This is a genomic window from Streptomyces canus 299MFChir4.1 (assembly GCF_000383615.1).
GTDB lineage: Bacteria > Actinomycetota > Actinomycetes > Streptomycetales > Streptomycetaceae > Streptomyces > Streptomyces canus_C.
Genome location: NZ_KB911589.1, coordinates 1 through 226,778, shown reverse-complemented (window position 1 = coordinate 226,778; position 226,778 = coordinate 1). Strand labels below are relative to the sequence as shown.

Here is a 226,778-nt window from a genome sequence, read left to right as displayed (position 1 = left end):
GGGCCTTCTGGGTCCGGTTGGCCCAGCTGCCCCACAGCCCGGCGACGACCGCGGCCAACAACGGAATCAACAACCAGACGAGTGCCCCCATGCCGACCTCCCGACCCCATACTGAGCCACCGCAGAAAACTGACTGATCAGCAGATTAACCATCCGCACAGACAACGCTCGCGGCAGGGGTGCGGTTACGCAACCGGAGGGGTGGAGGAAGGGTTCAGCAGGCGCCGACCCATTCCTCCGTACCGTCAGAAAACGTCTGGTGCTTCCAGATCGGCACCTCGTGCTTGAGATCGTCGATCAGCTTCCGGCAGGCCTCGAAGGCCTCGCCCCGATGCGGACACGACACGGCGACGACCACGGCGAGATCCCCCACTCCGAGGTCCCCCACCCGGTGCACGGCAGCGAGCGCCCGCACGGGGAACTCGGCCACGACCCTTTCCGCGACCCGCCGCATCTCGGCCTCGGCACTGGGGTGGCACGAGTACCCGAGCTTGTCGACGTCGGCACCCCCGTCGTGGTTCCTGACGGTCCCGACGAACAGGGCGGTCCCGCCGGCGGCGGCGTCCCCCACGGCCCGGAAGACCTCGTCGAGCGAGAGGGGGGTGTCCCGGACGGCGATCAGCTTGATCGGGTCCTGTGCGGGCTGCTCACCGGGGTGGTCGAAAGTAGGTGCCATGCGTCCATCCTGCCGCACGCCTCCGACCGACCCGGAACGGAACTTTCACCAGGCACACGCGTGTGCACGATCGGAGACTCCTGCAGTGCACCCAGTCAGGGGCGCGGGGCTGCGTCGATGTGCGGCTCCGCCGCGTGAGCGCGACCAGCCACGACTGCCCCGCAGCCGCCCTGCTGTCTCAAGCGGCACCCCACGAAGCGCTCAGATCCGCCGCCGCGCCTTCCGAGCCCGCCGTACTACCGCGGCCGCGCCCAGCAGAGCGACCGTCGCTCCAGCGGCCCCCGCCGCCGTCGCGTCCTTCCTGCCCAGCCGCCGCCCGGCGACCGTGTGCCGCCCCGCGACCTCCTCCAGCAGCACCGCGAGCACCTCCTCGTTGGACCACCGCGGCCGCCACCCGGCGTCATGCAGCCGGCTGCCGCTCACCACCCAGGGGTACATCGTGTATGCCAGGTCCCCCGCGGGAGACGGCGTCAGACCGATCCGGTGCAGCCGGGCCGCCGCCCCCAGCGCGACCGCCGACGGCAGCTCCATCCGGCGGATCCCGCTGAGCTCCTCGATCTCCTCCTGCTCCAGCCATCCGTCGCACCCGACGGCGAGCTCCCCGTCGACCTTCTCCAGGACGGCATGCTCCAGAGCGCTGCACAGGTCCTCGACGTGGCAGAACTGCCAGGCGGGCCGGGACCCGGCCACGACCAGCAGCCGCGGCGACTCGAAGTACCGGGTCAGAGCGGTGTCCGTGCCTCCGCCCACCAGCACCGCGGGCCGCACCACGGTGACGTTCAGCCCCGGATGCGCCCGAGGCGCCCGCCGGGCCAGCCGCTCGATCTCCAGCAGGTCGCCGACCCCGGTCGCCTCCGCGGTGGCCCGCAGCTCGGCGTCCTCCGAGAGGGGCAGCTCGTTGTCCGGGAGCGCCCCGTAGACCATCGCCGAGGTGCACAGCACGACCCGGTGCACGCCCGCGGCCGCCGCGGCGGTCAGCACGGTCTGCGTTCCGCGCACGTTGTACGCCGTACGTGCCGCGGGGTCGGTCTCCAGATCGAGGTCGAGCGCCAGATGCACCACGACATCGGCCCCACGCAGCTTCTCCGCGATGGCCGGATCCCGTACGTCCAGGATGTGCCACTGCGCCGCGGCGCACTCACCGCGCCGCTCGTCGAGCGCGATGACCTGCTTGATCTCCTCCGACGCGGCCAGCCGCTCGGTGAGCAGCGCTCCGATGCCGGACGCGGCGCCGGTGACCGCGACGACTGGCCCGCGCGTGGCGGGATTGGTTGACTGGTTTCGCGCTGCGCGAACCTGCGGATCAGGGGAACTCACCGGGCGTCTCCAGCGGTTGTCTTCAGTAGGAACGCGAGTGACGCGTACGTACCAGGTGGCATCCATCCTGCCGCAGGCGGAGAGTCGGCGGAGCACCGAGGCCCTAACGGCCGTCGGTGTCTACGCTGGGGGGTGTTATCGGGCAGCCGCGCCGCCGGAGGCAACCGGTGGCCTTACCAGCCGAGGAATCCCGTGAGTGACACCCCATTCGGATTCGGCCTTCCGCCGGAGGAGCCGGACGACGGCGACGAGGGCAAGAAGAAGGACCAGGAGAGCGGTGGTGGTCAGGGACCGGCCAACCCGTTCGGTTTCGGCGGTCTGCCCGGAGCCGGAGGCTTTGGCGGCCCCGGTGCGGACAATCCGCTCGCAGCCATGTTCGGTTCGTTGAACCCCACCGACCTGGGCGCCGCCTTCCAGCAGCTGGGCCAGATGCTCTCGTACGAGGGCGGCCCGGTGAACTGGGACATGGCCAAGCAGATCGCCCGCCAGACGGTCTCCCAGGGCACCGCGGACGGCACCAAGGACGCGAGCGTCGGCCCCGCCGAGCGCACCGCGGTCGAGGAGGCCGTGCGCCTGGCGGACCTGTGGCTCGACGACGCGACCTCGCTGCCGTCCGGTGCGGGCTCGGCCGTGGCGTGGTCCCGCGCGGAGTGGGTCGAGGCGACCCTGCCCGCGTGGAAGGAGCTCGTCGACCCGGTCGCCGAGCGGGTCGGCACCGCCATGGGTGACGTCCTGCCGGAGGAGATGCAGGCCATGGCGGGCCCGCTGATCGGCATGATGCGCTCGATGGGCGGCGCCATGTTCGGCACCCAGATCGGGCAGGCCGTCGGCGTGCTCGCGGGCGAGGTCGTCGGGTCCACCGACATCGGCCTGCCGCTGGGTCCGGTGGGCAAGGCCGCGCTGCTGCCGGCGAACATCGAGGCCTTCGGCAAGGACCTGGGTGTGCCCAAGGACGAGGTGCGGCTGTATCTCGCCCTGCGCGAGGCCGCTCACCAGCGCCTCTTCGCGCACGTGCCGTGGCTGCGCTCTCACCTGTACGGCGCGGTCGACGGGTACGCGCGCGGGATCAAGGTCGACACCGCCAAGCTGGAGGACGTGGTCGGCCAGTTCGACCCGCAGAACCCCGAGCAGCTGCAGGACGCCCTCCAGCAGGGCATGTTCCAGCCGGAGGACACCCCGGAGCAGAAGGCGGCCCTGGCCCGTCTGGAGACGGCTCTGGCGCTCGTGGAGGGCTGGGTCGACGCGGTGGTCCACGCGGCCGCGAAGCCGCGTCTGTCGTCCGCGGACGCGCTGCGCGAGACCCTGCGCCGACGGCGCGCCTCGGGCGGCCCCGCCGAGCAGACGTTCGCCACGCTGATCGGCCTGGAGCTGCGCCCGCGCCGTCTGCGGGACGCCTCCCGCCTGTGGGCCTCGCTCACCGACGCGCGCGGTGTCGACGGCCGTGACGGCCTGTGGGCCCACCCGGACATGCTGCCGACCGCGTCCGACCTGGACGACCCGGACGGCTTCGTGCACCGCGAGCAGCTGGACTTCTCCGAGCTGGAGAAGATGCTCGGCCAGGCGGACAGCGGCTCCGACGAGAAGCCGAACCTGAAGAAGGACGACGACACCGAGTGAGCCTCCATGACGACGCGGTCCTCGTACTCAAGGGGTACGAGGACCAGGAGGAGCTGCGCGGGACCTACCTGGATCATCTCGCGGCCCACCCGGACGGCGTGTGGAAGGCCTGTCACGCGGGGCACATCACGGCGAGCGCCCTGGTGATCGACCCGTCACGCGGGCAGGTCCTGCTCACCCTTCACAAGAAGTTGCGGATGTGGCTCCAGATGGGCGGCCACTGCGAGCCGGCCGACACCTCCCTGGAGGCGGCGGCCCTGCGCGAGGCGACGGAGGAATCCGGCATCCCGGGCCTGACGCTGCTGCCGGGCGGTCCGGTGCGCCTGGACCGGCATCCGATCCCGCCGCCGTGCCACTGCCACTTCGACGTCCAGTACGCGGCGCTCGCCCCGTCCGGCGCCGTGGAGACGATCAGCGACGAGTCGCTCGACGTACGGTGGTTCGCCTACGACGAGGTGGCGGACGTGGCGGACGACTCGGTCGTACGCCTGCTGGAAGCGACCCGCGCGAGGCTGTGAGCGCACAGGTAAGGGGCGCCCGGCCATGGCGGGCGCCCCTTACGCATGGCTAGCTGTTGCTGCCCCCGAGGGAGTTGCCGCGCATGCCGAACTGGCCGAGCATCCCGCCGTTGCGCAGGCCCTGCGGCGGCAGCAGCTCACTGGGCTGGACCAGGACATGGCCCGTGCCGCCGAAGTGCATCTCCCAGCCCTCGCCGGTGGTGCCCCTGCGGCGCCACACTCCGGAGGTGGAGGTGGGCGCCTGGAGCTGGGTGCGCAGGGACGTGGACCAGGCGATGACGGCGTCGGAGTCGACGCAGACGTTCTTGTCCGGTGCCACCTCCAGCACCAGCGGCTCGCCGGAGGTCATCAGGACGACCTGGCCGGCGCCGGACAGCTCCAGGTTGTAGGCGCCCGCGGCGGCCACCTCGACGGCGCTGTCCACGGCGACGATGCCGACGCCGAGGGAGCCGTCGAAGGCCAGGACGTAGGAGCTGTCGACCGTGATGCCGCGGCCGACCTCCATGATGTGCAGGTGCTGGGCGAGGTTGGCCAGGTAGACGATGCCGTTGCCCTTGCAGCGCATGAGTTCGAGGCGCTCGCCGGTCATCCGCTCGACGTTGCGCCAGCTGCGGTTGCGGTACTGGCTGTCGAACTCGACCTGCCCCTCGAAGGCCACCATGGCGCCCTGTCGGGCGAGGACGGGGCTGCTGCCCTGGGTGACGTCGGTCTTCAGGAGCTGCGGGTTCTGCAGGGTGTAGCGCCCGGTCGACTCGACCGGGACGTGTGCGAAGAGTGTGCTGTGCATGATGTGCCTGGTGCTCCCCTCAGCCCCGGATCTTGAATCGGTCGCCGGTGTCCTCGCTCGGCTGTACGACGACGAAGCCCTGCCCCTTGAAGCCGATCTGGAAGGCCTCGCCGCTGCCGCGGCCGATGAGGGCGCTCGCCTTGATGGTGCGGCGCGCCTTCATCTCCAGACCGGTGGTCCAGGCGACGAGCGCGTCCGGGTCGACATACGTCTCCCGTTCGGCGCAGTCCAGGGCCATCGGAATGCCCCGGCTGACCAGGGCGACCCAGCCGGTGCCCTTGACGACGAGGTTGGTCAGACCGGAGCCGGACAGCTTCGCGAGTCCCTTGACCGGTTCGATGGCCAGGTCCAGCGAGGCGTCGCAGGCCAGCAGGGTGGCGCCGTTGACCGACAGGGCCTCGCCGCCCAGGTGCAGGACGAGGATGTCGCCGCCGTAGTCGGCCAGGTAGAGGTCGCCGTCGCCGCGGGCCAGCATCAGCTTGCCGCCCTCACCGGAGACCATCTCCTCCGCCGAGCGGCGCAGGCTCGCGGGCGCCCCGTCGAACTGCACATAGCCGTCGTAGGCGATCATCGAGCCGGCCTTGGCGATCAGGTCCTGCCCGGTGACCATGGTGACCTTGAGCGTCTTGGAGCTGTGCACACTCATGCGGACGCCGGTCGCGGCGGCGCGGTGCGCACTCAGAGTCTGGGAGTCCATGGCCTCACACCTCGAAGGGCTGTACGACGACGAAGTTGCCGGGGGCGCCGCGGAACTGGAGGTTCACGGCCTCGGTGGTCTGCCGGGCGTACCCGGAGCGGCGCAGCCTGAGCGAGGTCGTGGTGACCGCCTGCGCACCGGCGGACCAGGCGATGACGGCGTTGCCGTCGACATAGGTGGCCGCGCCGACGGGCAGAACGACGGGCACCCCGCGTGTCTTGACGACGACCGCGCCCGTGCCGGAGAAGAGCATGCTGAAGAAGCCTCCGCCGGGCAGTCCCGCGCCCTCGATGCGGCGGACCTCGGTGTCCAGGGACTCGTCGAAGGCGAGCACGCCCTGGGCGCTGGTGTAGAGCTGCTCGCCCTGGAGACGGATCACGAAGACACGGCTGGCCTCGTCGGCGAGGAACACCTCGCCGTTGCCGGTGCACCGCATCAGGGACATGCCCTGCCCGGTGAGCGCCCCGGTGAGCTTGCCGAGCAGGCCCGAACCCTTGTGGGCGAAGTCGATGTCGCCCTGGTAGGCGACCATGCTGCCCTGCTTGGCGAGGATGGGGGCGTCCTTGGTGAGGGTGGCCCGCACCAGGTTCGTGTTCTGCTCGGTCCAGCGGTCACCGACGGGGGCTTCCGCGTACTTCGTCAGGACGACCCGGACGTTGGCCTCCGGCGGCACGGGGGCGAGCTGGGTGCCGCCTCCGAAGGGCTGTGCCTGGCCGGGGAAGGCTCCGGGAGCACCGGGGGGCGCGAACTGGCCGGCGACAGCGCCCGGGGGTGTGAACTGACCGGCGGGTGCACCGGGTGGCGCGTACTGACCCGCCGGAGGTGCGCCGGGCGGCGTGAACGTCTGACCCGGAGGAGTGAACGTCTGCGGACTCGTCGGCGCGGCGGGCGCGGTCGGGGTGGTCCCGACGACGGTCGGAGCGGTGTGGACGGACGGGGCGGGCGCGGGGGCCGGCGGCGCGCCGAACGCAGGGGCCGGTGCGGGCTGCGCGGGCGGGGCGAAGGCCGGCGCCGGGGACTGTGCCGGGATGGCCGGCTGCTGGGGAGCGGCCTCGGGCTCCTCCTCGGCGACCTCGCCACCGAAGTTCTTCAGCAGGGCGTCGAGACCGCCGTCGAACCCCTGGCCGACCGCGGCGAACCGCCAGACGTCCTTCAGATACAGGTCGCCCAGCATCACGGCACGCTCGGTGGAGAACTCGCTGCCGTCGAACGAGTACCGCGCCACTTCCTCGCCGCCGGCGACGATACGGAGATAGCCGGGGGCGATCTGCGACATCTGGCCGCCGCCGTCGATCGTCGCCGTGAACGACAGCTTCTGGATCTGCGACGGAATCTGATCGAGCGTGACCCGGAACGACTCCGTGTCGCCCGACTGCGCGCCCAGGAGCTGGATGGAGTCCTCGGGGGACTTCGGCTGATTGAAGAAGATGAAGTACCGGTCGTCCGAGAGCCGTTCGTCGGCGTCGAGGCCGAAGCAGCTGATGTCGAAGGTCAGTCCGGGGCCGGAGATCTGTACTCCTACGTACAGGTCCGTGCCCGCGGTCAGGTCACTGATCTTGGCCTTGTGGCCGCGTTGGAATTCCCTGGCCATGCGTAACGACCGTCCCCCATCCCGAATGCGAGTGCGTCGCGACAGGCTAACGGCAAACTCGGACACAGGCTCAGGTCGGTACAGATCCGGTACAAAAACCCGTTCGGGTCATCGTCACTCTCCGCGGACGCCCGGGAGGTGCGGCAATCGGTCCGCGGCGACCACGCCTTCGAGATAGCCCTTGGCCCGCTCGGTGCGCGGATAGGACTCCAGCAACCGCCAGAAACGGGGTCCGTGCCCGGGCACGAGCAGATGCGCGAGCTCATGGAGCAGGACGTAGTCGACGACGTACTCCGGCATGCCCTGGAGCCGGTGCGAGAGCCGGATGCTGCCCTCCGACGGGGTGCACGAACCCCAACGGGTGTTCTGGTTGGTGACCCAGCGGACCGAGGCGGGCCGCGCCCGGCCGTCGAAGTACTGGGCCGACAGCCGCTGCGCGCGCTCGGAGAGTTCGGTGTCGCCGAGGACCCGCTTGCTCTCCTGGGCGGCCAGCTTGTCGAGCATGACACTGACCCAGCGCTGCTCCTCTGCCTCGGACATCCGGGCAGGGATGAGCACGACGGTGCGATCGCCCTCGCGGTACGCGGAGACCGTCCGGCGTCGACGGCTGCTCCTGCGCACCTCGATCGCGCTCGCCCCCGAGCCGCTCGTCGGCTGGCTCGTCGTGCTGCGCTGTGGCGTTCCGGCGCTGTGCAGTGGGTCGGCGGGCACGCCCTGACGTTACCCGCTGCACACGGGGGAAGTCCCGACTCCGGGACGGTTCGGTTCCGATCGCCCGCCATGGGTCCGATTTGTACGACGAATGGCCCCCACCTGTGGACAACTTTCGGCACATGCCTCCCGGGGCCGGGCATGCTGGCATCGCCGCCACAGCCGCGACCGACCGTCGCGGCGGGCTCCGGCGGCCGACGGGGATGTTCTACGAGGGCTACGGGGGCCTGTCATGCAAGCAGTGGTTCCGCTCGCACCGGAAATGGTTCCGCAGATGAAACCCGCGCTCCGGCGCGGCTGGCGCGACCTCAACACCGTGCAGTTCGGCATGGCCCCGGCGCACGCGCTCACACTGGGCCCGATCGACACGGCCACGGGCAGCTTCCTCGACCTGCTCAACGGCACGCGCGGTCTCGCGCTGCTGCGGGAGGAGGGGCGCCGCATGGATCTGCCCGACGGCCATGTCGACACGCTGGTGGGACGGCTGGCGCGGGCCGGGCTCGTCGACGACGCGAGGGGCGGTGGGCCGGCCGCGGACGCGCTGCGGGAGAAGAAGGAGGTCCTGGACCGGCTGGCGCCCGATCTGGCGTCCCTCTCGCTGACCACGTCGGAGCCGGGTGACGCGATGAGACTCCTGGCCGCCCGGCGTTCGCTGCGGGTGCAGGTCAGGGGGGCGGGTCGGGTGGGCGTGGCGCTGGCCGCACTGCTCTCGGGTGCCGGCGTCGGAGAGGTCGACGTGCGGGACGGCGGCCGGGTCGAGCCGGGGGACGTCGCCCCGGGCGGGCTTCCCGCCACCTCGGTCGGCGACCAGAGGGGCGCCGCCGCACGCCGGGCGGTGACCGCGGCGGCTCCGGGACGCCCGCAGCGCCATGGCTCCCGGGCCTCCGTGACGGCGGACGACCCCGGGTTCTCCCTGGTCGTCCTCGCCCCGCGGGACGACGTCGACGTCCACGCGCCCGCCCCGGCCGCCGGCGAACCGCTCGTCCGCTCCGGCACACCTCATCTGTACGCCGGTGTGGTCGAGGCGACGGGAGTGGTCGGCCCCCTTGTCCTGCCGGGCGAGACGGGCTGCGCGGGCTGTCTGCACGAGACGCGGACCGACCGCGACCAGGCCTGGCCCCGGTTGGTGGCCCAGTGGCGTTCGGGCGGCAGACGGCTTCCGACGCGCCCCTGTGACCTGGCGCTGGCCACGACGGTCGCCGGTCTCGCCGCCGCGCACGCGCTCGCCTTCCTGGACGGCCGGGTCCCGTCGAGTGTGGGCGCCCGCTGGGAGGTCTCACTGCCCGGTATGAACTGGAATGCGCGGCCGGTCTGGCCGCATCCCGCATGCCCGTGCGGGGCCGCGGAGAAAGGTAAGGGAGAACACACCTCCAAGGAGGAGGCTGCGCACGAGACAATGGCAGAGCAACGGTCGTCGGAGGAGTTGTGCCGCAAGGCAACCGCGCCACGGCCTGCTGGGACCTGGAGGGCGCATGTCTGATCTTCCCCGGAAGGCGGTCACCCGGACCGCCAAACTCGCCGCGCTCCCGCTCGGCTTCGCCGGGCGGGCCACCTGGGGACTCGGCAAGCGGATCGTGGGCGAGTCCGCGGAGATCGTCGGCCGCGAGCTGCAACAGCGCACCGCGGACCAGTTGTTCAAGGTGCTCGGGGAGCTCAAGGGCGGGGCCATGAAGTTCGGCCAGGCTCTGTCCGTCTTCGAATCGGCGCTCCCCGAGGAGGTGGCGGGCCCCTACCGCGCGGCCCTGACGAAGCTCCAGGAGGCCGCGCCTCCGATGCCCACCCGCACCGTGCACACGGTGCTCGAGGAGCGGCTGGGCGAGGACTGGCAGGAGCTGTTCGCCGAGTTCGACGACAAGCCCGCCGCGGCGGCGTCGATCGGCCAGGTGCACCGGGCCGTGTGGCACGACGGGCGCGAGGTGGCGGTCAAGGTCCAGTATCCGGGGGCCGGGGAGGCCCTGCTGTCCGACCTGACCCAACTGGGCCGCTTCGCCCGCCTATTGGGGCCCCTGGTGCCCGGCATCGACATCAAGCCCCTGATCGCCGAGTTGCGCGACCGGGTCTCGGAGGAGCTCGACTACGGTCTGGAGGCGCAGGCCCAGCAGGCCCATGCCGAGGAGTTCGCTGACGATCCGGACGTCGTGGTGCCGGCCGTGGTCCACCAGAGCGAGCAGGTCCTGATCACGGAGTGGATCGAGGGCGTCCCCCTGTCGGAGGTGATCTCGGAGGGCACTCAGGAGCAGCGCGACCGCGCCGGGCAGCTCCTGGCCCGATTTCTCTTCTCCGGCCCCGCGCGCACCGGCCTGCTGCACGCAGACCCGCACCCGGGCAACTTCCGGCTCCTGCCCGGCGGTCCTGACGGCGAGAAGGACTGGCGCCTGGGTGTCCTGGACTTCGGCACGGTCGACCGGCTCCCGGGCGGTCTGCCGGATACCATCGGCACCTGTCTGCGCATGACGCTGGACGGTGAGGCGGAGGCCGTCTACGAACTGCTCTGCGCGGAGGGCTTCGTCAAGGAGTCCATAGAGCTGGACCCGGACGCCGTCCTCGACTACCTCCTGCCGATCATCGAACCGGCCGAGGTTGACGAGTTCACCTTCAGCCGGGGCTGGATGCGAAGCCAGGCCGGCCGGATCGCCGATCCCCGCTCCCCCGCCCACCAACTGGGCAAACAGCTCAACCTGCCCCCGGCCTACCTCCTGATACACCGGGTCACCCTCAGCACCATCGGCGTGCTGTGCCAACTGGGCGCGACGGTGCGACTGCGCGAGGAACTGGAGGAGTGGCTTCCGGGGTTCGTGCCGGAGGTGGAGGACGAGGACGAGCAGGAGACGGCCGCAGAGGCCTGAGGCGGATCGGCCTACCACCAGGCCGAGTCGAGCCGCCCCTCGATGGACCTGAGGTTCTCCCGGGAACAGGTGTCGCAGAAGTACTGGCGGACGCCGTTCTCCAGGGAGCAGGTCCAGGTGGGCTGTGAGCCCTTGGCCCGCATGCCGCAGCGGGCGCACACGAGGGGCTCCGCCTCGGCGTCGCCGTCGCCGTCGTCGCCGGGAAGACTCGTCACCCGCCGACGATAACGCCGGATCCGAGGGTTCGGCGCGCGCAACGCACCGCGGGGGTCGGTCCGTTCGGACGGACCGACCCCCGCGGGGAACTACCGGGTTCGCGTTACTGCATGACGGCCATGGCGAGCGCGCGGCGAGCACGCAGGGAGGCGCGCTCGGCCCGGCGCTGCATCCGGCGGGCGGTCGCCACGTGGTTCGCCTGGCGTTCCTGCTCGGCCTCCTGCAGCCGGTCGCGCATATGCGCGCGAGCCAGGGCTTCTGGGATGAGTTGCATCTCTCGGGTCCTGTTCTGACGCGAGTCGTTCGCGTCGGTGGTGGTGAAGTCTGGGATCGCGGAGCCGGCGGGCTCGCTGGTGGACGGCTTCATCGGGGCCTGCTTCGTGGGGTCGTTCGTGAGGGGGCGGTCGATCGTTCCTGCGATGTTCATGCCGTGACCGGGTTCTTGCGCGGGCGGCCACGCGGCCGCTTCCGGGCGACGACGACACCCTGGACGAACAGCTCTCCACCCCAGACGCCCCAGGGCTCACGCCGCTCCTTGGCGCCGGCGAGGCAGGCCTCCATCAGCGGGCAGGTGCGGCAGAGGGACTTGGCGTACTCGACGTCGGCCGGCGACTCGGCGAAGAAGACCTCCGGGTCGTAGGAACGGCAGGGGACGGGTACGCCGAGGTTCTCGATGGCGTCGTCGAGCGCGGTGAGCGCGGTGAGCGGGATCAAGGTGGAGTCCTCCGTGAGGCCGGGCGGGGGGATCGTTTCGGAAGGCGGTACTGACGGGGCGTGCGCTTCGAGTTGCACGGTTCGTCTTCCTCGTCTGTTCGGTCCGGCCCTGTGGGACCGGTAGTCGCTTGGTACCGGGTTCTTTTCTTGTCCCGAGACCCCTTCGCTCCGCTCTCCCCGTTCGGGGAAAACAGAAGGGCCGCGGATCCCGGATGGGGTTCCGCGGCCCTGAAGGCGCCGGCCTGATCGATGATCAGGCTGGATCACTCCAGGGTTCTGGCCCACGGAAGGCCCACATCTGGTGGTGCTGCGTCGTCTGCTTCCGGAATCCGGCACCGGCCGCCGCAAAGGCATAGGCGTGCGCCTGTGCCACTACTGCTTCCAGTGCCTTGGTCGGTCGCTCATTGCGCTCACGGACGGGAAGGACCGCGAGAGACATGGAGGACGCCGGACGGACGGCAGGAATGCCGGACAGACCGGTGCCCAGGTTCGAAACGCCGAGCAGGCACGTGGAGACGACCGAGGGATCGGTCATTTTGGCGGTGCTGATGGCCTTGCTGCTGTTGATGCTGATCACTTCAATCGCCTCCTCTCGGCGTCTCTGGGGACGGCGGCGCGAGCCGCTGTCCGACGGATATGCAAGTAGAACACGGAATCGGGGCCTCCGAGAAGGCCTCCGTCCCCGTGGCTAAGAACCTATGGGGATTGCTGGGGCATGCGCAAACTATTTTTCCGACGAGTTGGAATCAGTCCTCGTCCTCTTCTTCCGTAACGTCCTGGCCTGCGCAGATGGTCAGCACATCGGCTCCGTAGCGATTGAGCTTGCGCAGGCCGACGCCCGGGATCCGCGCCAGCTCGTGCTCGTCGTCGGGCACGGCCTCGGCGATCGCCATCAGCGTCTTGTCCGTGAAGACGCAGAAGGCCGGCTGGCCGCTGCGCTGCGCCTGTACGGCACGCCAGTCGCGCAACCGCTCATAGAGCCCCTCGTCCATGTCGGAGGGACAGTCCTCGCAACGCATCAGCTTCAGCTCGCCCGCGTCGGTGAGCGTGCGCCCGCACACCCGGCAGCGCGCCGGGATGCGCTGGGTGCGTCTCGGCGCGGCGCCGACGGGACTGGTGAAGCCGCGCTCGACCCCTCCGGAACGACCGCCGGCGGTTCGCCCCGTGGTGGCGGTGGAGCCGGGCCGCAGCCCGTCGAGGAAGCGGCTGGGGCGGCGGTTGGGGCGACCGCCGGGCGAACGGGAGAGCGACCAGGAGACATGGAGACGCTCGCGGGCGCGGGTGACGCCGACATAGAGGAGTCGTCGCTCCTCCTCGATCTGCTCGTCGGTCTTCGCGTAGGTGATCGGCATCATGCCCTCGGCGACTCCGACAAGGAACACGGCGTCCCACTCCAGGCCCTTGGCCGAGTGCAGGGAGGCGAGCGTGACGCCTTCGACGGTCGGGGCGTGCTGGGCACCGGCCCGCTCGTCGAGTTCGGCCACGAGGTCGTTCAAGGTGGCGTCGGACCGCGCGGCGGCGAAGTCCTGTGCGAGGTTCACCAGGGCGGCCAGCGACTCCCAGCGCTCCCTGACGGCCCCGGAGCCGGCCGGGGGCTCGCTGGTCCAGCCCTCGCCCGACAGCACGGCACGCACCTGGGAGGGCAGGGTGACGGCGTCGTCCAGCCGTGAGTCGTTGCCACCGAAGCGGGCCGCGCCCCGGAGGTTGACGATGGCCCTGCGCACCTCGGGCCGGTCGAAGAACCGCTCGGCGCCGCGCAGCTGGTAGGGCACTCCGGCGTCGGCGAGAGCCTGCTCGTAGGTCTCGGACTGGGAGTTGGTGCGGAACAGGATGGCGATCTCGCTGGCCCGGACGCCCGCGTCCATGAGCTCCCGGATGCGGCGGGCGGCACCCTCGGCCTCGGCGGGCTCGTCAGGGTACTCGGTGTACACGGGCTCGGGGCCGGGCCGGCGCTGGGAGATCAGTTCCAGCCGGTGGTCGGCGGCGCGGCCGCGGGCCTGGGCGAGCAGGCCGTTGGCGAGATGGACGACCTGGGGGGTGGAGCGGTAGTCGCGGACCAGCTTGACGACGGTGGCGCCGGGGTGGCGGGTGCGGAAGTCGAGCAGGTGGTCGGGAGTTGCGCCGGTGAACGAGTAGATCGTCTGGCTGGCGTCGCCCACGACGCACAGGTTGTCGCGCCGGCCGAGCCACAGCTCCAGCAGGCGCTGCTGCAGGGGGCTGACGTCCTGGTACTCGTCGACGACGAAGTGCTGGTACTGGGAACGGACCTGTTCGGCGATGTCGTGCCGGTCCTGGAGGATGGCGACGGTCAGCAGCAGGACGTCCTCGAAGTCGATGACGGCGCGGTCGCGCTTGAGGTCCTCGTAGGCGGCGTAGAGCTGGGCGATCTCGGCCGAGGCGCGCGGGGTCTCACGGCCGGCCTTCGCGGCTGCGAGGGCGTATTCGGAGGGCACGGTCTGGGTGACCTTGGACCACTCGATCTCGCCGGTGACGTCCCTCAGCTCGCCCCGGTCGAGGCGGATCCGGCAGGCGGCGGCCGCGTCGGCGACGAGCTGGATCTTGCGGTCGACGAGCCGGGGCATGGATCCGCCGACGGCTTTCGGCCAGAAGTACTGGAGCTGTCGCAGGGCCGCCGAGTGGAACGTACGCGCCTGGACGCCCGAGGCGCCGAGCTGGCGCAGTCGTCCGCGCATCTCGCCGGCGGCGCGGTTGGTGAAGGTGACGGCGAGCACGCTGGAGGGCTGGAGGATCCCGGCACGCACCCCGTAGGCGATGCGGTGGGTGATCGCCCGGGTCTTGCCGGTGCCGGCGCCCGCCAGCACGCACACCGGCCCGTGCAGGGCGGTGGCCACCTCGCGCTGCTCGGGGTCGAGCCCTTCGAGCACCGCGTCGGCCGAGTCCGGTGTGCGCGGGAAGAGCGTGGAGTGCGTTGCTGCTGTCACACGGCCATGCTGCCAGGTCGGCGGAGACGGGTGAGCCGGTTGTCCACAGGCAGGTAGCTGCAGTCGTACTAATGCGACCGGCGTCACCTGGCCAGGGCCCCCGGGTCGGGAATGGCGCCCCGGTCGCATACGTTCCCTCTCCGGACGACCTCTTCCCCGAACCACCGAAGGAGCGCTCGAGACATGCAGGGCACTGTGACGATGTACAGCACCACATGGTGCGGTTACTGCCAGCGGCTGAAGAAGCAGCTGGACCGCGAGGGCATCGCGTACACCGAGATCAACATCGAGCAGGACCCGCAGTCCGCGGCGTTCGTGGAGAAGGCGAACGGCGGGAACCAGACGGTTCCCACCGTGCTGTTCGCCGACGGTTCGACGCTCACGAACCCGTCGCTGGCGCAGGTGAAGCAGAAGGTCGGCGCGTAAGCACCGCGGTCATGGAGGCGGTTCCTGAGACAGCTCAGGAACCGCCTTTTTGTGCGTGCGGTCAGACGAAGCTCCTCGTCGGCAACGGCTTGCCGTACCAGAGCTCGATCAGACGGGCCGCGATCGAGATGCCGTACGGCGGCAGGACCTCGCCGGACTCGAAGGCGGCCTGGAGTTCGTCGCGGGAGAACCAGCGGGCCTCGTGGATCTCGTCGCCGTCGACGTCGATGTCGGTGGAGGTGGCGCGGGCCATGAAACCGAGCATGAGGCTGGAGGGGAACGGCCAGGGCTGGCTGGCGACGTACTCGACCGGCCCGACGGTGATGCCGGCCTCCTCGAAGACCTCGCGCCGCACCGACTGCTCGATGGACTCGCCCGGTTCGACGAAGCCGGCCAGCGTCGAGAAGCGGCCCTCCGGCCAGTGCACCTGGCGGCCGAGCAGGATGCGGTCCTCGTCGTCGGTGACGGCCATGATCACGGCCGGGTCGGTGCGCGGGTAGTGCTCGGCGCCGCAGGCGGGGCAGCGGCGGATGTGGCCGGCCGCCGCGATGACGGTGCGCTCGCCGCAGCGGGAGCAGAAGCGGTGGGTGCGCTGCCAGTTCTCCAGTCCGACCGCGTGCACCATCAGGCCCGCCTCGCGCGCGGACAGCAGCAGGCCCGCCTCGCGCAGGCCGGCGGGACGCGCGGACTGGTCGATGCGGCCCGGCAGGGAGTCCTTCTGGAGGGCGAAGTAGCGGACGCCGTCCTCGTCGATGCCGAGGAAGTAGCGGTGCGCCTCGGTGAGCGGGGCTTCGAAAGACGGGGTCATGACGAGTTCGGTACGGCCGTCCGGTGTCTCGTCTATGAGGACCTGACCGTCGGAGACCACGAAGCAGCGGGTCGTGGGGTGGCTCCACGCCGCCGCGAGCCAGGCCTCGTCGAGCCGGTGGTGCGCGGCGCGGTCGATGCCGCTGGGTGCGGTGAGCGAGACGGGACGGTCGGCGGTGTGGTCGGTCCAGGTGGTCACGGGTGCTTCCAACTCCCCCGGTGCAACGGATTGTTTCGGCGGGCGGTTCGGCGGGACGTACGGCGTGGGACGACCGGGTCCGGCGGGACTTCGCGGTGCGCGGCCCTTTCAGTGTGCCCCGCACGCTGCCGGTCCGGGCGGCGCGGGACGGTCAGGGCGCATGGCTCCAGTGCTCGGCGAGATCACCCCACAGGTACGCGGCGGTCTCGACGCCCTTGAGCAGCAGGTCGAGCTCGACCTTCTCGTTCGGCGCGTGCCAGCCGTCGGAGGGGACGGAGATGCCGAGGAACAGCACGGGTGCGCCGAGGACTTCCTGGAGGTCCGCGGCGGGACCCGAGCCGCCTTCGCGGGTGAAGCGGACCGGCTTGCCGAAGGCCCGGCCCATGGCCCGTACGACGGACTGCAGGGCCGGGTGGTCCAGCGGCGTCAGGCACGGGCGCGTGGCGGCGGCGAAGGTGATCTCCTGGCGGATCCCGGCGGGTGCCTGTTCGGCTGCCCAGGCACGGACGGCCTTCTCGATGTGGCCGGGGTCCTGGCCCGCGACCAGCCGGAAGGAGAGCTTGACCATGGCGGAGGACGGGACGATCGTCTTGCTGCCGGGGCCCTGGTAGCCGCCGCCGATGCCGTTGACCTCGGCGGTGGGGCGGGCCCAGACGCGCTCCAGGGTGGTGTGACCGCTCTCTCCGTGGGTCGCGTGCGACTTGGCGGTGCGCAGCCACTGCTCCTCGTCGAAGGGCAGCTCGGCGAAGAGTTCGCGTTCGCGGTCGGTCAGTTCGACGATGCCGTCGTAGAAGCCGGGTACCGCCACGCGCGCGTGCTCGTCGTGCAGGGCGGCGACCAGGCGGGCGGCGGCCGTGGCCGGATTGGGGACGGCACCGCCGAAGGAGCCGGAGTGGATGTCCTGGTCGGGACCGTGGAGCCGGATCTCGCACTCGGCGAGGCCGCGCATGCCGGTGCACACGGTGGGGGTGTCCTCGGCCCACATGCCGGTGTCGGAGACGATCACGGTGTCGGCGGTGAGCAGGTGCGCGCGCTCCTCCACGAGGGCGCGGAAGTGCGGGGAGCCGGACTCCTCCTCACCCTCGACGAGCAGCTTCAGGTTCACCGCCGGGGCGGAGCGGCCGGTGGTGGCGAGGTGGGCGCGGACGCCGAGGGTGTGGAAGAAGACCTGGCCCTTGTCGTCGGCCGCCCCGCGCGCGTAGAGACGGTTGTCGCGGACGACCGGCTCGAAGGGGTCGCTGTCCCAGCCGTCCTCGCGGGCGGCGGGCTGTACGTCGTGGTGGCCGTAGACGAGAACCGTGGGCGCCGCGGGGTCGTCGGCGGGCCACTCGGCGAAGACGGCGGGCGCGCCCGGGGTCTCCCAGACCTCGGCCGTGGGGAAGCCGGTCTCCCTGAGCTTGGCGGCGAGCCAGTCGGCGCTGCGGCATACATCGGGTCCGTGCTCGGGCTGGGCCGAGACGGACGGGATGCGCAACCATTCGGCGAGGTCGTCGAGGAAGGCGGCGCGGTGCTGCTCGATGTACGTACGGACAGCGCTGACGTCACTGTCAACGGGGTGGCTCATGGTCATGAGCCTATCGGCCCGCACCGACATCCTCGGTGGGCGGTTCCTCACAGTTCGCCGGCGCAGGACCGTTCGACCGCTCGCCTGGTTGCTGGGTGAGAAGCCGCTCCAGAGCGGCCCGGTCCGGCAGATTCCTGGGGCGTACGACGTCTCCGGTCCGGACGTACAGGAACGTCGCCGTGACGGATTCCACAGGGACGCCCTGCCGCTCGGCCCAGGCCAGCCGGTACACGGCGAGCTGGAGGGGGTCGGCGGTGCGGGTGCGGCCGGTCTTCCAGTCGACGATCTCGTACGTCGTGGTGTCGCCGTCACGCTGCCGGTACACGGCGTCGATGCGGCCCCGGACCACGCGGCCCGCGATGGCCAGCTGGAAGGGTGTCTCCAGGCGGTAAGGGGTGCGGTGGGCGTACTCGGTGCGCTCGAAGGCGTCCTTGAGGGCTTCCAGGTCGCGTTCGTCGGCGATCTCGGCGTCGCTGCCGGGCAGGTCCTCCGGTTCCAGCATCGGCAGGGTCAGGGCTTCGAAGCGGGCCTCGACCCAGGCGTGGAACCGGGTGCCCTGACGTGCGGCGGGTTGCGGAGGGCGCGGCATGGGGCGCGCGAGCTCCTGGGCGAGCCCGTCGGGGTCGGCGGCCAGGCGGAGCACCTGGGACGCGGTCAGCGACGCGGGCAGGGGTACGTCGGTGACGGCCTCCCGCGCGCGCAGGAGTTCGCCGGTGAGGGCGTCGAGGTCGCGGTCCCACGAGGCGACGGCGCGGGCCTCCTCGGGGGTGAGGGTTTCCCGTTCCGCGGGGTGGGGGCGCGCCCGAGTGGTGGGGAGCTCCGGGGCGGTGGCCTGGTGCGGGACGGCCGGGCGGTCCGTCGTGAAGGTGTCCCAGTCCTCCTCCTCGGAGACGTGCGCCCCGACGATCTCGTCCTCGAAGGGCGGCCCTTCGGCGTACGGCGGCTCGTCGTCGGGCGGCGGGGGCCAGTCCGGGTCGTCGTAGGTGTCCGGCTCGTGTACGGCCGGGGGGTGGGCGTGCGTGTGGGCGGCGAGGTCCTCCAGGTGGTCCAGGACCGTCCGGGCGGCCGCCCGGCGTCGGGCCAGGGCCCTGTCGTCCAGGGGGAGGGGCCAGACCTGGTCCTCGGTCCGGCTGTGCAGCGCGGGGTTCTCCTCGTCCTCGGCGGGCTCGTCGGCCCACGCCTCGATCTCGCCGTGGCCGGCCGCGCAGTGGTCGTGCAGGGCCTTCAGGAAGTCGGACGGTCCTCGGGGCTTCTTCTGGGTGGGCCCCCACCAGTGGCCGGAGCCGAGCAGGAGGGAGCGGGGCCGGGTGAAGGTGACGTAGCCGAGGCGGAGTTCCTCTGCGTGCTGGTGGTCCTTCATGGCCTCGTGGAAGGCCTTCATGCCCCGTGCGTCCCAGGAGGTGATGTCCGGGAGGGTGTCGGTGTCGCCGCGCAGCGCGTGCGGCAGCACCTTGCCCTGTGCGGTCCACTTCTCGCGTCCCTGGGTGCTCGGGAACGTCCCGGTGACCAGGCCGGGGACGGCGACGACATCCCACTCCAGGCCCTTGGACTTGTGCGCGGTGAGCACCTTGACGGTGTTCTCGCCGCCGGGCAGGGCGTTGTCGAGGCCTTTCTCGTACTGGGCGGCGGTGCGCAGGAAGCCGAGGAAGGCCAGGAGGCTCGCCTCGTTGTCCCCGGCCGCGAACGAGGCGGCGATGTCGAGGAAGTTGGACAGGGTCTCGCGGCGGCGGGCGGCCAACGCGTGCGGGGACGCCGACAGTTCGACCTCCAGGCCGGTGACGGCCAGGACGCGGTGCAGGACGTCCATCAGGGGGTCGGCGAGCGAGCGGCGAAGGTCGCGCAGTTCTGCGGCCAGGCGCGCGAACCGCACGCGCGCGTCCGGCGAGAAGGGCAGCCCGTCGTCGTCCTCGTCGCCGCTGTAGAGGGGTGTCTCCAGGAAGGTCTCCAGGGCGTCGGCGAGCGATATCACCTCGGCCGGGTCGACCCCCTCGACGGCCGCGGCGAGCCGGCGGTCGGGGTCGTCGTCGCCGTCCACGCGCGCGTGGGACACCAGACGCCTGGCGCGCCTGCCGAGGAGGGCGAGGTCGCGGGCGCCGATGCGCCAGCGCGGGCCGGTCAGCAGGCGGACCAGGGCGGCGTTGGCGCCGGGGTCCTGGAGAACCTCGCAGACGGCGACCAGGTCGGCGACCTCGGGCAGGTGCAGCAGGCCCGAGAGGCCCACGACCTCCACCGGGACGTCCCGCTCGACGAGGGCGCCCTGGATCTCGGCGAAGTCGGTCGCCGTGCGGCACAGGACGGCGATCTCGCCGGGCGCCTTCCCGGTCCGTACGAGATGGGCGATGGAGTCCGCGAGCCAGTCGATCTCCTCGGCGTGCGTGGGCAGGAGGGCGCAGCGGACCATGCCGTCGCGCTCGGCACCGGGGGCCGGACGTAGGGCTTCCACGCCCGCGTGCATGGCGCGCAGGGGTTCGGCGAGGTCGTTGGCGAGGTCGAGGAGGCGGCCGCCGCTGCGGCGGTTCTCGCTGAGCGACTGGCGGGTGGCGGGGCGGCCGTCGGGGTGGGCGAAGTGCTGGGGGAAGTCGTCGAGGTTGGCGACGGAGGCTCCGCGCCAGCCGTAGATGGCCTGGCAGGGGTCGCCGACGGCGGTGACCGGGTGGCCGGTGCCCTCACCGAACAGGCCCGCGAGCAGGACGCGCTGGGCGACCGAGGTGTCCTGGTACTCGTCGAGCAGCACCACCCTGAACTCGTCGCGCAGGATGCGGCCCACCTCAGGGATCCCCGCCAGGCGGGCGGACAGGGCGATCTGGTCGCCGAAGTCCAGCAGGTCGCGTTCGCGTTTGGCAGCGCGGTAGCGGACGACCAGTTCGGCGAGTTCACGGCGGGCGGCGGCCGTCTCGGGGACCTTGCGCAGGGCGTCGTTGGTGAGCTTGGCGCCCTGAAGGGTCAGCAGCAGCTCGGCGTCGTGGGCCCGCACCTGCTCGGGGCGGACCAGGTGCTCGGCGAGTTCGGCGTCGAGGGTGAGCAGATCGCTGACCAGGTCGGCGAAGGAGCGGGTCAGGGAGGGGTAGGGGCCGGGAGCCTCGCGCAGCACGCGCGCGGCGAGCTGGTAGCGGGTGGCGTCGGCGAGCAGCCTGGAGGTCGGCTCCAGGCCGATGCGCAGGCCGTGGTCGGTCAGCAGGCGGCCCGCGAAGGCGTGGTAGGTGGAGATCACGGGTTCGCCCGGAGGGTTGTCCGGGTCGATCACGTCGGGGTCGGTGACGCCCGCCTTGACGAGTGCCTTGCGGACACGCTCGGCGAGTTCGCCTGCGGCCTTGTTGGTGAAGGTGAGGCCGAGGACCTGTTCGGGGGCGACCTGGCCGGTGCCGACCAGCCAGACCACGCGTGCCGCCATCACCGTCGTCTTGCCCGAGCCGGCACCGGCCACGATCACCTGCGGGGCGGGCGGCGCGGTGATGCAGGCCGTCTGCTCCGGGGTGAACGGGATGCCGAGGAGCTCCTTGAGCTGATCGGGATCGGTGATACGGGCGGCCATGTCGCAGAGGCTAGCGGCGCGCACTGACAGCGGAGGACGAATCGCCCTTCGGGCCGGAGGACGCGCAGGTCAGCACATGTGGTGCGACTGATCACACCGGCATGCTCACCTCACTCCACGACGTGCCGTCCCTCCGGCCGGACACTGCACGAGGCCCGGAACGCGCAGTGGGTGCAGTGCTGGCCGGCGTTCGGCGTGAACCGTTCGTCGAGGACCTTGCCGGCCGCTGTGGCGAGCAGGTCACCGACCCACTCCCCCTCCAGCGGTTCCTGTACCTGGACCTTGGGCAGGGTCTCGCCGCCGTCCCGCTTGGGGGCACCCTGGCGCAGTTGGACGAGTTCGGCGCCGCCCGGCTCGGGCCGCACGCCGTCGAAGGCCTCGTCGACGGCGCCCTCGCGGACGGCGAGCTGGTAGACGGCGAGCTGGGGGTGGTGTTCGACTTCGGCGGAACTCACGGGCTGCTTGCCGGTCTTGAAGTCGACGACGTACGCGCGCCCCTCGGCGTCGGCCTCGACGCGGTCCATCTGGCCGCGGATGCGCACCTCGACCTCGCCCGCTTCAAGGGTGACGTCGAAGTCGTGCTCGCTGGCCACCGGTGTGCGGCCGGTGCGGTCCATGACGTGCCACTTCAGGAAGCGTTCGAGCGCCACGCGCGCGTTCTCCTTCTCCTGCGCCGACTTCCAGGGCGCGTCGAAGGCGAGCGCGTTCCACACGGAGTCGAGGCGCTCCATGAGGACGGCTAGGTCGGCGGGGGTGTGCCCGGAGGCGACCTCGTCGGCGAGGACGTGCACGACGTTGCCGAAGCCCTGGGCGACCGTCGCGGGCGCGTCGGCCTTCACCTCGCGGCCCAGGAACCACTGCAGGGCGCAGGTGTTGGCGAGCTGGTCGAGGGCGCTGCCGGAGAGCACGACGGGCTGGTCGCGGTCGCGCAGCGGCACCTTGGACTCGGTCGGCTCGAACATGCCCCACCAGCGGTAGGGGTGGGCCGAGGGGACGAGCGGGCGGCCGTCCTCGTCGGCGAGGGCGGCGAGCCGGGCCAGCCGGCGGGCGGCGGCCTCCCTCAGGGTGTCGGAGACGCGCGGGTCGACGGTGGTGGCGCGGAGTTCGGCGACCAGGGCGGCGACCGACAGGGGGCGGCGCGGGCGGCCGGTCACGTCCTTGGGTTCGACGCCGAGTTCGGTCAGGAAGCGGGAGGGCTGGTCGCCGTCGTCGGCCGGTGCCTTCACCGCCGTGACGACGAGTCGCTCACGCGCGCGTGTGGCGGCCACGTAGAACAGGCGGCGCTCCTCGGCGAGCAGGGCGCCCGGGGTGAGCGGTTCGGCGAGTCCGTCACGGCCGATGCGGTCGGCCTCCAGGAGGGAGCCGCGGCGGCGCAGGTCCGGCCACAGGCCCTCCTGGACGCCCGCGACGACCACCAGCCGCCACTCCAGGCCCTTGGAGCGGTGCGCGGTCATCAGGCGTACGGCGTCGGGGCGTACGGCTCGCCGGGTGAGGGTGTCGGCGGCGATGTCCTCGGAGTCGATCTCCTCCAGGAAGTTCAGGGCGCCCCGTCCTCCGGTGCGCTCCTCCGCGCGCGCGGCGGTCGCGAACAGCGCGCACACGGCGTCGAGGTCCCGGTCCGCGTTGCGCCCCGCGGCGCCGCCGCGCCGGGCGGCCCGCTCCAGGCGCCCGGGCCAGGGCGTGCCCTCCCACAGGTCCCACAGCGCCTCCTCGGCGCTGCCGCCGTTCGCGAGCCGCTCACGCGCCTTGCCGAGCAGGGCGCCGAGCCGCTGGGCTCCGCGCGCGTACGCGGGGTCGTGCACGGCCAGACGTTCGGGCTCGGCGAGGGCCCGCGCGAGCAGGACGTCGGAGGGCGGCGGCAGGGCGTTGCCCGCGGCCCGCTCCTCGTCCCGCAGGGCACGGCCGAGGCGGCGCAGGTCGGCGGCGTCCATACCGGCGAGGGGGGAGGTGAGGAGGGTGAGGGCGGTCTCGGTGTCGAGCCAGCAGGCCTCCGTCGGCGGCGCCCCGGCATCCGAGGGCGACTCCTCGGGGGCGGTCTCGTCGTCCGGCGACGGTTCGGCGGACGCGGCTTCCCCTGCCGACGGCCGCGGCCCAGAAGCGGCTTCGTCGACCGACGTCCCCGTCCCCGTCCCCGTCCCCGTCCCCGTCCCCGTCCCCGTCCCCGAGGCAGCCTCCTCGTCCGACGAGCGTTCCTCAGAAACAGCGCTCTCGTCAGAAGCAGCGCCCTCGTCGGGCCGTACCTCTTCAGGCGGCCCTACGGCACTCCCCGCGGCCTCCGCCGTAGCCACCGCCCTAAGGGCCGTCAGCAGCGGTGCCACCGCCGGTTCGTGCCGCAGGGCCAGGTCGTCGCCGTCGATGTCCAGAGGGACGCCCGCCGCGGTGAGCGCGCGGCGCACCGTCGGGATCGTGCGCGAGCCCGCGCGGACCAGAACGGCCATCTCGCCCCAGGGCACGCCGTCCTCCAGGTGTGCCCTGCGCAGGATGTCCGCGATGTTGTCCAGCTCTGTGCCCGGGGTCGGGTAGGTGAAGACCTCGACGCGACCGCCCTCGCGGACCGGGGCGAGCTCGCGGTGGGCGCGGACCTTCTCCGCCGGCAGCCGGGTCAGGGGCATGCGCTGGGTCACCAGGCGGGTCGCGGCCAGCAGGCCGGCGCCGGAGCGGCGGGAGGTGCGCAGGACCTCGACGGGGGCGCTGCGGCCGTCCGCGCGCGGGAAGGCGTACGGGAAGTCGAGGATGCCGTTGACGTCCGCGCCGCGGAACGCGTAGATCGACTGGTCGGGGTCGCCGAAGGCGACGAGGGTGCGGCCACCCCCGGCCAGGGCGTGCAGCAGCCGTACCTGGGCCGGGTCGGTGTCCTGGTACTCGTCGACGAACACGGCGTCGTACTGGGCGGCGAGTCGCTCGGCGACCTCGGGGCGGCGGGCGAGGAGCACCGCGCGGTGCACGAGTTCGGCGTAGTCGAGGACGCCCTGGAGGTCGAGGACGTCGAGGTACTCGGCGAGGAAGGCGGCCGCGGCCCGCCAGTCGGGGCGGCCGATACGACGGGCGAAGGCGTCCAGGGAGCCGGGGCCGAGGCCCAGTTCTCGGCTGCGGGCGAGGACGGCGCGGACCTCGTCGGCGAAGCCGCGGGTGGTCAGGCAGGCGCGCAGGTCGTCGGGCCAGCGCACGTGCGCGAGGCCGAGCCGCTCCAGGTCGGGCTGGCCGGCGAGCAGTTCACGTACGGTCACGTCCTGCTCGGGTCCCGACAGCAGCCGCAGCGGCTCCACGAACAGCTCGCTGTCCTGGTGGGCGCGGACCAGGGCGTAGCAGAACGAGTGGAAGGTCGTCGCCTGCGGGGCGCGCGCCGCTCCTATGCGCAGGGCCATGCGGTCGCGCAGTTCGACGGCCGCCTTGCGGCTGAACGTCAGCACGAGCACACGCGCGGGGTCCCCTCCACGGGCGATTCGTGAGGCCACCGACTCGACGAGTGTGGTGGTCTTCCCGGTGCCGGGACCTGCGAGAACGAGCAAAGGGCCGCTTCCGTGCTCAACCACGGCGCGCTGTGCGGCGTCCAGACGAGGGGGATCCACGCGGGCCGGTGGGGTACGTACCAGTCGGTAAGCGCCACGGTTCCCCTGGCGCACCTGAGAGTGCGACAGACGCCTGGTGGAGGAAGAGGAGCTCACGTGGTTCGCCGGTCCTGGTGGGTGTGCTGTTGGGCGGCCCGCCGCACGTGGAGGGCGGTGGACGGGGGGTGAGGGGGACGCGTGCAGCCGACGCTACGCCGACGCCGAGTGCGGAAGCAGGGCTTCCGCTTCTTCCCGCGCGACCCATGCGGCCCACGCGACCCGTACGTCCCTCACCCCACGAACGTACGGCATGCCACAGACGTGCCCTGTTTCCCCCGTACGAGCCTCTGTGTGGTCCCGGGCCCGTCGGATGGCGGAAGCTGTCAGGTGTGACCCTCCGCACGGCCGCCGCCGTCCCAGCGCGCCCGTCTCATGTCGAGACGCGGCAGATGGCCCTCGGCGGCCCTGCTCGCCTCTTTCAGGGGCGTGCCCTCGGCGCGGTACCGGTCGAGCGCCCGCAGTTCGTGCCCCGGGAGCAGGACGCCGTCCGCGCGGACAACCCGCCACCAGGGAACGGATCCGCCGTACAGGGCCATGACCCGGCCGACCTGGCGGGGGCCGCCCTCCTCCAGCCATTCGGCGACGTCGCCGTACGTCATGACGCGCCCGGGCGGAATGCGCTCGGCCACGTCGAGGACCCGCTCGGCGTAGTCCGGCAGCGCGTCCACGTACTCCGGGTGGGCGTCCTGAGGAAGGCTCTGCTCGCTCATCCGCCCCATCCTGCACCACCCCACCGACAATGTGACGGGCTCGCGACTGTGCGTATCCCTCGCCCGGGGACAGCGCTTCCGGCAGACTGTGCGCCCCCGCATGTGCACCCTGACACCCCGGTGTGTCGGTGGAGCATGCCACCATCGTGCGGGCGGTGACTGGTGATACGAGATCAAGAAGAGACGATGAAGCCACAGGGTGTGCACCCGGAGGACGCCGAGAGCACCTCTGACGCTTCGTCGCGCCCCGACACCGCCGACGCCGAAGAAGTGCACGTCGACGAGGTCGAGAGCGACGAGCCACTGCTCCCCGCGCGCGTGCACCGGCCCTCCGATCTGATGCGGCTGCTGGTCGGCGTGCTGGCCGTCGTGGTGCTGCTCGCGATCGCCGCGTTCGCGCACGGCACCACCTCGGGACTCGAACAGGACATCAACAAGGGCACCGGGCAGGCGCCCGACCTGCTCATCAAGATCGCCGGTCTCGCCTCCAGCATCGCGATCCTCCTGGTCCCGGTCGCGTTCGCGATCGAACGCCTGATCAAGCGCGACGGACTGCGGATCGCCGACGGTGTGCTCGCCGCGGTCCTCGCCCACGGTGTGACGCTCGCCACCGACCTGTGGGTCGCCAAGGGCGCGCCCGGCTCGATCCAGGAGGCGCTCACCCAGCCCTCCCCCGGCGACGTCCACGCCCTCACCGACCCCGTGCACGGCTATCTGGCGCCCGTCATCGCCTATATGACGGCCGTCGGCATGTCCCGCAGGCCGCGCTGGCGGGCGGTGCTGTGGATCGTGCTGACGCTCGACGCGTTCTCGATGCTCGTCACCGGCTACACCACACCGTTCTCGATCATCCTGACGGTGCTGATCGGCTGGACGGTCGCCTACGGGACGCTGTACGCGGTCGGCTCGCCCAATGTCCGGCCCACCGGGCGGACGCTGATCGCGGGCCTGCGGACCGTCGGCTTCCACCCGGTCAGCGCGGCCCGCGAGGAGGCCTCGGAGACCGCGGAGAACGGCGACCGCGGCCGACGCTACTTCGTCACCCTGGAGGACGGCCCGCCGCTGGACGTGACGGTGGTCGACCGGGAGCAGCAGGCGCAGGGCTTCTTCTACCGCGTGTGGCGCAACCTCACCCTGCGCGGCTTCGCCACCCGCAGCAGCCTCCAGTCGCTCAGACAGGCGCTGGAGCAGGAGGCGCTGCTCGCCTACGCGGCGATCGCGGCCGGTGCCAACGCGCCGAAGCTGATCGCCACCTCCGAACTCGGCCCCGACGCCGTGATGCTCGTCTACGAGCACACCGGCGGGCGCACGCTCGAATCGCTGGCCGAGGACGAGATCACCGACGAACTGCTGCGCAACACCTGGCGTCAGGTGCAGGCGCTGCAGTCGCGGCGCATCGCGCACCGCAGGCTCGCGGGTGACGCGATCTTGGTGGATCGTTCCGGCGCGGTGATCCTGACCGATCTGCGCGGCGGTGAGATCGCGGCCAGCACCCTGCTGCTGCGCATGGACGTCGCCCAGTTGGTGACGACCCTGGGGCTGCTGGCGGGCGCGGAGCGCGCGGTGGCCTCGGCGGTCAGCATCCTCGGCCCCGACACGGTGGCCGACTGTCTGCCGATGCTCCAGCCGATCGCGCTGACGCGCTCCACGCGCGCGACGCTGCGCCGACTGGCCCGGGAGCGGGCCCAGCGCGAGCGCGAGGCCGTCCTGGAGGCGTCCCAGCAGGCCAAGCAGGCCCGTCTGGAGGAAACGCCGGAGAACGCCAGGCCCGTACTCGAAAAGCCGGACAAGAAGGCCGAGAAGGCGGAGGCCCGGGCGGAGAAGCGGGCCATCGACGAGGCCATCGAGGAGTCGCGCGAAGAGGACCTGCTGACGCAGATCCGCCATCAGGTGCTGCTGATCAGGCCGCAGGCGCCGGTCGAGCCGGCTCGCCTGGAGCGGGTGAAGCCGCGCACACTGATCAGCTTCATCGCGGGTGCCATCGGCGCGTACTTCCTGCTGACACAGCTCACCCACATCGAGTTCGGGCCGCTCATCGAGAACGCCGAGTGGGGCTGGGTCGCCGCCGCCGTGCTGTTCTCCGCGTGCAGTTACTTCGCCGCGGCCATGGCACTGCTGGGCTTCGTGCCCGAGCGGGTGGGGTTCCTGCGGACGGTGGCGGCCCAGGTCGCCGGTTCGTTCGTGAAGATCGTCGCACCGGCCGCGGTCGGCGGTGTGGCGCTCAACACGCGATTCCTGCAACGCCAGGGGGTGCGGCCGGGGCTCGCGGTGGCGAGTGTCGGCGCCTCGCAGCTGTTCGGGCTCGGCTGCCACATCCTGATGCTGCTGTCCTTCGGTTACCTGACCGGTACCGAGAAGACGCCGTCGCTGTCGCCTTCGCGAACCGTCATCGCGGGTCTGCTGACGGTGGCGGTGCTCGTCCTCGTGGTCACCTCGGTGCCGTTCCTCAGGAAGTTCGTCGTCACGCGCGTGAGGTCGTTGTTCGCGGGTGTCGTGCCGCGCATGCTGGACGTGCTCCAGCGGCCGCAGAAGCTGATCACCGGCATCGGCGGCATGCTGCTGCTGACGGCCTGCTTCGTGATGTGCCTGGACGCCTCCATCCGCGCCTTCGGCAGCGAGGGCGCCTCGCTCAGCATCGCCAGCGTCGCCGTCGTCTTCCTCGCCGGCAACGCGCTCGGTTCCGCGGCCCCGACACCGGGCGGTGTGGGCGCCGTGGAGGCCACCTTGACGGTCGGCCTGATCGCCGTGGGGCTCCCCAAGGAGGTGGCCGCACCGGCCGTCCTGCTGTTCCGTCTGCTGACGCTGTGGCTGCCGGTGCTGCCGGGCTGGCTGGCCTTCAACCAGCTGTCCCGGAAGGGCGCCCTGTAGCCCGCACGGCCCTTGCCGTGACAGGTACCTCTTACGGCTCGCGCCCCGAGCGTCCTCCCGCGCGCGAGCGCAGGATGGGTTCATGCCGAATCCCCCTCGACTGCGCGCCGCCGCCCTGGTCGCCACCGCCCTTCTGCTGGCCGCCTCGCTGGCGGGCTGCGGCGGTGACTCCCAGGACGAGGACCTGTCGGCCCAGAAGCTGAACTGGAAGGACTGCCCGGCTCCCTCCCGGGCCGAGGGCGGCGGTGACGCCCCTTCACCGCTGCCGGGCGGCGCCGAGTGGCAGTGCGCCACCCTCAAGGCTCCTCTCGACTGGGCCGAGCCCAAGGGCGACAGGATCGACATCGCGCTGATCCGGGCCAAGGCCAGTGGCGCCGAGGGCAAGCGCATCGGCTCGCTCGTCTTCAACTTCGGCGGCCCCGGCGGTTCAGGGGTCACCACGCTGCCCGCCTTCGGCTCGGACTACGCGAAGCTGCGCACCCGCTACGACCTGGTGAGCTTCGACCCGCGCGGGGTCGGCCGCAGCGCCCCGGTGGAGTGCCTGAACGACCCGCAGCTCGACGTGTACTTCGAACAGGACGCGACCCCGGACGACGCCGCCGAACGCGCCACACTGCTGGACAACACCAGGGAGTTCAACGCGGCCTGCGAGGAGAACTCCAAGAAGATGCTGCCGCGTGTGCGCACGACCGACGCCGCCCGCGACATGGACCTGATGCGCCAGGTCCTCGGCGACGGCAAGCTGTACTACTTCGGCATCTCGTACGGCACCGAACTCGGCGGGGTCTACGCCCACCTGTTCCCCAAGCACGTGGGGCGCGCTGTCTTCGACGCGGTCGTCGACCCGACGCAGAACAGCGAACAGGGTTCGCTCGGGCAGGCCGAGGGCTTCCAGCTCGCGCTCGACAACTTCGCCGAGGACTGCACGTCACAGCCCACGGACTGCCCCGTCGGCGACACCGCGCAGGACGTCAGGAACCGCATCGCGAAACTCCTGGCCGACCTCGACGGGACGCCGCTCCCCGGCATCGGGCAGCGGGTGCTGACCCAGACCGCCGCGACCAACGGCATCGCGCAGGCCCTGTACTCGAAGGACTTCTGGGAGTACCTGACCGAGGGCCTGGAGCAGGCGTACGAAGGTGACGGCAGGGTCCTCATGCTGTTGTCCGACTCGATGAACGGGCGCAGCGAGAACGGCGAGTACAGCAACCTCGCCGCGGCCAACATCTCCATCAACTGCGCCGACGACAAGCCCCGGTACACCGCCGCCGAGGTCGAGCGGAAGCTGCCCGCGTTCCGTGCCGCGTCGCCGCTGTTCGGCGACTTCATGGCCTGGTCGATGGTGACCTGCACCGACTGGGCCGTGGCGGGAGCCGCCGACCATCCCGACGTGAGCGCCGCCGGCTCGGCGCCGATCCTGGTCGTGGGCAACACCGGCGACCCGGCGACCCCGTACGAGGGTGCCCGCAAGATGGTGCAGGCGCTCGGTGAAGGTGTCGGCGTCGAGCTGACGTACAAGGGGCAGGGGCACGGGTCGTACGACAGCAAGAACAAGTGCGTCCAGGACGCCGTGAACGGCTATCTCCTCACCGGGAAGGTACCGGCGGCCGGGACCGTCTGCTCGTAGCGCACGGTCGACTAAGCCTCCACGAAACCGCTGGTCAGATGGTTATCCACAGGCTCGGGCGAGTGTCCCGTGATCGGCCTACCATGGCCGGACCGACGTTCGTGGCTCGACACGGACGGCTTGGGAGGGGGACTGGAATGGGGCGTTTCGTACGGTGGGCGGCTGCGACCGCCGCTGCCGCGCTGCTGGTGGCCGGGTGCAGCGGCGGCTCGTCCGGCGGCGGGGCGGCGGACGAGCGATCGGGCAGCGCGAGGCCCAGCACGACCGGCGCGAAGGCGCTGCCCGCCGCACTGACCTCGCAGCAGCCCGACTGGGAGCGCTGCAAGGCCACCGCGGACTCCTCCGCGCCCGGCAGGGACTGGCAGTGCGCGACGCTGGAGGTGCCGCTCGACTGGTCGAGGCCGGGAGGCGAGACGATCGACCTCGCACTGATCCGCTCCAAGGCGCGCGGCGGGGAGCGCATCGGCTCGCTCCTGTTCAACTTCGGCGGCCCCGGCGCCTCGGGCGTCGCCGGACTGCCCGGGTACGCCGCCACCGTCTCCCTGTTGCGCGAGCGGTACGACCTGGTGAGCTGGGACCCGCGCGGGGTCGGTGCCAGCGAAGGCGTCCGCTGTCGCAGTGACAAGGAGACGCAGGTGGCCGAGGCGGTGGACCCCACTCCTGACACCCCGGCCGAGGAGCGGGCGTACCTCAGGGACGCCACCGACTTCGCCCGGGGCTGCGAGAAGGACGCGGGCGACCTCCTGGCACACGTCTCGACCACCGACACCGCACGGGACATGGACCTGATGCGCCAGGTCCTCGGCGACAGCGAGCTGCACTACTTCGGCATCTCGTACGGCACCGAGATCGGCGGCGTCTACGCCCACCTGTTCCCGGAGAACGTGGGGCGGCTGGCGCTCGACGCGGTCGTCGACCCGAGCGCCGACCTGGTGGCCCACCGTGAGAACCAGGCCCGGGGCTTCCAGCGCGCGCTCGACAACTACCTCAGGTCCACCGGTCAGGACCCCGCACGGGGCACCCGGAAGATCGCGGACCTGGTGGATCGGATCGACGCGCGCCCGTTGGACACCTATTCCGGGCGGAAGCTGACCCAGGTCCTCGCGTTCACCGGCATCGTCTGGCCGTTGTACCGCCAGGACAGCTGGCCCTCGCTGACCAGCGCGCTCGACACCGCCGAGCAGGGGGACGGCTCCGAACTGCTGGCGCTCGCCGACGGCTACAACGAACGGGACTCCTCGGGCCGCTACGGCCTGCTCCCGCAGGCCCAACGGGTCATATCGTGCTTGGACGACAAGCAGCGGCCCAGCCTCACGCAGGCGAAGAAGCTGCTGCCCGAGTTCGAGAGGATCTCCCCCGTGTTCGGCCCCTTCCTCGGTTGGGACGCGGCCGGCTGGTGCCACGACTGGCCGGTGCCCGGGCAGTACGAGACCCCGGAGGTGAGCGCGCCCGGTGCGGCACCGGTCCTGGTGATCGGCAACACGGGCGACCCGGCGACGCCGTACGAAGGTGCCCGGAGGATGGCGGACGAGTTGGGCAGGGGGGTCGGTGTGGAGCTCACCTGGAAGGGCGAGGGACACGGGGCGTACGGGAACGGGAGCGACTGTGTGGACTCCACGGTGAACGCGTATCTGCTGAAGGGCACGGTGCCGAAGGACGGCAAGGTCTGCGCCCTGCGCGGGTAGCGGAAAGGGGCCCGGCACACGTGGTGCCGAGCCCCTCCCGGGAAGCCGTGGGACTAGTAGACCGGCTTGTGCGGCTCGATCTGGTGGACCCAGCCGATCACGCCGCCGCCGACGTGGACGGCGTCGGAGAAGCCCGCGGATTTCAGGACCGCGAGGACTTCCGCACTGCGGACACCCGTCTTGCAGTGCAGGACGATCTTCTTGTCCTGCGGAAGGCCCTCCAGGGCGGTGCCCATGAGGAACTCGTTCTTGGGGATCAGCTTGGCGCCCGGGATGGAGACGATCTCGTACTCGTTGATCTCGCGGACGTCGATGATCTCGATGTTCTCGCCGTCGTCGATCCACTCCTTGAGCTGCTTGGGAGTGATCGTCGAGCCGGCGGCCGCCTCCTGGGCCTCCTCGGAGACGACGCCGCAGAAGGCCTCGTAGTCGATGAGCTCGGTGACGGTCGGGTTCTCGCCGCAGACCGCGCAGTTCGGGTCCTTGCGGACCTTGACCTGGCGGTACTGCATCTCCAGGGCGTCGTAGATCATCAGACGGCCGACAAGGGGCTCGCCGATGCCCGCGAGGAGCTTGATGGCCTCGTTGACCTGGATGGAGCCGATGGACGCGCACAGCACGCCCAGCACGCCGCCCTCGGCGCAGGAGGGGACCATGCCGGGGGGCGGGGGCTCCGGGTAGAGGCAGCGGTAGCAGGGACCGTGCTCGGACCAGAAGACGGAGGCCTGGCCGTCGAAGCGGTAGATCGAGCCCCAGACGTACGGCTTGTTGAGCAGCACGCACGCGTCGTTGACCAGGTAGCGGGTCGCGAAGTTGTCGGTGCCGTCGACGATCAGGTCGTACTGGCTGAAGATGTCCATCACGTTGTCGGCCTCGAGCCGCTCCTCGTGAAGGACCACGTTCACGTACGGGTTGATGCCGAGGACGGAGTCGCGGGCGGACTCGGCCTTGGAGCGGCCGATGTCGGCCTGGCTGTGGATGATCTGGCGCTGCAGGTTCGACTCGTCGACCTCGTCGAACTCCACGATGCCGAGCGTGCCGACGCCCGCCGCGGCCAGGTACATCAGCGCCGGCGAGCCCAGGCCGCCGGCGCCCACACAGAGCACCTTGGCGTTCTTCAGCCGCTTCTGCCCGTCCATCCCGACATCGGGGATGATCAGGTGGCGGGAGTACCTGCGGACCTCGTCTACGGTGAGCTCGGCAGCGGGCTCGACCAGGGGTGGCAGCGACACGGGGACTCCGTTGGTCGGTCAATCACTACAGTTGTTCTCCCCGTAACACTGCCACGGCCTTCTTCATTCCGAGACACCCGTTCCGATCCGCGAGACGATCTCGTCCCAGTAGCCGGGCATGGTCTCCCAGGGGTCGACACGGCCGCCGTGGTCCGTGCGGTCGGTGAACCAGATCGTGGCGGCGCCCTGCCAGCGGGCGATCCGCAGCGCCTCCTCCAGGTGTGGGCCGGGCACCCCGTGGACGAGGTGGCAGAAGCGGTCGGGCGGGTAGTCGGCGGTCCACTCGGCCACCTGCGACCAGCGGTAGTCGCTCCAGGAACCGGAGAAGGTGACCAACTGGTCGGCGTTCTCGGCGTAACCGGGGTGGGGATGGGTGCCGTGGCCGAGGACGATGTGGGCATCGTCACGGACGGCGCGGAGCGTGGTGACGGTGCGGCGGACCTCGGGGAGCGCGGCGCGTTCGGTGGGACAGCGGTCCAGGAGGAAGCCGTCGACCTGGTACCAGTCGATGTAGCGCTGGGCCTCGGAGACCGTCTCGGCGTAGGTGCGGGTCCCGTGGGCGCTGTCGAGGTGGCCGAGGACGCGGACGCCCGCGTTGCGCAGCCGGCCGGCCGCTTCGAGGCAGTGCGGGTCGGGGCGGGCACCCGGGCCCTCGGCGACGTCGAGGACGACCCAGTGCACGGGGGTGCCGGGGCGGGCCAGTTCGGCCCATTCGGCGGGGGCGACCAGAGGGTGGGCGAAGCCGGGGACGCCGAGGCCGGTGCGCAGCTCGGTGCTCGACGTGCTTGTCTTCGTGCTGGTCAGATGCGGCATGCCGCCTCCATCCAGATGTCGGCGAGGGACTCTTCGAGGTTGATGCGGGGGCGCCAGCCGAGCCGGTCGCGCGCGGTGCGCACATCGGCCTGCTGCCAGCTGCCACAGCCGTCCGGGTACGGGTACGCGACGGGTGCCGCGTGGTCGGGGTCCGAGCGGGGGTGGCCGATGGTCGCCCTCAGCGGGCCGGGAGGGCCGTCGAGTTCGTGGAGGGCGCCGCCGTATCCGGCGACCCGGGCCAGGACGGCGGCGGCGTCGCGGAGGCGGACGGCTCGGCCCGAGCCGATGTTGATGACGCCCTGTGCGGCGGAGAGCGAGGCCGCGTGGACGGCGCGGGCCACATCGCGGACGTCGACGAAGTCGCGCTGGGCGCCGAGTCCGCCGAGCTTGAGTTCGCCGTCGCCGGACTGCATGGCGCGGCGCATGGCCTCGGCGAGACGGCCGAGCGGTGAGCCCGCGGGGGTGCCGGGGCCGGCCGGTGAGAAGACGCGCAGGACGACCGCGTCCAGGCCGGAGCCGAGGACCAGTTCGGTGGCGGCGAGTTTGCTGACGCCGTACGGGCCGCCGGGGCGGGGGACGGCGTCCTCAGCCGTGGAGGAGCCGGGCTGGCTGGGCCCGTACTCGGCACCGCAGCCGATCTGCACCAGACGCGCTCCGCAGCCACTGCGGCGCAGGGCCTCGCAGACGGTGGCGACGGCGACCGTGTTGTGGCGGGTGAGTTCGCGGGCACCGCCGCGGGTGGCGCCGGCGCAGTTGACGACGACGCCCGGGTGGACCGCGTCGAGGAAGCGGGTGAGGGCGCCTGGGCTGCCGGACGCGAGGTCGAAGCGGACGTCGGCGTCGTCACCGCGGCCGAGGGCGGTGAGCTGGACGGCGGGGTCGGCGAGCAGACGGTCGGCGACGAAGCGGCCGAGGTAGCCGTTGGCTCCGATCAGCAGGACTCTCATCGGGCTGCTCCCGGGGCCTTGGGGGGTCGGGAGGTGGTCATTGCGGGTTCTCCTTCGGGAGGGCTTGCGGTTGCCTCCGGCGGAACCGGAGGGTTGCTGCGGCGGGGCCGGAGCGGTTGCCTGCGGCGGAGGCCGGAGCGGATGCCTGCGGCGGTGTGTGCGGGTCGGCGGGGCGGCGGGGCGGTTCTCCCACCGTGGGTGGAAGGCCGCGCCCACGGCGGGGGCCGCTCTCGCCCATGGCGACTGGGAGGCCGCGCCTACGGCGGGTGTGTGGCTCGGGGGCGGGTCAGCACGGGTCCTCCGCCTGGGCGTGGGCTGACGCCCTCGTCAGCTTGCGGGCCCCGTGGATCAGCAGGGCCAGGGCGCCGAGCCCGCAGGAGAGGGTCTGGATGCCGCCCGCGCCCCAGAGGTCCACCAGGGCGTCCACCGGTGCGGCCAGGAAGCCGCAGCCCGGCAGACGGGAGGCGAAAGCCGCCGCGAGGGCGGTGCCCTGGGCCGTGGCCGCGGCGGTGAGAACCACCCCGGGGGCGTGGGTGAAACCGTGGACGGTGAGGAGGCGGGCGAGGAAGAGGAGAGCGCCCAGAGCGATGATCTGTGGGAGGGCGGCTGGTTCGGCCACGGCGGCGGAGGACAGGGCCGACAGAGCCGTCAGGGCACACAGGTACAGGGCGAACGTGCCCAGCAGCAGGGGGCGTACGGAGGCCGCGAAGTCCTCCAGACCGCGGCTGACGGCCAGTTTGCGGCGGGCGCGGGCCGCGAAGAGGTGGGCGGACCAGGCCGCCGGGACGCAGGACAGGGTGAGGGCGAGGAGGGGGGCCGTGGTCGTGGGCCAGGCAGCGTCGGCGGCGCCGGTGGGCAGGGCGTCGGGGCCACCGGTCACGGCCGCGGCGAGGAGGCCGTCGCCGAGGGTGGCGTAGGCGAGGAGCCAGTACGTCCAGGTGGAGGTGCCGGTGGCGGGTGCGCGGTCGGGTGCGGCGAGGGGACCGCGGGACAGGGCCGCGCGCACGGCCAGGGACACGGCCAGGAAGCCCACCAGGGCGGCGACCAGCCGGGACTGGCCGTCGGTGAGGTGGATGCCGGTCACCGTGGCCGCGCAGAGGGCGCCGGAGAGGAGGGTGAGCAGGGCCCAGTCGGCGCGGGGCCCGGAGGTCTGCTCCACCGTGGGCGGCGGGGTCGTCTCGCCGTCCCTCGGGACGCGGGCGTACATCTCCTCGGCGAGGGAGAAGACGTCCCGGTGCCGGAAGCGGACGGCGGTGCGGTCGGTGACGCCGTGGGCCTCCAGGCCGGCCGCGATCTCCAGGGGGTCGACGGCCCGTGCGCACAGCTCGCGGTGACGGTGCATCAGGGCCTTCACCGGGTCGGCGGCTGAACGGCGGGCGGGGCCGGTGCTGGTGGGCTTGAGGCCGGTGGAGATCTCGGGGGCTCGCGGGGTGGGCGCCGACGGGGCGTATGGGTCTGCTTCCCCGGAGGCGTCGACCGTGTGCGGGTCGGAGTCTTCCGGCTCAGCCGCTTCGGACACCTCGGAGTTGCCGGCCACCTCGGATTCGCCGGACGTCTCAGACCCGCCGGCCACCTCGGACTTCCCCGAGCCCTCGGACTCCCCCGACCCCTCGGACACTCCGGAGTCCTCCACACCGCCCGGCGCCGACCCTGTCGACGTTTCCGTCAGCCACTCCCCCGACTCGGTGTCCCACGCGCCAGGGCTGCCAGGGGTGCCGGGGCGGTCGAGTCCCACGTCGCTCATCCGGTCGCTCCTTCCGGGGCGGCGAAGGGAGGCGTCGCGCGGACCGGTGGCCCCGCGGCCCAGCCGGGGCCGCCCCGGGCCACGACGCGGGTGCTGTGCTCGGTCCAGCGGCCGGGTACATGGGCTTCGGCTGGGGCGGCGAAGGGCAGGGGCTCGCCGGCGTTGTCCAGGACGACCCGGCGGACCGGCGTGTGCGAGACGATCTCCAGGTAAATGCCGTGAAATGCCGTGATGTTCTGTTCCACGGTGAACAGTTCGAGCGCCCGGGCGCGTGCGGCGGCGCCCAGGCGCTCACGGCGTTCGGGGTCGCGCAGCAGCGTGACGCACGCCTCCGCGAGCGCCTTCGGGTTGCGGGGCGGGACGACGAGACCCGTGCCGCCGATGACCTCCACAACCGCTCCGACGTCGGTGGACACGGTGGCCCGGCCGCAGAACATGGCCTCGACGAGGGTGATCGGGAAGCCCTCGACGACGCTGGACAGGACAGTGACCGCGCCCGAGGCATACGCGTCGGCGAGCGTCGGCACCTCGGGACCGCCGATCTCCTCGAAGCGGACGGGGTTGTCGCCCACGGCGTGCAGCCCCTCCGCCTCGTCGGGGAAGAGCTGCGCGGCCAGCGCCTTGCAGTGCCCGAGATAAGCCGCGCCCTCGGGGCCGGTGGGCGCGCCGACGATTCTCAGCCGGGTCTTGGGCTCCTCCTTGCGGACCTCCGCGAAGGCGTGGAGCAGGGAGATCAGATCCTTGGCGGGTTCGACCCGGCCGACCCAGACCAGCGTGTCCGGGTCCACGCAGTCCGCGGACTCGCCCACCTCAGTGAAGCGGGTGGCGTCCATGCCCGGGTAGACCGTGCGCAGCTTCGCGCGGTCGGCGCCGCAGCGCTCCTGCCAGCGGCGGGCGTGGGTGTTGCCGGGCGTGACGACCGCCGCCCGCCGGTAGGTCTCGGTGGCGAGCCGGCCGTGGAAGGCGGTGAGCAGGCTCCGTACGGCGGGCGGGGACTCGGTGTCGGCCAGGTAGTGCGTGCGCAGTCGTACGCCGTACTCCGTGACCAGCAGCGGCACACCGCAGAAGTGGTGCGCGAGGAGGCCGGGCAGGGCGGCCGGGCCGCCGGAGGCCGCGTGGCACAGGTCGACCGCGCCGAGGCCGTCGTCCTCGTACCAGTCGAGCGACAGGGGGCGCAGGGCGCGCTCCAGGTGTCCGGCCACGGCGAGCAGCTCCGGTACCCGCGCCGCGCGCGCTGTCTGCCGGGCGCCGGGCGCACGACAGGCGCGCTCCAGGGCCCGTACGGCGGTCTCGGAGCGGAGCGCGCCGACCAGCCCGCCCTCGTCGCGGGCGAGTTCGGCGAGTCCGTACAGGGCGTTGGCGAAACGGTCCGCCTCGGTGGCCGACGACTCCCCCGAGGCGTCGCCGACTCCCCCTTCGCACAGTGCCGTCGCCAACTCGCCGTAAGACTCGGCGAACCGACGGCGCGCGCGCCGCCCGTACACCACGCCGTCGTCCCCCGCGGTCCACAGCGGGGCCGTGATGACCCTGCCGACCTGCGGTGGCAGTTGGACCCAGCCCTCGTCCTCCTGGCGCTCGCTGCGGCTGAGCGCGTAGATGTCGAACTCGTGCTGCTCGAGCCCGCGCACGAGCCGGTCGCACCAGAGTCTGGCGTCACCGCTCACATACGGATAGCCACCCTCCGTAAGCAGTCCTATGCGCACGAGTGCACCCCCGATCTCCCGTATGAGGAGCCGCCGTTGGCCCGGCGGCTCGCAGCGGGACGAAGGTATGCGGACAAGGTGGTGGTGCGACGGACGGTTGTCCATCGCACCACCAGAAGGGGTGAACGCTCGTAACTTTCCCGTGCGGGTCGCGTTCGGTCGCGCTAAGAGATCATCCGGACACGGAACGTCAGGTCACGGCCACTTCCCCGCGCTCCGCCCTGCGCCGGGCCGCGATCCGCGGATCGAGTGCCGGTACGGCGGCCAGGAGTTGCCGGGTGTACGGGTCCCGCGGGCTGTCGTAGACCTCGTCGGCCGGGCCCTGTTCGACGATCCGGCCGCGCCGCATCACGGCGACGCGGTCGCTGACCTGGCGTACGACGGCGAGGTCGTGCGCGACGAAGACCAGCGCGAGTCCGAGCTCCCGCTGCAGCTCGCCGAGCAGGGCCACCACCTGGGCCTGGGTGGTGACGTCGAGGGCGGAGACCGGTTCGTCGCAGACGATGACGCGCGGGTCGGCCGCGAGCGCCCGGGCGATGCCCACGCGCTGGCGCTGGCCGCCGCTGAACTCGTGCGGGTAGCGGTCGTAGCGCGCCCCTTCGAGTCCCACACGCTCCAGGAGTTCCTTCACGCGCCCCCTGATCCGCTGCTCGTCCCTCTCGCCCCGCGCGCGGATGGGGTCGGCGATGGACTCGCCCACGTTGCGGCGGGGGTTGAGGGAGGAGACGGGGTCCTGGAAGACCATCTGCACGGCCGGGTTCACGCCCACGCGTGCGTGGCCGTCGTGGCGGACCTCCCCCGCCGTCGGCTCCAGCAGGCCGACCAGCATCCGTCCCAGGGTGGTCTTGCCGCTGCCGCTCTCGCCGACGACGCCGAGGGTCTCGCCCCGGCGGACGGTCAGCGAGACGTCGTCGACGGCCGCGAAGGCCTTCCTGCCGCGGCCGAACTCGCGTCGCAGGCCCCTCGCTTCGAGGACCACCTCGCCGGCCGGCCCGGAAGGTGCCCGCGGGGCGTCCACGCGCGGTACCGCGGCGAGCAGTTCGCGGGTGTACGCCTCTCCCGGCGCCCCGAGCACCGCGGCGACCGGCCCCTGCTCGACCGCGCGACCGTGCCGCATGACCAGCACGTCGTCGACGCTGCCCGCGGCGACGCCCACGTCGTGCGTGACGAGCAGCAGGCCCATGCCGGTCTCCGCGCGCAGCGTGTGCAGCAGGTCGAGGATCTGGGCCTGGACGGTCACGTCGAGCGCGGTCGTCGGCTCGTCGGCGATCAGCAGGCGGGGTTCGCAGGCCAGTGCCATCGCGATGAGGGCGCGCTGGCGCATGCCGCCGCTGAACTCGTGCGGACGGGACCGGGATCGCCGTACGGCGTCCGGAATGCCGACCCGGTCCAGCACCTCCACCGCACGCGCGCGTGCCGTTCGTCGCGACGCGCGCGTGTGCACGCGGTACACCTCGGCGATCTGGTCGCCGATCGCGTAGTAGGGGTCCAGGGACGACAGCGGGTCCTGGAAGACCATCGCGGCCTTCGCGCCCCGCAGCCGCCGCAGTTCGTCGTCCGACGCCCGCGGTACGTCCACTCCGGCGACCTCGACCGAGCCGCCCACACGCGCCCCCGTGCCGCGGTGCAGCCCGAGCAGGGCCGAGGCGACGGTGGACTTGCCGGAGCCGGACTCGCCGACCAGGGCGAGGGCCGCGCCCTCCTCCAGGCGGAAGGAGAGGCCGTCGACGGCGCGCAGGTCGCCGAACTCGACGGTCAGGTCCGTGACATGGACAAGGCTCATGCGAGCACCACCCGTCGGTCGGCCACCGCGTACAGGACGTCCGCGACGGCGTTGGCGAGCACCACGAAGAAGCCGATGACCAGGACCATGCCGACGACGACCGGGAGGTCGACGACGGTGACGGCGTGGACCAGTTCCTGGCCGATGCCGGGCAGGCCGAACAGCGACTCGACGAGGACGGCCCCGCCCATCGCGCTGCCGAAGTCGTTGGCGTTCAGGGCGATGATCGGGGCCAGGGCCCCGCGCAGGGCGTGCCGGCCGACGATCGACCGCTCGCCGACGCCGTAGGCCCGGAAGGTGCGGATGTGGTCCTCGGCGAGCGTCTCCAGCATCGACGCCCGGGTCAGCCGCGCGAAGTAGGCCGCCTCGCCGAGGGCGAGCGTGACCCAGGGCAGCAGCAGGCCCCACATCCACTGTTCGGGGTCGTCGGAGAAGGAGACGTACTCGGGGAAGGGCAGGAGTTCCAGTTGCCCGCAGACCACGATCATCAGGACGAGGCCGATGACGAACACGGGCGTGGCGACGCCGGCGAGGGTGATGCCGGTCAGCGCGCGCTCGGTGAACCGGCCGCGCCGCCAGGCGGAGAGCACGCCGGTGCCGACGCCCAGCAGCAGCCAGAGGACCATCGCGCCGACCACCAGCGACAGGCTGACGGGCAGCTTGTTCAGGATGATCCGGGTGACCTGCTGGTCACTTTGGTACGACAGCCCGAGGCACGGCGCCGGGCAGTGCTCGACGGAGGTCCCGGTGGAGTAGTCGTGGCCCGCGACGATGCCCTGGAGGAAGTGCCAGTAGCGCAGGTACAGCGGATCGTCGAGCCGGAGTTGCTGGGCGACCTGGTGCACCTGTTCGGGCGAGCAGCGCGGGCCGCAGGTGATCTGGGCGACATTGCCGGGGGTGGCGTAGAAGACGACGTAGATGATCACCGAGAGGGCGAGCAGGGTGAGTACGGCGCTCACGGCCCGGCGCAGGGCGAATGCGGTGAAGCCGCTCATGCGATGCCCTCCTCGGCGGCCTCGGACCTGCCGGCCTCGGTCTTGGCGGCCTCGGGCTTGCCTGCCTTTGACTCCTGTCTGCGGCCCGTGCCGATACGCAGTCGGGAGGCCGCACGCGGGTCGAGGGCGGTGCGGACCCCGTCGCCGAGGACGGTGAGCGCGAGGACGGTGACGAACAGCGCGGCCGCGGGCAGCAGCAGGTACTGCGGGGCCGCCTGGTACCAGACATCGGCCGAGGTGAGCATCTGTCCCCAGGACGGGGTGGGCGGCTTGACGCCGACGCCGAGGAAGGACAGGGACGCCTCGATGGAGATGTTCGCGGGCACCATGAGGGCCGCGTAGGTGATGACGGGCGCGGCGAGACCGGGCAGCAGTTCCCGGCGGGCGATCCGCAGGGTGCCCCAGCCGCTGAGCCGGGCGGCGGCCACGTAGTCGAGTTCCTTGAGGGTGAGGGTCTGGGCGCGCGCGATCTTGCCGATCGTGCCCCAGGCGACGAAACCGATGATGAGCGCGACCAGGACCGGCCGGGGGAAGCTGCTCGGCACGACGGCCAGCAGTGCCAACGCCATGATCATCAACGGCATGGCCACGATGATGTCGGTGATCCGGCTCAACAGTTGATCAACCCATCGGTTGCCGAGCGCGGCCGCGACACCGACGACGACACCGAGGAAGACCTGTACGGCGGTCGCGGCCAGGGCGACGCCCAGGGAGACCCGGGCGCCGTACACCAGCCGCGCGAACAGGTCGCGTCCGGTCTGGGGCTCGACGCCGAGCCAATGCTCCCCGCCGACGCCCCCGAAGGACCCGATGGGCACGCCTCCACGCGCGGAGTCGATCAGGGAGGGGTGGTAGGTGGTCGGGTCCTGGCCCTCCAGCGCGGTGAGCAGGGGCGCCGCGAGGGCGACCAGGACGAGCAGTGCGACGACGACGGCCGCGACCATGGCGGCGCGCTGCGCCCGCAGCCGACGCCAGAACTGACGGGCCCCCGAGGCCCCCGGGACGGATGCCTCGGGGACCTCGGTGGCGACAAGTGCCTCGCTCATCGGGTTACTTGACCGCGACCTGCGAGATGTCCAGAACACCGGTCCAGTCGCTGATCACGACGTCCTTGATGTCCTTGCCGTACAGGCGCTTGTAGACCGGGTGGAACAGCGGCACGGTCAGTGCCTGCTCGCCGATCTTCTTGTCCAGTGCACCCCATCGCTTGGCGGCAGCGTCAAGATCGGTCAACTTGTTGATCGCGTCAATCTCGTCATTGACCGACTTGTCGTTGAGCAGGCCCGTGTTGAAGTTCGCGCCGTCCTTGACGATCTGCCGGCCGTCGAAGATCGGGGCGAGGAAGGGACCGCCGGAGGGCCAGTCGGCTCCCCAGTGGGCGAGGAAGAAACCGGGCTCGGTCTTCACGCTGTGGATCGTGTCCGAGTAGTCGTTCTCCTCAAGCCCCTGGAGCTTGACCGTGATGCCGGCCTTCTTGAGCGCGTCCTGGACCGCGGTCGCGATCTCGGGGCTGGTCTCGAAGTCCTTGGAGTTGGAGTGCGTCAGCGTGACCGTGAGCCCGTTCGGGTGACCGGCCTGCTTCAGCAGCTCCTTGGCCTTGGCCGCGTTGCCCGTCGCGCCCGCCGGGAAGAGGTCGTACGGCTCGTAGCCGAAGGACTTCTGGTTCGGCAGGTAGGTGGTGGCGGACTCGGCGAGCGCGCTGCCGCCGGCCGCGTTGACCACCGAGGAGCGGTCGACGGCGTACGAGATGGCCTGCCGCACCTTGACGTTGTCGAACGGCTTGACCGTCGGGTTGAACGCTATGTAGTTCGTGTAGCCGAAGTGCCCGGTGCCCACGCGGGAGGCGAGTTCCTTGTCGCCCGTCACCTTGGCGAGCTCGGCCGGGCCGAGGTTGGTGTCCGTGGTGACCGCGGCCGCGTCCGCCCCCTGGGACGACGACAGCCGCTGGTTGATCACCGACGAGTCGAGGCCGGACTTGACGTCGATCCGGTCCGGGTACGCCTTGCGCTCGGCGTCCGTCGAGGCGGACCAGTACGTGTTGCGCTCCAGGACGAGATGCTCACCGTCGTTCTGGTTCGTGACGACCTTGTACGGGCCGGACGAGACCGGGTGCTCCTCGTACTTCGTACCGGTGTCCTTGGCCTTGGGGACAGGCGTGAACTGCGTCTGCGTGGCCAGGTACGGGAACTCGCCCTCGGGCTTGTTCAGGTGGAAGACGAGGGTGCGCTCGTCCGGCGTCTCGATCGCCGCGAGGCCCTTCTTGTCCTTGTACGGCCCCTGGTAGTCGGCCGCGCCGACCAGCCAGTCCCGCAGGTAGGGGGCGCCGCCGGAGAGTTCGGGCGCGAAGGAGCGCTCGATGCCGTACTTGATGTCGGCCGAGGTGATCGCGGTGCCGTCCTCGTACTTGAGGCCCTTCTTCAGGGTGTACGTCCACACGGTCGCGTCCTTGCTGGGGCGCCCGGTGTCGGTGGCGAGGTCGGGGACGACCTTGGCGCCGGCGGCGCCGTTCTCGCGGTTGCGGGTGGTGAGGGTGCGGAAGACGAGGGAGGGCACATTGCCGCCGCCGGAGGTGTACAGGCGGGCCGGGTCGAAGTCCTGCTGCGGGTTGGAGTTGAGGACCGTCAGGGTGCCGCCCTTGTGGGGCGTGGAGTCGCCACCGGAGCTCTTGGCATCGTTGTCCTCAGGGCCGCAGGCGGCGGCGCCCGCTGCCAGAACCAGGCTTACGGATACCGCGGCCACGCGGCGCGCTGTGAGGGACGGATGACGCATCGGAGACGACCTCTCGCATGATGTGTCTCGAATGACGAGACGGATTGCCGAAGGGTGAGACGAAGGTGGATAGACGACCGCCCCGGCGTCGGGTCGTCGAGAAAGCCATGACTCGGGGTCACGGAGACTGCGGGATTCGCGACGCGCGCGCCTGGGGGCGGACGTCAGCGACAGAGAATGTCGGCCACGCAGAGCGGGGTCACACCGATGAGCGCCAGCTGAATGGCGGCGCTGCTGTCGACGGCATGACTAGACCACATGGGCAGCAATATGTACGACCGATCAACACATGTCAATGTGACATGTGCGCGCTCTGTCAACTCCCCGGGTAGGCCCAGGGGTTGGCCCGGCAGTGGATCCCGTCGTGGTCGAGGAACTTGGTCTGCTGCTGCATGACCGGCGCGAGCTCGCCGTTCTTGTCGCACGTCACATGGGAGTAGCCGAGGCGGTGGCCGACTTCATGGTTGATCAACATCTGCCGGTACACATGGATTCGATCACCGTATGTGGTTGATCCCTGGGCCCATCGATACGCATTGATCATCACGCGTTCGGTGGCGGCCGAGTCGCACGAGACGTTGTCCTCCGTCGTGTCGAGTCCGGACTTGGCACACCAGTCGGCCGTGGTGCCGGGGCTGGCGAGCGTGATCACGAAGTCGGGCTTGCCGGAGTAGATGCGCTCGAAGGTCCGGGCACCGTCGTGGGCCCAGCTGCGGTCGTCATTGAGCGTCTTCTGCACAGCCTGGGCGAAGAGTGCGCCGTCGAGTCCGAGACCCTGTTCCACGTCCACGCGGTAGGTGTACTTCTGCCCCTTGCCGGGCGCCTTGTCGAAGCCCGGGATCGCGTCGAACTTCCCCGAGCCGTCGAGCTTGGCGCTGAGCGGGTACTTCGTGTCCATCTTCTGCTCGTACGTCAGCGGCGCCACGACGACCGAGGGCGACGGCGAGGGCTGTCCGACCGCGCCCGTCCCCGGACCCCTGGCATCCCGCGCCTGGTCGGTGGCGGACTGCGCACCCGAGGCGGTGTCGCGCGTGTCGGTGACCTGTCCGGCCACGACGACGGCGAGCACGGTGACGACGGCGGCGGCCGCGATGCCGGTGAACGCCCGGCTCTTGCCGCCCTTGGCCGCGGGCGGCAGGCCGTCCCGCGGCGCGTCGCGATCGTCGGGGCGGGCGTCCGCGTCGGTGTCGTCGGGCCGGTCGGTGACCGCGGGACCGACCGGGTCGGAGCGGTGCGCGGCGGAGGGACGTGCGACGGCCGGCGTTCCGGCGCCTGTGACGGGACCGTTCGCGGGAACAGGGCCACGGGGGCCGCCGGGAGCACGAGGACCGCCGGGCGCGGAGACGTCGACGTCGCCGGCGAACGCGTCGACGTAATCCTGCCGCGGCCCCGACCGCGATCCCGGGGGTCCCTGCCGCTGCCGTGGCGGAGCGAACCCGGGCCCGGCGGCCTGTGCGCCCGGCCCCTGACCGCTCAACTCCCCCCAGGCGCCACCGGATTCACGCTGCTCGGGATGCCCACCACGAACCCGGGGCACGCCCTGGGCGGGTGTGCCGTCGGGAACCCGCGGGAAGCCACTCGGGGGCGTGCCGTCCGGGAACCGCCGCACACCCTGACCGGACGACTGACCATCCGGCACACGCGGAACTCCACGCGCGGGCGTGCCATCAGGCAGCCGCGGAAACCCGTGCGCGGGCGTGCCGTCCGGCAACCGCGGAAAGCCATGCGCGGGCGTCCCGTCGGGCAGCCTCGGGCCGCCCTGTGCCGGTACCCGGTGCCCGGCAGCGCCGCTGCCCGGGCCGGTCCGTGGCACGCCGTACTCGGGCCCCCGGCCCCCCGGCATTCCCTGCCGAGCAGCCTGCGGCATCGGGGCGGGGACAGTCGGTGTCCGTTCCCGACCCGTCGTGCCCCGTGCTGCCTCGGCGGCCGTCTGGGCGGCCGTCTGGGCCGTACCGTCCTTGCCGGAACTGCCCTTGTCGGGCCCCTTCTTGGGGGCGGGCCCGCGTCGACTGTGGCGTCCCACGCCGCGCCTCAGCTCCCCACAGTGGTGGTGTCGGCCCCGTCGCCGGAAGCCGTTGCGGCGTCCGCCCCGTCACCCGAGTTCCCCTCACCGGAGGCACCCGCGGAGCCGTCACGCCGCTCAGAGCCTCCCACGGAAGCGTCGGAAGCTCCCGTGTCCGCGGCGAACTCCCGGAACGCGCCGGCCACCGTCTCCGGGTACTCCATCATCGCCACGTGCCCCGCCTCCGGCAGGGTCAGCAGGCGGGAGTCGCGGAAGGCACGGGCCGCCTTCTGGGCCATACGGAAGCCGACGAGCTGGTCACGGCCGCCGTAGACGAGCAGCGTGGGTGCGAGGACCCGCTCGGCCTGGCGCCACAGCGCGTGCTGGCCGCCGAGTGTGTACGCGTTCACCAGCCCGCGCGCGGAACGCGTCATCGCGTCCCAGAAGTACGGCAGTTGCAGCCGCCGCTCCATCTCCTCCACCGCGTGCTGGAAGCCCTCGGGACTGACCCGGCCGGGGTCGCCGTAGCAGAGGGCCGTGACCCCTCGGACCCGCTGCTCGGCCGTCCATCCCCTGCTGTACCGGGTGAAAAGGCCGGCCACGCCGGGCAGCGCCAGCAGTCCCGTGGGCACGGCGGAGCGCTGGACGCGGATCTCCGGGAGGGCCGGCGAGACGAGGGTGAGGGTGCGCACCAGGTCCGGCCGCACCGCCGCGACGCGCGTGGACACCGCGCCGCCGAGCGAGTTCCCGAAGAGGTGGACGGCCCCGCGGCCGGACGCGTCGAGGAGACGGATCACCGCGCGCGCGTGGGCGGTGACCGAGTAATTGCCGTCGTCCGGCGGCGGGGAGTCACCGAAGCCGGGCAGGTCGACGGCCTCACCGTCGACGTCGCCCTCCAACTGCTCCATCAGCGCCGACCAGTTCTGCGAGGAACCGCCGAGCCCGTGGACGAACAACGCGGGCGGCAGCCCCTCGCGCGCGGGCGGCCTCGAACGCACCGTCAGCGTGATCCCCGGCAGCCCGACCGACCTGAGCCGCTCCCCCTCGCCGACCCTGACGGGTGCCACTTTCGGAAGGACGGTGGCGGGCGGCACGAAGGGCAGCTCGGTCGAAGACATGCGGCAATGTTACGAGACGATCACGCAGTGGTTCATGTGTTCGCCATCACAGCGCACATGTACGAGGCGGACGGGCCGCTGCGGACCCTGTGCGGCACGCACATCGCATGGCGTCCAGATCGTGTGTCTCCTAGGCTCGTACGCAGGGCACCCGAATGTGGCCCCCTGTGTACATCAGGGACGTTCTAGGAAGGGAGCCCACCATGGCCTACGACCCGACCGATCCCGAGGCATTCACCGACCCGGAGGCCTTCGAGGAGGACGACGCCGTCGAGATCGCCGTCGAGGCCCCCGAGGACGACGCCGCCGAGCAGCGCACCGACATCGCGCCCGACCGCGACGACCCGCTGACCGGCGTCGACCCCGACCGGGCCAACGAGGCCGACCTCGTCGAACAGGCCCGGGTCGTCTCGCTCGACGAGGACGACTATCGGTGACATCGGCGGCGGCATCGGCGGCGACACGGGTGGCGACACCTGTACGGCGTGAAGCAGCCGACAAAGCACTCATCAGGGCATTCCCGAGCGGGAGCGGGGCGGGCTCTGCCCGCTACGTGCCCGTTTGAAACCTTTGCGCGGCTTTCGTCACCGTCCGGTCCGTGAAATTCTGCGCTCGCACCGCGCACAGCACGGTTACCGAAAAGTACGATGGCGGCGCGGCGCACACCGCATGTGGACGACATTGGGAGGCGGCGTGACAGCCATCGAGCAGACAGAGGCGGCACGCCCGAGGGGGACGCGCCTGCCGCGCCGTGCCCGACGGAACCAGCTGCTGGGCGCCGCGCAGGAAGTCTTCGTGGCGCAGGGCTACCACGCGGCGGCGATGGACGACATCGCCGAGCGGGCCGGCGTCAGCAAGCCGGTGCTCTACCAGCACTTCCCGGGCAAGCTCGACCTCTATCTCGCGTTGCTGGACCAGCACTGCGAGTCCCTGATCCAGGCGGTGCGCACCGCGCTCGCGTCGACGAGCGACAACAAGCAGCGCGTACGGGCGACCATGGACGCCTATTTCGCGTACGTCGAGGACGACGGCGGCGCCTTCCGCCTGGTCTTCGAGTCGGACCTGACGAACGAGCCCGCGGTGCGCGAGCGCGTCGACAAGGTCACGAACGAGTGCGCCGAGGCGATCTGCGACGTGATCGCCGAGGACACCGGTCTCTCGCGCGCGGAGTCGATGCTGCTCGCGTCGGGTCTCGGCGGACTCGCCCAGGTGGTGGCCCGGTCCTGGCTGCACAGCGACCGCAGCGTCCCGCGCGACCAGGCGGTCCAGCTGCTGACGTCGCTGGCGTGGCGGGGCATCGCCGGATTCCCGCTGCACGGCACGGAGAACCACTGACGGCACGAGGCACGGAACGAGATCGCGAACGACCCGCACGCACGCGTGCGGGTCGTTTGTTCCCGCCCGATGTTCGCTGTTGGCGTTCTTGCGCGGAGCGTGTACGTCCCCTCACCGGGCTAATGTGTGCTGGGTACGGCGCGGAAGGTCGCGCACTTCACTGACCGTCGGAGGGACATAGCCGTGGAGGTCAAGATCGGCGTGCAGCACGCGCCCCGCGAGATCGTTCTGGAGAGCGGTCAGAGCGCCGAGGAGGTCGAGCGGGCGGTGGCGGAGGCCCTGGCGGGCAAGTCGCAGCTGCTGAGCCTGGTGGACGAGCACGGCCGCAAGGTCCTCGTCCCGGCCGACCGTCTCGCGTACGTCGAGCTCGGCGAGCCGGCTCCGCGCAAGGTGGGCTTCGGCGCGCTGTAGGCAGACAGACGAAGAGGGGCCCGGCGACCGGTAGTCGCCGGGCCCCTCTTCGTGTGAGGGCCAGGTGGGTGGGTAGTCGGCAGGGCGGGATTTTTCCGCCCCGTATGGAGCACGAACAGCACCCGGAGGAGGATTGCATTCCGCAGGTCACGGGTAAGACGGGCTACGACCGTAATGGGCAGTGTGGCCGTGTGGGAGGGACCCCATGATGTTGATCGAAGCGCTCGGCTCAGCACTGCTCGGTCTCGTGCTGGCGGGAGTGGCGGCGCACCGCCTCTCCCACCGCCTGCCGAACCGTTCCCTGGTCCTCGCGACGGGCACCGCGGGAGCCCTCTTCGGTGCCTTCGTGACCCACACCGCCCTGGACCCCGGCAACATCCTGCTGATCCTCCTGGGCGCGGCCGTGGTCTCGGTCGCCTCCCTGTCCCTGCTCCTGCGCCCGTCGGGAAGACTCCGCCGCTCGGCGACGGCGTGAGCGGAAAGCGCCGGTAGCGGCAGGGGCGGCTCCGTCACATGGGCGCGGCCGGCGAGCGCCACGCGGCACCAGCCGGAGCCGCAACGGCGACCTCGACCTCGACCTCGACCTCGACCTCGACCTCGACCTCTCAACGGTCCGATCGCAACGCCGTCGGCGCTACGCCGCCAACCCGAGCGCGGCCATCCGCTTGGTGTGCGCCTCGGTGATCCGGGAGAACATCCGCCCCACCTCGGCGAGGTCGAACCCGTCCGCGACGCCCCCGACGAGCATCGTCGACAGCGCGTCCCGGTCCGCCACGACCCGCTGCGACTGCGACAGCGCCTCGCCCATCAACCGCCGCGCCCACAGGGCGAGTCGGCCGCCCACGCGCGGATCCGCGTCGATCGCCGCCCGCACCTTCTCGACGGCGAAACCGGCGTGCCCGGTGTCGTCGAGGACGGCCAGCACCAGCTCGCGCGAGTCCGTGTCGAGCCGCGCGGCGACCTCCCGGTAGAAGTCACTGGCGATCGAGTCGCCGACGTACGCCTTGACGAGCCCCTCCAGCCAGTCCGAGGGCGCCGTCTGCCGGTGGAAGCCGTCGAGTGCCGCGACGAACGGCTCCATCGCCAGCGTCGGCTCCTCGCCGATCTCCGTCAGCCGGTCGCGCAGCTTCTCGTAGTGGTGGAACTCGGCCGACGCCATCTTCGCCAGCTCCGCCTTGTCCGCCAGCGTCGGCGCCAGCTTGGCGTCCTCCGCGAGCCGCTCGAAGGCCGCCAGTTCGCCGTACGCGAGCGCGCCGAGCAGGTCGACGACCGCGGCTCGGTACTGCGGGTCGGCGGCGGCCTTCGTCCAGTCCTGGGCGGCGACACCGGTGTGCTCGACGGTGGGTTCGTCAGGGGTCTCGGAGGCGTTGTCGGGCTTGTCAGAGGTCGTCATGAAGCGCACAATAGCCCGCTCTCCGGACGGCGTAAGGCCCTGCTCAATCAGTGTGACGACGACTACGTGACCAAATCGGCCATCGCATGTGCACGATTCCGGGGTATGGTGGTAATGCGCCTGCTGGTACGACGGCACTTCGTGAGTGCCGTACCTCGACAGGCCGCACGTATGAGGATGCCCGGTCGGTGGCCCGATCGGCTCCGACCCGACAGCCCTCCTCGCCCGTACGGCACAGTGCGTACGGCGTTCGGAGGGGGACCCTCAGCGGTACGAGCGCTAGAGCGTCGGCAGTGGTCCCGTGCCATTACGGCTTAGCCCGTAAGGCAGCCGACGTCCCCAGCACGGTAGACGACCCCCCGCGCTCGCCTCGCACCGCGCACACAGAAGAGGCAGCACCCTGACTACGACCTTCCGCGATCTCGGGATTCTGACCGAGACGGCCGAGGCCCTCGAAGCCGTCGGCATCATCAATCCGTTCCCCATCCAGGAGATGACGCTCCCGGTCGCCCTCTCGGGCTCCGACGTCATCGGCCAGGCCAAGACCGGCACCGGCAAGACGCTGGGCTTCGGCCTCCCGCTCCTCGAGCGCGTCACCGTCCCCGCCGACGTCGAGGCCGGCCGCGCCAAGCCCGAGGACCTGACCGACGCCCCGCAGGCGCTCGTCGTCGTCCCCACGCGCGAGCTGTGCACGCAGGTCACCAACGACCTGCAGACCGCCGGCAAGGTACGCAACGTCCGCGTTCTCGCCATCTACGGCGGCCGCGCCTACGAGCCCCAGGTCGAGGCCCTCAAGAAGGGCGTCGACGTCGTCATCGGCACCCCGGGCCGGCTCCTGGACCTCGCGGGCCAGAAGAAGCTCAACCTCAGCCACATCAAGGCGCTCGTCCTCGACGAGGCCGACGAGATGCTCGACCTGGGCTTCCTGCCCGACGTCGAGAAGATCATCAACCTGCTGCCGGCCCGCCGCCAGACCATGCTGTTCTCGGCGACCATGCCGGGCGCGGTCATCAGTCTCGCGCGGCGCTACATGTCGCAGCCCACGCACATCAACGCCACCTCGCCCGACGACGCGGGCAGGACGGTCGCGAACACCAAGCAGCACGTGTATCGGGCGCACAACATGGACAAGCCCGAGATGGTCGCGCGGATACTGCAGGCCGAGGGCCGGGGACTGGTCATGGTCTTCTGCCGTACCAAGCGCACCGCGGCCGACCTCGCCGATCAGCTCAAGCAGCGCGGCTTCGCGGCCGGCGCGGTCCACGGCGACCTCGGCCAGGGCGCCCGTGAGCAGGCGCTGCGCGCCTTCCGCAACGGCAAGGTGGACGTGCTCGTCTGCACCGACGTCGCCGCCCGCGGCATCGACGTCGAGGGCGTGACGCACGTCATCAACTACCAGTGCCCCGAAGAGGAGAAGACGTACCTGCACCGCATCGGCCGTACCGGCCGCGCGGGTGCCAAGGGCATCGCGATCACCCTCGTCGACTGGGACGACATCCCGCGCTGGCAGCTGATCAACAAGGCGCTGGAGCTCAAGTTCAACGACCCGCCGGAGACGTACTCGACCTCCCCGCACTTCTACGAGGACCTGAACATCCCCGCGGGCACCAAGGGTGTCCTGCCGCGGGCCGAGCGCACGCGCGCGGGGCTCGACGCGGAGGTGCTCGAGGACCTGGGCGAGCCGGGCGGACGCGGTGCACGCGGCCGCGGTGACCGCGACCGTGACCGGGGTGACCGTGGTCGCGGACGGGGGGGCCGGGACGAGTCCCGTTCCGCCGACCAAGAGCGTCCGGACCGTACGCCCCGCCGTCGCCGTCGTACCCGTAACGGGACCCCGCTGGACGCGAACGCCCCCGCCGGGGCGGTCGCCCCGTCCGAGACCACCGCGGTCGAGGACGCCACCACGACCCGCACCCCGCGCCGTCGTCGCCGCACCCGCGGCGGAGCGTCCGACGGGGCGCCGGCCACGGCGACCACGGCAGCGCCCGCCGTCGAGCCGACCGTGACCGAGGCCGCGGAGTCGGCCATCACGACGGCGGAGAGCCCGTCCCTCGACACGGAGGCTCCGGCCAAGCCGCGCCGCCGCCGGACCCGCAAGTCCGCGGAGACGCCGGCCGCGGTGGAGACGGTCGTCGAGACCGCTCCGGTCACGCCGGCCGCTCCGGTCGCCGAGACCGCTCCGGAGGCGGAGGCGCCGGCCACGAAGCCGCGCCGCACCCGCAAGACGGCTGCCGCGGCCCCCGCCGAGGCCGCCACGGACACGGCCGAGGCCACGGAGACCAAGCCGCGCCGCACCCGCAAGGCGGCCGCCGCCACGACCGCCGCCGAAGCCGCCGCGGACACCGCGGAGGCCACGGTCACCAAGCCGCGCCGCACCCGCAAGACCACGACCGCCGCCACGACCGCCGCCGAGACCGTGGTGGACACGGCCGAGGCCACCGAGGCCAAGCCGCGCCGCCGCACCCGCAAGGCCGCCGAGCCCGCCGTGACCGCCGACATCCCGGTCCAGACGGTCCCGGAGTCGGAGACGGCCGAGGTGGCCAAGCCCCGGCGGACGCGCAAGACGGCGAGCACCGTGAAGGCGGCCGAGGCGGCAGTGGACACCGCGGAAGGCACGGCCACCAAGCCGCGCCGCACCCGCAAGACCACGACCGCCGCCACGACCGCCGCCGAGACCGCGGTGGACACGGCCGAGGCCACCGAGGCCAAGCCGCGCCGCACCCGCAAGGCAGCCACCGCGGCCCCCGCCGAGGCCGCCACGGACACGGACACGGTCGAGACCAAGCCCCGTCGGCGTACCACCCGCAAGGCCGCCGAGCCCGCGGTGACCGCCGAGATCCCCGCCCAGGCGGACCAGGAGCCGAAGGCTGCCGCACCGCGCCGCCGGGCCCGCAAGACGGCCGCCGCGGAGCCCGCGGACAGCTGATCCCACACCGAGACGGCCCGGCCCCTCACCGGGGGCCGGGCCGTCGGCGTTCCCGGCGCCGACCGGCCCGTGGAAGCCGACGCCCGGCCGCTCCCCACCAGGGGCGCGGGGACGCGCCAAAGCACGACGATCCCGCAGCCACCCGACGACGACGCCCTGAGGCGCCCTCGGCCCCCCTCAGCCCCCTACGGCACCGTTCCGCCACCCCCGCCCGCTACCCTCACCCCGTGAGCACCCGAGCCGACTTCACCCCGCCGCCCGGCGCCCGCGCCTACCCCCTGCGCACCACTCGCGGCGAGTTCGCGGCCGTGGACTCGGCCGTGGCCCCCGGTGTCACCCCCAAGGGCATCGCGCTGCTGCTGCCCGGGTTCACGGGGAGCAAGGAGGACTTCACGCTGCTCCACGAGCCGCTCACCGCGCGCGGCTACCGGGTCGTGGCCCTGGACGGGCGGGGGCAGTTCGAGTCGGACGGGCCGCAGAGCGACGAATCCGCTTACGCACGGGGCGAGTTGGCGCGGGACGTGCTCGCCCAGGCCGCCGCGCTCGGCACCCGCGTGCACCTGGTCGGGCATTCCCTGGGCGGTCAGATCGCGCGTGCCGCCGTACTGCTCGACCACTCTCCCTTTCTCTCCTTCACCCTCGTCTCCTCGGGCCCGGCGCAGATCTCCGACTCGCAGCAGCAGCGGGTGAAGCTGCTGCGGGACGCGCTCGGTGTGATGACGATGGCCGAGGTGTGGGACGCGATCCTGGCCATGGGCCCACCGGAGGAGGTGGGCGGCCCCGCCAAGGGCATCGGGGACGTCGTACAGCTGCGCCGCCGCTGGCTCGGCAACAAGCCCGCCCAACTCCTCGCGACGGGACGCCAGTTGTGCACGGAGCCGGACCTGGTCACCGAACTCGCCGCCGTCCCGCTGCCGTTCCACGTCCTGTCCGGCTCACAGGACGACACCTGGCCGGTGCCCCTCCTGGACGACATGGCCGTACGACTGCGCGCCCGGCGCACGGTGATTCCGGGAGCCGACCACTCCCCCAACGCCGACGAACCCCTCCCCACGGCCCACGCCCTGGCCGACTTCTGGGACAGCGTCAATCCATGAGAGGCCGGGGGCGAGCGATCAGTACTGCCCCTGCAAGTGCTCCCAGAACCCGTCCCGCAGCGCCCGCCGCAGATCCGCCTGCCCCCGCAGGGAGTACTGGAGACGCCCCTCCGCCTCCACCAGCAGATCCTGGTCCACCGAGCCCGGAAGGTAGGGATACCCGGGCAGCAGCTCCTGCAGCGCCGCCCGTCCTCGCTCCCCCAGCCACTTCGCGGCGATCTGAGCGCCCACGAAACGGACGTCCTCACGGGCAGGCCGGGTGGCCGTCGCCTCGTAGGGCACACCTGTCCGCCGGGAGACGTACGGCTTGAAGAAGTCGAGGTCGAGGGTGCGCTGGCTGTCGACCTCCCACAGGAGGGGCTCCGCCTGGTTGCGGCCCTCCGGTGCCTCGATGCCCCACAGGTGGACGCGGGCGCCGTACCCCTGGGCCGCCTCGACCGCCGAGACCAGGTCCTCGTCCCCGCCCAGGAGCGCCGCGTCGCTGATCGCGCGATGCCGGGCCAGGGACTCCAGGTCGGAGCGGATCAGCGAGTCGACGCCCTTCTGCTGGTTGTTGGCGTTGAGGTTGCCCAACCGGACCTTGACGTCCGGGAGTTCGGCGATGGACTGCTGCTCCGTCGTGTGGATGCGGCGTCTCGCGCCGTCGTACCAGTAGACCCTCAGCAGTCTGCTGTCCGCGAATATGGTCCGTGCCCGGTCGATGAGGGCCTCGATCAGGCCCTCGGCGTCGAGGTCGAAGGCGCGACGGTCCTCGGTGCCGGCGACGAGTCGTCCCGCGGCCGCGTAGAGGTATCCCGCATCGACGAAGATCGCGTGCGTCGAGGGTGTCTTCGCCACCTCGGCGAGCATGCGTGTGAGCAGCTCGTTCGTGCGGTCGATGCGGGCGCTCAGTGGCGTCAGGTCGTCGTTCATCGCCTCCATTGTCCAGGCGGTCACGCTGCGAACACAACCGGTCCCAAGGAGTCTCCGAAGACTCACTTACCGGTCAGTAGTTAGCCGTTCGAAAAATTTCTTTAGCGTAGGGAATGTTTGTAACACGCACCCCGTTGACTATCTGTGTACGCAGTAATTCTCCGCAGGAGGATGACCAGACGAAGGGAGAAGCCATGCGCTTCGAAATCATGCGACTCGACGACGTCGACGGCACGCCCGTGGACAGCACTGTCGTGGACGCCGCCTCCGTCAACCGGATCGTTCAGCAGGCCGCCGCCATAGGACAGCGCCTCTGGATCCGTCCGGCCGACACCTCGGCCTCATAACCGGACCAGTACAGACGCGGATCACCGCTGAAGCTTCAGAGCCCCCGCCAGGCATCGACGCCGGGCGGGGGCTCTGCGCATGCCCGGAAATATGCCCGGGGGCTCAGCTCCCCTGCACCACCTGGGTGATCCCGTTGATGATCTGCTGCACGGCGATCGCGGAGAGCATCATGCCCGCGAGCCGGGTCACCAGCACGACACCGCCGTCCTTGATGACCCGGATGATCAGCAGGGAGTACCGCATCACCAGCCACAGCACGACGTGGATGGCGAGGATCGCCGTCCACACCGAGACCTGCGTGGCGACGCTGTGGGCCTTCTGCACGGCGAGGATGACGGAGACGATCGCGCCGGGACCCGCCAGCAGCGGCATGCCCAGGGGTACCAGCGCCACGTTGACGTCCTTGGTCTGCTTCGGCTCGTCGGTCTTGCCGGTGAGCAGGTCCAGCGCGATCAGCAGGAGCAGCAGCCCGCCCGCGATCATCAGCGCGGGCACGGAGACATGCAGGTAGTCCAGGATCTGGTGGCCCAGGACACCGAAGACGGCGATGACACCGCCCGCCACGCAGACGGCCTGGAAGGCCATCCGCTTCTGCACCTTGCCGGGCCGGCCGGCGGTCAGCGCGAGGAAGATCGGAGTGATCCCGGGGGGATCCATGATGACGAACAGGGTGAGGAAGAGCGAGCCGAAGACGGCGGCGTCGAACATGACGGAACTGGCCTTACAGAAAGGGGTGGAACACGGAGCCGGGCCTGGGTACGGCCTGCGGCGCCGGGTGAGGGGGAGCGGGGTCGGGCCTCAGATTCCGCCGGTACCGGGGACCGGGAACGCACCGGTCGCCCGACGCGTGATCTCCCCGTACACGTCGGGGTCCGTCGTGTACTCGCCGAGGGCGACCGTCTTGCGGCTGCCGTGGTAGTCGCTGGAACCGGTGACGAGCAGTCCCAGGTCGGCGGCGAGCCCGCGCAGCCGTACGCGCGTCTCCTCGTCGTGGTCCATGTGGTCGACCTCGATGCCGTCGAGGCCGACGGCGGCCATCTCGGCGATCGCGGACTCCGGAACGGTGCGGCCGCGCTTGCTCGCGCCCGGGTGGGCGAACACGGTGACGCCGCCGGCGCCCTTGACCAGCCGGATCGCCTCGAAGGGGTCGGTCTCGTGCTTCGGTACGTAGGCCCGGCCGCCGTCGGCCAGCCAGTCGCCCGTGAAGGCGTCGGACACACTCGGCACGACCCCGAGCTCGACGAGTGCGGTGGCCACGTGCGGCCGTCCGATGGAACCGTCTCCCGCGATCCGCGCCACCTGCTCCCAGGTGATCGGCACGCCCAGCTCCTGGAGCCTGGCCACCATGCCGCGCGCCCGAGGCACCCGGTCGTCGCGCACCAGTTCCCGCTCGGCGAGCAGCTCCGGCTCCTCGGGGTCGAACAGGTAGGCCAGCATGTGCATGGACACCCCGTCGATCCGGCAGGACAGCTCGGCCCCGGTGACGAGGGTCAGCCCGGCGGGCAGGGCGGCGATGGCCTCGCCGTACCCGCGGGTGGTGTCGTGATCGGTGAGGGCGACGACGTCCAGTCCCGCAGCGGCGGCGTTGCGCACCAGCTCGGCGGGCGTGTCGGTTCCGTCGGACGCGGCGGAGTGGCAGTGCAGATCGACACGCACGACACAAACTCCAGACGCTGACGGAACAGGAACAGGAACAGAAGAGGGGACGGTCAAGGATAACCAGATTTTCCAGCTCCCCTGTCACACCCGCAGCGGGGGCACAACCCCTACAGTCAGGGCTTCAGCAGTCGCGGCGACAACGCCCCGCAGGGCACCAGTTCCACTTCCGCCCCGGCGTCGCGCAGATCCGTCAGCACCAGTTCGTCGTACATCAGCAACCCGGACTGCTCGGGCCACACCACGGCCCACAGCCACAGCCCCAGCGCCTCCCCCGCGAACACCGCCCGGTCCTCCGGCGCCCCGGAGACATGCCACAGCGGAGTCGGCCGGCCGGCGGCGAGCACCTTCGCCTGCGGCGGCTTCTCCACGTTCATGTACGGCCCCGGATCCGGCCCGTCGATCCCCGCGTAGCGCGCCCCGAGCCCGACCCCGAGTTCCTCGGCCACCAGAATCAGCTCGCCGACGCCCCCGAGCGGTCCGGGTCCCGTGCACGCAACGGCCGTGGCGCGACCGCCGCTGCGGTCGTCACCGGCGCAGGCGACTCCCGTGAACAGCCAGCCCACCGGCAGCGGCCACGGCATCCACACAGGTACCTGCGTGCGGTGCACCACGACATCGAGGGCCTCGACGCTGGGCGGGATCACGGGCTGCAGCGGATGCACCGTCCCGTGCACATCGCACTGCCAGGAATCGGCGAAGAGTCCGGGAGCCCTGACCCGGCCACCACACTTCGGGCAACTGGGTTCGCCCCTCATAGGGCCCCACGGTCCTACCCTCGCTCCGCCACGTCAAGGACGATCACCCGTCCGGACTGAACGGGTTCCCCTGGCCTCACCGGGCAGAACTAGGTGTAGCTTGCATTAATTAGCCGCCCTAACTTACTATGTGCATATACCAACTATCTCAAGGAGTGGAGGACCGACCATGGACCCCTTCGATGCGGGAGCCGGCGGCATCCTGCGCCAGCCGAAGGCCGTATGGGCGACGGCGGGCGCCTCCGTCGTCGCCTTCATGGGCATCGGACTCGTGGACCCGATCCTGCCGTCGATCGCCCAGGGCCTGGACGCCACCGCGAGCCAGGTCTCCCTCCTGTTCACCTCGTACTTCCTGATCACCGCGATCGCGATGCTGGTCACCGGCTTCGTCTCCAGCCGCATCGGCGGCAAGAAGACCCTGCTGCTCGGCCTCGCCCTCGTCGTGGGCTTCGCGGGGCTGGCGGGCACCTCGGGCTCGGTCGGGGAACTGGTCGGCTTCCGGGCCGGCTGGGGTCTGGGCAACGCCCTGTTCGTCTCCACGGCCCTCGCCGTCATCGTCGGCGCGGCGGCCGGCGGCAGCGCGGCGGCGATCCTACTGTACGAGTCCGCCCTGGGCCTCGGCATGGCGTGCGGCCCGCTGCTCGGCGCCCTGCTCGGCGACGCCAGCTGGCGCTACCCGTTCTTCGGCACGGCCTTCCTGATGGCCGTCGGCTTCCTGTGCGTCACGGTGTTCCTGAAGGAGCAGCCGAAGCCGGCCCGCAAGACGTCCCTGCTCGACCCGCTCAAGGCGCTCGGCCACGGCGGGCTCGCCTCGGCCGCGATCTCGTCCTTCTTCTACAACTACACGTTCTTCACCGTGCTGGCCTTCACGCCGTTCGTGCTGGACATGACCCCCTACAAGTCGGGGGCCGTGTTCTTCGCCTGGGGCGTTCTGCTCGCCGTCTTCTCGGTGTTCGCCGCGCCGCGTCTGCAGGAGCGGTTCGGCTCGCTGAAGGTGCTCGGCTGTTCCCTCGTCCTGCTGGCGGTCGACGTGCTCGTCCTCGGCTACGGCGACCACACCACGGCCATCGTCTGCACGATCCTGTCCGGCGCCTTCATCGGCGTGAACAACACGGTCTACACGGAGCTGGCGCTCGGCGTGTCGGACGCCCCGCGGCCCGTGGCGAGCGCGGGCTACAACTTCGTGCGCTGGTTCGCGGCGGCCGCGGCGCCCTACTTCGCGCCGAAGATCGAGGAGTGGACCGACATCCACATCCCGTTCGTGGTGGCGGCGGTGACCGCGGTGCTCGGCGCGCTCGTGGTCGTCGTACGGCGCAAGGCGCTCACGCACGACGCCGAGGAGCTGGAGACGCGGCACGCGGCCGAGGACAGCGTCACCGTCTTCGCCAACTGACGGCATCCGGCCACCACTTGGTGAGCTTGCTCACGCGGACGTCACTCCAGCGGGACGGATTTCCGGGACGGATCCCGGAGGTCCGTCCCGTTCGTCAGCCAGCGCTCCTGGAGGGCCTGGGCGCCGTGGACGCGCTTCCAGGCGGCCTCGTTCGGCGTCATGGGGAGCAACGGCAGGAAGTGGACCGGGTCAAGGGGCTCGTCGAGCTCCAGGTCCTCGACCAGACCGCCCGGCTCGGCGACCAGGACCGACGTGAACGGAGCGCCGGGCCACAGCGGTTCGCCCACGTCGAGCGAGGCGCCCGGAGCCACGACCACACCCTCGACCTGCGGGGACGCGGCGAGCACGGCGAGCGGGCGGAGCACCTTGCCGGTGTCGGCGAGCCCCGACCGTACGGACAGCAGCAGTTCGGCGCGCGGACCCTTCACGGGGTCGGCGAGCATCGCGGTGGGGTCGCCCATCGGCTGGGCCGACATGCCGAGGGTGGCGTAGCGGACGACGTCCCCGTCGGTGAAGCGGAGCACCTCGATGCGGTCCGTACCGAGGAAGGTGACCGCGGCGCGCGCGTCCGGCTCGCCCAGCGCGCTGCGCAACCGGGCCTCGACCAGAGGAAGAACATCTGCCATGCCGCGAGCATAGAACTCGTCAGTACCGGGCAAAGCAGCGCCTTGACACTTCGGCCTGCTGGTACTCTGGCCCGGTCGTCAGGGCAGCACGCTGAAGCGTCGCGCATCGAGTCCCTACGCCTGTGAGACTCCCTTGCGGGAATGGATCGTCCCTTACGAGGGACCGGCCGGAGGAGGTGGGGCTGTCATGGATCGAAGTCGACCTGGTAGTACCACTCGTTCTTCCGGCCGCTGATGCAGCTCTGTGACTTTCGGCAACCGCCGCCTCTCACGTTCGCGTCTTCGTGCGGAAGAGCACTTCGTTCGTTTTGCCTGATCTGTCTGATCGCCAGCAGTAGCTGAGTCAGTAACGAAGTCCGCCACCGCGATGGTGCGGTGCTCCCCGCTTTGTGGACGTGCCAAACACCCTTCCCCTGCCTCAAGGGCGGGGATACCCCTTGCAGGACGTCCTCATTCCGGGTAGTTCCACCCGTCGCCGGGGCCCTTTGTTGCCCGTCACGAAGGAGCCTGCCATGTCGATGATCCGTGACCTGCGTGCCGCCGTGCGCCCGTCGCGTCCCTCGCTGCGCAAGGACACCGGCGCGTACGACGCGACGCGCGACCCCTCGACGCCCTCCGCCGTCGTCGACTGCGCCGTCTACCGCGACGGCCGGCGCGTGCAGACCGACCTGCAGCTGAGCCCGCACGAGGCGATGCGCCAGGTGCGCCGCGACGGCGGGTTCGTGTGGATCGGCCTGCACGAGCCGAGCGAGGCCGAATTCTCCGGTATCGCCGGGGAGTTCGGGCTGCACCCGCTAGCCGTCGAGGACGCCGTGCAGGCCCACCAGCGGCCCAAGCTGGAGCGCTACGACGACTCCCTGTTCACCGTCTTCAAGACCATCCACTACGTCGAGCACGACGAACTCACCGCCAACAGCGAGATCGTCGAGACCGGCGAGGTCATGTGCTTCACCGGCCGGGACTTCTTCATCACGGTCCGGCACGGCGGCCAGGGCTCGCTCAGGGCGCTGCGGCACCGCCTCCAGGACGACCCGGAGCTGCTCGCCAAGGGCCCCTCGGCGGTGCTGCACTCGATCGCCGACCATGTCGTCGACGGCTATGTCGCGGTCGCCGACGCGGTGCAGGACGACATCGACGAGGTGGAGACCGAGGTGTTCACGCCGGGACGCGGCGGCAAGGTCTCGCGCGGTGTCGACTCGGCGCGGATCTACCAGCTCAAGCGTGAGGTGCTGGAGTTCAAGCGGGCCGTCGCCCCGCTGCTGCGGCCCATGCAGCTGCTCAGCGAGCGCCCGATGCGGCTCGTGGACCCCGACATCCAGAAGTACTTCCGGGACGTCGCCGACCACCTCGCCCGCGTCCAGGAGCAGGTCCTCGGCTTCGACGAGCTCCTCAACTCGATCCTCCAGGCCAACCTCGCGCAGGCGTCCGTCGCCCAGAACGAGGACATGCGGAAGATCACCTCCTGGGCCGCGATCATCGCCGTACCGACGATGGTGTGCGGGGTCTACGGCATGAACTTCGACTACATGCCGGAGACCCACTGGAAGCTCGGCTATCCGGTGATCATGGCGATCACCGGTGTCATCTGCCTGGGCATCCACCGCACCCTCAAGCGCAACGGCTGGCTCTAGGGTGGGCCTCATGACACGTGAGCTGCTCGACCGGGCCCTCGTCGAAGAGGCCACGAAGAAGTCCGGCCTCATCTGGGTCGCGGGACCCGGCGGTCCGGCCCGCGCCCTGTGGCACGTGTGGCACGAGGGCGCCGCGTGCCTGGTCGGTGACGGGCCCGGGGAGCAGCCGCTGCCGGGGCTGACCGACGGGGGCACCGCCGAGGTGACCGTCCGCAGCAAGGACAAGGGGGGCCGGCTGGTCTCCTGGACGGCGAAAGTCGCCGAACTGGCGCCCGGGTCCGAGGCGTGGCAGGCGGCGGTCGGCGAGCTCAAGGGGAAGCGCCTGAACGCCCCGGACGGCGAGGCGATGACAGGCCGTTGGTCGCGCGAGTGCCGGGTGCTCCGGCTGGAGCCGACCGGCGTCACGGCGGCGCTTCCCGACGGCGACCTCGCCGAACCGCCGCTGCCCACACCGGCGACCACGCGCGAGCCGGTCCCGGCCGGACTTCCCCGGCTGCTCCTGAAGCGCCGCAAACGCGGCTAGGACGTCGGCAGCTGCTTGCCGTAGTCCACGGTCTCGTCCTTCTCCGGCTCGGTCAGGGGGAAGTTCTTGCCCCAGGCCGAGAAGGTCAGGGTGCCCGCGCCGCCCGCCCGGGCCAGGCGCAGGGGGTAGGGCTGACCCTCCAGGGAGACGTCCAGCGTGCCGCCGTCGCCCTTGTCACCCGTGATCCGGATCGTGCGGGTACCCGCCTGCTCGTGGTGGCCGTCGGTGTCCAGGCTGCCGTGCAGGGTCAGAAGTCCGTCGAGGAGAACGCCCTTGTCCGTGAAACCGCTGAACTTCTTGTACGCCGGGTCGCCCGACGGCACCTTCACGTACTTGCCGTCGAGCTTGTCGGCGGTCGCGTCCGAGTCGTCGCCCTTGCCGTCGGCCTGCGTCCAGAAGTCCGCGCCGGCCTTCAGATACAGCTCCTCGCCGATCCGCAGCAGCTGGAAGGTGGCTCCCTCCGCGGTGACCGAACCCGAGCCGCCTTCGGAGTTCAGGCGCATGTCGAGTCTGTACGTGCGCCCGCTGGTGACCACGTTCCCCGACAGACGCAGCGCGTGGGCGGACTCGGCGGCCGCTCGCGTCTTCGACTGGATCTGGGCGGCGGGCAGTTTGCCGACCCCGTTGGTGCCGGCGTCGGGGTCCTCGCTGCAGCCCGTCAGGCCCGTTCCCGTCACGACCAGGGCGCACATCGCGCCCACCACAACGGTCCTGCGGGTTCGGCCCTGGGGAATCGCGGTCACAGGTGGGGCTGCCTTTCCGACGAGGGTCCTTCAGCGGCGTACGGCAGCGTACCGGGGCCCCGGGCCCCGGGCGGAGCCAGACCGTCCGGACGCCTCACCAGGCCGTATCCGATCGGTACGGGCTAGCCTTAAGCCCTCCCGAGCGGGCAATCCGGACAACGAACGACGAACGAAACACCCCGTACGCACCCCCGTACGCGGCCTCGTACGCAAAGGAAGCACAGCCATGGCAGCGGGAGCCCCCCGGATCTTCGTCTCGCATCTCGCGGGCGTCGCCGTCTTCGATCCCAACGGCGACCAGGTGGGCCGCGTGCGCGATCTGGTCGTCGTACTGCGCGTGGGGCGCAGGCCGCCACGGGTGCTCGGTCTTGTCGTCGAACTGTCCACCCGGCGCCGCATCTTCCTGCCCATGACCCGGGTGACGAGCATCGAGTCCGGACAGGTCATCACCACCGGTGTGCTCAACGTCCGCCGCTTCGAGCAACGGCCCACCGAGCGCCTGGTCTTCGGGGAGCTCCTCGACCGGCGCGTCACGCTCGTGGAGACGGGCGAACAGGTCACCGTCCTGGACGCGTCGGTGCACCACCTGCCGGCCCGCCGGGACTGGGAGATCGACCGCGTCTTCGTCCGCAAGGGCGGCAAGGGCGGGGCCTTCCGGCGCAAGGGCGAGGCGCTGACCGTCGAGTGGTCCGCCGTCACCGGCTTCACGCTGGAGGAGCACGGACAGGGCGCCGAGAGCCTCCTGGCCACCTTCGAGCAGCTGCGCGCGGCCGACCTCGCCAACGTCCTGCACCACCTCTCCCCCAAGCGGCGCGCCGAGGTGGCCGCGGCTCTCGACGACGACCGCCTGGCCGACGTACTGGAAGAGCTCCCCGAGGACGACCAGATCGAGATCCTCGGCAAGCTGAAGGAGGAGCGGGCCGCCGACGTCCTGGAGGCCATGGACCCGGACGACGCGGCCGACCTGCTCTCCGAGCTCCCCACGGAGGAGCAGGAGCGGCTGCTGAGCCTGATGCAGCCGGGCGACGCGGCCGACATGCGGCGCCTGATGGCCTACGAGGAGCACACGGCCGGCGGTCTCATGACCACCGAGCCGATCGTCCTGCGGCCGGACGCGACCGTCGCCGACGCGCTCGCCCGCGTCCGCAACCCCGACCTCTCCCCCGCCCTCGCCGCCCAGGTGTACGTGTGCCGCCCGCCCGACGAGACGCCGACCGGCAAGTACCTCGGCACGGTCCACTTCCAGCGGCTGCTGCGCGACCCGCCGTACACCCTCGTCAGCGCACTCGTCGACGACGACCTCCAGGCCCTCGACCCGGACGCGACGCTGCCGGTCATCGCCGGGTTCTTCGCGACGTACGACATGGTCGCGGCACCCGTGGTCGACGAGGCGGGGGCGCTGCTGGGCGCGGTGACCGTGGACGACGTCCTCGACCACATGCTGCCCGAGGACTGGCGGGAGACGGAGTTCGACGCGGAGGGGGCCGAGGGGGTGGCCCACCATGACGCCTGAGCGCGAGACCCCGAACCGCGAGCGCGCCGCTTCCCGCGAGCGCACCCCTTCCGGCGCGACGGCGGCCGGCCGTCCCCGCACCCGCCTCGACCAGCCGCGCTCGCCGCGGCGCAGGCTGCTCCCCGAATGGGACCCGGAGGCCTTCGGACGGCTCTCCGAACGCATCGCCCGCTTCCTGGGCACCGGGCGGTTCATCGTCTGGATGACGGTCGTCATCATCGCCTGGGTCCTGTGGAACATCTTCGCGCCGGGCCCGCTGCGCTTCGACAACTACCCGTTCATCTTCCTCACGCTGATGCTGTCCCTCCAGGCCTCCTACGCCGCCCCGCTGATCCTGCTCGCGCAGAACCGGCAGGACGACCGGGACCGGGTCAACCTCGAACAGGACCGCAAGCAGAACGAGCGGTCGATCGCGGACACCGAGTACCTGACCCGCGAGATCGCCTCACTCAGGATCGGCCTCGGGGAGGTGGCCACCCGCGACTGGATCCGCTCGGAGCTCCAGGACCTGGTGAAGGAACTGGAGGCACGGCAGCACGACGGGCATGTCGTATTCCCGGCAGAACGGCCGCACGGGCGTGACGTAGACGACCATTGACGGGGGTGCGGGGGGCGACCGTGACCGCCGTACCATCGTCTGTATGGCTAGCGAAGACGCGGTGCGCGAGGCACTGGCGACGGTGAACGACCCCGAGATCAACCGCCCCATCACGGAACTCGGGATGGTCAAGTCGGTCGACATCGGCGCGGACGGGGCGGTCGCGGTCACCGTGTACCTGACGGTCTCCGGCTGTCCGATGCGCGAGACGATCACGCAGCGCGTGACGGACGCGGTCGCGGCCGTCGAGGGCGTCACGCGTGTCGACGTCACGCTCGACGTGATGAGCGACGAGCAGCGCAAGGAGCTGGCGACGGCCCTGCGGGGCGGTCAGACCGAGCGCGAGGTCCCCTTCGCGAAGCCGGGGTCCTTGACCCGCGTGTACGCGGTCGCCTCCGGCAAGGGCGGCGTCGGCAAGTCCTCGGTGACGGTGAACCTGGCGGCGGCCATGGCGGCGGACGGCTTGAAGGTCGGTGTCGTGGATGCCGACATCTACGGCCACTCGGTGCCCCGCATGCTGGGCGCCGACGGCCGCCCCACCCAGGTCGAGAACATGATCATGCCGCCGTCGGCGAACGGTGTGAAGGTCATCTCCATCGGCATGTTCACCCCGGGCAACGCACCGGTGGTGTGGCGCGGCCCGATGCTGCACAGGGCTTTGCAGCAGTTCCTCGCGGACGTCTACTGGGGCGACCTGGACGTCCTGCTCCTGGACCTCCCCCCGGGCACGGGCGACATCGCGATCTCGGTGGCCCAGCTGGTCCCGAACGCGGAGATCCTGGTGGTGACGACCCCGCAGCAGGCGGCGGCCGAGGTCGCCGAGCGCGCGGGCTCCATCGCGGTCCAGACCCACCAGAAGATCGTCGGCGTGGTCGAGAACATGTCCGGCCTGCCCTGCCCGCACTGCGGCGAGATGGTCGACGTCTTCGGCACGGGCGGCGGCCAGACGGTCGCGGACGGCCTGACGCGGACCACGGGCGCGACGGTCCCGGTCCTGGGCTCGATCCCGATCGACGTCCGCCTGCGCGAGGGCGGCGACGAGGGCAAGCCGGTCGTCCTGACCGACCCCGACTCTCCGGCGGGCGCTGCGCTGCGGGCGATCGCGGGGAAGCTGGGGGGACGGCAGCGGGGCCTTTCGGGGCTGTCTTTGGGGATCACTCCCCGGAACAAGTTCTGAACAAGTTCTGAGGCACACGCGATAAAGCGGGGTCCCACGGGCCGGGTAAGGTCCGTGGAATGCCGAGAGTCAAAGTCAGCGTCATCGTTCCCGTCTACAACACCGGGAAGTACGTCGACGAGTGCGCACCGTCGCTCCTCGGGCAGAGTCTGCCCGCCGACGAGTACGAGGTCGTCTACGTCGACGACGGCTCGACCGACGACACGCTGACCCGGCTGGAGAAGATCGCCGCCGCGCACCCGAACGTCCAGGTCCACACCCGGCCGAACTCCGGCTGGCCGGGCGCACCCCGCAACCTCGGCATGCGGCACGCGCAGGGCGAGTACATCCAGTTCGTCGACCACGACGACACCCTCGGGCCCGAGGCCCTGGAGCGGCTGTACGAGCACGCGAAGCGGAACGACGCCGATGTGGTGCTCGGCAAGATGTCCAGCACGATGGTGCGGCCGCGGCGGCTGTTCCGGCACACCGTGGACGCCTGCACGATCGAGAACGACGAGCTCATGCAGAGCATGTCGCCGCACAAGATGTTCCGGCGCGCCTTCCTCGAGGAGCACGGACTGCGCTTCCCCGAGGGCCCCTGGATCCTGGAGGACCTGGCCTTCGTCAGCGCCGCCTATCTGAAGGCCGAGCGGATCTCGGTGCTCGCCGACTACCCCTGCTACTACTGGATGAAGCGGGACGACGGCGGCAACAACACCCAGCACCGCTTCAACCCGCGCCACGGCTTCTGGTCCAACTGCCGCACCATCGTGCGCCAGATCAAGGACGGAACGCCTCCGTCCGACGACGTCGACGCCCTGCAGAACCGCCTCCTGCACCGCCTCTACCACGTGGAGATCCTCTCCCGCACCCGCGAACCCGAGATCCTCCGCGAGGACCCCGCCGAGCAGCGCGAACGCTTCGAGGCGGCACGGAAGCTTGCCGTCGAGGAGTTCCCGGCCGCCGTCCGGGAAGGGCTGCCCACCGTGTCCCGCCTCCGCGCCGAACTCCTCGAACGCGGGGACTTCGACGGGGCCGTGGCCCTCGCCGAGCGCGTCCGTGAGGTCAAGGCCCGCAGTGCCGTCGGCGGGCTGCGATGGGGCGACGGCAGGTTGGTCGCCGACGTCACGCTGGACCTGTTGCGCGGGGACGGCGAGCCGCTGGTGCTCGTCGAGCGGGACGGTAAGCGGTGGCTGGACCCGGAACTCCTCGCCGGGGTGCCGGGGGCCGAGGACGGCTGGGAGGTGCGCGATCCGTTCCGCCTGGCGTACGCCGAGCTGGTGGTCAAGGACCGCGACCGTGAGGACTGGTGGTACCCGGAGGGTGATCTGGAGGTACGGCTCGAGCCCTGCGGCGAGGGGCGCTCACGGGTCGTCGCGTCCGGGCGGCTGAGCCTCGATCCCCAACGGCTCGCGGGCGGGCGGCCGCTGGAGCGCGGGGTGCACGACGTGTGGGCGTACGTCCAACTGCTGGGCGTCGACCGGATGGTCCGCCTCACCGGCGACGGCACCCCGGGGGCCCCGGCCGCGGAGCCGGCGCTGACCGGCGGCCGGCTCGCGCTGCCGTACTGGACGGGCAGCGGCCAGCTCGCCCTCGACGTGGACCAGCGCCAGCGCAGGCTGGGCTCCGACACGGCCGCTGCCGCCGCGGCGAACTCCGGACGCGGGGAGCGGTCGCTTCCGCTGCCTTTCATCGCGGCGACGGACAGTGGCCCGGCTCGCCTCAAGGTCACCGTGTCCGCCCTGACGGTGGACGCCGAGCTGGTCCCCGGCGAGGGCGGCACCACGGCCGTGCTCCGGCTCCCCGCCCGTCTCAAGCTCCCGGCCGGACGCCACCCGGTCAGCCTGCCGAAGACCGACGCCCCTCTCGCCCACGCCGTCGTCCGCGACGGCGCCCTGCTGCGGCTGGAGGGCCCGGCCCACGAGGCCGGCACCGGACGCCGGCTGCTCGACGCGGTCGCCGACAACCGCCAGGTCCGGCGGGTACGGCGACGCCTCGGCCGATAGGACGGCCGACAGGCCGGTCATGGGGCACCGCACGGGCCTGCGGTGCCCCTGGGCGCGCTACGCGTACGCCGAGATGTCCTTGATCATCGCGAATCCGAGCCCGTACGCGCTCATGCCTCTCCCGTACGCCCCCACGTGCACCCCTTCCTGTGTGGAGCCCGCGAGCACCCAGCCGAACTCCGACTCCCGGTAGTGGAACGGCGCTGGCACGCCGTCCACCGGAAGGGACAGGGTGGACCAGTCGGGTCCTTCGAGGTCGTCCGCCAGGACCCAGGCCGTCTCGGTCTGCTGGTCCAGCCAGTCGTCGCGCAGGGAGTGGTCCATCTGCCCGGGCCAGGTGAACGACAGCAGCCCCACCCCGGCCAGCCAGGCGGCGGAGGAGACCGACGTGGCCTCCAGCAGTCCCGTGCCGTCCGCGCTCCTGCGGGACGGGTTCGCGGCGACGGTCACCACGACCGCGAACTTCTCCTTCGGCTCCCCCGTGGAGCCCGCCTCGTTCTTCACCGAGGGCTCGTCACCGTGGCCGATCGACCCGTGCTCGACGGCCCCGTCGGCCGACGTGCCGACCTGCATCAGCCAGCGCGGCCCCGTGAAGGCCTCGTCGAGGCCGTACCAGGGGAAGGGCGCCTGAAGGTAGCCGTCGACCGTGCGCCGGGCGGAGGGAACCTGCTGGCCACCCTCCGCGGCCGGCGCCTGCGCGACTGCCCCACTCGTCGTCTCCATGTGCCGGACGCCTCCTACTAGCTCTCGTCGGACCGGACCGGCCCGCCCCCCTTCGGGCGGCGTCGCTGGTTCGCGTACGGCCCGCACAACAACTCGGCAGCATAGCCACACCGCTCCGAGCTGCGCGGAAACCACCCGACGCGCGGGGCGCACGAAGGGTGGCTTCAGGGCGTACGAGGGCCCTACAGGGGCCGTTCGAGGTGAGAACGCGATATGAAACGCGTCACGTACGACGGGAAAGGGCGCCCGCGAGCTCAACTGCTCGGCAGGCGCCTTCCGGTGGGGCGTACGGCTCAGGTGGCGTCCGCGTCGAAGGGCGGGCGGTCGTCCTTGCCGGGCTCCTCGGGCTTCTTGGTCATGTCGATCCGGCCACCGGAGGAGGACGGGGACGGCGAGGTGTCCGTGCCGTGCACGGAGTCGGTGACCTCGGCCATCTCCTTCTTCAGGTCGAAGCCGTTGCGGATCTCCTTGAGCCCCAGCTCGTCGTTGTCCAGCTGCTTGCGGATGAACGTCTTGGGGTTGAGGTCCTCGAACTCGAAGTCCTTGAACTCCGGGCCCAGCTCCGAGCGGATGTCCTGCTTGGCGCTCTCCGAGAACTCGCGGATCTTGCGCACGGTCCGCATGACGTCCTGAATGACCTTCGGGAGCTTGTCCGGACCGAAGACGAGCACGGCGAGGACAACGAGCGTGATCAGCTCGAGCGGTCCTATGTCATTGAACACCTGAAGCTCCTTGCGATGTCCTCGGTCCTCGGCCCTCGGTGGTCTGTGCGGTCTTCCGTGGTCCGGGCCGGGTCCACGGTACCTGGGGATCCCGTACGACCGGTACCGTCCCGAGGGCGCCGAGTCCGTGCGGGTGGGCGGTTTTCCGGGTTGTTTGCCTTGTGGAGCGGGATTCCGGGGCACCTCTATGAGGTTTCTGTCAATCGCTCCATTGCCGGTCCACTGCCGGCCCAGTGCCGTCCTCCGCCGGTCCTCTGCCCGTCGTCCGCCGAACCTTTGTCGGACCTTTGTCGATTCTCTCGGCCTTTCAGCCGCCGTCCGAGGATCCGAGGACCAGCGAGAGTTTCCTTTCCCCGCCGTCGCGCTTCAGGGTGAGCTGCAGGCGGTCGCCGGGGCGGTGGGCGCGGGTCCTCACGATGAGTTCGTCGCCGGAGTGGATACGGCGGCCGTCGACCGCGGTGATGACGTCGCCCGCCCGGAGTCCGGCCCGGTCGCCCGGACCGCCATCGGTCACGGCGGGTCCGCCGTCGCTGCCTTTCGTCCCTATCCGGGCGCCGTCGCCCGTGTAGTCCATGTCGAGGGTGACTCCGATGACGGGATGGGTCGCCCTGCCGGTGTTGATCAGTTCTTCCGCGACCCGCTTGGCCTGATTGACGGGAATGGCGAAGCCGAGACCTATCGAACCGGCCTGTCCGGTCCCGGAGCCTGTGCCGTCGTCGGCGGAACGGATGGCGGAGTTGATGCCGATGACACGGGCCCGGGAGTCGAGGAGGGGGCCGCCGGAGTTGCCGGGGTTGATGGGGGCATCGGTCTGCAGGGCGTCGACATACGACACGTCGCTCCCCTCCCCGCTCTCGCCTCCGGCGGTGACAGGCCGTTCCTTCGCGCTGATGATCCCGGAGGTCACGGTGCCCTCCAGGTCGAAGGGGGCGCCGATGGCGACGACGGGGTCACCGACCTGGACGCTGTCGGAGTTGCCGAGGGGCATGGGCCGCAGCCCGCCTACACCGCTCACCTCGACGACGGCGAGGTCGTAGCCGCTGTCCCGCCCCACGACGGTGGCCTCGGCGGTGTCCCCGCTCTGAAAGGTCACCGATATCTCGCCGCCGGCGCCGGCCGGCTCCACGACGTGGTTGTTGGTGAGGATGTGACCGCGCTCGTCCAGCACGAACCCGGTCCCGGTCCCGGACTCCTCGGCCCCCCTCACATGCAGGGTCACGACGCTGGGCAGCGCCCTCGCGGCGATCCCGGCGACCGTGCCGGGCGCGCGCCCCGCGGGCTCCTCCTCGGCCTGCGGCAACGCGACGACGTCACCTCCCACGCCGTTGCGCTCGAGATAGGCCCCTACGACCCCGCCGATCCCGCCCGCCACGAGCGCGAGCAGGAGAGCACCGAGGAGAAGCACCCGCCGCGCTCGGCGACGCCGGGCGCCCTCGGTGTCGACCGCGGCACTGGTCTGCTGGAGGGGGGCGGGGACGGGGGCCCAGGGGTCGTAGTTCTGCCAGGGGTTCGGGGTGGCCGACGCCGGGGGTGAGACTGGGGGCCGGTCGGCTGGGGGCGCCGGGGCGGCCGCAGGGGGCTGGCCGGGCGCGTCGAGGTGCGGCGCCGGGGCCGGGGCTTGGACCGGGGCTGGGACCGGAGCCGGGGCGTCACACGGCGGCACCGGTACGTCGGGAGACAGTGCGGACCTGGGTGTGTCGGGCCCTTCCTGCGGTGCGGGCGTCGGGGAGCCGTGGGGCGTCGGGGGTGCGGGTATCGCTGTGCCCCGGCCCTCTGGCACCTCCGGCATCTCAGGCACCTCCGACCCCTCCGGCACCTCAGGGCCAGGCATGCCGTGAGGCGGCGGCACGGAGCTGGGCACTGCCGTGGGCGGTGCCGGTATCCCGGTGCCGTGCGTCGCTGTGGTCGTCGGCGGGTGCTGGACCCGCGGGGCGGGGGCCCAGGGACCCGGTACGCCATAGGGCGGAGTGCTGGAGGAGTCGTAGTCCTGCGGCGGCTCGGGCCGGTCCTGCGGGCCTTGCCCTTCACCGAGCGGCACGCCCACTCTGCGCGGCCCCGGAGGCCTCAGCTCGAAGTCGTCCGCGGCCGCCGGCCCGTGCGTCCCCGCACCGGACGCCCGATCTTCCGGTGGCCCGAGCAAGAAGTCACCGTCGGACCCCGTCGGGCCGGTCCCCGGCGAAGCCCCCTCGGCCGGCCCGGAAACCGCCCTCGGCTTGCCCTCGTCCATGCTCCCCCCACAGGTGACCGGCCGCGGTGCGCGGCACGTCGACCTGTCTGTGGATTCAACCAGGTTCGGGCGCCGCGGAGCAGGGCGCCGGTCAGCGGGCGGAGCTGGGGGGAGTGGGCGCTGACGTGGTGGGGGGAATGGACGCGGCGAGGAAGCCGGCGGTGGTGGGGTCCGGCGGTGTGGACAGGGACGTCAGGGTGAGCGGCGGGCTGGCGCTGAGCGGACGTATGAGTGGCGACATCGCGGCTGCACCGGCGACGACGGGCGCCGTCAGGGCGTGCAGGGCCGCCTCCTGCACCTGGGCGGGGATGCCCGGCAGCAGCGGGGCGGACGCGGTGGTCGGGGCGACCGGTGTCTCACCCGTCGTCCGCTGTCCCTGGTCCTGCGTGAGCAGCGGACCCACGCCACGGCGGCGCTGGTTCTCCGGCACCGCGGCTCCCGTGCCCGCCGTGCGCGCCGGTGTCACATTGCTGCCGGCCCCTCGGGCGTCGGCGTCGCCCGGTACCCCGGTGGTGACGCCGCCCAGCGCGATCGCGGCCAGCGACACCGCCCCGGCGGCGACGACCGCGAACCGCATGCCGCGCGAGGCCGAGCGGTCGGTCTCGTGGCGGCTGACGTCATGGATACGGAAGCCCCGGCCCGAGGAGGGCGGGAGCAGCGCGGCGTGCGGGCGGGCGGGGACGTAGTCGAACGCGAAGCGCTCGCCACGTCTTACGCCGAACGCTCCGGTGGTGCCGGGTCGCCCCGGCAGTCCTCCGAATCCTCCCCCGTCGAACGGTGAGCTGTCGCCGTCGTCGGGATCACCTCCCGGCAGCCCTTGGAGGCGGGCCAGGAAGCTCTCGGAGGGCGGGGGCGGAGCGGCCTCCGCGAAGACGTTCTTCAGGCGGCGCTGGGCGTCCGCCTCCGCCTTGCACTTCGGGCAGGTGGCGAGATGCGCGAGGACACGCTCTCGCGTGGCGTGACCGAGCTCGCCGTCCACCAGGGCGGCGAGTCGGTCTCCCAGATGCTGTTCCGCGAGGCTCCCCTCGCCGGGTTTGGGCAGTGATCCACTCACGCGGACGCGCCCCCTCCCCCCAGCGCGGGGACCCGGGCCATGAACGAGCGGCGCTCGGCACGGGCCTCGGGTGAGCGGTGGGCAAGGGCCTTGCGCAGCTGGGACCGGCCGCGGTGGATCCGCGAGCGGACCGTGCCGAGCTTGACGCCCAGGGTCGCGGCGATCTCCTCGTACGACAGCCCCTCGATGTCGCACAGGACGACCGCGGCGCGGAACTCCGGCGCGAGGGTGTCGAGGGCCTGCTGGACGTCCGCGTCGAAGTGGGCGTCGTTGAAGACCTGCTGGGGTGACGGCTCGCGGCTGGGCAGTCGCTCGGCCGCGTCCTCGCCGAGGGCGTCGAAACGGATGCGCTGCTTGCGGCGGACCATGTCCAGGAAGAGGTTGGTGGTGATGCGGTGCAGCCAGCCCTCGAAGGTGCCCGGTGTGTACGTGGACAGCGAGCGGAAGACGCGGACGAAGACCTCCTGTGTGAGGTCCTCGGCGTCGTGCTGGTTACCGGTGAGGCGGTACGCGAGGCGGTAGACGCGGCCGCTGTGCGTGCTGACGATCTCCTCCCAGGTGGGCGGAGTCCACGCCTGCCCGTCCGCGTCGGTGGCAAAGGTCGCGGTCTGGGCGTAGTCGCCGGCGTGGCTGTTGTCAGCGGTGTCGTTCACGGATCTCGGCCTGCCCGCCGATCCGAGGAAGCGCCGCAGCACTCCCCCACGATCTCCAGGCGCGGCCGCACCTCCCCTGTCGGCTCTGGTTGTCTCCAGTGGAGCCCCTACCATAGCCACCTCGCCCGTTAGCTCCGGATAAGCGGTTTTACGAGAATTTGATCTGGGCTGGTACCACTCGGTCCCCTGCGTCAGCAGTTGCTCGAGGGCCCGCTCGGCTTCGTGATCCAACTGTGTCCCCCCGGGTGCGTCTCCACCCCTCTAAACGCCCGGTCCCATCTGCGGGTTCCCGACGGCAACGGATACAGTCACGCCCAGGCAACCACGGGGCAAGGAGAGGGTCATTACCGGCAACCGGCAGACGAACTGGGCGTTCGCCGACGCCTACGTCGCCGAGGACGAAGTCCTGAGCTGGGCCCGGGACCGGGCCCGTGAGGCGGGACTGCGCTCGGTGTCGCCCGGCGCGGGCGCGGCGCTGCGGTTGCTGGCAGCCTCCGTGGACGCCAAGGCGGTCGCCGAGATCGGCACCGGCACCGGCGTGTCCGGCATTCACCTGCTGTACGGCATGCGCCCGGACGGGGTGCTGACCACCGTCGACCCCGAGCCGGAGCACCAGCAGTTCGCCCGCCAGGCGTTCCGCGCCTGCGGCTTCGCCAGCAACCGGGCCCGCTTCATCCCGGGCCGCGCCCTGGACGTCCTGCCCCGTCTCGCCGACGCCGGCTACGACCTCGTCTTCTGTGACGGCGACCGGCAGGAGGTCATGGACTATCTCGCTGAATCGTTGCGCCTGCTGCGCCCCGGTGGCCTGGTGGTCTTCGAGGGCGTCTTCGCCAACGGCCGCACGGTGGACTCCGGACCGCAGCCGACCGAGGTGCTGCGCCTCAGGGAGCTGCTGCGGGCCGTACGCGAGAGCCAGGAACTGGTGCCGTCGCTGCTGCCGGTGGGCGACGGACTGCTCTGCGCGGTCAAGCGCTGAGCCGTTGAGGGCCGTACGGCCATTCGGGGGACCGCCCGGGCAGACCTCTGCCCCGGCACCTCAAAAGATGCCGGGGCAGCCGAAAGGGTATGGTCGCTTCCGCGTCAGCCGACGACCTTCTTGAGGGCGTCACCGAGCGCGTCGGCCTCGTCAGGCGTCAGCTCGACGACGAGCCGACCGCCGCCTTCGAGCGGAACGCGCATGACGATGCCCCGCCCCTCCTTTGTCACCTCGAGCGGGCCATCGCCCGTCCGCGGCTTCATGGCCGCCATGCTCGTTCCCCTTCCTGAAACCAGCTCATCGTCAAAGCCGACAGCCCTGGGAGGGCACGCGCATCCAAGAAGGGACACACGCCACCGGCATCGAACACATTGCTTCCCAGCCATTATCCCGCATCGCAGGACCCGATGACCAACATCAGTCGGCATCGCTTGGGCAACGCGCGCGAGCAAAACCACTCAATTCGGCGATGTGGCTGCGATACTCCGCCGCCGCGCCGATCCCAGCCGCTCGTAAGCGCTCCGTAATTCTTTGACGCAGGTCACACGTCCGGTCCGGTCCGCGGACCGCGATCTCCGCCATGCTGTCCTCGGACATCGGATGCAGCGGACACACCGGAGGGGATACGCCATGGCCGACACCGTGCTCTACGAGGTGCACGACGGGCTCGCGACGATCACGCTGAACCGGCCGGAGGCGATGAACGCGCTGAACATCGCCACCAAGGTCGCGCTGCGGGAGGCCGTGGAGTCGGCGGCCTCGGACGACGCCGTACGGGCCGTGCTGCTCACCGCCGCCGGGGAGCGGGCGTTCTGCGTGGGGCAGGACCTCAAGGAGCACATCGGGCTGCTCGCCGAGGGCTCCACGGAGGTCATGAGCACGGTCAGGGAGCACTACAACCCGGTCGTGCGGGCCCTGACGGAGATGCCGAAGCCGGTGGTGGCCGGGGTGAACGGGGTCGCGGCGGGCGCCGGCTTCGGGATCGCGCTCGCGGCGGACTACCGGGTGGCGGCGGACACGGCCGCGTTCAACACCTCCTTCGCGGGAGTGGCGCTGACCGCGGACTCCGGGATCTCGTGGACGCTGCCGCGGGTGGTGGGGCCGGGGCGCGCCGCCGACCTGCTGCTCTTCCCGCGGACCATGTCGGCCCGGGACGCCCATGATCTGGGGATCGTGAACCGTCTCGTGCCGTCCACCGAGCTGCCGGCGGAGGCCGAGAAGGTGGCCCGGGCGCTGGCCGAGGGTCCGACGGTGGCCTACGGCGCGATCAAGGAGTCCCTGGCGTACGCGCTGTCGCACAGCCTGGCGCAGACGCTGGAGAAGGAGGACGAGCTGCAGACGCTCGCGGGCGCCTCCGAGGACCACGCGATCGCCGTGCGGGCCTTCGTGAACAAGGAGACGCCCAAGTACCTGGGCCGGTAGGGCGGCTCAGCGGCTCCTGGCGACGCAGGTCTCCAGGTGGTCGTCCACCAGTCCGCACGCCTGCATCAGGGCGTACGCCGTGGTCGGGCCCACGAACCGCAGGCCGCGCTTCTTCAGGGCCTTGGACAGGGCGGTCGACTCCGGGGTGACCGCGGGGACGTCCGCCAGGGTCCTGGGGACCGCGTGCGAGGTCGGGGCATGGGACCAGATCAGCTCGTCCAGCTCGCCCGGGGACCATTCGGCCAGCACGCGCGCGTTGGCCATCGTCGCGTCGACCTTGGCGCGGTTGCGGATGATTCCAGGGTCGAGCAGCAGGCGGTCGCGGTCGGCCTCGCCGAACGTGGCCACCTTGGCGATCTCGAAGCCCGCGAAGGCGGCGCGGAAGCCCTCACGGCGGCGGAGGATGGTGATCCAGGACAGGCCGGACTGGAAGGCCTCCAGGCTGAGCCGTTCGAAGAGGGCGTCGTCGCCGTGGACCGGGCGGCCCCACTCCTCGTCGTGGTACGTCACGTAGTCCGGGGTGGACAGCGCCCAGGGGCAGCGCGGAGCGCCGTCCGGGCCGGTCAGGGCGGTGCCGTCGCTCACTGCTGCTCCCCCTGGCCGTGCTCCGGCTTGTGCAGGGCGACGTGGGCCGCGGCCTGGGCGCCGGCCAGCGCGGACTCCAGGTCGGCGATCCGGGCGTCCCGCTCGGCGAGCTCGGCGCCGAGGCGGCTGAGCGCGTCGTCGACGTCCGCCATGCGGTAGCCGCGGGCGGTCAGCGGGAAGCGCAGGCTCTCGATGTCGGCGCGGTTCACCGGCCGGTGCAGCGGCAGCGGGTCCTGGAGCCGCTCGGGAGCGACCTCCGGCAGCGGGCCGTCGCTCTCCCCGCCGCCCACCACGGCGAGCGTCACCGCGGCGACCACGACCGCGAGCGCGATGACCAGGAACAAGAACATAACCATCGCTGAGGTCCCCAGGGTCCCTGCCGGCGGCCGGCCACCGGCGTCGAATGTGTCAGGGTCCGATCGTGCCATGCGAGTCTGACAGTTAGGGTCGCAGGCGGCCGCAGACGCCGAACACACAGACGGACGAAGTGAGGTCACAGGGGATGCTCAGGCTGGGCAGGCGTGAATTCGACGCGTACGAGCCGGTGATCATGGCGATCGTGAACCGGACCCCCGACTCCTTCTACGACCGGGGCGCCACGTTCCTCGACGAGCCCGCCCTCGCGCGCGTGGAGCAGGCGGTGGCCGAGGGGGCCGCGATCATCGACATCGGCGGGGTCAAGGCCGGGCCGGGCGAAGAGGTGTCCGCTGCGGAGGAGGCCCGGCGGACCGTCGGGTTCGTGGCGGAGGTGCGGCGACGGTTCCCGGACGTGATCATCAGCGTGGACACCTGGCGTGCGTCCGTCGGCGAGGCGGTGTGCGAGGCGGGGGCGGACCTGCTGAACGACGCCTGGGGCGGGGTCGATCCGGGGCTGGCCGAGGTCGCCGCGCGGTACCGGGTCGGGCTCGTGTGCACGCACGCCGGGGGCGCGGAGCCTCGTACGCGGCCGCATCGGGTGACGTACGAGGACGTCATGGCCGACATCCTGCGGGTGACCGTGGGGCTCGCCGAGCGGGCGGTCGCGCTGGGGGTGCCCCGGGAGTCCGTGCTGATCGATCCCGGGCATGACTTCGGGAAGAACACGCGGCACAGCCTGGAGGCGACGCGGCGGCTCGGGGAGATGGTGGAGACCGGGTGGCCCGTCCTGGTGTCGCTGTCCAACAAGGACTTCGTGGGCGAGACCTTGGACAAGCCGGTGAAGGAGCGGGTGGTGGGGACGTTGGCGACCACCGCGGTCTCGGCCTGGCTGGGGGCTCAGGTGTACCGGGTGCACGAGGTGGGTGAGACCCGGCAGGTGCTGGACATGGTGGCGTCCATCGCTGGGCATCGGCCGCCGGCGGTCGCGCGTCGGGGGCTGGCGTAGGGAGTTCTTCGCCCCCGCCGCCCCTACCCGTCCCTCCCCCAGAGGGGGGACCCCCACCAGGGGCTGCCGCCCCTTCGACCCCGCTCCCAGGGGCTCCGCCCCCGGACCCCCGCTCCTCAAACGCCGGAGGGGCTGAATCCCCCCTCCGGCGTTCCAAGCCCTCGCAAGGGCTACCGCCCCGCCTCCTTCGACACCAGCGCCACCGCCTCGTCCACGTCGTCCGTCACGTGGAACAGCAGCAGGTCCTTCTCCGACGCCTTGCCCTGGGCGATCAGGGTGTTCGTGAGCCAGTCGACCAGTCCGCCCCAGTACTCGCTGCCGAAGAGGACGATCGGGAAGCGGGTGACCTTCTGGGTCTGGACGAGGGTCAGGGCCTCGAAGAGTTCGTCGAGGGTGCCGAGGCCGCCGGGCAGGACCACGAAGCCCTGCGCGTACTTCACGAACATCATCTTGCGGACGAAGAAGTAGCGGAAGTTGAGACCGATGTCGACGTAGGGGTTGAGCCCCTGCTCGAAGGGGAGCTCGATGCCGAGGCCGACCGAGGTGCCGCCCGCCTCGCAGGCGCCCTTGTTGGCCGCCTCCATGGCGCCGGGGCCGCCGCCGGTGATCACGGCGAAGCCCGCCTCCACCAGGCCCCGGCCGAGCCGCACGCCCGCCTCGTACTCGGGAGAGTCCGCCGGTGTCCGCGCAGAGCCGAACACGCTGATGGCGGGCGGGAGTTCGGCGAGCGTGCCGAAGCCCTCGATGAACTCCGACTGAATGCGCAGGACGCGCCAGGGGTCGGTGTGAACCCAGTCCGAGGGGCCGCCCGCGTCCAGCAGGCGCTGGTCGGTCGTGCTCGCCGTGACCTGTCCCCGCCTGCGGAGGACAGGTCCCAGGCGCTGCTCCTCCGGCGGCTGCTTCTTGCCCTCGGGGTTCCCGGTAGCCATGTGCGCTCCCTCCGCTTGCCTGGTCTTTCCATCTCAGCCTAGATCTACGCGGGTTACGGAGGGGGGACGTCCGCGTGTCCGCCATGAAGCGCCCCTCGGCACACCGCCCTTTTACGACGTCAGCCAGGCCCGCAGCCGCGACTCCGCCTCCGGGATCAGCGAGGCCTTCACCCGCTCGTCCACCTTGTGCGCGAGCAGCGGCTGACCGGGGCTGTAGTTCACCGCGGGCACGCCGAGCGCGCTGAACCGGGACACGTCCGTCCAGCCGAACTTGGGGCGGGCGACGCCCCCGACCGCGGCCATGAAGGCCTGGGCGACGGGATGGGTGAGGCCGGGGCGGGCGCCGCCGGTGTGGTCGTCGACGGTGAACTCGTCGACCCCGCAGTCCGCGAAGAAGTCCCGCACGAAGGCCTCCGCCTCGGCCTCGCCGCGGTCCGGCGCGTAGCGGAAGTTGACCGTCAGGGTGCAGGAGTCGGGAATGACGTTCGTGGCCACACCGCCCTCCACCCGCACGGCGTTGAGACCCTCGTGGAACTCCAGCCCGTCCACCACCGGCTTGCGCGGCTCGTAGGCCGCCAGCTTCGCGAGGGCGGGGGCCGCCTTGTGGATCGCGTTGGACCCCATCCACGCGCGCGCGGAGTGCGCCCGCTCTCCCTTGAACGTCAGCAGCACCCGCAGCGTTCCCTGGCAGCCGCCCTCGACTTGGTTGTCCGTCGGCTCCAGGAGGACCGCGAAGTCGCCCTCCAGCCACTCGGGGTGGGCCTCGGCCACCTGCCCCAGGCCGTTGAGGTGGGCCGCGACCTCTTCGTTGTCGTAGAAGATGAAGGTGAGGTCGCGGTTGGGCTCCGGGACCGTCGCCGCGATCCGCAGCTGGACCGCGACCCCGGACTTCATGTCGCAGGTGCCGCAGCCCCAGAGGTAGCCCTCGTCGTCTAGCCGGGAGGGGACGTTGCCCGCGATGGGGACCGTGTCGATGTGGCCGGCGAGGATGACGCGTTCCGGACGGCCGAGGTCCGTGCGGGCGACGACGTTGTTGCCGTGCCGGTCGACCGTCAGGTGCGGCAGGGCGCGCAGGGCGGTCTCGATCGCGTCCGCGAGGGGCTTCTCGGTGCCGCTCTCGGAGGGGAAGTCGACGAGCTGCGCGGTGAGCCGGGCTGCGTCCAGCGAAAGGTCAAGAGGGGTGTCGGCCATGCTCCCGACCCTAACGCCCCGCTTGCGCGGCCTCACGGTCCCCGTCGGGCACAGACGTCCCAGTACTCTCCAGTATCTTGTCCGGATGCCAGAGCCGTTGCCCCCTACTCGCAAGCGCCGTGGCCGCCTCCTCCGCTTCGGGGCGGCCCTCGTGGTCCTGTGCGCGGTCGCCGGTTACCTCGTGGTGCAGTACGTCACCGGAGGCACCGACGGACCGAGCTGCAGAGTCGTCTCGGACAAGGCGGACGGGCCGTCGTACGAGTTCACGCCCGAGCAGGCGGTGAACGCGGCGACGATCACCGCCGTCGGCACCGGGCGCGGGCTGCCCGAGCGGGCCGTGGCGATCGCGCTCGCCACGGCGCTGCAGGAGTCGGGGCTGCGCAACATCTCGCACGGCGACCGTGACTCGCTCGGACTGTTCCAGCAGCGGCCCTCGCAGGGCTGGGGCACCCCGAAGGAGATCCTGGACCCGACGTACGCGGCGGCCGAGTTCTACAAGCACCTGGTCAAGGTGCGCGGCTACCAGGATCTCCCGCTGACCGTCGCCGCCCAGCGGGTGCAGCGCAGTGGCTATCCGGAGGCGTACGCCAAGCACGAGCCGGACGCCGAGCTGCTGGCCGCCGCCCTCACCGGCACCGCGGCGGCCACCCTGACCTGTGACGGCCGCCAGGAAGCCACCCGGGCCGCTCAGGACACCGCCCAGGACACCGCCCAGGCCGCCGCCACGGGCCCGGACGGGGTGCGGTCGGCTCTCGTACGGGACTTCGGGCGCGACGCGCTGGAGACGGCCGCGGCGGAGGTGGGCGGCAAGGCCGCGCCGAGCCCGGAGCCCAGCACGCACGACACGCGCACCGTGACCCTTCCCGTGCGCAAGGACACCCGCCCCGGTTCCGACCGCAGCCTCCGGGAACGCGGCTGGCAGCTCGCCCACTGGGCCGTCGCCAACTCCTCGGCGCTGCGCATCGAGCGGGTCTCGTACGCCGGGCGGCAGTGGACGGCCGGGAGCACCGACAGCGAGTGGCGTACGGCGGGCGGCGAGGACGGCACGGAGTCGGTGCGGATACTGACGGCACGCTAGTTCGGATGATCACCCGGGAGGGTCTCGTCCGGCCACCGCCGGAGCGGGTGTGCGCAGGTTTTCGTCACCTCACCCCCTTATCCGCGAAATCCCTTGCGAACACAGGGCGACAAGGATTCGGCGGACTTTCAGACCGGAAGCTTTTTGCCCGTTTTTATCCGCAGGTGATAATGCGACGCATTACCAACTCTTTACATTGCGCGTCCGCAACCTTCGACGGCTTCGAGCGGTAGTCACGGCGTCCTAGCAACGTTTCCTCCGTCGAAGGAGCAACATGTCCCTCCCCCTGACCCGCAGGATCGCCCGTGCCGCGCTGCTCGTCGCTGCCGGAGCGGCCGCCGGGGTCGGTGCGGCCGGCTCCGCCAGTGCGGCCCCTGCCGCGCTGCCCGCCACTCCGAACCTCGGCGGGCTGACCGCTCTGGACGGGGCGCACGTCGGCAACACGGTGGACGGCACGGCGCAGAACCTGACCGGGACCGCGGGCAAGACGGGCGGCAAGGCCGTCGAGAAGGCGGTGCCGTCCGCGGGCAAGGCCGGCGGCAAGGCCGTGAAGAAGGCGGCGCCGGTCGCGCAGAAGACGGCGGGCGAGGCCGCGGGCTCCGCCGGGGGTGTCCTCGGTGACACCACCTCCACCGCGACGAAGGGCGGCCTGCCGACCGACTCCGTCACCAAGGGCGGCGGCCTGCCGTCGGCTGACACCCTGCCGGTGAAGAGCCTCCCGCTCGGCTAGTACCCCGCGCATACGGCGAAGGGGCCCGGGGAACTCCCCGGGCCCCTTCGGCGTGTCCGGTCGCCGCATCCGGAGCAGGTCACGCCAGTCGCTCGACCGCCGTCCGCACCCGCTCGTCCGTCGCCGTCAGCGCGACCCGTACGAACCTCTCGCCCGCCGCGCCGTAGAAGTCGCCCGGGGCCACCAGGATGCCCAGGTCGGCCAGGTGGGCGACCGTCGCCCAGCAGGACTCGTCCCGCGTGGCCCACAGGTAGAGGCTGGCCTCGCTGTGCTCGATGCGGAAGCCGTGGTGCAGGAGGGCCTCGCGCAACAGCGACCTGCGAGCCGTGTAGCGCTCGCGCTGTTCGCGGACGTGGGTGTCGTCGCCGAGGGCCGCCACCACCGCGGCCTGCGTCGGCGCCGGGGTCATCATGCCGCCGTGCTTGCGGATCTCCAGGAGGGGCGCCAGGACGGCCGGGTCACCCGCGAGGAAGGCCGCGCGGTAGCCCGCGAGGTTCGACCGCTTGGACAGCGAGTGGACGGCCACGATGCCGTCGTAGGAGCCGCCGTTGACGTCCGGGTGCAGGACCGAGACCGGGTCGGCCTCCCAGCCCAGCTCCAGGTAGCACTCGTCGGAGAAGACCAGGATGCCGTGGGACCGGGCCCAGGCGACGATCCTCGTCAGCTCGTCCTTGGACAGCACCTTGCCGGTCGGGTTGGACGGCGAGTTGAGCCACAGGAGCTTCAGGCCCGCCGGGTCCAGCTCGGTGGGGTCGTCGTAGACCTCGTGGTCGGCCCGGGCGAGGCGCGCGCCGACCTCGTACGTCGGGTAGGCCAGGCGCGGGTACGCGACCCGGTCGCCGGGGCCGAGGCCCAGCTGGGTGGGGAGCCAGGCGACGAGTTCCTTGGAGCCGACGATCGGCAGCACGTGGCGGTGGGTGACCTCGCGGGCGCCCAGGCGCCGCTCCACCCAGCCGGTGATCGCGTCACGCAGGGCCGGGGTGCCCCAGACCGTCGGGTAGCCCGGGGAGTCCGCCGCGTCGATCAGCGCCTTCTGGACGAGATCGGGGACCGGGTCGACCGGGGTGCCGACCGACAGGTCGACGATGCCTCCGGGGTGCGCGGCAGCCGTCTTCTTGTACGGCTCCAGCTTGTCCCAGGGGAAGGTGGGAAGGCGGTCGGAGACTGCGGACACGGCGTCGGGCTCACTTTCGGGTCGTACGGGAAACACGTCGGTCCCGCAGGCCGGGATCGGGGGCGATCAGGCCGTACGGGACCGAGGCGACACGGAAAGGTGCCGTCTGATCAGGCCTGCGGCGGCAGCGCGGCGATGAACGGGTGGTCCCGCTCGATCAGACCCAGCTTGCTGGCGCCGCCGGGCGAGCCGAGCTCGTCGAAGAACTCGACGTTCGCCTTGTAGTAGTCCTTCCACTCGTCCGGAGTGTCGTCCTCGTAGAAGATCGCCTCGACCGGGCAGACCGGCTCACAGGCACCGCAGTCGACGCATTCGTCCGGGTGGATGTACAAGGACCGGGAGCCCTCGTAGATGCAGTCGACCGGGCACTCCTCGATGCAGGCCTTGTCCTTCACGTCGACACAAGGCTGCGCGATGACGTAGGTCACGCTGTCGTTCCTCCTCCATAGGGCGCTGGCGGGCCTCCTCAGGCTCCGCCGCCTCGCGCGCGGGAGCGCGGCGTCGTCGATGCCCGCCCCTAGTATCTCCGTTCCTGGGCATGATCCGAACAGGAGGGGTGAACTGACCTGTGGAAATCTCCGCCGCGGGGCGTCTCATCGTCCGTATCTCCGCAGCTGACGTGGGCAAACGGGTATCCGTGCGGTGCCTGGACGAAACCGGCGGCACCGGGGAGAAGTTCACCGACACGGTGGGTGTTCTCACATCATGGGACGACGGTGTGCTGATGATCACGCGCCGGGACGGTCAGAGCGTCCGCATTCCGGAGTCCGCGCTGGTCGCGGGCAAGGTCGTGCCCGCCGAGCCGGCCCGCCGCCGAGGGCCTGCCGCCTCGTACGAGGAGCTGGCCCGGATCACCGCGCGCGGCTGGCGGCCCGTCGAGAGCGAGTGGCTCGGCGAGTGGGAGCTGCGCGCCGCCTCCGGGTTCACCCGCCGCGCCAACTCCGTCCTCCCGCTCGGCGACCCCGGCCTGCCCCTCGACGAGGCCCTGACCGCCGTACGACGGTGGTACGGCGACCGCGGTCTGCCGGCGTACATACAGACCGCGACCGGCGCCGCGGGCACGCAGGAGGTGCTGTGCGCCGAGCTGGAGGAGCGCGGGTGGACGCGAGAGGTGACGGCGGAGCTGTGGACCGGGGCGCTGGCGCCGGTCGCCGACCGGTCGCCCGACGAGGAGGTGCTCCTGTCCCGGGAGGCCGACGACGCCTGGCTGGCGCGCTATCAGCGCAAGGGGGTGAGCGAGGTGGCGCTGCGGGTCCTGAACAGCGGCCCGTCGGTGTGGTTCGCCACCGTTCCCGGTGAGGGGGCGCCGGCCGCGATCGGGCGGTGTGTCGTCGACGGGCGGTGGGCCGGGTTCGCGGCGGTCGAGGTGGATCCCGCGCTACGGCGACGGGGGCTGGCCTCGACCGTGATGGCGGCCCTGGCACAGCGCGCCCTCGACGAGGGGGCGTCGGCCGCCTGGCTCCAGGTCGAGACGGACAATGCCGGTGCGCGGGCCCTGTACGAGCGGATGGGGTTCGCCGCGCACCACGCCTACCACCACTACCGCGAGCCGGACGTCTCCGGCGGGGCCCGGTGGTAGCGATCGCCGTGAAAGGGCACGAGCCTGCTATGCGTCCCCCGTTTCCCCCCTCGCCCGATCGTTCCGCCGAGCTCCGGAGGCGGTTCGCCGAAGAGGCGCGGTCCGAGCGGCCCGATCTGTCCGCGCTGTGTCTGCTCCTGGGGGCGGAGGGCGACGGGGCGCTCGACGAGGCCGGCATCGACGCGGCCCAGATCGAACTCGACGCGCTGGCCGGACAGCTGCCGTTCCGGCCGGGCGGGCCGCGGTCGTGGGCGGTGTCGTTGCGGGAGCTGCTGGGCGACCGGTGCGGGTTCCGCGGCTCCGCCGCGGACTATCAGCGGCTGGAGTCCTCGTTGCTGCACGAGGTGCTGGTGCGGCGGCGCGGGTTGCCGATCCTGTTGTCGGTGGTGTGGATGGAGGTGGCCCGGCGGGCGGGAGCTCCCGTGTACGGGGTCGCTCTGCCGGGGCATTTCGTGGTGGGGTTCGGGCCGCCGGAGGAGCAGGTGCTGGCCGATCCCTTCGACGGGGGGAGGGTGTTGAGCGGGGGTGACGCGGAGGTGCTGGTCGCCGGGGCGACGGGGGGTTCGCTGGATCCGTCGATGCTGGGTCCGGCGGATCCGTTGGACGTGGTCCAGAGGATTCTGAACAACGTCCGCGCGTGGGCCGCGGCTCGGCCCGAGCGATCCGACGTGGGCCTGTGGGCCGTGGAGTTGGCCCTGCTGCTGCCTTCGCATCCGGCGCGGCTTCGGTATGAACGGGCGCAGTTGCTCGTGCAGCGGGGTGACTTCGTCGAAGGAGCCGGGGAATTGGAGGCCTACGCGGGGGTGGTGGCCGCGGTGGACGAGGCGGCTGCGGGTCGTCTGCGACAGCAGGCACGGGCCGCGCGATCGATGTTGAACTGACCGTTGTGCGGCGTGTGCGGCGTGTGCGGACCGGTGGGGGCTGGTCGCGCAGTTCCCCGCGCCCCTGGGTGGGTCACAGCCAGCCCTTTTCCCTTGCGATCCGGACTGCCTCCGCCCTGTTCCGTACCGCCAGCTTCTGGATCGCCGTCGACAGGTAGTTGCGGACCGTGCCCTGGGACAGGTGAAGGGTCTGCGCCAGTTCGGCGTTCGTGGAACCGTCGGCCGCCGCTCGCAGGACCCCGCGCTCGCGGTCCGTCAGGGGGTTCGCGCCATCCGCCAGGGCCGCCGCCGCGAGCGTGGGGTCGATGACCCGCTCCCCCGCCAGCACCTTGCGTACCGCCTCGGCCAGTTGGGCCGCCGGGGCGTCCTTGACCAGGAAGGCGTCGGCGCCCGACTCCATCGCGTTGCGCAGATAGCCGGGGCGGCCGAAGGTCGTGAGGATGACCAGCTTGACCGCCGGAAGTTCCTTGTGGAGCTGAGCCGCCGCCTCTATGCCCGTCGCACCCGGCATCTCGATGTCCATGAGGGCCACGTCGATGTCGTGGGCGCGGGCCGCCGCCAGGACCTCGTCGCCGCGGGCCACTTGGGCGACGACCTCGATGTCGTCCTCCAGGCCGAGCAGGGCGGCCAGGGCCTCGCGGACCATCGACTGGTCCTCGGCGAGCAGGACCTTGATCGTGCGGCTCGTCATGAGGCGGATCCTACGTCGGCCGCGGAACCGGCGGGCACGCGGGCGACCAGCCGGAAGCCACGCCGGGTGCCGGTGGCCTCCAGAGTGCCGCCGGCCTTCTCCAGGCGTTCGGTGAGCCCGGTGAGGCCGTTCCCGGGAGCGTTGCCCGCGCCGCCGGAACCGTCGTCCTCGACGGTGAGTTCGAGCCGCGGCCCGTCGAGGGTCTGTCGGTGCAGCAGCTCCACCGTGCAGCCGCGGGCGCCGCTGTGCCGTACGACGTTGGTGACCGCCTCGCGCAGCGCCCAGGCCAGGGCCGACTCGCTCTCCTCGGGCACGCCGGCGAGGTCGGGTTCGGCGGGCAGGGTGGCGGTGACTCCGGCGGCCGTCAACGCGACCTGAGCGCCCGCGAGTTCCGCGGCCAGACGGGCACGGCGGTAGCCGGAGACGGCCTCGCGGACGTCCACCAGGGCCTGCCGGCTGACCTGTTCGATGTCGGCGACCTGCTGGGCCGCCCTGTCGGGGTGGGCGGGGAGCATCCGGCCCGCCAGTTCGCTCTTCAGGGTGATGAGGGACAGGGAGTGGCCGAGGAGGTCGTGCAGATCCCTGGCCAGGCGCAGCCGCTCCTCGTTGGCGGCGAGCTGGGCGACCCGGGCCCTGGCCTCCCGCAACTCGATGGTCGTACGGACGAGTTCGCGTACGCCGGTCATCGCGAAGCCGCCGAGCAGGGCCGGGATGAGCAGCGCGCCGATGTAGTCCGAGCCGTCGGCGACGATCAGGGCGAGGCCCGCCATCAGGGCGGACGCGACGGGGATGGTCCAGCGGGCGAGCCGCAGCGGCAGGGCCGCGCCGGACGCGATCGACACGTACACGAAGAGGACGAGCCACTCACGGCCCAGGGTGAGGACGAGCAGGGTCGACTCGGCCGAGAGGACCGCGAGGGAGACGAGCACGAACTCCTGGGCGTTGCGGCGGCCGGTCCTGAACAGCAGGGCCAGGTACCAGGCGACAAAGCCCGCGAGACCGAGCCAGCCCAGGACGACGGCCACGGCACCGTGGCCGCCGTGCAGGAGGTCCGAGACGGGTGCGCTCAGATAAACCAGCCAGATGCCCGTCCACAGCATCTTGACCATCATCTGCTTGCGGGTCTCGGGGCGCTGCCCGATCCCGACGCCGGTGCCGCTCACGCCTTCAACGTGTCCTTCCGGTACAGCCAGGCCGCGCCGCCCGCGAACAGGACGAAGGAGACGGCCAGGACGGCGAGATCCTGCGCGTGCGGGGCGCGGCTCTGTTCGATGGCCTGCCCGAGGGCAGCGTACGCGTGCGTGGGCAGCCACTTGGCGATGTCCTGGAGCCACTGCGGGAAGGTCGTCGTGGGCATCCACAGGCCGCCCAGCATCGAAAGCCCGAAGTAGGTGATCATCGTGATCGGGCGGACCGCGTCACCGGTGGCGAGGTAGCCGATGGCCACGCCGAGCGCGGCGAAGACGAGGCTGCCGGCCCAGATCGCGCCGGTGAGGGCGAGCCACTGCCAGGCGTCCAGTCGTACGTCCTTCACGGTCGCGGCGACGACGAACACGACCACGATCGAGGGCAGGCTCACCACGGCCGCGCTCGCCGTCTTGGCGAGGACATAGCCGTGACCGGGGAGCGTGGTCAGCCTCAACTGCCGTACCCAGCCGCCCTCCCGCTCCTTCGCGATGCGCTCGCTGTTGCCCATCAGGACGGCGGTCAGGGCGCCGAAGGAGGCCATCGAGACCATCATGTAGGTCGCGACCGTCAGACCGGTGCCGTCGACCTTGTCGGTGGTCCCGGAGCCGCCCGCGATGATCAGGAACAGCACCGAGGGATAGAGCACCGAGAAGAACAGGAACTTGCGGTTGCGCAGGGCGCGGACGAGTTCCAGCTTGATCAGGCCCCGCGAAGCAAATGTATTCAGCATGAGGTACGGGCCTCCTCGGCCTCGGTGATGGCGACGAAGGCCTGCTCCAGGCCGAGCCCGGCGACTTCGAGGTTGCGGGGGTAGACGCCTAGGCCGTAGAGGGCGTGGACGGTCGCGTCGGCGTCGGTGGACTGGATGCGGACGGTCTGGCCGCTTATGTCGATCGAGGTGAGGAAGGGCAGTGCGCGCAGCGGCCCCTCGTCGATCGTGCCCTCCAGGTCGAAGGCGATCCTGCGGGCGCCCGCCTTCGCCTTGATCTCGGCGGCGGTGCCGTCGGCGAGGAGGCGGCCCCGGTGCAGGACGAGCACCCGGTCGGCGATGGCGTCGGCCTCTTCGAGGTAGTGGGTGGCGAACAGGACCGTACGGCCCTGGTCGGCCTGTTCGCGCATGGTGGCCCAGAAGGCCTGGCGGGTGGTGACGTCCATGCCGGTGGTCGGCTCGTCCAGGACGATCAGGTCGCTGTCGCCGGCGGTCGCGAGGGCGAAGCGGACCCGCTGGGCCTGGCCGCCGGAGAGCTTGTTGACCTTGCGGTCGGCGATCTGGGCGATGCCCGCGCGGGACAGCACCTCGGTGGGCCGGTACGGCTTCGGGTGCAGGTCGCAGGCGAGGCGTACCAGCTCGGCGACCGTGACCTCGTCCATCATGCCGCCGCTCTGGAGCATCGCGCCCACGCGCCCGGCGACGATCGCCTCACGCGGGCCGGTGCCGAAGAGCCGGACGCTGCCGCTGTCGGGCTGCTTGAGGCCGAGCAGCAGGTCGAGGGTGGTGGACTTGCCGGCGCCGTTGGGACCGAGCAGCGCCACGGTCTCGCCCGGGCGCAGGGTCAGGTCCAGTCCGTCCACGGCGCGTACCTCGCCGTATGCCTTGCTCACCTGGTCGAAGGCGACCACCGGGGCTGTCGTTGTCATACGGCCATGGTGGCTTCGCGGGTGCGGTGGCGGGCAGTGTCGGCCGTCCGGAGTGCCGCATGACAGATGTCATGTCTGCGGCACTCCGGTGCGCCGTCCGCCGAGCGGTCAGCTCGGGTTCGTGTCGATGACCCCGACGCGCTCGGCCGCCGTCTTGCCGCGCAGTGCCTTGCGCAGGGCGGAGGCCACGTCCTCGGGCAGGACGTCGCGCTTGCCGCTCGCGCCGTCGATCTTCACACCGACGAAGGTGGCGCCGTACGCCTCCTTGAGCGCTTCGAGGTTGTACGTCTCCACGAGCTTGCCGTCGACCGCCTTGAACCCGAGGATCTTCGGCAGGGACAACGAGCCGAAGTCGATGCTGTGCGTCGCGTCGGTCCGGATCGTGACGCGCTCGGACATCGCGGGCTCGGCGAACTCCTTCATCATCCGGTCGACCTCGGCGTTCGAGATCGTCGGCTGCTTGGTGGTCGTCGGCAGCGTCACCTTGCCCGCGGTGCCGGTCTCCACCTGGGTGCGGTACGCCTCCTCGACCGCGGTGGTCGACCTGGCGACGTCGATGCCCTTGCCCGCCTTGCCGTACACGGCGACGGCCTTGCCGTTGACGAACTTGATCGTGCCGTCGGTCGCCGAGCCGGCACCGCCCGAGGCGTCCTCCAGGGCCGCCTGGAGCTTCTCCTCGTCGACCGGCATGACCGGGTCGACGACCCGGTGGTTGCCGAAGAGGGAGCCGATGACCGAGATCGGGTTGTAGTCGCTCTTCGCGGCCGCGGCGACCGTGGCCTGGTCGTCGAGCTGGAGCCCCGCCTGGTCCGGCTTGAGCGAGACGGTGTCGCCGCCGACCGACAGCTTCAGGGCCTCGTTCACCCGGCCGCCGAGGGAGTCGTCGAGCTTCTTGACCGCGTCGTCGCGGGTGCCGCCGCCGATGTCCACGCCGAGCACGGTGGTGCCCTTGGGCACGTCGGAGCGGTTCATCAGGAGACCGGCGCCGTAGGCGCCGACGCCGAGGAGGACCACCGTGCCGCCGACCATCGCCAGCTTGCTGCGGCCCTTCTTTTTCTTCTTCTTCGGCGCGGCGGCCGGGGCCTCCTGCGACGCGGTGTCGGGCAGCTTCGGAGGCGTACGGCCGTCGGTACCCGGTCCGAAGGGGGCGTTCTGGGCGCCCGACGGTACGACCGGCATGCCGCTGGTGACGGTGTGCCCGGAGACGTTGTCCGGGGCGCCGTAACCGGGGGCGCCCGGTCCCGGGGCCGGCTTCTGCGGGGTGAGGATCGCGGTGTCGTCGCTCAGACCGCCACCGGGGCCGAGACCGGCACCGGGAGCGCCGCCGGGCGCGGGCGCGCCGGGGCCGCCAGGCCGACCGAGGGTGCCGGGGCCGCCGAGGGTGCCGGGAGCGCCCGAACCGCCCGGGCCGCGGGATCCGCCGGGGCCGCCTGGGCCGCCTGGGCCGCGTCCGCCGCCGCCCTGGCCGTTGTTGAAGCCGTCGGGACCGTTGAAGGGCTCGCCGCCGAAGGACTCGGCCCTGGCGAAGGGGTCCGGTCCTGCGGGCGGCACGACCGGGCCGTCGCCGGTGACCGGGCCGCCCGTCGGACCCGCGGGCCCCTGTGACCCGCCCGGGCCGCCGGGGCCCTGCGTTCCGCCGAAACCGCCGCCGTAGTCGATCCGGCCGCCTTGGCCGCCGTAGTCGATCTGACCGCTCTGCTCGCCGGGACCGCCGGGTCCGGCCGGGCCACCGGGCCCGCCCGGCGCGCCGAAGCCGCTCTGACCGTTCGGACCACCGGCGGGGCCGCCGTAGCCACCCTGTCCGTTCAGGCCGTCCTGGCCGTTCAGGCCGTCCTGCCCGCCGTAGCCGCCCTGACCGTTCTCCGCGCCGGGGCCGCCCGAGCCGTTGCCGTTCTCCGCGAAGTACGGCAGTTCGTCGCGGCGGGGTTCGCTGCCGCGCTGGCCGCCTCCCAGCGGGCCTGCGTTCAGCGCCTCGGTGACGTCGAAGGAGCCGGTGCCGCCGCCGTGGCCCGGAGCCACCGGGCCGCCCGTGGCACCCGGGAGCCCGGCGCCGTTCGTGGCGCCGGAACGGGAACCGCCCGGCACGCTCATCGAACCGACCACCCCACCGGGGCGCCCGGCACCGGGGCGCGCACCGCCGGGCGCGGCCGCGCCGGCGCCACCGTGACGGGGGCCGGACGCGCCGGTGCCGTCGGCAGCGGGCGCACCCGCGCCCGAACCGCCCGGCAGACCGGCTCCGTTGCTCGCACCCGCGCCCGGACCGCCCTTGGCGGGGCCGGACTTGCGGGGCGCGAACCAGTCGCTCTGCTTCTCCTCGGCGGTCGGCGGGGCGGGTTCGGCGGGCAGTTCGACGGTGCCGGTGGTCGAGGAGGGACTCGGCGTCGGCGCCTCGGCCTCCGGACGGCTGTCACCGGAACTCTCCGTCTCCGCGACGGGCTGACGCACCACGACCGGCGGAATGGGCCGCGAACCGGGGATGTTGATCCGGATCCGGGTCGTCAGCGTGGTCTCGGTCTTGCGTTCCTCCGGCTGCGTGGCCGAACGGCCCGCGTCCGGACCGCCGTCGGAAGCCATGGGCGTCCCGTACGGCGGCGTGCCCGAGGGGTAGGCGGCTCCGCCGCGCCCGTTGGGCCCGGAGGACGGACTGTCAGTTTCACGACTCAAGGCAGGTTCTCCCGGTTGGCTCCGCCGCCCGTTTCGACCTCACTGCTTCGGGCGCCGGCGGCGCGCACCACCATACTGGCCACTTCTGGCCTGTATCCCACGACCGCTGGGGAAACCCACACGGGACTCGCACGCGCGCGATGCGGAGAAGTGGTACGTCACTTGCCAAGTCGGACGGCGTCGCCGCCCGGTTGCCGCCCTTGCCCAAGGGTGGCGCAGATCACAGCCACAGCCATGCCGCCGAGCAGGAAGAGATAGGAGCCACTTCCCGCGGCGAAGACGAAGTCGCCTTCCGGACGGCTGGTGGTGAGAAAGATGACGGCGAGCATCCAGCCGCCTGCGGGCGCGACGGCTCCGGCCCGGCTGCCGGTGGCGCGTGCCCCGCCTAGCAGCAGTCCGGCCTCGCCGAGCAGCGCGAGCAGCAGTCCGCCCGGGAACCAGCCGCCCTGCACCAGCGCTCCGGCGAGCCCCACGACCGCCCCGAGCACGAAAAGGCCGAGGTAGGCGGCGACCCGTCCGGCGGAGGGGCGCTGCAGGGGCTGGGCCGGCATCGTCGTACGGTCGCTCATGACGCGCCCTCGATCCCGGAGAACAGGTCGGTCTCCCTGGTGTCCCCGGGTTCCCCTCTCACCAGTTCGTAGTACTCGGTGGTGAAAAGAGGTTGCGCGAGTTCGTTGGAGAGCGCGAAGTACGCTCCGGACACGTCGATCTGGGTCGCGTGGGCGGCCATCGCGGCGCTCTTGGCGGTGGCGTACGCGGTGCCGTCGATCTCGGTGGTGATCCGCTCGTCCTCCACCACGCCCGGTACGTCGTCCAGGACGGCGGCCTTGGCGAAGGGGAGGCCCGGCAGGTCGGCGTGGAGCTGGGCGAAGGCCCGCTCACCGATCGCGCGCGGGACGCGGTTCCAGTAGACCTTCGGGATCTGCCATCCGGCGCCGGCGGCGAGCTCGACGGCGCGCATGGCGACGCGGTGGGCCTGGATGTGGTCGGGGTGGCCGTAACCGCCGTGGTCGTCGTAGGTGACGAGGACCTGGGGGCGCACCTCCAGGATCACCTCGACGAGATGGCGGGCCGCCTCGTCGACGTCGGCCTGCCAGAAGCAGGCGGGGTCGTCGTTCTCCGGGAGGCCCATCATTCCGGAGTCCTGGTAGCGCCCGGCGCCGCCGAGCAGGCGGAAGTCCGCGACGCCGAGTTCACGCATGGCCGCGGTGAGCTCGCCGCGCCGGTGCTCGCCGAGAGCGACGCCGGTCAGGTGCCGCAGCTCGGGCGGGATGACCTCGCCGAGTTCGCCGAGGGTGCAGGTGACCAGGGTCACCCGGGCTCCCTCGGCCGCGTACCTGGCCATGGTCGCGCCGTTGTTGATCGACTCGTCGTCCGGGTGCGCGTGCACCAGGAGAAGACGCCGAGCGGGCTGTTCCGTCATGGCCCCAGCCTACGAGGCCTCCGGCCGCCTCCCCTGCCCACCCGTCACCTGCCGCGCCCTTGAGTCACTCCTGGTCGTCGACGACGTGGGCGATGGCGAGAGCGATACGTTCGATCCAGTCGATGGCGTCACTCACGCTCGCCTCGTCGATGGGACGGCGCTGCTCCAGATCACCGTCGATCAGGTCGGCGTCGTGTGCGATCTTGTTGCGCCGCTGCGTGATCTCCAGATAGCGACTGCGAAGTTTCTTTTCGTTCAGTGAGGTGCGTCCCTGGAAGAACGACTGGTTGATCCAGCCCGCGGCCTCGTACCAGACCTTCTTCTCCGTGACGAGTTTGAGAACCTCGGAGATCTTTCTTTCCGGGATGCTGGAGCGACTGGGCCGCGAGTTTGTCACGCAGGTGCTCCACGACAGCGTCGGGCACCGTGACGTCGCCACGCCTCACCGCCTCGATCGTGTGCAGCGGCAACTCGTAGGCCCTCAGGTGGTACGGCATGTCGGGGCTGTCCTTGGCTGACAACTCGGCGACTCGGCGCAGGACTTCCTCGTGCAGCCAGTGGTCGATGGCGGCCACCGCCTGCACCCAGGCCGCCCGGTAGAAGTCGTCGATGTCGATCGAGGGTGACTTGAGCGGGGTCAGCATCCTGCCCGCTTCGACCATGCGCCGCGCATACGACAGGTTCGTCATGAATGCCTCGAACTGACGCGTCTGCGGTCTGGGAACGGCCATGGGTAACCCCCGTGCGACTCTCCGTCATGATCCCCAGGAGCACGATCCCGGAGGGGCACCGGGGTGAGTCAAGCCGGACGGGAGGGCTCGGAACAAGGTGTCCGATTCCGGTCCCTCCATTTCCGGATCTCACCCCTCAGACCTCGGGTGCGCCTAGAAACCCAGGTAGGTGATCTGGACGACGTAGACCCGCTCGCTACGCACGACGACCTGATACAGGAACCAGCCACCGGAGACGATGATGTGGCCGCCCTTCGGATCGAGGCCCTCGTGAGCCCGGCCATGGATATGAAGAGCTTCAGCTGCCCTGACCAGTTCGTCGGCAGCACGTTCGACGGCGGCCAGGAAATCTGACGGAATGGCACGGGCGGTCTCTTCGGCGCCGAATGCGTACTCCCACTTCCAGCTCACTCGCGAACTGCCTTCAGCGCCTCTTCGAGAACCGCGCTCAGCTCGCGAAGGGCTTCCCGTGCGATGGCCGGGTCCTCGTGTTCCAGGTTGCTCTGCGCCTGGGCGTAGCGAGTGGACAGGTCCGGCCGACGGGCGATCTCGATCTCCTTGGCCCAGATCAGGACCCAGCTCTGGACAGGACTCAGAGACTGCCACTCAACCGCCTTGGCGAAGGCGTCGTCCTTCATGACCTGCATCTCGTCCAGGCGGTCTGGAGCAACGACGGCAAGAGCGGCACGCAGAGCTTCGGGAGTCAGTTCGGGGCGAGGGATCAGCTCGTGCCCGTGGTCGGCCTGAGTGCTCATGGTGTCCTCCAGAAGATGCCCCGGCCAGCGTAGCCGGGCTGAGGGACGGGGGCCCGGCACTACGGGCTCAGGTGGCGGGGGCAGCGGGAATGCGGCAGTCACGGCACCGTCCTGGAATGGGTGAGCGGAAGACACGGTGGCAGCCGTCGCAGTTCTGGAAGGGGTGCCGCGTCGCTGGTGGCGGGGCAGGGGCGCGGAACGGGGGCAGGGGCGGCAGCTGAGCTGTGAGGCGGTGAGCCGGGAGGGCTGCTGGGCGGCGGAGGGGCTCGTCCGGCAGATCGCTGGTCAGTGCGTGACGTACGGCGCTGGGGGTGACGTCGCGCTCCAGCCACGCGGCGACGCCGGGAGCCAGGTGGGCCGTGTCGCAGGCCGAGAGGAGCAGCCGGGAGTCGTGGCGGCGGAGGTCGGCGAGGAGGTCGGTTGCCTGCTGGAGGAGCGCGGGAGCCTTGCAACCGGGCGGCGGGACGGCGGGGAGCGGCCTCTTGCGGGGCGCCGGCTTCTTCTTCGCCGTCTGCGGTGTCGGGTGGGCCGACCGCGTGGTTTCTCGGTCGGCGTGAAGGTCGCGTCCCGGCTGGTTACGTCCCGGCTGGTTACAGGAGATCGTCCGAGTGATGATCCGCCCGTCGGGGACTCGCTCGCGTTTCCGCCGCAGGTAGCCGTGGTCTTCCAGTTCACGCAGGGCGGCAGCGATACGGGTGGCACCCTCGGGGAAGCGGCCAGTGAGGGTCTTGATGTCGACCTGGGCGCCCTTGGGGAGGGACTGGAGGTGGACGCCGAGCCCGATCGCGAGCAGGGAAAGTTCCGGGTGCTGGGCGAGGTGGTTGCCGATCACCGTGAAGCGCTCGGTGTGGCGGGTGTTGTCGTGGATGAGCCCGCCGCTGGAGTGGGGTCGTCGCCGGTTCGGGGGTTTGTTGGCGGCAGGACGGGACTGGGCGTGCGGGGGCGCGCTAAGGTTTTCGGTGTCCATCAGGAAGCTCCGAACTTCCTCGGTGGTCAGGCCCTCGCACTGGGATTGCAGTCCCGGCGGGGGCCGTCGCATGTCTGCGGTTGTGTTGCGCTGAGCGTAGGGCAGGCAAGGGGCCGGGAATCCACTCGAGTTGGCGATGTTCACTCGCGAGGGTGAGCGGAGGCGACGGGCGGGAGGGGTGGGGCTTGGTGAGGTGCTTTCACCATCGTGTTCCTTTGGGAAGAGCGCCCCTCGCACCGGAGCACGAGCAGTCGGGTTCCGGTGGCGGGGCGACTTCGAGTTCGGCCCAGACGGTCTTGCACGGGTACGGCCCCGGGGCGGTGCCCCAGCGGTCGGCGAGGGCGTCGACGAGGGCGAGGCCTCGGCCGGGCTCGGCGTCGGCGGTGGGGTCTTGGAGCTGCGGGAGGCGGTCACTCCGGGTGTCGGTGACCTCGATGCGGAGGGTGTCGCCGACAACGTAGAGGGTGAGTCGGAAGTCCCTCCCGGGGATACGACTGTGGGTGGCGGCGTTGGCGGCGAGCTCGGCCACGATGTGTGCCGCCGGGTCCAAGGGATTCCCCATGCCCGGAGTTGCTCGGTGGCGAGGAGTCGGGCGAGGCGGGCTCCTCGGGGCGTTGGTGACCGCGTGGCGCAGCAGGCGGTACGTCTGCGTGACAGCGGTGAACGTCTTGCCGGCGCCCGTCGCCATCTGGATGAGGGCGCGCGGCTTGTCGGCGGCCAGTGAGCCCTCAAGGTTCGTGATCGCGTCGACCTGGGCCATGCGCAGGCCGTGCGTCTCCAGGAGCGGCAGCCTCGTGCGAAGGGCCGCCCTGAAGGTGGGCGCGTCCGGTTCCTCGTCGGCCCGCTTCATCCACGTCGCGATGGTCTCGGGTCGGTGGATGGCGAAAACCTCACGCGAGCGTGCGTCCGGGTCGACGCGGTTGAGGAAGTACGTCTCCGTACCTGTGCTGACGTAACGGAACGCGAAGAGTTCCTCCCGCCGCCACACGGCCATGGCGTGCTCCTTGAGCACACCGGCCGCGTACCGCTCGTTCTGCGCAAGGGCCCCAGCGAGCGGCGTACCCTCCCGCTTGGCCTCGATGACACCGACGATCTTGCCGTCCACATACAGGACGTAGTCCGCCCGGCCAGTGGCCAGGGTGAACTCCTCGACGGCGACGCCCTGCCCCGCGAGAGGATTGGCCTCCGCCTTGCTCTGGATCAACCAGCCGGCCGTGGTCAGCATCGCGTCGATCTTCTTGCGCGCCTGCACCTCGTTGAGGGGCGCGGGGCGCTGTGCGCGTTCCACGATGGCCTCACGGGCCGCGGAGGCGACCTTGCGCGGCTGCAGGCGCTCGCGGTCGTACTGCTGCTGGTGGGCCACCCGCAGTTCGGCGACCTGGGCCCTCAAGTCCTCGATCTCGGCGGCGTATGCCGACTTCTGCTGCTGCGCGCTCGCGATCAGCGCCTCGGCCTCGGCACGTGCCCGCCGCTCGGCCTCCAGACGGTTGCTCTTCTCGGACAGCTTGACGCGTGACTCGGCCAGCGACCGTCGATGCCCCTCCAGCGCCTCCTGGAGCTCCGCGATTTCCTCGGGGTCGGCGGACTGGGCATCAGCCGGAAGTGTCGGCGGCACGAAGGCGGACACAGTCCGTGTCCCGCCCATGGCCCGGTCGAAGAGGTCACCCAACTGCCAGCACAGCTTCAGCGCTTCGAGCGCCTTCGTCGTGTCGAAGAGATGGTTGTGCGCGGCGTCGTTGCGGCCCCGGCGCAGCTTGTCGAACGCCTCACGACTCCAGCCGACGAGCACCCCGGCCCGCGTGAGGGCGTTGAGGCGGTCGAACTGGGTCGTGCCCTCGACCCGCGTGCCGGTACGGGCGACGAACTCCTCGGCCAGGACCTCGCCGAACTGCCCGGCGCTGACGTAGGCGGCGTTCGGATTTGTCAGGACGGTGAGTTCCGCCTGCGAGCCGTAGATGGCCAGGAGGGGCTGATACCCGTACAACCGTCCGAAGTTGGACGACGCCTTCGCCAGCGTCCGGAGTCGATCGTCAACGTTGTCCCTGTCCACGCGCCGCTGCGCCGTCCTTCGCCTGTCCTGGATCCGCCAAGCTTACGGAGCCGGGAACCACGAAGGAACGGAACAGGTCGGCATGAGGCGGGCTCCGGTCAGCCACGGTCCGGAGCCCAAGTGCCGGGACAGGTCAGAACTTGATACTGCCGATCATGCCCGCGATGTTGGTCGTCAGCTCACTGATCGTCGGTGCGATCGAGGAAGCCGCGAGATAGAAGCCGAGCAGGATGCACACGACCGCGTGACCGCCCTTCAAGCCCGACTTCTTGACCAACAAGAAGACGATGATCGCCAGCAGCACCACCGCCGAAATCGAGAGTGCCACGGCGGCTCACCTCCAAAGAACCCAGGGACGTGGGGGGTCGGACGGGAACGGAACTATGGGGGCAGATAAATCCATACAGCAGCCAGCGGATTCATACCCACTATGCGGTAGTGATCATAACTATCCGGGCCTGCGCATCCGTCGGCGCACGGCCGCACAAGGGGGCGCATGGCCAATATGGTCGGGGCATGACGACCGAGCCTGACTCCTTTCCCCGCCGGCACGCCCGTACCCAGCGCTTCACCGTCGGCGCGCCGCGCGCGTTCACCGTGGCGCCCGACGGATCGCGTGTCGTGTTCCTGCGCTCGAACTCGGGCACGAACCGGGCCAATTCGCTGTGGGTGCTCGACGCGGCGGACGGCGGGGAGCGCGTGGCGGCCGACCCGCGTGCCCTCCTGGACGGCACCGAGGAGCGCCTGTCGGCCGCGGAGCGGGCGCGCCGCGAGCGCAGCCGCGAGGGCGGTGCCGGCATCGTCGGCTATGCCACCGACACGGCGGTCGAGTTGGCCTCTTTCGCCTTGTCAGGGCGGCTTTTCACGGCGGAGCTGCGGGCCGGGACGGCACGTGAACTGCCCGTCTCCGGACCGGTGATCGACCCCCGCCCGGCCCCCGACGGACGGCACGTCGCGTACGTCGCCCGGGGCTCCCTGCGGGTCGTGGGCGCCGAGGGCGAGGACGACCGGACGCTGGCCGCTCCGGAGTCGGATCAGGTCACCTACGGCCTCGCGGAGTTCATCGCGGCCGAGGAGATGGGCCGGTCGCGGGGCTTCTGGTGGTCGCCGCAGTCCGATCGGCTGCTGGTCGCGCGCGTGGACGACACGCCGGTGCGGCGCTGGTGGATCTCCGATCCGGCCCACCCGGAGCGTGAGCCACACCACGTCCCGTACCCGGCCGCGGGCACCCCCAACGCGGACGTACGGCTGTTCGTGCTCGCCCTGGACGGGTCGCGCACCGAGGTCTCCTGGGACCGGAAGCGGTATCCGTATCTGGCCCATGTGCACTGGTCAGCCGCGGGTGCCCCGCTGTTGCTCGTACAGGCGCGCGACCAGCGCAGTCAGCTGTATCTGGCGGTGGACCCGGAGTCCGGCGCGACCCGGATGGTACACGCGGACGAAGATCCAACTTGGCTGGATCTTTTCCCTGGAGTGCCCTGCTGGAGCCCCTCGGGGCAGCTCGTGCGGATCGCCGACGAGGGCGGCGCGCGGGTGCTCGCGGTCGGTGAACGGCCGCTGACCGGACCGCAGTTGCACATCCGCGCGGTGCTGGACGTCACGCGGGACGACGTGCTGGTCTCGGCGTCGGCCGGCACGGAGGCCGAGTCCCCGGAGCTGGGCGAGGTGCACGTCTACCGGGTGAACGAGCTCGGAGTGGAGCGCTTGTCGCAGGAGCCCGGCGCGCACTCGGCGGTGCGCGCCGGGGGCGTGACCGTGCTGGTGTCGGCGACCCTCGACCGGCCGGGCGCCCGCGCGCGGGTACTGCGCGACGGCAAGGAGACGGCGACTGTCACGTCATACGCGGAAGATCCCGGTTTGACCCCGCGCGTGACGCTCACCGAGGGGGGCGCACGCAGAATCCCGTGCGCCGTGCTTATGCCGCAGGACTACGCCGGTGACAGCCTCCTTCCGGTTTTGCTGGACCCGTACGGGGGTCCGCACGGACAGCGGGTGGTCGCCGCGCACAACGCGCACCTCACCTCGCAGTGGTTCGCCGACCAGGGCTTCGCGGTGGTCGTGGCCGACGGCCGGGGCACCCCGGGCCGCTCCCCCGCCTGGGAGAAGGCCGTCCGGGACGACCTCGCGGCGGTGCCCCTCCAGGACCAGGTCGACGCGCTCCAGGCGCTCGCCGAGGACTTCCCTCTGGATCTCTCCCGGGTCGCGATCCGCGGCTGGTCCTTCGGCGGCTATCTGGCGGCCCTCGCGGCGCTGCGCCGCCCGGATGTCTTCCAAGCGGCGGTGGTCGGCGCCCCGATCAGCGATCTGCGCCTGTACGACACCCACTACCAGGAGCGCTACCTCGGCCACCCGGACGAGCAGCCGGAGGTCTACCGCCGCAACTCTCTGGTCGACGACGAGGGTCTGGTCGAGGCGGCCGAACCGCACCGCCCGATGATGATCATCCACGGCCTCGCGGACGACAACGTGGTGGTCGCCCACTCCCTGCGCCTGTCCTCGGCCCTGCTGGCCGCGGGCCGCCCGCACGAGGTGCTGCCCCTGTCCGGCGTGACCCACATGACCCCGCAGGAGACGGTCGCGGAGAACCTGCTGCGGCTTCAGCTGGACTTCCTGAAGCGGTCGTTGGGAAGGGCGTAGGCACAGCAGCGGGCCGGGACGACATGGCGCGTCCCGGCCCGCTTACGGCACCCGCACGGCCGTACGTCTTAGAGACTGACGCGTCCGTATATCGGAACCGGGTCGGCCGAGTTGCCTCCGTGTTACTCCGTCTCCTCCGCCGGCACGACCTGCTTCTCCTCCGCGAAGTGGCACGCCGAGTCGTGCGCGGCCGGTCCGCTCGTGTGCCGGAACTCCGCCGGCACCGCGAGCGCCGGGACCTCCAGGGCGCAGCGCTCCTGGGCCTTCCAGCAGCGGGTGCGGAAGCGGCACCCGGACGGGATGTTGGTCGGGGACGGGACGTCGCCGGTGAGGATGATCCGCTCTCGGTGCTCGCGGGCCTCCGGGTCGGGCACCGGCACGGCGGACAGCAGCGCCTGGGTGTAGGGATGCGTCGGATGGTCGTAGATCTCCGCGTCCCGGCCGATCTCCACGATCCGCCCGAGGTACATCACCCCGACCCGGTCCGAGATGTGCCGGACGATCGACAGGTCGTGCGCGATGAAGAGGTAGGACAGCTCGAACTCGCTCTGGAGCCGGTCGAGGAGGTTGATCACCTGGGCCTGGACGGAGACGTCGAGGGCGGAGACCGGTTCGTCGGCGACGATGACCTCGGGGCGCAGGGCCAGGCCGCGCGCGATGCCGATGCGCTGGCGCTGGCCGCCGGAGAACTGGTGCGGATAGCGGTTGATGTACTCCGGGTTGAGACCCACGACGTCCAGCAGGTCCTGGACCTTCTTGCGCCGGTCACCCTTGGGGGCCACCTCGGGGTGGATGTCGTACGGCTCCCCGATGATGTCGCCGACCGTCATCCGGGGGTTGAGGGAGGTGTACGGGTCCTGGAAGACCATCTGGATGTTGCGGCGGACCGACTTCAGCGCCTTGCCGGAGAGCTTGGTGATGTCCTCGCCCTTGTACTTGATCAACCCTTGCGTCGGCCGTTCCAGATTGACCAGCATCTTGGCGACGGTCGACTTGCCGCAGCCGGACTCCCCGACGATGCCGAGGGTCTCTCCCTTGTGGAGCGTGAAGTCCACACCGTCCACGGCCTTGACGGCACCGACCTGTTTCTTGAACAGGATGCCCTGGGTCAACGGGTAGTGCTTGACCAGTCCACCCACTTCCAGGATCGGATCAACCATTGAGGCACTCCGTCCAGAAGTGACAGGCACTGGTCCGTCTGTCGCCGACTTCGTACAGAGGCGGCACGTCCGTACGGCACACGTCCCGGGCCATCGGGCACCGGGGGTTGAACGCGCAACCCGGCGGGATGTGCATCAAGTTGGGCGGCAGTCCCTTGATCGCGTACAGCTCCTGCCCCTTCTGGTCGAGACGGGGGATGGAGTCGAGGAGTCCGCGGGTGTAGGGGTGGGCGGGCGCCTTGTAGATGTCGTGCACGGGAGCCTGCTCGACGATCCGTCCGGCGTACATGACGGCGATCCGGTCGGCCACGTCCGCGACGACGCCGAGGTCGTGGGTGATGAGGATGAGGCCCATGTGGTACTCGCGCTGGAGCTCGGCGAGCAGCTCCATCACCTGGGCCTGGACGGTGACGTCGAGCGCGGTGGTCGGTTCGTCGGCGATGATCAGCGCGGGTTCCAGGGCGAGCGCCATCGCGATCATGATGCGCTGGCGCATGCCGCCGGAGAACTGGTGCGGGTAGTCCTTCACGCGCTCCCGGGCGGCCGGAATGCGCACCCGGTCCATCAGCTCGACGGCCTTGGCCCGCGCGTCCTTCTTCGACATGCCCCGGTGCACGACGAACATCTCACCGAGCTGGTCGCCGACGGAGAGCACGGGGTTGAGGGAGGACAGCGCGTCCTGGAAGATCATCGCCATCTCGGCGCCGCGGACCCTGCGCCGCTCGTCCTCCTTCAGCTTCAGCAGGTCCCGGCCCTGGAAGAGGATCTCGCCGCCGGTGATCCTGCCGGGGGGCATGTCGAGGATCCCCATGATCGCCTGCGCGGTCACCGACTTCCCCGACCCGGACTCCCCGAGAACCGCGAGGGTCTCCCCCGCGTCCACCGCGTAGTCGACCCCGTTGACCGCCTTGGCCACCCCGTCCCTGGTCCTGAACTCCACCTGCAGATCACGCACTTCGAGCAGCACGGAGACTCACCTCAGCTTCCGGTCGGGGCGTCGCGGGCCGCGTCGCCGGGCGGGACGGGTGCCTGCACGGTGACCGGCGGGGTCTGCGACGGCCGCGGCGCGGAGTGGGGCCCCTCGCCCATGCTCACCAGCACGTCCGCTCACCTCAGCTTCGGGTCGAGGGCGTCGCGGACCGCGTCGCCCAGCATGATGAAGGCGAGGACCGTGACGGCGAGGGCTCCGGCGGGCCAGAGGAGCATGTGGGGGGCGTTGCGGATGTAGGCGGAGGCCGCGGAGATGTCGATGCCCCAGCTGACCGTGGGGGGCTTGAGGCCCACGCCGAGGTACGACAGGGTCGCCTCCAGCGAGATGTACGTGCCGAGCGCGATGGTCGCCACGACGATCACCGGGGCGACCGCGTTCGGGGCGATGTGGCGGAGCAGCAGGCGGGAGTTGGAGGCGCCCAGGGCCCTGGCCGCCTGGACGTAGTCGTTCTGCTTGGCGGTGATGACCGAGCCGCGCGCGATGCGGGAGATCTGCGGCCAGCCCAGCAGCACCATGAACCCGATGACCGGCCACACCGTGCTGCTGGTGACGACCGACAGGAGCACCAGGCCGCCGAGGACCACGGGGATCGCGAAGAAGATGTCGGTCGTACGGGACAGGATCGAGTCCGAGAAGCCGCCGAAGAACCCGGCCAGGCCGCCGAGGACCGACCCGAGGATCGCGACGCCCAGCGTGGCGCAGACGCCGACCGTGACGGACGTACGGGCGCCGTACACCGTGCGCGTGTAGACGTCGCAGCCCTGGCCGTCGAAGCCGAAGGGATGCCCCGGCTGCGAGCCTTCCTGGGCCTTGGACAGGTCGCACTTCAGCGGGTTCTGCGACGCGATCAGCGACGGCCACAGGGAGATGACGACCAGGAAGACGATCACGAGGGCGGAGATGATGAAGACGGGGTTGCGGCGCAGGTCGCGCCAGGCGTCGGACCACAGGGAGCGGGGCCTGTCCTGGGGGCCCGTACCGTCGGGGCCCTTCTCCAGGGTGGTCGCCTCGCTCACCGCGAGATCCATCGCACCACCCGCTCCGGTCCCGGCGATCGCACCCTCTGGTTCCTGGGACTCAGGCATAGCGGATCCTGGGGTCGAGGACGGCGTACAGGAGGTCGACGAGCAGGTTGGCCACCAGGAACACCAGGACGAGGACGGTGACGAAGCCGACCACGGTCTGGGTGTTCTGGCGCAGGATGCCCTGGTAGAGCTGGTAGCCGACACCGTGGATGTTGAAGATGCGCTCGGTGACGATCGCCCCGCCCATCAGGGCGCCGATGTCGGTGCCGATGAAGGTGACGACCGGGATGAGCGAGTTGCGCAGCAGGTGCCGCACGATGACCCGCTGCCTCGGCAGCCCCTTCGCCACCGCCGTACGGACGTAGTCGGAGCGCCTGTTCTCCGCGATGGACGTGCGGGTCAGCCGGGTGACGTACGCCAGTGACACGGACGCGAGGACCAGGCCCGGCACGATCAGCTCGCCGAAGCCGGCGTCCGTGGACACCGAGGGTTTGATCCAGCCCCACTCGACGCCGAGGAGGAGCTGCAGCAGCAGACCGGTGACGAAGGTGGGGACGGAGATCACGACGAGGCTGAGGAGGAGGACGGAGGTGTCGACGGGTCGGCCGCGCTTGAGTCCGGTGATCACGCCCAGGGTGATGCCGACGACGATCTCGATGAGGATCGCGACGATCGTCAGCCGGATGGTCACGGGGAACGCCGTCGCCATCAGCTCGGTGACCTTCTGGCCGTTGAACGCGGTGCCGAAGTCGCCGGTGAAGACGTGCCCCATGTAGGTCAGGTACTGCTGCCAGACCGGCTTGTCGAGGCCGAACTCCTTCTTGAGCTGGGCGGACGTCGCCGCGTCGCACTGCTTGTCGCCGCACAGGCCCGCGATGGGGTCGCCCATCACGTTCACCATGAGGAAGATCAGCAGGGTCGACCCGATGAACACCGGGATCATCTGGAGCAGACGCCGGACGACGTACCGTCCCATGGCGGGGTCAGCCGACCTTGATCTCGTTGTAGACGGGGACGCTGAACGGGTTGAGCTTCACGTTCGAGAGCCGCTCCGAGTAGCCCGCGCTGCCGTTCTGGTACCAGAGCGGGATGGCGGCCATGTTGTCCCGTACGACCTTCTCGGCCGCCTGGAACTTCTCGATGGCCTTGGTGGTGTCGGTCTCGGCGTTGGCCTCGTTCACGAGCTTGTCGAAGTCCTTGTTGGACCACTTGCCGTCGTTGGAGGAGGCGTTGGTGTAGTAGAGCGGCTGGAGGAAGTTCTGGATGAGCGGGTAGTCCATCTGCCAGCCCGCCCGGAAGGGGCCGCTCATCTTCTTCGCGGTGATCTGGCTGCGGAAGTCGGCGAAGGTGCCGACGGGGTTGCCGACGCAGGCCTTGTCGTTGTCGAGCGCGTTGTTGATGGAGTTGCAGACGGCGTCGATCCACTGCTTGTGGGAGCCGGTGTCCGCGTTGTACGTGATCTTGATCTGGCCGCCGGGGAGCCCGCCGCCCTCCTTGATGAGCTTCTTGGCCGCGGCGGGGTCGTAGTCGCAGGCGTCCCCGCACAGCCCGTCCTGGAAGCCGCCCTCCTTGCCGAGGACCGGGGAGGTCCAGTCGGTGGCGGGGGTACGGGTCTTCTGGAAGATGGTCTCGGTGATCTGGTCGCGGTCGATCGCGCGGGAGAGTCCGGTGCGGACCTTCTCCGCCCCGGCCTTGTTCCAGTTCTTGTCGTAGAACGGGAACGCGAGGGTCTGGATGATGCCGGCCGGGCTGTTGATGTAGCGGCCGCCGAGGTCGTTCTTGACGTTCTTGAGCTGGGCGGCCGGGACGTCGTCGACGAGGTCGAGGTTGCCGGCCATGAGGTCGGTGTAGGCGGTGTTGTTGTCGGTGTAGACCTTGAGGGTCACCCCGCCGTTCTGTGCCTTGTCCGGGCCGTTGTAGCCGTCCCACTTCTTGAGGGCCATCTGCGAGCCCTTGGTGTACGACTCGATGGTGTACGGCCCGTTGCCGACCGGCTTCTTCAGCCAGCCGGAGTGGTCCTTGAAGAAGGCCTGCGGGAGTGGCGCGTAGGCCGGGTAGCCGAGGGTGTCGGGGAAGGTCGAGAACTTCTGGTTGAGCTTGACGGTGAAGGTCCTCGGGCCGGTGACCTTCAGTCCGGAGAGGGTGTCGGCGGTCTGCTTGCTGCCGTCGTCGGGATGGGTCTTGTCGTAGCCGTCGATGTAGCCGAAGAAGTAGGCGTTCTTCTGGTTGTTCTTGAGGGAGGCCCCGTAGTTCCAGGCGTCCACGAACGACTGGGCGGTGACCTTCTCGCCGTTGCTGAAGGTCCAGCCGTCCTTGACGGTGACCGTGAAGTTCTGCGAGTCGCTCGTGTCGATCTTCTCGGCGAGCATGTCCTCGGCCTTGCCGGTCTCCGGGTTGTACTTCTTCAGGCTGCGGAAGATCATGTCGAGGACCTTGCCGCCCTGCACCTCGTTGGTGTTGGCCGGCTCCAGCGGGTTCTGCGGGTCGCCCCACGAGGAGCTCAGGACCGCGCCGCCGTCACCACTGCCGCCACTGTCGCTGCCGCTGTCCCCACCGCCGCAGGCCGTCGCCGCGAGGGCTACCGCCGCCGCGCATGCGGCCCATCTGGCGTGCGTGGCTCCACGCATGGAGTGCCTCCTCGTGAGTGCGCTGTGCCACCAGCGCCGGGCTACTGATCAAGTATGGAAAAAATATCGACCCACTTGACACTAAACGCCACTTATTCCACCCATTAGGTGTCATACCTGCCTTAATACGGGGCCAGAGGCTCCTCGGGATCACCGGCGAAAGACCGAGGGGCCCCGCTTCCGCGGCCTGGTCCGGCAGGCCGGGAGCGCCGCTGCCCAGGGAGCGGATGAACGTGCGCCGAGGCGCTACGTGACACTCCGTCACGAGGAACGGACAGCGCGGAGATCGGGCTGCTCGTGGAACGCGGACCCTTCCCGGCAGGGGGAAGTCGCGCCGGCACCGCGGCGACTCACCGTCATGGCTCCACCAGGGGCCTTTCACCGATATGGACCAATGACTGCTCCGTGGTCGTCGATTCGCTGTTTCCGCAGGCCACACGGGCTCTCAGGCGCCGTTGACGAGCCCAGACCGCCACTGGTAGACACACTCATCAATCACCGGTCCGAACAAGCCGTCCCTGTGCAAGCGATGACGCGAGGTCACGACCTATGAGCACACCAGTCCACGGCAGCGGCTTTCCGAGCTCCAGAAGATTACGACCGCGCGTCGCCAGGCTCGTCGCCGTAGCCGGTGCCGCCGCGCTGACGACATTGGCCGGACTCGCGACCCCGCTCAACCCGGCCCCTCAGCAGGCCTCCGCCGCGGACGGTGACAAGGTCCTCACCGTCGCCGTCGCGCAGAGCGTCGACTCGCTGAGCCCGTTCCTGGCCAGCCGGCTGCTCAGCACCAGCATCCACCGGCTGATGTACGAGTACCTGACCAACTACGACCCCACGAACGCCCGTACGATCCCGGGCCTGGCCACCAAGTGGCAGTCGTCCTCGGACAAGCTGACCTGGACCTACACGATCCGCTCGAACTCCAAGTGGTCGGACGGTCAGCAGGCCACCGCCGAGGACGCGGCCTGGACGTTCAACACGATGATGACCGATGAGGGCGCCGCCACCGCCAACGGCAGCTTCGTCGCCAACTTCGAGAAGGTCACCGCCCCAAGCCCGACCAAGCTGGTCATCAAGCTGAAGAAGCCGCAGGCCACGATGACGGCCCTCGACGTGCCGATCGTGCCCAAGCACCAATGGGAGAAGGTCGGTGACCTCTCCAAGTTCAACAACGACAAGAGCTTCCCCGTAGTCGGGAACGGGCCGTTCATCCTCACCGACTACAAGCCTGACGGCTACGTGCGCCTCAAGGCGAACAAGAGTTTCTGGCGTGGGGCTCCCAAGTTCGACGAACTGCTCTTCCGCTACTACAAGGACCAGGACGCCGCCGTAGCCGCCCTGCGCAAAGGCGAGGTCTCCTTCGTCGCGGGCTCCCCTTCGCTGACGCCCGCCCAGGCGGCCTCCCTCAAGAACGCAGAGAACATCCACGTCAACGACGCCCCCGGTCGCCGCTTCTACGCCCTCGCCACCAACCCGGGCGCCAAGGCGAAGAACGGTCAGAAGTTCGGCGACGGCGACCCTTCCCTGCTGGACGAGCGAGTCCGGCACGCCCTGTTCATGGCAGTCGACCGCAAGGCCGTCATCGACAAGGTGTTCCAGGGGCACGCCGTGGAAGGCCAGGGGTACATCCCACCGCGGTTCCCGCAGTACTTCTGGAAGCCCTCGCCGAGCCAGGAACTCACCTACGACCCCGCGAAGGCCGCCCAGCTCCTCGACCAGGCGGGCTACAGGAAGAACAGCTCCGGCAAGCGCCTCGGCAAGGACGGCAAGCCGATCACATACCGCGTCCTCTGCCACGCCACCGACCCGAACGACAAGGCGGTCGGCCAGTACCTGACGGAGTGGTGGAGCAAGCTCGGCATCGGCGTCACCCTCGACTGCCTGGACAACGTCACCGACCCCTGGCTCGCCGGCAACTACGACCTCGCCTTCGACGGCTGGTCCGTCAACCCCGACCCGGACTTCGTGCTGTCCATCCACACCTGCGCGGCCCTGCCCGCCACCCCGAAGGACACCGGCGCCACCGACAACTTCATCTGCGACAAGCAGTACGACAGCCTGTACGCGCGTCAGCTCGCCGAGTACGACCCCGCCGAACGGGCCACGATCGTCAAGCAGATGGAGTCGCGGCTGTACGACCTGGGGTACATGAACGTCATGGCGTACCCGAACGCCGTGGAGGCGTACCGGACCGACCAGATCAAGTCGATCCGGACGATGCCGAGCGCGGCGGGCAACATCTACGGCCAGGACGGCTACTGGAGCTGGTGGTCGGCGGTCCCGGCCGCCTCGGACGGCTCCTCCGACGACTCCGGCTCCACCGGGATCGTCATCGGCGGGATCGTGGCCGCCGTGGTCGTCGTGGGCGCCGGCGTGTTCTTCGCGATGCGCCGCCGGGCCACCGCGGAAGACCGTGAGTAGCGCCGGGAAGATCGCCGCCGAGGCCCTCGCCGAACCGGCGGTCCGCGTCCGCACCCCAAGGGCGCGCACCACGACCGCGTACGTCCGTTACGGCGCCGGCAAGGTCGGCGGCGCCGTCGTGTCCCTGCTCGCCGTGCTCGTCACCGGCTTCTTCCTGTTCCGGCTGATCCCGGGCGACCCGGTCAAGACCATGACCGGCGGCCGCCCGGTGTCCGCCGAGCAACTGGCGGCCTACCGGCGGGAGTTCGGGCTCGACCTGCCGTTGTGGCAGCAGTTCACCGACTACTGCGGCAAGGCGCTCACCGGCGACCTGGGCACGTCGTACCAGTTCCACGCCCCGGTCGTCGACAAGATCGGCGAGGCGCTGCCGAACACGCTGCTGCTGACCGGCACGGCCTTCGTCCTGTACACCGCGCTGGGCATCCTCCTCGGCACCCGCGCGGCCTGGCGTCACGGCCGGCTCGGCGACCGGCTGAACACCGGTCTCGCCCTGACCCTGTACTCCGTCCCGTCATTCTGGCTGGGGCTGCTGCTCATCATCGTGTTCTCGGTGGGCATCGGCCCGATCCCGGGGCTGTTCCCCACCGGTGGCATGGAGTCGGGCGGCGAGGAGGGCTTCGCGTACGTCCTCGACGTGGCCCACCATCTGATCCTCCCCGTCGTCACGCTGGTCTCGGTCGAGTACGGGCAGACCCTGCTGGTCACCCGGTCGGCGCTGCTCGACGAGATGGGCAGCGACTATCTGACCACCGCGCGCGCCAAGGGGCTCCGGGACGATCTGGTCCGGCGCCGGCATGCCGTACCGAACGCGCTGCTGCCGACCGTGACGCTGGTCTTCGTCAATCTCGGCCGGACGGTCGCGGGAGTGATCCTCGTCGAGACCGTGTTCTCCTGGCCCGGTCTCGGCGGACTGTTCTACCAGGCCCTGAGCGTGCCCGACCTGCCGTTGGTCCAGGGCCTGTTCCTCTTCTTCGCCGCGGCGGTGATCATCATGAACACACTGGCCGACCTGGCCTATCCGCTGCTCGACCCGCGGGTGGGCCGATGACGACCGGCATCCCGGCCCCGGCCACCGGTGCCGGCCCGCGCCGGCTCGCCTGGCAGCGCCGCCGTCGGTCCGCCGTCCGGTTCTGGGCGGAGTACCGCACCCACCGCGCCGGACTGGTCGGCCTGGCCGCGCTCACCCTGTTCGCGCTGGTCGCGCTGACCGCGCCGCTCACCGTCGGCTCCGACGTGGCGGGGGCCACCGACGCGCCGGGCCAGCCGATGGAGAGCCCGAGCGGCGAGTTCCCGCTGGGCACCGACCGGTTCGGGCGCGACCTGCTGGGCCTGCTGGTGTGGGGCTCGCGCGTCTCGCTGCTGGTGGGGCTGCTGGCGGCCGTGCTGTCGGTGGCGATCGGCGCGCTTGTCGGCGTCACGGCCGGGCACTTCAAGGGCTGGTACGCGACCGTGCTGATGCGGGTCACGGACTGGTTCCTGGTGATGCCGACGCTGGTGCTCGCCATCGCGCTGGCCACCGTGCTGTCCCGCTCGCTCGGCACGGTGATCCTCGCGATCGGTGTGACCTCGTGGCCGACCACCGCACGGCTGGTGCGGGCGCAGACACTGGCGGTGGAGTCACGGCCGTACATCGAACGCGCGAAAGCGCTGGGCGGCGGTCACGGGCACATCATGTCCCGGCACGTGCTGCCCAACGTGATGCCGCTGGTGCTGGCACAGGCGACCCTGATGGTCTCCAGCGCGATCCTCGCCGAGGCGACGCTGGCGTTCCTCGGGCTCGGTGATCCGACGGTGGTGTCGTGGGGCGGGCTGCTCCAGGAGGCGCGGGAGGCGGGTGCGGTGAGTTCCGGCGACTGGTGGTACCTGGTGCCGCCCGGCATCGCGATCGCCGCGGTCGCGCTGGCGTTCACGCTGTGCGGGCGTGCGGTGGAGTCGGTGCTCAATCCCCGTCTGGGGGTGGACCGTTGACCTTGCTGGAGGTGCGGAACCTCGAAGTGACCTACCCGGGCGGGGGCGCCGCGGTCCGGGGCGTGAACCTGTCCCTGGCAGCCGGGCGGAAGCTCGGCATCGCGGGCGAGTCGGGCTGCGGCAAGTCCACGCTGGCGCTCGCGTTGCTGCGGCTGCTGCCGGCCGGGGCCCGGGTCGGCGGGCAGGTCCTGCTGGACGGCGAGGACGTGCTGACGATGCGGTGGGGCCAGGTGCGGGCGGTCCGCTGGGCGGGCGCCTCGATCGTCTTCCAGGGGGCGATGCACTCGCTGAACCCCGTGCACCGCGTCGGCGACCAGGTCGCCGAGCCGATCCTGCTGCACCGCAAGGGCACCGCGGCGGCGGCGAAGAGGCAGGCGGGCGAGCTCCTGGAGCAGGTCGGCCTGCCGGCGGCGCGGGCCTCGGCGTACCCGCACGAACTCTCCGGGGGACAGCGTCAACGCGTCATGATCGCCATGGCGCTGGCCTGCGGCCCTCGCCTGATCATCGCCGACGAACCGACCACCGCGCTGGACGTGATGATCCAGGCACAGATCCTGCGCCTGATCGAACAGCTCGTCACCGGCCAGGAACTGGGCCTGATGATGATCAGCCACGATCTGGCGGTCCTCGCCGACACCTGCGACCGGCTCGCGGTGATGTACGCGGGCCGGGTGGTCGAGGAGGGCCCCGCCCGGGAGGTCTACGAGAACGCGGCCCACCCCTACGCCAAGGCTCTGTCGGCCGCCTTCCCGCGCATCGGCGATCCGGCCTCCCGGTTCGCCCCCCGCGGCCTCCCCGGCGACCCGCCCGACCCTTCCGCCCTCCCCACCGGCTGCACCTTCCACCCCCGCTGCCCGGCCGCGTTGCCCTCCTGCGCGACGGAGGACCAGGACCTGCGGGAGACGGGGGCGGGGCGGCGGGCGGCGTGTGTGCATGTGCGGGGGGCGGAGCCGGGTCCGGCCCCCGCGGCCGAGGATGCGAGGAGCGGCACATGACCGAGCGGCAGACGACGACACCGGTGCCGTCACCGGAGGCATCGCCCACAGCTCCACCCCTGCTGAGCGCCCAGGGGCTGCGCATCACCTACCCCGGCCGGCACGGTGGACCGCCCGCTCGGGCCGTGGACGGTGTCGAACTCGACGTCCGGGCCGGGGAGATCGTGGCCCTGGTCGGGGAGTCGGGCTGCGGCAAGACGACGCTGGCCCGGGCCCTGCTGGGCCTGGTCCGGCCGACCGAGGGCCGGGTCGGCTTCGGCGGGGAGCCGCTGGAGTACTCCGCCCGGACCCTGAAGGCGTACCGCCGACGCGTCCAGCTGGTCCTCCAGGACCCGACCGGATCACTGAACCCGCGACACACCGTGTACGACGCCGTGGCGGAGGGTCTGCGGATCCACGGCCACCGCGGCGACGAGCGGGCGACCGTGGCGGCGGCCCTGTCCCGGGCGGGCCTGCGTCCCCCCGAGCGCTTCTTCCTGCGCTACCCGCACGAACTGTCCGGCGGCCAGCGCCAACGGGTCGTCATCGCGGGTGCGTTGGTCCTGGAGCCCGAGCTCCTGGTCGCCGACGAGCCGGTGGCCTCGCTGGACGCCTCCGTCCGCGGCGAGATCCTGGCCCTGCTGCTGCGACTGCGCACCGAACTGGGTCTGTCCGCATTGGTGGTGACGCACGACCTGGGCCTGGCCTGGAACATCGCCGACCGGGTGGCGGTGATGTACCTGGGCCGGATCGTGGAGACGGGGGACGTGGAGCAGGTGCTGACGGCACCGCGCCATCCCTACACGCAGGCGCTGCTGTCGGTGCTGCCGGAGGCCGCCGGGGCGCCGGTCGTCCTCACCGGGGAGCCCCCGGACCCGTCCCGCATCCCCTCCGGCTGCCGCTTCCACGCCCGCTGCCAGATCCTGGCAAGCGGGGAGGCGGAACGCGCGGGCGTCGCGGGGGCGTGCCGGGACGAGGATCCCGGGGTGCTGGAGGGGGGCGGCCAGGCGCAGGTGGCGTGTCACTGGGCGCGGGCGACTGTCACGGCGTGACCCACGCGGCCGTCACGGCGACCCGGGCGATCCGTCACGGCGTGGTTCCGGCCACCAGCTCCACCTCGAAACCGTCCGTGTTGGCGAGGTAGGCGGCGTAGTGCTGCGGGCCGCCCGCGTGCGGGTACCGGTCAGCGAAGAGGGGGGTCCAGCCGTGGGCGGGGGCCTCGGCGGCCAGGACGTCGACCTGACGGCGGCTGCCGGCGTGGAACGCCAGGTGGTTGAGGCCGGGGCGGGTGCGCTCGTGCCGGGTGCCGGTCAGCGCTGGTGACCGTTCCACGACGAGATACGTCGGCCCCAGCCGCCAACTGCGGCCGTGCTCCCAGTTCTGGTAGGGCTCGTAGCCGAGGCGGGTGAGCAGCCAGCCCCATTCACCGCCCGCGCGGGGGAGGTCGGGGACCCACAGTTCGACGTGGTGCAGCACCTGTCGCTCTCCGAAAAAGGCCGGTTCCCGGCACCCGTCGGGGTGCCGGGAACCGGCGGGAAACCGTGACCGTCAGGCCGCGTGCACGACGTCCTTCTCCTCCGCGAAGTGGCAGGCCGACTCGTGCGCCGCCGGGGTGTCCGCGCCCTTGAAACGCTCGGGGATCGCCAGCAGGGGCGCCTCCTCCGCGCACTTGTCCTGGGCCTTCCAGCAGCGGGTGCGGAAGCGGCAGCCGGAGGGCGGGTTGGCCGGGGACGGCACGTCGCCGCTCAGGATGATCCGCTCACGGCCCTCACGGGCCTCCGGGTCGGGCACCGGGACCGCCGACAGCAGCGCCTGGGTGTAGGGGTGCGTCGGGTGGTCGTAGATCTGCTCGTCGGAGCCGATCTCGGCGATCTTGCCGAGGTACATGACCCCGACGCGGTCCGAGATGTGCCGAACGATCGACAGGTCGTGCGCGATGAAGATGTAGGAGAGGTTGAACTCGTCCTGCAGCCGCTCCATCAGGTTGATGACCTGCGCCTGCACCGACACGTCCAGCGCCGACACCGGCTCGTCGCAGATGATGATCTCCGGGTTGAGCGCCAGGCCGCGCGCGATGCCGATGCGCTGGCGCTGGCCGCCGGAGAACTGGTGCGGGTACCGGTTGATGTACTCCGGGTTCAGACCGACGACGTCGAGGAGTTCCTGCACCTTGCGGCGCCGGTCGCCCTTGGGAGCCACCTCGGGGTGGATGTCGTACGGCTCCCCGATGATGTCGCCCACCGTCATACGGGGGTTGAGCGAGGTGTACGGGTCCTGGAACACCATCTGGATGTTGCGGCGGACCGACTTCAGCGCGCGCCCGGACAGCGTGGTGATGTCCTGGCCCTTGTAGAAGATCTCGCCGGCCGTCGCCCGCTCCAGGTTCATCAGGAGCTTCGCCACGGTGGACTTGCCGCAGCCGGACTCGCCCACGATGCCCAGGGTCTCGCCCTGGTACAGGTCGAAGGAGACTCCGTCGACGGCCTTGACCGCGCCGACCTGCTTCTTGAACAGGATGCCCCGGGTGAGCGGGAAGTGCTTCACCAGGTTGCGCACCTGGAGGATCGGCTCGCCACGCTCGACGGGCGCCTCGATCGCGGCGACCGCCTCCGTCTCGGAAGCGGCGTCCACGATCTCGACGTCGGAGACGTTCGGCGTGGCGTCCTGCTGCTCGTCGTTCTTGCTGAGCTCAGCCATGGAGCGTCTCCTTCCAGAAGTGGCATGCCGAGGCGCGGCCGACCAGCTCGCTGCGGTCCTGCTCGGTGACCGGGAACAGGTCCGGGATGTCCGTACGGCAGATGTCCTGGGCCTTGGGGCAGCGCGGGTTGAAGGCGCAACCGGTCGGCACGTGCAGCAGGTTGGGCGGCAGGCCCTTGATCGCGTACAGCTCCTGGCCCTTCTGGTCCAGGCGCGGGATCGAGTCCAGCAGACCCCGGGTGTACGGGTGCGCGGGCCGCTTGTACAGCTCGTTGACCGGGGCGCGCTCCACGATCCGGCCCGCGTACATCACCGCGATCTTGTCCGCGACGTCGGCGACCACGCCGAGGTCGTGAGTGATCAGGATGAGGCCCATGTTGTACTCGCGCTGCAACTCCGAGAGCAGGTCCATGACCTGGGCCTGGACCGTCACGTCGAGAGCCGTGGTGGGCTCGTCGGCGATGATCAGGTCCGGCTCCAGGGCCAGCGCCATGGCGATCATGATGCGCTGACGCATACCGCCGGAGAACTGGTGCGGGTAGTCGTCGACCCGGGCCGCGGCGGCCGGGATCTTCACCCGGTCCATCAGCTCGATCGCCTTGGCCTTGGCGTCCTTCTTGGACAGGCCGTGGTGGACGCGGAACATCTCGCCGAGCTGGTAGCCCACGCTGAGCACCGGGTTGAGCGAGCTGAGCGCGTCCTGGAAGATCATGGCGATGCGGCGGCCACGGATCTTGCGGCGCTCCTCGCCGGACATCTTCAGCATGTCCTGGCCGCGGAAGAGGATCTCCCCCTCGGGAATCGTCGCCGGCGGCATGTCGAGGATGCCCATGATCGCCTGCGCGGTGACGGACTTGCCGGAGCCGGACTCACCGAGCACAGCGAGCGTCTCGCCCGCGTTCACGCTGTAGTTGACGCCGTTGACGGCCTTGACCACGCCCTCGCGGGTGTGGAACTGGACGTGCAGGTCACGCACTTCCAGCAGCGGTCCGTCGTCGCCCTCGCGCGGCGAGGGCACGGATACTTCTTCGATGACGGTCACGTACGCCTCCCTCAGCGCATCTTCGGGTCGAGGGCGTTGCGTACGGCCTCACCGAGCATGATGAACGCCAGCACCGTGATGCTGAGCATGATCGACGGATAGAGCATGATCCACTGGGCCACGCGGATCTGGTTGCCGCCGTCGGAGATGTCGTTGCCCCACGACACGCCGTTGAGGCCGAGGCCCAGGAACGACAGTGTCGCCTCGGCGGAGATGTAGATGCCGAGCGAGATGGTGGCGACGACGATCACCGGGGCGAGGGTGTTCGGCAGGATGTGCCGGAACATGATCCGCGGGGTGCTCGCGCCGAGCGCCTTGGCGGCCTGCACGTAGTCGGCCTGCTTGGTGGTGATGACCGCACCGCGCATCACGCGGGCGACCTGCGTCCAGCCGAAGAAGCCCAGCGCGCCGATGACCACCCAGGTGGTGCGGTCCGCGAAGGAGTTCAGGATGACCATGGTGCCGAGCAGGAACGGGATGCCGAAGAACACGTCCGTCAGCCGGGACAGGATCGAGTCGACGAGACCACCGAAGTAGCCGGCGACCATGCCCACCAGACCACCGAGGACCGTGACGACCACGGTGGTGCCGAAGCCGACCGCGATGGAGGCCCGCGCACCGTAGATGACCCGGGCGAAGACGCTGCGGCCCTGCTGGTCGTAGCCGAGCCAGTCGGCCGAGCCGACGTCGCTCAGCTTGGGCTTCTGCAGGTAGTGCTTGGCCAGGTCGCCGAGGATCGGGTCCTCGCTGGTGAACCACCCCGGGAAGAAGGTGATCAGCAGCAGCACCAGGATCAGCACGCTGGAGATGAGGAAGATCCAGCTGCGCCGCAGATCGGCCCAGGCGTCGCCCCAGAGGCTGCGCGCCTTCTCGGGCTTGGACGCGGTGGGCGTCATCGGGGGCGTCGCGCCCGCCGGGTCGGCCGCGCCGGTCTTCTTGACGTCGGTCTTGGTCACGTCAGGCATAGCGAATCCTCGGGTCAAGGACCGCGTAGAGCAGGTCGACGAGCAGGTTGGCGAGCAGGTACACGAGCACGAGGATCGTCACCAGGCCGACCAGGGTGGTGCCCTCCCGGCGCGTGATCGACTGGTAGATCGTGCCACCGATGCCCTGGATGTTGAACAGTCCCTCGGTGACGACCGCGCCGCCCATCAGCGCACCGATGTCGGTGCCCAGGTAGGTGATCACGGGGATCAACGAGTTGCGCATCAGGTGGACGCCCACGACGCGGCGCTTGGGCAGGCCCTTGGCGATCGCGGTGCGGATGTAGTCGGCGCGCAGGTTCTCGGCGACGGAGGTCCGGGTCAGGCGGGTCACGTAGGCCAGTGACGCCGACGCGAGGACGACGGCCGGCATCAGCAACTCTTTGTAATTCGTCGAGTCGTTGACGTTCGGTGGCAGCCAGTTCAGCTCGAAGGCGAAGACCACCTTGAGGATGAAGCCGAGGACGAAGACCGGTACCGAGATCAGCAGCAGCGAGATCAGCAGGGCCACGTTGTCGGTGAGCCGGCCGGCGCGCATGCCCGCCACGACGCCGAGGGCGATGCCCACGACCAGCTCGATCAGGAAGGCCAGGGAGGCCAGACGGATCGTCACCGGGAACGCGTCGCCCAGGACGTCAGTGACGGGGCGGCCACTGGCGATCTGCGTGCCGAAGTCGGCGTGCAGGATCATGTCCTTCATGTAGTTCCAGTACTGCACCAGGATCGGCTGGTCCAGACCGTACTCATGTCTCAGCGCGGCGATCACCTGAGGGCTTCCGCCCTTGTCGCCGAAGAGCCCGCGCACGGGGTCGCCGGGCAGGGCGTAGACCATGAGGAAGATAAGCAGGGTGGTCCCGATGAACACCGGGATCATCTGGAGCAGTCGTCGTGCGACGTAGCGCCCCATCGTGCCTCCATGTCAGTCACAGCAGCGGCAGCCGACGGGCCCTTTCCTCGCGCACCGTTGAGTGATGCGTGCGGAAAGGGCCCCCCAGCCGCTGCCGTCCCCCGGGGCGCGGTCCTGCCGCGCCCCGGGAACGGGCTGTTTGCGGTTACTTCTTGACCTGAACGCCGGTCAGGATCGGGTCGCCGTCCTGGGCGTACTTGACGCCGCTGACCTTCTCCGAGTAACCCGCGTTGACCTTGTAGTACCAGAGCGGAATGCTCGGCATGTAGTTCGGGAGCGCCTTCTCCACCTGCTGGTAGAGCTTCTCCGACGCCTCCAGGGAGGGGGCGGCGTCGGCCTGGGCGATCAGGGTGTCGATCTCCTTGCTGGAGAAGCCACCCTGGTTGCCGTCCGAGTGCGTGCCGAACAGGTCGCGGATGAAGTTGGCGATGAACGGGTAGTCGAGCACCCAGCCGGAGCGGTACAGCGACTTGACCTCGTGCGCGTCACGGGCGTTGAGGTCCGCCTGGAAGTCCGCCTTGGAGTCGCCGGTGCAGGCCACGCCGACGGCCTTGGTGATGGAGTTGCAGACCGCCTCCACCCACTCCTTGTGACCGCCGTCCGCGTTGAACTGGATGGAGATCTTGTTCCCCGGGACGCCGCCGCCCTCCTTGATGAGCGCCTTGGCCTTGGTGGGGTTGTACGTGGTGACGTCACCGGCGGCGTTCGGCTGGTAGCCGAGAACGCCCTTGGCGACCCAGCCGGTGGCGGGCTCACGGGTGCCCTGAAGCACCGTCTTGGTGATGGTGTTGCGGTCGATCGCCATCGACAGGCCCTGAATGACCTTGGGGTCGATGTCCTTCCACTGCTTGGTGTAGTAGGCCACCGCGATGCTCTGGATCGCCGAGTACGACTGGTCCACGGCACGGTCGCCGAGGTCCGTCTTGTAGACCGGCAGGTCCTTGGGCGCGAGCTGGCGCAGGACGTCGACGTTGCCGGACTTCAGGTCCTCGTACGCCGTCTCCAGGTTGGTGTAGTTCTTGAAGACCACACCACCGTTCTTCGCCTTGTTCGGGCCCTGGTAGTCGTCGTTGCGGACGACCTCGATCGACTTCTTGTGGTTCCAGCTGACGAACTTGTACGGGCCGTTGCCGACCGGCTTCTCGCCTGCGGCCTTCGGGTCCTTGTAGAAGGACTCCGGCAGCGGCGAGAAGACCTCGTAGCCCAGCTTGTAGACGAAGTAGGGCAGTGGGTTGTTCAGCGTGATGGTGAAGGTGCTGTCGTCGACGACCTTCAGGCCGGACATCTCGGTGGCCTTCGCCTTGCCCTTCTCGGGGGCGACGTCGGAGTAGCCCTTGATGTCCGAGAACCAGAAGCTGTTGGTCTGCTTGTTGGCCGGAACGGCGGCCCAGTTCCACGCCTTCACGTAGGACTCGGCGGTCACCGGGGTGCCGTCGTGGAACTTCCAGCCCGGCTTCAGCTTGACCGTGAAGGTCTTGTTGTCCTTGCTGTCGACCGACTGCGCGTTCATCATGACGATCTTGCCGCTGGCGTCGTAGTCGACGAGCCCGGTGAACAGGGCCTTCGTCACGATGCTGCCGTTGGACTCCATGGTGTTCGCCGGCTGCAGCGGGTTCTGCGGCTCGCCGACCTCGATCGAGAACTTTCCGTTCGGGTCGATCGCAGCCTTGCTGTCGTTGCCGCTGTCACTGCTGCCCCCGCCACAGGCAGTCGCGCTCAGCGCCACAACCGCGGCTATCGCGACCCACTTGGCGCTCTTGGCACCGCGCATGGGTTCCTCCTCATGAGTCCATTGGTTCACCGCAAAGGGGCGCACACAGCACACAACCGCCACCGCCCGTCGCCGGTGCCGGAGATGTCAGGTGCCCCCGCGCTCGTGAGTCGGCGCCGATAGCGCGTGACCCGTTTATCCGAGCTCTACGCGCCTAACTATCTGCCATGCGCCAGGACCGAACCACACCCCTAAGGTCTCGGTTCGATCACACCTCTCGCCTACATCTTCCAAAATCCGGACAAACGGTTTGCTGAAAGATCCCTGCGAAACGGACTTGTTACACATCTATCGGGGGCAGCTGTCCGTATTCCGGACGAGTGGGGTTTGAAAACCGATTGCGTGGACCGGGGCCGCCGTGCAATGGGGCCTCCGCGCGTCCGCGCGCCGACGGCGCGGCAGGCGACGCTTGCTGACGCTCCGTCAGCACGCCGTTACAGCAACGCCGTTCAGTGACCCGCAGCACACGCTCCGGGTACCGGCACAGCGGACGCACAGTCGTACGTCGCCCGGCCGGCGGACGAGCCGCTTCCGCGACAGGGTAGTGCGGACGACACGGCCTTGCGGGCTCCCCTCCCCAAATAGAGGGTTTTCCCTACGGGCGCCACGACGGCGCCCGGGCACCCCCGCAGTGAAGCGGGGGTGCCCGGTGGGTCGCTCTGGGGCGAAGGCCCGGCGTCAGCCGTGCTTGGCGCGGCTCGCGGCGCGGGCGCGCTCGCGGGCGTCCAGGTTGACCTTACGGATGCGGACCGCTTCCGGGGTCACCTCGACGCACTCGTCGTCGCGGCAGAACTCCAGGGACTGCTCCAGGGAGAGCTTGCGCGGCGGGACGATCGCCTCGAACGAGTCGGCCGAGGACGACCGCATGTTCGTGAGCTTCTTCTCCTTGGTGATGTTCACGTCCATGTCGTCGGCGCGCGAGTTCTCGCCGACGATCATGCCCTCGTAGACCTCGGTGCCCGGGTCCACGAACAGCACGCCGCGCTCCTGGAGGTTCGTCATCGCGAAGGCCGTGACGGCGCCGGAGCGGTCGGCGACCAGCGAACCGTTGTTACGGGTCTGCAGGGTGCCGAACCAGGGCTCGAAGCCCTCGTGGATGGAGTGGCCGATGCCGGTGCCGCGGGTCTGGGTCAGGAACTCCGTGCGGAAGCCGATCAGACCGCGGGAGGGCACCACGAACTCCATGCGCACCCAGCCGGAGCCGTGGTTCGACATGTTGTCCATACGGCCCTTGCGGACGCCCATGAGCTGCGTGACCGCGCCCATGTGCTCCTCGGGCACGTCGATGGTCATGCGCTCGACGGGCTCGTACACCTTGCCGTCGACTTCCTTGGTGACCACCTGCGGCTTGCCGATGGTCAGCTCGAAGCCCTCCCGGCGCATGGTCTCGACCAGGATGGCGAGCGCGAGCTCACCACGGCCCTGGACCTCCCAGGCGTCGGGGCGCTCGGTGTCCAGGACGCGCAGCGAGACGTTACCGATCAGCTCGCGGTCCAGGCGGTCCTTGACCTGCCGGGCGGTCACCTTGCGGTCCTTGACGGCCGCCTTCGCGTCGGCGCCCTTGCCGGTGCCGCCGCGGCCGACCAGCGGCGAGGTGTTCGTCCCGATGGTCATGGAGATCGCGGGCTCGTCGACCGTGATCAGCGGGAGCGGGATCGGGTTCTCGGGGTCGGCGAGGGTCTCGCCGATCATGATGTCCGGGATACCGGCGACCGCGCAGATGTCACCCGGGCCGGCCTTCTCGGCGGGCTTGCGGGTGAGCGCCTCGGTCATCAGCAGCTCGGTGATGCGCACGTTGGACATCGTGCCGTCGCGCTTGATCCACGTGACGGTCTGGCCCTTGCGCAGCTCGCCCTGCTCGACGCGGAGCAGCGCGATACGGCCGAGGAAGTTGTCGGCGTCCAGGTTGGTGACGTGCGCCTGGAGCGGGGCCGTCTCGTCGTACTCCGGAGCCGGGACGTGCGAGAGGATCGTGGAGAAGAACGGCTCCAGGCTGTCGCTGTCGGCCGGGACGGTGCCGTCCTCCGGCTTGGTCAGCGAGGCCACGCCGTCCCGCGCGCAGGCGTAGACGATGGGGAACTCGATCTGGTCCTCGTCGGCGTCGAGGTCGAGGAAGAGGTCGTACGCCTCGTTGACGACCTCGTCGATGCGCGAGTCGGGGCGGTCCGTCTTGTTGATGCAGAGGATGACGGGCAGCCGGGCCTGCAGCGCCTTGCGCAGCACGAAGCGGGTCTGGGGCAGCGGGCCCTCGGAGGCGTCGACGAGCAGCACCACCGCGTCCACCATCGACAGACCGCGCTCGACCTCGCCACCGAAGTCGGCGTGGCCCGGGGTGTCGATGATGTTGATGGTGACGACCTCGCCACCGTCCTTCGGGTGGTACTTGACGGCCGTGTTCTTGGCCAGGATCGTGATGCCCTTCTCACGCTCCAGGTCGTTCGAGTCCATCATGCGGTCGTCGAGCGATTCGGCGGCGTGCGCGGCGAAGGCACCGGCCTGCTTCAGCATGGCGTCGACGAGGGTCGTCTTGCCGTGGTCGACGTGGGCGACGATGGCGACGTTGCGGATGTCGTGGCGCGTGGCCATATTGCGGCGTACTCCCAGAGTGGTGAGAAGGCCCTGCTGCGTACGTCCGTGTGACGCGGGCCTGCCGGGCTTGACACGCCACGGCCTCACCCCATCGTACGTTGCCTCCCGGGTGGCGGCTTGCCGGGCTCAGTGCCCGGTGGAGCCGGACGACGGCTTCGCGCCCTTTTTCAGGAAGCCCATGTCCTCGTAGACAGGGGTCTGGAATCCGAAGGAACCGGCGTTGACCACGTCCTTCTTCACTGCCGTCAGCTGGGGCCGCTGGTACAGCGGGATGGACCCGGCGGCGGCCCAGATCCGCGCGTCCGCCTTGCGGATCAGGCTCCGGCTCTTGCCCTCGTCGAGTGTGGCGACGGCCTGGTCGAAGAGCTGGTCCACCTGGTCGGTGCCGACCCTCGTGTAGTTCTGCTCGACGTTCAGCGACCCGTCCGCGGCCGGCACCGGTTTGGCGAAGATGGGGCGGGCGTCGGTGGCGGGGAAGGCGGACGCGGGCCAGGAGTACAGCGCGAGGTCGTACTGCCCGGACGCGATGTGGTCCTTGAAGTAGCTCTCGTCGGAGACCTTGGAGATCTCGGTCCGGATGCCGACCTTCTCCAGCATCGCGGAGATCCGCCCGGCCACCGTGCGCAGCGGCCCGGAGCCCGGGCCGGACGGGAGCACGAACCGCAGGGCGAGCGCCTTGCCGTTCTTGGCCAGCACCTTGGTCGCCGCGTCGGCCGGAGCCGCCGTGCCCTTGGGGGCGTACGCCCCCGGCGCGCCGCCCTGCTTCAGCTTGTTCGCGTACTGCTTGCCGTCCTGGGCGAGATGGCGCGGGCCGTCCCCGCTCCGGCGGTGGTCCTTGGGGTCCTTGTCGTCGCTCTTGTCGTCCTCGCCGACGATGTACGTCCCGTCGTCCCCGTCCGCGGTGTCCCGCTCGGCCTTGTGGCCCTCGGTCCCCGCCGCCTTGTCGCCCTTCTTCTTCTCCTTCTCGACCGGGCCGCCGGGCACCCAGCCGGCGTCCGCGAGCAGCGCCCGGGCCTCCTTGGCGTCCTGGCCGCCGAGCGCGCCGCTGTTGTCGGCGTAGGCGTCCTGGCCGGAGAGCGCGAGGTGGCTGCCGACGGGCACGGCGGGCAGCCCGAGCGGCGTGAGGACGACGCCGGCCAGCGCCTTGCGGTCGATGGCGCGGGCCACGGCCCGGCGCACCCGCTCGTCGGCGAGCGGACCGGAGGCGCCGTTGAGGGCGAGCTGGGTGTAGGCGGGCTCCAGGGACCTGCGGATCTCGTAGCCCTTCAGGGCCGCCTGCTCCCGCGCGTAGGCGGCGAGCGCCCTGCGCTTCTTCTGCGAAGCGCTGAGCTCGTCGTCGGCGGCCTCCTCCTTATGGGCGAGGGCCCAGGAGCGCAGGGCGTCGGCGGCTCGAAGGTTGCTGCCGGAGGGGTGGGCCGGCCGTCCGCCCGGGCCCGCGACCGGGCTGCCGCCGGGGGTGGCCGCGGCGCGGGAGGCGAGGCTGATGCGGCCGAGGGCCTCGGGGTCGACCTCGGCGAGCTCGATCGAGCCGGCGGCCAGCGCGGTGGCCCGCTTGTCGCGAGGTACGGCGCGCAGCACGATCTCGCTCAGCTTGGCGGGGTGGCCCCACCAGCGCGGATTGCGGGTGAGGGTGATCTCCTCACCCTTGCGGTCGACCTTCTTCACCTGGAAGGGACCCGCGGTGACCTTGAGCTTCTTGCGCGCGGAGTCGTTGAAGGAGTCCGGGGTGCCCATGACGTCCTTCGGGTACAGCGGCGAGAACAGCGAGCGCCAGTCGGCGTACGGCCGCGCGAAGGTGACCTTGACCTCCAGGTCGTTGGCCCCGCGTTCGATCTTCTCGATGCGCTCGTAGCCGGCGTTGCGGGCGGTCCAGTACGCGGAGTCCTTGCCGGACAGGGCGCGCCACTGGGCGGCGAAGTCGGCGGCGCCGATCTCCCGGCCGTCGCTCCACACGGCCTGCTGGTTCAGCTTGTACAGCACGACCTGCTTCGGCCCGGTCTCGACGACCTTGGCCGACTCCAGGTAGTCGGGGTTGATCTGCGGCCGCCCGTTCGCGTCCAGCCGGTACATCGAGGGCAGGACCGCCTGGGCGACGGTGGTGGTGGTCGCGTCGGCGTCCGCCTGGAAGGTGTTCAGGGTCTCCGGGACGGCGTCCACGGCCCAGTGCAGGGTGCCGCCGTCGGCGACCCGGTCGCGGGCGGCGGGCGCGATGTCCTGCCCCGCGAGCGGCTTGCTCCCCTTGTCCTCGGAACTGCACCCGGAGAGCGCGGTCACCGCGAGCGCGCCCGCGGTGAGGAAGACGACCGAGCGCGTGACCGCGCGCAGTGCGACGCCGTTGTGGGACATCTCTGCTTACCTCCGGGAGCCGCGGGCGTTATGATCACTTTTGGCGGTATATGGAGCTGATCACATCTATTGCGGCCACTGAAGAGGAAAGGGTTCGGCAACGGACGGCGACACGGCGACAACGACCGGGAAGCCCACCCGTGCGGCGCAATCGACGGCGCACGAGGGGCGCGCACGGAGGCAGACGATCCGCCAATCCATGCACGTCCCTTCACACCGGCAGGTGTGACGCGCAACACTCGCAGGCGCATGACCGTTCCCGTCCAGGGCATCCCCGCCCACGGAAGTGAGGTCACGTCATGTCCGTGAACGACGAACTTTCAGCGGCTCAGCGCTCGCTCGACGAGGTGCTCAGGTATGTCAAGCGCCTGGAGCAGCAGCTGGGCAGCGGCGGTCTGGAGATGCGCCGTGTGCGGATCGACGCCGACCGCCTGCGCGAGAGCCTCGCGCTGCTGAGGGAGACCGACCCGGCGCTCGCCAAGGCCCGCCGCCCGGATCTCGTCTCCATCTCCGACACCCCGTACGACAACACCCTGTGGACGGACTCGGACGACGAGGGACTCGGCGCCCGCGACCGCCGAGCCCCCTGACCCGACCGGAGTCAAGCGTTGGCCACTGGTACGGAACCTCCCGACACCGAATCCCATACCGTGAGCGGCGGCGTACGCACCGGTACGCGCGCCGCGATCGACGCCCCGCACCTGCGCACCGACCGCTGGTGGCTGGCGCCCGCGGCCACGGCCGCGGGGCTGCTCGCCTTCATCGTGTACTCGACCTGGCGGGCGTTCGCCGACACGGACTACTACGCGGCCCCGTATGTCTCGCCGTTCTACTCCCCCTGCCTGGCCGAGCGCTGCGCGCCCATGCGCCACGGCCCCAACTGGGAGCTCTTCGGCAGCTGGTGGGGCATCTCCCCCGCCATCATCATCCTGATCTTCCCGCTCGGCTTCCGGCTGACCTGCTACTACTACCGCAAGGCCTACTACCGGGGCTTCTGGGCGTCCCCGCCGGCCTGCGCGGTGGCCGAGCCGCACAAGAAGTACACCGGTGAGACCCGCTTCCCGCTGATCCTGCAGAACATCCACCGGTACTTCTTCTACGCCGCGATCGTGGTCGCCGGCATCCTGACGTACGACACCGTGCTCTCGTTCCGCAACGAGAAGTACGAGTGGGGCCACATGGGCCTCGGCACCCTGGTGTTCCTGGTCAACATCGTGCTGATCTGGGCGTACACGATCTCGTGCCACTCCTGCCGGCACATCGTGGGCGGCAAGCTCAGGCATTTCTCGAAGCATCCCGTGCGCTACAAGGCCTGGCAGTTCGTCGGGAAGCTCAACGCCCGCCACATGCAGCTGGCCTGGGCCTCACTGGTGAGCGTGGCGCTCGCCGACTTCTACGTCTATCTCGTCGCGTCCGGCGCCTTCGATGATCCGAGGTTTTTCTGATGTCCGTGGTCGACCGCCAACAGTGGGACGTCGTCGTGGTCGGCGCGGGCGGTGCCGGACTGCGGGCCGCCATCGAGGCCCGCGAGCGCGGTGCCCGTACCGCCGTGATCTGCAAGTCGCTGTTCGGCAAGGCGCACACCGTGATGGCCGAGGGCGGCATCGCGGCCAGCATGGGCAACGCCAACTCGCACGACAACTGGCAGGTCCACTTCCGCGACACCATGCGCGGCGGGAAGTTCCTCAACCAGTGGCGGATGGCCGAGCTGCACGCCCAGGAGGCTCCGGAACGGGTCTGGGAGCTGGAGACCTGGGGCGCCCTGTTCGACCGCACGAAGGACGGCCGGATCTCCCAGCGCAACTTCGGCGGCCACGAGTACCCACGCCTCGCCCACGTCGGCGACCGCACGGGCCTCGAACTGATCCGCACCCTCCAGCAGAAGATCGTCGCGCTCCAGCAGGAGGACAAGAAGGAGACCGGCGACTACGAGTCCCGCCTGAAGGTCTACCAGGAGTGCACGGTCACCCGGGTGCTGAAGGACACAGCGTCCGACAGCGGCTCCGCCGCGGGCCGCGTCTCCGGTGTCTTCGCCTACGACCGTGAGACCGGCCGTTTCTTCGTCCTGGAAGCCCCGGCCGTGGTGATCGCGACCGGTGGCATCGGCAAGTCCTTCAAGGTGACGTCGAACTCGTGGGAGTACACGGGAGACGGGCACGCGCTGGCGCTGCTGGCCGGAGCGCCCCTGCTGAACATGGAGTTCGTTCAGTTCCACCCGACCGGCATGGTCTGGCCCCCGTCGGTGAAGGGCATCCTCGTCACCGAGTCGGTGCGCGGCGACGGCGGGGTGCTGCGCAACTCCGAGGGCAAGCGGTTCATGTTCGACTACGTCCCGGACGTCTTCAAGGAGAAGTACGCCGAGTCGGAGGAGGAGGGCGACCGCTGGTACGAGGACCCGGACAACAACCGGCGTCCCCCTGAGCTGCTGCCCCGTGACGAGGTCGCCCGCGCGATCAACTCCGAGGTGAAGGCGGGCCGCGGCTCCCCGCACGGCGGGGTGTTCCTCGACGTGTCCACGCGTATGCCCGCGGAGGTCATCCGCCGCCGGCTCCCCTCGATGTACCACCAGTTCAAGGAGCTGGCCGACGTCGACATCACGGCCGAGCCGATGGAGGTCGGGCCGACCTGTCACTACGTGATGGGCGGTGTCGCGGTCGAGTCGGACACGGCGGCGGCGCGCGGGGTGCCGGGACTGTTCGCGGCCGGTGAGGTCGCGGGCGGTATGCACGGCTCGAACCGGCTCGGCGGCAATTCCCTGTCCGACCTGCTGGTCTTCGGCCGCCGGGCGGGCTGGCACGCGGCGGAGTACGCGACCGCTCTCGCGGCGGCACGTCCGCCGGTGGACGAGGTCCAGGTCGACGCGGCGGCGGCCGAGGCGCTCAGGCCGTTCTCGGCGGAGGGCACCGAGCCCGCCGTAGGACCTCCGGAGAACCCCTACACCCTCCACCAGGAGCTCCAGCAGGCGATGAACGACCTGGTCGGCATCATCCGCCGCGAGGGCGAGATGGAGCAGGCCCTGGAGAAGCTCGCGGATCTTCGGGTACGGGCCCGGCGGGCCGGGGTCGAGGGGCACCGGCAGTTCAACCCGGGCTGGCACCTCGCGCTGGACCTCAGGAACATGCTGCTGGTCAGCGAGTGTGTGGCCCGGGCCGCGCTGGAGCGGACCGAGTCGCGGGGCGGGCACACCCGCGAGGACCACCCGGCGATGGACCGCAAGTGGCGCAACATCAACCTGCTGTGCCAACTGGCCGACCCGACGGGCGGGTTGGCGGCGACCGATCCCGTCCGGGGCCAGATCGACCTCACCCGCGAGACCACCGACCCCATCCGCGCCGACCTGCTCGCCCTCTTCGACAAGGAGGAGCTGGTCAAGTACCTCGCCGAAGAGGAGCTGTACGAATGAGCGGCTACACGGCCCACTTCAAGGTGTGGCGGGGTGACGTGAAGGGCGGCGACCTGGAGGACTTCAAGGTCGAGGTCAACGACGGCGAGGTGGTCCTGGACATCATCCACCGCCTCCAGGCCACCCAGGCGCCCGATCTCGCCGTCCGCTGGAACTGCAAGGCGGGCAAGTGCGGTTCGTGCTCGGCGGAGATCAACGGGCGGCCGAGGCTGATGTGCATGACCCGCATGTCGGTCTTCACCCCGGAGGAGACGATCACCGTCACTCCCCTGCGCGCCTTCCCGGTGATCCGGGACCTGGTCACGAACGTCGGCTTCAACTACCAGAAGGCGCGCGAGGTCCCGGCGTTCGTGCCGCCCGCCGATCTCGGTCCCGGCGAGTACCGGATGATGCAGGAGGACGTGGACCGCTCGCAGGAGTTCCGCAAGTGCATCGAGTGCTTCCTGTGCCAGGACACCTGCCATGTCGTCCGCGACCACGAGGAGAACAAGCCGGCCTTCGCGGGCCCGCGCTTCCTCATGCGGGTGGCGGAGCTGGACATGCACCCGCTGGACGCGGCCGAGGAGTCCGGCCTGGACCGCAAGAAGACGGCCCAGGACGAACACGGCCTCGGCTACTGCAACATCACCAAGTGCTGCACGGAGGTCTGCCCCGAGGGCATCAAGATCACGGACAACGCGCTGATCCCCCTGAAGGAAAGGGCCGTCGACCGCAAGTACGACCCGCTGGTGTGGTTGGGATCGAAGATCAGGAGGAGGTCTTCCTAGCCCTGCGCGGCTTCAGGGCCCGCCGCTGGACTCCGACCGTCGGCACCAGCACCGCGAGAACCACCAACGTCTCGTGCACGCCGATCATCGTCGCACGAGCTCCAACACCCTGACCAGGTTGTACTCCGCGATCTCCCGCATCCGCCGTTCCGGGTTCGGGAAGTCGCCCTCGATCAGGCGTGGCGTCTCCCTCTCCGACTCACCGTCCCCGTCCGCTCTCCGTACCCCCGCCCGTCCCACCCCGCTCGCGCCCCCGCATTCCGCCCCATACGCTCCGAAACGTGACGTCATCCTTGATACGGGGTCGACCGCGGCGGGGCCGCTCGCACATATCCGTGCGGGTGGCGCATGCCCTGCTGGGTGTGGTGGCCGGGGTCGTGTGGCTGGTGCTGCCGTGGATGACGATCAACGACGACCCCCCGGTTGCGGGCGCCCGGGTCAGCGCCTCCGCCCCGGCCGCGGACGAGTCCTCCGGCACCGACCTCGTCCTGCCGGTCGCCGTCCTCGTCGTGGTGGTGGCCCTCGCCGTGTACGCCTCGGTCCGCCGGATACGGCGCACCCGCAGCCGTACGACACCGGCGGCCGCCGGCACGACCCACGTCGGCGCGTACCCCTCCCCCGCGGCCCCGCCCCCGCTCGCCGACCTCGACGACCGCTCCCGGGCCGCGCTGATCGGCGCCGACAACCGGCTGCGCACCCTGCGCGAGGAAATCGCCTTCGCCGCGGCCGGGGCGGGTCCCGAGGAGATGGCCCCCTTCACCAGGGAGGCCGCGGCGGCGGAGGCCGAACTGGCGGCGGCGTGCGCGATACGGCGGCGGTACGAGGAGGGCGTACCCGAGGAGGCGGCCGCCCTCGCCGGGGTGGTGGGCCGCTGCGAGGAGGCCGAGCGGCGACTGACCGGCGCGGCGGAGGGCTTGAGCGCCCTGCGGGGACTGGACCGCGACCCGGCAGCGGCCCTGGCGTCGGCCGAGACCCGCTTCCGCGAACTGACCGCCCGCACGGCCGGGACGGACACCGCGCTCACGGACGACTCCGTCACCGGGTACCTCGAACTGGCCAAGGACAGCCTGGTCACCGCCACGGTCCACCTCAACCAGACCCACCAGGCCACCGCCTCGGACCGGCCGGAGGACGCGGCCCAGCACCTTCGCGCGGCGGAGACCGCGATCGCCCGGGCGGACGTGCTGGTGACGGCCATGACCCGGCTGCGTGAGGCGCGCACCGAGGCCGTCCGGCTGATCCCGCCCGCCCTCACGGGCGCGGAGGCGGAACTGGCCCCCTTCCGTGACGGCACCGCGTACGAGGGCGAGACCTACGCCCGGCTTCTGCACGCCGACGCGGTCCTGGCCGCCGTACGACAGGAGACGACGTCCGGTCAGCCGTACGACCCGCTCGGCGTCCTGCGCCGGATCGTGCACGCGGCCGCGCCCCTGGCGACCGGCCGGTCCGGAGTGCTCCCGGTGGCCGCGCTACTGGTCGCCCGGGAGTCCGCGGCCGCGGCGGACGACTATGTCACCGTCCACCGCGAGGCGGTCGGTGCCGCGCCCCGCGTCCTGCTGTCGCAGGCGCGACTGACCGACGATCTCCCGCGGGCCGACGCCCTCGCCCGCGAGGCGCGCGACCTCGCCGAACGGGACGTACGGCTGCGCGGGCACCCCGCCTAGAACAGGCTCAGCAATGCCTCCGCCGGGTCCACCATGCCGTTCTCCCCGTCCGGCAGCGGCAGTTCGAACCACACCGTCTTGCCGCGCGGAGTGCGCCGGGATCCCCAGGCCGCGCTGAGCAGGCCGACCAGTTGCAGACCCCGGCCGCCCTCGTCGGTGTCGCGGGCGCGCCGGCGGCGGGGCTGGACGAGGCCGGCGTCCCAGACCTCGCAGACCAGGGTGCGGTCCAGCAGGAGCCGTAGCCGGATGTCGCCCTCGCCGTACCGCAGGGCGTTGGTGACCAGTTCGCTGACCAGGAGTTCCGTGGTGTCGACCAGCGGTTCCAGACCCCAGCTCAGCAGCTGGCTGCGGGCGTACTCGCGGGCCCGGCCCACGCTGCGGGGCTCGCGCGGCAGCGTCCAGTCTCCGACCGAGTCCGCGGGCAGGCCCTGGACACGTGCCATCAGGAGCGCGATGTCGTCCTCGCCGTGATGGGTGTCGAGGGTGTTGAGGACGTGGTCGCAGACGTCCTCCAGCGGGGCGGAGGGGTCGGTGAGCGCTCCTACGAAGGCCTGGAGTCCTTCGTCGAGGGGGTGATCGCGGCTTTCGACCAGTCCATCCGTGTAGAGCGCGAGCAGGGCGCCTTCGGGTAGTTCGACCTCGACCTCCTCGAAGGGCTCGCCGCCGACGCCGAGCGGCATGCCGGGCGGCACGTCGAGCATCAGGGCGTCCTCGCCGGGTTCGACCAGCACGGGCGGCAGGTGGCCCGCGTTGGCGAAGGTGCAGCGGCGGGTCACGGAGTCGTAGACGGCGTAGACGCAGGTCGCGAGGTACACCTCCAGGAGGTCCGCCTCGCGGGGGCGGCGGGCCGCGCGGGTGGCCTGCTGGACCCCGCCGGGGGCGCCCAGGCCGCGGGCGATCTCGTCCAACGCGGAGAGGACTTCGGCCGGTTCGAGGTCCAGGAGGGCCAGGGTCCGGACGGCCGAGCGCAGTTCGCCCATCGCCACCGCTGCCCGCAGACCGCGGCCCATGACGTCGCCGACCACCAACGCCGTGCGGTGTCCCGGCAGTTCGATGACGTCGAACCAGTCGCCGCCGACCTCGCTGGGACGGTCCGCGGAGGAGTTGCCGGGCAGATAGCGGCAGGCGATGTCCAGGCCGGAGGCGACCGGGTCGCCGGGCGGCAGCAGGGACCGCTGCAGTATCAGCGCCCGCTCGTGCTCGCGCCGGTACAGGCGCGCGTTGTCGATGCAGACCGCCGCCCGCGCGGCCAGCTCCACCGCGAGATCCCGGTCCCGGTCCCCGAACGGCTCGCTGCCCTTCGTCCGGGAGAACTGCGCGAGTCCTACGACGGTGTCGTGGGCGACCATCGGCACCGCGAGCGTGGACTGCACGAGGCCGCCGTCCTCGGCCGGGATGTACTGCGGGCGGGCGGTGCGCAGGGCGTCCGCGCAGGGCGAGTTGAAGGGGTAGTGGTGGACCGCGCCGACCGAGACGGGGTCGCCGGAGCCGGCGAAGGGGGCGTCGGAGACCGCGCTGGCGAAGGCGACCCGGCGCAGTTCGGCGCTGCCGTCGGCGAGCCCGGGCGGGGTCTCGTCGCCGGCCAGCAGGCCCTGGTAGAGGTCGACGGTGGCCAGGTCGCAGAAGCCGGGGACGACGACGTCGAGGAGTTCGCGGGCCGTGGTCTCCAGGTCGAGCGAGTTCCCTATGCGGGCCCCGGCCTCGTTCAGGAGGGCGAGGTTGCGGCGGGCGGCCGCGGCCTCGCGGGCAGCGGCGCGGCGGGCGGTGATGTCTGTTCCCAGCCAGGCGATGCCGATGGGCCGGCCGGACCCGCTGCGCACCCGGTACAGGTTGATGGACCAGTGCCGGCGCTCGTCGGAGCCCGGAAGAAAGCCCGTGACGTGCATGTCCGTGATCGAGTCGCCGGTCTCCAGGACCCGGCGCAGGGTCGCGATGACCCGCTCCGCCTCGGGGCGCGGCAGATAGTCGTGGACGCCCTTGCCCCGGTGGTCGTCCGGGCTGCCGCCGAACAGGGAGGCGAAGCGGTAGTTGACGCGGCGAACCCGCAGGTCGGGGTCGATCAGCACAAACCCGAAGGGAGATTGACCGAAAATCGCCTGCGAGGCGGCGAGGTCGGTCTCGATGCTGCGCAGGGTGCGCACATCGACGACGATGCAGACGGCGGCCTTCTCGCCCTCCTCGGTCCGCGTCGGCATGACGTAGACCTCGGCGAGACCCTCCCGGCCGCACTCGCCGTCGGCTGCCGACGGGGGCACCCGGAAGGGGACCACACCGGTCCACTCGCGGCCGTCCAGGATCTCCGCCATCTTGCGCTGGCCCTGCGCACGCAGGTCCGAGTCGATGAAGGCCTCGATGGGGTCCATGCCGACGGCGTGCTCGGCGGGGATACCGAAAAGCTGCTCGGCGCGCAGGCTCCACTGGTCGACCAGGCCGTCGGGGCCTATGGAGAAGGACGCGACCTTGATGTAGTCGTAGATCGAGCCGGGCGGGCTGCTCTGCCACATGGCGTCACCGGACGGTCCGTCACCGTGACGGCCCTGTGCCACGGCAGCATCCGCGGCCTCCGCCCTCGCGCCGCCCGACGGGTCCTTCGACTCCGTGGCCTTCGCTGGTATCTCGCTCACGCGAACCGTCCCCTCCAGCTCACCGCGTCCGGTACCGGTCACCGGGGGCGGCTGCCCGCAGTATCCAGCACTACGGCGCCGCACAACACGGTGTTCACGATCACAGCACGATCCCGACGGTTTTCGGTCCGCACTGCGACAACACTTCCAGTCTTCTAACCAGCGGACACGACGTCGAATCACGTCTGCCGACAACCGCCACTGGCCTGAACCAGTCAATGGACAGCGGGAGGGGTGCCGTACAGCGATTCCTGACGCTCTCGGCCTTCTCCACCGCGATCAGATCCTGGTCATCGCGGCGTCGACAGTTCGAACCAGACCGTCTTGCCCGTCACGCCGGGGCGGGTGCCCCAGCGGTCGGCGGCATGGGCGACCAGTTGCAGGCCGCGGCCGCTCTCGTCGTCCAGGTCGGCGACGCGTGCGCGGGGCGGGTCGGGCAGGGGGTCGGAGACCTCGACCAGGAGGACGCCGTCGACGCCTCCGGGACGGACCAGCCGGACGCCGATGGGGCCGGTGGCGTGCCGCAGGGAGTTGGTCACCAGCTCACTGACCAGCAGGGCGGCGATGTCGGCGAGGCCGTCGAGCTTCCAGGCGGTCAGCCGGTTCCGGACGGCCGTCCGGGCTGCGCGCACGGCACCCGGGTCCGCCGGGAAAGTCCACTCGGCGCAGTCGCCTTCGGTGTCGATCACGCCGATCACATCCCGGGCCAGCCCATGTCCGCTTTCGTGGGGTTAAGGGGCACATACCCGATATTGGGGCGCCGGTACCGTGCCGAATGGCGTAAGTAGGGGCGCCTAGGAGCTCCCGGGGCTCCGCCGTGGGGCGGCTGCGGGTGCCTCGTGGCCTGTCGCGCCCGGCGACGGAGCCGCGCATCGAGACAGCCCCGCGCCCCTCAAAGCCTCCCGTACCGCTGGTACGTCCTGGTCGAGCCAGTGCACGTCCCAGATCTGCTCCGGCGTCAGCCAGCGCAGTTCGTCATGGTCCTGCAGCGGCCGAGGGGCCGGGGAGTCGGGAACGAGGCGGGCCCTGTACGCCTGAAGGACATAGGGGGGCTTCAGGGGCCACTCACCCGGGACGCGCTCCACGACCTCCGCCGCCACGCCCAGTTCCTCGTTAAGTTCGCGGGACAACGCCTGCTCGGGCGACTCCCCCCGCTCCACCTTTCCGCCCGGCAGCTCCCAGCGGCCCGCGAGTTCGGCGGGCGCGCTGCGGCGGGCCGCGAGGAGGCGGTCGCCGTGATAGAGGGCGGCCGCCACCACCACGATCCGTTCCGTCATGCGCCGGAGCCTACGGGAGGCTCCGTCAGTCGGCCGAACTCGCGCCGTTCGGGCCGATGCGCTCGACCCAGTAGAGCTGCTTGTGGCCGCGGGCATCGAGACTGTCGGCGATCTTCTGGGCCTCGGCCCGGGTCGCATACCTGCCCACGCGGTAGCGATTGCCGTTGTCGTCCTGTCGTATGACGAGCCAGGGAAGAGTGATCGTGCCGTCGTTCATTGCGCCCCACCGCTCCTTCCCGACCTGCGTCGAGCCCCACCCGATAAGGAAACCGCACTCCGCATATGCCCGAGCCTACGCCCTACCTTTACGCAGCGAACACGCGTTTACACAAAGAGGTACGCAACCAGCCAGGACGGACTCCTCCGGCAGGGGGGCGCACCGCTGAACACGCCCCCGGTGGACGGCGACGCCTCCGGTCAGGGACGCCTTCGACACAGCGGTGTCGACCTGCGAGAACGGCCGAATTCGAACGGCGTTCGCCTCCGGGCCGGTTGAGTGTTCGCCCCGGGCAACCTCCCCGGGGCGCGCGCTACTTCACCGGAAGGTGGTACGCGACCTGGTAGCGGTCGGCCGGAATGACCACGTCGGCCGTCTCCACCGGACGGCCCGAGGCGTAGTAGGTGCGGTGGACCACAAGGACGACATGCCCGGGGACACCGCCCAGCGCGAGCAGCTCCTCGGCGAGGCCGGGGCGGGCGCCCACCTCCTCGGTGACGTTGTCCACGACGACGTCGATGGCGGCCATGCGCTCGACCACGCCCATGCCGCCGAGGGGGCCCTCCTCGGGGAGCATCACCGGAGTGCGCCCGGTGACCGCGAGGGGCTCCCAGGAGGTGGAGAGCATCATCGGCTCACCGGCCTCCCGGAAGACGTACTTCGTGCACATCACCCGGTCGCCGGGGCGGATGGCGAGCCGCTCGGCGATGCCCGCCGAGGCCTCGGTCTGCCGGCTGCTGGACTCCCAGGTGCCGCGCCCCTCCCCGTCGGCCTGCTCCTGCCGGAAGGGCGTGGCACCGGAGGCCGGGCGGTAGCCGGAGCGGGCGATACGGCGGGGCACGGGCCGCTCGCGGACGTACGTCCCGGACCCGGAGCGGCCCTCGACCAGGCCCTCGGCCATCAGCACCTTGCGGGCCTCCAGCGCGACGGTGTCCGAGACGCCGTACTCCTCGCGGATCCTGGCCTGGGACGGCAGGCGGGTGTGCGGTGGCAGCGAACCGTCGGCGATCTTCTTGCGGAGATCACCCGCGACACGCAGGTACGCCGGCTGCTCACCGAATGTCACTGGCCGCTCCCATCAGGTTGTACAGACAGCAACAGCCTGGCAACCGTGGGTTGGACCATGCAAGCAAAGGCCAGGGAATCACTCGATGTGATGACATGTTCCGGTGGCGGGCTTTACGCAGGCACTTTCTCCCCGCTATGGCGGCGATCACACCTTGAGTTCGCCACTGTCTGTGGCGCCGCTCCCGTCGCCGTCGTCCTCGTCGGAGGTCGGCCGCTTCGTGGCCAGCCCCAGAGCCTTGCGTGCGGTGACCGTACTGGGGCCGTCGACGTAGTCGTAGCCCTTGTCGTAGTGGATGTAGAAGGCGTCCACGTCGTCGTCCTCGGCCGCGGCGACCGCCTTCGCCCACTCGGCGCGGGCCTGAGTCATGTCCTTCACCAGGGCCGCGACCTGCTTGTCGGCCCGGGCCGGCCAGGACTGCGCGCGAAGGGCCCTGATCTGGTCGTCGAGGCTGTCGTGGACCTTTCGCGACCAGCTCCGGTAGCCGGGCAGGTCGTCCTCGGGGTAGTCCTCGGGCTCCTCCCACAGCACGGTGTCGACGGCGTTGAGGGACTTGAGGAGGGCGATCTGGTACGTGTCGAGCGTGGTCTCGTCGGCGCGCAGCGAGCCGGTCAGGGTGGCGTTGTCGTCGGTGTTGCCGAAGATGCAGGTCACCTCGCGGTCGCCGAGGCGCCAGCTCTGCCGGGTCGGGCCGAAGTAGTACACGTCGACGTTCGCGGGCAGCGCCCAGGTGTCCATGACGTAGGTGTTCTGGAGCGGGTAGCACTTCTCGTCGGCGACGTCGGAGACCGCGCTGTCCCCCGGGAAGGCGGAGTCGGCCATCCGGAACTCGCCGAACACCTCGCCGTCGTGCTCACCCGCGCAGGGCACCTCGTCGACGTCGTACGTCAGGCCTTCGAGGGACTCCCCGGGCGCGTCGAAGCACTGGCCCTTCACCACGGAGAAGGCCGTGCCCTGCGTCGCGCCCTTCTTGAAGCCCTCCCAGGCCTCGGAGAGTCCGCCGGTGGCGAGCGCCGTCACCCACAGGGCGAGCCCGAGCGACGACAGGATCGACCCGGCGACCGCCAGCCCCTTGCCGGACTGGCCCTTCTTCTTGATCTGCGCCAGCGCGACGACGCCGAGCACCAGTCCCACGGCCGGAAAGCAGCACAGGACACCGAGCACCAGGGAGGCGACGGCGAGGCCGTTGACGGAGGGGCGGCGGGCGTAGGGGCTGTAGCCCTGTCCCCAGGTCTGGTACGGCGGGCCATAGGGTTGCCCGTGCGGCTGCCCGTACGGCTGTGGCCCGTACGGCTGCTGTCCGTACGGCTGCTGTCCGTACGGCTGCTGTCCGTACGGCTGCTGTCCGTACGGCGGCGCCCCATACGGCTGCTGCCCCTGCGGCGGCGGCCCGTACGGGTCCGGGGCCGGGGACGGCCCCTGGGCGGGGTCGGGCTGGTGGGGCCCAGGGGGCGGGGGTATGGACACGGGTACCGTGCTCCTGGTTCAGGCAGGTGGGGAACTGACGTACGACAGGGCGCATGGTATGCGCGGGGCGGGCGGGGTGGAATGCCGATCACGGGTGCGACGACCCAGGCGGTGAACGGGCTCACGGCACGGTGGGCGGGGATGTCTTCCGGGGGGACCGTGTTCTCGGCCGCCGGTGTGTGGCCGCTGCTGGCCTTCCTGGCCGACGGGGCACAGGGCGCGGCACGGGCCGAGCTGGCACGGGCGCTCGGGGTGCCCGCGGAGCAAGCCGCCGCCGCGGCGCGGGAGTTGCTCGCGGAACTGGCCGACGCGAAGGCGCTGGACGCGGCGCTCGGACTGTGGACGAAGCGGACACTGGAGCCGCGCGAGGAGTGGGAGGCCGGGCTGCCCACCGACGCGCACGGGGTCCTCACCGGCGATCCCGCCCTCGACCAGCGGGAGCTGGACGCCTGGGCGGCGAAGCGGACGGGCGGTCTGATCGAGCGGCTGCCGGTGCAGGTGCGGGACGACACCGAGTTGGTGCTGGCAAGCGCGCTGGCCCTGCGGACCACGTGGCTGCGGCCCTTCGAGGTGTGTCCGGTACGGCCGTCCGCGGGCCCCTGGCAGGGCCGGACCCTGCGCGGGCTGAACCGCCGCAGCGTGCGGCTTGACCGGGCCGGGGTGGCGACCGTGCCCGCCGGCCGGGTCACCGAGGTGAAGGTGCTCGGCGACAACGGCGTGGACGTCCATCTCCTGCTCGGTGACGAGCACATGACGCCGGGTCAGGTACTGGCGGCGGGGGCGGCCGCGCTCGACGGCACCTGTCCGGTCGTACGGGGGTCGCTGCTTCCGCACGGGCCCGCGGGGCCGGGGCTGCGGGTGGAGGAACGGCCGTGTGCCGCCCCCCTGCAGCCGACGCTGGAGGTGACGACCACGGCGTTCGAGATGCGGGCGCACCACGATCTGCTGGACCTGCACGGGCTGTTCGGCCTCACCGCGGCACGGGACGCCCGCCAGGGCCACTTCCCCGGCATCAGCGCCTCGCCCCTGGCCGTCGGCTCGGCCCGGCAGTCCGTCCTGGCCCGCTTCGACGCGCTCGGCTTCGAAGCGGCCGCGGTGCCGGCGGTCGCGGCGGTGGGCGGAGCGCCGGCGCCCCCGCGCCGGTACACGTCGACCGTGGTCACGGCCGCCTTCGACCGCCCCTTCGGCTTTCTCGCGGTGCACCGCGGGACGCGGCTGGCGCTGACGGCGGGGTGGGTGACGGAACCGGCGCCGCTGCGCTGACCGTCCGTCACCCGTCAGTCCTCAGCCGTCAGTCGTCGAAGGCGGTGGCCCGGGTGCTCTTCTCCCAGGCGGCGACGTCGGCCCGTACGCCGTCGAGGTGATCGAGTACGGCGGTCACCGCGTCGTCGCCGAGGGGCAGCCGCAGCGGGGTCTCCTCGGCGTCGAGCGCGGCACGGATCAGGGCCGCCGCCTTCGCGGGGTCGCCGGCCTGGGTGCCGTCGCCACCGGAGACGAACCCGCGGGTCTCGCTCACCTTGCCGTAGATCCCGCTGTCGGCGCTGACCCCGGCACGGCTCGTATCGAACAGCGAGGTGCGGAAGGCGCCCGGCTCCACGATCAGCACCTTGATGCCGAACTCCCGCACCTCGTCGGCGAGCCCCTCGGACAGGCCCTCCAGGGCGAACTTCGTCCCGCTGTACGCCGAGAAGCCCGCGAAGGACATCTGCCCGCCCATGCTGCTCATCTGCACGATCGCGCCCGAGCGCCGCTCGCGCATGGCCGGCAGCACCGCCCTCGTGAGCGCCGCCGGCCCGAAGACATGCACGTCGAACAGTGCGCGCAGTTCGTCCTCGGTGGTTTCCTCGAACGCGCCGACATGCGTGCGGCCCGCGTTGTTGACCAGCACGTCGATCCGGCCGTGCCGGGCCACCACGTCCCGTACGGCGGCCTCCGCGGCGGCCGTGTCGGTCACGTCCAGGCGCAGCGCCTCCACCTGGTCGGGGTGGGCGGCCACGAGGTCGTCCAGTGCCTCGGGCCTGCGGGCCGCACCGACCACGATGTCGCCGTCGGCCAGGGCGGCCTCGGCGATCGCCCGCCCGAACCCGCTGCTCGCGCCCGTGATCAGCCACACCTTGTTCATGACGACTCCTCTTCTCGGGTTGTCCACGCACCAGCCTGCTGCGGAAGTCGGTTGCCCGTCCAAGACCCACGGTGATAACCGATGGCTATGACGACCGACGTGCATGTACGGGACCTGCGCTACTTCCTGGCGGTGGCCGAGGAGCTGCACTTCACCCGCGCGGCCGAGCGGCTGTACGTGTCGCAGCCCGCGCTGAGCAAGCAGATCCGGGCGCTGGAGCGGCAGTTGGGCGTGGAGCTGCTGCGGCGGGACCCGCGGGGCGTGCTGCTCACCGAGGCGGGCGAGGCACTGCTGCCGCACGCCCGGCAGGTGGTGGAGGCCTGGGCGGCGGCGGACGCGGCGATGGCGACGGCCCGGGCGGCGGGGCGCGGCACGCTGGTGGTGGGCATGAGCACCAGCCCCGGCCGCGGTGGTCTGCTCCCGGCGATCCGCTCCCGCTTCACGGCCGCGCATCCGGAGGCGGTCGTACGGCTGCGGCAGATGGGCTGGCAGGACCCGACCGCGGGCCTGGCGGACGGCGATACGGAGGTCGCCTTCGTCTGGCTGCCGCTGCCCGACGAGGAGCGCTACGGCTGGACCGTGGTCGCCGAGGAGCCCCGCCTGGTCGCTCTCCCCGAAGGCCACCCGCTCGCCGCCCGGGCGGAGGTGGACTTCGCCGACCTCGCCGACGAACCGTTCCTCGCCCTGCCGCCCAGCGCGGGCCCCCTGCGCGACTTCTGGCTGGCCCTCGACGAACGGGGCGGCCGCCCGCCCCTCGTCGGCGCGGAGATCGCGGGCACCGAGGAGACCTACGAGGCCCTCGTGGCCGGCCTCGGCATCTGCCTGGTGGCCGCCGGCAACGCCCCCCTGATCACCCTGGGCGGCGTGGTCACCCGGCCGGTGCGCGGCATCGCCCCGAGCAGATACGCGCTGGCCTGGCGCGAGGAGGACGGGGGGCGGCCGTTGGTGCGGGGGTACGCGGAGGCTTGTCGGTGGGTGGCGGGTGCGGTCTGACGGGTGTGGGCTTCGGTCGCCCACTCACTCGGCCGCCGTGAGCCTGTCGTCCGTCATGCCCAGCCGCGCCTGTTCCTCTTCGACGATCTGCCGGGCCAGGTCGGTGTCCGACACGTCGATCGCGTCCGGGCTGGCCTCGGCCACGGCGCTGCGGCGGGCGTAGGCGTCGAAGAGGCGGGTCTTCATCTCCAGCAGCTTCACCAGGCGTTCGTCGACGCCCCCGGTGGCGAGGAGACGGTACACACGGACCGGCCTGACCTGACCCATGCGGTGGGCGCGGGCCACCGCCTGGTGTTCGATGGTGGGCTTGATCTGGGGTTCGCAGATGACGACGACGGAGGCGGCCTGCATGTTGAGGCCGACGCCCGCTGCCTGGATCTGCGCCACGAGCACCGCGGGGCCCGGGACACCGGCGAAGTCGTCGACCATCTGCTGCCGCCGCCCGGCCGGGACACTTCCGGTGAGCGGACCGAACAGCGCGGTGCCGTCGGCGCTCGCGGTCGCGAGTGCTTCCCGCACCACGCCCAGTACGTCCTTGAAGTGGGAGAAGACCACCGTCTTCTGCCCGTTCTCGGCGGCCTCCCGGACGATCTCCAGGAGCCGGTCCAGCTTGGCCGACTTCTCGGGGCGCATGTACGCGGCCCTGCGCATCGCCATGAAGTTGCCCGCGCGGACGGCTTCACGGTAGGCCTCCTCGTCCGACGCGCTCAGTTCCTCCCACTCGTCGGTCTGCTGGAGGCTCGGGAGTTCCGTGAGCACGTCCTCCTGGTTGCGCCGCAGGTAGACCGGGGCCACGGTCTTGCGGAAGGCGACCGATCCGGCCCACCGCTCCCGCTCTCCGAGGGAGTCCGCGAGGTCGCCGTCGAGCATCCGGACCAGGTTGTGGAACTCCACGACCCTGTTCTCCATCGGCGTTCCGGTCATGAGGAGGGCGCGCTCGCACCGCTCCGCCCACACGGCGACCGCCTGCGACCGCTTGGCCTTCGGGTTCTTCACGGAGTGCGCCTCGTCCACCACGAGCAGTCCGACCTCCCCGCCGCCCGGCACGGGAAATCCACGCAGTGCGTCGAAGGTGGTCACCCCGACCCCGCCCCGACCCTTCCAGTCGGCGAACGCGAGGTGCCGGTCGGGGCCGTGGAGCACGGTGACCCGCAGGGCGCTGCGGGTCTCGATCTCCCGGGTCCAGTTCACGAGGACGCTCGCCGGGCAGACGACCATGAAGTGGCTCTGTCCCCCGGCCGCCAGGTGTGCCAGCACGGCGATCGCCTGGATGGTCTTGCCGAGTCCCATCTCGTCGCCGAGGATCACCTTGCGCTGAGCCAGCGCGAAGCGGGCGCCGAAGGCCTGGTAGCCGCGCAGGGAGACCCGTCGGTGCGCGTCGTCGAGGGGCTGGGTCCGTACCCGCTCGGCGATCTCGTCCGGCAGGAAGCCCTCGGCGGCGGCCGCGTCCGGCTGCCGCCCGGAGATCTCGGCGAGCAGGCTGTAGTACTCGGCGGAGCGGAGTTCGAAGTCCACCCAGGCCGCGATGTCGGACGGGGGCACCCGGAGGAGGTCCACCGAGGCCTGGGCGAGCAGCTCGGGCAGGCCCGACCGCTCCGCCTCGTCCACCAGCGACCGGATCTCGGTGACGGCCGCCCACGCACGGGCCTTCTTCTCCTGGCCCGCCAGGAGAAGCCGGATTCGTCCGACGGTGAGCCTGGCGTCGGCAAGCAGCGGACCGAGCCGCTCCGACAGTACGGCGGCCTTGTCGACCGCACGCCGGGCGTCCGGACCGGCCTCCACCAGGACGTGCAGGGCCATGACGAGCGCGGTGGTGCTCGGTTCCGGCCGCTCCACGTCGATGTGGACGGCCACGGTCTCGTGCGCGGCCTCGGAGAGCCGGCGGGCGGCCGCGAGCATCTGGTCCACGGTGCGCTGCCCGACACCGGGAATCTGCCGCAACCGGTAGGGACCTGCTGCGAGCACGCTGCCCACCGTGCGCAGTCCGCTCTTCTCGACGCTCCCCAGCCGCAGCCGGCCTTCGGTGACGTCCTGCAGTCGGGCCACCGGAATGGCGTCGAGCTCCCGCTGCACCGCCGCGTCGTGGATCGGCTTCAGCGCGGCCCGTACGGCCTCCGCAGCCCTGCCGTGGTCGGCGACCACCGCCCGGGCCGCCTCGTACAGCCGCGCTCCCCTCGCGACCGTGTCCCGCTCACCACGCCCCACGCCCCCGCCCCTCCATGGACAGAAACCTGTGCCCCCGCCGAGAGGCGGGTGGACACAGGTTCCTGGTCGGTCGTCAGACGTTGAAGCGGAACTCCACCACGTCCCCGTCCTGCATGACGTAGTCCTTGCCCTCCATCCGCGCCTTCCCCTTCGCGCGGGCCTCGGCCACCGAACCGGTCTCCACCAGGTCGTCGAAGGAGATGACCTCCGCCTTGATGAAGCCCTTCTGGAAGTCGGTGTGGATCACGCCGGCCGCCTCGGGGGCCGTGGCGCCCTTCTTGATCGTCCAGGCGCGGGACTCCTTGGGGCCTGCCGTGAGGTAGGTCTGGAGGCCGAGGGTGTTGAAGCCGACGCGGGCGAGGGTGGCGAGGCCGGGCTCCTCGGCGCCGACCGACTCCAGGAGCTCCATCGCGTCCTCCTCGTCGAGCTCGGCGAGGTCCGCCTCCAGCTTGGCGTTGAGGAAGATCGCCTCGGCGGGGGCGACCAGGGCGCGCTGCTCGTCCTTGAAGGCCTCGTCGACCAGCTCGTCCTCGTCGACGTTGAAGACGTACAGGAAGGGCTTCGTCGTCAACAGGTGCAGGTCGTGCAGCAGTTCCTCGTTGCCGGAACCCTGGACGATGCCCGCGGAGAACAGCGTGTCGCCCTTCTCCAGGATCTCCTTCGCCGCCTCGACCGCCGCGACCTTCGCCACGACGTCCTTCTTGATCCGCGACTCCTTCTGGAGGCGGGGCAGGACCTTCTCGATGGTCTGGAGGTCGGCCAGGATCAGCTCGGTGTTGATCGTCTCGATGTCGTCCTTGGGCGAGACCTTGCCGTCGACGTGGACGACGTTCTCGTCCTTGAAGGCGCGGATGACCTGGCAGATCGCGTCGGACTCACGGATGTTCGCGAGGAACTTGTTGCCCAGGCCCTCGCCCTCGGAGGCGCCCTTCACGATGCCCGCGATGTCCACGAAGTCGACGGTCGCCGGGAGGATCTTCTGGGAGGAGAAGATCTCGGCCAGTTTCGTCAGGCGCGGGTCCGGGACGCCGACCACGCCGACGTTCGGCTCGATCGTGGCGAACGGGTAGTTGGCCGCCAGCACGTCGTTCTTGGTCAGGGCGTTGAACAGGGTCGACTTGCCGACATTCGGCAGACCGACGATTCCGATCGTGAGCGACACGTTGCGACTTCCCGTACATGAGAGGAGACGTGAGGAGACTGGCGGCCAGGGGGCCGATCCACCAGTCTACGGCGTGTCGCAGCACGCTCCGGCGGCCCTCTCGAACGCATGGCCAAGGTCTTTCCCACGGCGTGTCTCACGAGCGATTCCACACATAAACAGACCTAGGTTGGTCCAGTGGAGCAACACAGGACCCGACCCCCGCACAACGGAACGCGACGCCCGGCCCAGGGAGCACCGCTGCCCGCGCAAGCCCGCGGCGAGCGCCGGCCGCCGATGGGCCGCCGCCCGCCGCCCCCCGTGGTCCAGTCACTGCGGCGGCTGCCCAACCCCCGGCTCACCGGGCTCGGCGGCGGCCTGTTCTGCGCCGGGCTGATGGTCGCGCTCGGCTTCCTCGTCTCCCTGCTGTTCGGCTCGTCGCTCACCCTGTACGGCGTGCTGTTCGTACCGGTCAGTGTGCTGACGTCGGTCTGGATGCGGCGGGGCGACCTGCTGACCGCCCCGATCATCGTGCCGATCGCCTTCGCCGTCGGGCTCCTCCCGGTCGCCGACAGCGGCGGGGGCACCTCGGGCCGGCTGATGGGCCTGTTCACCGCCCTGGCCACGCAGGCCGGCTGGCTCTACGCCGGGACCCTGGCCGCCGGCCTCATCGCCCTGGTCCGCAGGATCCGGCTGGTGCGGGGCCGCTCGCGCTGACGCCGGCGTGGGCCGACGGCAGGAGTCCAGCGGCCCGCTGGCCGGCCTACTCCTGCGCCGCCCGCATCGCCGCCCCCACGATCCCCGCGTTGTTCTGCAATTGCGCCGGGACGATCTCGGCCTTGATGCCCTCGATGTGGGGCAGGAACTTCTGGGACTTGCGGCTGACGCCGCCGCCGACGATGAACAGCTCGGGCGAGAAGAGCATCTCGACGTGGGCGAGGTACTTCTGGACGCGGTGGGCCCAGTGCTCCCAGGTGAGCTCCTCAACCTCCCTGGCCTTGCTGGACGCCTTCTTCTCGGCGTCGTGGCCGTGCAGTTCCAGGTGGCCCAGCTCGGTGTTGGGGACGAGGACTCCGTCGACGAAGAGTGCGCTGCCGATGCCGGTGCCCAGAGTGAGCAGGATGACGGTGCCCTTGCGGTCCTTGCCGGCGCCGAAGCTCATCTCGGCGACGCCCGCCGCGTCCGCGTCGTTGACCACGGTCACCGGCAGTCCGCCGAGCCGGTCGCTGAACAACGCGCGCGCGTCGGTGTCGATCCAGCTCTTGTCGACATTAGCCGCCGTACGGATGTGGGATCCGCCGGTGACCACGCCCGGGAAGGTCAGCCCGACCGGGCCGGTCCACCCGAAGTGGTCCACGACCTGCTTCACCCCGTCGGCCACGCTGTCGGGCGTCGCCGGGTGCGGGGTGAGCACTTTGTGGCGCTCCTGGGTGAGCTCGCCCTTGTCCAGGTCCACAGGGGCGCCCTTGATCCCGGATCCGCCGATGTCCAAGCCGAAGATCTGCATGGCCCTACGTTACGACGGACGACGGACAGTCACGCCTCGGAGGTCCCCTTGCGCTCCGCGACCAGCGCCGCGGCCTCCTCGCGCAGGTCGCGCCGCAGTTCCTTCGGAAGGGAGAAGGTGATGGACTCCTCGGCCGCCTTCACGAGTTCCACGTCACCGTAGCCGCGCTGCGACAGCCACTCCAGGACCTCCTCGACGAGCACCTCCGGCACCGAGGCGCCCGAGGTCACGCCGACCGTGGTCACGCCCTCCAGCCAGGCCTCGTCGATCTCGCTCGCGAAGTCCACGAGGTAGGCCTCGCGGGAGCCGGCGAGCTTGGCGACCTCGACGAGCCGCTTGGAGTTGGAGGAGTTGCGGGAGCCGACCACGATGACCAGCTCGGCCTCGGCGCCCATCTGCTTGACGGCGAGCTGGCGGTTCTGGGTGGCGTAGCAGATGTCGTCGCTGGGCGGGGAGATGAGCTGCGGGAACTTCTCCTTGAGGGCGTCGACGGTCTCCATGGTCTCGTCGACGCTCAGGGTCGTCTGGGAGAGCCACACGATCTTCGACGGGTCACGGACCTCGACCTTGGCGACATCGGCCGGGCCGTCGACGAGCTGGATGTGCTCGGGTGCCTCGCCGGAGGTGCCGATGACCTCCTCGTGACCCTCGTGCCCGATCAGGAGGATGTCGTAGTCCTCATTGGCGAAGCGCACGGCTTCCTTGTGGACCTTGGTGACCAGCGGGCAGGTCGCGTCGATGGTGGCGAGCTTGCCGCGCGCGGCCTCGTCGTGGACGACGGGGGCGACGCCGTGGGCCGAGAACATGACGATGTTGCCCGGCGGGACCTCCTCCGTCCGTTCGACGAAGATGGCGCCCTTCTTCTCCAGGGTCTGCACGACGTACTTGTTGTGGACGATCTCGTGCCGGACGTACACCGGAGCGCCGTACTGCTCCAGGGCTTTCTCGACGGCGATCACGGCGCGGTCCACACCCGCGCAGTAGCCACGGGGGGCGGCGAGCAGGACACGGCGGCCAGGCGAAGCAGTCATGCGTCCCATCGTAAGGCCGCGTACGGCTCGTCGAAGATCGCCTCCGAGCCGGGTTGGTGGTGTGAGGATCTGCGGGGGCTCGCACCACCGGGGCCCAACCCCCCGGCGGCGGTGCCCGCACGGGAGGGCGCTGCTCACCCGGCGCGGCCGGTGGCCGGCCGCTGGTGACGGTGCGTTGTCGTAGCGGGCCGTTACGCTCGCGGCATGGCTGTGAACTCGACACCCGAAGCGCCTCTGCCCGTCGGCGAGGTGTCGCGCCTCATCGGCGGCTGGATCGACCGTCTCGGTGCCGTGTGGGTCGAGGGGCAGATCACCCAGCTCTCCCGGCGTCCGGGCGCGGGCGTCGTGTTCCTCACGCTGCGCGATCCGTCGTACGACATCTCGGTGGGCGTGACCTGCTTCCGGCAGGTCTTCGACGACGTCGCCGAGGTGGTGAGCGAGGGCGCCCGGGTCGTCGTCCTGGCGAAACCGGAGTGGTACGCGCCGCGGGGCCAGCTCTCGCTGCGGGCCGCCGAGATAAGGCCGGTCGGGGTCGGGGAGCTGCTGGCCCGGCTGGAGCAGCTGAAGAAGTCCCTCGCCGCGGAGGGGCTGTTCGCAGCAGAGCGCAAGAAGCCGCTGCCGTTCCTGCCGCAGCTCGTCGGGCTGGTCTGCGGGCGGGCCTCGGCCGCCGAGCGGGACGTCCTGGAGAACGCCCGGCACCGCTGGCCGGCCGTCCGCTTCGAGGTGCGCAACGTCCCGGTGCAGGGCGTGCACGCCGTCCCGCAGGTCGTGCAGGCCGTCAAGGAGCTGGACGCGCTGGACGACGTGGACGTGATCATCGTCGCGCGCGGCGGGGGCAGCGTGGAGGATCTGCTGCCGTTCTCCGACGAGCAGTTGGTGCGGGCGGTCGCGTCCTGTCGTACGCCGGTGGTGTCTGCGATCGGGCACGAACCGGACACCCCGCTGCTCGACTACGTCGCCGACCTGCGGGCCTCCACCCCCACGGACGCGGCCAAGAAGGTCGTACCGGACGTGGGCGAGGAGTACGAGCGGGTGCGGGCGCTGCGGGATCGCGCCCGGCGGTGTGTGGAGTCCTTCCTCCAGCGCGAGGAGCGGGGCCTGGCGCAGGCGCTGGCGCGGCCGTCGATAGAGGATCCGCACCGGATGATCGACGAGCGTGCCGACCATGTGGCCGCCCTGGCCGACCGCGCCCGCCGCACCCTGGGCCATCTGCTGGACCGTGCCGACTCCGAGCTGACGCACACGCACGCACGCGTGGTGGCCCTCTCCCCCGCCGCGACCCTCCAGCGCGGGTACGCCGTCCTCCAGAGGGCCGACGGACACGTGGTGCGGGCACCGGACGAGGTGACGGCGGAAGAGACGCTGCGCGCGCGGGTCGCCGAGGGTGAGTTCACTGTCCGAGTCGATGCATAGGGTGGGCGGATGACCAGCAAGGTGGCGGAAGAGGCGCTCGGGTACGAGCAGGCGCGGGACGAGCTGATCGAGGTCGTACGGCGGCTGGAGGCGGGCGGTACGACGCTTGAGGAGTCCCTCGCGCTCTGGGAGCGGGGCGAGGAGCTGGCCAAGGTGTGCCGGCGGTGGCTGGACGGGGCGCGGGCCCGGCTGGACGCGGCGCTGGCCGAGGAGTCGGAGGACGGCGAGGGCGACTCCGAGCAGTAGGTCCCAGGTGATCTGTGAAGCGGATCACCACACCCCGCTTTTAGTTGAAGGTTGAACTTCATTCGCGTACGGTCGGAGACGTCAACCGGTCCACGGTCCGTTTCCGGGGCCGACGTCGTCCCAGAAGGTTCACCATGTCTCTCGTTCTTGACCCCGCCGCCCAGGACCTGCTGTTCCGCGAGGCCCGCACCGCGAACACCTTCACCGACGAGCCGGTGACGGACGAGCAGGTCCAGGCGATCTACGACCTTGTCAAGTACGGTCCGACCGCCTTCAACCAGAGCCCGCTGCGCATCACCCTGGTCCGCTCCGCCGAGGCCCGCGAGCGCCTGGTCCAGCACATGTCCGAGGGCAACCAGCCGAAGACCGCCACCGCCCCGCTGGTCGCGATCCTCTCCGCGGACAACGAGTTCCACGACGAGCTGCCGCAGCTCCTCCCGCACTTCCCGCAGGCCAAGGACCTCTTCTTCAGCGAGCGTCCCGCCCGCGAGGGTGCCGCCGGGCTGAACGCAGCCCTGCAGGCCGCGTACTTCATCATCGGTGTCCGCGCCGCGGGCCTCGCCGCCGGCCCGATGACCGGTCTGGACTTCGAGGGCGTCCGCAAGGAGTTCCTGGACGACGACCACACCCCGCTGATGGTCGTCAACATCGGCAAGCCGGGCGACGACGCCTGGTTCCCGCGCTCCCCGCGCCTCGCGTACGACGAGGTCGTCACCACCGTCTGAGACGGCTGACACACGACGAGAGGGCCCGGCCGCCTGACGGCCGGGCCCTCTCGTGCGGTCTCACGCCATCTTGAGGGACTTCGCCATCTCGGTCAGCTGGTCGAGCGATCCCGTGCCCGCGACCACCGTCGTCGCGCCGTCGCCCCGGTGCACGAGGGCGTCGTAGCGGCCGCCCGTGTACCGCGTCCAGGTGCGGCCCGCGATCCGCTGGGTCTGCTTCGTCGCCTCGGCGCCCTGGCTCGCCTCGTCGATGAACACCGACGGCTTCTGAGTCGACTGCTCGATCTGCACGTACTGGTCACCGGGGGCCTGGAAACCCAGGTGCCAGGCGTCGAACTGGTCACCCTGGAAGCGCACCGAGGTCGCTTTCCAGTCGGCCGGCAGACCCTCGGGCGCGGCCACCGGGTAGGACGCCGCGCGGCGGGCCGTGAGCAGCTCGACGCGGTAGTCCACCGTCTTGATGTCCGGAGCGGAGTCGTCGTGCGGGATGAACACGTAGATGACCGCCGCCGCGATCCCGATCAGGCCCAGGGAGAGAATCATGTCCCGGACCGTCTTCTGCTTGCCGTTCGAACCTGCCACGCCCCCTATCGTCGCAGGTGCCCGGTCCGCTCATCCGTGGGGTCCCCTGCTCATTTTGTCGGACTGACGATAGAGTCGATGGTCGAACCCTCATCCGGCCGTCGTCGTATCAGAAAGGTGCGCTCCGATGACCGAGCATCATCATCTGCCGTCCGAACTCGAAGTCCCCTCCGAGGCCCCCGACCGCAACCTCGCCCTGGAGCTCGTCCGAGTGACCGAAGCCGCCGCGATGGCCGCGGGCCGCTGGGTCGGGCGGGGCGACAAGAACGGCGCCGACGGTGTCGCGGTGCGCGCCATGCGGACCCTCGTCTCCACCGTGTCGATGAACGGCGTGGTCGTCATCGGCGAGGGCGAGAAGGACGAGGCCCCGATGCTCTTCAACGGGGAGCGGGTCGGGGACGGGACCGGGCCCGAGTGCGACATCGCCGTCGACCCGATCGACGGGACCACGCTGGCGGCCAAGGGCATGCCGAACGCGATCTCCGTGCTGGCGGCCGCGGACCGGGGGTCGATGTTCGACCCGTCCGCCGTCTTCTACATGGACAAGCTGGTCACGGGACCCGAGGCCGCCGACTTCGTCGACATCGACGCGCCGGTGGCCGTGAACATCCGCCGCGTCGCCAAGGCCAAGCGCTCCACGCCGGAGGATGTGACGGTGGTGATCCTCGACCGGCCGCGGCACGAGGGGATCATCAAGGAGATCCGGGAGGCCGGCGCGCGCATCAAGCTGATCTCCGACGGTGACGTCGCCGGGTCGATCTACGCGCTGCGCGAGGGCACCGGCGTCGACATGCTGCTGGGCATCGGCGGTACGCCCGAGGGGATCATCTCGGCCTGTGCCGTGAAGTGCCTCGGCGGGACGATCCAGGGCAAGCTGTGGCCCAAGGACGACGAGGAGCGGGCCCGGGCGATCGACGCCGGGCACGACCTGGACCGGGTGCTGACCACCGACGATCTGGTGTCCGGGGAGAACGTCTTCTTCGTGGCGACCGGGATCACCGACGGCGAGCTGCTGCGGGGTGTGCGGTACCGGTCGGAGACCGCGACCACCGACTCGATCGTGATGCGGTCGAAGTCGGGGACGGTCCGGCGGATCGACTCGGAGCACCGGCTGAGCAAGCTGCGGGCCTACAGCGCGATTGACTTCGACCGCGCCAAATAGCTCGGGGGTGCTGGTTCGTCGGTGAGTGCGGCGCCCCTGGGTAGCTTCCGCTCAGCCCAGTCCAAAAGGCGCCCCCGGTGCGGTGGGGGCGCCTTTTCATGTACGGCTTCTCAGCCCGCCTGGGCTATGCGTGCCGCCCGCGCCGCTTTCGTGAGTTCCAGCTCGCGGCGCCTGCGCCGGGCCAGGACCACTCGGCGTTCGGCCGCGGTGAGGCCGCCCCAGACGCCGTAAGGCTCGGGTTGGAGCAGGGCGTGCTCGCGGCACTCGACCATGACCGGACACCGGGCACAGACGCGCTTCGCGGCCTCCTCGCGGGAGAGCCTGGCGGCGGTGGGTTCCTTGGACGGGGCGAAGAACAGGCCGGCCTCGTCGCGCCGGCACACCGCCTCGGTGTGCCACGGAGCGTCTTGGTCCCTGTCCCGCACTGGCACCCGCTGGGCAGGAACGGCAGCTACCTGCAGGGACGAATGCGGCGGTTGCAGCACGGTCTACTCCTGACGACGGCTTCGCGAGCGAGAGACGATGCAGCAAGCCCTACCCGCTGTGCGCGCGCCTATGCACTGAGTCCCGAACCGCTGGATTCCGGGCGGTCGCGTGCGCTTCCGAGAGCCGACCGAGGGCGGAATCCTCCGCTTCGGACACACCCGGATTCACAACCGTCAACGATCCAGGTGTTTGCGCAAACTCCTGTCCACCTTGCGATCGACCGCGCGCTGAACCCGATCGAGGATGTCCGCGACGAGCTTGCCGCGCTTGGGCTTCGCCTCCACACTTCCGAGGACGGCCCAGCCGTCGACGTACACCACGGGCGCGTCCGGCTCGGCCGAGTCGAGCGTGTCCACCTGGAAGTCGCCGAGGACACCGACTCCCGTGCCGCGCAGCGAGATGTTCTCCGGGACGCGCACCTCGACGCTGCCGAACACCGAGAACGCCTTGATGACGACCTGGCGGTACTCGAAGATCGCCTCACTGAGATCGATCTCGACGCTGCCGAAGACCGCGTAGGCGTGGATACGGCGGCCCGCGCGCCAGCGGCCCTTGCGGACGGCGGCGCTGAAGACCGCCACCACGTTGTCGTCCGGGTCCGGGGGGATCGCGTCGGTCGGGCGGTTGGCGGCGGGGGCCCAGACCGGGGCGCTGCGGCGCTGGTGGGCCGCGGGCAGGTCCCGTATGAAGACCTCCAGCTCGCCCACCGTCTTGGCGCTCAGCACCCCCTCGACCCGCTCGGCGTGCTCGTCCGCGGAGAGGCGGCCCTCGGCCAGGGCCTCGCGCAGGATGTCGGCGATACGGTCGCGGTCGGCGTCCGAGGCGCGCAGGTCGGCGTCCGAGGCGCGCAGGTCGGCGTCCGAGGCGCGCAGGTCGGCGTCCGAGGCGCGCGGGTCGGCCACCGCGGGTGCGGGGCCCGCGTGCTTGTGTTCGGGCTTCTGAAGGTCCACCGCAGCAGCGTACCGAAACGCGATAGATCGCGACTAGGCCTGTGGACAACTCTTGGCGAACCGACTGAGCCTTACCTCACAAGCTGCCGACCTTGGACAGGTTCTAGGCTGGTGAGGCCCGCCAACGGAGGCGGGTGGTCGACCCGCAGAGTGAGGAATGGGCTGAGATGCCTGAGTTCGCGTACACCGATCTGCTCCCCATGGGAGAGGACACCACCCCCTACCGGCTGGTGACCTCCGAGGGTGTCTCCACCTTCGAGGCCGACGGGCGGACCTTCCTCAAGGTGGAGCCGGAGGCGCTGCGCAAGCTCGCCGAGGAGGCCATCCACGACATCCAGCACTACCTGCGGCCGGCGCACCTCGCCCAGCTGCGCCGCATCATCGACGACCCCGAGGCCTCCGCCAACGACAAGTTCGTCGCGCTGGACCTGCTGAAGAACGCGAACATCGCGGCGGCCGGCGTCCTGCCCATGTGCCAGGACACCGGCACGGCGATCGTCATGGGCAAGCGCGGGCAGAACGTCCTCACCCAGGGCGGTGACGAGGCGGCGCTGTCGAAGGGCATCTACGACGCGTACCTGAACCTCAACCTGCGCTACTCGCAGATGGCCCCGCTGACCATGTGGGACGAGAAGAACACCGGCTCCAACCTCCCCGCGCAGATCGAGCTGTACGCCACCGACGGCGGCGCGTACAAGTTCCTGTTCATGGCGAAGGGCGGCGGCTCGGCCAACAAGTCGTTCCTGTACCAGGAGACGAAGGCCGTCCTGAACGAGGCCTCCATGATGAAGTTCCTGGAGGAGAAGATCCGTTCGCTGGGTACGGCCGCCTGTCCGCCGTACCACCTCGCGATCGTCGTCGGCGGTACCAGCGCCGAGTACGCGCTGAAGACCGCGAAGTACGCCTCCGCGCACTACCTGGACGAGATCCCGGCCGAGGGCTCGGAACTCGGGCACGGCTTCCGGGACAAGGAGCTGGAGGAGAAGGTCTTCGAGCTGACGCAGAAGATCGGGATCGGGGCGCAGTTCGGCGGGAAGTACTTCTGCCACGACGTGCGGGTCGTACGGCTGCCCCGGCACGGCGCGTCCTGCCCGGTCGCCATCGCCGTGTCCTGCTCGGCCGACCGCCAGGCCGTCGCGAAGATCACCGCCGAGGGGGTCTTCCTGGAGCAGCTGGAGACGGACCCGGCCCGGTTCCTGCCGGAGACGACGGACGAGCACCTGGACGAGGCCTCCGACGTCGTCCGGATCGACCTCAACCAGCCCATGGAGTCGATCCTCGCGGAGCTCACCAAGTACCCGGTGAAGACGCGGCTCTCGCTGACCGGCCCGCTGGTCGTGGCGCGGGACATCGCGCACGCCAAGATCAAGGAGCGCCTTGACGCGGGCGAGGAGATGCCGCAGTACCTGAAGGACCACCCGGTGTACTACGCGGGTCCGGCGAAGACGCCCGAGGGCTACGCGTCCGGTTCCTTCGGCCCGACGACGGCCGGTCGCATGGACTCCTACGTCGAGCAGTTCCAGGCGGCGGGCGGCTCCAAGGTGATGCTGGCCAAGGGCAACCGCAGCAAGCAGGTCACCGACGCGTGCGATGCGCACGGCGGCTTCTACCTCGGCTCCATCGGCGGCCCGGCGGCCCGGCTCGCCCAGGACTGCATCAAGAAGGTCGAGGTCGTCGAGTACGAGGAGCTCGGCATGGAGGCGGTCTGGAAGATCGAGGTCGAGGACTTCCCGGCGTTCATCGTGGTCGACGACAAGGGGAACGACTTCTTCACTTCGCGGGAACCTGAGCAGCCGACGTTCACCAGCATCCCCGTGCGGGGTCCCGGCCTCGGCTGACCCGGCGGAGCGACGCCTGAAGAGAGCCCCCGGCACCCGCCGGGGGCTCTTGTCGTCTGACCTGGCCAAAACTGCACTCTTGACGCCGCATCGCGTGCGTCGCGAGGGTTCGTTGCGTAGAAGTCCGTGCAACCCACTTAGCCCGGGAGGCTGCTGTGTCGCTACGGTTCATCGCCAAGGACCCGAACACGGATGGGGCGAACTGCCCCACCGTGTGGGTTGACGAGGAGAAGCAAGAGATCGTGATGCAGGGTTGGAGGGTGGACGAGGCCACGCGTGCCGAGTGCCTGAAGTCCGGTCCCATCCCCGACAGTGAGACCGTCGTCCGGCTGCCCATGCGTATGGCTGCCGCCATCCGGGAGGCATGCGATGCCGCAGACGGCACCGCCGTTCGCTGAGCTGCTGGCGAACTGTCAGCGGTCCGCCGTGCATCTGGAGATGCGCGACTTCTACGACGACCCCGACGAGGCTCCGCGCGTGGCCGCGTGGAAGGCCGGCTATCGGCCCGACCCGAACGACCGTGCGTCGTGGTGGCGTCCGTGGCTCGACATGGTGTCGGAAACCGTCTCCCATGGCGTGGTCATCCGTCGCGCCCGAATCGTCTCGGAACCCGTGAGCGAGTACACGCGCTACCTCTACGACGGCACGTTTACCAACGTCGCCGCTGGTGAGCAGATCCGTTGGCTTCCCCGCCGGAAAGCGTCGGACCTTGCCCTGCCGGGCAACGACTACTGGTGCTTCGATGACCGGTTGGTGAGGTTCGGCTACTTCTCAGGTGAAGGTGTCTACCTCGGCGACGAGGTGGACGACCGTCCCGAGGTGGTCAAGCTGTGCGCCTCGGCGTTCGAAGCCGTCTGGGACCGAGCCATTCCGCACGACCGCTACAAGATCTGAGGCCCGACAGCACCAATGGCCCGTTCCCCGTCGTCCAGCGTCCAGGCTGCCCGTGAGGCGCTCGCAGCACGTCTCCGGGAGGTCCGCCTAGACGCTGGGCTGACCGCGCGGGAGGTGGCCCTACAGGCCGGCTGGCACCCCTCCAAGGCGAGTCGGCTGGAGAACGCGGTTACGCCACCGTCCGATGCTGATATCCGCGCATGGTGCGGTGTCTGCGGAGCTGACGGCCAAGCGGCCGACCTGATCGCCGCTTCTCGCTCGGCTGAGTCCATGTATGTCGAGTGGCGACGCCTACAGCGCACGGGACTGCGTCGACTCCAAGAGTCATACGTACCGCTCTTCGAGCGCACGCGGACTTTCCGGATCTACTGTTCCAACGTTGTGCCGGGGCTGCTCCAGACGCCGGCCTATGCTACGGCGCTGCTCTCCGAGATCACCCACTTCCGGCAGTCCCCGAACGACGTGGCCGAAGCCGTCGCGGCCCGCATGGATCGGGCGCGCGTGCTGCGCCAAGGTGACCACCGTTTCGCGATCCTCGTTGAAGAAGCCGTCTTGCGGTACCGCATGGGCGACGCCGAAGTCATGGCCGGGCAACTCGGGCACCTGCTGTCGATCATGTCCCTTCCGGCGGTATCCCTGGGAGTCGTGCCGTTCACGGCTTCGCGGCACATGTGGCCGCTGGAGACGTTCAGCATCTACGACACCGAGCAGGCCCAGGTGGAGCTACTGACTGCCGCTGTCAACGTCACTGCTCCCTCAGAGATCGGGCAGTACGCCGAGGCATTCGATCGGCTGTCCGAGATTGCCGTCTACGGGGGCTCAGCGCGCGCCCTGATCACCGATGCCATAGGGGCCCTCGGGTAACTCGCGTGCAATTCTGTAGAACTTCGTAGAGCCCAACCGTGGCCCGTTCCTAGCTTGTTGGCCACGGAGCGCAGCTACGAGGAGCGGGCAACCATGGCGAGCGAAGCGAGAGCACGACTGGCCCGGGATGTGGCAGACCACGGAGATGACGGGCGGCTACTGGTCTTCAAAGATGCCGACGACCCGCTAGGGAACAGCGCGGAAGGCGCAGACCTGGCCCCGCATTCCGGCGTCGGCAGTCCCCGCCCGACGCTGAGGGAACGAGTAGCGGAAGCCAACCGGCAGAGCCGCTTGGGCCGACCGTGACCACAGCCTTGGAGCGCCCGAAGAAGCGGCGGGCAGGCCGTACTGGGTACGGGGGCAGGGCCCCCGGCATGATCGAGTGGCTGAACGCCATGGCGACCGTTTTCGAGACGGATCTACGGGTCCCCCACTGAGCGACGTGGGCGCATGTCCCCTCTTGGGGAGTCTGGCCCCCGTCTCGGATGACCTGGTCTGGTTCGTTGTTGATCCCAGTTGATCTGGGTCGTCAGCCTGTGTCTTGCGGCATCGAAACGATGATCACGCGGTGCGCTGGCTGTGCACGGCGTCCTGATCACTGGACTACCGTGTCGAGGCATGAACGCGGACCGCTGGTTAGCAGACACCCGGACTTCCTACGACACGGTCGCGGTCAGCTATGCCGACCGAATACGCGAGGCTTTGGCCAGGGAACCGTACCTTCGAGCGGCTCTGGCGTTGTTCGCCGACTTGGTGCACGCCGCTGGCGGCGGGCCGGTGGCGGACGTGGGCTGCGGACCTGGACCCGTCACCGCTCACCTGCATGAGTTGGCTGTGGACGCTTTCGGTATCGACCTCTCACCCGTGATGATCGACGTAGCTCGGCGCGACCACCCCGGCCTGCGGTTCGGGGTGGGCTCGATGACAGACCTCGACCTCGCCGACGCTTCGGTTGTCGGCCTGCTCGCTTTTTGGTCGTTGATTCACGTCCCCGACGATGCCGTCCCCACGGTCTTCGGCCACTTCCGGCGGGTGTTGCGTCCCAGCGGACCACTGCTGCTCGGCTTTCACGTCGGCGACGAGTCGAGGCTGAAGACGCAGGGCTACGGCGGTTATCCGATGAACGTCTACGTCCACCGCCGCCAACCCGACCAAGTGGCGGCCTGGCTACGCGAGGCTGGGTTCACGGTCGAGGCCCAAATGCTGCTCGACCTTGATGAGAGTGTTCCAGGGGCGGTCCTTTTCGCGCGCCGTCAGTCCTAGCCCCGCCAGCGTTCCGGTTGCGACCGATAGGACAGCGCAATCCAGATATACGCTGGAGGGGTCGCTACGATGCGTTAAGCATAGGCGCAGATTCCCACCAGTTCGGGTTAATGTGCGGCCGTGCGCTCGGAAGGAATGGCGCGGGTGCCCGGAAGGATGCCTTCAGAGTTTCAGACCCCCCTTCCCAGTTCTTTCCGGTGGCCAGGGCCATTGTGGGAGCCTCCGCGACCTGAACACCGGCGCCTTCCCCGTCAGCCGGCCGAAATCCCCTTGACGGTGTCAGTACCGTGGATCGCATGGGTTGGTCGCTGAGCTATCTGAAGCCGCGTGAGCCACGGTTGTTGGACGCGCTTTTCCTGTCGGCTGGTCGCTCGTTGCATCTGGCCAATGCCTTCGAGTCGAAGTGTCAGTACGTCTTGCGGATGGCCAACCTTGCCGAGGCTGCACAAGCCGACCCGGTGTTGGGTCTGCAAGAGATGATCAATGGTCTGCCCCCGGACAAGATGCTCGGGGGAACGTTGCGAGACCTAGCGAACACATCGCTGGGCTCGCGAACCTCCGACTTCGACGCCCTCGATGGGGCGAGGAAAGCCCGCAACTTCATTGCGCATGAAGGAGCCTCGGTAGGCTCAATATCTGCCGTGAGTCAAGGCGACATCTTGGAGCATGCAGCGCGGCTGCGCGCTGCTGTAGCCGATCTAGCCTTGGGCGACAACGTCGTGTCGCAATGGTGCTTCCACCTCGATGAGCCGAAAGACTCTCTTCCGAGGATGCTGATAGACGCTTACCCAACCATGGTCGATGGTTGGGTGTTTGGTCACTTCGGCGGCCTACTCGACGCCGAGGACGACTCGTCCTCAGACATCGTTGAAGCTGAGTAATTCTGTCTCGCAGATAGAGGCACCTTCCACGGGGTGCCTCTAGGTTGCTATGAAGTCTGGCCTCCATTCCTCGGCCAGGGCGAGACGCGAACGCTAGTAAGCTTCTATAGAGCAGCGCCCTTAGAGGGGCGCTGCTTCTGTCTAAGGCCATAAGTTCCCTGGCCTTGATCGGCCAGGGCATAGCTGCGCAGCGGAGCGCAGCAACTAACGGCCCCCGAGGGGTCATTACTAAGGCCATAAGTCGCCGAGGGCCGTTCAGGCAGCCTCGGCGAACCATTCCCGGTCATCGATCCAGCCCAGGCACTCCGAGGAACGGTCACCCGCCAGGAGGCGGAACGTCGTCTTCGCCCCGCGCTTGCTCCCAACCGTCTCGACTTCGAGCCATCCGGCATCGATCAGGGCCTTCACTCCACGCTCGGTATAGCGGCGATGGTTCCCGGCCCGGTCGCGTACGCCGACAGCATCGGCAAGCGAACGCCACGGAACAGTCACCTCGGATTCGTCGCCGCAGAGGCGGGCTATCTGCCGGGCCACGGCCTGACCGCTACGTGGCACGCATAGAACCGCGTCGGCATACCACAGGGCGGCTTGCCCGGTCGGGGGAGCCGTCTCGGCCGCAAGGGCGAACCCGCGCTTTTTCAGCTTCACTCTGCGCCCCGTGATAGCGCCCGCGTACTGTTCGGCAAAGGTCATCGGTCAGGTCTCCTTTCGGGGGATGCGGGAACAGAAAAGGCCCCGGTTATCCGGGGCCGCTGTGCGGTCTTCTATGCCTAGGTTTTAACCCGCCAGGGGTGGCGGAATCAAGCAAGAGCGTTTAAACGGTCAGGGGGCCGAGCGTGGGCATGGAAAGGCCCCCGAAGCGTTTACACGCGACGGGGGCAAGGGTTGGGAGCGTGGGCGGCCCTACCTACTTCCGCTTATAAGCCATCTGCTTCGGCAGAATGTATTCCGCTTCCGGCTCGATCAACCAGTATCCCTCGGGAACTTGAAGCCCGGTTTCCTTGGCGATCTCGGCAAGCTCAGCCATCTTGCAGACGACTCGTCGGCTCCCGTCTTCCGTGGCCCCCACCGTCACAGTTATGCCGTGCCGTTGCAGGAACACACGCTTCTGTTCGTCATCCTTAGTCGTCCACTCTTCGGAGTAAGTCCGACCCGTCTCCTTCCAGGCCGGGGCATCCTCGGCAGTCTTGATTTCCTCCCTCAGGCGTTCAACCTTGGCCGACTGGAATTCGTGTTGCCCCCAGTAGCGTTCAACCTGAACGTCGGTCTTGAACCGTCCAGCTAGGTAATCGGCTTCCAGTCGGTCTAGCGTCGCTTCGGCCTCGGCAAGGTCGACCTTGGCCTGACTGATCGAATTACCGGCCCGCTCCATAACCGGGAGCGGGCCGAGAGTGAACTTCACGAAAGTCCCAACCGCCATGTCTAGGTCATCGCGGCGAATGCGGCCAGGGTTTGAGCACGTTCCGGTGTTGACGTTGTTGCAGGCGTAGTAGTGATGCACGCGGCCGTTCGGCTTCGTCTTCTTGTTGGACGACATCCGGGCGCCGCAAGCCTGGCAGGTAGCCACACCGCCCAGCATCGACCGTGAAGGGGTGGACCGCCTAACCGGACGATCACTCTTGAGGGCGGCCACGAATTCTGACCACTCGGCAAAATCCATCAACGGATCATCAGTGATCCGAACGTTCTCGCCGTTTTCGTCTACGACGTTCTCGCCCTTGTACGTGTAGATGCCGGCCACCGTGGGATTCATAGCTATGGCGCGAATCGCGTTGGCAGTCCAGGCAACGCCCCTCGGATCTTCCCCCTTCACGATTCGAAGATGATCCCGCCAAGTGGGAACGCCACGCTTATTCAGATCAAGTGCGATCTTGTACGACGACCAGTCGCCCTTTAGTCGCTCGACAATCTCTCGGAACAGTTCCGCATACGTGTGGTCCTGAACGAGCTTCTTTCCGCCGCCTTCCTGCCGTTCGAAGCGGTACCCGTACGGCTCGACGCCACCGATCCAAACGCCCTTGGCCTTGCGGGCGGCCGAGCCAGAAAGCGCGCGGGCGCGAATGGTGTCCAACTCGCCTTCGGCAAAGGCGGCGATGATCTGAGCGAACATCTTGCCCATGGGGGTGGACATGTCGATGCCCTCGGTCACGGACACGATGGACTTCCCGTGCTTCTGGCACCACTCGAAGACCTCGGCGAAGTGGCCCGCCTTCCTACTGAGGCGGTCGAGCTTCCAGACGGCCAACACGTCCCACTCGTCGGCCCGCTCGTTGAACCAAGGACCGAGGCCCGGTCGCTTGAAGGGGTGCATCGCACCGGACACGTCCAGGTCTTCCGCCCAGCCCGCAATGCGACCGTCCACGGCGGGGCCAGCAGTCCAGTGCTCTACGGCCTGCCGCTGCTTCTCGGGACTGGTGGTGTCGTCCTTGAGGATGGACAGGCGGACAGCGCCCAGGACCCTCGGATGCTTGATCATGGCGGCGATCGTACGAGGGTCCACGCAAGATGAACAAGTTGAACGACTTCTTCCAGGACCCGGCGCCGGCGCCCACGTTCACGTCGATTCCGGTACGGGGGCCGGGTCTGGCGTAGGACCCCGCCGAACCTCTCAGGACCCCGGTCGAGCCGTCGGCCGGGGTCCTCGTGCTTAGGGGTCTCGGCGGGCCTCCGGTTTCCGGGCCGGTCCGCGCGGCAGGAATAGGTGCCACAGGGGCGGACGCTGACCAAGACGGAGGTGATCGGCAGTGGCCGACGAGCAGCAGGAACAGGCGTTTCGGATCGAGCACGACTCCATGGGCGAGGTCCGGGTCCCGGTGGACGCCAGGTGGCGGGCCCAGACCCAGCGGGCCGTGGAGAACTTCCCCATCTCCGGGCAGCGGATCGAGCGGGCGCACATCGAGGCACTGGCCCGGATCAAGGGGGCGGCCGCGAAGGTGAACGCGCGGCTGAACGTGCTCGACAAGGACATCGCCGAGGCCGTCCAGGAGGCGGCCGACGAGGTGGCCCGGGGCGACTGGGACGCGCACTTCCCGATCGACGTGTTCCAGACCGGGTCCGGCACCTCGTCCAACATGAACACCAACGAGGTCATCGCGACGCTGGCGACCGAGCGGCTCGGCCGTGACGTGCACCCCAACGACCACGTCAACGCCTCCCAGTCGTCCAACGACGTCTTCCCCTCCTCCATCCACATCGCCGCCACCGCCGCGGTCACCCGGGACCTGATCCCGGCACTCCAGCACCTCGCCGACGCCCTCACCCGCAAGTCCGAGGAGTTCGCCGACGTCGTGAAGTCGGGGCGGACGCATCTGATGGACGCCACCCCGGTGACCCTGGGGCAGGAGTTCGGCGGCTACGCGGCGCAGGTGCGGTACGGGATCGAGCGGCTGGAGGCCTCCCTCCCCCGGCTCGCCGAGCTGCCGCTGGGCGGTACAGCGGTCGGCACCGGCATCAACACCCCGCCCGGTTTCTCGGCCGCCGTCATCGAGGAGGTCGCCCGCGCCACCGGGCTGCCCCTCACCGAGGCGCGGGACCACTTCGAGGCGCAGGGCGCCCGGGACGGGATCGTGGAGACCAGCGGGCAGCTCAGGACCATCGCGGTCGGGCTGACGAAGATCGCGAACGATCTGCGGTGGATGTCCTCCGGGCCCAGGACCGGGCTCGCCGAGATCTCGCTTCCCGACCTCCAGCCCGGCTCCTCGATCATGCCCGGCAAGGTCAACCCGGTGATCCCCGAGGCCGTCCTCATGGTCGCCGCCCAGGTGATCGGCAACGACGCCACCGTCGCGACGGCCGGTGCGGCCGGCAACTTCGAGCTCAACGTCATGCTGCCGGTCATCGCGAAGAACGTCCTGGAGTCGGTCCGGCTGCTCGCCAACGTCTCCCGGCTGCTCGCCGACCGGACCGTCGACGGCATCGTCGCCCACCGCGAACGGGCCCGGGAGTACGCCGAGTCCTCGCCCTCCGTGGTCACCCCGCTCAACAAGTACATCGGGTACGAGGAGGCCGCGAAGGTCGCCAAGAAGGCGCTCGCGGAACGGAAGACGATCCGCGAGGTCGTGCTGGAGAACGGATACGTGGAGCGCGGCGACCTGACGGCCGAACAGCTCGACGAGGCGCTGGATGTCCTGCGGATGACACGGCCGTAACCTTTCCCGGCGCCGGCGTGAACCGCGACACGCACCGCAGCGTCGTATGCCTATGGCACCTAATATCTGTTCATGGCAGACGGTGGAGCGGTGAGAGCGGTGGAAGCGGGTACGTCGGCGCACTTCTGGGAGCCCGGGAGTCAGATCCTGTGGCGCTACCGGGAGAACGCGGGCGCGCACTTCCACATCGCCCGCCCCGTCACGGTCGTACGCGACGACGAGGACCTGCTCGCCGTGTGGCTGGCGCCGGGCACCGAGTGTGTGAGACCGGTGCTGGCCGACGGCACGCCGGTGCACGCCGAGCCACTGGAGTCCCGTTACACCAAGCCGCGTTCGGTCCGGCGGGACCGCTGGTTCGGCACCGGGGTGCTGAAGCTGGCGCGGCCGGGGCTGCCGTGGTCGGTGTGGCTGTTCTGGGAGCCGGGCTGGCGGTTCAAGAACTGGTACGTGAACCTCGAGGAGCCGCTGACGCGTTGGTCCGGGGGTGTGGATTCCGAGGACCACTTCCTGGACATCACCGTGGATCCGGACCGCGGCTGGCAGTGGCGGGACGAGGACGAGTTCGCGCAGGCCCAGCGGGACGGGCTGATGGGCCCGGACCTGGCCGAACAGGTCCGGTCGGCGGGGCGTTCCGCGGTGGAGGTGATCCGCGCCTGGGGTCCGCCGTTCTCGGACGGCTGGCCCGACTGGCGGCCCGATCCGTCCTGGACTGTTCCGCTCCTTCCGGAAGACTGGGACCGTACGCCCGCGCACTTGTCCTCATGAGACCCTTGATGCGCCCCCGGGCTGCAAACGTAGGATCGTCCTCCGCAAGAGCGCGCAGCGACAACTACCGGAGCGGGCACTGTGCTTGACCGATCGTCACCGAGGGGCGGCAGGGCGTGAGCGTGGGGTACGAGGGCAACACCGGTACGGGCGGCGGAAGGTTGACCAAAGACGCAGGAACAGCCCCTGACCACGCGGGAATTCCGTTCCTGGGACACGTATTCCGGGTATCGGGACTTCGGCGAAACCAACTGCGCGTACGGCGCGCAGCCCCGGACGGACGGATTCGACACGCGTGACGGAGCACCCGACCTCCTTCGAACGCCCCCAGCCGGGCGTCGACCCCACGGACCCCCGCGGGGCGCTCCTGCGTGCCCCGGCACCACCGCCCGCCCAGGGCGTCGAGGCGCCGACCGCTTTACCCGTCCAGGCCCGCTCCGGTGACCCCGCGCCGGAGGCGGCACCCGTCGTCCAGAGCAGCAACAGCACGACCGGGAGGACCGGCAACCACAAGGACATGGGCATGAACCCGGCCGGTACCGGCCCCGAGCACTCCCAGCCGGCCGCGGCGGAGCCGGACACGCACCGTCCGCGGCCCGTCACCGACGCGGTCCCGGTCCAGCCGGGCGGCGAGGACGAGCGGCCGCCCCAGAGCGCCGACGAACGCCGTACCGGCCAGGGGCTTCCCCCGGGCCGGCCCACGCCCATGCGGCGCGACGGTGACCGGCTGCGCTTCGTGGGCGCAGCCACCCGCCGGATCGCCCGTGGCATCGACCTGGACGAGATCGTGATGGGTCTGTGCCGGGCGACCGTGCCGACCTTCTCGGACGCGATCCTCGTCTATCTGCGCGATCCGCTGCCCGTCGGCGACGAGCGGCCCACCGGCCCCCTCGTGCTCCGGCTGCGGCGCAGCGACCGCATCCCGCAGCAGGAACGGGACCTGGAGGACGGCATCCTGCCGGTGCCGGTGCCGGAGAACCCGACCGAACTGGACGCCCTCGGCACCGAACTGTGCGAGGTGCAGCCCGGCAGCGCGCTCGCCGAGGTGCTGCGCGGGGTGCGGCCGGTCTTCACGGACACGCCCGCGGCCCACGCCGCGCTACCGGAACTGCTCGGCGAGGGCTGTGAGTTCGCCGTGCCGTCGGGCCGCCGGGCGATCCTCGCCCCGCTGCGCGGCAGGCGCCGGGTCATCGGCGCCGCCCTGTTCCTGCGCCGCCCCGACCGCGTCCCCTTCGACCCGGACGACCTGCTCGTGGCCGCCCAGCTCGCCACGCACAGCGCGCTGGGCATCGACAAGGCGGTCCTCTACGGCCGTGAGGCGTACATCGCCGACGAACTGCAGCGCACCATGCTGCCCGAGACGCTCCCCCGGCCCACCGGCGTACGGCTGGCCTCGCGCTATCTGCCGGCCGCCGAGACGGCCCGGGTGGGCGGTGACTGGTACGACGCGATCCCGCTGCCCGGCAGCCGGGTCGCGCTGGTCGTGGGTGACGTGATGGGGCACTCCATGACGTCGGCGGCGATCATGGGCCAGCTGCGGACCACGGCCCAGACGCTGGCCGGGCTCGACCTGCCCCCGCAGGAGGTGCTGCACCACCTCGACGAGCAGGCCCAGCGGCTCGGCACGGACCGCATGGCGACCTGCCTCTACGCCGTCTACGACCCGGTCTCGCACCGGATCACCATCGCCAACGCCGGTCATCCGCCGCCGGTGCTGCTGCACCTGGGCGGCCGAGCCGAGGTGCTCCGGGTGCCGCCCGGCGCGCCGATCGGTGTCGGAGGTGTGGACTTCGAGGCCGTGGAACTGGACGCGCCGGCCGGGGCGACCCTGCTGCTGTACACCGACGGGCTCGTCGAGTCGCGGCTGCGGGACGTGTGGACCGGGATAGAGCAGCTGCGGGAGAAACTCGCCGCGACCGCGCAGCTGACCGGGCCGGATCATCCGCCGCCGCTGGAGGCGCTGTGCGACGAGGTGCTCGACATGCTCGGTCCTGGCGACCGGGACGACGACATCGCGCTGCTCGCGGCTCGTTTCGACGGGATCGCGCCGAGCGATGTGGCGTACTGGTTCCTGGAGCCGGAGGACGCGGCACCGGGCCGTGCCCGGCGGCTCGCGCGGCGGGCGCTGTCCCGTTGGGACATGGAGGATCTGACCGACTCCGTCGAGCTGCTGGTCAGTGAGGTCGTGACGAACGCCGTGCGGTACGCGACGCGGCCGGTGACGCTTCGGCTGCTGCGGACCGATGTGCTGCGGTGCGAGGTCGGTGACGACGTGCCGCAGTTGCCGCGCCTGCGGCAGGCGCGGGCCACCGACGAGGGCGGGCGCGGGCTCTACCTCGTGAACCGGCTGGCCCGGCGGTGGGGGGCCACTCGGCTGAGCACCGGCAAGGTGGTGTGGTTCGAGCTCAACAGGGGCTAGGAAACGAGAGAGGGCGCCCGGTGGTCACCGGGCGCCCTCTCTTTTTCTCGTTACTGGTCGGCGTTGGGGTCGAACGGGTTCAGCGGTGAGGTCGAAGTCCCGACCGGGGTGCTCTGCTGACCGGTCGGCGCGCTCTGCGACGGCGTCTGCGAGGGAGTTTCCGACGGTGTCTCCGAGGGCGTCTCCGACGGGGTTTCGGACGGTGTCTCCGAGGGCGTCTCCGAGGGAGTTTCCGACGGAGTCGCCGAGGGTGTCGGTGTCCACGACGGCTGGACCGCGGCGCCCTGGTCGGTGTCCAGGTCGAACTTGGTGTTCTTGCCCGCGACGCCGAAGGTGTACGCCGCCCAGATCTCCGCCGGGAAGCCACCGCCGTTGACGCGGTCGAGGCCGGCCGTGTTGTACAGCTTGCTCTGCCCGTGGGTCTTGTGGTCCTCACCGAACAGACCGACCGAGGTGACCAGGTCCGGGGTGTAACCGGTGAACCAGGCCGACTTGTTGTCGTCGGAGGTACCCGTCTTGCCGGCGACCTTTCGGCCGTCACGGGCCGGGTTCTGCTGGACGGCCTTCTTGGCCGTACCGTCGTCGACCACACCGGTCAGCACCGAGGTCACCGTGTCGGCGGCCTCGCGGCTGATGACCTGCTCGCCGATCGGGTCGGGCATCCGGAACTCGGTGCCGCCCTGCTCCGCCGACTTGATGATGCTCGGCGTGACCTGCTTGCCGTGGTTGTCGAGGGTGGCGTACACGCCGGCCATCTGGATCGGGCTCGCGCCCATCGTGCCCAGGGTGTACGCGGGCAGCGGCCTCAGCTTGCCGGTGTCCATGCCGAGCTTGGTGGCCGTCGCCAGCACCTTGTCCATGCCGACGTCCACGCCCATCTGCGCGAAGACGGAGTTGATGGACTTGTCCATCGCCGTCTGCACGGTGACCTTGCCGTAGTCGGCGTCGTCCTCGTTCTCGGGACCGAAGCCGACCTTGTTGCCGTTGCTGTCCACGACCTGACGCTTGCTGGTGCCGTCGTAGATCGTGTTGGCGCCGATCGCCTTGCCGTCCTGCGTCTCGGAGGCGTTCTCCAGGGCGGCGGCGAGGATGACCGGCTTGAAGGTCGAGGCGGGCTGGTAGTCGGTGCGGTTGGCGTTGCTGATGTAGTGCTTGGTGTAGTCCGTGCCGCCGTACAGGGCGACGATCTTCCCCGTCCTGGGGTCGACGGAGGCGGCGCCGGCCTGGACGTTCTTGTCGACGCTCCGCTTCTTCGGGTCCAGCTGGCTGGACAGCTGGGTCTTGACCGCCTTCTCCAGCTGGGCCTGCTTCTTCTTGTCGATGTTCAGGGTGATGGTCCACCCCGAGTTCTCGACCCGGGCCTCCGCCTCGTCCTGGGTGATGCCTTCCTTGGCCACCAGCTGCTTCTCCAGCTGCTGTTTGGCGAGCTTGATGAAGTAGCCCTTCTGACCCTCCATGCCCGGGGCGGCCTTGGGCTCCTTGGGGAACGGGAACGTCATCTTGTCCCGCTTGGTCTTGTCCAGCCAGCCCTGCTTGACCATGTTGTCCAGGACGTAGTTCCAGCGGGCCGTCACCAGTTTCTTGCCGGTGTCGCTGGCTGCCGCCCAGTCGTACTGGCTCGGGGCCTGGAGCAGCGCGGCGAGATAGGCGCCCTGCTCGACGCTGAGCTTCTTGGCGTCGACGCGGTAGTAGTCCTGGGCGGCGGCCTGGATGCCGTAGGCGCCGCGGCCGTAGTAGCTGGTGTTGATGTAGCCCGCGAGGATGTCGTCCTTGGGCGTCTCGCGGTCCACCTTCAGCGAGATGACCAGTTCCTTCAGCTTGCGCGTGACGGTCTGGTCCTGGTCGAGGTAGTAGTTCTTGACGTACTGCTGGGTGATCGTGGAGCCACCCTGTTTGCCCTTGCCGGACAGGGTGTTGAACAGTCCGCGGGCGATGCCCTTGAAGTCGACTCCCGCATCCGTGTAGAAGGTCTTGTTCTCCGCGGCCACGAAGGTGCGCTGCACCGGCTTGGGCACCTCGGAGAGGTCGACGATCTCGCGGTTGGTGTCGCCCTCACGGGCCATGACCGAGCCGTTGCTGTACTTGTAGATGTTGCTCTGTTCCTGGGCTTTCGCGTTGCCCTTCGGCACGTCGATCAGCAGGTACATCACGACGAAGGCGCCGATGCCGAGCAGGCAGAAGCCGAGGAAGGTGCCGAGGATCTTCTTCCAGGTGAAGAGCCGGCGTATGCCGCTCTTACCTTTCTTCCCGCCCTTCTTGCCCCGCGCGGCGGCCTTGCGCGCCGCGGCCCTGCCGCCGGTCGCGATGCCCTCGCTCGGCGTCCCGGACGAGCGCGTGGGCGGCGCCGCGCGGCGGCCACCGCGCTGACGTGCTCTTCTCTCTTCCGCTCGTCCCATGGGTCGACTCGCTCCGCTTCCTCATCGGCGGCCACTCAGGTTCGTGGCACAGGTCAGCTCAGAAAGCTAACACCGGTCCATATGACACCGGGCACTCGATCGGGCCCCTGGCAGGCGTGAGAATCAGCACCCGCCTCCTCGGAACCAGACCTCCGAGCGGGCTTCAAGGTTGCCGGGAGGAGGTAAAGTGTTATCACTTAGATAAAAGAGAGCTATTCCACGAAACGGGGGACCCTCCATGTCCGCACACGATTCCGTGCCTGCCGCAGACACACCCGACATGCCCGCCCCGCGCGTGCGGGAGTTCGCCGCGCACAGCATCGGCGGCGCGCTCGCACTGCTGCTGGGCCTGGTCGGGCTGCTGCTCGCCGTCTTCCTGTTCGCCGCGAGCGGGGAGAGCCCCGGGTTCGCCGTCGGCGGGGTCCTCGTGCTGATCGTCGCGCTCATCTCGCTGCGCGGTCTGAACACGGTCGCACCGGGCGAGGCCCGGGTCGTCCAGCTCTTCGGACGCTACAAGGGCACCATCCGCCAGGACGGCCTGCGCTGGGTGAACCCCTTCACCTCCAGGACCAAGGTCTCCACCAGGGTCCGCAACCACGAGACCGCCGTCCTCAAGGTCAACGACGCCTACGGCAACCCGATCGAGCTGGCCGCGGTCGTGGTGTGGAAGGTCGAGGACACCGCGCAGGCCACCTTCGAGGTGGACAACTTCGTGAAGTTCGTCGCCACCCAGACCGAGACGGCGGTACGCCACATCGCCATCGAGTACCCCTACGACGCCCACGAGGAGGACGGGCTCTCGCTGCGCGGCAACGCCGACGAGATCACCCAGAAGCTCGCCACCGAACTGCACGCGCGCGTGGAGTCGGCCGGCGTGCAGATCATAGAGTCCCGCTTCACGCACCTCGCCTACGCGCCGGAGATCGCCTCGGCGATGCTCCAGCGGCAGCAGGCCGGCGCGGTGGTCGCGGCCCGGCGGCAGATCGTGGAGGGCGCGGTCGGCATGGTCGAGGAGGCGCTCGCCCGGATCACCGAGCGGGACATCGTGGAACTGGACGAGGAACGCAAGGCGGCGATGGTGTCCAACCTGATGGTGGTCCTGTGCGGCGACCGCGCCCCGCAGCCGGTCCTCAACACCGGGACGCTCTACCAGTGACGGCACCTTCCGCACCTTCTGAGGGCGGCCCTCCCGAGCGGCGGCCTCAGCAGCGCAAGCAGGTGCTGCTGAGGCTGGACCCGCTGGTGTACGAGGCACTGGCGCGGTGGGCCGGGGACGAGCTGCGGTCGGCCAACGCGCAGATCGAGTTCCTGCTGCGCAAGGCCCTCAAGGACGCCGGCCGGCTGCCCGGGGACACCGGACCGCTGCCGCGCCGGGGACGGCCGCCCAAGGACCCCGGGGACACGTAGAGCGCGCGTAGCAGAACCGTGACAATCGGCCCTCACCTGCGGCTGCCCACGCCCTGACCACCCTCTACACACTCCGCGTATACATGCGAGGTATACACCGCATGTACAGTCCTCTTCATGTCCATCGGTCACACCCTCCTAGGGCTCCTGGAGTCCGGGCCCCGCCACGGTTACGACCTCAAGCGGGCCTTCGACGAGAAGTTCGGTCACGACCGGCCGCTGCACTACGGCCAGGTCTACTCGACGATGTCGCGGCTGCTGAAGAACGGGCTCGTCGAAGTCGACGGGATCGAGCCCGGCGGCGGCCCCGAGCGCAAGCGGTACGCCATCACGGACGCCGGGATCACCGACGTACAGCGGTGGCTCGCGACGCCCGAGAAGCCCGAGCCGTATCTCCAGTCCACGCTGTACACCAAGGTCGTCCTCGCGCTGCTCACGCACCGGGACGCCGGCGACATCCTCGACAACCAGCGCGCGGAGCATCTGCGGATGATGCGCATCCTCACGGACCGCAAGCGCAAGGGCGACCTCGCCGACCAGCTGATCTGCGACCACGCCCTGTTCCATCTGGAAGCCGACCTGCGCTGGCTGGAGCTGACCGCCGCGCGTCTCGAAAAGCTCGCGGAGGTGGTGGTCAAGTGACCCCGGCCGGTTCCCTGCTCATCGCCGACGAACTGCGCAAGGCGTACGGTCCGACCGTCGCGCTCGACGGCGCCGACTTCTCCATCCACCCCGGCGAGGTCGTCGCCGTCATGGGCCCCTCCGGCTCCGGCAAGTCGACCCTGCTGCACTGTCTCGCCGGGATCGTCCCGCCCGACTCGGGCTCGATCCTGTACAACGGCCGGGAGATGGCCACGATGAACGACTCCGAGCGCAGCGCTCTGCGGCGCTCCGAGTTCGGCTTCGTCTTCCAGTTCGGTCAGCTCGTCCCCGAGCTGACCTGCGTGGAGAACGTGGCGCTGCCACTGCGACTGAACGGCACCTCCCGCAAGGAGGCCGAGAAGGCCGCGCTGGGCTGGATGGAGCGCCTGGAGGTCGACGACCTGAGGAAGAAGCGGCCCGGCGAGGTCTCCGGCGGTCAGGGGCAGCGGGTGGCCGTGGCCCGGTCCCTGGTGACCAACCCGCGCGTGCTCTTCGCCGACGAGCCGACCGGCGCCCTCGACTCCCTCAACGGCGAGCGGGTCATGGAACTGCTCACCGAGGCCGCCCGGTCCACCAACGCGGCCGTCGTCCTCGTCACGCACGAGGCACGGGTCGCCGCCTACTCCGACCGCGAGATCGTCGTACGGGACGGAAAGTCCAGGGACATGGAGCGGGTCGTATGACGCTCAGGCAGTGGTGGCGAGACCTCGCCATGGGGGTCCGGTTCGCCTTCGCGGGCGGACGTGAGGGGTGGGTCCGGGCGCTGCTGACCGCGGTCGGGGTCGGGCTCGGGGTGGCGCTGCTGCTGCTGACCACCGCCCTGCCGAGCGCGCTCGCGGTGCGGCACGAGCGGGGCGACGCCCGCGCGGACATCACCTACAACGAGCCGACCCTGAAGAAGGCCGACAACACCCTTCTGATCGCGAACGCCTCGACCACCTTCAGGGACACGGACATCCGCGGCCGGGAGGTGCAGCCCGAGGGGGCGCGCGCCCCGCTGCCGCCGGGGGTCGGGAAGTTCCCGGCGGTCGGCGAGATGGTCACCTCCCCCGCGCTGAAGAGCCTGCTGGAGTCGGACGACGGCAAGCTCCTGCGGGAGCGGCTGCCGGACCGGATCGTCGGCACGATCGGCGAGAGCGGACTGATCGGCTCCCACGAACTCGCCTTCTACCGGGGCGCGGACGGACTCGCGGCCCAGGGCGTAGACGGCGCCCGGCTCACCCGGATCGACCGGTTCGGCAACCCGAACCCGACCGAGTCGCAGAGCGACCCGGTGCTGGTGCTGCTGGTCCTCGTCGTCTTCGTGGTGCTGCTGATGCCGGTCGCCGTGTTCATCACCGCGGCCGTCCGCTTCGGCGGCGAGCGGCGCGACCGACGCCTCGCCGCCCTCCGGCTGGTGGGCGCCGACGGCCACTCGACCCGGCGGATCGCCGCCGGTGAGGCGCTGGCGGGCGCGGTGCTCGGACTCGTCCTCGGTACCGTGTTCTTCCTGATCGGCCGCCACATCGCGGGCTCCATCGAGGTGTTCGGGCAGAGCGTGTTCCCGAGCTATCTCAACCCCTCGCCGCTGCTGGCCCTGCTGGTCGCGGTCGCGGTGCCCGCGGCGGCCGTGCTGGTGACGCTGCTCGCGCTGCGGGGCGTGGTGATCGAGCCGCTCGGCGTGGTGCGTACGGCGAGGCCCGCGCGGCGCCGGCTGTGGTGGCGGCTGCTGGTGCCGCTGGCCGGACTCGCGATGCTCTACCCGATGATCGGGCAGGGCCGCGACGGCGGCGACTTCAACCAGTACCTCGTCACCGGCGGCGTCATCCTGCTGCTGGTCGGCGTGACCGCGCTGCTGCCATGGATCGTCGAGGCGGTCGTGGCCCGGCTGGGCGCGGGCGGCCTGTCCTGGCAACTTGCTGTGCGCAGGCTCCAGTTGAGCAGCGGTACGGCGGCCCGGATGGTCAACGGCATCGCGGTCGCGGTGGCCGGGGCGATCGCCCTGCAGATGCTGTTCGCCGGCACGGACAGCGACTACACCAAGAGCACCGGCCACGACGTCTCGCGGGCGCAGATGCAGGTGAGCGTCCCGGAGGGGAAGACGCTCGCGGCGGCCGCGAAGGAACTGGCCGAGACCAAGGGCGTCCGGCGGGCGTACGCCTTCAACGAGGGCTTCGTCAACGACGGACCGGGCGACAACGCGGGCTGGGCCCGGGTGACCGTCGCCGACTGCGCGTCCCTGCGCGAGGTGGCCAAGCTGCCCTCCTGCCGCGACGGCGATGTCTTCACCTCCCATGTCGCGCCGGGGACGGACGAGGACTCCGCCTCCAGGCAGAACGCCGACGACGAGTCGACCGTGGCGGCCCGGCCCGGCAAGAAGCTCTGGTTCGAAACCTCCGAGGACACGGAGAAGCAGAGCCCCGTCGTCTGGACGGTCCCGAAGACCGTCAAGCAGGCGCAGTCCATCGCCGACCCGACGGGCTATCGGCGCGTCGGAATCCTGATCACCCCGGGTGCCTTCCCCGCGAAGGCCGCGGCGGGCGTGCGCGGAGAGATCTATCTGCGGCTGGACGACTCGCTGCCGGACGCGCGCGAGTACGTCCGCAACACGGCCGCCCGGATCAACCCGCTCGAGGAGCCGATGACCTGGGTGTCCGTCAAGCGCAACAACGAATACTCCACCATCCGCACCGGCCTGTTCGTGGGCGCCGCCTGTGTGCTGGCGCTGATCGGGGCGAGCCTGCTGGTCTCCCAGCTGGAGCAGTTGCGTGAGCGCAAGAAGCTGCTGTCGGCGCTGGTCGCCTTCGGCACCCGGCGGCGCACCCTGAGCCTGTCGGTGCTGTGGCAGACGGCGATCCCGATCACGCTCGGGCTGCTGCTGGCCTCGGTGGTGGGGCTGACACTGGGCGCGGTGCTGATGAGGATGACGGACACCACGGTCCGGGTGGACTGGCCGAGTGTGCTGTCGATGACCGGCGTAGCGGCCGGGGTCGTCCTCGTGGTGACCCTGCTGAGCCTGCCGCCGCTGCTGCGTCTGATGCGGCCGGACGGGCTGCGGACGGAGTAGCCGCCCGCAGCCGGAGGTCCGCTCAGAGGCTGTACTCCTTCACCACCCGCCGGACCTGGGCGAACAGCATGCCGACGTTGACCGACTTGCGGCACACCACCACGGCCACGACGTCCTGCTGTTCGTTCATCCGCACGAACAGGTGCGTGAGGTTCTCGCTGTTGACCAGGATCTCCTGGAAGAAGTGGTTGTCACTGGCCATCCCGCGACGCTCCTTGAAGACGTCCTCGATCATCACGACCGTACGTCCCTGGAAGAGGTCGAGCGTCGCACCCGCCAGGAGGTCCAGGACCTCCGGCGGGTGGTTCTCGACCGTCTCGTACGACAGCAGCATGCCGGTGGACATGTCGACCACACCGGACGCGACGCAGTCGGGGGCATCGGTGCGCAGGGACTTGACCAGGCCCATCACCTGGTCGGAGAAACTGGGGTCATACGCTTCGTCGCCATCCCTTCAGACTCCTTCTGGTGCTTTCTCGGTCGCCTTGTCCGTGAGGATCGAGCCGATCCGGTTCAGGGTCGGCTGGGTCGCCCGGTGCAGGTGGTCCACGTCCATGCCCTCGTCGCCGAGCACGACCATCAGGGCGGTGTCGCCGACGGCGTAGAAGGCGGCGCAGCCGTGGCTGCCGTACGTCACGGTCCGGCGCAGCGTGCCGCGGGCGGACGCCTGCGCGGTGCGCCGGGCGAGGCCGAGGCCGGCCGCGGCGAGCGCGGCGAGCCCCTCCGGGTCTATCGAGTCGGCGGTGTCCGCGGCGATGAGCAGCCCGTCCGCGGCGGCCAAGGCGGTGTCCGTGATTCCGGTGACCTGTTCCCGCAGACCGCGCATTTCGAGCGCCAGAGCTTGGTGATCCATAGAGTCAACTCCCCTGATTCTGATCGCGTCTGATCGGCTTTTTCATGTGGGTGTTCCGTTTCGGAGTCGGAAGAAATTGCCGGGTTTCCGGCGGGGCAGATCGGTTCGCGCCGGGGGCGGGGACGGCTCCACGGGCGGGGGCCTGCGGGGCCGCAGTTCGTCGTCCTCGGGGAGGGAGCGGACCGCGACGGGCGGCGGCGGTCCCGCACACACCAGGAGCCCTTCGTCGAGCATGCGGGCCACCTCGACCGACACGGTGTAGACGCCGCGTCCGACCCGGAAGGCGAGGTCGCGGGCGGTGCTGCGGCCGTCGGCGTGCGTGAGCAACTCGCGCCGCAGGGACCCGGATCCGCTGTCCGTGCCGGAGCGCACGGGACGTTCCCGGTCGGGGTGCACGGGGTGCGGCAGGGCGGCGAGGGCGGTGAGTCTGCGGAGCGCGTCGTGGAGCAGCCGCAGGGGCGGCTCACCCACCGGGACCTGCGCGAACGGCTCGGCGGTGGCGTGGCGTTCGCACTCCTCGACCCGGCCCGCGGCCATCGCGAAGGCGGCGTCGTGGAGGGCCAGCGCGCACACCACCCTCAGCTGCGCGGCCCCCGCGTAACCGTGCGCGATGAGCGCGGTGGCCGGCCAGCGCGAGCCGCCCGACTCCCGCACCAGCTCGGCCCACTGCTCGCCGCTGACCCGCCCCGAGCGCAGCAGCAGCGCCTCGGGCCCCGGAGCGCCGGGCGACTCCACGGCGACCACCCGGCCGTCCCCGAAGTGGAAGGTGCCGCCCGGTGTCCCGGTGATCCGCAGCTCTCCGGTGAAGCCGTCACGCCCGCACGCGGCCAGGGCCTGAGCCAGGTGTTCGTGGCCCGACATCGCACCCCCCGCCGTCTCGCACACACGCCTGACGCGTAGCACTGAGGAGGGAAGGTGTATCAGTCCGGGCGCATATTCCGAGGGCGGGTTCGCTACCTGCCGCTAGTTGACGGAAGTTGAGTTCGCGGGCTGCTCAAAACATTGTGTTCGGCGCTCAATTGACCGAATCCGAGGCAGGTTTTTCAGGGTCCTGAGGCGGTTCCGCCACACTCTCCTCGCCGGTGACGACCTCGTCCTCGGGCTCGGGCGGCGCCGCCTGTTCCTCGGCGTACCCCTTGAGGTAACTCACCACCGTGTTCGTCACCGCCACCAGCGGTACGGCCACCACCGCGCCGCCGATGCCGGCCACCATGCCGCCCGTCGCGACCGTGAGGACGACCGCGAGCGGGTGGACGCGCACGGCGCGGCCGAGGATGAACGGCTGGAGGATGTGGCCCTCGATCTGCTGGACGGCCAGGACCACCGCGAGGGTCATCACCGCCGTGAACACGCCCTGGGTCACCAGCGCGACGAGCACCGCCAGCGCGCCGGACGCGACCGCGCCCACCAGCGGGATGAACGAGAACAGGAAGATGAAGACGGCCAGCGGGACGGCCATGGGCACGTCGAGGAAGTAGATGCCGATGCCGATGAAGACGGCGTCGATGAGGGCCACCAGGACCGTGCCGCGGACGTAGGCGGTCAGGGTGCGCCAGGCGCGCGGGCCCGCGCCGGCCACGGCGGGACGGGCGGCCGCGGGGACCAGCTTCAGCGTCCAGTTCCAGATGCGCCGGCCGTCGTAGAGCAGGAAGAGAGTGGAGAAGAACGTCAGCAGGATGCCCGTGAGGGCCTCCACGACGACCTGGACGCCCTCCAGGCCCGCCGAGGTGATCTGGTCGGTGTTGGCGCCGACCGCCTCGCGCAGGTTCTTGGCTATCTGGTTGATCTGCTTGTCGGTGACGTGGAAGGGGCTCTTCAGCAGCCAGTTGCGCAGGTCGTCGATGCCGCTCTGGATCTGGTTGGAGAGGTCGTCGATGTTCTCCACGACCTGCCAGGTCACGAACCAGCCCATCAGCCCGATGATGACGAAGCCGAGGATCGCGGTGAGAGCCGTGGCGGGGCCGCGCGGGACGCCGTACCGCATCAGACGGGCCACCGTCGGCTGGAGCAGGGCGGTGATGAGCAGGGCGACGACGAAGGCGAAGACGACGAGCTGTACGGAGCTGATGACCCGCATCAGCACCCAGACGGTGCCCGCGAGGACCAGGAGCCGCCAGCCGGCCTCGGCGGCGACCCGTACGCCCCACGGCACGGCCTGCGCCGGGTCGGGGCGGGGCACCAGCACGACGGGCGGGCGGGAGGCGGCGGTCGCCGGCTTCCGCTGCTTGCGCTCAGACGGCTCGGCGGAGTCGGCCTCGGCCTCCTCGCGGGCCACCTCGGCGCGGCGCTCGTCCAACCGCTCTCCCACATCGGTCAGCCGGGCACCGAGCCGGCCGATCCACCCTGGCACTCGCGACATGATCCGTCCTCTTCCCCCGTCTCTCCTCACCACTCCCCCCTGGAGTCGTCCGGTCCGACCGTACATGGCGAAAGCTCCTCCCCCTAGGACGGGGAGGAGCTGCGGGGGGTTGAGCGGCCGGGGCGATCCGTGATCAGTAGTTGCCGTGGGCCTGCCAGTAGGCCCAGGCGTCGCAGGGGCTGCCGTACCGGACGTTCATGTAGTTCAGGCCCCATTTGATCTGGGTCGCCGGATTGGTCCGCCAGTCGGCGCCGGCCGAAGCCATCTTGGAGCCCGGCAGGGCCTGGACGAGGCCGTAGGCGCCGGACCCGGGGTTGACGGCCAGGTAGTTCCAGGTGGACTCGTGGTCCACGATGTTGCTGAAGCACTGGAACTGCCCGCCGGGCACGATCTGGCGCGCGATCGCCTGGACCTGCGCGGCCGTGTACGAACTCTGCACCGGGAAGACGCCGGAGCCGGCCTTGGCCTCGCGCTCCTTCTTCGCCTTCTCCTCGGCGGCCTTCCGCTTGGCCACCGCGGCCTCGGCGGCCTGCTTGCGGGCCGCTTCCTCCGCCGATGTCCTGGCGACGGCGTCCGCGGCGACGGCCTGCGTGTCGGCCTGCCGTGTCAGCGCGACCGTCTGTACCTGGGCCTGCCGGCCCTCGGGTAGGTCCGCGAGGAGCGTCGCGTCGCCGACCGGTGCCTGGGCGTCGCCGGCGGACTGCGCGGTGCCCGCCTGGGCGACTCCCATGACGGCGCCGACCGTGGTGACCGCCGTGGCCGAGACCACGGCGAGTCCACGTGCGGAGGACCGGCTCATGTCCGGCTCAGTACCAGTGGTTGGCCTGCCAGAACGACCAGGCCTCGCAGGGGCTGCCGTACCGGCTGTCCATGTAGTTGAGGCCCCACTTGATCTGGGTGGCCGGGTTGGTCTGCCAGTCGGCGCCTACCGACGACATCTTGGAGCCCGGCAGGGCCTGGAAGAGACCGTAGGCGCCCGAGGAGGCGTTGACGGCCCGGTAGTTCCAACTGGACTCGTGGTCCACGATGTTGCTGAAGCACTGGAACTGCCCGCTCGGCACCATCGAGGAAGCCATCGCCTGGATCTGCGCGACGGTGTACGAGCTCTGCACCGGGAAGCTGGAGGAGCTCCTGCTGGCCTTCTCCTTGGCCTCGGCGCGCTCCTTGGCCTCCTTGGCCGCCTGCTCGGCGGCCTCCTTCTTCTCGATCGCGGACTTGGCGGCGGCCTTGCGGGCCGACTCCTCCGCGATCTTCTTGGCGCTCGCGTCCGCGGCGATGGCCTGGTAATCGGCCTGCTGCGTAAGGGACGCGGTCTGCACCTGAGCCTGCTCACCCGCGGGGATGTCCGCCAGGAGCGTCGTCGTGTCGGCTGCCGTCGCCTCGGCGTCGTTCGGCTGCGCGACACTGCCGGAGGCGACTCCGACAACGCTACCTACAGCGGTGACCGCGGTGGCGGAGGCCACTGCGAATCCCCGGACCGAAATCGGGCTCACACGGTTTCCTTCCAGCATCGCCCGCTTCGGTGACCCTGGCGGACGCAATCGTGCCCCTGGACACTGGCCTCCCAACTAACGGGGTCACGGGAGGCGCGGGCCCGGTGGGCAACTCCCTTGCGAGGAGCGCCGCGTGGTGCGCGGGCGGCATACGACGGACGGTATGGAGTTGGTCGTGGTGTTGCTGTGGTGCCGTACCGCTGGGGGTACAGGTGTGCCGTATGCGGGGCCTGACAGAACCGAGACTCTGCCGTAACCGGACGCCGGGTGGCAATTCTGAGTTGCGTGTGAAAGCTCACATCCCGTTTGACCCATGGGATTTCGAGAAACCTCGACACGCGAAGGCGCCGCCCGGCTAGGCTCTTGGCCTTTCCGGACGGCGCCAACTTGCTCCGGGTTTCCCCGGATTGCCTTAGATCTGACCGTCTTCGAGCATTTCGGTCACAAGGGCCGCGATCTGGGACCTCTCGGACCTCGTCAGCGTGACGTGGGCGAAGAGGGGGTGTCCCTTCAGCTTCTCCACCACGGCGACCACACCGTCGTAGCGACCGACCCGCAGATTGTCCCGCTGGGCCACGTCATGGGTCAGAACGACCCGTGAATTCGCGCCGATTCGGGACAGAACGGTGAGAAGCACATTCCGTTCCAGGGACTGCGCCTCGTCCACGATCACGAACGCGTCGTGGAGCGAGCGGCCGCGGATGTGGGTGAGCGGCAGGACCTCCAGCATCCCGCGCGCGGTGACCTCCTCGATGACCTCGCGGCTGGTGACCGCGGAGAGCGTGTCGAAGACCGCCTGTGCCCAGGGACCCATCTTCTCGGACTCGGAGCCCGGCAGATAGCCGAGTTCCTGCCCGCCCACCGCGTACAGCGGCCGGAAGACCATCACCTTCTTGTGCTGGCGGCGCTCCAGGACCGCCTCAAGCCCCGCGCACAGCGCGAGCGCCGACTTGCCGGTGCCGGCCCGGCCGCCCATGGACACGATCCCGATGTCCGGGTCGAGCAGGATGTCCAGCGCGATGCGCTGCTCCGCGCTGCGGCCCTTGATGCCGAACGCCTCCCGGTCGCCGCGCACCAGCCGGACATTGCCCTCGGGCGAGACCCGGCCGAGCGCCTTGCCACGCTCGGAGTGGATGGTCAGCCCCGTGTGCACGGGCAGGTCGGACACCTCGGGGACGTAGACATGGCCTTCGTCGAAGAGGATGTCCACCTGCTCGCCAGGCAGGGTCAGTTCGGACATTCCGGTCCAGCCGGAGGAGCCCGTGATGGCGAGTTCGGCGCGGTACTCCTCGGCGAGGAGACCGACCGAGGACGCCTTGATCCTGAGCGGGAGGTCCTTCGAGACGACGGTGACGTCGTACCCCTCGGCCTGCAGGTTGCGGGCGACCGCGAGGATGCGGGAGTCGTTGTCCCCCAGGCGGTAGCCGCTGGGCAGCACGCTGGGGTCCGAGTGGTTGAGCTCGACACGAACGGTTCCGCCCAGGTCCCCGATCGGGATGGGAGCGTCGAGACGGCCGTGCCGGACCCGGAAGTCGTCGAGCAGGCGCAGTGCCTGCCGGGCGAAGTAGCCGAGTTCGGGATGGTGCCGCTTGGCCTCCAGTTCCGTCACCACGACGATGGGAAGCACGACCTCGTGCTCGTCGAAGCGGCTCAGGGCGTTGGGGTCCGACAGCAGAACACTGGTGTCGAGGACATAAGTGCGCCGGTCTGGCTTGTGGCGCTTTGTGCTGGTCACCACGGAAGGACGTACCCCCTCGGAAGAGGTCGGGGAGCGACGGAGTGGAGCTGGACCGGTCGACGGCCCGTTTGCACGGGCCGGGAACCGGCCCTCCACTGCTTCTTCCGTGCTGTGACCGCACGGCAAGGCTGGTGCAAAGGGCCTCCCGGGCGGACGGCCCCGTGCCGCCCGCTGAGATCCGACACCCGTGGTTCGGGCATCGACCTGACTGGCTTATGCCCTCGAACATGCGGTGCCATGCCAGCGCATACGACGGCGCGCTGGTGAACTCCTAGTTACTTCTGTCGCGAACGGGGTAGTCGGGCACTCTCCGTGAAGCGCCGGTCAGCCGCCGTAGCGGCGGTGACGGGCCGCGTAGTCGCGCAGCGCGCGCAGGAAGTCGACCTTGCGGAAGGCCGGCCAGAAGACCTCACAGAAGTAGTACTCCGAGTGGGCGGTCTGCCACAGCATGAATCCGGACAGCCGCTGCTCGCCGCTGGTACGGATCACGAGGTCGGGGTCGGGCTGGTCGCCGGTGTAGAGGTGGCGGCCGATCATGTCGATGTCGACGGCCTCGGCGAGCTCCTCCATCGGGGTGCCCTTGTCGTGCGCGTCCAGCAGCATCGACCGTACGGCGTCGGCGATCTCCTGGCGGCCGCCATAGCCGATGGCGACGTTGACGAGTATGCCGTCGACGTGGGCGGTGGACTCCTCCGCCTCCTTCAGCGCCGTCTGCATCGGGGCGGGCAGCAGGTCCGGGGTGCCGACGTGGTGGACCCGCCAGCGGCCGTCGGCCGCGAGGGTGCGCACGACGTCCTCGATGATGCCGAGGAGGGGGCCGAGCTCCTCCGGCGGGCGGTTGAAGTTGTCCGTCGACAGCAGCCAGAGGGTGACGACCTCGACGTCCGTCTCGCTGCACCAGCCGAGGAACTCCTCGATCTTCTCCGCGCCGGCGCGGTGGCCGTCCACAGGGGTGGAACCGGCGGCCTTCGCCCAGCGCCGACTGCCGTCCACGATGACACCGATGTGCTTGGGCACCTGGGCGTGGTCCAGGTGGCCTTCCACCCGGCGTGCGTAGAGCCTGACCAGCAGGCCGCGCAGCTTGTCGCGCAGGTTCACGTGAAAGTCAGCCCCTCTGAGATGGCGGTCCCCGCGGCTAGAGCCTACCGGGGCTTCCGGGTGCCAACTGCGCGGGCCCTTCTGGCGCCTGGGCGACCGCGGGCCGTCGGGGACCGGTCGCGCCCCTGCGGCGGAGCGTCCGTCGGCCGGTGCCCCGCGCCCTGCTGGGTACCCCGGCCACCCATGTCATGCGCGTCTCGGCGCACAAAAAAACGGGCCGGTCCGTGGGGGGGAGACGGACCGGCCCGAGGGGGGGGTTCCACCATAACCCTTCGTGAGGGACGACGGGTGCATCGGCGTGCCGCAACTACTCTCCGGAGTCGAGTGGCGACGGCGTGATGGCCGGTCGAAGCCCTGGTTATGGGGGTTTCGTGGTCGAATCACGGCGGAATCATGGGGGCGTGAGGCATCGCCCGCGTGGGTGACTCCGGGTCGGAACGTTTCTTTGACGCCGGGAAGTGGGCGCGGCACCGCGCAGCCCCCTCCTCTGCGCGGTGCCACCGCGCAGCTTTGCTGACGCGAATTGCCTCTCCTTGAATTTACGTCAGTCGGGGTCCCGATGCGAGTCACCTGGGATAACGATGTGGAAACCCCGTGAAGACCATGGATATACGGGGCGGATCGGCCGTCGATGAGTCCATTGTCCGCTTTGCAGGCATCTGGGGGCCGTCCAAAGGGGTGAACGTCCGGCGAGTGCGCGTCAGGCGAGCGACCGTCAGGCCGACGGCTTGCGGGCCGACGGCTTGCGGGCCGACGGCTTGCGGGCTTCGAAGAGATGGCGGCTGCTGTGGGCGACGAAGCGCCCCTCGGCCTCGATTCGCTCGTGCAGGGACCGCAGTCCGGGCTCGTACTCCGCCACGGTGAAACCGGGCACCATCCACACCACCTTGCGCAGGAAGTGGACGACGGCGGCGATGTCGTGGAACTCGATCCGCAGCCGCTCGGCGCGCACGTCGACGATCTCCAGTCCGGCGGCCTCGGCGGCGGCGCGTTCGCGGTCGTGGTGCCGGTCGGAGCTCTGTGCCGCGGGCTGCGGGCCGAGGAAGTGCTCGACGAGCTCGAAGACGCTGCGCGGGCCGACGTGCTGGGCGAAGTAGGTGCCGCCGGGCTGGAGCACGCGGGCGATCTCCGCCCACTGGGGGTTGACCGGGTGCCGGCTGCTCACCAGGTCGAAGGTGTCGTCGGCGAAGGGCAGCGGCGCGTCCTCCGGTGCGGCGACGACCACGACGCCGCGCGGCCGCAGCAGGGCGGTGGCCTTGGCGATGTTCGGCGGCCAGCCCTCGGTGGCCGCGGCGAGCACGGGCGTCTTGACCCCCTGCCCGAGGGCGAAGTCCATGACCTCGCCGCCGCCGGTCTGGATGTCGAGCGAGGCGGCGGCCGCGGCCAGCCGTCCGGCCAGGGCGCGCGCGTACCCCCATGAGGGCCGCGCCTCGGTGGCCCGCCCCTCGAACCACGAGAAGTCCCACCCCTCGGTGGGCACGGCGTCGCCCTCGGCGACAAGGTCCTCGAAGGTGCGGGTGTGTCGGGGGTTCATGGGGTGATCGTGGCAGGGGGGAGGAGGTGAGCGCCCCTCAATTTCGCCGCCGCTCGCTTTCAGCGCTGCTCGCTCTCGGCACCGCTCGTCCGGAGCAGGCGGGCGGGTCTGCCTGACCGGCCGCGGGTGTGCTCCTCCTCCCCGCTCCGGTCGTCCCTCATGGCACCAGCGGCCGGACGTCCCGCGCGACGAACCGTACGAAGCCCTCCGGGTCGGGCTCGTCGGCCGTCGGCTGGAGGACGACCGTGTCGGCGCCGGCGTCGACGAGCCGCTGGACGGCCTTGGCGACGGCCTCCGCGTCCCCGGCGACCCCGAGGTCGGGAACATCGGCGAGGCCCTCGTCGGTGAGTTCGGCGCGCAGCCGGGCGGTCGCGTCGGATCCGGTGGCGGTGAGGAGGTAGACGACGACCCGGTGCGGATCCGTACGGCCCGCTTTCCGCCGTCCCTCGTCGATGAGCCCGCGGGCCCGGCGGACCCCCTCGGGCAGGGTGCCGGCGGTGAGCACGGTGCCGTCGGCGGCCTCGCCGGTCAGGCGGAGGGTGCGCGGGCCGGTGGCCCCGGTGAGCACCTCGACGGGGCCGTCGGGCGGCCAGTCGAGGGCGACGTCGTCCAGCGAGACGTACCGCCCCCGCGTGGTGACCGCCTCTCCTGCCAACAGGGCCCGCAGCGCGAGGAGATGCTCACGCAGCAGGGTGAGCGGCGACTCCGCGCGCGCTCCCACCTGCCCCATCCAGTCCTGCACACCGTGGCCGATGGCGAGGACGGCCCGTCCCGGGAACATCCGGTGCAGGGTGGCCGCCTCCATCGCGGTGATGGCGACGTTCCGCAGGGGGACGGGGAGCAGGCCGACGCCGATCTGCACCCGCTCGGTCCACGCGAGGGCGGCAGCGGCGGTGGAGATCCCGCCCTCCCGGAAGCAGTCCTCCCACAGCCAGAGCTCTTCGAGCCCCGTCTCGTCGGCGAGCCGGGCGAGGGCCCGCAGCCGCTCGGGAGGGAGTTGGGGACGGAACACGGCGCCGAGTGCGGTCATGCCGCCTTCGTACCCACGACGGAGGGCCCGGCACAACTCCTTTGCGGCTTTACAGCTCTACGGCTCTACGGCGTCGGCTCGTACCGCAGCAGTACGACGCCGTTGCCGAAGGTGTGCGACTCGACGAGCCGGAGGGAGGTCAGCGTGTCGGTGTGCGGGAAGAGGGGCTTGCCCCGGCCGACGAGGACGGGGTGGACGTAGATCCGCAGCTCGTCGACGAGGCCGTACCGCAGAAAGGTCTCCCCCAACTCGGCCCCGCCCAGCGCGAGATCACCACCCGGCTGCTTCTTCATCGCACGGACCTCCTCCGGTACGACCTCACGGACCAGGGTGGAGTTCCAGTCGACGTGTGCGAGGGTCCGGGAGTAGACGACCTTGGGGAGGTCCCGCCAGATCGGGGCGAACTCCCTGACGGACGCGGGGGCTTCGGGGTCGGCGTCGGCGGTGGGCCAGTAGTCGGCCATGAGCTCGTAGACGACCCGGCCGTGGAGCAGTCCGCCCATGCTCCCGACCGTGGCGTTCATGTGCCTGTGGAGCTCGTCGTCGACCCGGTGCCAGCTGATGTCGCGGTCGGGGCCCTCGATGTAGCCGTCGAGGGACATGGACATCATCAGGACGATTTTCCGCATCGGACACCTGACCTGGGCAGTGGAGAGAGGATCGACTCCCAAGGTATCGGTAGCGACAGGGGCGGCGTGGGAACGCCATGGCGGGAGAGGTGGCTCCGGGATGGGGCGCTGGCTGGACGGGCGGGGCGAGCTGGTCGTGCACGGGGAGAAGGAGGGGGAGCGGGACGGGGAGCGGGACGGGTTCGCCGTACCGCTGGAGATGGCGACCTCCTACCGGGCCAGGACGAAGGGACTGCTGGGCCGGGACTCCGTCGACGGGGCCCTGCTCCTGTCCCCCGCGGGCAGCGTGCACACCTTCCGCATGCGCTTCCCCATCGACGTCGCCTACCTCGACCGCCGACTCCGCGTCATCGCCGTACGCACGATGAAGCCGGGGCGGCTGGGACTGCCGCGGCTGCGGTCCCGGCATGTGCTGGAGGCGGAGGCGGGGGTGATGGAGGGGTGGGGGGTGCGGGTGGGGGTGCGGGTGGAGATCGTGGTGGAGTGACGGGGCGTGGAGTGAGGGGGCGTGGAGTGAGGGGGCGTGGAGTGAGGGGGCGTGGAGTGAGGGGGCGTGGAGGCGCGCCGCCTCGGGCGACTCAGCCGACTTATCCGAACGCGCTGACGGCGAGATCGGCCGACGGGAACCGCAAGTTGAGAGTGCTGCCGGTGTTGACCGCCACGTAGCAGCCGTACAGGACCTTGGCGAGCTCCCCGCCGTTCATCGCGCGTACCTGCCGCCCGTCGTCCGGGACATAGGAGGCGCTGGTGTACACGTCCAGGTGGCGCTCGCCGTCCTCGCCGTCGCGGAAGCGGAGCTTGCCGTCCGTCTCGACGGAAACCAGCACGGTGCCCGCACGAAGGGCGTCCAGGAATGCCTCGGCCGTGCCTCGGCGAGCCCGGAATGCCTGCAACGCACGTTCCACGTCAGTCTCCGGAGCACGCCAACGCAGCGCGGTGAGGGTGGGCTCGTAGTCGGGGTTGAAGTGGAACTCGCCGATCTCGCCGCTCTCGTCGATGGGCCAGCCGCCCAGCTTCCCGTGGTCCGGTACCTCGCCGTGCGGGTTGGTGTAGGCCGGGTCGATGGCGAAGATCACCCTGCCGGGCTGACGCCGGGCGGAACGCCGCATCTCCTCGGTCACCTGGGGTGCGAGCATCTTCGGGCCGCGGAAGGGGATGACGGGGTACGCATGGATCTTCAGATCGCGGGGTTCGCGGTGCCACTTGCCGTCGCCGACGATCTCTTCCTTCAGGGCCGCCAGGCTGGGAGCCTCCTGCCACGGACCGGGCAGCGCCCGCCCCGGGAACGGGTAACCGCCTTGCTGCACCATCTCGGCCAATGCCTCGGTCGGGGCGAGGCCCCGTTGTTTCGCGGATCGCCGCAGGTCTCTCCACAGGCCGGTGCAATTACTGGCTTCCGGGCCCTGCTCCTCGCGCACGAGGTAGCAGACGGCCCCCTCCGCATCCGACGCGAACAGCGCCCCCAGAATCCCCTCCATATTGGCCACGACCACGTACTGCACAGGACCGTCCGCAGACAACTCGTAGTCGTCCGGGCCGCCGGTCAGCCGTGGTTGCAGGTCGCCCGCCAGCCGAGAGAAGGGCCGCTCCTCGGAGTGCTCGTCCGGCCCGCGCTGTTCACTCATCGATGGATCTTTCCGTAGATCTGCCACTGCCCGTTCGCGTCCTTGAACGCTTCGGTGACCGTGTACTCGTTGCCGCGGCCGAGCAGTAGTTCACGCTCGTCGGCACCGTAGCGGCCCACCTTGTCCACATACAGGCCCGGGGTCCCCTCGGCCACGCGCAGGTGCAGGACAGCGTCCTTGTTCGCGAACACGGCGTCTCCCAATGAGGTGGACATGTAGGCGTCATCCGTGAACTTCTTGCCGATCATGTCTGCCGGGTGCGCGGAACACATCTTCTCCAGATAGTGCTCCAGGCCGGTGCCGCGGCGGACCACGACGTCCTCAGGGAGAGCGTTCCCGGCAAGCGCCTTGTCGAGCTGCTCGACGTGCCGGCGTACCTGCGGGCTGTCGTAGTAGCCGCCCTCCCCCTCCCGCAGGAACCCGTTGATCCGGTGGTGTTCGGGTCCCGTGTAGTCGTGTACCGCTGCCTTCTGCTCGTCGGGCAGACTCTCCGCGTAGTCGTTCCAGTGCTTGGCGCCGTACTGTGCGGCGTCCGCGTTGCTGTCGAAGGTGACGGCTCCGTCGGAGATGTCAGCCATCGCCGCCCGGTGCTGGGCGATGTCCTCGGGCGCCCCCGGTGAGGGGTCGGCGCTCTTCGTCCCCGCTTCCGGGGCCGGTGGGCCCTCCCCGGAGGAGGAGTCGGAGGCGTCCCATTTGCCGCGCGAGGCGTCCTTGGTGGCGTCGGCCGCGGCATCCGCGGCCCCCTCACCGTGCTGGACGGTCCAGCCGTCCGGCAGCCCGCCGTCCTTGGCCGCCGCTTTGCCGACCGACTCGCCTGTGCCCTCGGCTGCCGTCCCGACCGCCCCACGGGCGCCACGCTCCGCCGCGGTCTCCAGGGCGTCCTCCGCGACCGCGGTCATGGTGCGGCGGGCCGCGCCCACCCCGGCCGCCGCGCCGCCGGTGACCGCATCGCTCGCGAGGTCGAAGACGAGGGTGCCGAGCGCCTCGGCCGGGTCGCTGGACCAGCCCGAGCCGACGAGTGACTTGGCGGTGCGCACCGGATGGTTGACGGCGGTGAGCAGCCCCATGCCGGTGACGGAGACGTTCTGGAGGTACTGCGCGGGGTGGGTCAGGTTGTAGGGATCCATCGGGTTGACCGTCCGCACCATGCGGATCAGCCCGGTGCCGCCTTGGACGAAGCCGCCGGCGAAGTGTTCGAGCTCCAGGTTGACGGCCCTCGTGCCGTCCATGAGGCCGGCCTTGAGCTTGGCCAGGGTGCCGGGCTCGGCCGGGGCTGACGCGAAGGCGTCGGTCACCTTGGCCACGGCGTTCTCGGCGGCGGAGTCCCGTGTGCGGCGGGCACGCCTGAGGTCCTCCCGGGCCGCGTCGCGGCCTGCTTCACCGGGGTCCACGAACTCCCCCGGGTCGGTGGGTACTTGGGTACCTGAGCGCGATGCCTCACCGAGCGACAGAACGCCTTGGTACTGCTGGTACTCCCATGCCTGCCGGTCGTACGTCTGTCGGGCTGCGGAGCTCTTCGCCTCGGCGGTACGCCACTTGTCGATCGCCTCGGCCGCCTGTCCGCGCGCCCAGGAGACGGTGTGCGCGTACTCCGCCAGGGCGGCCGCAGCGGCCGTACAGGCGTCGGCCGCGGTCAGCCACCGCTTGGGGTGAGTGGTGAAGGACTCCCGGAACGAGTCGGCCGCCGTGCCCGTCCAGCGGTCCGGGTCGAGCTTCTTCAGCGCCTGCCCGGTGCTTTCGAAGGCGGAGGCGAAGGCCTTCAGATGCCGGACCGTGTCCTCCAGGTCCCCGGTCGATCCGTGGATCAGTTCACCCGGCTGGTCCGTCTCCCCAAGCTCCCGTTCGGGCACCACGGCGCCGACCGCCCCGGTGACGTACTCGGCGCCGTCACGGACCTTTTCCCCGACGGACTTCAGCCCGACTCCGTCCAGGCTGTCGCCCACCACGTCCGCGGTCGCGTTGACACCGTCGGAGACGCCCTGCTTGACGCCGTCGGCCAGGTCCCCCAGTTCTCCCAGGACGCCCATCAGGCACCGTCCTCGGGCGTGACGGACTCCACCGACTCCCGCACGAACTCCGCGCCGGCCCGCAGCTGCGTGCCGTACTGGCCACTGGTGGTCAGGTCCTCCTCGGTCTCCTGCCAGCTCTGGCCCATCTGCTGCACGGCACGGGACGCCGACTCCTGCGAAAGATCCGGCGTCCAGGCATCCTCGGCCCCGGACTCGACCTGGCTCCACGACATCCGGGCGGCGTCCTGGCCGGAGACGGTCGGGGCACCGTAGTTGGCCACGACGACGTCCTTGAGCACCCCGACCCCGTACTCCTCCGCCTCGTGGTAGTAACCGGCCGACAGGTCGAGCTTCTCGGCGATCTCGTTGCCCTCGTCGACCAGGGCCTTCACACCCCATTCCCAGCGTTCCGCGAAGGTGCCGAATGCCTTGGCGAGCCCGGCGTGGCCCATCTGCAGCGGGCTCAGCGCCAGGCTGTCGAACCCGAACCCGACGGCGCCGCCGCCCACTTGCCCGACAGCCTGCAGCTCCTCGATCGTCTGGTTGATGCCGTTGGCGGCTTGCTTGAGGACCTCGGGATCCGCTTCGTAGCCCTCACTCATGTGCGGTCCAGGTCAAGAAGATCGACCGCCACCCGGTCCGGCACGACCCCGGACACCGGAGGCATGAGGAGCTGCCTGATGCCGCCCGCGTCGACCGCGACCCCAGTGGGGGTCCGGGTCTCCGTGACGGCGGCGGGTACGGCGACGTCGAGCAGCCGCGAGCCGAGCACCGTCCAGTAGCGGATACGGCCGCTCTCCCACCCGGGGTCGGTGCCCGCCTCGGCACGGGCGCGTGCGAAACGCTCCAACTCGGCGGTGGAAGTGAAGGCGTAGAGCCAGCGGACGCCGTCGGCTTCGCCGGAGCACATCGCTTCACCTTCGGCTTCCTCGGCGAGCGGCACGTACAGCGCCGCCGCCCGGAAGGCCGCCAACAACCGCTGGCTGTCGCCCTGACCGTCGTACAGGTCGTGGATCTCGGCGGTCAGCGCTGCCCGCTCGAGGGCGCCCACGCCAACTGTCGTACTGCTGACCGCATCCGCCTTCATGCGTGGTCACCTCGTGACTGTTCTTCTGGTTCGCGAAGCACATCACGGTGATCGTGTACCGGTCCAGCCGGGCATGGCGTGCGTTGCCGGAGTCACACGGCAAACCTCGCGCACGCACCCTCACCAACCGGTACGGGCGTGCGCGAGCCGCCTTGAATCTTGCTTGTGAACAAGGTGAGTTGAGTTCATCGTGGTCTCGTGACAGAACGTTGGGGCGTTCGTTCTGTCTGTGGTCGCCACTAGAATCGGAGCAGGTCAGACCTGGTGCGCCTGTCACCGGTCGTGACGCGTGCACGACACGACCGACCGCGAGTGACACCACTGAGCAAACGGGGAGCTGGGCATGGCTGAAGAAGTAAGCGTCGATCTCGACGAACTCGAGAAGACCGTCGCCGCGTTGAACCAATTACTGAGCGATCTCGGCAAGGCGAACACGGATACGGCGACCAACACGTATCTCCCCGAAGGTGCCCTCGGGACCGGATTCGACGAGGCACACAAACTCGCCAACGCCCACAACGAGATGAAGACGTACATCGAGGACGTCGTGAAATACCTGAACACGGTCATGGACGAGTTCGGCAGGAAGACGAAGTACACGCACGGGGCGTACCAGGACTCGGACTACGCGGCGCAGGCAAGCTTCCCGAACGCGGGGCAGTAGAGGCCGTGAACACGGCGGCGGCTGAGGCGAGCAGGGACCAGGGGGCACAGGGGCATGGCTGAGAACGACAAGTACATCGACTACGACTACGTCGAGATGAACATGTGCTTCAACGAGAAGCACACGACACCCTTCTCCGGCGGCAAGAACATGGACGAGATGCAGGCCATGGTCCGCCATGCCAGACCTGACCTCGTGGAAGACGTCGTCACGGGCTGGAAGGGCGTGCAGGCCCAGCTGACCACGATCCAGCGCGACTTCGAGAAGGAGGTCGCCCGCATCCAGGCACACTGGAAGGGCGCCGCCGCCGACGGATTCGCCGAGAAGTCCAAGCAGGTCAGCAAGAGCATCGGCGACACGGCCAAGTACGCCGGGCACACATCGCTCGCCATGGCGAACGCCGCTTACACGCTGGGCAAGGTCAAGGACGATGTCCTGGCGATGGAGAAGCCGGGGAGGGTCTCCAGCTTTCTCAATTCCGCGGGCGACGGATTCACCGGCGACGACAGCGGCATGAAGAAGGACATCGCTGCCGGGAAGGGCGCCCAGGAAGTCCTCGACCGCAACCATGACGATCTGTCGGCGGGGCGGGAGGCGCAACTTGCCATGGCTGCGAAGATGGAGACGTTGGGGGCTTCTTATAATTCGCAGGCGAAAGCTATGGGGTCATGGAACAGGAAGCCACCGATCGAGAGCGAGAAGGACTACCCCGGTGACCCCGGCGGCATTACGCCCACGCCGGTAGCCACCCCGTCGACCACTTCGCCTCGAAGCCCCCAGAAAGCGACAGCAGACACCGCCGGGCACGCCCGGACTGGCGCCGTCAGCCAGTCGAAGTCGGAGACTCCGCCCTTGGACACCACCGGTGGAGCGCATCAATCGACGGCGTCGGTACGGAATGTCGGCACGGCGATTGACGGCATCTCCGGTGGCAACACCGGTACGCCGACGCTCAGTGGCGGGGGCGGTCTCGGTAGTGGATCCGCCGGCGGCGGCATCGGTGGTGGCGCTGGCTTCGCCGGTGGTGGCGCTGGCGTCGTCGGCGGCGTAGCTGGGGTGCGCGGAGCGATGGTCGGCCGACCCGGCGTGGGCGGCATGGCCGGCCGCGCTGGAGCAGGTGCGGGTTCGGGTGCGGCCGGGAACGCCCGTCCAGGAGGCTCAGCTCGCCACTCGGGCGGCATCAATGGTGGGACGCCCAAAGCGGGTGCGGGTGCGGGGACAGGCAGAGGGACCGCTGGCGGCTCGGGCCTCCACAACAGCCGCGGTGCCGCGGGTCGAGGAGTCGGCGCTGTCCGCAAGGGCGGAGTCGCGGGTGCACCGAACGGCCGCAACGGTCGCCTCAAGGACGAAGAGCAGCGCGAGCGGGAGCGTCCCGACTATTTGGTCGAGGATGAGGAGACCTGGACCCCGCAGCGTAACGTGGCACCTCGGGTCATCGAGGAGTAAGCGCGACGTGCCTGGTAGACCGGAAGGTGCGGGATGCATTCCTCACTGCCATTCCCGCACCAACCTTGGAGAGGACACACGGATGAGGTTCACCCGGGCACTTCGCGCCGCGGGCTGCGGCATGCTGACCGGCGCGCTGCTCTTCGCCGCAGCACCACTGTCAGCGGCAGACCAGGTCAGAGATGACCAATGGGCATTGAAGGCGCTCAATGCCGAATCCGTGTGGAAGTTTTCCAAGGGGCAGGATGTCACGGTTGCCGTTATCGACGACGGAGTGAACGCCAGTCACGTCGACCTTCAAGGAAATGTCCTCGAAGGCAAGGACTTCATGGACGGGGGTAGCGCAGCCCCTGATTCAGGCGATAGTCACGGAACAGCAATGGCATCCATCATCGCAGGACATGGACACGGCACGAATGATGGCGTGATCGGCCTGGCACCTGAGGCGAAGATTCTACCGATCCGGGAGTACGGCACTGACGGACCGGGAACGGATGTTGCCATTCGATACGCCGTTGACCATGGCGCATCTGTGATCAACGTGTCGCAATGCTTTTATTCCACGGACCAGAGCGAGTTGGACAAGACTTCAGATGCTGTAGCCTACGCATTGAGTCACGATGTCCTGATCGTGGGCGGCGCAGGAAATGACGGCAACTCGTCTGAATGCTACCCGGCAGCTTCACCGGGTGCGTTGGGCGTGGGTGCCGTGACAAACAACGGAAAGGTCTGGGAGAAATCCAACTCAGGCCCTCATGTCTCATTGACAGCTCCCGGAACTAACATCGTCTCCGCCAACGGCGCTGGAAATGGATATCACGCAGGAGACGGCACATCGGATGCGACCGCCTACACGTCAGCAGCAGCCGCCCTCCTCCGATCCAAGTTCCCCGACCTGACGGCAGGCCAGATCGCCAACCGCCTCGTAAAGACAGCGGCTCTGCCCGATTCCGAGAAGGGCCTCTCCCTCCCCGACAAGAGCTACGGCTACGGCATCATCCAGCCCCTCGCCGCACTAAAGGACAACATCCCGGCCGGCTCGAAGTACGGCCCCCTGACCGTCCCAGAGTCCTTGAAGGAGAAATCCGCCGCTCCCGCACCCGGCGCATCCGTCGAAGAGCAGGAGAAGACGAACCAGAAGGCCGTGATCATCTGGGCCGTCAGCGGTGTCGTGGCCCTGGCCGTCATCAGCCTGGTCATCCTCCTGATCGTGAAGCGATCCAGGCGAAACAGGAACACCAACGGCGAATCCACCGGTCCTGGCACGCCCGTCGGCTACCCGCAGTACGGCCAGCAGCCCTACCCGCAGCAGAACCCGTACCAACAGCCTGTCTCGCCGCAGCAGCACAACCCGTACCAGCAACAGCCCACCCTGCCCGACGGCCAGTGGCCACCCCAGCAGTAACCGCAGGCTCAGCCACGCCCACGACTCAGGGAGGAAGGTGGATCAGCCTCAGAACCTGGCGATCTCGGTGCCACCGGGGTGGGTTTTCACTGCTTCGATGAAAGAGGAGAAAGCGTCGGCCGGAAGGGTGAGCGTTGCCCTGGCTGGCGCCTTTGAGTCGCGGATGGCTATGCAGGTGGGACTGGTTTCGATCTCCACGCAGTTGTTGCCGTCGCCGCCGCCGGAGTAGGACGACCGCCGCCAGTTGTCGGATATGGTCACGGGTGCCTCACAGTTCCTTGCTCAGTCTGTGGATGAAGTCACGGGACCGTTCGGGGTCAAGTGACACGGCTTCCACGTTACGGAAGAGTGTTCGAAAGACGCCGAGTTGGGCTTCGGAATCAACGAAAGCGGTACCGTGCGGCGCGTCACGCACGGCGGTGTCCAGCCTGGGCACGGCACCACCGGCCAGCATCATGGTGGTCCAGGTTCCGCCGAAGCCGTCCAGATCGAAGGGGATCACGCGCACGGTGATGTGGTCCACCTCGGAAAGCTCAAGGGCGCGGGTGAGTTGGGCACGCGACGCTGCGCGGTCCCTGAGCCTGATGCGCAGCGCCGCCTCGTGGATGATCGCCTCGTACGGGACGGTGATGCGCTGACGCTCCATTCGGTGCTGTACACGCACTTCGAGCTCGTCCTGGAGTAGCTCGGGAACCCTGGAGGAGAAAGCAGCGCGCGCGTAGTCGGGCGTCTGCAGCAGGCCAGGGATGAACAGGAACTCTACGTCGCGCCGATACGTGGAGTGGTACTCCAACTCGGCGATATCCAGGAACGATGTGGGGAGTAGGCCACGGTACGCCTCCCACCACCCCTGGGTGCGGTCAGTGGCCATGGCCACCAGGGCGTCGATCAACTCCATATCCGGGCAGGAGTAGTTGACGGCCAGTCGGCGCAGCCGCTTCTCGCTCACTCCCGAGACACCCGATTCGATCTGGCTGATCTGGACGGAGTTCACTCCGAGCAGCGCCGCTGCCTCGCGTGCGCTGAGCCCTGCAGCCTCGCGGAGCCTGCGCAATTCGACCGCCAAGCGCATCTGTCGCGCTGTGGGCTCACGTTTGGCCACCATCGACCACCTCTCCGTTCAACACGCCCGTGAGCGCGACTCGTTCGGGCGTCAGGTTACGCGATCGACTTGCCGTTTCTTAAATCTAAGGTCTACGGTCGGTGATGCGACGCACACGCTGCGAAACTACCGGGACCCCGGAAGCGCACCGCTCCGTCCTGCCACGACGGCTGCGGCAATGCCACCGCCCGCCACTCTCGCAGCTCTCCGAACCCCCATCACCGATACGGAGTCCACGCATGCCCGATAGCACCGCTTGGGAGTACACGCTGTACATCCCGAACGATCCCAGAGCGGTCACCATCAGCCGTCGCACTTTGCGCTTGATCCTCACGATGCACGGTCTGATCCGCCTAGTCGACACCGCTGAGCTGCTTGCGACAGAGCTGGTCTGTAACGCCGTACGTCACACCAAGGGGCCTGCCGCGCTCAGGGTTTGCTGGTCGGCCAACGTACTCAGGATCGGCGCATGGGATACCGACCCCGAACCTCCGGAGCCACCAAGGGAGTTGGAGCTGCTCGGAGAAGCGGAGGAGGGTAGGGGACTGGCTTTGGTGCGGGCATGCGCCGGCCTATGGGGGTGGCAGCCGCTGGCCCGGAACGGCAACCGTGGCAAGTACGTGTGGTTCGAGTTGGAAGCCGCCTAGCAAGGCCCTGCCCGAGGTTCTCAGCAGCCCAGGGCGCGGGCAGCCGCCTTCAGATACGGCGGGAGGAGATTCTGCAGTGCCTCTCGCCGGCTCTTCGAAGCGTCGGGGTAAGACGCCTCAATGGTGACGGAATACCGCTTGGTGCTCCGGCCAGCGGCGTCCGTCGGATAGTTGGTGCACTTGGTCACTCCGACGATCCGGGAGTCCCAGACCATGACGGAATCGTCAGAGTATGCCCGTCCAAGCTCGTCGGCGGGGACTCCGAGGTAGTTCAGGGCAACGTCCCTTACGCCCAGTGCATCCGGATACCGTTGCCCCGTGATCTTGAGAGCGGCGTCCTCATCGACCATCACCTCACACCGTTGAGTGTCGTCGGCACCAGTCATCGACGTTCCGGCATCAAGAGACTCCCCGGGCGGTAGGAGTGGCCGCACGAGCTTCGGGGTGACCGATAGACCGCATATCTTGTCGGGCACGGCGTACTCCCGAGTCTCCGCGCCCAAGCTGCAGGACGCCATGAGTGCGACAGAGGTTAGCACCAACACAATCCATGCGGTTGGTGTGCTCCTACGACGCTCAGCCATGCCGCGAATCCTCCCACTGAGACCCCTCGGAATGGCTTGCCCCCGCCTGGGTGACAGCGGCCTTGCGAAGGTCATCAATCGTGTCCTGGTTCAAGCGGCCATTCGCTGTCGCGCGGTCTACCGCGGCCGCTGCCGCATCCTGGGTGCTCTCCCGACCTGCGGTGTACTCGAGCCCCGCCTCGTACCGTGCCTCCGTAGTCGTGTCCCGTTGAATGCTCTCCATCACGCTGCTCTGAATATCTTCTACGGCCCAGCCTGCGATATCTCCGACAACCGGCACCTTGATAGCCCCAGTCGCCAGGCCAAGGCCTCGGCCGACCCATTTACTGGCCGTCTCGGCCGACTCATTGAAGTCGGCATCGCTGGCTCGGTGCGTGTCGAATACCGCATCCGCGCGAGCCTCGCTCATGATGCCCGCCACGATGGAACCGGGTGCTACAGCCTGCTTGACGCGCTCAGTGTCGTCCACAGTGGATTCGGAGTCGCCATTGATCACCTTGTCAACGATGCCGCTCGTGTAGGCCTGTTGCGCCCCCGTGATCGCGGCATAGGCATCCGGATCCTGTCCGACGGCAGCGAGAAAGGGTTCCGTGGTCGACGCCTGCAAGTCGGCCGAGGTACCAGCCACCGGCAGATCGTCGTGGCCCGACACAGCGCTTTGTACGTCCCCCATGTATTCGGCCGCGATGTTGCCCAGGCTGTCGCGGGCCGCTTCGAAGGGGGCACCGTCCTTGCCATTGAGGAGTTCAGGGCCTTCCTCCCCGCCGAACTTGTCCACGATCTGGCGGGTCAGGGTGGCCTGGTCGTCGGTGTGCGGGACGGAGTCGGCGTTGGGGTCGCCGTCCCAGGGACGTCCCGTGGTACCTGCTTCGAGGGCGTGCCCCAGGGAGTCGGGGAAGTCGTTCATGGACTTCTCCACGGCGTCGGGGTCGTGGCCGGTGATGTCGGGGAAGGACTCGTAGTCCTTGTTGACGAGGTAGTCCAGGTAGCTGTTCGCGCCGTCGATGTTGGCAAGCTCGCCCTTGTGGGTGCCGTCCTCGGCGTACTTCTCCATAGGTGGCGTGAAGTAGTCGGTGGCCGCCTGCGGGCTGTGTCCCAACGCCTCCAGGACGCTGTTCATGGGGTCGTAGCCCGCGCCGTTCTTGCCCGAGGGGTTGAAGCCGTACTCCGGGCCTCCGAAATCAGACTTCGTTCCGGCGAAGAAGTACGGGTCCTTGGCGTGGAGTTGGGTGACGTGCTCCGCGATGGGGGTGAGGAAGGAGGAGTCGTAGTCGCCGTAGCGGAGGATGCCGCCGAGGAGCTGGTAGCCGTAGGGGCCCTCGCGCATGCTGTCCGGGTACAGCGCGATGTGCTGGGTACCGAGTTTGCGCAGGTCGGCGGTCCACTGCTCGTCCAGGTGCGGGGTCTTGCCCGGGTTGGTGGCGGTGGCCAGGTTGTTGCCCATGTTGCGCTGCAACTCCTGGAGCAACGCCTTGCGTCCGTCGCTCGCGTCGGCGGTCTGCAGGGCGAGCTGGCCGTAGAGCTGGAGGGTTCCCTTCTGGCCGAGCTGCTTGTAGAAGGTCGTGGAGAACTCCGCGTCGCCCTGGTTGGACTTCAGCAGGTGGTTGAGCTCGGTGAGTTCGGTGTCGGTGAGCTTGTCGCCCTTCTTCATAAGCTCGGCCGCGTGAGTGGCGTCGGCTGAGTCCAGGGACATGACGACCTTGGAGTTGAAGTCGTCCGTGTAGCCGCCGAGGTCGCGGCGCAGGGCCCAGCACGCCGTTTCGTCGGCGTCGGCGGCCTGTTGGAGGACGGCTTCGATACGGCGGGCGAAGGCGTCGCAGGCCTGTTGCTGTTCGCGGATGAGGGCTTGGCCGTCGGGGTCGTGGTGGGCCCAGGTCTGCTGGTTGGCGTCGTTGCGCGGGGTGACGACACCGGTGGCGCTGACGTGCAACTCCTCTTTCGGTGCTTCGACCTCGGCGAGGTGGTGGAGCTTGGTCTTGGCCTTCTGCAACTCGGTGTGGAGCGAGGTGAGGACTCCGGCGATCCCCTCCGCCTCCTTCTGGGCATCCTCAAACTCCTGCTGGGCGGCGCGTACGTCGCTGTCGGCCTTGGCAGCCGTCAGTACGGGCTGGTGCCAGCCGGCCTGCTTGAAGGGCGCCGCGACCTCGTCGCCGTACGCGGTGTGCAGGCCCTTGAACTTGGTGGCCGTCTCGCGCCAGCGGTCGGCGGCCGCTTTGAGGTTGCTGAGGTTGAGGTGGTACAGCTGCTCGTACGTCGGCATGGCTGTGGTGTGTCCCCGTGGTGTGGTGGTCGCGGTGGGCGGCGGGTTCGGACCCCGGGTCAACCGAAGGGCGAAGGCTTGCCGGACAGGGAGCGCATCGTCTGCGTGTTCGCTGTCTCCGTGCTCTGGTAGAGGAGGCCCGAGCCGCCGCACTGGCGGGAGAGGCTCTCGCACGTGGACGCGAGCGCCGAGACCTGGCTCGACCAGGTCTCCGCCAGGCCGCCGAGTGCTCCGCCGAGACCACCGTCCCAATTGCCACTGCCGAAGTCCCTGGACGCCGAGCGAGTCTCGTCCACCGGGTGGGCGCCGGTCGCCCTCGTCCGCCCCGCCATCTCCTGCGCACCGGTACCCGCACGGTTCAAAGCCGCCGAATCCTCGATGTCCGTTCCGCCAGACATGTCCTGTCCCCCGAGTCGGCTCCCGCTCCATATGCGGCGGAAGTTTTCGATAGGTAAAAGCAAATTCATCTGCGATGCGTAAGCAAAATATCATCGCGATGCGCGGCCTCCCGTGGGGGTTTGACTGGATTCCGCTCTCAGGGCGCAGGCGCGTCAGCGGTTCAAGTCCATGATTCCGACGCCGAGCCCTGCATAGGCTTCCGGAGCCACAGTGGCCACCAGCGCCCCCTCCGGGAGCATCACGTTCGGTCGTGCCACGTGTGCGGCTGCCGCGACACCGAGGGGGACGCCGTCGCGGTGCAGTTCGGCCACGGTCACGGCCAGCGCGTAGTCGTCGTCGACGATGCGGAGAACGTCCAGCAATACGCCTACGTGGGCCACGATCCCCCCGCGCTCTCGCTCGGCTTCCACGAGGCCCAGGACCGGCACCCATAGGCGCACGTCATCGCTTGACGCCGCGCCGTGGATGAGGCCGGAAACGTGCTTGTTGCCACCCATCGCCAGCAGTGTGGAGCTGTCGAGGACACAGTGCTCGATCTGGTTCAACGCGATGACTCCGCCTCCGCGAGAACAGCCCGGTGCGCAGCCGTGGCCTCCCGCATCTTGCGGCGCATCTCGGCGGATTCCTCGTCCGTGACGTAATGCCCGAACCGCTCGGCGAGGATGGCGCGAGTCCGGTCCGCGCGCTCCATGATCTGCTCCGGGGTCAGCGTCTGCGCTGCTATTTCCTGCATCAGCGCACGGAGACTCGTCCCCCGCGCCTCCGCCACTGCGGCGAGCTGGTCACGGACTTCGGCAGGCACGCGGATCATGACGTCGGACATGAGGTCAGTATACGCCACGTATACATCGGCGCATCGCGAAGAGCTGCGGGCTGTGCACTCGACCGGCCTGACTCAGTTCTCCCCCCGCGGGAACGACACCTCCACCCGGCGGTTCTTCTTGCGGCCCGCTTCCGTGGCGTTGGAGGCGATCGGGTAGTCCTCGGAGTAGCCGCGGACCTCGTAGGTGATGCCCGAGTCCTTCAACTCCTGGTCCAGGACGTCCTGTACGGCGTTGGCGCGCTGGCGGGAGAGGGTGCGGCCGTGGGCGTAGCTGCCCAGGTTGTCGGTGAAGCCGAAGACGCGGATCCGGGTGGCGTGCTGGTTCTTGATCTCCGCCGCGATCGCGGAGATACGGGCTCTCGCATCGCCGTTCAGCTTCGCGCTGTCCTTGCCGAACAGGACCTCCGCCTGGAGGGCGAACTTCACGTCCGCGTTGGTGTCCTCGCGGCGTTCGTCCCCGCTCTGGTCCTCCACGACCTGCTTGATGTCCAGGACCTTCGGTGCGGCGAGGGTTGCGCCTTCCGGGAGCTTGAGGTCCGGGTCGTTGGGGTCCACCTCGACGGGTGCGGTGGCGGAGGGCTCGGTGCCCGGGGGGACGCTGGGGCTGTCGTCGGCCTGGGCCGGGGTGAGGGTCAGGGCCGCCATGAGCGAGGCGACCGTGATGGCCAGGGCGAGGCGGGGTGGGGTTCGGGTGGCGGGCATGGTGGGCGTCATCCGGAGATCTGGATGGGGGCGGAGGCGAAGGTGGGGAGTTGGAAGGTGACTTCGGTCGTGGCGGTCGGGGGGGCCGGGAACTGCATGAACACCGGGATGGACGCGCCCGCCTCGATTCTCGGCATGCCAGTCGTCGTCAGAGGCCGGCCGTCGGTGTCGCGCAGGACGTAGTAGCGCTTCTTGGACTTGGAGTCGACGAGTGTCGCACCGCCCAGTGACGAACCGTGCCTGATGATCTCAGTCTCGTCGCCTGCCGTCCGTACCGAGACGCGGGCCGCCTTGTCGCCGTCGTTCTTCATCTCGCCGCTCACCGTGAGGAACCCCCCGGAGTCCCGCTGCACGGAGGCGATCTGCAGGATCAGCCCGTCCTCGCCCTTGAGTTCGGCGACGGTCTCGTCCGACCCCTCCTGCGTGCTCGCGCCGGAATCGCCGCTCCTGGAAGCCGACGCGGATGCTTCCGGCTTCTTGTCGTCGCCTCCACTGCCGCAACCGGCCACGCCGACGGCCAGACCGGCCGCGATCGTCAGCGCGATCATCCCCCTACGGGCCTTCGCCGTGAACCGAATGCTCATCACTGGGCTTCCTTCACCACTCGTTGTCGTCTGTCAGTCGGCAAGATGGACATCGAAGAGATCCTCGGGCTTCGGGAGATTCTTGAGATCCGTCGGGTCCAGCTTCCACTGCTCGCCGCCCGCACACGTGAGCGTCGGCAGGACGTCGGCGTTGGCGTCCTCACCCGGGAGTTCGAACTCGCAGGCCGGTTCGATGACGGCGGTAGCCCGCTGAACCGACCGCTTGTTCTCGGTGCCGGGGACGATGGAATCGCCGACAGTCTTGTTGGTCGTCGCCTCGACCTTGTAGCCCGGGGGCAACCCCGGCAGCACCGCGCAGTCGACCGTGGCGTCGTTCTGTGCGGCCAGTTGGTCCGCCCGTGCACAGCCGTCGAACGGCACCCCGAGGCCGTCGAGAATGTCCTGCCACTTCGTGGGATCGAGTACGTTCTTCACCCACTCGTCCCTGAGTTGGTCCCGTGTGTCCAGAGCTGCCGCCAAAGCCGCCGCGTCGGCCGCCGTCTGGGCGCCGTTCCGGTTGGCCCCGGCCTGGCCGACCGCCAGGAAGGCGAACGCGAGAAAGAGCAGGCCCGCCACCACCGTGATGTAGATGGGGAAAGCCTGCCCTGCGTCGTTGTGCCGAGGGCCCCGCGTCAGGCGCCGATGACCTCGTCGATCTTGTTCACGATGGCGTCGTAGATGGCCTGACCGATGTCCGTCCCCGTGATCGCCAGCACGATCGCCACCACCACCGCGATGATGCCCAGGTACTCGACCGCGGTCTGACCCTTGTCGTCGTTGAACCGGTTGCTCATCGTGAGACCCTTCGGTGTCGCCGCCATCGGCCACCGGAGCGTAGACCCGCCGGTTGCGGTCGGCGCAGGGTCCCAGGGCCCAAATCCGGGCCCAAGCTCGCATCGGCACGGCTCACCCCACCCCTCGGCCCGAACTCGGCGCCGTGCCCAGCCACTTCGCGGCGGCCTCGGAGCGGCTCGTGCTGTGGAGCTTGGCGAAGATGCGGTTGATGTGGTTCTTGACCGTCTTCTCACTGATGAAGCAGGCGGCGGCGATCTGCTGGTTGGTCATGCCGGATGCGATGAGGTCCATGATCTCCGCCTCCCTCGCGCTGAGTTGGAAACGCGACCTGTCCGATGACGACTGTCTCATAGATGGTTGCAGTTGCGAAAGGCTTTTGAGGGGGATTTGCTGTGCGGAGGACGGGACATGGGGATTTACGTGTGCATTCGCATCGCGTAGGTGGGTCAGCAGGGCGCCCGCCGCCGTGGGGGTGAGGTGGGTGCGGCCCTGCACGGTGTCCCGTACCGCCGAGGCGAGCTGGTCCGCGGTGAACTCGCCGTGGACGAGGTAGCCATCGGCTCCCCTGCGCAGCGCTTCCTGGACGGTCTCCGGCTCTCCGCTGTACGTCAGCATCAGCACCGGGGCCATCGGCACCAGGTACGGGAGCGCCGAGAGCCCGTCCACACCCGGCATGCGGACGTCGAGCAGGACCACGTCCGGGCGGTGCAGGCTCGCGGCCTCGTACGCCTCCCGGCCGTCCGCGGCCTCCGCCACGACCGTGATGTCGGCGCGGCCCGAGAGGAGGGCGGTGAGGCCCGCTCGGACCACCGGGTTGTCGTCGGCGACGACGATCCGGACGGGGGTGGCCGGGGCCGGGACCGGGGCCAAGGCCGTGGGGAACAGTGCGATCGGTGCAGTGGGGTGCTGGGGGGCGTCCGGCATGTCGCGGCCTCCTCTCGGGGTGGGGTGGGGGGTCATCGGTCCGGCTCCGGCCGCGGGGGTGACAGGGGCAGTTCGAGGAGTACTTCCGTGCCCTTCGCGTCGGCGCCCTCGCCGATGTGGATACGGGCGCCCACCGACTCGGCGCGTTCCACCATGCCGACCAGGCCGAAGTGGCCGGAGCGGCGGAGTGCGTCGAGGGTGGTGTCCGGTGGGAGGCCGCGACCGTCGTCCTGGACGCTGATGCTGAGCAGTTCACGGTCGGGGTCGATGTCCGCCGTGACCTCGATGCGCGTGGCCTCGGCGTGACGGTGGGCGTTCTCCATCGCCTCCTCGGTGATGGTGAGGAGTTGGCGGGCCACCGGGTGGGGGACGGCCAGTTCGGAGTGGGGGCGGTCGGGGGCCCGGTAGGTGGTGGGGAGCGTGGTGCGGGCGCTGAAGTTCCGTGTGCGGGTGGCAAGTTCCTCCAGCACGTCTGTGGTGGGGGCGGGGTCCCGGCGCAGGTCGGTGAGGAGTTCGCGGGACTCGGTCGCCGCTCTGCGCGCCGCCCGGGCCACGAGTTCGGCCTGCTCCTTGAGCAGGGCCGGGTCCGGGGCGGGGGCTGCCGCCGACGCCGCCAGGCCCTCGGCCGCCAGGGCCACGCCGTGGAGGGTCTTCGCCACCGAGTCGTGCATCTCCCGTGCCAGTCGGGCTCGTTCCTCGCCGATCGCCTCCGTCACGGCCAGGCGGGCCTTCATCGCGGTCAGGGCCTGGGTCGCGGTGCCGAAGCGGAGCAGGAGGTTGCGCAGGGTGGAGCCGACCGCGCCCGTGATCACGCAGAAGCCAGGGAGGAGGAGGAAGTTCGCGGGGGTGGTGTTCGGGTGCGGGAGGGCCGTCTGGGCCAGCAGGAGGATCAGGGACTGGAGGGACGCGAAGACCGCGGCGCCGCGCCAGCTGTACGCGATGCCGGCCAGCAGCGGGGTGCAGACACTGACGTAGGCGAGTGTGGTGTCGGGGCCCGCGGAGATCAGGAGCAGGCTGGCGAAGAGGGTGTCCGCGGCGAGGAGGGTGGGGTGGCGCAGGAGGAGGGGGCCGAAGCGTTCCCAGTCCCGGAAGAGGGCGTAGGAGGTGATGAAGGTGATGACCACCGCGGCGCCGACGAGGCGGGTGCCGAGGCCGGGGTTGGCGTTGAGGAGGGCGGCGGGGGCGGCGAGGGCGATCATGGCCAGCCGGAAGCCGAAGACCTGGCGGCACATGGCCTGCAGGGCGTTGACCTGGATGTCGAGTGCGGGTGCGTGGGGGTGCGCGTCGTCGGTGTTCCCACCCGCACCACCCCCGCGGCCGTCGTCGTCGGATGCGAGTGACCGCTGCGGAGGCTGATCACCGTCGGCGGCCTCGCGCCCGTTCACGCCCTCCGTCGCTACACCCCCCAGCGGCAACCCCGGCATCGCCGCCCGGGCGTCACCCGCGGGCCGGGACCCGGCTTCCGGCCCGCACGTCGGCGCCGGCCTCGCCCCGCTCCCCCGCCCCGTCCTCCGCGCACCCGTCATCGACACAGCCGCCCCCTACTTCCCCGTGATCGTGCCGAAGTCGGTGCCCGAGCCGAGCAGCAGGCCCGCGGCCAGCAGCAGCAGCGTGGCCGGGACCATGAAGGTGGTGATCATCATGGTGGCCTTGGGGACCGCGCGGGCGGCCTTGCGGCGGGCGTTCTGGGCGTCCGTGCGGCGCATGTCCTTGGCCAGGGAGACCAGGGTGTCCACGATGGGGGCGCCCAGTTCCTCGCCCTGCTGGAGCGCCGTCACGAACATCGCGACCTGTTCCGAGTCGTTGCGGCGGCGCAGCTCGGCGAAGGCCTGGCGGCGGCTCATGCCCAGGTCCATCTGGCGGAGTGTGATGCGCAGTTCGTCCGCCCAGGGGCCCTCGTACTTGGAGGCCACCCGGTCCAGTGCCTGGCGGAAGCCCAGGCCCGCGCTCACCACCACCGCCAGCACGTCCAGGAAGTCGGGGAGCGTGCGCTCGATGACGTCCTTCCTGACCCGGATCGCCGACCAGATGCCGACCTCCGTCCAGAACGCCCCGAAGGCCAGCAGGAGCAGGGCCACCAGGATCTGGCCGCGGAGGAGGAAGACCAGGAAACCCACGGTGCCGAGGAAGCCGTACACCGCCCTGCGGGCCGCGTAGCGGTTGATGGTCAGGCCGCCGGGGTTGCCCGCGAGGTCGATCTTGCGGCGGTACTTGGCGACCTGCTTGGGGCCCATCAGACGCAGGACGGTGGGCGCGTAGCGCATGCCCATGCGGTCGATCAGGGAGTCGACCGCGCCGGTGCGGGTCGATCCGACCTCCAGTGCCAGCACCAGGTCGTTCGGCAGTTTCGCCTCCGCCCGGTACATGCGGATGCCGGCGAAGACGCCCCACACGCTCACGGCCATCAACAGGGCCAGCCCGACAGCGATCACAGCCGTACCCTCCTCAGACGTCGATCCGCGACATGCGGCGGATCAGTACGAAGCCCACCGCGTAGAGGGCGAACGCGATGATCACCGCGCCCTGGCCGAGCGGTGAGCCCGTCATCCGCTCCAGCGCGCCGTCCTTCACGCCGTTCATCAGGAACAGCGAGCCGATGCCCAGCACCGGGACGGCGTACGAGGTCATGTTCACCTGGGAGAGCTGGGTGCGGACCTCGCGCCGGGTCTCCTTGCGTTCCTCCAGCGTCTCGGTCAGGTTCCTCAGGGCGCTGACCACCTGGCCGCCCGCCCGGTTCGACAGGACCAGGGTCGTCACCAGGACCACCAGTTCCCGGGACGGCAGCCGCTTCGCCATCTCGTCGAGGGCGTCCTCCATCGCCACGCCCACCGCCAACTGGTTGGCCACGTTGGCCAGTTCCTCCCCGGCCGGGGCCTCCAGCTCCTCCGCCGCCATGCCGATCGCGGTGCGCAGGGCGAGGCCGGCGTGGGTGGCGTTGGCCAGGATGCGTGCCAGTTCCGGGAGTTGGTTGATGAACTTCTCGATGCGTTTCTGGCGCTGCCAGTTGAGGAACTGCACCGACGCCCAGACGCCCGCGAGGCCGGCCAGCGGGCCGAAGAAGGGTGCCAGGGTCGCCTGGCCGATCAGCCACAGTCCGCCGACGAGCCCGATCATCGCCGCGAAGAACTCGCCCGGCGTCACGTCAAGGCCCGTCGCCGCCAGCCGCAGTTCCAGCTCCCGCCCGAGCCGGGTCCGGCGCAGCCGGCGGTCCAGGTCGCGGAAGTGCCGGCGGCGGCCGGTGTACGGCACCTGGCCCGCGGCGGTCAGCCGGTCGACCAGGGCCGCCCGCTGCGCCCGTCCCTTGGCATAGACGTGGACGCCCACGACGGCGAGGGCGCACGTCAGCAGGGTGGCGCCGACGGTGAGCTTGACTAGGGTCTGGAGGTCCATGGGAGGGGGTCCTACCTGGCTTCTCGGAGGGCCAACTGGGCTGCGGACTGGGCCACCCCGAAGGCCTGGGGCGTGGGCTGGCTCGCCATGTAGAGGCGGTCGACGGCGCGGCGCGGGAGCGGGAAGTACGCGAAGCGGCCGTAGATCCGGCCGTCCGCCGCCATGGGCTGGGCGTCGAAGCGGGCCACCGTGGCCAGCCGGTACGGCTCGCTGCCGTTGCTGTCGAGCAGGGCGATCTCGGTGATCCGGCGGGCGCCGTCGGCGAACCGGGTGAGCTGGATGATCACGTCGACCGCGCTGTTGATCTGGTCGTGCAGCGCCTCGAAGGGGATCTCCACCTCCGACATGGACGCCAGCGTCTTCAGCCGCATCAGCGCGTCCTCGGCGCTGTTGGCGTGGACCGTGGCGAGGGAGCCGTCGTGGCCCGTCGACATCGCCTGGAGCATGTCGAGGGACTCGCCGCCGCGGACCTCGCCGACCACGATCCGGTCGGGGCGCATGCGCAGCGAGTTGCGGACCAGGTCCCGGATGGTGACCCGGCCCTGGCCCTCCACGTTCGGCGGCCGTGCCTCAAGGCGGACCACGTGCCGTTGCTGGAGCTGGAGTTCGGCCGAGTCCTCGATGGTGATGATCCGGTCGCCCTCCGGGATGAGCCCGGACAGCGCGTTGAGCAGGGTCGTCTTGCCGGTGCCCGTGGCGCCCGACACGATGATGTTGAAGCGCGCCTGCACCAGGCCGGCGAGCAGGTACAGCATGTTCTCGTCGAGCGAGTCGAAGCCGACCAGTTCCTGGAGCGTGTAGGAGCGCGGGAAGCGGCGGATCGTGAGGATCGCGCCGGTCAGGGAGAGCGGCGGGATGATGACGTTCACGCGTTCGCCGGACGGCAGGCGCGCGTCGACCATCGGGTTCGTCTCGTCCACGCGCCGGTTGACCGTGGAGACTATTCGCTCGATGGTCTGCATCAGCTGGTCGTGGGACGGGAAGCGCAACGGCAACTGCTCGACCCGGCCGCCGCGTTCGACGAAGATCGAGTCCGGGCCGTTGACCATGATCTCGGTGATGGAGGCGTCTTCGAGCAGCGGTTCCAGGATGCCGAGGCCGAGCGCCTCGTCGACCACCCGCCGGATCAGCTGCGAGCGTTCGACGGTCGACAGGACCGGTCCCTCGCGGCTGATGATGTGCCCGAGCACCCGCTCAAGGCGGGCCCGGCGCTCGGCGGCCGCCAGCGAGCTCATCTCCGCGAGGTCGATCTCCTCGAGGAGTTTGGCCCGGTAGGAGGAGACCAGGTGGCCGTCCTCGCCCCGGCTGCCGTTCTCCTCGGGGGTGTTGATGCGGGACCGCAGACTCATGGGGGTACCTCGTTCAGTGGTCGAGCGGCATGGTGGCGGTCTTGACGGCGGGGTCGAAGTCCCAGCCGGGGACGATCGACGGGATCTGGACGGTGGCGGTGACGGTGACCGAGTCGCCGCCCCCGCCCTCGGCGCAGTCGACGGAGAGCCAGTCGCTGATCGCGTTCACACAGCCGTCCTGCGCGCTCAGGTCGAGCGAGGCGGCCCGCGCCCCGGCCCTGGCCGCCGTGCCGGCCTGCTGGGCGGTGTAGGCGATGAGCCCGATCTGGACGCCGGCCATCGCGACGAGGATCAGGATCGGGATGAAGCCCAGGTATTCGAGGGCCACTTGGCCGCGGTCGCGGTGTTCTCGGCTCTTCCCTGAGTACGACATCTCAGTGCCTGTCCTCCTCCACCGCACCCGCGTGGCCCTCCACGTCGAAGGGGAAGCCGATCGAGCCCGGGAACAGGACGGGGACCTGGAGGGTGACGGTGGCCTTGACGTAGCCGCCCCCGGTCGCGCAGCTCACCGTGCCGCTCCACGCGCCCGGCAGTTTGTCCGTGCCCGCCTCCTCGCACGCCGCCTGCCGCTCCCCGGCCGGAACCGCCGTCCCCGCCCGCGCCGCCTCGTCCGCAGCATTCCCCGCGAGCGTGAAGGTGTACCCCAGCAGCACGAACTGCCACAGCAACACCAGCGTGATCAGGATCAGCGGGGTCATCCCGAGGAACTCGATGGTCACCTGTCCCTCGTCCCGCCGGCCGCTCACCTCCCGAGCTCCTTGCGCCGCCGGAAGGCCAACGCCCCCCGCTCCCGGCCTCCGTTGCGATGGGAGTTCGCCTCCGTGCCCTTGACCAGGCCCAGTTCACCGGCGAGCGTCCACAGGGCCTGCTTGACCGTGCCCTTGGCGTCGAGTTCGTGGACCCGGCCCGCGTCCACCGCGCCCTGGAGCTCCTTGAAGTTGGCCGGGATCACGGTCGCCGCGACGCCGGTGCCGGTGATCTTCTGGATGAGCGGCGGCTGGATCTCCGTACCGCGGCTGTGGCGGTTGACGACGACGGTGGTCTCCTCGGCCTTGCGGACCTGGAGGCGGTCCCACATGCGCACGGCCCGCTTGGCGCCGCGTACGGCGACCACGTCCGGGGTGGTGACCAGCAGGGCCGTGTCGGCCATCTCCACGACCGCCGCGCCGGCCCCGCTGAGCTGCGACCCGCAGTCGACGACGACGACCTCGTAGCGGGAGCGCAGGGCGGAGACGATCTGGCGGGCGGCGCGCTCGGTGACCTCCTCGCCGCGTTCGCCCTCGCCGGGGGCGAGCAACAGCGCGAGGCCGGTGTCGTGGGCGAAGACGGCGTCGGCGAGGACGCGCGGGGAGATGTCGGTGATGGTGGCGAGATCGACGACCGAGCGGCGGAACTGGACGTCCAGGTAGGAGGCGATGTCGCCGGTCTGGAGGTCCATGTCGAGCAGGGCGGTGGGGCGGCCGGAGGCCTGGGCGGCGAGGGCGAGCTGGATGGCGGTGGTGGTGGCGCCGACGCCGCCCTTCGCCCCGCTGACGGTGACGACGGTGCCGCCGACGCCGGTGAAGACGTCGGTGGCGGCGCCCAGGTGCCGTCGTACGCCCGTGGACCACTGGGCGACCGCGTGGACCCGGGTGGCGAGCTCCTCGTAGCCGAGCGGGAGGGCGATGAGGCCGCGGGCGCCGTAGTCCATGGCGGCCTGGAAGAGGCCTGGGCCGACGTCGGAGGTGACGAGGATGACGCCGACGGCCGGGAAGCGCAGGGCGACCTCACGGATCAGCTCCAGGGCCGGGACGGGACCGATGCGCTCATGGACGACCACGACCTCGGGCAGCTCGTCGATGGACTCTGACGCCAGGCGCGCGAGGGTGTCGATGAGCTGGGTGGAGTCGGTGACCGGGGCGACGGGCTCGGCGTCCGGGAGCTGGCTGAGCAGCGTGGTGAGGGAACGGACCGCGTCCGCGTCGCCGACCGCCGGGAGGATCCTCGTGGGCATGGCGGCCTCTCACTTGTCCTTCGCGAGTTCGTACGTGCGCTCCTGCTCGGGGACCGTGCCGGTCTCGCCGGGGGCGACCAGGGCGAGACGGACGCGTTTGGCGAACGACTCGGCGTACGTGAGGCGCTGGGCATCGAGGGCGGAGAGGGCGAAGGTGATGGGGACGGCCTTGGACGCCTCGCGGGTGCGCTCGTCGGCGTCGGGCTGGAGCGCGGTGATCTGACCGACGTCGAGCACCCGGGCATTGGTTACGATGATCTTGGACAGGTCGGGATCACTCTCCCGCTGCCCCTCGAAGGTGGCGTAGACATTCACCGCGGAACCCGGCGTGATCTTGCCGGCGACGCCGGTCGCCGCGTCGATCATGATGGCGACCTCCTGCTGCCCGGGCTGGAGCGCCGGCTGGTCGACGATCATGTCGCTCTGGAGCAGCGAGCCCTTCTTGAGGGTCGTCACGGCGATCTTGTCGCGGAGGGCGGCGAGGTCGGTGACCGCGTTGGCGGACAGCCAGCGCTTCGGCATCTCGGTCTTCTCGAACTGCGCCGCGGTGAGCCGGGTGTAGGGCTCGATGTCCTTCTTGACCTCGTACGCCGTGACCTCGGGGCCGACCTTGGACTTCACGTCGTCGATGACGGAGAGCACGCCGGCGAAGGCCGCGAGGGCGCCCAGGACCGACAGGAGCAGGAGTATCACGCCGCGGCGCTGACGGGAGTTCATGAACCGTGGACCTCGTTGGGGGGCTCGGTCGAGCGGAATCGGGGACGGGGGGCGATCCGGTACGGCTCACCCGGCGGGCAGTTGGTGCTGTCGCTGCGGTTGCAGCTGCTGTTGCTGCTGTTGCTGGGATACGGGCGTCACCGGCGCGGTGGCCGAGCAGAAGACGCAGCGGTCACCGATGACGTCGATACCGCACCAGTGACAGATGTTCTGCCGTACCGAGGTGACCAGTTGGTAAAGGACGGACAGGTCCGGCAGGAAGGCGCAGAACTCGATCAGCTTGCCGGTGCCCCACCACTCGGCGGACTCGGCGGGCAGCGGAGCCTCCCGCAGCCCCTGGATCCGCCAGGACCTGGCGAGCGCCCCGGAGACCCAGTCGGACTGGAGCTGGCCGCGGGCGACGAGCATCGAGGTGGCGAACTCCGGGCCGGCGAGGGCGGCGTCCGGGGCGAGCCTGACGAGCTGCGGCTGGGGATGGGCGAGCACGGCGAACTGGCTGCCCGGCACCCATGACTTGGCGTGCGACTTGAGCCCGACGGGGACCCGGTCGAGCTTGGCCACCGAGCCGAGGAGCGCGCCCGCGTGGAGGTAGTGGGTGAGCAGCCGGCCCGCCGAGGCGATGACGCCGGGGCTGAGGTCGCAGGAGGCGAGCTGTCTCAACTGGCGGGCCAGGACAGCGAGTCCCAAAGGTGGCAGTTCGGGCTGGAACAGGGCGATCCGGTCGCTTTCCAGGAGGGACCGCACGGTACGCAGCCGCTGGTCCACCGCCGGGGGCACGGCCCGGGAGTACACGACGACCACATGGCCGTGCTGGTCGATCAGCGCCTGGAGGGCGGCGAGCGAGTGGTCGAGCGGCTGCCGGTCGAGGCCGTCGAGCACGACGGCGGGCAGGGTCCGCTCGTCCTGTGCCGGCAGCGCCATGTCGGCACCGGTCACTGCGATGGCAGTTGGCACGCGCAGCTCCCCGTATCCCATGCCCGTGGGTCCGAACGGATCACTCCGTCGCACCCGGTCGACTTCACTGCGTGACTACCTGAGCACTGTAACCACGGCTCTATGACCGGAGAACAGCGATTCTGTGACTTCCTGGCCGACCCGAGGGATCAAAAGCGGTTGATTCCAGCCCAGATGGGGCGCACTTGCCACGTGCGCAGGCCGGAGAAAGGCCAGTTGTGCATTCATCCTCGCCGCCCTCCTTGACAGCGGGATTGGTCTGGACCAACTCTCTTGTCATGCCCATACTTAGCAGAAAACCGGCGCGGTTCCGGACCGCGGCCCTCATCGCGGCCCTCGCCCTGGGCGGCGCCCTCGGAGTCGCCGGACCGGCCTCCGCCGCGGACGTCAACAACGCGAAGAACGCCGGCTTCGAGTCCGGCCTGACCAACTGGACCTGTTCGGCGAGCAGCGGTACGACCGTCTCCTCCCCCGTGCACGGCGGCTCGGCCGCGCTGAAGGCGACGCCCGCCGGGCAGGACAACGCCAAGTGCGTCCAGACGGTGGCCGTGAAGCCCAGCTCGACGTACACGCTGAGCGCGTGGGTGCAGGGCGGTTACGCCTACCTGGGCGCGACCGGCACCGGCACGACGGACGTGTCGACCTGGACCCCGGACTCCGCCTCCTGGAAGCAGCTGACGACCACCTTCACCACGGGTGCCTCGACGACGTCGGTGACGGTCTACACGCACGGCTGGTACGGACAGGCCGCGTACTTCACCGACGACGTCTCGGTGTACGGCCCCGACGGGGGCGGCGGCGGTGATCCCGCTCCCACGATCCCGGCGGCGCCGGCCGGCCTGGCGGTCTCCGGCACGTCCTCCTCGTCCGTCTCCCTGACCTGGAACACGGTGTCGGGCGCGACCGGCTACAACGTCTACCGCAACGGCACGAAGGTCACGGCGGTCACCGGGACGTCGGCGACCGTGTCGGGCCTTGCCGCCTCGACGTCGTACAGCTTCCAGGTCACGGCGGTGAACTCGGCGGGCGAGTCCGCGAAGTCGGGTGCGGTGACGGGGACGACGAGCGCGTCGACGGGTACCGGGGGCGGCGCGGTGCCGAAGCACGCGGTCACCGGGTACTGGCAGAACTTCAACAACGGGGCGACGGTCCAGAAGCTGTCGGCGGTGCAGTCGCAGTACGACATCATCGCGGTGGCGTTCGCGGACGCGACGACGACTCCGGGTGCCGTGACCTTCAACCTGGACTCGGCCGGGCTCGGCGGGTACACGGTCGACCAGTTCAAGGCGGACATCAGGGCGAAGCAGGCGGCCGGGAAGAAGGTCGTCGTCTCCGTGGGCGGCCAGAACGGCACGGTCTCGGTGAGCGACCCGACGTCCGCGGCGAACTTCGCGAACTCGGTGTACGCGCTGATGCAGACGTACGGCTTCGACGGCGTCGACATCGATCTGGAGAACGGGCTCAACGCCACCTACATGTCCCAGGCGTTGCGGTCGCTCGCGGGGAAGGCTGGCAGTTCGCTGGTGCTCACGATGGCACCGCAGACGATCGACATGCAGTCGACGTCCAACGCGTACTTCCAGACCGCGCTGAACGTGAAGGACATCCTCACGGTCGTCAACATGCAGTACTACAACAGCGGTTCGATGCTGGGCTGCGACGGCAAGGTCTACTCGCAGGGCTCGGTGGACTTCCTGACCGCCCTGGCCTGCATCCAGCTGGAGGGCGGACTGTCCCCGTCCCAGGTGGGGTTGGGCCTGCCGGCGTCCACGAGCGGGGCGGGCAGCGGCTACGTCTCGCCGTCCGTGGTGAACAACGCGCTGGACTGCCTGACGAAGGGCACGGGGTGCGGCTCCTTCAGACCGTCGAAGACCTACCCCGACCTGCGCGGCGCCATGACCTGGTCGACGAACTGGGACGCGACGGCGGGCAACGCCTGGTCCAACGCGGTGGGACCGCACGTGCACGCGCTGCCGTAGCCGTCGGGGTCGGCTCGTGTCCGCCCATGCCCTGGAGGGTCACCAGGCCGGAGTGCGGAGGGATGAACGCGCGGACCGTTCGGCCGTGGCGCACGACGCCGGTCACGGTCAGGTCGATCGGCGCCCGTGTCTCGCGAACCAGCGAGAGGCGGGCGCCGAGGCGGACGGGGGCGCGTCCACCGTCACGCCAGTGGCCTGTAGTACCCGAGGACCGGGGCCAGCCCGGCGAACCAGCGGCCCAACGTGTCCCGGGTCTTCGCGTCGACCACACACTCGTAGAAGCGGCCGTCGAGGTGGATGACGGCCATCATCAGGGTCTTGCCGTTCGGGCCGGCCTTGTAGTGGACGCTGCGGATCTCGTGCCAGGGGAACTCGGCGGAGTGGCCGTGGTCCTCGAAGGCGACGCCCGCGGAGTCGACGACGACGGAGTTGTGGCGGTCGACGGCCATGAACTCCGGGCCCTCGGGGGGCGGGGGCGGGTAGCCGTAGCCGTACTGCGGGGGCGGCGGGCCGAAGCCCGGCGGGGGCGCGGCCGGCGGAGCCATGGGCGGAGGCGGGGGCTGGTCGCCGTAGGGCGGACCGGGCGGAGGCGGGGTGGTCATCGGTGTCCGTCCCCTCGCGTCACGGACTGCTTCCAAGTCATATGAAACATTCTCCCCGCCTCACCGCGTCAGTGAAGTGAGGACCTCTTCACAGCCGGGCGCACAGCACCAGGGGGAACACATGAGACAGGCCCGCGCGGACGAGTACGCGCGGTTCGCCGCCGCGCGGGCCGGGCATCTGTACCGGTCGGCGTGTCTGCTGACCGCGGGTGACACTCATCTCGCGGAGGACCTGGTGCAGGAGGCGCTCGGACGGATCTACGTCCGCTGGGGCCGCGTCTGTCTCGTCGGCAACCCCGCGGCGTACGCGCAGACCGTCCTGGTCCGGGTGTTCCTGACCCATCGGCGCCGCCGCAGCAGCAGTGAGCGCGCGACCGATGTGCTGCCGGAGGTGGCCGCCGCCGGTGTCGACACGCCCCTGCGGCTGACGCTGCTCGCCGCCCTCGCCCGGCTGCCCGCCAAGGACCGGGCCGTGGTCGTCCTGCGCTACTGGGAGGACCGCTCCATCGAGGAGACCGCGGAGGTCCTGAACGCCAGCGCGGCCGCCGTCCGCACGCGCTCCACCCGAGCTCTGAAGCAGTTGCGCGGCCTCCTCGGCGAGGACGTCGGCGCCTACGCCCGGCCCTGACCGACCGGCCTCCTGACTTCCCTTTCGTCCGACCGATTCGTCCGACCCGGAACGGTGGTTTCCCCATGCCCGCAGACCAGCACCACGACCCCTTCGAGGAGCGGCTCACCGCCGCCCTGCACGAGACCGGCGGCGGGTTCGAAACCGACCGCACGGCCCTCGCCGCACGCGGCGCGGTGCGGGGCCGGCGCAAGCGGCTCGTGCGGCGGGCCGCCGTCGCCGGGGGCGCCGCGAGCGTAGTGATCGCCTGTGTGGGCGGGGTGCTGGTCCTGCGGCCGGGCGGTACGGCGGCCGAGGCCGTGCCGGCGTCCGTGACGGCCTCCGCCCAGCCGAAGCCGAGCGTCACGGCCACGCCCGCGACCGGCGCGCAGATGATCGCGACCCTCAAGGGCCTGTTGCCCAAGGGCGACTTCAGCGAGGAGCGCGGGCGGGGCACCGAGCCGACCGACCAGCTGAAGGTGCCGGCGCCGTACGCCGGCCTCGTCCTCGACGACGGCAAGGGCGCCGCGGCGATCGAGGTCAGCGTGGGCCGGGTGCAGCCGGGCGGCACGGAGGCCCGGCAGGCGGCCCAGTGCCCCGACCGGGTGTACGTCCCGTACGACGCCTGCAAGACGAGTCGGCTCACCGACGGCTCGGTGGTGACCGTGCTCCAGAGGTACGAGTATCCCGACCGCCGGGTGGACACCAAGCTCTGGACCGCCGAGCTGGTCACCCCGACCGGGCAGCACATCACCGTGAGCGAGTGGAACGCGGCCGCAGAGAAGGACAGGCCCGTCACCCGGACCGATCCCCCGCTGAGCCCGGCGCGGTTGACGCGGCTGGCGGCGGCGAAGGAGTGGCGCCCCGTGGCGAACGCCCTCCCCGAGCCCCTCCCCGACCCGGCGCTCCCCGGCTCCGATTTGCACGCCCGCACCCACCTGCTGGCCCTGCTGCCCAAGGGGCTGAGGGTGACCGACAAGAGCAGCGACGACGGCGACTTCGCCTACGCCGTGGTCGACGACGGCAAGGGCAGGAGCCTGGTCCAGGTCAATGTGCAGCCCGACATGCTGGACTCGGCCGGCGACCTCTTCGGCTCGGGCTCCGAGACCCTGCCCGACGGCACCCGCATCGCCGTCAAGCAGGGCCCCGGCGACAGGGGCCACCAGGTCATGTGGACCGTCGACACCATGCGCGCCGACGGCAGGCGCGTGGTGATCAGCGCCTTCAACGCCGGCACCCAGAACGAGTCCGCGACCCGTGCCACCCCCGCGCTCAGCATCGCCCAGATGCGGAAGATGGCGCTCGACGCCCTCTGGTGGAGCGGCAGTTAGAAGAACTCCGACCACGGCTGGTCCCAGATCTGCTTCACGCACAGGACCAGGAACAGCAGGCCCGCGATCGCCAGCATCCCGTTGCTCAGGGGGCCGTTGCGCCACTCCCTGGGCGTGCGGGAGGTGTTCAGCAGCCACATCAGCGTGCCGGCCAGGAAGGGCAGGAAGGCCGCGCCGAGCACGCCGTAGAGGATGACCAGGCGGAAGGGCTGGCCCTGGAAGAGCAGGACCATCGGCGGGAAGGTCAGCCAGAGCAGATACACGCGGAAGGGCCAGGAGCGCTCGCGCGAGCCGGAGGCGACCTCCTGGCCGGAGCCCGCCGCAGCCTCGCGGTCGCGGTAGCGCGCCACGAAGTCCGCGAACATCAGGCTCACCCCGTGCCAGACGCCGATCAGCGAGGTGAAGGACGTGGCGAAGAAGCCGATCAGGAAGAACTTGGCGGTCGCCGGGCCGTACTCGTCCTCCAGGATGTCGCTGAGCTGGACCAGCCCCTTGTCGCCGCTCGCGATCGCCACGTCCGCGCTGTGCAGCAGTTCCGCGCCGACGAAGAGCATGGCGACGACGAAGATGCCGGTGGTGAGGTAGGCGACCCGGTTGTCGAGGCGCATCACCTTCATCCAGCCGGTGTTGGTCCACCCCTTGGCGTTGACCCAGTAGCCGTAGGCGGCGAGCGTGATCGTGCCGCCGACGCCGCCGATCAGGCCGAGGGTGTTGAGGATCGAGTCCTTCTCGTCGGGCAGGACGGGGAGCAGGCCCGCGAAGGCGTCCGGCAGGTTCGGGGTGACCCGGATCGCCAGGTACACCGTCACCACGAACATGACGCCCACCAGGACCGTCATGACCTTCTCGAAGACCGCGTACTTGTTGAACCAGACGAAGACCAGGCCGACGAGACCGCAGGCGATGGCCCACCATTCGAGGTCCATCACGTCCGGGAACAGCGCCTGCAGGGGCAGCGCGCTCGACGACATCGCCGCGGCGCCGTACACGAATCCCCAGATCACCACGTAGACGGCGAAGAACCAGGTGGTCCAGCGTCCCAGGCTCGCCCAGCCGTCGAACAGGGTGCTGCCGGTGGACAGGTGCCAGCGGCCCGCCGCCTCCGCGAGGGAGATCTTGACGAGACAGCCGATCACCGCGGCCCACAGCAGGGTGTAGCCGAAGTTGCTGCCCGCGATGAGTGTGGCGACCAGGTCTCCGGCGCCGACGCCGGTCGCGGCGACGACGATCCCCGGGCCGATGTAGCGCCAACTGGACTTGCGGGGTACGGAGTTCGTCTCACCGGTCACTGTCTTGTCCGTGGTGTCCGCCATAAAGGTCAAGAAACCCTAAAGATCGTGGCCCGGCAAGAGGGCGTGCGGTGAAGGAAGTCAGGGCTCGCCGGGGAGGCGTCCCTCACGGCGGTCGGCCCCGCGGGTGCCGAGTTCGAACCAGACCGTCTTGCCGGTCCCGTCCTGGTGACAGCCCCAGCGCAGCGCGAGCGCCTCCACCAGGAACATCCCGCGGCCGTTCTCCGCGACCCCGGCGTCCAGGACCTGCGGGGTGCGCCGGCCGGAGTCGGCGACCTCGCAGCGCAGCACGCCGTGCGCGGCGGACAGGGTGAGCGTGAAGCGGCTCGCCGAGTGGAGCAGGGCGTTGGTGGCCAGTTCGCTCACGAGGAGTTCGGCGGTGTCCACCAGGTCGCCCCGCTCCGCGAACCCCCACCCCTCCAACTGCTTGCGGACCTCGGCCCGGGCCTCGCGCACGGCGGACGGGCAGGGGTCGAACTCGACACTCAAGTGACCTTCTCCCAGGTGAAGTGGGGGCTGGGCGGGATATATAGGGGTCGGGGGCCGGGAGGGGGGCGTTGGGCGACCAGGATCGGCGCCGGACGGCCGTCTGCCGTGGACAAGCTCGTCGCGAGGAGACGGAAGGCCGTTCGCAGCTGTACACGACCCGCGGAACTGGTCGTCTCGACCGGCAGATGACCCATGATCAGCCAGCCCTTCGGGGTGTGGTCGGAGACCCCACTGTGGCGCTGGTTCTCAGATATATGCACGTACGGCTCACACCCGTGGGTGCACTTCCTCAGGAGGCACGCCATGGCCCCCGGATCCGCGTACACTCCGCCGCCCTCACTCCTCAACCACGCACAGCCGACGCACAGTTCACGCCATCGCGTCTTTGTCCACTCTTGACCTGCTCATGCCATAGCCGCACGATGAGCGGCACACCCGCACCGGCAGCACGTCGCAGAACTCGCTGAAACACCCCCGCTCCACTCCCCACTTCCGGAGATCCCGGAATCCCTGGAGAACACAGGAGACTTCATGCGACTTCGCACACGCGGTTCCGGCGCCCGCGGCGGCACCCGCTACGCCGCCCTCGCCGCCGTTCTGGCCCTCGCCCTCGCGGCCCCGCTCTCCGCCAACGCCGACAGCGCCCCGAAGGCGGCACCGGGCACCGAGGACGTCCGCCAGTACGAGATCCACCAGCAGTCGACACCCGTGACCCGTACGGCGATCCAGCAGACGGGCGTGACAGTGGACGAGGCCGACGAGGAGACCGTCGTGGTCTCCGGCCGCGCCGACCAGATCCGGAAACTGCGGCAACTCGGCTACGAGGTCACCGCGTTGGGGTCGGCCCCGGCGCGGGCCGCGGAGGGCGAGGCTAGGCTCTACGACTTCCCCTCGGCCGACTCGCGGTACCACAACTACGCCGAGATGAACGCCGAGATCGACCAGCGCCTCGCCGCCTACCCGAACATCATGAGCAAGCGGGTCATCGGCACGTCGTACCAGGGACGGGACATCGTCGCCATCAAGATCAGCGACAACGTGGCGACCGACGAGGCCGAGCCCGAGGTGCTGTTCACCCACCATCAGCACGCCCGCGAGCACCTCACGGTGGAGATGGCCCTGTACCTGCTGCGCGAACTCGGCGCGGGCTACGGCAGCGACTCCCGGGTGACGAACATGGTCAACAGCCGTGAGATCTGGATCATCCCCGACCTCAACCCGGACGGCGGCGAGTACGACATCGCCACCGGCTCCTACCGCTCGTGGCGCAAGAACCGGCAGCCCAACTCCGGTTCGTCGGCGGTCGGTACGGACCTCAACCGCAACTGGGCCTACCGCTGGGGCTGCTGCGGCGGATCGTCCGGGTCGACGTCCTCCGAGACCTACCGGGGCCCGTCCGCCGAGTCGGCACCCGAGGTCAAGGTGGTCGCCAACTTCGTGCGCGGCCGGGTCGTCGGCGGGGTCCAGCAGATCAAGACGAACATCGACTTCCACACGTACAGCGAACTGGTGCTGTGGCCCTACGGGTACACGTACTCCGACACGGCGACCGGGATGACGGCGGACGACAACGCCGTGTTCAAGGCGGTCGGGCAGAAGATGGCCGCGAGCAACGGGTACACCGCGGAGCAGGCGAGCGACCTGTACATCACCGACGGCTCGATCGACGACTATCTCTGGGGCACGCACAAGATCTTCTCGTACACCTTCGAGATGTACCCGACGTCGAGTTCCGGCGGTGGGTTCTACCCGCCCGACGAGGTGATCGAGCGGGAGACCTCGCGCAACCGGGACGCGGTGCTGCAACTGCTGGAGAACTCGGACTGCATGTACCGGTCCATCGGGAAGCAGGCGCAGTACTGCTAGGAGTCGCGGCGGCAGCCCCTAGTCGGACTCCTCCGGCTCCTGTGCTGGAGCAGTCTCGTCCTCGAAGTACCTGTCCATGACCGCGTCGAGCTGTTCGTCCCACTCGGCGAAACGCGCCCTCGACGTGGCCTCGATCTCGATCGGGTACCAGCGGCGGTCGGGCGTGTGCACCGTGATGGTGAACCGCTTGCCGAAGCGCGGGGACTCCGTCTCGACCGCGCCGATCTCGTCCCAGCCGAACTCGCAGGCCTGGTCGTCGAGGGAGAGGCGGACGCCCCGGTGGTCGGCGACGATCTTCGCGCGCCGGTCGGCGGCCTCGAAGACGGGACCGTCGGGGGTTTCCTCCCCGGCGGTCTCCTCGGCCTCCCCGGCGGTCTCCTCGGTCTCCTCGGAGGCCTCCGCCGTGGCCGTGGGCTCGTGGGTGCCGGCGGCCTCGACGGCGTCCGCCGGCTCGGTGTCCTCCGTCTCGCCGGACACGGGTGAGGTGAGCCCGGGGACGAAGGCCGGGTCGAACCCGGCGCCTTCCAGGGGCTTGCTGCTCGAACCTATGCGCTGCTCCACAGCGGGCAGTATGGTCGACGATCCTGTGCCCGGCACACCCGGCCCCGACATCGTTACCGGACGCCTACATGGGGCTACCGCACCACCACGGACACCCGCGGCCCCGCCGTCCCCACGAACTCCATTGCTGACGTGGGGCGACGCGGGAGTCCGCCGCGACGGCCCGCGGCGGCGGACTCCGGAACCACCTACACGAACAGGCTCAGCACCGCGGCCATCACGAAGCCCGCCACCGACAGCACCGACTCCAGAACGGTCCACGTCCTGAGGGTGTCCCGCTCGCTGATGCCGAAGTACTTGGCCACCATCCAGAAGCCCCCGTCGTTGACGTGGGAGGCGAAGATGGAGCCGGCCGAGATGGCCATGATGACGAGGGCGACGAAGGCCTGGGAGTGGTGGCCCTCCGAGAGCAGGGGTGCCACGATGCCCGCCGTGGTGACGATGGCGACGGTCGCCGAGCCCTGGGCCACCCGCAGGACCACCGAGATCAGGTACGACAGCACGAGCACCGGCAGGCCGACGTCGTTGAAGGTGTCCGAGAGCGCCTGGGCGACCCCGCTGGCCTTGAGGACCGCGCCGAAGACGCCGCCCGCGCCGACGACGAGCAGGATGTTGCCGACGGGCTTGAGGGAGGCGGTCGACACCCTCTCCAGGGACTTGCGGGACCAGCCGCGGCGGATGCCGAGCAGGTAGTACGCGAGGAGCAGGGCGATCGTCAGCGCCACGAAGGGGCTGCCGAAGAACTCGATCACCGAGCGGCCCGTGGAGGGGTCGAAGGCGATCGAGGAGAACGTGGCGGCGAGGATCAGGACGAGGGGCGTACCGATGATGCCGAGGACCGTGCCGAGGGGGACGGGATCCTCACGCGGCTCGACCCCCTGGGACCGCTGCTCCTCGATGACGGCGAGCTTGGCCTCCGCGGCCGCCTCCACCATGTCCTGCGGCACGGCGACGAAGATGCGGCGGCCGACCCACGCGGAGTAGACCCACGCGGCCAGCACCGCCGGGATGCCGCAGACGACGCCCATCAGGATCACCCAGCCGAGGTCCACGTGCAGCAGTCCGGCGGCCGCGACCGGGCCGGGGTGCGGGGGCAGGAAGGCGTGGGTCATCGACAGGCCCGCCAGCAGCGGCAGGCAGTAGAGCAGGATCGACTTGCCGCTGCGCTTCGCCGCCGCGTACACGATCGGCGCGAGCACGAAGATGCCGACGTCGAAGAAGACCGGGATACCGAAGATGAGGCCGGTGAGGCCCATGGCGAGGGGCGCCCGCTTCTCCCCGAAGAGATTCAGCAGCCGGGACGCCAACACCTCCGCCCCGCCGCTGACTTCGAGGATCGCCCCGAGCATGGTGCCGAGGCCGATGATGATCGCGACATGGCCGAGGATGCCGCCCATCCCGGACTCGATGGTGGACACCGCGTCCGACCGCTGGACGGTGCCGAAGAGTTCGGTGACCGAGAGGCCCGCGAGCAGGCCGACGGCTATGGAGACGCCGAGCAGGGCGACGAAGGGCTGGAGTCTCACCTTGATGATCAGGAAGAGCAGCAGGGCGATACCGAGGGCGGCGACCGTGAGGAGGCCCGCGGTGCCGTCGATGAGGAGGAGCAGGCCACCGGTGTGCGGGGGTGTCTCGGTGGTCGCGGCGAGCGGTAGGGACATGAAGGGGGGTCCTCTGCGTAAGTGCATGGAGCTTTCGGGCAGGGGGGATCGCGGCACGGCGCCCCGTGGGGTGCCGTGCCGTGCAGGACGTACGGGAGGTGCGGGAGGTGCGGGAGGTGCGGGAGGTGAGGGAGCGTCAGCCGAGGACGGCGAGCGCGTCGATCTCGATGAGGAGCCCGGCGGGAAGGCCGACGTAGACGGTGGTCCGGGCGGCGGGCGGGGCGGTGAGGCCCTGCTCCTCGAAGTAGGTGTTGTAGATCGAGTTCATCTCGGCGAAGTGGTCCACGTCCGTCAGATAGACGCGGATCATCATCACGTCGTCCCAGGAGGCGCCGCCCTCCTCCAGGATCGCCTTGACGTTGGCGAGGGTCTGGAGCGTCTGCTCGCGCAGGGTGGGACCGGCGGGCGTGGGCGCCTTGCCCTCCTCGGCCGGCAGGAAGCCGACCTGCCCGGCCACCTGGAGGATGTTGCCCTTGCGCACCCCGTGGGAGAACTTCGCGGGCGGGGTGGTGTGCGTCTTGGGAGTGAGCGCGATCTTGTCCGTCATACGGGGTCCTTTGCTGGTGTTCTGCCGGAGTACTCGCCGCTGATGGCATCGGCCGTACGGCGGACCTGTGGGAGGAGGGCGAGGAGTTCCTCGGCGGTGACGACGACGTTGGGCGCGGAGACCGACATCGCGGCGACGACCCTGCCGTCGGCGCCGCGGACGGGGGCCGCGACGCAGTTGATGGACTCCTCGTGGCCACCGAGGTCGGTGGCCCAGCCCTGTTCGCTCACCCGCTCCAACTCCTTCAGGAACGCGGGGGCGTTGGGGGTCGAACGGGCCGTGTACAGGGGGTATTCGAGCTTGTCCGCGAGGGCGTGCCGCTCGGCCTCGGGAAGGTCCGCGAGCAGCAGCTTCGCGACCGCGGCGACGGTGATGGCCACCGGTTTGCCGATCCGCGAGTACATCCGCACGGGGTAGCGGCTCTCGACCTTGTCGATGTAGAGCACCTCGTCCTCCTCGTACACGGCGAGGTGGACGGTGTGACCGCACTGCTCGTTCAGCCGTACGAGGTGGGGGTGGGCGATTTCGCGGATGTCGAGGTTCTCCATCGCCTCCTGGGCGAGCGCGATGAGGCGGGCGCCGAGGCGGTAGCGCTGGTCGGACTGCCGGTAGACCATGCCGTGTTCGTGGAGTGTGCGGAGGAGTCGCAGCGCGGTGGACTTGTGGACGCCGAGGCGCTCGGCGACCTGCCCGAGGTCGGCGGGGCCCTCGGCGAGCAGCGGCAGGATGCTCAGTGCTCGGTCGACGGTCTGGCTCATGGGGTGCGTACCTCCTCCGGGGCCGGGTCGGCTTGGGTCCAGCCGGGGCCGAGTCGAAGTGTCCCCCACGTGTCGTCCCCGACGGCGGCGAGGCGGTCGGCGTGTGCGCGGGCGGGGGGCGCGGCGAGGTCGCCGGGGGCGGTGAGGGCGGCGGCGGCCCAGAGGTGGCCGTGCCTGAGGCGGTCCTTGAGGGGCAGTTCGCGCAGGGTCGCGGAGAGGAACCCCGCGGCGAAGGCGTCACCGGCGCCGGTGGTGGCCACGACGTCGACAGCGAGGGCGGGGACGAAAATGCTCGACGTCGACCGGGACCTACCCAGGGGCGCGGGGAACTGCGCGACCAGCCCCCACTCGCCCGCAGCCGACACGAACGCGGTCGCCCCCTTCCCCCCTTGCTTCACCACCAGCACCGAAGGCTCGGGCAGCACCGTCCGAATCGCAGCAGGGCCTCCCGTGACCCGCCACGCCTCCTCCGCCTCGTCCTCCCCCACGAACACGATGTCCGCCTGACGGGCCAGTTCCAGAAGCACCCGAGGCCCCTCGCCATCCCGCCACAACCCGGCCCGGTAATTGACGTCGAAGGACACCACCGGCCGCCCGACCCCCGGCGCGGTCAGTTCACGCAGCAACGACAGACACGTGTCCGACAAGGCGGCCGTGATCCCGGAAAGATGCAGCACCCGCCCCGCCCGCACCGCCGCCAGGTCAACGTTGTCGACCGACATCGCCGAAGCCGCCGACCCCGCCCGGTAGTACGCCACCTCGTGCGCGTCCGTGGCCCGGTCCCCCGCCGTACGGAAGTACACCCCCGTAGGACGCGAGGGATCCCGCCCGACCGCAGAGGTGTCGACCCCGTACCCCCCGACCGTCTCGACCAGGTGGTCCCCGAACCCGTCGGTCCCGACCCGGCTGACCCACCGCACCGCGAAGCCGGCGGCGGCCAGCCCGCACGCCACGTTCGACTCCGCCCCGCCGATCGCCCGGTCGAAAGAGGGCACGTCGGCGAGTCGGCCGGGCCGACTGGGCAGGAACGTGACCATGGACTCGCCGAGCGCGACGACATCCACGGCGTCGGGGGGCTTCACGATGGTCGTAGCTCCTTCATTGACCCGGCGTTGGCGTGGATGTTAGACAGCAGTCAGCGATATACGCAATGGACGTTGCACATACTGCAACGCACCTTCAGGGAGGCCCTTGTGTCCGGTACCGAAGCGCTCGCCCGCCTCGCGGAGGACCGTGTCGACCACCGCTTCAAGGGCCTGCCACCGGACGCGGACGGCATGACCGTCGCCGAGCTGACCGCACAGCGCCGCAACCTCTTCACCGACGGCTTCACCACCCCCGTGCTCGCTCTCTCCGCCGAGCGCCTGGAGCACAACCTCGCGCTCATGGAGACATACGCGGCCCGCCACGGCCTCGCCTTCGCCCCGCACGGCAAGACGACCATGGCCCCCCAGCTCTTCCGCCGCCAGATCGAGCGCGGCGCCTGGGGCATCACCCTGGCCGTCCCGCACCAGGTGCGCGTCGCGCGGGCGTACGGCGTCCAGCGGGTCTTCCTCGCGAACGAACTGGTGGACCCGGCGGCCCTGAGGTGGGTCGCCGGCGAGCTGGCGGGCGACGCGGGCTTCCGCTTCGTCTGCTACGTCGACTCCGTGCGCGCGGTCGAGCTGATGGACGCGGCCCTGCGGGGGACCACCCGCCCCCTGGATGTCGTCGTCGAGCTCGCCGCGGGCGAGGGCGCCCGCACCGGTGTCCGTACGGAGGAGGAGTGCGCGGCGGTCGCCGACGCGGTCGCGGCCACCGGGACGCTGCGGCTCGTCGGCGTCGCCGGGTACGAGGGCGAGGTTCCCGGGGCGGACCCGGAGCGGGTGCATGCCTGGCTGCGCCGACTCGTCGCCCTGGCCGTCGACTTCGACAAGGCGGGACGGTTCGCCGCGGAGGGACTCGACGAGATCGTGGTCAGCGCCGGCGGCAGCGCCTGGTTCGACGCGGTCGCCGACGTCTTCGCCGAGATCCCCGAACTCTCGCGCCCCGTCCTGAAGTTGCTCCGCTCCGGCGCCTACGTCTCGCACGACGACGGCCACTACCGCAAGGTGACCCCCTTCAACCGGATCCCCGAGGAGGGCGCTCTGGAGCCCGCGTTCCGCCTGTGGGCGCAGGTCGTCTCCCGCCCCTCCCCCGGGCAGGCCTTCGCCAACGCGGGCAAGCGGGACGCGGCCCACGACCTGGACCTCCCCTTCGCGCAGGTGGTCCGCCGGGGCGGCGTCGAGCGCCCGGCCACCGGCGTCGAGGTGACCGCCCTCTCCGACCAGCACGCCTGGCTGGCCACGGCTCCCGAGGCCGACCTGGAGGTCGGCGACTGGCTGGGCCTCGGCCTCTCCCACCCGTGCACGTCCTTCGACAAGTGGCAGCTGATCCCGGTGGCGGAGGCCGACGGCACGGTCGTCGAGTACATCCGCACCTTCTTCTGAGACGCGATCCGAGACGCGAAGGGACTCCGGCGATGGAAGAGCTCGTCATCAGGGACGCGGACGTCGTCGACGGCAGCGGCGGCTTCTCGTACCGCGCCGACGTGGTCGTCGACGGCGGCCGGATCGTCTCGATCGTCAAGGAGGCCGCCGAGGCCGGGTGCCAACGGCCCAAGGCACGGCGGGAGCTGGACGCCGAGGGGCTCGTCCTGGCCCCCGGCTTCATCGACATGCACGCCCACAGCGACCTGGCCCTGCTGCGCGACCCCGACCACAGCGCCAAGGCCGCGCAGGGCGTCACGCTCGAAGTGCTGGGCCAGGACGGGCTGTCGTACGCCCCGGTCGACGACCGCACCCTGGAGGAGGTCCGCCGCGCCATCACCGGCTGGAACGGCTACGGCGACGACATCGACTTCGACTGGCGGTCGGTGGGCGAGTACCTGGACCGCCTCGACCGCGGGATCGCCGTCAACGCGGCCTATCTGATCCCCCAGGGCACGCTCCGCGCGCTCGTCGTCGGCTGGGAGGACCGCGAGGCGACTCCCCAGGAGCTGGGCCGTATGCGCCGGCTGGTCGCGGAGGGCATGGAACAGGGCGCGCTCGGCATGTCGTCGGGCCTGACCTACACCCCCGGCATGTACGCCGAGGACGCCGAACTCACCGAACTGTGCCGGGTGGTGGCCGAGTACGGCGGCTACTACTGCCCGCACCACCGCTCGTACGGGGCGGGCGCGTTGCAGGCGTACGAGGAGATGGTCGCCCTGGCCCGGGAGGCCGGCTGCGCCCTGCATCTCGCCCACGCCACCATGAACTTCGGCGTGAACAAGGGCCGGGCGCCGGAGTTGCTCGCCCTCCTGGACGAGGCGCTGGCGTCGGGCGCCGACATCAGCCTGGACACCTACCCCTACACGCCCGGCGCGACGACCCTCGCGGCGCTGCTGCCGAGCTGGGCGGGCGAGGGCGGCCCCGAGGCGGTCCTGAAGCGGCTGGCGGACGACGGCACGGCCGAGCGGATCCGGCACCATATGGAGGTCGTCGGGGCGGACGGCTGCCACGGCGTGCCCGTCGAGTGGGACACCGTCGAGATCTCGGGTGTCGGCGACACGGCCCTCGCGGACTTCGTCGGCCGGACGGTCGCGGAGTCGGCCCGGCTGCGCGGCGAGAGCCCCTGGACGACGGCCCGCGGGCTCCTGCTCGCCGACCGGCTGGCCCCGTCGATCCTGCAGCACGTCGGCCACGAGGAGAACGTCCGCACGATCATGCGGCACCCGGTGCACACCGGTGGCTCCGACGGCATCCTTCAGGGCGCCAAGCCGCATCCGCGGGCGTACGGCACGTTCCCGCGCTATCTCGGCACCTACGTGCGGGAGTTGGGCGTCCTGTCCCTGGAGGAGTGCGTCGCGCACCTCACCTCGCGCCCGGCGTCCCGGCTGCGACTGCCGGACCGCGGCCTGGTCAAGGAGGGGTACCGCGCGGACCTGGTCCTCTTCGACCCGGAGACGGTGGCCCCGGGTTCGACCTTCGACGACCCGCGCAGGCTGCCGACCGGCATCCCGCACGTCCTGGTCGACGGCAGGTTCGTGATCGAGGACGGCCGGCGCACGGACGTCCTGGCGGGGCGGGCGGTCCGTCGCAGTCCCATGTGACGGAACGCCTCGCGCCTTACCGGCCGACGGTCACGGCCTGGGCAGGGTGCAGCCGCTCGCGTTCAGGTTGAGCTGGTTGCCGGTCGTGAAGCAGGCCGGGATGTTGTAGATCTCCTGGGCGTAGTTGATGCCCTCGCGGACGGTGACGTTGCCGTTCGCGTCGACCTCGCACGGGTTGTTCTCCGTGCAGCGCTCGCCGTCCTCGTTGCCGGTGTTGTTGACGGCGACGACCTTGCCGGTGGACTGGTCGATGACGGGCGAGCCCGAGGTGCCGCCGATGGTCTGGCAGGCGGAGGTGTAACGGACCGAGTCCTTCCAGGTCCAGTCGCCCTCCTTCAGGCGGTACACGAAGCCGTCGACGTTGCAGCTGTAGAGCCGCTTCCAGTAGCCGGAGGCCACCGTGATGGCGGTCCCGGCGGTCGGGTGCGTGTCCTGCACGGTGAGCGCGGAGATGCCGTACGAGCTCTTGATCGACGCGTACGTGCTGGTGAGCTGGTAGATCGACACGTCCGTGTCGGTCATCGTCCCGTAGGCGAGCTTGCTGGCGCGCAGGGTCGCGACCCGGGTGCCGGAGGAGTTGAGCAGCCCGAAGGTGCGGCTGGACGCCTGGTTGGTGAGCACCTCGCCCGGCTCGGGGAAGCCGGTGGTGAGGCAGTGCCCGTTGCTGAGCACCAGCGCCGGGTCGGTGTCCAGGGAGTTCGGGAACCGGATGACCGAGCCGGAGCAGTTGCTGAGCGAGACGGTCCCGGCGAGGGTCACGGCCTTGAGCCCCGGCGACGGTGACGTGACCTGCGACAGGGCCGAGGTGGCGGACGTGACCACGTCGTGGACCACGGAGACGGGGGTGTCCGTGTCGACGCTCTTGCCGACACTCGACGCGGTGGGCTCGGCGGCCACCGCGGGTGCCGCGCCTATCCCGGCCAGGGCCAGGGCGCTGAGCGCGGCGACGAGAGGCTTTCTCATGTGGGGGTCCCCTCTTGCGACTTGGGCGGCCGGAAATCTTCCGGCCGCCCGTGAGTTTGTCATGAACATTGTGAAGAAGGGTGGTCGCTTGGGCAAGAAGCTGTGCCGAGCCCGCGCCTCTCGACGGGCGACACCTCCACATCCGGGACAGCGCGCACACCCGTCTGCCCGTTCGACGAGATCAACTTACCCAGCCGGAGGGCTACTTGGGCTTTTTCGTACTGCCCTGTCCGCGCCCCTTCCCGTCGGAGTTCCCCGGGCCGTCGGCCCCGGTCGTGGCGGAGCCCGCCGAAGGGGTGGGCGAGGTACCGGAGGAGGGCCGGGCCGACGGACTCCCGCTCGCCCGCGGGTCCCCGGACGCGTCCGGGGAGGGGCTCACGCCGGATGCGTCGGCGCCGGTCACCGGCCCGCCGGAGGCCGTCGCGTCCGGCGGAGCCGCCGGGAGGGTGGAGGAGGCCGGGTCCGTGGCGCCCGCCGTCTCCGCGGAGGTCGAGGTGGTTCCGCTCGCCGGGTCCCGCCCGGACTCGGAGGAGGAGCCCGACAGGGACAGCCCCGCGATCAGCGCCGCCGCCCCCATGGCCCCCACGGCTCCGACGGCCACGACCACCCGGCGTGAGCGCCGACCGCCCCCGCCGCGGGCGGCCCGGCGCCGGGCGGCGCGGCCGACGGAATCCGGTTCGCTCGGCTCCCGGTCGCCGGACTCCGGGCCGGCGGGCCCGACCCGGGGGAGCTCGGCCGTCGCGTCGTACGCGGTCTGCCAGCCGTGCGCGGCCGCGGGGTCCGGGAACTCCTCGTACGCGGGGGTCGCCGCGGGCTGCGGCTGATAGACGTTCGGCGCCCCGGACTCGTATTCGACTGGCCTCGACATGGCGACGGATTCTAGGGACGGATGAGGCGGCTGGGACAGCTACCGGCGATAACAGCCCAAACCGACGCGTCTCACGTGGCGGAAAACACGACCCGTGAGGCGTTACCGGGCCGTAAGCTCCCAGACATGCAGGTGATCCAGTCGACCAAGCTCGCCAATGTCTGTTACGAGATCCGGGGCCCGGTTCTCGAGGAGGCGATGCGCCTGGAGGCGGCCGGGCACCGCATCCTCAAGCTGAACACGGGCAACCCGGCCGCCTTCGGGTTCGAGGCACCGCCGGAGATCCTGGAGGACGTCCTCCGCAACGTCGCCACGGCCCACGGGTACGGCGACGCCAAGGGGCTGCTCGCCGCGCGCCGGGCCGTGGTCATGCACAACCAGACCCTCGGTATCGAGACCGACGTCGAGCACGTCTTCATCGGCAACGGCGTCTCCGAGCTGATCGTGATGGCGATGCAGGGCCTGCTCGACGACGGCGACGAGGTCCTCGTACCGGCCCCCGACTACCCGCTGTGGACTGCCGCCGTGTCGCTGTCCGGCGGTACGGCCGTGCACTACCGCTGCGACGAGCAGGCGGACTGGATGCCCGACCTCGCCGACGTGGAGCGGAAGGTCACCGACCGCACCAAGGCGATCGTCATCATCAACCCGAACAACCCCACGGGCGCGGTCTACGACGAGACCATGATCAAGGGGCTGACGGACATCGCCCGCCGGCACAACCTGCTGGTCTGCTCGGACGAGATCTACGACAAGATCCTCTACGACGGCGCCACGCACACCCCGACCGCCGCGGTCGCCCCGGACCTGCTGACCCTCACCTTCAACGGCATGTCCAAGGCCTACCGGGTGGCGGGCTACCGGGTGGGCTGGATGTCGATCTCCGGCCCGCGCGCTCACGCCGACTCCTACATCGAGGGCCTGACCGTCCTGGCCAACATGCGCCTGTGCGCGAACATGCCGGGACAGCACGGGGTGGTCGCCGCGCTCAGCGGACGGCAGTCGATCAAGGACCTGGTGCTGCCGGGCGGCCGGCTGGTCGAGCAGCGGGACGTGGCGTACGAGCTGCTGACCCAGATCCCCGGCGTGAGCTGCGTGAAGCCGAAGGGGGCGCTGTACCTCTTCCCACGGCTCGACCCCAAGGTCTTCAAGATCAAGGACGACCGGCGGATGGTCCTGGACCTGCTGCGCCAGGAGAAGATCATGGTCGTCCAGGGCTCCGGCTTCAACTGGCCCGAGCCCGACCACTTCCGGGTGGTGACGCTGCCGACGACCGGGGACCTGCGGGACGCGGTGGGGCGGATCGGGAACTTCCTGGACGGGTACGGGCAGCCGTAAACCTCACCGGCACTCGATCTTTTCGGCTCGCTCAACTTTAGACGGAATCTAAGCTAGGATGGTTTCCTGACAGCACAGGAGGCCATCCCATGTACGAACCGATCCGCACCAAGTCGGTCCACTCCACGATGGCCGACACCCCCTCCGACTTCCCGCACCGCTCACGTGAGGAAGAGCTGGACATCCAGCTCGCGGGCCATCTCGCCGCCCTGCTCGCCGTCACGGACGAGCTGCGTGCGCTGGCCCCGTCCGCCGACCTGGACACCGCGGCCGAGCGGCTCGCCGAGCAGGTGGCCCGGCTGCGGGGCGGAGGCGCACCGGCCCGCGCCTCGCTGACCTCGGTCACTTCGGAACCGCACCTCACCGACCTGCACCGGCGTGCCCACGCGGTGGCCGGGCGCGCGCTGCTCGTGGCGGCGTCCCGCGCGGACACGGCGGCGGCGATCCTGGCGGCGGAGCGGATGGACTCCCACGCGGCGGCCCTGGAGCCCCGCGAACTCGCCACCCACTGAGCCCTGCGGCTCCCTGAACGGCCCCGGTCCGCGCGCACTTCGAGTGACGTGCGGACCGGGAGCCATGCACTGCGTTGGCTTGAGCGGGGGCGCGTGGTCGCCGTAGGGGGTGGTGTCGGCGGGCGGGTGCGGGTGCGTTGTGGCTGGTCGCGCCGTTCCCCGCGCCCC

At 70.3% G+C, this 226,778-nt stretch carries 210 protein-coding genes and 2 pseudogenes (1 of these 212 running past the window's edge); 73 read left to right on the top strand and 139 right to left on the bottom strand.

The features are described from left to right. The 3 genes from H293_RS59225 to H293_RS0120915 form a co-directional block, all read right to left on the bottom strand. Positions 1–91 carry the 5' portion of a hypothetical protein gene (locus H293_RS59225; protein WP_020119805.1) on the bottom strand. Its footprint begins 74 nt before the window's first position, so the window shows 91 of its 165 coding nt (coding positions 1–91); its start codon is at positions 89–91; its stop codon lies off the left edge, out of view. 123 nt (positions 92–214) lie between these two features. Next, complete coding sequence (locus H293_RS0120920; RefSeq protein WP_020119804.1) at positions 215–676, bottom strand: molybdenum cofactor biosynthesis protein MoaE; 462 nt, start codon at positions 674–676, stop codon at positions 215–217. A gap of 201 nt (positions 677–877) precedes the next feature. Further along, positions 878–1,993 carry an SDR family oxidoreductase gene (locus tag H293_RS0120915; protein WP_020119803.1) on the bottom strand — a complete coding sequence of 372 codons (1,116 nt, stop codon included), beginning with the start codon at positions 1,991–1,993 and terminating at the stop codon, positions 878–880. A gap of 192 nt (positions 1,994–2,185) precedes the next feature. On the opposite strand from H293_RS0120915, the gene H293_RS0120910 reads away from it, so the two are divergent. Together H293_RS0120910 and H293_RS0120905 are read left to right on the top strand one after the other, a co-directional pair. Beyond that, positions 2,186–3,610 (top strand): zinc-dependent metalloprotease, encoded by a 1,425-nt coding sequence (locus tag H293_RS0120910; RefSeq protein WP_020119802.1) that lies wholly within the window; start codon positions 2,186–2,188, stop codon positions 3,608–3,610. Beyond that, positions 3,607–4,128 (top strand): NUDIX hydrolase, encoded by a 522-nt coding sequence (locus H293_RS0120905; RefSeq protein ID WP_020119801.1) that lies wholly within the window; start codon positions 3,607–3,609, stop codon positions 4,126–4,128. The genes H293_RS0120910 and H293_RS0120905 overlap by 4 nt, the downstream gene beginning before the upstream one ends. 49 nt (positions 4,129–4,177) lie before the next feature. On the opposite strand, the gene H293_RS0120900 is transcribed toward H293_RS0120905, so the two are convergent. From H293_RS0120900 to H293_RS0120885, 4 genes are all read right to left on the bottom strand, one after another. Further along, a complete protein-coding gene (locus tag H293_RS0120900) occupies positions 4,178–4,915 on the bottom strand; it encodes an AIM24 family protein (RefSeq protein ID WP_020119800.1) in 738 nt (245 codons plus the stop codon). A 19-nt stretch (positions 4,916–4,934) separates the two neighbouring features. Continuing rightward, entirely contained in the window at positions 4,935–5,612 is a 678-nt protein-coding gene (locus H293_RS0120895) for an AIM24 family protein (RefSeq protein ID WP_020119799.1), read from the bottom strand. 4 nt (positions 5,613–5,616) lie between these two features. Then, positions 5,617–7,203 carry a TerD family protein gene (locus H293_RS0120890; RefSeq protein WP_020119798.1) on the bottom strand — a complete coding sequence of 529 codons (1,587 nt, stop codon included), beginning with the start codon at positions 7,201–7,203 and terminating at the stop codon, positions 5,617–5,619. Positions 7,204–7,317: 114 nt separating this feature from the next. Beyond that, positions 7,318–7,914: a M48 metallopeptidase family protein gene (locus H293_RS0120885; RefSeq protein WP_078612630.1), complete on the bottom strand. Its 597-nt coding sequence runs from the start codon at positions 7,912–7,914 to the stop codon at positions 7,318–7,320. Between the two features lie 262 nt (positions 7,915–8,176). On the opposite strand from H293_RS0120885, the gene H293_RS0120875 reads away from it, so the two are divergent. After that, positions 8,177–9,394 (top strand): TOMM precursor leader peptide-binding protein, encoded by a 1,218-nt coding sequence (locus tag H293_RS0120875; protein WP_028808049.1) that lies wholly within the window; start codon positions 8,177–8,179, stop codon positions 9,392–9,394. Continuing rightward, on the top strand, positions 9,387–10,760 hold the full coding sequence (locus tag H293_RS0120870) for an ABC1 kinase family protein (RefSeq protein WP_020119794.1): 1,374 nt from the start codon (positions 9,387–9,389) through the stop codon (positions 10,758–10,760). The genes H293_RS0120875 and H293_RS0120870 overlap by 8 nt, the downstream gene beginning before the upstream one ends. 11 nt (positions 10,761–10,771) lie before the next feature. On the opposite strand, the gene H293_RS0120865 is transcribed toward H293_RS0120870, so the two are convergent. The 5 genes from H293_RS0120865 to H293_RS0120845 form a co-directional block, all read right to left on the bottom strand. Further along, positions 10,772–10,975, bottom strand: a complete 204-nt coding sequence (locus H293_RS0120865; RefSeq protein ID WP_020119793.1) for a hypothetical protein — start codon at positions 10,973–10,975, stop codon at positions 10,772–10,774. A 104-nt stretch (positions 10,976–11,079) separates the two neighbouring features. Next, the gene (locus H293_RS0120860; protein WP_020119792.1) at positions 11,080–11,403 is read right to left on the bottom strand and encodes a hypothetical protein; all 324 of its coding nucleotides are present in this window, start codon (positions 11,401–11,403) and stop codon (positions 11,080–11,082) included. Then, on the bottom strand, positions 11,400–11,768 hold the full coding sequence (locus H293_RS0120855) for a WhiB family transcriptional regulator (protein WP_020119791.1): 369 nt from the start codon (positions 11,766–11,768) through the stop codon (positions 11,400–11,402). Before H293_RS0120855 ends, H293_RS0120860 begins: the two co-directional genes overlap by 4 nt. A 175-nt stretch (positions 11,769–11,943) precedes the next feature. Continuing rightward, positions 11,944–12,267, bottom strand: coding sequence for a hypothetical protein (locus tag H293_RS0120850; RefSeq protein WP_020119790.1), 324 nt, complete (start codon positions 12,265–12,267; stop codon positions 11,944–11,946). 169 nt (positions 12,268–12,436) lie between these two features. Next, entirely contained in the window at positions 12,437–14,761 is a 2,325-nt protein-coding gene (locus H293_RS0120845; RefSeq protein WP_106968361.1) for an ATP-dependent DNA helicase UvrD2, read from the bottom strand. A gap of 54 nt (positions 14,762–14,815) precedes the next feature. Between H293_RS0120845 and H293_RS0120840 the strand changes: the two genes are divergently transcribed. Continuing rightward, positions 14,816–15,058 carry a mycoredoxin gene (locus H293_RS0120840; RefSeq protein ID WP_020119788.1) on the top strand — a complete coding sequence of 81 codons (243 nt, stop codon included), beginning with the start codon at positions 14,816–14,818 and terminating at the stop codon, positions 15,056–15,058. 61 nt (positions 15,059–15,119) lie between these two features. Here the strand turns inward: H293_RS0120840 and nudC are convergent, their stop codons facing one another. The 5 genes from nudC to H293_RS0120815 form a co-directional block, all read right to left on the bottom strand. Continuing rightward, a complete protein-coding gene (gene nudC / locus H293_RS0120835; protein ID WP_020119787.1) occupies positions 15,120–16,064 on the bottom strand; it encodes an NAD(+) diphosphatase in 945 nt (314 codons plus the stop codon). 151 nt (positions 16,065–16,215) lie between these two features. Continuing rightward, complete coding sequence (locus H293_RS0120830) at positions 16,216–17,634, bottom strand: dipeptidase (RefSeq protein WP_020119786.1); 1,419 nt, start codon at positions 17,632–17,634, stop codon at positions 16,216–16,218. 4 nt (positions 17,635–17,638) lie between these two features. Beyond that, positions 17,639–21,160 (bottom strand): ATP-dependent DNA helicase, encoded by a 3,522-nt coding sequence (locus H293_RS0120825; RefSeq protein ID WP_020119785.1) that lies wholly within the window; start codon positions 21,158–21,160, stop codon positions 17,639–17,641. Between the two features lie 110 nt (positions 21,161–21,270). Beyond that, on the bottom strand, positions 21,271–24,825 hold the full coding sequence (locus H293_RS0120820) for an ATP-dependent helicase (protein ID WP_078612629.1): 3,555 nt from the start codon (positions 24,823–24,825) through the stop codon (positions 21,271–21,273). 266 nt (positions 24,826–25,091) lie between these two features. Continuing rightward, the gene (locus H293_RS0120815) at positions 25,092–25,478 is read right to left on the bottom strand and encodes an MGMT family protein (RefSeq protein WP_020119783.1); all 387 of its coding nucleotides are present in this window, start codon (positions 25,476–25,478) and stop codon (positions 25,092–25,094) included. Positions 25,479–25,664: 186 nt separating this feature from the next. On the opposite strand from H293_RS0120815, the gene H293_RS0120810 reads away from it, so the two are divergent. The 3 genes from H293_RS0120810 (at position 25,665) to H293_RS0120800 (ending at position 31,658) form a co-directional block, all read left to right on the top strand. Further along, a complete protein-coding gene (locus H293_RS0120810) occupies positions 25,665–28,346 on the top strand; it encodes a lysylphosphatidylglycerol synthase transmembrane domain-containing protein (protein WP_020119782.1) in 2,682 nt (893 codons plus the stop codon). Positions 28,347–28,428: 82 nt separating this feature from the next. Continuing rightward, complete coding sequence (locus H293_RS0120805) at positions 28,429–29,973, top strand: alpha/beta hydrolase (RefSeq protein ID WP_020119781.1); 1,545 nt, start codon at positions 28,429–28,431, stop codon at positions 29,971–29,973. Positions 29,974–30,110: 137 nt separating this feature from the next. Beyond that, entirely contained in the window at positions 30,111–31,658 is a 1,548-nt protein-coding gene (locus H293_RS0120800) for an alpha/beta hydrolase (RefSeq protein WP_020119780.1), read from the top strand. Positions 31,659–31,711: 53 nt separating this feature from the next. Here H293_RS0120800 and moeZ read toward each other — a convergent pair whose 3' ends face one another. The 12 genes from moeZ to H293_RS0120745 all read right to left on the bottom strand — a co-directional run bounded on the left by moeZ (position 31,712) and on the right by H293_RS0120745 (position 46,764). Next, positions 31,712–32,890, bottom strand: coding sequence for an adenylyltransferase/sulfurtransferase MoeZ (gene moeZ, locus H293_RS0120795; protein ID WP_020119779.1), 1,179 nt, complete (start codon positions 32,888–32,890; stop codon positions 31,712–31,714). Between the two features lie 63 nt (positions 32,891–32,953). Next, on the bottom strand, positions 32,954–33,703 hold the full coding sequence (locus H293_RS0120790; RefSeq protein WP_020119778.1) for a spherulation-specific family 4 protein: 750 nt from the start codon (positions 33,701–33,703) through the stop codon (positions 32,954–32,956). Continuing rightward, positions 33,691–34,650, bottom strand: coding sequence for an NAD-dependent epimerase/dehydratase family protein (locus H293_RS0120785; RefSeq protein ID WP_020119777.1), 960 nt, complete (start codon positions 34,648–34,650; stop codon positions 33,691–33,693). The genes H293_RS0120790 and H293_RS0120785 overlap by 13 nt, the downstream gene beginning before the upstream one ends. 286 nt (positions 34,651–34,936) lie before the next feature. Then, the gene (locus H293_RS0120780; protein ID WP_020119776.1) at positions 34,937–36,394 is read right to left on the bottom strand and encodes a hypothetical protein; all 1,458 of its coding nucleotides are present in this window, start codon (positions 36,392–36,394) and stop codon (positions 34,937–34,939) included. Further along, on the bottom strand, positions 36,391–38,097 hold the full coding sequence (locus H293_RS0120775) for a DUF3492 domain-containing protein (RefSeq protein WP_033415549.1): 1,707 nt from the start codon (positions 38,095–38,097) through the stop codon (positions 36,391–36,393). The genes H293_RS0120780 and H293_RS0120775 overlap by 4 nt, the downstream gene beginning before the upstream one ends. A 190-nt stretch (positions 38,098–38,287) precedes the next feature. Next, the gene (locus tag H293_RS0120770; RefSeq protein ID WP_020119774.1) at positions 38,288–39,880 is read right to left on the bottom strand and encodes a dipeptide ABC transporter ATP-binding protein; all 1,593 of its coding nucleotides are present in this window, start codon (positions 39,878–39,880) and stop codon (positions 38,288–38,290) included. Next, complete coding sequence (locus tag H293_RS0120765) at positions 39,877–40,875, bottom strand: ABC transporter permease (protein ID WP_020119773.1); 999 nt, start codon at positions 40,873–40,875, stop codon at positions 39,877–39,879. The genes H293_RS0120770 and H293_RS0120765 overlap by 4 nt, the downstream gene beginning before the upstream one ends. Next, on the bottom strand, positions 40,872–41,921 hold the full coding sequence (locus H293_RS0120760; RefSeq protein ID WP_020119772.1) for an ABC transporter permease: 1,050 nt from the start codon (positions 41,919–41,921) through the stop codon (positions 40,872–40,874). The genes H293_RS0120765 and H293_RS0120760 overlap by 4 nt, the downstream gene beginning before the upstream one ends. A 4-nt stretch (positions 41,922–41,925) precedes the next feature. Further along, the gene (locus H293_RS0120755) at positions 41,926–43,644 is read right to left on the bottom strand and encodes an ABC transporter substrate-binding protein (protein ID WP_020119771.1); all 1,719 of its coding nucleotides are present in this window, start codon (positions 43,642–43,644) and stop codon (positions 41,926–41,928) included. A gap of 164 nt (positions 43,645–43,808) precedes the next feature. Next, positions 43,809–43,904, bottom strand: coding sequence for an Ms4533A family Cys-rich leader peptide (locus H293_RS61430; RefSeq protein ID WP_310591899.1), 96 nt, complete (start codon positions 43,902–43,904; stop codon positions 43,809–43,811). Between the two features lie 56 nt (positions 43,905–43,960). Further along, a complete protein-coding gene (locus H293_RS0120750; protein ID WP_106968360.1) occupies positions 43,961–45,667 on the bottom strand; it encodes a DUF3152 domain-containing protein in 1,707 nt (568 codons plus the stop codon). 8 nt (positions 45,668–45,675) lie between these two features. Next, on the bottom strand, positions 45,676–46,764 hold the full coding sequence (locus tag H293_RS0120745; protein ID WP_020119769.1) for an alpha/beta fold hydrolase: 1,089 nt from the start codon (positions 46,762–46,764) through the stop codon (positions 45,676–45,678). Positions 46,765–46,967: 203 nt separating this feature from the next. Here H293_RS0120745 and H293_RS0120740 point away from each other — a divergent pair, with 203 nt between their 5' ends. The 4 genes from H293_RS0120740 to H293_RS0120725 all read left to right on the top strand — a co-directional run bounded on the left by H293_RS0120740 (position 46,968) and on the right by H293_RS0120725 (position 48,985). Further along, complete coding sequence (locus tag H293_RS0120740; protein WP_020119768.1) at positions 46,968–47,201, top strand: hypothetical protein; 234 nt, start codon at positions 46,968–46,970, stop codon at positions 47,199–47,201. Positions 47,202–47,457: 256 nt separating this feature from the next. Then, entirely contained in the window at positions 47,458–48,099 is a 642-nt protein-coding gene (locus H293_RS0120735) for a TetR/AcrR family transcriptional regulator (protein ID WP_028808045.1), read from the top strand. Positions 48,100–48,282: 183 nt separating this feature from the next. After that, entirely contained in the window at positions 48,283–48,510 is a 228-nt protein-coding gene (locus H293_RS0120730) for a DUF3107 domain-containing protein (protein ID WP_020119766.1), read from the top strand. 208 nt (positions 48,511–48,718) lie between these two features. Then, entirely contained in the window at positions 48,719–48,985 is a 267-nt protein-coding gene (locus H293_RS0120725; protein ID WP_028808044.1) for a hypothetical protein, read from the top strand. Positions 48,986–49,144: 159 nt separating this feature from the next. Here H293_RS0120725 and H293_RS0120720 read toward each other — a convergent pair whose 3' ends face one another. Beyond that, on the bottom strand, positions 49,145–49,912 hold the full coding sequence (locus H293_RS0120720; protein ID WP_007384535.1) for a ferritin-like fold-containing protein: 768 nt from the start codon (positions 49,910–49,912) through the stop codon (positions 49,145–49,147). Between the two features lie 484 nt (positions 49,913–50,396). Between H293_RS0120720 and H293_RS0120715 the strand changes: the two genes are divergently transcribed. Continuing rightward, on the top strand, positions 50,397–52,829 hold the full coding sequence (locus H293_RS0120715) for a DEAD/DEAH box helicase (protein ID WP_020119764.1): 2,433 nt from the start codon (positions 50,397–50,399) through the stop codon (positions 52,827–52,829). Between the two features lie 227 nt (positions 52,830–53,056). Then, complete coding sequence (locus H293_RS0120710) at positions 53,057–53,926, top strand: alpha/beta fold hydrolase (protein WP_020119763.1); 870 nt, start codon at positions 53,057–53,059, stop codon at positions 53,924–53,926. An 18-nt stretch (positions 53,927–53,944) separates the two neighbouring features. Here H293_RS0120710 and H293_RS0120705 read toward each other — a convergent pair whose 3' ends face one another. After that, positions 53,945–54,838: an NYN domain-containing protein gene (locus H293_RS0120705; RefSeq protein ID WP_020119762.1), complete on the bottom strand. Its 894-nt coding sequence runs from the start codon at positions 54,836–54,838 to the stop codon at positions 53,945–53,947. 194 nt (positions 54,839–55,032) lie between these two features. Between H293_RS0120705 and H293_RS57310 the strand changes: the two genes are divergently transcribed. Continuing rightward, positions 55,033–55,185 carry a hypothetical protein gene (locus H293_RS57310; RefSeq protein WP_007384531.1) on the top strand — a complete coding sequence of 51 codons (153 nt, stop codon included), beginning with the start codon at positions 55,033–55,035 and terminating at the stop codon, positions 55,183–55,185. A 103-nt stretch (positions 55,186–55,288) separates the two neighbouring features. Here H293_RS57310 and H293_RS0120695 read toward each other — a convergent pair whose 3' ends face one another. The 3 genes from H293_RS0120695 to H293_RS0120685 form a co-directional block, all read right to left on the bottom strand. Then, complete coding sequence (locus H293_RS0120695) at positions 55,289–55,894, bottom strand: MarC family protein (protein WP_020119761.1); 606 nt, start codon at positions 55,892–55,894, stop codon at positions 55,289–55,291. A gap of 90 nt (positions 55,895–55,984) precedes the next feature. Then, positions 55,985–56,842, bottom strand: a complete 858-nt coding sequence (locus tag H293_RS0120690) for a PHP domain-containing protein (protein WP_020119760.1) — start codon at positions 56,840–56,842, stop codon at positions 55,985–55,987. A gap of 116 nt (positions 56,843–56,958) precedes the next feature. Beyond that, complete coding sequence (locus H293_RS0120685; protein ID WP_028808043.1) at positions 56,959–57,600, bottom strand: DUF6758 family protein; 642 nt, start codon at positions 57,598–57,600, stop codon at positions 56,959–56,961. Positions 57,601–57,769: 169 nt separating this feature from the next. Between H293_RS0120685 and H293_RS0120680 the strand changes: the two genes are divergently transcribed. Continuing rightward, the gene (locus H293_RS0120680; RefSeq protein WP_020119758.1) at positions 57,770–58,993 is read left to right on the top strand and encodes an MFS transporter; all 1,224 of its coding nucleotides are present in this window, start codon (positions 57,770–57,772) and stop codon (positions 58,991–58,993) included. Positions 58,994–59,034: 41 nt separating this feature from the next. On the opposite strand, the gene H293_RS0120675 is transcribed toward H293_RS0120680, so the two are convergent. Continuing rightward, positions 59,035–59,619: a suppressor of fused domain protein gene (locus H293_RS0120675; protein WP_020119757.1), complete on the bottom strand. Its 585-nt coding sequence runs from the start codon at positions 59,617–59,619 to the stop codon at positions 59,035–59,037. Positions 59,620–60,131: 512 nt separating this feature from the next. On the opposite strand from H293_RS0120675, the gene H293_RS0120670 reads away from it, so the two are divergent. Together H293_RS0120670 and H293_RS0120665 are read left to right on the top strand one after the other, a co-directional pair. Continuing rightward, positions 60,132–61,250 (top strand): magnesium and cobalt transport protein CorA, encoded by a 1,119-nt coding sequence (locus tag H293_RS0120670; protein WP_020119756.1) that lies wholly within the window; start codon positions 60,132–60,134, stop codon positions 61,248–61,250. 10 nt (positions 61,251–61,260) lie between these two features. Further along, positions 61,261–61,773, top strand: a complete 513-nt coding sequence (locus tag H293_RS0120665; protein ID WP_020119755.1) for a hypothetical protein — start codon at positions 61,261–61,263, stop codon at positions 61,771–61,773. Here the strand turns inward: H293_RS0120665 and H293_RS0120660 are convergent. Further along, positions 61,770–62,516 carry a hypothetical protein gene (locus H293_RS0120660; protein ID WP_028808042.1) on the bottom strand — a complete coding sequence of 249 codons (747 nt, stop codon included), beginning with the start codon at positions 62,514–62,516 and terminating at the stop codon, positions 61,770–61,772. The genes H293_RS0120665 and H293_RS0120660 overlap by 4 nt on opposite strands. A 226-nt stretch (positions 62,517–62,742) precedes the next feature. On the opposite strand from H293_RS0120660, the gene H293_RS0120655 reads away from it, so the two are divergent. Genes H293_RS0120655 through H293_RS0120640 form a run of 4 tightly spaced genes read left to right on the top strand, consistent with a single transcriptional unit; the run spans position 62,743 to position 67,792 of the window. After that, complete coding sequence (locus H293_RS0120655; protein WP_020119753.1) at positions 62,743–64,029, top strand: magnesium transporter MgtE N-terminal domain-containing protein; 1,287 nt, start codon at positions 62,743–62,745, stop codon at positions 64,027–64,029. Further along, entirely contained in the window at positions 64,019–64,627 is a 609-nt protein-coding gene (locus tag H293_RS0120650; protein WP_020119752.1) for a DUF1003 domain-containing protein, read from the top strand. Before H293_RS0120655 ends, H293_RS0120650 begins: the two co-directional genes overlap by 11 nt. Positions 64,628–64,670: 43 nt before the next feature. Further along, positions 64,671–65,804, top strand: a complete 1,134-nt coding sequence (locus tag H293_RS0120645) for an Mrp/NBP35 family ATP-binding protein (protein WP_028808041.1) — start codon at positions 64,671–64,673, stop codon at positions 65,802–65,804. 59 nt (positions 65,805–65,863) lie between these two features. Continuing rightward, positions 65,864–67,792 (top strand): glycosyltransferase family 2 protein, encoded by a 1,929-nt coding sequence (locus tag H293_RS0120640; RefSeq protein ID WP_020119750.1) that lies wholly within the window; start codon positions 65,864–65,866, stop codon positions 67,790–67,792. Between the two features lie 57 nt (positions 67,793–67,849). On the opposite strand, the gene H293_RS0120635 is transcribed toward H293_RS0120640, so the two are convergent. From H293_RS0120635 to sigE, 5 genes are all read right to left on the bottom strand, one after another. Further along, positions 67,850–68,515: a hypothetical protein gene (locus tag H293_RS0120635; protein ID WP_020119749.1), complete on the bottom strand. Its 666-nt coding sequence runs from the start codon at positions 68,513–68,515 to the stop codon at positions 67,850–67,852. A gap of 293 nt (positions 68,516–68,808) precedes the next feature. Continuing rightward, positions 68,809–69,237: a sec-independent translocase gene (locus H293_RS0120630; protein WP_020119748.1), complete on the bottom strand. Its 429-nt coding sequence runs from the start codon at positions 69,235–69,237 to the stop codon at positions 68,809–68,811. 307 nt (positions 69,238–69,544) lie between these two features. After that, positions 69,545–71,464: a S1C family serine protease gene (locus tag H293_RS0120625; protein WP_078612628.1), complete on the bottom strand. Its 1,920-nt coding sequence runs from the start codon at positions 71,462–71,464 to the stop codon at positions 69,545–69,547. 91 nt (positions 71,465–71,555) lie between these two features. Then, on the bottom strand, positions 71,556–72,518 hold the full coding sequence (locus tag H293_RS0120620) for a zf-HC2 domain-containing protein (protein ID WP_020119746.1): 963 nt from the start codon (positions 72,516–72,518) through the stop codon (positions 71,556–71,558). Further along, complete coding sequence (gene sigE / locus H293_RS0120615; RefSeq protein ID WP_020119745.1) at positions 72,515–73,213, bottom strand: RNA polymerase sigma factor SigE; 699 nt, start codon at positions 73,211–73,213, stop codon at positions 72,515–72,517. The genes H293_RS0120620 and sigE overlap by 4 nt, the downstream gene beginning before the upstream one ends. Before the next feature lie 235 nt (positions 73,214–73,448). Between sigE and H293_RS0120610 the strand changes: the two genes are divergently transcribed. Continuing rightward, positions 73,449–74,147 carry an O-methyltransferase gene (locus H293_RS0120610; RefSeq protein ID WP_310591900.1) on the top strand — a complete coding sequence of 233 codons (699 nt, stop codon included), beginning with the start codon at positions 73,449–73,451 and terminating at the stop codon, positions 74,145–74,147. A 104-nt stretch (positions 74,148–74,251) separates the two neighbouring features. Here the strand turns inward: H293_RS0120610 and H293_RS54985 are convergent, their stop codons facing one another. Then, entirely contained in the window at positions 74,252–74,419 is a 168-nt protein-coding gene (locus H293_RS54985) for a DUF3117 domain-containing protein (protein WP_003966491.1), read from the bottom strand. A gap of 358 nt (positions 74,420–74,777) precedes the next feature. On the opposite strand from H293_RS54985, the gene chcB reads away from it, so the two are divergent. After that, positions 74,778–75,569 carry a 2-cyclohexenylcarbonyl CoA isomerase gene (gene chcB, locus H293_RS0120600; RefSeq protein WP_020119744.1) on the top strand — a complete coding sequence of 264 codons (792 nt, stop codon included), beginning with the start codon at positions 74,778–74,780 and terminating at the stop codon, positions 75,567–75,569. 6 nt (positions 75,570–75,575) lie between these two features. Here the strand turns inward: chcB and H293_RS0120595 are convergent, their stop codons facing one another. Further along, on the bottom strand, positions 75,576–76,154 hold the full coding sequence (locus H293_RS0120595; RefSeq protein WP_020119743.1) for a DNA-3-methyladenine glycosylase I: 579 nt from the start codon (positions 76,152–76,154) through the stop codon (positions 75,576–75,578). Continuing rightward, positions 76,151–76,510, bottom strand: coding sequence for a DivIVA domain-containing protein (locus tag H293_RS0120590; RefSeq protein WP_028808039.1), 360 nt, complete (start codon positions 76,508–76,510; stop codon positions 76,151–76,153). The genes H293_RS0120595 and H293_RS0120590 overlap by 4 nt, the downstream gene beginning before the upstream one ends. A 146-nt stretch (positions 76,511–76,656) precedes the next feature. Here H293_RS0120590 and folP point away from each other — a divergent pair, with 146 nt between their 5' ends. Continuing rightward, complete coding sequence (folP, locus tag H293_RS0120585; RefSeq protein WP_020119741.1) at positions 76,657–77,517, top strand: dihydropteroate synthase; 861 nt, start codon at positions 76,657–76,659, stop codon at positions 77,515–77,517. Between the two features lie 170 nt (positions 77,518–77,687). Here the strand turns inward: folP and H293_RS0120580 are convergent, their stop codons facing one another. Next, positions 77,688–78,446, bottom strand: coding sequence for an LOG family protein (locus tag H293_RS0120580; protein WP_020119740.1), 759 nt, complete (start codon positions 78,444–78,446; stop codon positions 77,688–77,690). Positions 78,447–78,557: 111 nt separating this feature from the next. Further along, a complete protein-coding gene (gene dapE, locus H293_RS0120575; protein ID WP_020119739.1) occupies positions 78,558–79,637 on the bottom strand; it encodes a succinyl-diaminopimelate desuccinylase in 1,080 nt (359 codons plus the stop codon). 85 nt (positions 79,638–79,722) lie between these two features. Here dapE and H293_RS0120570 point away from each other — a divergent pair, with 85 nt between their 5' ends. Beyond that, positions 79,723–80,715 carry a heavy metal transporter gene (locus tag H293_RS0120570; protein ID WP_106968358.1) on the top strand — a complete coding sequence of 331 codons (993 nt, stop codon included), beginning with the start codon at positions 79,723–79,725 and terminating at the stop codon, positions 80,713–80,715. A 274-nt stretch (positions 80,716–80,989) separates the two neighbouring features. After that, the gene (locus H293_RS0120565) at positions 80,990–81,445 is read left to right on the top strand and encodes a hypothetical protein (protein ID WP_020119737.1); all 456 of its coding nucleotides are present in this window, start codon (positions 80,990–80,992) and stop codon (positions 81,443–81,445) included. A 79-nt stretch (positions 81,446–81,524) separates the two neighbouring features. Here H293_RS0120565 and H293_RS0120560 read toward each other — a convergent pair whose 3' ends face one another. Further along, the gene (locus tag H293_RS0120560) at positions 81,525–82,619 is read right to left on the bottom strand and encodes a bifunctional succinyldiaminopimelate transaminase/glutamate-prephenate aminotransferase (RefSeq protein WP_020119736.1); all 1,095 of its coding nucleotides are present in this window, start codon (positions 82,617–82,619) and stop codon (positions 81,525–81,527) included. A gap of 110 nt (positions 82,620–82,729) precedes the next feature. Further along, complete coding sequence (gene fdxA, locus H293_RS0120555) at positions 82,730–83,047, bottom strand: ferredoxin (RefSeq protein WP_007384503.1); 318 nt, start codon at positions 83,045–83,047, stop codon at positions 82,730–82,732. A 140-nt stretch (positions 83,048–83,187) separates the two neighbouring features. On the opposite strand from fdxA, the gene H293_RS0120550 reads away from it, so the two are divergent. Together H293_RS0120550 and H293_RS0120545 are read left to right on the top strand one after the other, a co-directional pair. Beyond that, a complete protein-coding gene (locus tag H293_RS0120550) occupies positions 83,188–84,198 on the top strand; it encodes a GNAT family N-acetyltransferase (protein WP_020119735.1) in 1,011 nt (336 codons plus the stop codon). Positions 84,199–84,227: 29 nt separating this feature from the next. Continuing rightward, the gene (locus H293_RS0120545; protein ID WP_020119734.1) at positions 84,228–85,079 is read left to right on the top strand and encodes a transglutaminase-like and tetratricopeptide repeat-containing protein; all 852 of its coding nucleotides are present in this window, start codon (positions 84,228–84,230) and stop codon (positions 85,077–85,079) included. Positions 85,080–85,152: 73 nt separating this feature from the next. Here the strand turns inward: H293_RS0120545 and H293_RS0120540 are convergent, their stop codons facing one another. From H293_RS0120540 to H293_RS0120480, 14 genes and pseudogenes are all read right to left on the bottom strand, one after another. After that, positions 85,153–85,770: a response regulator transcription factor gene (locus H293_RS0120540; protein ID WP_020119733.1), complete on the bottom strand. Its 618-nt coding sequence runs from the start codon at positions 85,768–85,770 to the stop codon at positions 85,153–85,155. Then, on the bottom strand, positions 85,767–86,933 hold the full coding sequence (locus H293_RS0120535) for a sensor histidine kinase (protein WP_020119732.1): 1,167 nt from the start codon (positions 86,931–86,933) through the stop codon (positions 85,767–85,769). Before H293_RS0120535 ends, H293_RS0120540 begins: the two co-directional genes overlap by 4 nt. Continuing rightward, positions 86,930–87,688, bottom strand: coding sequence for an ABC transporter permease (locus H293_RS0120530; protein WP_020119731.1), 759 nt, complete (start codon positions 87,686–87,688; stop codon positions 86,930–86,932). Before H293_RS0120530 ends, H293_RS0120535 begins: the two co-directional genes overlap by 4 nt. Further along, the gene (locus H293_RS0120525; RefSeq protein ID WP_028808038.1) at positions 87,682–88,596 is read right to left on the bottom strand and encodes an ABC transporter ATP-binding protein; all 915 of its coding nucleotides are present in this window, start codon (positions 88,594–88,596) and stop codon (positions 87,682–87,684) included. Before H293_RS0120525 ends, H293_RS0120530 begins: the two co-directional genes overlap by 7 nt. A 108-nt stretch (positions 88,597–88,704) precedes the next feature. Further along, on the bottom strand, positions 88,705–91,260 hold the full coding sequence (locus H293_RS0120520) for a membrane protein (RefSeq protein ID WP_028808037.1): 2,556 nt from the start codon (positions 91,258–91,260) through the stop codon (positions 88,705–88,707). 158 nt (positions 91,261–91,418) lie between these two features. After that, on the bottom strand, positions 91,419–91,829 hold the full coding sequence (locus H293_RS0120515) for a DUF6113 family protein (protein ID WP_020119728.1): 411 nt from the start codon (positions 91,827–91,829) through the stop codon (positions 91,419–91,421). After that, entirely contained in the window at positions 91,826–92,683 is an 858-nt protein-coding gene (gene mshB / locus H293_RS0120510; protein ID WP_020119727.1) for an N-acetyl-1-D-myo-inositol-2-amino-2-deoxy-alpha-D-glucopyranoside deacetylase, read from the bottom strand. Before mshB ends, H293_RS0120515 begins: the two co-directional genes overlap by 4 nt. Positions 92,684–92,747: 64 nt before the next feature. Continuing rightward, positions 92,748–93,080 carry a hypothetical protein gene (locus H293_RS60210; RefSeq protein ID WP_020119726.1) on the bottom strand — a complete coding sequence of 111 codons (333 nt, stop codon included), beginning with the start codon at positions 93,078–93,080 and terminating at the stop codon, positions 92,748–92,750. A gap of 487 nt (positions 93,081–93,567) precedes the next feature. Then, on the bottom strand, positions 93,568–93,825 hold the full coding sequence (locus H293_RS0120500; protein ID WP_020119724.1) for a hypothetical protein: 258 nt from the start codon (positions 93,823–93,825) through the stop codon (positions 93,568–93,570). Beyond that, a complete protein-coding gene (locus H293_RS0120495) occupies positions 93,822–94,169 on the bottom strand; it encodes a hypothetical protein (RefSeq protein WP_020119723.1) in 348 nt (115 codons plus the stop codon). The genes H293_RS0120500 and H293_RS0120495 overlap by 4 nt, the downstream gene beginning before the upstream one ends. A gap of 67 nt (positions 94,170–94,236) precedes the next feature. Continuing rightward, positions 94,237–95,136 carry a hypothetical protein gene (locus H293_RS0120490; RefSeq protein WP_020119722.1) on the bottom strand — a complete coding sequence of 300 codons (900 nt, stop codon included), beginning with the start codon at positions 95,134–95,136 and terminating at the stop codon, positions 94,237–94,239. Positions 95,137–95,276: 140 nt separating this feature from the next. Further along, positions 95,277–95,793 (bottom strand): annotated as a pseudogene (locus H293_RS54980) (ATP-binding protein). Further along, positions 95,774–96,361 (bottom strand): annotated as a pseudogene (locus H293_RS60205) (type I restriction endonuclease); the annotation flags it as partial. The pseudogenes H293_RS54980 and H293_RS60205, both read right to left, overlap by 20 nt. A 958-nt stretch (positions 96,362–97,319) precedes the next feature. Continuing rightward, positions 97,320–97,514 carry a hypothetical protein gene (locus tag H293_RS0120480; RefSeq protein WP_007384493.1) on the bottom strand — a complete coding sequence of 65 codons (195 nt, stop codon included), beginning with the start codon at positions 97,512–97,514 and terminating at the stop codon, positions 97,320–97,322. A 188-nt stretch (positions 97,515–97,702) separates the two neighbouring features. Between H293_RS0120480 and H293_RS0120475 the strand changes: the two genes are divergently transcribed. After that, positions 97,703–99,823, top strand: coding sequence for a S9 family peptidase (locus H293_RS0120475; protein ID WP_020119720.1), 2,121 nt, complete (start codon positions 97,703–97,705; stop codon positions 99,821–99,823). A gap of 122 nt (positions 99,824–99,945) precedes the next feature. On the opposite strand, the gene H293_RS0120470 is transcribed toward H293_RS0120475, so the two are convergent. Genes H293_RS0120470 through H293_RS0120445 form a run of 6 tightly spaced genes read right to left on the bottom strand, consistent with a single transcriptional unit; the run spans position 99,946 to position 105,626 of the window. Further along, positions 99,946–100,983: an ABC transporter ATP-binding protein gene (locus H293_RS0120470; protein ID WP_020119719.1), complete on the bottom strand. Its 1,038-nt coding sequence runs from the start codon at positions 100,981–100,983 to the stop codon at positions 99,946–99,948. Further along, positions 100,976–101,950, bottom strand: coding sequence for an ABC transporter ATP-binding protein (locus H293_RS0120465; protein ID WP_020119718.1), 975 nt, complete (start codon positions 101,948–101,950; stop codon positions 100,976–100,978). The genes H293_RS0120470 and H293_RS0120465 overlap by 8 nt, the downstream gene beginning before the upstream one ends. 11 nt (positions 101,951–101,961) lie before the next feature. Then, entirely contained in the window at positions 101,962–102,084 is a 123-nt protein-coding gene (locus tag H293_RS60200) for a hypothetical protein (protein ID WP_020119717.1), read from the bottom strand. Positions 102,085–102,090: 6 nt separating this feature from the next. Beyond that, positions 102,091–103,059: an ABC transporter permease gene (locus H293_RS0120455; RefSeq protein WP_028808036.1), complete on the bottom strand. Its 969-nt coding sequence runs from the start codon at positions 103,057–103,059 to the stop codon at positions 102,091–102,093. Next, the gene (locus tag H293_RS0120450; protein WP_020119715.1) at positions 103,052–103,975 is read right to left on the bottom strand and encodes an ABC transporter permease; all 924 of its coding nucleotides are present in this window, start codon (positions 103,973–103,975) and stop codon (positions 103,052–103,054) included. The genes H293_RS0120455 and H293_RS0120450 overlap by 8 nt, the downstream gene beginning before the upstream one ends. 7 nt (positions 103,976–103,982) lie before the next feature. After that, positions 103,983–105,626 (bottom strand): peptide ABC transporter substrate-binding protein, encoded by a 1,644-nt coding sequence (locus H293_RS0120445; protein ID WP_020119714.1) that lies wholly within the window; start codon positions 105,624–105,626, stop codon positions 103,983–103,985. 549 nt (positions 105,627–106,175) lie between these two features. Between H293_RS0120445 and H293_RS0120440 the strand changes: the two genes are divergently transcribed. Genes H293_RS0120440 through H293_RS0120420 form a run of 5 tightly spaced genes read left to right on the top strand, consistent with a single transcriptional unit; the run spans position 106,176 to position 112,041 of the window. Then, positions 106,176–108,047: an ABC transporter substrate-binding protein gene (locus H293_RS0120440; protein ID WP_028808035.1), complete on the top strand. Its 1,872-nt coding sequence runs from the start codon at positions 106,176–106,178 to the stop codon at positions 108,045–108,047. Beyond that, on the top strand, positions 108,040–109,095 hold the full coding sequence (locus H293_RS0120435; RefSeq protein ID WP_020119712.1) for an ABC transporter permease: 1,056 nt from the start codon (positions 108,040–108,042) through the stop codon (positions 109,093–109,095). Before H293_RS0120440 ends, H293_RS0120435 begins: the two co-directional genes overlap by 8 nt. Next, positions 109,092–110,015: an ABC transporter permease gene (locus H293_RS0120430; RefSeq protein ID WP_020119711.1), complete on the top strand. Its 924-nt coding sequence runs from the start codon at positions 109,092–109,094 to the stop codon at positions 110,013–110,015. Before H293_RS0120435 ends, H293_RS0120430 begins: the two co-directional genes overlap by 4 nt. Continuing rightward, complete coding sequence (locus H293_RS0120425) at positions 110,012–111,010, top strand: ABC transporter ATP-binding protein (protein WP_020119710.1); 999 nt, start codon at positions 110,012–110,014, stop codon at positions 111,008–111,010. Before H293_RS0120430 ends, H293_RS0120425 begins: the two co-directional genes overlap by 4 nt. Beyond that, a complete protein-coding gene (locus H293_RS0120420) occupies positions 111,007–112,041 on the top strand; it encodes an ABC transporter ATP-binding protein (RefSeq protein ID WP_020119709.1) in 1,035 nt (344 codons plus the stop codon). Before H293_RS0120425 ends, H293_RS0120420 begins: the two co-directional genes overlap by 4 nt. A gap of 34 nt (positions 112,042–112,075) precedes the next feature. Here the strand turns inward: H293_RS0120420 and H293_RS0120415 are convergent, their stop codons facing one another. The 8 genes from H293_RS0120415 to H293_RS0120380 all read right to left on the bottom strand — a co-directional run bounded on the left by H293_RS0120415 (position 112,076) and on the right by H293_RS0120380 (position 123,324). Further along, the gene (locus H293_RS0120415) at positions 112,076–112,465 is read right to left on the bottom strand and encodes a VOC family protein (RefSeq protein WP_020119708.1); all 390 of its coding nucleotides are present in this window, start codon (positions 112,463–112,465) and stop codon (positions 112,076–112,078) included. 72 nt (positions 112,466–112,537) lie between these two features. Beyond that, the gene (locus tag H293_RS0120410; protein WP_020119707.1) at positions 112,538–113,686 is read right to left on the bottom strand and encodes an ABC transporter ATP-binding protein; all 1,149 of its coding nucleotides are present in this window, start codon (positions 113,684–113,686) and stop codon (positions 112,538–112,540) included. Beyond that, positions 113,679–114,728: an ABC transporter ATP-binding protein gene (locus H293_RS0120405; protein ID WP_020119706.1), complete on the bottom strand. Its 1,050-nt coding sequence runs from the start codon at positions 114,726–114,728 to the stop codon at positions 113,679–113,681. The genes H293_RS0120410 and H293_RS0120405 overlap by 8 nt, the downstream gene beginning before the upstream one ends. Before the next feature lie 11 nt (positions 114,729–114,739). After that, positions 114,740–115,693, bottom strand: coding sequence for an ABC transporter permease (locus H293_RS0120400; protein WP_020119705.1), 954 nt, complete (start codon positions 115,691–115,693; stop codon positions 114,740–114,742). After that, the gene (locus H293_RS0120395) at positions 115,686–116,618 is read right to left on the bottom strand and encodes an ABC transporter permease (protein WP_020119704.1); all 933 of its coding nucleotides are present in this window, start codon (positions 116,616–116,618) and stop codon (positions 115,686–115,688) included. The genes H293_RS0120400 and H293_RS0120395 overlap by 8 nt, the downstream gene beginning before the upstream one ends. Positions 116,619–116,763: 145 nt before the next feature. Continuing rightward, on the bottom strand, positions 116,764–118,389 hold the full coding sequence (locus tag H293_RS0120390; RefSeq protein ID WP_020119703.1) for a peptide ABC transporter substrate-binding protein: 1,626 nt from the start codon (positions 118,387–118,389) through the stop codon (positions 116,764–116,766). Positions 118,390–119,067: 678 nt separating this feature from the next. Further along, the gene (typA, locus tag H293_RS0120385; RefSeq protein WP_020119702.1) at positions 119,068–120,975 is read right to left on the bottom strand and encodes a translational GTPase TypA; all 1,908 of its coding nucleotides are present in this window, start codon (positions 120,973–120,975) and stop codon (positions 119,068–119,070) included. A gap of 129 nt (positions 120,976–121,104) precedes the next feature. Continuing rightward, positions 121,105–123,324: an ABC transporter family substrate-binding protein gene (locus H293_RS0120380; RefSeq protein WP_020119701.1), complete on the bottom strand. Its 2,220-nt coding sequence runs from the start codon at positions 123,322–123,324 to the stop codon at positions 121,105–121,107. A 299-nt stretch (positions 123,325–123,623) separates the two neighbouring features. Here H293_RS0120380 and H293_RS0120375 point away from each other — a divergent pair, with 299 nt between their 5' ends. From H293_RS0120375 to H293_RS0120350, 5 genes are all read left to right on the top strand, one after another. After that, on the top strand, positions 123,624–123,914 hold the full coding sequence (locus H293_RS0120375; protein WP_020119700.1) for a hypothetical protein: 291 nt from the start codon (positions 123,624–123,626) through the stop codon (positions 123,912–123,914). A gap of 18 nt (positions 123,915–123,932) precedes the next feature. Beyond that, positions 123,933–124,769 (top strand): hypothetical protein, encoded by an 837-nt coding sequence (locus tag H293_RS0120370; RefSeq protein ID WP_028808033.1) that lies wholly within the window; start codon positions 123,933–123,935, stop codon positions 124,767–124,769. Further along, entirely contained in the window at positions 124,769–126,727 is a 1,959-nt protein-coding gene (locus H293_RS0120365; RefSeq protein ID WP_020119698.1) for a fumarate reductase/succinate dehydrogenase flavoprotein subunit, read from the top strand. Before H293_RS0120370 ends, H293_RS0120365 begins: the two co-directional genes overlap by 1 nt. After that, on the top strand, positions 126,724–127,494 hold the full coding sequence (locus tag H293_RS0120360) for a succinate dehydrogenase/fumarate reductase iron-sulfur subunit (protein WP_020119697.1): 771 nt from the start codon (positions 126,724–126,726) through the stop codon (positions 127,492–127,494). Before H293_RS0120365 ends, H293_RS0120360 begins: the two co-directional genes overlap by 4 nt. A 341-nt stretch (positions 127,495–127,835) precedes the next feature. Continuing rightward, positions 127,836–129,158: a hypothetical protein gene (locus H293_RS0120350; RefSeq protein ID WP_259294500.1), complete on the top strand. Its 1,323-nt coding sequence runs from the start codon at positions 127,836–127,838 to the stop codon at positions 129,156–129,158. Here the strand turns inward: H293_RS0120350 and H293_RS0120345 are convergent. From H293_RS0120345 to H293_RS0120320, 6 genes are all read right to left on the bottom strand, one after another. Continuing rightward, on the bottom strand, positions 129,155–131,782 hold the full coding sequence (locus H293_RS0120345) for a SpoIIE family protein phosphatase (protein WP_020119694.1): 2,628 nt from the start codon (positions 131,780–131,782) through the stop codon (positions 129,155–129,157). The two genes, H293_RS0120350 and H293_RS0120345, sit on opposite strands and share 4 nt — an antisense overlap. Positions 131,783–132,072: 290 nt before the next feature. Beyond that, positions 132,073–132,480: an ATP-binding protein gene (locus tag H293_RS0120340; protein ID WP_020119693.1), complete on the bottom strand. Its 408-nt coding sequence runs from the start codon at positions 132,478–132,480 to the stop codon at positions 132,073–132,075. 96 nt (positions 132,481–132,576) lie between these two features. Further along, positions 132,577–133,059, bottom strand: coding sequence for a (deoxy)nucleoside triphosphate pyrophosphohydrolase (locus tag H293_RS49795; RefSeq protein WP_020119692.1), 483 nt, complete (start codon positions 133,057–133,059; stop codon positions 132,577–132,579). Positions 133,060–133,084: 25 nt separating this feature from the next. Then, positions 133,085–133,276 (bottom strand): SPOR domain-containing protein, encoded by a 192-nt coding sequence (locus tag H293_RS0120330; protein ID WP_007384464.1) that lies wholly within the window; start codon positions 133,274–133,276, stop codon positions 133,085–133,087. 313 nt (positions 133,277–133,589) lie between these two features. Next, a complete protein-coding gene (locus H293_RS0120325) occupies positions 133,590–134,342 on the bottom strand; it encodes a GntR family transcriptional regulator (protein WP_020119691.1) in 753 nt (250 codons plus the stop codon). Between the two features lie 147 nt (positions 134,343–134,489). Beyond that, positions 134,490–135,809 (bottom strand): DUF4190 domain-containing protein, encoded by a 1,320-nt coding sequence (locus H293_RS0120320; RefSeq protein ID WP_020119690.1) that lies wholly within the window; start codon positions 135,807–135,809, stop codon positions 134,490–134,492. A gap of 141 nt (positions 135,810–135,950) precedes the next feature. Here H293_RS0120320 and H293_RS0120315 point away from each other — a divergent pair, with 141 nt between their 5' ends. Then, positions 135,951–137,072, top strand: coding sequence for a serpin family protein (locus tag H293_RS0120315; RefSeq protein WP_259294499.1), 1,122 nt, complete (start codon positions 135,951–135,953; stop codon positions 137,070–137,072). Positions 137,073–137,100: 28 nt separating this feature from the next. Here the strand turns inward: H293_RS0120315 and H293_RS0120310 are convergent, their stop codons facing one another. Then, positions 137,101–137,931: an oxidoreductase gene (locus H293_RS0120310; protein ID WP_020119688.1), complete on the bottom strand. Its 831-nt coding sequence runs from the start codon at positions 137,929–137,931 to the stop codon at positions 137,101–137,103. 81 nt (positions 137,932–138,012) lie between these two features. On the opposite strand from H293_RS0120310, the gene H293_RS0120305 reads away from it, so the two are divergent. Then, a complete protein-coding gene (locus tag H293_RS0120305) occupies positions 138,013–138,924 on the top strand; it encodes a LysR family transcriptional regulator (RefSeq protein ID WP_028808032.1) in 912 nt (303 codons plus the stop codon). A 24-nt stretch (positions 138,925–138,948) separates the two neighbouring features. Here H293_RS0120305 and H293_RS0120300 read toward each other — a convergent pair whose 3' ends face one another. Then, the gene (locus tag H293_RS0120300; RefSeq protein ID WP_020119686.1) at positions 138,949–141,129 is read right to left on the bottom strand and encodes a DEAD/DEAH box helicase; all 2,181 of its coding nucleotides are present in this window, start codon (positions 141,127–141,129) and stop codon (positions 138,949–138,951) included. Positions 141,130–141,202: 73 nt separating this feature from the next. Continuing rightward, positions 141,203–142,291 carry a redox-regulated ATPase YchF gene (gene ychF, locus H293_RS0120295; RefSeq protein ID WP_020119685.1) on the bottom strand — a complete coding sequence of 363 codons (1,089 nt, stop codon included), beginning with the start codon at positions 142,289–142,291 and terminating at the stop codon, positions 141,203–141,205. Positions 142,292–142,468: 177 nt separating this feature from the next. Between ychF and H293_RS0120290 the strand changes: the two genes are divergently transcribed. Beyond that, a complete protein-coding gene (locus H293_RS0120290) occupies positions 142,469–142,987 on the top strand; it encodes a DUF6542 domain-containing protein (RefSeq protein ID WP_063746923.1) in 519 nt (172 codons plus the stop codon). Positions 142,988–143,033: 46 nt separating this feature from the next. Here the strand turns inward: H293_RS0120290 and ppgK are convergent, their stop codons facing one another. Both ppgK and H293_RS0120280 read right to left on the bottom strand, forming a co-directional pair. Beyond that, positions 143,034–143,777 (bottom strand): polyphosphate--glucose phosphotransferase, encoded by a 744-nt coding sequence (gene ppgK / locus H293_RS0120285; protein ID WP_020119683.1) that lies wholly within the window; start codon positions 143,775–143,777, stop codon positions 143,034–143,036. 29 nt (positions 143,778–143,806) lie between these two features. Beyond that, positions 143,807–144,817 (bottom strand): 4-hydroxy-3-methylbut-2-enyl diphosphate reductase, encoded by a 1,011-nt coding sequence (locus H293_RS0120280; protein ID WP_078612626.1) that lies wholly within the window; start codon positions 144,815–144,817, stop codon positions 143,807–143,809. A 195-nt stretch (positions 144,818–145,012) separates the two neighbouring features. On the opposite strand from H293_RS0120280, the gene xseA reads away from it, so the two are divergent. From xseA to H293_RS0120265, 3 genes are all read left to right on the top strand, one after another. Beyond that, on the top strand, positions 145,013–146,221 hold the full coding sequence (gene xseA, locus H293_RS0120275) for an exodeoxyribonuclease VII large subunit (protein WP_020119681.1): 1,209 nt from the start codon (positions 145,013–145,015) through the stop codon (positions 146,219–146,221). Positions 146,222–146,230: 9 nt separating this feature from the next. Beyond that, positions 146,231–146,467 (top strand): exodeoxyribonuclease VII small subunit, encoded by a 237-nt coding sequence (locus H293_RS0120270; protein ID WP_020119680.1) that lies wholly within the window; start codon positions 146,231–146,233, stop codon positions 146,465–146,467. Positions 146,468–146,601: 134 nt separating this feature from the next. Further along, positions 146,602–147,192 (top strand): malonic semialdehyde reductase, encoded by a 591-nt coding sequence (locus H293_RS0120265; RefSeq protein ID WP_020119679.1) that lies wholly within the window; start codon positions 146,602–146,604, stop codon positions 147,190–147,192. A 60-nt stretch (positions 147,193–147,252) separates the two neighbouring features. Here the strand turns inward: H293_RS0120265 and H293_RS0120260 are convergent, their stop codons facing one another. Continuing rightward, complete coding sequence (locus H293_RS0120260; RefSeq protein WP_020119678.1) at positions 147,253–147,774, bottom strand: DUF4245 domain-containing protein; 522 nt, start codon at positions 147,772–147,774, stop codon at positions 147,253–147,255. Between the two features lie 127 nt (positions 147,775–147,901). Between H293_RS0120260 and glpX the strand changes: the two genes are divergently transcribed. Continuing rightward, the gene (gene glpX / locus H293_RS0120255) at positions 147,902–148,936 is read left to right on the top strand and encodes a class II fructose-bisphosphatase (RefSeq protein ID WP_020119677.1); all 1,035 of its coding nucleotides are present in this window, start codon (positions 147,902–147,904) and stop codon (positions 148,934–148,936) included. A 110-nt stretch (positions 148,937–149,046) separates the two neighbouring features. Here glpX and H293_RS49790 read toward each other — a convergent pair whose 3' ends face one another. Both H293_RS49790 and H293_RS0120245 read right to left on the bottom strand, forming a co-directional pair. Continuing rightward, positions 149,047–149,421 carry a WhiB family transcriptional regulator gene (locus H293_RS49790; protein WP_037719932.1) on the bottom strand — a complete coding sequence of 125 codons (375 nt, stop codon included), beginning with the start codon at positions 149,419–149,421 and terminating at the stop codon, positions 149,047–149,049. 174 nt (positions 149,422–149,595) lie between these two features. Continuing rightward, positions 149,596–150,372, bottom strand: a complete 777-nt coding sequence (locus H293_RS0120245) for a DUF1707 SHOCT-like domain-containing protein (protein WP_020119675.1) — start codon at positions 150,370–150,372, stop codon at positions 149,596–149,598. A gap of 167 nt (positions 150,373–150,539) precedes the next feature. Here H293_RS0120245 and H293_RS0120240 point away from each other — a divergent pair, with 167 nt between their 5' ends. The 5 genes from H293_RS0120240 (at position 150,540) to H293_RS0120205 (ending at position 156,112) form a co-directional block, all read left to right on the top strand. Next, positions 150,540–152,210 (top strand): fumarate hydratase, encoded by a 1,671-nt coding sequence (locus H293_RS0120240; RefSeq protein ID WP_020119674.1) that lies wholly within the window; start codon positions 150,540–150,542, stop codon positions 152,208–152,210. A 369-nt stretch (positions 152,211–152,579) separates the two neighbouring features. Continuing rightward, complete coding sequence (locus tag H293_RS0120230; RefSeq protein ID WP_020119672.1) at positions 152,580–153,104, top strand: DUF6879 family protein; 525 nt, start codon at positions 152,580–152,582, stop codon at positions 153,102–153,104. A 15-nt stretch (positions 153,105–153,119) separates the two neighbouring features. Continuing rightward, positions 153,120–153,968, top strand: coding sequence for a helix-turn-helix domain-containing protein (locus H293_RS0120225; RefSeq protein ID WP_028808030.1), 849 nt, complete (start codon positions 153,120–153,122; stop codon positions 153,966–153,968). A 618-nt stretch (positions 153,969–154,586) separates the two neighbouring features. Then, on the top strand, positions 154,587–155,231 hold the full coding sequence (locus H293_RS0120210) for a class I SAM-dependent DNA methyltransferase (RefSeq protein WP_020119670.1): 645 nt from the start codon (positions 154,587–154,589) through the stop codon (positions 155,229–155,231). Positions 155,232–155,527: 296 nt separating this feature from the next. Further along, complete coding sequence (locus tag H293_RS0120205) at positions 155,528–156,112, top strand: hypothetical protein (RefSeq protein ID WP_028808028.1); 585 nt, start codon at positions 155,528–155,530, stop codon at positions 156,110–156,112. Positions 156,113–156,367: 255 nt separating this feature from the next. On the opposite strand, the gene H293_RS0120200 is transcribed toward H293_RS0120205, so the two are convergent. Further along, entirely contained in the window at positions 156,368–156,805 is a 438-nt protein-coding gene (locus tag H293_RS0120200) for a hypothetical protein (RefSeq protein WP_020119668.1), read from the bottom strand. Positions 156,806–157,019: 214 nt separating this feature from the next. Beyond that, the gene (locus tag H293_RS53780; protein WP_020119667.1) at positions 157,020–158,588 is read right to left on the bottom strand and encodes a recombinase family protein; all 1,569 of its coding nucleotides are present in this window, start codon (positions 158,586–158,588) and stop codon (positions 157,020–157,022) included. 268 nt (positions 158,589–158,856) lie between these two features. Here H293_RS53780 and H293_RS0120185 point away from each other — a divergent pair, with 268 nt between their 5' ends. The 3 genes from H293_RS0120185 to H293_RS0120175 all read left to right on the top strand — a co-directional run bounded on the left by H293_RS0120185 (position 158,857) and on the right by H293_RS0120175 (position 163,444). Beyond that, positions 158,857–160,260 (top strand): class II fumarate hydratase, encoded by a 1,404-nt coding sequence (locus tag H293_RS0120185; protein ID WP_020119666.1) that lies wholly within the window; start codon positions 158,857–158,859, stop codon positions 160,258–160,260. 72 nt (positions 160,261–160,332) lie between these two features. Continuing rightward, positions 160,333–161,025, top strand: a complete 693-nt coding sequence (gene fomD / locus H293_RS0120180; RefSeq protein ID WP_051138132.1) for a cytidylyl-2-hydroxypropylphosphonate hydrolase — start codon at positions 160,333–160,335, stop codon at positions 161,023–161,025. Between the two features lie 295 nt (positions 161,026–161,320). Further along, positions 161,321–163,444 (top strand): SpoIIE family protein phosphatase, encoded by a 2,124-nt coding sequence (locus H293_RS0120175; RefSeq protein ID WP_020119664.1) that lies wholly within the window; start codon positions 161,321–161,323, stop codon positions 163,442–163,444. A gap of 50 nt (positions 163,445–163,494) precedes the next feature. Here H293_RS0120175 and H293_RS0120170 read toward each other — a convergent pair whose 3' ends face one another. Then, the gene (locus tag H293_RS0120170) at positions 163,495–165,840 is read right to left on the bottom strand and encodes a transglycosylase domain-containing protein (RefSeq protein ID WP_020119663.1); all 2,346 of its coding nucleotides are present in this window, start codon (positions 165,838–165,840) and stop codon (positions 163,495–163,497) included. 238 nt (positions 165,841–166,078) lie between these two features. Between H293_RS0120170 and H293_RS0120165 the strand changes: the two genes are divergently transcribed. The 5 genes from H293_RS0120165 to H293_RS0120145 all read left to right on the top strand — a co-directional run bounded on the left by H293_RS0120165 (position 166,079) and on the right by H293_RS0120145 (position 170,935). Further along, positions 166,079–166,996, top strand: a complete 918-nt coding sequence (locus H293_RS0120165; protein ID WP_020119662.1) for an SPFH domain-containing protein — start codon at positions 166,079–166,081, stop codon at positions 166,994–166,996. After that, positions 166,993–167,247, top strand: coding sequence for a type II toxin-antitoxin system antitoxin (locus tag H293_RS0120160; RefSeq protein ID WP_028808027.1), 255 nt, complete (start codon positions 166,993–166,995; stop codon positions 167,245–167,247). Before H293_RS0120165 ends, H293_RS0120160 begins: the two co-directional genes overlap by 4 nt. Before the next feature lie 117 nt (positions 167,248–167,364). Continuing rightward, positions 167,365–167,889 carry a PadR family transcriptional regulator gene (locus tag H293_RS0120155; RefSeq protein ID WP_020119660.1) on the top strand — a complete coding sequence of 175 codons (525 nt, stop codon included), beginning with the start codon at positions 167,365–167,367 and terminating at the stop codon, positions 167,887–167,889. Then, complete coding sequence (locus H293_RS0120150) at positions 167,886–168,572, top strand: ABC transporter ATP-binding protein (RefSeq protein WP_020119659.1); 687 nt, start codon at positions 167,886–167,888, stop codon at positions 168,570–168,572. Before H293_RS0120155 ends, H293_RS0120150 begins: the two co-directional genes overlap by 4 nt. Then, positions 168,569–170,935, top strand: coding sequence for an ABC transporter permease (locus H293_RS0120145; RefSeq protein ID WP_020119658.1), 2,367 nt, complete (start codon positions 168,569–168,571; stop codon positions 170,933–170,935). Before H293_RS0120150 ends, H293_RS0120145 begins: the two co-directional genes overlap by 4 nt. 22 nt (positions 170,936–170,957) lie before the next feature. On the opposite strand, the gene H293_RS0120140 is transcribed toward H293_RS0120145, so the two are convergent. The 11 genes from H293_RS0120140 to H293_RS0120090 form a co-directional block, all read right to left on the bottom strand. Next, a complete protein-coding gene (locus tag H293_RS0120140) occupies positions 170,958–171,344 on the bottom strand; it encodes a hypothetical protein (RefSeq protein ID WP_020119657.1) in 387 nt (128 codons plus the stop codon). A 45-nt stretch (positions 171,345–171,389) separates the two neighbouring features. Continuing rightward, positions 171,390–171,788, bottom strand: coding sequence for a roadblock/LC7 domain-containing protein (locus tag H293_RS0120135; protein WP_028808025.1), 399 nt, complete (start codon positions 171,786–171,788; stop codon positions 171,390–171,392). 42 nt (positions 171,789–171,830) lie between these two features. Beyond that, positions 171,831–172,649, bottom strand: a complete 819-nt coding sequence (locus tag H293_RS0120130; protein WP_020119655.1) for a hypothetical protein — start codon at positions 172,647–172,649, stop codon at positions 171,831–171,833. A gap of 154 nt (positions 172,650–172,803) precedes the next feature. Next, entirely contained in the window at positions 172,804–174,147 is a 1,344-nt protein-coding gene (locus H293_RS0120125; protein ID WP_033415518.1) for an AI-2E family transporter, read from the bottom strand. A 133-nt stretch (positions 174,148–174,280) separates the two neighbouring features. Beyond that, a complete protein-coding gene (locus tag H293_RS0120120) occupies positions 174,281–174,946 on the bottom strand; it encodes an aggregation-promoting factor C-terminal-like domain-containing protein (RefSeq protein ID WP_020119653.1) in 666 nt (221 codons plus the stop codon). 7 nt (positions 174,947–174,953) lie between these two features. Continuing rightward, the gene (locus H293_RS0120115) at positions 174,954–175,640 is read right to left on the bottom strand and encodes an aggregation-promoting factor C-terminal-like domain-containing protein (RefSeq protein ID WP_020119652.1); all 687 of its coding nucleotides are present in this window, start codon (positions 175,638–175,640) and stop codon (positions 174,954–174,956) included. A gap of 412 nt (positions 175,641–176,052) precedes the next feature. Continuing rightward, positions 176,053–177,378 (bottom strand): PhoH family protein, encoded by a 1,326-nt coding sequence (locus H293_RS0120110; RefSeq protein ID WP_020119651.1) that lies wholly within the window; start codon positions 177,376–177,378, stop codon positions 176,053–176,055. Positions 177,379–177,702: 324 nt separating this feature from the next. Further along, positions 177,703–178,476, bottom strand: coding sequence for an isoprenyl transferase (locus H293_RS0120105; RefSeq protein ID WP_020119650.1), 774 nt, complete (start codon positions 178,474–178,476; stop codon positions 177,703–177,705). Between the two features lie 715 nt (positions 178,477–179,191). After that, complete coding sequence (locus H293_RS0120100) at positions 179,192–180,010, bottom strand: methyltransferase domain-containing protein (RefSeq protein WP_020119649.1); 819 nt, start codon at positions 180,008–180,010, stop codon at positions 179,192–179,194. Positions 180,011–180,167: 157 nt separating this feature from the next. Further along, complete coding sequence (locus H293_RS0120095) at positions 180,168–181,040, bottom strand: LLM class flavin-dependent oxidoreductase (RefSeq protein WP_020119648.1); 873 nt, start codon at positions 181,038–181,040, stop codon at positions 180,168–180,170. Positions 181,041–181,105: 65 nt separating this feature from the next. Continuing rightward, the gene (locus H293_RS0120090) at positions 181,106–181,669 is read right to left on the bottom strand and encodes a dihydrofolate reductase family protein (RefSeq protein WP_020119647.1); all 564 of its coding nucleotides are present in this window, start codon (positions 181,667–181,669) and stop codon (positions 181,106–181,108) included. A 100-nt stretch (positions 181,670–181,769) separates the two neighbouring features. On the opposite strand from H293_RS0120090, the gene H293_RS0120085 reads away from it, so the two are divergent. After that, positions 181,770–182,156: a DUF192 domain-containing protein gene (locus tag H293_RS0120085; protein ID WP_020119646.1), complete on the top strand. Its 387-nt coding sequence runs from the start codon at positions 181,770–181,772 to the stop codon at positions 182,154–182,156. 100 nt (positions 182,157–182,256) lie between these two features. Here H293_RS0120085 and H293_RS0120080 read toward each other — a convergent pair whose 3' ends face one another. The 4 genes from H293_RS0120080 to H293_RS49775 are packed head-to-tail and all read right to left on the bottom strand — an operon-like array spanning position 182,257 to position 186,390. Beyond that, positions 182,257–183,294: a type VII secretion system-associated protein gene (locus tag H293_RS0120080; protein WP_020119645.1), complete on the bottom strand. Its 1,038-nt coding sequence runs from the start codon at positions 183,292–183,294 to the stop codon at positions 182,257–182,259. Beyond that, on the bottom strand, positions 183,291–185,321 hold the full coding sequence (locus H293_RS0120075; RefSeq protein ID WP_020119644.1) for a putative T7SS-secreted protein: 2,031 nt from the start codon (positions 185,319–185,321) through the stop codon (positions 183,291–183,293). Before H293_RS0120075 ends, H293_RS0120080 begins: the two co-directional genes overlap by 4 nt. After that, the gene (locus tag H293_RS49780; protein WP_020119643.1) at positions 185,321–185,905 is read right to left on the bottom strand and encodes a hypothetical protein; all 585 of its coding nucleotides are present in this window, start codon (positions 185,903–185,905) and stop codon (positions 185,321–185,323) included. Before H293_RS49780 ends, H293_RS0120075 begins: the two co-directional genes overlap by 1 nt. Beyond that, positions 185,902–186,390 (bottom strand): SseB family protein, encoded by a 489-nt coding sequence (locus tag H293_RS49775; RefSeq protein WP_078612625.1) that lies wholly within the window; start codon positions 186,388–186,390, stop codon positions 185,902–185,904. Before H293_RS49775 ends, H293_RS49780 begins: the two co-directional genes overlap by 4 nt. 343 nt (positions 186,391–186,733) lie before the next feature. On the opposite strand from H293_RS49775, the gene H293_RS0120060 reads away from it, so the two are divergent. From H293_RS0120060 to mycP, 3 genes are all read left to right on the top strand, one after another. Further along, positions 186,734–187,054 (top strand): hypothetical protein, encoded by a 321-nt coding sequence (locus H293_RS0120060; protein WP_020119641.1) that lies wholly within the window; start codon positions 186,734–186,736, stop codon positions 187,052–187,054. Positions 187,055–187,108: 54 nt separating this feature from the next. Further along, positions 187,109–188,500, top strand: a complete 1,392-nt coding sequence (locus H293_RS0120055; RefSeq protein WP_020119640.1) for a ubiquitin family protein — start codon at positions 187,109–187,111, stop codon at positions 188,498–188,500. A gap of 82 nt (positions 188,501–188,582) precedes the next feature. Next, positions 188,583–189,905, top strand: coding sequence for a type VII secretion-associated serine protease mycosin (gene mycP, locus H293_RS0120050; protein WP_259294498.1), 1,323 nt, complete (start codon positions 188,583–188,585; stop codon positions 189,903–189,905). Positions 189,906–189,953: 48 nt separating this feature from the next. On the opposite strand, the gene H293_RS54970 is transcribed toward mycP, so the two are convergent. Further along, positions 189,954–190,166: a DUF397 domain-containing protein gene (locus tag H293_RS54970; protein WP_078612624.1), complete on the bottom strand. Its 213-nt coding sequence runs from the start codon at positions 190,164–190,166 to the stop codon at positions 189,954–189,956. A gap of 7 nt (positions 190,167–190,173) precedes the next feature. Then, a complete protein-coding gene (locus H293_RS0120040; RefSeq protein ID WP_020119637.1) occupies positions 190,174–191,010 on the bottom strand; it encodes a helix-turn-helix domain-containing protein in 837 nt (278 codons plus the stop codon). 236 nt (positions 191,011–191,246) lie between these two features. Between H293_RS0120040 and H293_RS0120035 the strand changes: the two genes are divergently transcribed. Next, positions 191,247–191,654, top strand: coding sequence for an ATP-binding protein (locus tag H293_RS0120035; RefSeq protein ID WP_020119636.1), 408 nt, complete (start codon positions 191,247–191,249; stop codon positions 191,652–191,654). Positions 191,655–191,674: 20 nt separating this feature from the next. On the opposite strand, the gene H293_RS53775 is transcribed toward H293_RS0120035, so the two are convergent. From H293_RS53775 to H293_RS0119940, 19 genes are all read right to left on the bottom strand, one after another. Further along, positions 191,675–192,238 carry a hypothetical protein gene (locus H293_RS53775; protein WP_158694429.1) on the bottom strand — a complete coding sequence of 188 codons (564 nt, stop codon included), beginning with the start codon at positions 192,236–192,238 and terminating at the stop codon, positions 191,675–191,677. Beyond that, on the bottom strand, positions 192,231–194,498 hold the full coding sequence (locus H293_RS0120025) for a DUF6571 family protein (RefSeq protein ID WP_020119634.1): 2,268 nt from the start codon (positions 194,496–194,498) through the stop codon (positions 192,231–192,233). Before H293_RS0120025 ends, H293_RS53775 begins: the two co-directional genes overlap by 8 nt. Before the next feature lie 59 nt (positions 194,499–194,557). After that, entirely contained in the window at positions 194,558–194,896 is a 339-nt protein-coding gene (locus H293_RS0120020; protein WP_020119633.1) for a hypothetical protein, read from the bottom strand. A gap of 153 nt (positions 194,897–195,049) precedes the next feature. Then, complete coding sequence (locus tag H293_RS0120015) at positions 195,050–195,442, bottom strand: PIN domain-containing protein (protein WP_020119632.1); 393 nt, start codon at positions 195,440–195,442, stop codon at positions 195,050–195,052. Further along, on the bottom strand, positions 195,439–195,720 hold the full coding sequence (locus tag H293_RS49765) for an Arc family DNA-binding protein (protein ID WP_020119631.1): 282 nt from the start codon (positions 195,718–195,720) through the stop codon (positions 195,439–195,441). The genes H293_RS0120015 and H293_RS49765 overlap by 4 nt, the downstream gene beginning before the upstream one ends. A gap of 72 nt (positions 195,721–195,792) precedes the next feature. Beyond that, a complete protein-coding gene (locus tag H293_RS0120005) occupies positions 195,793–196,422 on the bottom strand; it encodes an OmpA family protein (protein WP_020119630.1) in 630 nt (209 codons plus the stop codon). Between the two features lie 8 nt (positions 196,423–196,430). Further along, a complete protein-coding gene (locus tag H293_RS0120000; protein ID WP_028808021.1) occupies positions 196,431–197,006 on the bottom strand; it encodes a hypothetical protein in 576 nt (191 codons plus the stop codon). 33 nt (positions 197,007–197,039) lie between these two features. Further along, positions 197,040–197,642 carry a pilus assembly protein TadG-related protein gene (locus tag H293_RS0119995; protein ID WP_063746924.1) on the bottom strand — a complete coding sequence of 201 codons (603 nt, stop codon included), beginning with the start codon at positions 197,640–197,642 and terminating at the stop codon, positions 197,040–197,042. After that, positions 197,639–197,800, bottom strand: coding sequence for a Flp family type IVb pilin (locus H293_RS0119990; RefSeq protein WP_199790182.1), 162 nt, complete (start codon positions 197,798–197,800; stop codon positions 197,639–197,641). Before H293_RS0119990 ends, H293_RS0119995 begins: the two co-directional genes overlap by 4 nt. Positions 197,801–197,912: 112 nt before the next feature. Then, on the bottom strand, positions 197,913–198,725 hold the full coding sequence (locus tag H293_RS0119985) for a response regulator (RefSeq protein ID WP_020119626.1): 813 nt from the start codon (positions 198,723–198,725) through the stop codon (positions 197,913–197,915). 32 nt (positions 198,726–198,757) lie between these two features. Then, entirely contained in the window at positions 198,758–200,110 is a 1,353-nt protein-coding gene (locus tag H293_RS0119980; protein WP_020119625.1) for a sensor histidine kinase, read from the bottom strand. A gap of 156 nt (positions 200,111–200,266) precedes the next feature. Continuing rightward, positions 200,267–201,154 (bottom strand): DUF5936 domain-containing protein, encoded by an 888-nt coding sequence (locus H293_RS0119975; RefSeq protein WP_028808019.1) that lies wholly within the window; start codon positions 201,152–201,154, stop codon positions 200,267–200,269. Between the two features lie 16 nt (positions 201,155–201,170). Then, the gene (locus H293_RS0119970; RefSeq protein WP_020119623.1) at positions 201,171–202,115 is read right to left on the bottom strand and encodes a type II secretion system F family protein; all 945 of its coding nucleotides are present in this window, start codon (positions 202,113–202,115) and stop codon (positions 201,171–201,173) included. A gap of 11 nt (positions 202,116–202,126) precedes the next feature. Next, the gene (locus H293_RS0119965; RefSeq protein WP_020119622.1) at positions 202,127–203,464 is read right to left on the bottom strand and encodes a CpaF family protein; all 1,338 of its coding nucleotides are present in this window, start codon (positions 203,462–203,464) and stop codon (positions 202,127–202,129) included. A gap of 13 nt (positions 203,465–203,477) precedes the next feature. Continuing rightward, the gene (locus H293_RS0119960) at positions 203,478–203,837 is read right to left on the bottom strand and encodes a TadE/TadG family type IV pilus assembly protein (RefSeq protein ID WP_028808018.1); all 360 of its coding nucleotides are present in this window, start codon (positions 203,835–203,837) and stop codon (positions 203,478–203,480) included. 1 nt (position 203,838) lies between these two features. Beyond that, positions 203,839–204,210: a TadE family protein gene (locus H293_RS0119955; protein WP_020119620.1), complete on the bottom strand. Its 372-nt coding sequence runs from the start codon at positions 204,208–204,210 to the stop codon at positions 203,839–203,841. Then, positions 204,207–205,457, bottom strand: a complete 1,251-nt coding sequence (locus tag H293_RS0119950; RefSeq protein WP_020119619.1) for a CpaE/TadZ family protein — start codon at positions 205,455–205,457, stop codon at positions 204,207–204,209. Before H293_RS0119950 ends, H293_RS0119955 begins: the two co-directional genes overlap by 4 nt. Before the next feature lie 9 nt (positions 205,458–205,466). Next, a complete protein-coding gene (gene cpaB, locus H293_RS0119945; protein ID WP_020119618.1) occupies positions 205,467–206,174 on the bottom strand; it encodes a Flp pilus assembly protein CpaB in 708 nt (235 codons plus the stop codon). 66 nt (positions 206,175–206,240) lie between these two features. Then, entirely contained in the window at positions 206,241–207,149 is a 909-nt protein-coding gene (locus H293_RS0119940) for a hypothetical protein (protein ID WP_028808017.1), read from the bottom strand. A 257-nt stretch (positions 207,150–207,406) separates the two neighbouring features. On the opposite strand from H293_RS0119940, the gene H293_RS0119935 reads away from it, so the two are divergent. Beyond that, positions 207,407–209,107 (top strand): chitinase, encoded by a 1,701-nt coding sequence (locus H293_RS0119935; protein ID WP_020119616.1) that lies wholly within the window; start codon positions 207,407–207,409, stop codon positions 209,105–209,107. A 182-nt stretch (positions 209,108–209,289) separates the two neighbouring features. Here H293_RS0119935 and H293_RS59220 read toward each other — a convergent pair whose 3' ends face one another. Next, positions 209,290–209,709, bottom strand: coding sequence for a hypothetical protein (locus tag H293_RS59220; RefSeq protein WP_020119615.1), 420 nt, complete (start codon positions 209,707–209,709; stop codon positions 209,290–209,292). Between the two features lie 121 nt (positions 209,710–209,830). Between H293_RS59220 and H293_RS0119925 the strand changes: the two genes are divergently transcribed. Beyond that, a complete protein-coding gene (locus tag H293_RS0119925) occupies positions 209,831–210,337 on the top strand; it encodes a SigE family RNA polymerase sigma factor (protein ID WP_020119614.1) in 507 nt (168 codons plus the stop codon). 65 nt (positions 210,338–210,402) lie between these two features. Next, positions 210,403–211,647: a hypothetical protein gene (locus H293_RS0119920; protein WP_020119613.1), complete on the top strand. Its 1,245-nt coding sequence runs from the start codon at positions 210,403–210,405 to the stop codon at positions 211,645–211,647. On the opposite strand, the gene H293_RS0119915 is transcribed toward H293_RS0119920, so the two are convergent. Next, on the bottom strand, positions 211,644–212,960 hold the full coding sequence (locus tag H293_RS0119915; RefSeq protein WP_020119612.1) for an Nramp family divalent metal transporter: 1,317 nt from the start codon (positions 212,958–212,960) through the stop codon (positions 211,644–211,646). The two genes, H293_RS0119920 and H293_RS0119915, sit on opposite strands and share 4 nt — an antisense overlap. Positions 212,961–213,017: 57 nt before the next feature. Further along, the gene (locus H293_RS0119910; protein WP_020119611.1) at positions 213,018–213,425 is read right to left on the bottom strand and encodes an ATP-binding protein; all 408 of its coding nucleotides are present in this window, start codon (positions 213,423–213,425) and stop codon (positions 213,018–213,020) included. A 531-nt stretch (positions 213,426–213,956) separates the two neighbouring features. Between H293_RS0119910 and H293_RS0119900 the strand changes: the two genes are divergently transcribed. Then, the gene (locus tag H293_RS0119900; protein ID WP_020119609.1) at positions 213,957–215,291 is read left to right on the top strand and encodes a M14 family metallopeptidase; all 1,335 of its coding nucleotides are present in this window, start codon (positions 213,957–213,959) and stop codon (positions 215,289–215,291) included. An 18-nt stretch (positions 215,292–215,309) separates the two neighbouring features. Here H293_RS0119900 and H293_RS0119895 read toward each other — a convergent pair whose 3' ends face one another. The 5 genes from H293_RS0119895 to H293_RS0119875 all read right to left on the bottom strand — a co-directional run bounded on the left by H293_RS0119895 (position 215,310) and on the right by H293_RS0119875 (position 219,855). Continuing rightward, on the bottom strand, positions 215,310–215,852 hold the full coding sequence (locus tag H293_RS0119895) for a hypothetical protein (protein WP_020119608.1): 543 nt from the start codon (positions 215,850–215,852) through the stop codon (positions 215,310–215,312). 188 nt (positions 215,853–216,040) lie between these two features. Further along, complete coding sequence (locus H293_RS0119890) at positions 216,041–217,513, bottom strand: GntP family permease (protein ID WP_020119607.1); 1,473 nt, start codon at positions 217,511–217,513, stop codon at positions 216,041–216,043. A gap of 136 nt (positions 217,514–217,649) precedes the next feature. Then, entirely contained in the window at positions 217,650–218,060 is a 411-nt protein-coding gene (locus H293_RS0119885) for a RidA family protein (protein ID WP_020119606.1), read from the bottom strand. Further along, entirely contained in the window at positions 218,057–218,818 is a 762-nt protein-coding gene (locus H293_RS0119880; protein ID WP_020119605.1) for an IclR family transcriptional regulator, read from the bottom strand. The genes H293_RS0119885 and H293_RS0119880 overlap by 4 nt, the downstream gene beginning before the upstream one ends. Next, complete coding sequence (locus H293_RS0119875) at positions 218,815–219,855, bottom strand: sugar kinase (protein WP_259294502.1); 1,041 nt, start codon at positions 219,853–219,855, stop codon at positions 218,815–218,817. Before H293_RS0119875 ends, H293_RS0119880 begins: the two co-directional genes overlap by 4 nt. Positions 219,856–220,011: 156 nt before the next feature. Between H293_RS0119875 and H293_RS0119870 the strand changes: the two genes are divergently transcribed. Together H293_RS0119870 and H293_RS0119865 are read left to right on the top strand one after the other, a co-directional pair. Then, positions 220,012–221,286: an amino acid deaminase gene (locus tag H293_RS0119870; protein ID WP_020119603.1), complete on the top strand. Its 1,275-nt coding sequence runs from the start codon at positions 220,012–220,014 to the stop codon at positions 221,284–221,286. Between the two features lie 32 nt (positions 221,287–221,318). Then, complete coding sequence (locus H293_RS0119865) at positions 221,319–222,929, top strand: N-acyl-D-amino-acid deacylase family protein (protein ID WP_020119602.1); 1,611 nt, start codon at positions 221,319–221,321, stop codon at positions 222,927–222,929. A 30-nt stretch (positions 222,930–222,959) separates the two neighbouring features. Here the strand turns inward: H293_RS0119865 and H293_RS0119860 are convergent, their stop codons facing one another. Beyond that, complete coding sequence (locus H293_RS0119860) at positions 222,960–223,892, bottom strand: S1 family peptidase (RefSeq protein WP_020119601.1); 933 nt, start codon at positions 223,890–223,892, stop codon at positions 222,960–222,962. Positions 223,893–224,094: 202 nt separating this feature from the next. Continuing rightward, the gene (locus H293_RS58450) at positions 224,095–224,760 is read right to left on the bottom strand and encodes a hypothetical protein (RefSeq protein ID WP_020119600.1); all 666 of its coding nucleotides are present in this window, start codon (positions 224,758–224,760) and stop codon (positions 224,095–224,097) included. Between the two features lie 126 nt (positions 224,761–224,886). Between H293_RS58450 and H293_RS0119850 the strand changes: the two genes are divergently transcribed. Continuing rightward, the gene (locus tag H293_RS0119850; RefSeq protein ID WP_020119599.1) at positions 224,887–226,098 is read left to right on the top strand and encodes a pyridoxal phosphate-dependent aminotransferase; all 1,212 of its coding nucleotides are present in this window, start codon (positions 224,887–224,889) and stop codon (positions 226,096–226,098) included. Between the two features lie 89 nt (positions 226,099–226,187). Next, entirely contained in the window at positions 226,188–226,610 is a 423-nt protein-coding gene (locus H293_RS0119845; protein WP_020119598.1) for an SCO4983 family protein, read from the top strand. The last annotated feature ends 168 nt before the right edge of the window (positions 226,611–226,778 follow it).

What these genes read in the sequence shown, in the direction of transcription:
- H293_RS0120920 (WP_020119804.1), bottom strand. Translation starts at nt 676, where the DNA reads ATGGCACCTACTTTCGACCACCCCGGTGAGCAGCCCGCACAGGACCCG.
- H293_RS0120900 (WP_020119800.1), bottom strand. Translation starts at nt 4,915, where the DNA reads ATGCACAGCACACTCTTCGCACACGTCCCGGTCGAGTCGACCGGGCGC.
- H293_RS0120895 (WP_020119799.1), bottom strand. Translation starts at nt 5,612, where the DNA reads ATGGACTCCCAGACTCTGAGTGCGCACCGCGCCGCCGCGACCGGCGTC.
- H293_RS0120890 (WP_020119798.1), bottom strand. Translation starts at nt 7,203, where the DNA reads ATGGCCAGGGAATTCCAACGCGGCCACAAGGCCAAGATCAGTGACCTG.
- H293_RS0120875 (WP_028808049.1), top strand. Translation starts at nt 8,177, where the DNA reads ATGGTTCCGCAGATGAAACCCGCGCTCCGGCGCGGCTGGCGCGACCTC.
- H293_RS0120870 (WP_020119794.1), top strand. Translation starts at nt 9,387, where the DNA reads ATGTCTGATCTTCCCCGGAAGGCGGTCACCCGGACCGCCAAACTCGCC.
- H293_RS0120860 (WP_020119792.1), bottom strand. Translation starts at nt 11,403, where the DNA reads ATGAACATCGCAGGAACGATCGACCGCCCCCTCACGAACGACCCCACG.
- H293_RS0120845 (WP_106968361.1), bottom strand. Translation starts at nt 14,761, where the DNA reads ATGCGACCGGGGCGCCATTCCCGACCCGGGGGCCCTGGCCAGGTGACG.
- H293_RS0120840 (WP_020119788.1), top strand. Translation starts at nt 14,816, where the DNA reads ATGCAGGGCACTGTGACGATGTACAGCACCACATGGTGCGGTTACTGC.
- H293_RS0120830 (WP_020119786.1), bottom strand. Translation starts at nt 17,634, where the DNA reads ATGACCATGAGCCACCCCGTTGACAGTGACGTCAGCGCTGTCCGTACG.
- H293_RS0120825 (WP_020119785.1), bottom strand. Translation starts at nt 21,160, where the DNA reads ATGGCCGCCCGTATCACCGATCCCGATCAGCTCAAGGAGCTCCTCGGC.
- H293_RS0120815 (WP_020119783.1), bottom strand. Translation starts at nt 25,478, where the DNA reads ATGAGCGAGCAGAGCCTTCCTCAGGACGCCCACCCGGAGTACGTGGAC.
- H293_RS0120810 (WP_020119782.1), top strand. Translation starts at nt 25,665, where the DNA reads ATGAAGCCACAGGGTGTGCACCCGGAGGACGCCGAGAGCACCTCTGAC.
- H293_RS0120805 (WP_020119781.1), top strand. Translation starts at nt 28,429, where the DNA reads ATGCCGAATCCCCCTCGACTGCGCGCCGCCGCCCTGGTCGCCACCGCC.
- H293_RS0120800 (WP_020119780.1), top strand. Translation starts at nt 30,111, where the DNA reads ATGGGGCGTTTCGTACGGTGGGCGGCTGCGACCGCCGCTGCCGCGCTG.
- H293_RS0120790 (WP_020119778.1), bottom strand. Translation starts at nt 33,703, where the DNA reads ATGCCGCATCTGACCAGCACGAAGACAAGCACGTCGAGCACCGAGCTG.
- H293_RS0120785 (WP_020119777.1), bottom strand. Translation starts at nt 34,650, where the DNA reads ATGAGAGTCCTGCTGATCGGAGCCAACGGCTACCTCGGCCGCTTCGTC.
- H293_RS0120780 (WP_020119776.1), bottom strand. Translation starts at nt 36,394, where the DNA reads ATGAGCGACGTGGGACTCGACCGCCCCGGCACCCCTGGCAGCCCTGGC.
- H293_RS0120770 (WP_020119774.1), bottom strand. Translation starts at nt 39,880, where the DNA reads ATGAGCCTTGTCCATGTCACGGACCTGACCGTCGAGTTCGGCGACCTG.
- H293_RS0120765 (WP_020119773.1), bottom strand. Translation starts at nt 40,875, where the DNA reads ATGAGCGGCTTCACCGCATTCGCCCTGCGCCGGGCCGTGAGCGCCGTA.
- H293_RS0120760 (WP_020119772.1), bottom strand. Translation starts at nt 41,921, where the DNA reads ATGAGCGAGGCACTTGTCGCCACCGAGGTCCCCGAGGCATCCGTCCCG.
- H293_RS0120755 (WP_020119771.1), bottom strand. Translation starts at nt 43,644, where the DNA reads ATGCGTCATCCGTCCCTCACAGCGCGCCGCGTGGCCGCGGTATCCGTA.
- H293_RS61430 (WP_310591899.1), bottom strand. Translation starts at nt 43,904, where the DNA reads ATGTGGTCTAGTCATGCCGTCGACAGCAGCGCCGCCATTCAGCTGGCG.
- H293_RS0120745 (WP_020119769.1), bottom strand. Translation starts at nt 46,764, where the DNA reads ATGTCTTCGACCGAGCTGCCCTTCGTGCCGCCCGCCACCGTCCTTCCG.
- H293_RS0120740 (WP_020119768.1), top strand. Translation starts at nt 46,968, where the DNA reads ATGGCCTACGACCCGACCGATCCCGAGGCATTCACCGACCCGGAGGCC.
- H293_RS0120725 (WP_028808044.1), top strand. Translation starts at nt 48,719, where the DNA reads ATGTTGATCGAAGCGCTCGGCTCAGCACTGCTCGGTCTCGTGCTGGCG.
- H293_RS0120715 (WP_020119764.1), top strand. Translation starts at nt 50,397, where the DNA reads ATGACGCTCCCGGTCGCCCTCTCGGGCTCCGACGTCATCGGCCAGGCC.
- H293_RS0120705 (WP_020119762.1), bottom strand. Translation starts at nt 54,838, where the DNA reads ATGAACGACGACCTGACGCCACTGAGCGCCCGCATCGACCGCACGAAC.
- H293_RS57310 (WP_007384531.1), top strand. Translation starts at nt 55,033, where the DNA reads ATGCGCTTCGAAATCATGCGACTCGACGACGTCGACGGCACGCCCGTG.
- H293_RS0120695 (WP_020119761.1), bottom strand. Translation starts at nt 55,894, where the DNA reads ATGTTCGACGCCGCCGTCTTCGGCTCGCTCTTCCTCACCCTGTTCGTC.
- H293_RS0120685 (WP_028808043.1), bottom strand. Translation starts at nt 57,600, where the DNA reads ATGAGGGGCGAACCCAGTTGCCCGAAGTGTGGTGGCCGGGTCAGGGCT.
- H293_RS0120680 (WP_020119758.1), top strand. Translation starts at nt 57,770, where the DNA reads ATGGACCCCTTCGATGCGGGAGCCGGCGGCATCCTGCGCCAGCCGAAG.
- H293_RS0120675 (WP_020119757.1), bottom strand. Translation starts at nt 59,619, where the DNA reads ATGGCAGATGTTCTTCCTCTGGTCGAGGCCCGGTTGCGCAGCGCGCTG.
- H293_RS0120670 (WP_020119756.1), top strand. Translation starts at nt 60,132, where the DNA reads ATGTCGATGATCCGTGACCTGCGTGCCGCCGTGCGCCCGTCGCGTCCC.
- H293_RS0120665 (WP_020119755.1), top strand. Translation starts at nt 61,261, where the DNA reads ATGACACGTGAGCTGCTCGACCGGGCCCTCGTCGAAGAGGCCACGAAG.
- H293_RS0120655 (WP_020119753.1), top strand. Translation starts at nt 62,743, where the DNA reads ATGGCAGCGGGAGCCCCCCGGATCTTCGTCTCGCATCTCGCGGGCGTC.
- H293_RS0120650 (WP_020119752.1), top strand. Translation starts at nt 64,019, where the DNA reads ATGACGCCTGAGCGCGAGACCCCGAACCGCGAGCGCGCCGCTTCCCGC.
- H293_RS0120645 (WP_028808041.1), top strand. Translation starts at nt 64,671, where the DNA reads ATGGCTAGCGAAGACGCGGTGCGCGAGGCACTGGCGACGGTGAACGAC.
- H293_RS0120640 (WP_020119750.1), top strand. Translation starts at nt 65,864, where the DNA reads ATGCCGAGAGTCAAAGTCAGCGTCATCGTTCCCGTCTACAACACCGGG.
- H293_RS0120635 (WP_020119749.1), bottom strand. Translation starts at nt 68,515, where the DNA reads ATGGAGACGACGAGTGGGGCAGTCGCGCAGGCGCCGGCCGCGGAGGGT.
- H293_RS0120625 (WP_078612628.1), bottom strand. Translation starts at nt 71,464, where the DNA reads ATGGACGAGGGCAAGCCGAGGGCGGTTTCCGGGCCGGCCGAGGGGGCT.
- H293_RS54985 (WP_003966491.1), bottom strand. Translation starts at nt 74,419, where the DNA reads ATGGCGGCCATGAAGCCGCGGACGGGCGATGGCCCGCTCGAGGTGACA.
- chcB (WP_020119744.1), top strand. Translation starts at nt 74,778, where the DNA reads ATGGCCGACACCGTGCTCTACGAGGTGCACGACGGGCTCGCGACGATC.
- H293_RS0120590 (WP_028808039.1), bottom strand. Translation starts at nt 76,510, where the DNA reads ATGGTTATGTTCTTGTTCCTGGTCATCGCGCTCGCGGTCGTGGTCGCC.
- folP (WP_020119741.1), top strand. Translation starts at nt 76,657, where the DNA reads ATGCTCAGGCTGGGCAGGCGTGAATTCGACGCGTACGAGCCGGTGATC.
- H293_RS0120580 (WP_020119740.1), bottom strand. Translation starts at nt 78,446, where the DNA reads ATGGCTACCGGGAACCCCGAGGGCAAGAAGCAGCCGCCGGAGGAGCAG.
- dapE (WP_020119739.1), bottom strand. Translation starts at nt 79,637, where the DNA reads ATGGCCGACACCCCTCTTGACCTTTCGCTGGACGCAGCCCGGCTCACC.
- H293_RS0120570 (WP_106968358.1), top strand. Translation starts at nt 79,723, where the DNA reads ATGCCAGAGCCGTTGCCCCCTACTCGCAAGCGCCGTGGCCGCCTCCTC.
- H293_RS0120565 (WP_020119737.1), top strand. Translation starts at nt 80,990, where the DNA reads ATGTCCCTCCCCCTGACCCGCAGGATCGCCCGTGCCGCGCTGCTCGTC.
- H293_RS0120545 (WP_020119734.1), top strand. Translation starts at nt 84,228, where the DNA reads ATGCGTCCCCCGTTTCCCCCCTCGCCCGATCGTTCCGCCGAGCTCCGG.
- H293_RS0120540 (WP_020119733.1), bottom strand. Translation starts at nt 85,770, where the DNA reads ATGACGAGCCGCACGATCAAGGTCCTGCTCGCCGAGGACCAGTCGATG.
- H293_RS0120530 (WP_020119731.1), bottom strand. Translation starts at nt 87,688, where the DNA reads ATGCTGAATACATTTGCTTCGCGGGGCCTGATCAAGCTGGAACTCGTC.
- H293_RS0120525 (WP_028808038.1), bottom strand. Translation starts at nt 88,596, where the DNA reads ATGACAACGACAGCCCCGGTGGTCGCCTTCGACCAGGTGAGCAAGGCA.
- H293_RS0120515 (WP_020119728.1), bottom strand. Translation starts at nt 91,829, where the DNA reads ATGAGCGACCGTACGACGATGCCGGCCCAGCCCCTGCAGCGCCCCTCC.
- mshB (WP_020119727.1), bottom strand. Translation starts at nt 92,683, where the DNA reads ATGACGGAACAGCCCGCTCGGCGTCTTCTCCTGGTGCACGCGCACCCG.
- H293_RS0120495 (WP_020119723.1), bottom strand. Translation starts at nt 94,169, where the DNA reads ATGAGCACTCAGGCCGACCACGGGCACGAGCTGATCCCTCGCCCCGAA.
- H293_RS0120490 (WP_020119722.1), bottom strand. Translation starts at nt 95,136, where the DNA reads ATGGACACCGAAAACCTTAGCGCGCCCCCGCACGCCCAGTCCCGTCCT.
- H293_RS0120475 (WP_020119720.1), top strand. Translation starts at nt 97,703, where the DNA reads ATGACGACCGAGCCTGACTCCTTTCCCCGCCGGCACGCCCGTACCCAG.
- H293_RS0120470 (WP_020119719.1), bottom strand. Translation starts at nt 100,983, where the DNA reads ATGGTTGATCCGATCCTGGAAGTGGGTGGACTGGTCAAGCACTACCCG.
- H293_RS0120455 (WP_028808036.1), bottom strand. Translation starts at nt 103,059, where the DNA reads ATGCCTGAGTCCCAGGAACCAGAGGGTGCGATCGCCGGGACCGGAGCG.
- H293_RS0120450 (WP_020119715.1), bottom strand. Translation starts at nt 103,975, where the DNA reads ATGGGACGGTACGTCGTCCGGCGTCTGCTCCAGATGATCCCGGTGTTC.
- H293_RS0120445 (WP_020119714.1), bottom strand. Translation starts at nt 105,626, where the DNA reads ATGCGTGGAGCCACGCACGCCAGATGGGCCGCATGCGCGGCGGCGGTA.
- H293_RS0120440 (WP_028808035.1), top strand. Translation starts at nt 106,176, where the DNA reads ATGAGCACACCAGTCCACGGCAGCGGCTTTCCGAGCTCCAGAAGATTA.
- H293_RS0120430 (WP_020119711.1), top strand. Translation starts at nt 109,092, where the DNA reads ATGACGACCGGCATCCCGGCCCCGGCCACCGGTGCCGGCCCGCGCCGG.
- H293_RS0120420 (WP_020119709.1), top strand. Translation starts at nt 111,007, where the DNA reads ATGACCGAGCGGCAGACGACGACACCGGTGCCGTCACCGGAGGCATCG.
- H293_RS0120410 (WP_020119707.1), bottom strand. Translation starts at nt 113,686, where the DNA reads ATGGCTGAGCTCAGCAAGAACGACGAGCAGCAGGACGCCACGCCGAAC.
- H293_RS0120400 (WP_020119705.1), bottom strand. Translation starts at nt 115,693, where the DNA reads ATGCCTGACGTGACCAAGACCGACGTCAAGAAGACCGGCGCGGCCGAC.
- H293_RS0120395 (WP_020119704.1), bottom strand. Translation starts at nt 116,618, where the DNA reads ATGGGGCGCTACGTCGCACGACGACTGCTCCAGATGATCCCGGTGTTC.
- H293_RS0120390 (WP_020119703.1), bottom strand. Translation starts at nt 118,389, where the DNA reads ATGCGCGGTGCCAAGAGCGCCAAGTGGGTCGCGATAGCCGCGGTTGTG.
- typA (WP_020119702.1), bottom strand. Translation starts at nt 120,975, where the DNA reads ATGGCCACGCGCCACGACATCCGCAACGTCGCCATCGTCGCCCACGTC.
- H293_RS0120380 (WP_020119701.1), bottom strand. Translation starts at nt 123,324, where the DNA reads ATGTCCCACAACGGCGTCGCACTGCGCGCGGTCACGCGCTCGGTCGTC.
- H293_RS0120375 (WP_020119700.1), top strand. Translation starts at nt 123,624, where the DNA reads ATGTCCGTGAACGACGAACTTTCAGCGGCTCAGCGCTCGCTCGACGAG.
- H293_RS0120365 (WP_020119698.1), top strand. Translation starts at nt 124,769, where the DNA reads ATGTCCGTGGTCGACCGCCAACAGTGGGACGTCGTCGTGGTCGGCGCG.
- H293_RS0120360 (WP_020119697.1), top strand. Translation starts at nt 126,724, where the DNA reads ATGAGCGGCTACACGGCCCACTTCAAGGTGTGGCGGGGTGACGTGAAG.
- H293_RS49795 (WP_020119692.1), bottom strand. Translation starts at nt 133,059, where the DNA reads ATGACGGAACGGATCGTGGTGGTGGCGGCCGCCCTCTATCACGGCGAC.
- H293_RS0120330 (WP_007384464.1), bottom strand. Translation starts at nt 133,276, where the DNA reads ATGAACGACGGCACGATCACTCTTCCCTGGCTCGTCATACGACAGGAC.
- H293_RS0120315 (WP_259294499.1), top strand. Translation starts at nt 135,951, where the DNA reads ATGTCTTCCGGGGGGACCGTGTTCTCGGCCGCCGGTGTGTGGCCGCTG.
- H293_RS0120310 (WP_020119688.1), bottom strand. Translation starts at nt 137,931, where the DNA reads ATGAACAAGGTGTGGCTGATCACGGGCGCGAGCAGCGGGTTCGGGCGG.
- H293_RS0120305 (WP_028808032.1), top strand. Translation starts at nt 138,013, where the DNA reads ATGGCTATGACGACCGACGTGCATGTACGGGACCTGCGCTACTTCCTG.
- ppgK (WP_020119683.1), bottom strand. Translation starts at nt 143,777, where the DNA reads ATGCAGATCTTCGGCTTGGACATCGGCGGATCCGGGATCAAGGGCGCC.
- H293_RS0120280 (WP_078612626.1), bottom strand. Translation starts at nt 144,817, where the DNA reads ATGGGACGCATGACTGCTTCGCCTGGCCGCCGTGTCCTGCTCGCCGCC.
- xseA (WP_020119681.1), top strand. Translation starts at nt 145,013, where the DNA reads ATGGCTGTGAACTCGACACCCGAAGCGCCTCTGCCCGTCGGCGAGGTG.
- H293_RS0120270 (WP_020119680.1), top strand. Translation starts at nt 146,231, where the DNA reads ATGACCAGCAAGGTGGCGGAAGAGGCGCTCGGGTACGAGCAGGCGCGG.
- H293_RS0120265 (WP_020119679.1), top strand. Translation starts at nt 146,602, where the DNA reads ATGTCTCTCGTTCTTGACCCCGCCGCCCAGGACCTGCTGTTCCGCGAG.
- glpX (WP_020119677.1), top strand. Translation starts at nt 147,902, where the DNA reads ATGACCGAGCATCATCATCTGCCGTCCGAACTCGAAGTCCCCTCCGAG.
- H293_RS0120240 (WP_020119674.1), top strand. Translation starts at nt 150,540, where the DNA reads ATGCCTGAGTTCGCGTACACCGATCTGCTCCCCATGGGAGAGGACACC.
- H293_RS0120230 (WP_020119672.1), top strand. Translation starts at nt 152,580, where the DNA reads ATGCCGCAGACGGCACCGCCGTTCGCTGAGCTGCTGGCGAACTGTCAG.
- H293_RS0120225 (WP_028808030.1), top strand. Translation starts at nt 153,120, where the DNA reads ATGGCCCGTTCCCCGTCGTCCAGCGTCCAGGCTGCCCGTGAGGCGCTC.
- H293_RS0120210 (WP_020119670.1), top strand. Translation starts at nt 154,587, where the DNA reads ATGAACGCGGACCGCTGGTTAGCAGACACCCGGACTTCCTACGACACG.
- H293_RS0120205 (WP_028808028.1), top strand. Translation starts at nt 155,528, where the DNA reads ATGGGTTGGTCGCTGAGCTATCTGAAGCCGCGTGAGCCACGGTTGTTG.
- H293_RS0120200 (WP_020119668.1), bottom strand. Translation starts at nt 156,805, where the DNA reads ATGACCTTTGCCGAACAGTACGCGGGCGCTATCACGGGGCGCAGAGTG.
- H293_RS53780 (WP_020119667.1), bottom strand. Translation starts at nt 158,588, where the DNA reads ATGATCAAGCATCCGAGGGTCCTGGGCGCTGTCCGCCTGTCCATCCTC.
- fomD (WP_051138132.1), top strand. Translation starts at nt 160,333, where the DNA reads ATGGCAGACGGTGGAGCGGTGAGAGCGGTGGAAGCGGGTACGTCGGCG.
- H293_RS0120170 (WP_020119663.1), bottom strand. Translation starts at nt 165,840, where the DNA reads ATGGGACGAGCGGAAGAGAGAAGAGCACGTCAGCGCGGTGGCCGCCGC.
- H293_RS0120165 (WP_020119662.1), top strand. Translation starts at nt 166,079, where the DNA reads ATGTCCGCACACGATTCCGTGCCTGCCGCAGACACACCCGACATGCCC.
- H293_RS0120155 (WP_020119660.1), top strand. Translation starts at nt 167,365, where the DNA reads ATGTCCATCGGTCACACCCTCCTAGGGCTCCTGGAGTCCGGGCCCCGC.
- H293_RS0120145 (WP_020119658.1), top strand. Translation starts at nt 168,569, where the DNA reads ATGACGCTCAGGCAGTGGTGGCGAGACCTCGCCATGGGGGTCCGGTTC.
- H293_RS0120140 (WP_020119657.1), bottom strand. Translation starts at nt 171,344, where the DNA reads ATGGGCCTGGTCAAGTCCCTGCGCACCGATGCCCCCGACTGCGTCGCG.
- H293_RS0120135 (WP_028808025.1), bottom strand. Translation starts at nt 171,788, where the DNA reads ATGGATCACCAAGCTCTGGCGCTCGAAATGCGCGGTCTGCGGGAACAG.
- H293_RS0120130 (WP_020119655.1), bottom strand. Translation starts at nt 172,649, where the DNA reads ATGTCGGGCCACGAACACCTGGCTCAGGCCCTGGCCGCGTGCGGGCGT.
- H293_RS0120125 (WP_033415518.1), bottom strand. Translation starts at nt 174,147, where the DNA reads ATGTCGCGAGTGCCAGGGTGGATCGGCCGGCTCGGTGCCCGGCTGACC.
- H293_RS0120120 (WP_020119653.1), bottom strand. Translation starts at nt 174,946, where the DNA reads ATGAGCCGGTCCTCCGCACGTGGACTCGCCGTGGTCTCGGCCACGGCG.
- H293_RS0120100 (WP_020119649.1), bottom strand. Translation starts at nt 180,010, where the DNA reads ATGAACCCCCGACACACCCGCACCTTCGAGGACCTTGTCGCCGAGGGC.
- H293_RS0120095 (WP_020119648.1), bottom strand. Translation starts at nt 181,040, where the DNA reads ATGACCGCACTCGGCGCCGTGTTCCGTCCCCAACTCCCTCCCGAGCGG.
- H293_RS0120090 (WP_020119647.1), bottom strand. Translation starts at nt 181,669, where the DNA reads ATGCGGAAAATCGTCCTGATGATGTCCATGTCCCTCGACGGCTACATC.
- H293_RS0120085 (WP_020119646.1), top strand. Translation starts at nt 181,770, where the DNA reads ATGGGGCGCTGGCTGGACGGGCGGGGCGAGCTGGTCGTGCACGGGGAG.
- H293_RS0120080 (WP_020119645.1), bottom strand. Translation starts at nt 183,294, where the DNA reads ATGAGTGAACAGCGCGGGCCGGACGAGCACTCCGAGGAGCGGCCCTTC.
- H293_RS0120075 (WP_020119644.1), bottom strand. Translation starts at nt 185,321, where the DNA reads ATGGGCGTCCTGGGAGAACTGGGGGACCTGGCCGACGGCGTCAAGCAG.
- H293_RS49780 (WP_020119643.1), bottom strand. Translation starts at nt 185,905, where the DNA reads ATGAGTGAGGGCTACGAAGCGGATCCCGAGGTCCTCAAGCAAGCCGCC.
- H293_RS49775 (WP_078612625.1), bottom strand. Translation starts at nt 186,390, where the DNA reads ATGAAGGCGGATGCGGTCAGCAGTACGACAGTTGGCGTGGGCGCCCTC.
- H293_RS0120060 (WP_020119641.1), top strand. Translation starts at nt 186,734, where the DNA reads ATGGCTGAAGAAGTAAGCGTCGATCTCGACGAACTCGAGAAGACCGTC.
- H293_RS0120055 (WP_020119640.1), top strand. Translation starts at nt 187,109, where the DNA reads ATGGCTGAGAACGACAAGTACATCGACTACGACTACGTCGAGATGAAC.
- mycP (WP_259294498.1), top strand. Translation starts at nt 188,583, where the DNA reads ATGAGGTTCACCCGGGCACTTCGCGCCGCGGGCTGCGGCATGCTGACC.
- H293_RS0120040 (WP_020119637.1), bottom strand. Translation starts at nt 191,010, where the DNA reads ATGGTGGCCAAACGTGAGCCCACAGCGCGACAGATGCGCTTGGCGGTC.
- H293_RS0120035 (WP_020119636.1), top strand. Translation starts at nt 191,247, where the DNA reads ATGCCCGATAGCACCGCTTGGGAGTACACGCTGTACATCCCGAACGAT.
- H293_RS53775 (WP_158694429.1), bottom strand. Translation starts at nt 192,238, where the DNA reads ATGGCTGAGCGTCGTAGGAGCACACCAACCGCATGGATTGTGTTGGTG.
- H293_RS0120025 (WP_020119634.1), bottom strand. Translation starts at nt 194,498, where the DNA reads ATGCCGACGTACGAGCAGCTGTACCACCTCAACCTCAGCAACCTCAAA.
- H293_RS0120020 (WP_020119633.1), bottom strand. Translation starts at nt 194,896, where the DNA reads ATGTCTGGCGGAACGGACATCGAGGATTCGGCGGCTTTGAACCGTGCG.
- H293_RS49765 (WP_020119631.1), bottom strand. Translation starts at nt 195,720, where the DNA reads ATGTCCGACGTCATGATCCGCGTGCCTGCCGAAGTCCGTGACCAGCTC.
- H293_RS0120005 (WP_020119630.1), bottom strand. Translation starts at nt 196,422, where the DNA reads ATGCCCGCCACCCGAACCCCACCCCGCCTCGCCCTGGCCATCACGGTC.
- H293_RS0120000 (WP_028808021.1), bottom strand. Translation starts at nt 197,006, where the DNA reads ATGAGCATTCGGTTCACGGCGAAGGCCCGTAGGGGGATGATCGCGCTG.
- H293_RS0119990 (WP_199790182.1), bottom strand. Translation starts at nt 197,800, where the DNA reads ATGAGCAACCGGTTCAACGACGACAAGGGTCAGACCGCGGTCGAGTAC.
- H293_RS0119985 (WP_020119626.1), bottom strand. Translation starts at nt 198,725, where the DNA reads ATGCCGGACGCCCCCCAGCACCCCACTGCACCGATCGCACTGTTCCCC.
- H293_RS0119970 (WP_020119623.1), bottom strand. Translation starts at nt 202,115, where the DNA reads ATGGACCTCCAGACCCTAGTCAAGCTCACCGTCGGCGCCACCCTGCTG.
- H293_RS0119965 (WP_020119622.1), bottom strand. Translation starts at nt 203,464, where the DNA reads ATGAGTCTGCGGTCCCGCATCAACACCCCCGAGGAGAACGGCAGCCGG.
- H293_RS0119960 (WP_028808018.1), bottom strand. Translation starts at nt 203,837, where the DNA reads ATGTCGTACTCAGGGAAGAGCCGAGAACACCGCGACCGCGGCCAAGTG.
- H293_RS0119950 (WP_020119619.1), bottom strand. Translation starts at nt 205,457, where the DNA reads ATGCCCACGAGGATCCTCCCGGCGGTCGGCGACGCGGACGCGGTCCGT.
- cpaB (WP_020119618.1), bottom strand. Translation starts at nt 206,174, where the DNA reads ATGAACTCCCGTCAGCGCCGCGGCGTGATACTCCTGCTCCTGTCGGTC.
- H293_RS0119940 (WP_028808017.1), bottom strand. Translation starts at nt 207,149, where the DNA reads ATGGGATACGGGGAGCTGCGCGTGCCAACTGCCATCGCAGTGACCGGT.
- H293_RS0119935 (WP_020119616.1), top strand. Translation starts at nt 207,407, where the DNA reads ATGCCCATACTTAGCAGAAAACCGGCGCGGTTCCGGACCGCGGCCCTC.
- H293_RS59220 (WP_020119615.1), bottom strand. Translation starts at nt 209,709, where the DNA reads ATGACCACCCCGCCTCCGCCCGGTCCGCCCTACGGCGACCAGCCCCCG.
- H293_RS0119925 (WP_020119614.1), top strand. Translation starts at nt 209,831, where the DNA reads ATGAGACAGGCCCGCGCGGACGAGTACGCGCGGTTCGCCGCCGCGCGG.
- H293_RS0119920 (WP_020119613.1), top strand. Translation starts at nt 210,403, where the DNA reads ATGCCCGCAGACCAGCACCACGACCCCTTCGAGGAGCGGCTCACCGCC.
- H293_RS0119915 (WP_020119612.1), bottom strand. Translation starts at nt 212,960, where the DNA reads ATGGCGGACACCACGGACAAGACAGTGACCGGTGAGACGAACTCCGTA.
- H293_RS0119900 (WP_020119609.1), top strand. Translation starts at nt 213,957, where the DNA reads ATGCGACTTCGCACACGCGGTTCCGGCGCCCGCGGCGGCACCCGCTAC.
- H293_RS0119890 (WP_020119607.1), bottom strand. Translation starts at nt 217,513, where the DNA reads ATGTCCCTACCGCTCGCCGCGACCACCGAGACACCCCCGCACACCGGT.
- H293_RS0119885 (WP_020119606.1), bottom strand. Translation starts at nt 218,060, where the DNA reads ATGACGGACAAGATCGCGCTCACTCCCAAGACGCACACCACCCCGCCC.
- H293_RS0119880 (WP_020119605.1), bottom strand. Translation starts at nt 218,818, where the DNA reads ATGAGCCAGACCGTCGACCGAGCACTGAGCATCCTGCCGCTGCTCGCC.
- H293_RS0119875 (WP_259294502.1), bottom strand. Translation starts at nt 219,855, where the DNA reads ATGGTCACGTTCCTGCCCAGTCGGCCCGGCCGACTCGCCGACGTGCCC.
- H293_RS0119865 (WP_020119602.1), top strand. Translation starts at nt 221,319, where the DNA reads ATGGAAGAGCTCGTCATCAGGGACGCGGACGTCGTCGACGGCAGCGGC.
- H293_RS0119860 (WP_020119601.1), bottom strand. Translation starts at nt 223,892, where the DNA reads ATGAGAAAGCCTCTCGTCGCCGCGCTCAGCGCCCTGGCCCTGGCCGGG.
- H293_RS58450 (WP_020119600.1), bottom strand. Translation starts at nt 224,760, where the DNA reads ATGTCGAGGCCAGTCGAATACGAGTCCGGGGCGCCGAACGTCTATCAG.
- H293_RS0119850 (WP_020119599.1), top strand. Translation starts at nt 224,887, where the DNA reads ATGCAGGTGATCCAGTCGACCAAGCTCGCCAATGTCTGTTACGAGATC.
- H293_RS0119845 (WP_020119598.1), top strand. Translation starts at nt 226,188, where the DNA reads ATGTACGAACCGATCCGCACCAAGTCGGTCCACTCCACGATGGCCGAC.